The sequence below is a fragment of the Lentzea sp. NPDC055074 genome (assembly GCF_053608005.1).
Genome location: NZ_JBSGUQ010000004.1, coordinates 1 through 225648 on the forward strand (window position 1 = coordinate 1; position 225648 = coordinate 225648).

At 69.0% G+C, this 225648-nt stretch carries 226 protein-coding genes, 9 tRNA genes, 1 other RNA gene and 1 pseudogene (1 of these 237 only partly in view); 95 read left to right on the forward strand and 142 right to left on the reverse strand.

The genetic code is table 11. The annotated features are described in order from the left end of the window. Positions 1–332: 332 nt before the first annotated feature. From ACWF7A_RS10335 to ACWF7A_RS10355, 5 genes are all read right to left on the reverse strand, one after another. Positions 333–2408 carry a DNA polymerase III subunit gamma and tau gene (locus ACWF7A_RS10335; protein ID WP_452250164.1) on the reverse strand — a complete coding sequence of 692 codons (2076 nt, stop codon included), beginning with the start codon at positions 2406–2408 and terminating at the stop codon, positions 333–335. Between the two features lie 30 nt (positions 2409–2438). After that, an RNA gene (ffs, locus tag ACWF7A_RS10340) (signal recognition particle sRNA small type) lies at positions 2439–2535 on the reverse strand. 17 nt (positions 2536–2552) lie between these two features. Next, positions 2553–3125: a maleylpyruvate isomerase family mycothiol-dependent enzyme gene (locus ACWF7A_RS10345; protein WP_452250165.1), complete on the reverse strand. Its 573-nt coding sequence runs from the start codon at positions 3123–3125 to the stop codon at positions 2553–2555. Then, the gene (locus ACWF7A_RS10350; protein WP_452250166.1) at positions 3122–4300 is read right to left on the reverse strand and encodes an RNA polymerase sigma factor; all 1179 of its coding nucleotides are present in this window, start codon (positions 4298–4300) and stop codon (positions 3122–3124) included. Before ACWF7A_RS10350 ends, ACWF7A_RS10345 begins: the two co-directional genes overlap by 4 nt. 4 nt (positions 4301–4304) lie before the next feature. Next, entirely contained in the window at positions 4305–4643 is a 339-nt protein-coding gene (locus ACWF7A_RS10355; protein ID WP_319967365.1) for a YciI family protein, read from the reverse strand. A 130-nt stretch (positions 4644–4773) separates the two neighbouring features. Between ACWF7A_RS10355 and ACWF7A_RS10360 the strand changes: the two genes are divergently transcribed. The 3 genes from ACWF7A_RS10360 (at position 4774) to ACWF7A_RS10370 (ending at position 6301) form a co-directional block, all read left to right on the forward strand. Continuing rightward, positions 4774–4858 (forward strand) — tRNA-Ser (locus tag ACWF7A_RS10360). A gap of 130 nt (positions 4859–4988) precedes the next feature. Then, on the forward strand, positions 4989–5666 hold the full coding sequence (locus ACWF7A_RS10365) for a GOLPH3/VPS74 family protein (protein WP_452250167.1): 678 nt from the start codon (positions 4989–4991) through the stop codon (positions 5664–5666). Next, positions 5666–6301, forward strand: a complete 636-nt coding sequence (locus tag ACWF7A_RS10370) for a GOLPH3/VPS74 family protein (RefSeq protein ID WP_452250168.1) — start codon at positions 5666–5668, stop codon at positions 6299–6301. The genes ACWF7A_RS10365 and ACWF7A_RS10370 overlap by 1 nt, the downstream gene beginning before the upstream one ends. A 21-nt stretch (positions 6302–6322) precedes the next feature. Here the strand turns inward: ACWF7A_RS10370 and ACWF7A_RS10375 are convergent, their stop codons facing one another. Continuing rightward, the gene (locus tag ACWF7A_RS10375; RefSeq protein WP_452250169.1) at positions 6323–8758 is read right to left on the reverse strand and encodes an endonuclease/exonuclease/phosphatase family protein; all 2436 of its coding nucleotides are present in this window, start codon (positions 8756–8758) and stop codon (positions 6323–6325) included. A gap of 200 nt (positions 8759–8958) precedes the next feature. Between ACWF7A_RS10375 and ACWF7A_RS10380 the strand changes: the two genes are divergently transcribed. Then, positions 8959–9729: a maleylpyruvate isomerase family mycothiol-dependent enzyme gene (locus ACWF7A_RS10380; RefSeq protein ID WP_452250170.1), complete on the forward strand. Its 771-nt coding sequence runs from the start codon at positions 8959–8961 to the stop codon at positions 9727–9729. Positions 9730–9769: 40 nt separating this feature from the next. Here the strand turns inward: ACWF7A_RS10380 and ACWF7A_RS10385 are convergent, their stop codons facing one another. From ACWF7A_RS10385 to ACWF7A_RS10400, 4 genes are all read right to left on the reverse strand, one after another. Further along, entirely contained in the window at positions 9770–10093 is a 324-nt protein-coding gene (locus ACWF7A_RS10385; RefSeq protein ID WP_452250171.1) for a hypothetical protein, read from the reverse strand. Between the two features lie 170 nt (positions 10094–10263). Continuing rightward, positions 10264–10348: transfer RNA gene (locus ACWF7A_RS10390), tRNA-Ser, on the reverse strand. Between the two features lie 32 nt (positions 10349–10380). Next, positions 10381–10812: a nucleoside deaminase gene (locus tag ACWF7A_RS10395; protein WP_452250651.1), complete on the reverse strand. Its 432-nt coding sequence runs from the start codon at positions 10810–10812 to the stop codon at positions 10381–10383. A gap of 14 nt (positions 10813–10826) precedes the next feature. Beyond that, positions 10827–11315: a tRNA adenosine deaminase-associated protein gene (locus tag ACWF7A_RS10400; RefSeq protein ID WP_191302384.1), complete on the reverse strand. Its 489-nt coding sequence runs from the start codon at positions 11313–11315 to the stop codon at positions 10827–10829. 60 nt (positions 11316–11375) lie between these two features. On the opposite strand from ACWF7A_RS10400, the gene ACWF7A_RS10405 reads away from it, so the two are divergent. Genes ACWF7A_RS10405 through ACWF7A_RS10425 form a run of 5 tightly spaced genes read left to right on the forward strand, consistent with a single transcriptional unit; the run spans position 11376 to position 18053 of the window. Beyond that, positions 11376–12581, forward strand: a complete 1206-nt coding sequence (locus ACWF7A_RS10405; protein WP_452250172.1) for a M20 metallopeptidase family protein — start codon at positions 11376–11378, stop codon at positions 12579–12581. Between the two features lie 25 nt (positions 12582–12606). Next, entirely contained in the window at positions 12607–13554 is a 948-nt protein-coding gene (locus ACWF7A_RS10410) for a prephenate dehydrogenase (RefSeq protein WP_452250173.1), read from the forward strand. A gap of 9 nt (positions 13555–13563) precedes the next feature. Then, positions 13564–15111 (forward strand): hypothetical protein, encoded by a 1548-nt coding sequence (locus ACWF7A_RS10415; protein ID WP_452250174.1) that lies wholly within the window; start codon positions 13564–13566, stop codon positions 15109–15111. 19 nt (positions 15112–15130) lie between these two features. Next, on the forward strand, positions 15131–16849 hold the full coding sequence (locus ACWF7A_RS10420) for a hypothetical protein (protein ID WP_452250175.1): 1719 nt from the start codon (positions 15131–15133) through the stop codon (positions 16847–16849). A 19-nt stretch (positions 16850–16868) separates the two neighbouring features. After that, entirely contained in the window at positions 16869–18053 is a 1185-nt protein-coding gene (locus ACWF7A_RS10425; protein WP_452250176.1) for a thiolase family protein, read from the forward strand. A 156-nt stretch (positions 18054–18209) separates the two neighbouring features. Here ACWF7A_RS10425 and ACWF7A_RS10430 read toward each other — a convergent pair whose 3' ends face one another. Further along, on the reverse strand, positions 18210–18920 hold the full coding sequence (locus ACWF7A_RS10430) for a helix-turn-helix domain-containing protein (RefSeq protein ID WP_452250177.1): 711 nt from the start codon (positions 18918–18920) through the stop codon (positions 18210–18212). 187 nt (positions 18921–19107) lie between these two features. Here ACWF7A_RS10430 and ACWF7A_RS10435 point away from each other — a divergent pair, with 187 nt between their 5' ends. Beyond that, positions 19108–19707: a DUF4097 family beta strand repeat-containing protein gene (locus ACWF7A_RS10435; RefSeq protein WP_452250178.1), complete on the forward strand. Its 600-nt coding sequence runs from the start codon at positions 19108–19110 to the stop codon at positions 19705–19707. Positions 19708–19735: 28 nt separating this feature from the next. Then, complete coding sequence (locus tag ACWF7A_RS10440) at positions 19736–21844, forward strand: prolyl oligopeptidase family serine peptidase (protein WP_452250179.1); 2109 nt, start codon at positions 19736–19738, stop codon at positions 21842–21844. Here the strand turns inward: ACWF7A_RS10440 and ACWF7A_RS10445 are convergent. From ACWF7A_RS10445 to ACWF7A_RS10460, 4 genes are all read right to left on the reverse strand, one after another. Beyond that, positions 21841–21999 carry a DUF397 domain-containing protein gene (locus tag ACWF7A_RS10445; protein ID WP_452250180.1) on the reverse strand — a complete coding sequence of 53 codons (159 nt, stop codon included), beginning with the start codon at positions 21997–21999 and terminating at the stop codon, positions 21841–21843. The two genes, ACWF7A_RS10440 and ACWF7A_RS10445, sit on opposite strands and share 4 nt — an antisense overlap. A 12-nt stretch (positions 22000–22011) precedes the next feature. Next, on the reverse strand, positions 22012–22845 hold the full coding sequence (locus ACWF7A_RS10450) for a Scr1 family TA system antitoxin-like transcriptional regulator (protein ID WP_452250181.1): 834 nt from the start codon (positions 22843–22845) through the stop codon (positions 22012–22014). Between the two features lie 82 nt (positions 22846–22927). After that, positions 22928–23569, reverse strand: a complete 642-nt coding sequence (locus ACWF7A_RS10455; RefSeq protein ID WP_452250182.1) for a putative glycolipid-binding domain-containing protein — start codon at positions 23567–23569, stop codon at positions 22928–22930. After that, on the reverse strand, positions 23570–23740 hold the full coding sequence (locus ACWF7A_RS10460) for an antitoxin (RefSeq protein ID WP_090069691.1): 171 nt from the start codon (positions 23738–23740) through the stop codon (positions 23570–23572). 187 nt (positions 23741–23927) lie between these two features. Here ACWF7A_RS10460 and ACWF7A_RS10465 point away from each other — a divergent pair, with 187 nt between their 5' ends. After that, positions 23928–25241, forward strand: coding sequence for a BNR-4 repeat-containing protein (locus ACWF7A_RS10465; RefSeq protein ID WP_452250183.1), 1314 nt, complete (start codon positions 23928–23930; stop codon positions 25239–25241). A gap of 78 nt (positions 25242–25319) precedes the next feature. On the opposite strand, the gene ACWF7A_RS10470 is transcribed toward ACWF7A_RS10465, so the two are convergent. Both ACWF7A_RS10470 and ACWF7A_RS10475 read right to left on the reverse strand, forming a co-directional pair. Continuing rightward, positions 25320–26525: a thioester domain-containing protein gene (locus tag ACWF7A_RS10470; RefSeq protein WP_452250184.1), complete on the reverse strand. Its 1206-nt coding sequence runs from the start codon at positions 26523–26525 to the stop codon at positions 25320–25322. 312 nt (positions 26526–26837) lie between these two features. Further along, positions 26838–28043 (reverse strand): DNA cytosine methyltransferase, encoded by a 1206-nt coding sequence (locus tag ACWF7A_RS10475; protein WP_452250185.1) that lies wholly within the window; start codon positions 28041–28043, stop codon positions 26838–26840. Between the two features lie 62 nt (positions 28044–28105). Here ACWF7A_RS10475 and ACWF7A_RS10480 point away from each other — a divergent pair, with 62 nt between their 5' ends. Continuing rightward, positions 28106–28864: a hypothetical protein gene (locus ACWF7A_RS10480; RefSeq protein WP_452250186.1), complete on the forward strand. Its 759-nt coding sequence runs from the start codon at positions 28106–28108 to the stop codon at positions 28862–28864. A gap of 6 nt (positions 28865–28870) precedes the next feature. Here ACWF7A_RS10480 and ACWF7A_RS10485 read toward each other — a convergent pair whose 3' ends face one another. After that, on the reverse strand, positions 28871–30163 hold the full coding sequence (locus tag ACWF7A_RS10485; protein WP_452250187.1) for an ATP-grasp domain-containing protein: 1293 nt from the start codon (positions 30161–30163) through the stop codon (positions 28871–28873). On the opposite strand from ACWF7A_RS10485, the gene ACWF7A_RS10490 reads away from it, so the two are divergent. Next, positions 30143–30283 carry a hypothetical protein gene (locus ACWF7A_RS10490; protein WP_452250188.1) on the forward strand — a complete coding sequence of 47 codons (141 nt, stop codon included), beginning with the start codon at positions 30143–30145 and terminating at the stop codon, positions 30281–30283. The two genes, ACWF7A_RS10485 and ACWF7A_RS10490, sit on opposite strands and share 21 nt — an antisense overlap. Before the next feature lie 192 nt (positions 30284–30475). Here the strand turns inward: ACWF7A_RS10490 and ACWF7A_RS10495 are convergent, their stop codons facing one another. Beyond that, positions 30476–30685, reverse strand: a complete 210-nt coding sequence (locus ACWF7A_RS10495) for a hypothetical protein (protein WP_452250189.1) — start codon at positions 30683–30685, stop codon at positions 30476–30478. Between the two features lie 78 nt (positions 30686–30763). Between ACWF7A_RS10495 and ACWF7A_RS10500 the strand changes: the two genes are divergently transcribed. Further along, positions 30764–31609 carry an NAD-dependent epimerase/dehydratase family protein gene (locus tag ACWF7A_RS10500; RefSeq protein ID WP_452250652.1) on the forward strand — a complete coding sequence of 282 codons (846 nt, stop codon included), beginning with the start codon at positions 30764–30766 and terminating at the stop codon, positions 31607–31609. Here ACWF7A_RS10500 and ACWF7A_RS10505 read toward each other — a convergent pair. Continuing rightward, on the reverse strand, positions 31554–32465 hold the full coding sequence (locus tag ACWF7A_RS10505) for a ribonuclease Z (RefSeq protein WP_452250190.1): 912 nt from the start codon (positions 32463–32465) through the stop codon (positions 31554–31556). The genes ACWF7A_RS10500 and ACWF7A_RS10505 overlap by 56 nt on opposite strands. A gap of 23 nt (positions 32466–32488) precedes the next feature. Between ACWF7A_RS10505 and ACWF7A_RS10510 the strand changes: the two genes are divergently transcribed. Beyond that, complete coding sequence (locus tag ACWF7A_RS10510) at positions 32489–33310, forward strand: serine hydrolase domain-containing protein (RefSeq protein ID WP_452250191.1); 822 nt, start codon at positions 32489–32491, stop codon at positions 33308–33310. Here the strand turns inward: ACWF7A_RS10510 and ACWF7A_RS10515 are convergent. Next, the gene (locus tag ACWF7A_RS10515; protein ID WP_143027745.1) at positions 33294–33620 is read right to left on the reverse strand and encodes a hypothetical protein; all 327 of its coding nucleotides are present in this window, start codon (positions 33618–33620) and stop codon (positions 33294–33296) included. The genes ACWF7A_RS10510 and ACWF7A_RS10515 overlap by 17 nt on opposite strands. Positions 33621–33746: 126 nt before the next feature. Between ACWF7A_RS10515 and ACWF7A_RS10520 the strand changes: the two genes are divergently transcribed. Continuing rightward, positions 33747–34307, forward strand: a complete 561-nt coding sequence (locus tag ACWF7A_RS10520) for an RDD family protein (protein ID WP_452250192.1) — start codon at positions 33747–33749, stop codon at positions 34305–34307. A 39-nt stretch (positions 34308–34346) separates the two neighbouring features. Here ACWF7A_RS10520 and ACWF7A_RS10525 read toward each other — a convergent pair whose 3' ends face one another. The 8 genes from ACWF7A_RS10525 to ACWF7A_RS10560 all read right to left on the reverse strand — a co-directional run bounded on the left by ACWF7A_RS10525 (position 34347) and on the right by ACWF7A_RS10560 (position 40668). Then, positions 34347–34781 carry a hypothetical protein gene (locus ACWF7A_RS10525; protein WP_452250193.1) on the reverse strand — a complete coding sequence of 145 codons (435 nt, stop codon included), beginning with the start codon at positions 34779–34781 and terminating at the stop codon, positions 34347–34349. Positions 34782–34936: 155 nt separating this feature from the next. Beyond that, positions 34937–35012: transfer RNA gene (locus ACWF7A_RS10530), tRNA-Arg, on the reverse strand. 42 nt (positions 35013–35054) lie between these two features. Beyond that, positions 35055–35144: transfer RNA gene (locus ACWF7A_RS10535), tRNA-Ser, on the reverse strand. Positions 35145–35299: 155 nt separating this feature from the next. Next, positions 35300–37243 carry an acetoacetate--CoA ligase gene (locus ACWF7A_RS10540; RefSeq protein ID WP_452250194.1) on the reverse strand — a complete coding sequence of 648 codons (1944 nt, stop codon included), beginning with the start codon at positions 37241–37243 and terminating at the stop codon, positions 35300–35302. A gap of 75 nt (positions 37244–37318) precedes the next feature. Beyond that, positions 37319–38074 carry an ESX secretion-associated protein EspG gene (locus ACWF7A_RS10545; RefSeq protein WP_452250195.1) on the reverse strand — a complete coding sequence of 252 codons (756 nt, stop codon included), beginning with the start codon at positions 38072–38074 and terminating at the stop codon, positions 37319–37321. Then, positions 38071–39336 carry a PPE domain-containing protein gene (locus ACWF7A_RS10550; RefSeq protein ID WP_452250196.1) on the reverse strand — a complete coding sequence of 422 codons (1266 nt, stop codon included), beginning with the start codon at positions 39334–39336 and terminating at the stop codon, positions 38071–38073. Before ACWF7A_RS10550 ends, ACWF7A_RS10545 begins: the two co-directional genes overlap by 4 nt. Continuing rightward, positions 39333–39890: a hypothetical protein gene (locus tag ACWF7A_RS10555; protein ID WP_452250197.1), complete on the reverse strand. Its 558-nt coding sequence runs from the start codon at positions 39888–39890 to the stop codon at positions 39333–39335. Before ACWF7A_RS10555 ends, ACWF7A_RS10550 begins: the two co-directional genes overlap by 4 nt. Positions 39891–40026: 136 nt before the next feature. After that, positions 40027–40668 (reverse strand): dienelactone hydrolase family protein, encoded by a 642-nt coding sequence (locus tag ACWF7A_RS10560; RefSeq protein ID WP_452250198.1) that lies wholly within the window; start codon positions 40666–40668, stop codon positions 40027–40029. Between the two features lie 76 nt (positions 40669–40744). Between ACWF7A_RS10560 and hisC the strand changes: the two genes are divergently transcribed. Beyond that, positions 40745–41812: a histidinol-phosphate transaminase gene (gene hisC, locus ACWF7A_RS10565; protein ID WP_452250199.1), complete on the forward strand. Its 1068-nt coding sequence runs from the start codon at positions 40745–40747 to the stop codon at positions 41810–41812. Positions 41813–41815: 3 nt separating this feature from the next. Here hisC and ACWF7A_RS10570 read toward each other — a convergent pair whose 3' ends face one another. The 3 genes from ACWF7A_RS10570 to ACWF7A_RS10580 all read right to left on the reverse strand — a co-directional run bounded on the left by ACWF7A_RS10570 (position 41816) and on the right by ACWF7A_RS10580 (position 48626). Next, positions 41816–42568: a sulfite exporter TauE/SafE family protein gene (locus ACWF7A_RS10570; RefSeq protein WP_452250200.1), complete on the reverse strand. Its 753-nt coding sequence runs from the start codon at positions 42566–42568 to the stop codon at positions 41816–41818. A gap of 121 nt (positions 42569–42689) precedes the next feature. Further along, positions 42690–45857 carry an SdrD B-like domain-containing protein gene (locus ACWF7A_RS10575; RefSeq protein WP_452250201.1) on the reverse strand — a complete coding sequence of 1056 codons (3168 nt, stop codon included), beginning with the start codon at positions 45855–45857 and terminating at the stop codon, positions 42690–42692. Positions 45858–46016: 159 nt separating this feature from the next. Then, positions 46017–48626, reverse strand: coding sequence for an SdrD B-like domain-containing protein (locus ACWF7A_RS10580; protein ID WP_452250202.1), 2610 nt, complete (start codon positions 48624–48626; stop codon positions 46017–46019). Between the two features lie 225 nt (positions 48627–48851). On the opposite strand from ACWF7A_RS10580, the gene ACWF7A_RS10585 reads away from it, so the two are divergent. The 4 genes from ACWF7A_RS10585 (at position 48852) to ACWF7A_RS10600 (ending at position 52014) form a co-directional block, all read left to right on the forward strand. Next, positions 48852–49271: a helix-turn-helix transcriptional regulator gene (locus ACWF7A_RS10585; RefSeq protein ID WP_452250203.1), complete on the forward strand. Its 420-nt coding sequence runs from the start codon at positions 48852–48854 to the stop codon at positions 49269–49271. Between the two features lie 10 nt (positions 49272–49281). Next, the gene (locus ACWF7A_RS10590) at positions 49282–49692 is read left to right on the forward strand and encodes a VOC family protein (RefSeq protein ID WP_452250204.1); all 411 of its coding nucleotides are present in this window, start codon (positions 49282–49284) and stop codon (positions 49690–49692) included. Positions 49693–49850: 158 nt separating this feature from the next. After that, a complete protein-coding gene (locus ACWF7A_RS10595; RefSeq protein ID WP_452250205.1) occupies positions 49851–50558 on the forward strand; it encodes a methyltransferase domain-containing protein in 708 nt (235 codons plus the stop codon). A 61-nt stretch (positions 50559–50619) separates the two neighbouring features. After that, positions 50620–52014, forward strand: a complete 1395-nt coding sequence (locus tag ACWF7A_RS10600) for a M28 family peptidase (protein ID WP_452250206.1) — start codon at positions 50620–50622, stop codon at positions 52012–52014. On the opposite strand, the gene ypfJ is transcribed toward ACWF7A_RS10600, so the two are convergent. The 4 genes from ypfJ to ACWF7A_RS10620 form a co-directional block, all read right to left on the reverse strand. Then, entirely contained in the window at positions 52011–52907 is an 897-nt protein-coding gene (ypfJ, locus tag ACWF7A_RS10605) for a KPN_02809 family neutral zinc metallopeptidase (RefSeq protein ID WP_452250207.1), read from the reverse strand. The genes ACWF7A_RS10600 and ypfJ overlap by 4 nt on opposite strands. A 575-nt stretch (positions 52908–53482) precedes the next feature. Further along, entirely contained in the window at positions 53483–54289 is an 807-nt protein-coding gene (locus ACWF7A_RS10610; RefSeq protein WP_452250208.1) for a hypothetical protein, read from the reverse strand. 56 nt (positions 54290–54345) lie between these two features. Beyond that, complete coding sequence (locus ACWF7A_RS10615; protein WP_452250209.1) at positions 54346–54906, reverse strand: hypothetical protein; 561 nt, start codon at positions 54904–54906, stop codon at positions 54346–54348. Positions 54907–55003: 97 nt separating this feature from the next. After that, on the reverse strand, positions 55004–56719 hold the full coding sequence (locus tag ACWF7A_RS10620; protein WP_452250210.1) for a bifunctional metallophosphatase/5'-nucleotidase: 1716 nt from the start codon (positions 56717–56719) through the stop codon (positions 55004–55006). Between the two features lie 164 nt (positions 56720–56883). Between ACWF7A_RS10620 and ACWF7A_RS10625 the strand changes: the two genes are divergently transcribed. Together ACWF7A_RS10625 and ACWF7A_RS10630 are read left to right on the forward strand one after the other, a co-directional pair. After that, positions 56884–57315 carry a MarR family winged helix-turn-helix transcriptional regulator gene (locus ACWF7A_RS10625; RefSeq protein WP_452250653.1) on the forward strand — a complete coding sequence of 144 codons (432 nt, stop codon included), beginning with the start codon at positions 56884–56886 and terminating at the stop codon, positions 57313–57315. Between the two features lie 27 nt (positions 57316–57342). After that, positions 57343–57427: transfer RNA gene (locus ACWF7A_RS10630), tRNA-Ser, on the forward strand. 99 nt (positions 57428–57526) lie between these two features. Here ACWF7A_RS10630 and ACWF7A_RS10635 read toward each other — a convergent pair. The 3 genes from ACWF7A_RS10635 to ACWF7A_RS10645 all read right to left on the reverse strand — a co-directional run bounded on the left by ACWF7A_RS10635 (position 57527) and on the right by ACWF7A_RS10645 (position 60311). After that, positions 57527–57898, reverse strand: a complete 372-nt coding sequence (locus ACWF7A_RS10635; protein WP_452250211.1) for a hypothetical protein — start codon at positions 57896–57898, stop codon at positions 57527–57529. A 193-nt stretch (positions 57899–58091) separates the two neighbouring features. Further along, a complete protein-coding gene (locus ACWF7A_RS10640) occupies positions 58092–59600 on the reverse strand; it encodes a M28 family metallopeptidase (protein ID WP_452250212.1) in 1509 nt (502 codons plus the stop codon). Positions 59601–59678: 78 nt separating this feature from the next. After that, positions 59679–60311, reverse strand: coding sequence for a GNAT family N-acetyltransferase (locus tag ACWF7A_RS10645; RefSeq protein WP_452250213.1), 633 nt, complete (start codon positions 60309–60311; stop codon positions 59679–59681). A 45-nt stretch (positions 60312–60356) separates the two neighbouring features. On the opposite strand from ACWF7A_RS10645, the gene ACWF7A_RS10650 reads away from it, so the two are divergent. After that, the gene (locus tag ACWF7A_RS10650) at positions 60357–61322 is read left to right on the forward strand and encodes an NAD(P)H-quinone oxidoreductase (protein ID WP_452250214.1); all 966 of its coding nucleotides are present in this window, start codon (positions 60357–60359) and stop codon (positions 61320–61322) included. Here the strand turns inward: ACWF7A_RS10650 and ACWF7A_RS10655 are convergent. Continuing rightward, on the reverse strand, positions 61306–61950 hold the full coding sequence (locus ACWF7A_RS10655; RefSeq protein WP_452250215.1) for a class I SAM-dependent methyltransferase: 645 nt from the start codon (positions 61948–61950) through the stop codon (positions 61306–61308). The two genes, ACWF7A_RS10650 and ACWF7A_RS10655, sit on opposite strands and share 17 nt — an antisense overlap. Before the next feature lie 20 nt (positions 61951–61970). Next, positions 61971–63170 carry a cysteine desulfurase-like protein gene (locus tag ACWF7A_RS10660; protein WP_452250216.1) on the reverse strand — a complete coding sequence of 400 codons (1200 nt, stop codon included), beginning with the start codon at positions 63168–63170 and terminating at the stop codon, positions 61971–61973. A 91-nt stretch (positions 63171–63261) separates the two neighbouring features. Here ACWF7A_RS10660 and ACWF7A_RS10665 point away from each other — a divergent pair, with 91 nt between their 5' ends. The 9 genes from ACWF7A_RS10665 (at position 63262) to ACWF7A_RS10705 (ending at position 70543) form a co-directional block, all read left to right on the forward strand. Continuing rightward, complete coding sequence (locus ACWF7A_RS10665) at positions 63262–63738, forward strand: bacterial proteasome activator family protein (RefSeq protein ID WP_229693593.1); 477 nt, start codon at positions 63262–63264, stop codon at positions 63736–63738. A gap of 58 nt (positions 63739–63796) precedes the next feature. Beyond that, positions 63797–64627 (forward strand): class I SAM-dependent methyltransferase, encoded by an 831-nt coding sequence (locus ACWF7A_RS10670; protein ID WP_452250217.1) that lies wholly within the window; start codon positions 63797–63799, stop codon positions 64625–64627. 59 nt (positions 64628–64686) lie between these two features. Continuing rightward, positions 64687–65601 carry a galactan export ABC transporter permease subunit Wzm/RfbD gene (wzm, locus tag ACWF7A_RS10675; protein WP_452250218.1) on the forward strand — a complete coding sequence of 305 codons (915 nt, stop codon included), beginning with the start codon at positions 64687–64689 and terminating at the stop codon, positions 65599–65601. Between the two features lie 17 nt (positions 65602–65618). Next, entirely contained in the window at positions 65619–66419 is an 801-nt protein-coding gene (gene wzt, locus ACWF7A_RS10680; RefSeq protein ID WP_452250219.1) for a galactan export ABC transporter ATP-binding subunit Wzt/RfbE, read from the forward strand. A 3-nt stretch (positions 66420–66422) separates the two neighbouring features. After that, positions 66423–67325 carry a galactofuranosyltransferase GlfT1 gene (gene glfT1, locus ACWF7A_RS10685; RefSeq protein ID WP_452250220.1) on the forward strand — a complete coding sequence of 301 codons (903 nt, stop codon included), beginning with the start codon at positions 66423–66425 and terminating at the stop codon, positions 67323–67325. A 72-nt stretch (positions 67326–67397) separates the two neighbouring features. After that, positions 67398–67592 carry a hypothetical protein gene (locus ACWF7A_RS10690; protein ID WP_452250221.1) on the forward strand — a complete coding sequence of 65 codons (195 nt, stop codon included), beginning with the start codon at positions 67398–67400 and terminating at the stop codon, positions 67590–67592. 40 nt (positions 67593–67632) lie between these two features. Then, positions 67633–68862: an ABC transporter substrate-binding protein gene (locus ACWF7A_RS10695; RefSeq protein WP_452250222.1), complete on the forward strand. Its 1230-nt coding sequence runs from the start codon at positions 67633–67635 to the stop codon at positions 68860–68862. Further along, a complete protein-coding gene (locus ACWF7A_RS10700) occupies positions 68859–69734 on the forward strand; it encodes a carbohydrate ABC transporter permease (RefSeq protein WP_452250223.1) in 876 nt (291 codons plus the stop codon). Before ACWF7A_RS10695 ends, ACWF7A_RS10700 begins: the two co-directional genes overlap by 4 nt. Then, a complete protein-coding gene (locus ACWF7A_RS10705) occupies positions 69731–70543 on the forward strand; it encodes a carbohydrate ABC transporter permease (RefSeq protein ID WP_452250224.1) in 813 nt (270 codons plus the stop codon). The genes ACWF7A_RS10700 and ACWF7A_RS10705 overlap by 4 nt, the downstream gene beginning before the upstream one ends. On the opposite strand, the gene ACWF7A_RS10710 is transcribed toward ACWF7A_RS10705, so the two are convergent. From ACWF7A_RS10710 to ACWF7A_RS10770, 13 genes are all read right to left on the reverse strand, one after another. Continuing rightward, complete coding sequence (locus tag ACWF7A_RS10710) at positions 70533–70964, reverse strand: hypothetical protein (RefSeq protein ID WP_452250225.1); 432 nt, start codon at positions 70962–70964, stop codon at positions 70533–70535. The genes ACWF7A_RS10705 and ACWF7A_RS10710 overlap by 11 nt on opposite strands. 44 nt (positions 70965–71008) lie before the next feature. Further along, on the reverse strand, positions 71009–71824 hold the full coding sequence (locus ACWF7A_RS10715; RefSeq protein ID WP_452250226.1) for a PIG-L family deacetylase: 816 nt from the start codon (positions 71822–71824) through the stop codon (positions 71009–71011). 78 nt (positions 71825–71902) lie between these two features. After that, positions 71903–73765: a glycosyltransferase gene (locus ACWF7A_RS10720; RefSeq protein ID WP_452250227.1), complete on the reverse strand. Its 1863-nt coding sequence runs from the start codon at positions 73763–73765 to the stop codon at positions 71903–71905. Between the two features lie 76 nt (positions 73766–73841). Further along, positions 73842–75713 carry a glycosyltransferase gene (locus ACWF7A_RS10725; RefSeq protein ID WP_452250228.1) on the reverse strand — a complete coding sequence of 624 codons (1872 nt, stop codon included), beginning with the start codon at positions 75711–75713 and terminating at the stop codon, positions 73842–73844. Between the two features lie 6 nt (positions 75714–75719). Then, positions 75720–76907, reverse strand: a complete 1188-nt coding sequence (glf, locus tag ACWF7A_RS10730; protein ID WP_452250229.1) for a UDP-galactopyranose mutase — start codon at positions 76905–76907, stop codon at positions 75720–75722. 39 nt (positions 76908–76946) lie between these two features. Further along, entirely contained in the window at positions 76947–77345 is a 399-nt protein-coding gene (locus ACWF7A_RS10735; RefSeq protein WP_452250230.1) for a DUF2304 domain-containing protein, read from the reverse strand. Between the two features lie 9 nt (positions 77346–77354). Next, positions 77355–78095 carry a glycosyltransferase family 2 protein gene (locus tag ACWF7A_RS10740; RefSeq protein WP_452250231.1) on the reverse strand — a complete coding sequence of 247 codons (741 nt, stop codon included), beginning with the start codon at positions 78093–78095 and terminating at the stop codon, positions 77355–77357. Positions 78096–78105: 10 nt separating this feature from the next. Beyond that, on the reverse strand, positions 78106–79365 hold the full coding sequence (locus tag ACWF7A_RS10745; RefSeq protein ID WP_452250232.1) for a lipopolysaccharide biosynthesis protein: 1260 nt from the start codon (positions 79363–79365) through the stop codon (positions 78106–78108). Next, positions 79362–80390 (reverse strand): glycosyltransferase family 2 protein, encoded by a 1029-nt coding sequence (locus tag ACWF7A_RS10750; protein WP_452250233.1) that lies wholly within the window; start codon positions 80388–80390, stop codon positions 79362–79364. The genes ACWF7A_RS10745 and ACWF7A_RS10750 overlap by 4 nt, the downstream gene beginning before the upstream one ends. 133 nt (positions 80391–80523) lie before the next feature. After that, positions 80524–82440: a DUF6541 family protein gene (locus ACWF7A_RS10755; protein WP_452250234.1), complete on the reverse strand. Its 1917-nt coding sequence runs from the start codon at positions 82438–82440 to the stop codon at positions 80524–80526. A 19-nt stretch (positions 82441–82459) separates the two neighbouring features. Next, positions 82460–83434 carry a Gfo/Idh/MocA family protein gene (locus tag ACWF7A_RS10760; protein WP_452250235.1) on the reverse strand — a complete coding sequence of 325 codons (975 nt, stop codon included), beginning with the start codon at positions 83432–83434 and terminating at the stop codon, positions 82460–82462. After that, a complete protein-coding gene (locus ACWF7A_RS10765) occupies positions 83431–84528 on the reverse strand; it encodes a DegT/DnrJ/EryC1/StrS family aminotransferase (RefSeq protein ID WP_452250236.1) in 1098 nt (365 codons plus the stop codon). Before ACWF7A_RS10765 ends, ACWF7A_RS10760 begins: the two co-directional genes overlap by 4 nt. Before the next feature lie 186 nt (positions 84529–84714). After that, entirely contained in the window at positions 84715–85518 is an 804-nt protein-coding gene (locus ACWF7A_RS10770; protein WP_452250237.1) for an HAD family hydrolase, read from the reverse strand. A gap of 60 nt (positions 85519–85578) precedes the next feature. Here ACWF7A_RS10770 and ACWF7A_RS10775 point away from each other — a divergent pair, with 60 nt between their 5' ends. From ACWF7A_RS10775 to ACWF7A_RS10785, 3 genes are read left to right on the forward strand one after another with little or no spacing between them, the layout of a single operon-like run. After that, on the forward strand, positions 85579–86454 hold the full coding sequence (locus ACWF7A_RS10775; RefSeq protein WP_452250238.1) for an LLM class flavin-dependent oxidoreductase: 876 nt from the start codon (positions 85579–85581) through the stop codon (positions 86452–86454). A 29-nt stretch (positions 86455–86483) separates the two neighbouring features. Continuing rightward, a complete protein-coding gene (gene lhgO / locus ACWF7A_RS10780) occupies positions 86484–87659 on the forward strand; it encodes an L-2-hydroxyglutarate oxidase (RefSeq protein WP_452250239.1) in 1176 nt (391 codons plus the stop codon). A 22-nt stretch (positions 87660–87681) separates the two neighbouring features. Then, complete coding sequence (locus ACWF7A_RS10785) at positions 87682–88779, forward strand: UDP-N-acetylglucosamine 2-epimerase (protein ID WP_452250240.1); 1098 nt, start codon at positions 87682–87684, stop codon at positions 88777–88779. A 69-nt stretch (positions 88780–88848) separates the two neighbouring features. On the opposite strand, the gene ACWF7A_RS10790 is transcribed toward ACWF7A_RS10785, so the two are convergent. Genes ACWF7A_RS10790 through ACWF7A_RS10815 form a run of 6 tightly spaced genes read right to left on the reverse strand, consistent with a single transcriptional unit; the run spans position 88849 to position 94234 of the window. Then, positions 88849–90072, reverse strand: a complete 1224-nt coding sequence (locus tag ACWF7A_RS10790; RefSeq protein ID WP_452250241.1) for an acyl-CoA reductase — start codon at positions 90070–90072, stop codon at positions 88849–88851. Then, on the reverse strand, positions 90069–91127 hold the full coding sequence (locus tag ACWF7A_RS10795; protein ID WP_452250242.1) for a LuxE/PaaK family acyltransferase: 1059 nt from the start codon (positions 91125–91127) through the stop codon (positions 90069–90071). Before ACWF7A_RS10795 ends, ACWF7A_RS10790 begins: the two co-directional genes overlap by 4 nt. Next, positions 91124–92545 carry an AMP-binding protein gene (locus ACWF7A_RS10800; RefSeq protein WP_452250243.1) on the reverse strand — a complete coding sequence of 474 codons (1422 nt, stop codon included), beginning with the start codon at positions 92543–92545 and terminating at the stop codon, positions 91124–91126. Before ACWF7A_RS10800 ends, ACWF7A_RS10795 begins: the two co-directional genes overlap by 4 nt. Next, entirely contained in the window at positions 92542–93270 is a 729-nt protein-coding gene (locus tag ACWF7A_RS10805) for an SDR family NAD(P)-dependent oxidoreductase (protein ID WP_452250244.1), read from the reverse strand. The genes ACWF7A_RS10800 and ACWF7A_RS10805 overlap by 4 nt, the downstream gene beginning before the upstream one ends. Next, complete coding sequence (locus ACWF7A_RS10810) at positions 93263–93502, reverse strand: acyl carrier protein (RefSeq protein ID WP_452250245.1); 240 nt, start codon at positions 93500–93502, stop codon at positions 93263–93265. Before ACWF7A_RS10810 ends, ACWF7A_RS10805 begins: the two co-directional genes overlap by 8 nt. A gap of 33 nt (positions 93503–93535) precedes the next feature. Then, positions 93536–94234, reverse strand: a complete 699-nt coding sequence (locus ACWF7A_RS10815) for a UDP-N-acetylglucosamine acyltransferase (protein ID WP_452250246.1) — start codon at positions 94232–94234, stop codon at positions 93536–93538. Between the two features lie 237 nt (positions 94235–94471). On the opposite strand from ACWF7A_RS10815, the gene ACWF7A_RS10820 reads away from it, so the two are divergent. Next, positions 94472–95617: an acyltransferase family protein gene (locus ACWF7A_RS10820; protein WP_452250247.1), complete on the forward strand. Its 1146-nt coding sequence runs from the start codon at positions 94472–94474 to the stop codon at positions 95615–95617. Here ACWF7A_RS10820 and serS read toward each other — a convergent pair. After that, complete coding sequence (serS, locus tag ACWF7A_RS10825) at positions 95583–96836, reverse strand: serine--tRNA ligase (RefSeq protein WP_452250248.1); 1254 nt, start codon at positions 96834–96836, stop codon at positions 95583–95585. The genes ACWF7A_RS10820 and serS overlap by 35 nt on opposite strands. 104 nt (positions 96837–96940) lie before the next feature. Between serS and ACWF7A_RS10830 the strand changes: the two genes are divergently transcribed. Next, positions 96941–97105 (forward strand): hypothetical protein, encoded by a 165-nt coding sequence (locus ACWF7A_RS10830; protein WP_452250249.1) that lies wholly within the window; start codon positions 96941–96943, stop codon positions 97103–97105. Positions 97106–97159: 54 nt separating this feature from the next. Here the strand turns inward: ACWF7A_RS10830 and ACWF7A_RS10835 are convergent, their stop codons facing one another. The 3 genes from ACWF7A_RS10835 to ACWF7A_RS10845 are packed head-to-tail and all read right to left on the reverse strand — an operon-like array spanning position 97160 to position 99472. Continuing rightward, positions 97160–97615: a DUF350 domain-containing protein gene (locus tag ACWF7A_RS10835; RefSeq protein WP_382433131.1), complete on the reverse strand. Its 456-nt coding sequence runs from the start codon at positions 97613–97615 to the stop codon at positions 97160–97162. 21 nt (positions 97616–97636) lie between these two features. Next, positions 97637–98800, reverse strand: coding sequence for a glutathionylspermidine synthase family protein (locus ACWF7A_RS10840; protein WP_452250250.1), 1164 nt, complete (start codon positions 98798–98800; stop codon positions 97637–97639). Positions 98801–98806: 6 nt separating this feature from the next. After that, a complete protein-coding gene (locus tag ACWF7A_RS10845; RefSeq protein ID WP_452250251.1) occupies positions 98807–99472 on the reverse strand; it encodes a hypothetical protein in 666 nt (221 codons plus the stop codon). A gap of 193 nt (positions 99473–99665) precedes the next feature. Here ACWF7A_RS10845 and ACWF7A_RS10850 point away from each other — a divergent pair, with 193 nt between their 5' ends. Both ACWF7A_RS10850 and ACWF7A_RS10855 read left to right on the forward strand, forming a co-directional pair. Next, a complete protein-coding gene (locus tag ACWF7A_RS10850; protein WP_452250252.1) occupies positions 99666–100685 on the forward strand; it encodes a septum formation family protein in 1020 nt (339 codons plus the stop codon). After that, on the forward strand, positions 100682–101032 hold the full coding sequence (locus ACWF7A_RS10855) for a metallopeptidase family protein (protein WP_452250253.1): 351 nt from the start codon (positions 100682–100684) through the stop codon (positions 101030–101032). Before ACWF7A_RS10850 ends, ACWF7A_RS10855 begins: the two co-directional genes overlap by 4 nt. 78 nt (positions 101033–101110) lie before the next feature. Here the strand turns inward: ACWF7A_RS10855 and ACWF7A_RS10860 are convergent, their stop codons facing one another. Together ACWF7A_RS10860 and pheA are read right to left on the reverse strand one after the other, a co-directional pair. Continuing rightward, positions 101111–101704: a histidine phosphatase family protein gene (locus ACWF7A_RS10860; protein WP_452250254.1), complete on the reverse strand. Its 594-nt coding sequence runs from the start codon at positions 101702–101704 to the stop codon at positions 101111–101113. Beyond that, positions 101701–102591, reverse strand: coding sequence for a prephenate dehydratase (pheA, locus tag ACWF7A_RS10865; protein ID WP_452250255.1), 891 nt, complete (start codon positions 102589–102591; stop codon positions 101701–101703). Before pheA ends, ACWF7A_RS10860 begins: the two co-directional genes overlap by 4 nt. A 147-nt stretch (positions 102592–102738) precedes the next feature. Here pheA and ACWF7A_RS10870 point away from each other — a divergent pair, with 147 nt between their 5' ends. Next, positions 102739–103257, forward strand: a complete 519-nt coding sequence (locus ACWF7A_RS10870) for a macro domain-containing protein (protein ID WP_452250654.1) — start codon at positions 102739–102741, stop codon at positions 103255–103257. A 60-nt stretch (positions 103258–103317) separates the two neighbouring features. Here ACWF7A_RS10870 and ACWF7A_RS10875 read toward each other — a convergent pair whose 3' ends face one another. Beyond that, entirely contained in the window at positions 103318–103812 is a 495-nt protein-coding gene (locus ACWF7A_RS10875) for a GNAT family N-acetyltransferase (protein ID WP_452250256.1), read from the reverse strand. Between the two features lie 61 nt (positions 103813–103873). Between ACWF7A_RS10875 and ACWF7A_RS10880 the strand changes: the two genes are divergently transcribed. Beyond that, positions 103874–104491 carry a response regulator gene (locus ACWF7A_RS10880; RefSeq protein WP_452250257.1) on the forward strand — a complete coding sequence of 206 codons (618 nt, stop codon included), beginning with the start codon at positions 103874–103876 and terminating at the stop codon, positions 104489–104491. Here the strand turns inward: ACWF7A_RS10880 and ACWF7A_RS10885 are convergent. The 4 genes from ACWF7A_RS10885 to ACWF7A_RS10900 are packed head-to-tail and all read right to left on the reverse strand — an operon-like array spanning position 104469 to position 111042. Next, on the reverse strand, positions 104469–105575 hold the full coding sequence (locus ACWF7A_RS10885) for a GAF domain-containing sensor histidine kinase (protein WP_452250258.1): 1107 nt from the start codon (positions 105573–105575) through the stop codon (positions 104469–104471). The genes ACWF7A_RS10880 and ACWF7A_RS10885 overlap by 23 nt on opposite strands. 5 nt (positions 105576–105580) lie before the next feature. Next, positions 105581–108604 carry a thiol reductant ABC exporter subunit CydD gene (cydD, locus tag ACWF7A_RS10890; RefSeq protein ID WP_452250259.1) on the reverse strand — a complete coding sequence of 1008 codons (3024 nt, stop codon included), beginning with the start codon at positions 108602–108604 and terminating at the stop codon, positions 105581–105583. After that, positions 108604–109575 carry a cytochrome d ubiquinol oxidase subunit II gene (gene cydB / locus ACWF7A_RS10895; RefSeq protein WP_452250260.1) on the reverse strand — a complete coding sequence of 324 codons (972 nt, stop codon included), beginning with the start codon at positions 109573–109575 and terminating at the stop codon, positions 108604–108606. Before cydB ends, cydD begins: the two co-directional genes overlap by 1 nt. Before the next feature lie 12 nt (positions 109576–109587). Continuing rightward, positions 109588–111042: a cytochrome ubiquinol oxidase subunit I gene (locus ACWF7A_RS10900; RefSeq protein ID WP_452250261.1), complete on the reverse strand. Its 1455-nt coding sequence runs from the start codon at positions 111040–111042 to the stop codon at positions 109588–109590. A 316-nt stretch (positions 111043–111358) separates the two neighbouring features. On the opposite strand from ACWF7A_RS10900, the gene ACWF7A_RS10905 reads away from it, so the two are divergent. After that, entirely contained in the window at positions 111359–111949 is a 591-nt protein-coding gene (locus tag ACWF7A_RS10905) for a TMEM165/GDT1 family protein (RefSeq protein ID WP_452250262.1), read from the forward strand. Here the strand turns inward: ACWF7A_RS10905 and ACWF7A_RS10910 are convergent, their stop codons facing one another. Next, a complete protein-coding gene (locus ACWF7A_RS10910) occupies positions 111950–112399 on the reverse strand; it encodes a MarR family winged helix-turn-helix transcriptional regulator (RefSeq protein WP_452250263.1) in 450 nt (149 codons plus the stop codon). It lies immediately after the preceding gene. Positions 112400–112487: 88 nt separating this feature from the next. Between ACWF7A_RS10910 and ACWF7A_RS10915 the strand changes: the two genes are divergently transcribed. Then, on the forward strand, positions 112488–112832 hold the full coding sequence (locus ACWF7A_RS10915) for a cupin domain-containing protein (protein WP_452250264.1): 345 nt from the start codon (positions 112488–112490) through the stop codon (positions 112830–112832). Here ACWF7A_RS10915 and ACWF7A_RS10920 read toward each other — a convergent pair. The 6 genes from ACWF7A_RS10920 to ACWF7A_RS10945 form a co-directional block, all read right to left on the reverse strand. Beyond that, positions 112829–113086, reverse strand: a complete 258-nt coding sequence (locus tag ACWF7A_RS10920; RefSeq protein WP_452250265.1) for a hypothetical protein — start codon at positions 113084–113086, stop codon at positions 112829–112831. The genes ACWF7A_RS10915 and ACWF7A_RS10920 overlap by 4 nt on opposite strands. Beyond that, positions 113083–115248 (reverse strand): DUF5682 family protein, encoded by a 2166-nt coding sequence (locus tag ACWF7A_RS10925; RefSeq protein WP_452250266.1) that lies wholly within the window; start codon positions 115246–115248, stop codon positions 113083–113085. The genes ACWF7A_RS10920 and ACWF7A_RS10925 overlap by 4 nt, the downstream gene beginning before the upstream one ends. Next, positions 115241–116326: an ATP-binding protein gene (locus ACWF7A_RS10930; protein WP_452250267.1), complete on the reverse strand. Its 1086-nt coding sequence runs from the start codon at positions 116324–116326 to the stop codon at positions 115241–115243. The genes ACWF7A_RS10925 and ACWF7A_RS10930 overlap by 8 nt, the downstream gene beginning before the upstream one ends. After that, a complete protein-coding gene (locus tag ACWF7A_RS10935; protein WP_452250268.1) occupies positions 116323–118179 on the reverse strand; it encodes a DUF5691 domain-containing protein in 1857 nt (618 codons plus the stop codon). The genes ACWF7A_RS10930 and ACWF7A_RS10935 overlap by 4 nt, the downstream gene beginning before the upstream one ends. A gap of 154 nt (positions 118180–118333) precedes the next feature. After that, the gene (locus ACWF7A_RS10940) at positions 118334–119497 is read right to left on the reverse strand and encodes an SWIM zinc finger family protein (RefSeq protein ID WP_452250269.1); all 1164 of its coding nucleotides are present in this window, start codon (positions 119495–119497) and stop codon (positions 118334–118336) included. Between the two features lie 33 nt (positions 119498–119530). Next, the gene (locus tag ACWF7A_RS10945; protein ID WP_452250270.1) at positions 119531–120703 is read right to left on the reverse strand and encodes a homogentisate 1,2-dioxygenase; all 1173 of its coding nucleotides are present in this window, start codon (positions 120701–120703) and stop codon (positions 119531–119533) included. An 81-nt stretch (positions 120704–120784) separates the two neighbouring features. Here ACWF7A_RS10945 and ACWF7A_RS10950 point away from each other — a divergent pair, with 81 nt between their 5' ends. Genes ACWF7A_RS10950 through ACWF7A_RS10965 form a run of 4 tightly spaced genes read left to right on the forward strand, consistent with a single transcriptional unit; the run spans position 120785 to position 124582 of the window. Beyond that, positions 120785–121648 (forward strand): hypothetical protein, encoded by an 864-nt coding sequence (locus tag ACWF7A_RS10950; protein ID WP_189156545.1) that lies wholly within the window; start codon positions 120785–120787, stop codon positions 121646–121648. Further along, positions 121645–122808: a fumarylacetoacetate hydrolase family protein gene (locus tag ACWF7A_RS10955; protein WP_452250271.1), complete on the forward strand. Its 1164-nt coding sequence runs from the start codon at positions 121645–121647 to the stop codon at positions 122806–122808. Before ACWF7A_RS10950 ends, ACWF7A_RS10955 begins: the two co-directional genes overlap by 4 nt. Then, a complete protein-coding gene (locus ACWF7A_RS10960) occupies positions 122808–123440 on the forward strand; it encodes an IclR family transcriptional regulator (RefSeq protein ID WP_452250272.1) in 633 nt (210 codons plus the stop codon). Before ACWF7A_RS10955 ends, ACWF7A_RS10960 begins: the two co-directional genes overlap by 1 nt. Continuing rightward, positions 123437–124582 (forward strand): VWA domain-containing protein, encoded by a 1146-nt coding sequence (locus tag ACWF7A_RS10965; protein ID WP_452250273.1) that lies wholly within the window; start codon positions 123437–123439, stop codon positions 124580–124582. The genes ACWF7A_RS10960 and ACWF7A_RS10965 overlap by 4 nt, the downstream gene beginning before the upstream one ends. On the opposite strand, the gene ACWF7A_RS10970 is transcribed toward ACWF7A_RS10965, so the two are convergent. Then, positions 124579–125031, reverse strand: a complete 453-nt coding sequence (locus ACWF7A_RS10970) for a hypothetical protein (protein WP_452250274.1) — start codon at positions 125029–125031, stop codon at positions 124579–124581. The two genes, ACWF7A_RS10965 and ACWF7A_RS10970, sit on opposite strands and share 4 nt — an antisense overlap. Next, positions 125028–125492, reverse strand: a complete 465-nt coding sequence (locus tag ACWF7A_RS10975) for a hypothetical protein (RefSeq protein WP_452250275.1) — start codon at positions 125490–125492, stop codon at positions 125028–125030. The genes ACWF7A_RS10970 and ACWF7A_RS10975 overlap by 4 nt, the downstream gene beginning before the upstream one ends. A gap of 78 nt (positions 125493–125570) precedes the next feature. Between ACWF7A_RS10975 and ACWF7A_RS10980 the strand changes: the two genes are divergently transcribed. From ACWF7A_RS10980 to ACWF7A_RS10995, 4 genes are all read left to right on the forward strand, one after another. Next, positions 125571–126335: a DUF2470 domain-containing protein gene (locus tag ACWF7A_RS10980; RefSeq protein WP_452250276.1), complete on the forward strand. Its 765-nt coding sequence runs from the start codon at positions 125571–125573 to the stop codon at positions 126333–126335. Positions 126336–126417: 82 nt separating this feature from the next. After that, the gene (locus ACWF7A_RS10985; RefSeq protein WP_452250655.1) at positions 126418–127116 is read left to right on the forward strand and encodes a CPBP family intramembrane glutamic endopeptidase; all 699 of its coding nucleotides are present in this window, start codon (positions 126418–126420) and stop codon (positions 127114–127116) included. Positions 127117–127263: 147 nt separating this feature from the next. Next, positions 127264–128451 carry an arginine deiminase gene (locus ACWF7A_RS10990; protein WP_452250656.1) on the forward strand — a complete coding sequence of 396 codons (1188 nt, stop codon included), beginning with the start codon at positions 127264–127266 and terminating at the stop codon, positions 128449–128451. A gap of 100 nt (positions 128452–128551) precedes the next feature. Further along, a complete protein-coding gene (locus tag ACWF7A_RS10995; RefSeq protein ID WP_452250277.1) occupies positions 128552–129112 on the forward strand; it encodes a ferritin in 561 nt (186 codons plus the stop codon). Between the two features lie 67 nt (positions 129113–129179). On the opposite strand, the gene ACWF7A_RS11000 is transcribed toward ACWF7A_RS10995, so the two are convergent. The 8 genes from ACWF7A_RS11000 to ACWF7A_RS11035 form a co-directional block, all read right to left on the reverse strand. Continuing rightward, positions 129180–130310, reverse strand: coding sequence for an RNA polymerase sigma factor (locus tag ACWF7A_RS11000; RefSeq protein ID WP_452250278.1), 1131 nt, complete (start codon positions 130308–130310; stop codon positions 129180–129182). Between the two features lie 2 nt (positions 130311–130312). Continuing rightward, a complete protein-coding gene (locus ACWF7A_RS11005; RefSeq protein ID WP_452250279.1) occupies positions 130313–130720 on the reverse strand; it encodes a YciI family protein in 408 nt (135 codons plus the stop codon). Between the two features lie 156 nt (positions 130721–130876). Continuing rightward, positions 130877–131521: a hypothetical protein gene (locus ACWF7A_RS11010; RefSeq protein WP_452250280.1), complete on the reverse strand. Its 645-nt coding sequence runs from the start codon at positions 131519–131521 to the stop codon at positions 130877–130879. A 187-nt stretch (positions 131522–131708) separates the two neighbouring features. Next, positions 131709–132518 (reverse strand): hypothetical protein, encoded by an 810-nt coding sequence (locus tag ACWF7A_RS11015; RefSeq protein ID WP_452250281.1) that lies wholly within the window; start codon positions 132516–132518, stop codon positions 131709–131711. Positions 132519–132521: 3 nt separating this feature from the next. Beyond that, a complete protein-coding gene (locus tag ACWF7A_RS11020) occupies positions 132522–132995 on the reverse strand; it encodes a SigE family RNA polymerase sigma factor (protein WP_452250282.1) in 474 nt (157 codons plus the stop codon). A 200-nt stretch (positions 132996–133195) separates the two neighbouring features. Then, positions 133196–133534 (reverse strand): DUF952 domain-containing protein, encoded by a 339-nt coding sequence (locus tag ACWF7A_RS11025; protein WP_452250283.1) that lies wholly within the window; start codon positions 133532–133534, stop codon positions 133196–133198. A 44-nt stretch (positions 133535–133578) separates the two neighbouring features. Continuing rightward, positions 133579–134514, reverse strand: coding sequence for a DUF5926 family protein (locus ACWF7A_RS11030; protein ID WP_452250284.1), 936 nt, complete (start codon positions 134512–134514; stop codon positions 133579–133581). Between the two features lie 17 nt (positions 134515–134531). Then, positions 134532–135284 (reverse strand): glycerophosphodiester phosphodiesterase family protein, encoded by a 753-nt coding sequence (locus ACWF7A_RS11035; protein WP_452250285.1) that lies wholly within the window; start codon positions 135282–135284, stop codon positions 134532–134534. 255 nt (positions 135285–135539) lie between these two features. Here ACWF7A_RS11035 and ACWF7A_RS11040 point away from each other — a divergent pair, with 255 nt between their 5' ends. Continuing rightward, positions 135540–136724: a cytochrome P450 gene (locus ACWF7A_RS11040; protein WP_452250286.1), complete on the forward strand. Its 1185-nt coding sequence runs from the start codon at positions 135540–135542 to the stop codon at positions 136722–136724. Here ACWF7A_RS11040 and ACWF7A_RS11045 read toward each other — a convergent pair. From ACWF7A_RS11045 to ACWF7A_RS11095, 11 genes are all read right to left on the reverse strand, one after another. After that, the gene (locus ACWF7A_RS11045) at positions 136721–137728 is read right to left on the reverse strand and encodes a glycerophosphodiester phosphodiesterase (protein WP_452250287.1); all 1008 of its coding nucleotides are present in this window, start codon (positions 137726–137728) and stop codon (positions 136721–136723) included. The genes ACWF7A_RS11040 and ACWF7A_RS11045 overlap by 4 nt on opposite strands. Positions 137729–137795: 67 nt before the next feature. Continuing rightward, positions 137796–138701: a DUF4328 domain-containing protein gene (locus tag ACWF7A_RS11050; protein ID WP_452250288.1), complete on the reverse strand. Its 906-nt coding sequence runs from the start codon at positions 138699–138701 to the stop codon at positions 137796–137798. A 2-nt stretch (positions 138702–138703) separates the two neighbouring features. Continuing rightward, positions 138704–139042 carry a rhodanese-like domain-containing protein gene (locus ACWF7A_RS11055; RefSeq protein ID WP_382433042.1) on the reverse strand — a complete coding sequence of 113 codons (339 nt, stop codon included), beginning with the start codon at positions 139040–139042 and terminating at the stop codon, positions 138704–138706. Positions 139043–139101: 59 nt separating this feature from the next. Beyond that, entirely contained in the window at positions 139102–140004 is a 903-nt protein-coding gene (locus tag ACWF7A_RS11060) for a hypothetical protein (RefSeq protein ID WP_452250289.1), read from the reverse strand. Beyond that, positions 140001–140495, reverse strand: coding sequence for a SigE family RNA polymerase sigma factor (locus tag ACWF7A_RS11065; protein WP_452250290.1), 495 nt, complete (start codon positions 140493–140495; stop codon positions 140001–140003). The genes ACWF7A_RS11060 and ACWF7A_RS11065 overlap by 4 nt, the downstream gene beginning before the upstream one ends. Positions 140496–140611: 116 nt before the next feature. Beyond that, positions 140612–142228, reverse strand: a complete 1617-nt coding sequence (locus ACWF7A_RS11070) for a solute symporter family protein (RefSeq protein WP_452250291.1) — start codon at positions 142226–142228, stop codon at positions 140612–140614. Then, complete coding sequence (locus ACWF7A_RS11075; RefSeq protein WP_089907615.1) at positions 142225–142575, reverse strand: DUF485 domain-containing protein; 351 nt, start codon at positions 142573–142575, stop codon at positions 142225–142227. Before ACWF7A_RS11075 ends, ACWF7A_RS11070 begins: the two co-directional genes overlap by 4 nt. 258 nt (positions 142576–142833) lie before the next feature. Next, positions 142834–144633, reverse strand: a complete 1800-nt coding sequence (locus tag ACWF7A_RS11080; protein ID WP_452250292.1) for a sodium/solute symporter — start codon at positions 144631–144633, stop codon at positions 142834–142836. A gap of 1 nt (position 144634) precedes the next feature. Then, positions 144635–145063, reverse strand: coding sequence for a hypothetical protein (locus tag ACWF7A_RS11085; RefSeq protein ID WP_452250293.1), 429 nt, complete (start codon positions 145061–145063; stop codon positions 144635–144637). Further along, a complete protein-coding gene (locus tag ACWF7A_RS11090) occupies positions 145060–145917 on the reverse strand; it encodes a LytR/AlgR family response regulator transcription factor (protein WP_452250294.1) in 858 nt (285 codons plus the stop codon). Before ACWF7A_RS11090 ends, ACWF7A_RS11085 begins: the two co-directional genes overlap by 4 nt. A 72-nt stretch (positions 145918–145989) precedes the next feature. After that, on the reverse strand, positions 145990–146850 hold the full coding sequence (locus ACWF7A_RS11095; RefSeq protein ID WP_452250295.1) for a S49 family peptidase: 861 nt from the start codon (positions 146848–146850) through the stop codon (positions 145990–145992). A 264-nt stretch (positions 146851–147114) separates the two neighbouring features. Between ACWF7A_RS11095 and ACWF7A_RS11100 the strand changes: the two genes are divergently transcribed. Next, positions 147115–147282: a hypothetical protein gene (locus ACWF7A_RS11100; protein WP_166048541.1), complete on the forward strand. Its 168-nt coding sequence runs from the start codon at positions 147115–147117 to the stop codon at positions 147280–147282. A gap of 220 nt (positions 147283–147502) precedes the next feature. Here the strand turns inward: ACWF7A_RS11100 and ACWF7A_RS11105 are convergent, their stop codons facing one another. Beyond that, on the reverse strand, positions 147503–148765 hold the full coding sequence (locus ACWF7A_RS11105) for a sensor histidine kinase (protein WP_452250296.1): 1263 nt from the start codon (positions 148763–148765) through the stop codon (positions 147503–147505). 111 nt (positions 148766–148876) lie between these two features. Here ACWF7A_RS11105 and ACWF7A_RS11110 point away from each other — a divergent pair, with 111 nt between their 5' ends. The 3 genes from ACWF7A_RS11110 to ACWF7A_RS11120 are packed head-to-tail and all read left to right on the forward strand — an operon-like array spanning position 148877 to position 151555. Continuing rightward, positions 148877–149584 carry a (Fe-S)-binding protein gene (locus ACWF7A_RS11110; RefSeq protein ID WP_452250657.1) on the forward strand — a complete coding sequence of 236 codons (708 nt, stop codon included), beginning with the start codon at positions 148877–148879 and terminating at the stop codon, positions 149582–149584. Further along, entirely contained in the window at positions 149566–150984 is a 1419-nt protein-coding gene (locus ACWF7A_RS11115; RefSeq protein ID WP_452250297.1) for a LutB/LldF family L-lactate oxidation iron-sulfur protein, read from the forward strand. Before ACWF7A_RS11110 ends, ACWF7A_RS11115 begins: the two co-directional genes overlap by 19 nt. Continuing rightward, positions 150977–151555, forward strand: a complete 579-nt coding sequence (locus ACWF7A_RS11120; RefSeq protein WP_452250298.1) for a LutC/YkgG family protein — start codon at positions 150977–150979, stop codon at positions 151553–151555. Before ACWF7A_RS11115 ends, ACWF7A_RS11120 begins: the two co-directional genes overlap by 8 nt. Here the strand turns inward: ACWF7A_RS11120 and ACWF7A_RS11125 are convergent. The 3 genes from ACWF7A_RS11125 to ACWF7A_RS11135 all read right to left on the reverse strand — a co-directional run bounded on the left by ACWF7A_RS11125 (position 151548) and on the right by ACWF7A_RS11135 (position 154272). Further along, positions 151548–152414 carry an Fpg/Nei family DNA glycosylase gene (locus tag ACWF7A_RS11125; protein WP_452250299.1) on the reverse strand — a complete coding sequence of 289 codons (867 nt, stop codon included), beginning with the start codon at positions 152412–152414 and terminating at the stop codon, positions 151548–151550. The genes ACWF7A_RS11120 and ACWF7A_RS11125 overlap by 8 nt on opposite strands. Positions 152415–152429: 15 nt before the next feature. Then, the gene (locus tag ACWF7A_RS11130; protein WP_452250300.1) at positions 152430–152867 is read right to left on the reverse strand and encodes a DUF983 domain-containing protein; all 438 of its coding nucleotides are present in this window, start codon (positions 152865–152867) and stop codon (positions 152430–152432) included. Positions 152868–152961: 94 nt separating this feature from the next. Further along, positions 152962–154272 (reverse strand): sigma-70 family RNA polymerase sigma factor, encoded by a 1311-nt coding sequence (locus tag ACWF7A_RS11135; protein WP_452250301.1) that lies wholly within the window; start codon positions 154270–154272, stop codon positions 152962–152964. Between the two features lie 159 nt (positions 154273–154431). Between ACWF7A_RS11135 and ACWF7A_RS11140 the strand changes: the two genes are divergently transcribed. After that, complete coding sequence (locus ACWF7A_RS11140) at positions 154432–154830, forward strand: DUF7674 family protein (RefSeq protein ID WP_452250302.1); 399 nt, start codon at positions 154432–154434, stop codon at positions 154828–154830. A 33-nt stretch (positions 154831–154863) separates the two neighbouring features. Beyond that, positions 154864–154936 (forward strand) — tRNA-Gly (locus ACWF7A_RS11145). Between the two features lie 45 nt (positions 154937–154981). Here the strand turns inward: ACWF7A_RS11145 and ACWF7A_RS11150 are convergent. Next, complete coding sequence (locus ACWF7A_RS11150) at positions 154982–155887, reverse strand: S66 peptidase family protein (RefSeq protein ID WP_452250303.1); 906 nt, start codon at positions 155885–155887, stop codon at positions 154982–154984. Positions 155888–155995: 108 nt separating this feature from the next. Between ACWF7A_RS11150 and ACWF7A_RS11155 the strand changes: the two genes are divergently transcribed. Then, a complete protein-coding gene (locus ACWF7A_RS11155) occupies positions 155996–156424 on the forward strand; it encodes an OsmC family protein (RefSeq protein WP_452250658.1) in 429 nt (142 codons plus the stop codon). Here ACWF7A_RS11155 and ACWF7A_RS11160 read toward each other — a convergent pair. Beyond that, the gene (locus tag ACWF7A_RS11160) at positions 156399–157445 is read right to left on the reverse strand and encodes a cytochrome P450 (RefSeq protein WP_452250304.1); all 1047 of its coding nucleotides are present in this window, start codon (positions 157443–157445) and stop codon (positions 156399–156401) included. The genes ACWF7A_RS11155 and ACWF7A_RS11160 overlap by 26 nt on opposite strands. Positions 157446–157502: 57 nt before the next feature. Between ACWF7A_RS11160 and ACWF7A_RS11165 the strand changes: the two genes are divergently transcribed. Genes ACWF7A_RS11165 through ACWF7A_RS11180 form a run of 4 tightly spaced genes read left to right on the forward strand, consistent with a single transcriptional unit; the run spans position 157503 to position 161784 of the window. Further along, positions 157503–160292 carry a BTAD domain-containing putative transcriptional regulator gene (locus ACWF7A_RS11165; protein ID WP_452250305.1) on the forward strand — a complete coding sequence of 930 codons (2790 nt, stop codon included), beginning with the start codon at positions 157503–157505 and terminating at the stop codon, positions 160290–160292. Between the two features lie 39 nt (positions 160293–160331). Next, positions 160332–160961, forward strand: a complete 630-nt coding sequence (locus ACWF7A_RS11170) for a hypothetical protein (RefSeq protein ID WP_452250306.1) — start codon at positions 160332–160334, stop codon at positions 160959–160961. Between the two features lie 28 nt (positions 160962–160989). Continuing rightward, positions 160990–161382, forward strand: a complete 393-nt coding sequence (locus tag ACWF7A_RS11175) for a contact-dependent growth inhibition system immunity protein (RefSeq protein WP_452250307.1) — start codon at positions 160990–160992, stop codon at positions 161380–161382. A gap of 45 nt (positions 161383–161427) precedes the next feature. Beyond that, positions 161428–161784, forward strand: coding sequence for a septal ring lytic transglycosylase RlpA family protein (locus tag ACWF7A_RS11180; RefSeq protein ID WP_452250308.1), 357 nt, complete (start codon positions 161428–161430; stop codon positions 161782–161784). Here the strand turns inward: ACWF7A_RS11180 and ACWF7A_RS11185 are convergent. The 4 genes from ACWF7A_RS11185 to ACWF7A_RS11200 all read right to left on the reverse strand — a co-directional run bounded on the left by ACWF7A_RS11185 (position 161765) and on the right by ACWF7A_RS11200 (position 166003). Beyond that, positions 161765–162133, reverse strand: a complete 369-nt coding sequence (locus ACWF7A_RS11185) for a hypothetical protein (RefSeq protein WP_452250309.1) — start codon at positions 162131–162133, stop codon at positions 161765–161767. The genes ACWF7A_RS11180 and ACWF7A_RS11185 overlap by 20 nt on opposite strands. A gap of 118 nt (positions 162134–162251) precedes the next feature. Continuing rightward, on the reverse strand, positions 162252–164111 hold the full coding sequence (locus tag ACWF7A_RS11190) for an SdrD B-like domain-containing protein (protein ID WP_452250310.1): 1860 nt from the start codon (positions 164109–164111) through the stop codon (positions 162252–162254). A gap of 167 nt (positions 164112–164278) precedes the next feature. Continuing rightward, positions 164279–164938 carry a peptide-methionine (S)-S-oxide reductase MsrA gene (gene msrA, locus ACWF7A_RS11195; protein WP_452250311.1) on the reverse strand — a complete coding sequence of 220 codons (660 nt, stop codon included), beginning with the start codon at positions 164936–164938 and terminating at the stop codon, positions 164279–164281. Positions 164939–164947: 9 nt separating this feature from the next. Then, positions 164948–166003, reverse strand: a complete 1056-nt coding sequence (locus ACWF7A_RS11200) for an acyltransferase family protein (protein WP_452250312.1) — start codon at positions 166001–166003, stop codon at positions 164948–164950. 228 nt (positions 166004–166231) lie between these two features. On the opposite strand from ACWF7A_RS11200, the gene ACWF7A_RS11205 reads away from it, so the two are divergent. Together ACWF7A_RS11205 and ACWF7A_RS11210 are read left to right on the forward strand one after the other, a co-directional pair. Then, complete coding sequence (locus ACWF7A_RS11205) at positions 166232–167398, forward strand: hypothetical protein (protein ID WP_452250313.1); 1167 nt, start codon at positions 166232–166234, stop codon at positions 167396–167398. A gap of 4 nt (positions 167399–167402) precedes the next feature. Continuing rightward, the gene (locus ACWF7A_RS11210) at positions 167403–168248 is read left to right on the forward strand and encodes a class I SAM-dependent methyltransferase (RefSeq protein ID WP_452250314.1); all 846 of its coding nucleotides are present in this window, start codon (positions 167403–167405) and stop codon (positions 168246–168248) included. 70 nt (positions 168249–168318) lie between these two features. On the opposite strand, the gene ACWF7A_RS11215 is transcribed toward ACWF7A_RS11210, so the two are convergent. After that, positions 168319–171519, reverse strand: a complete 3201-nt coding sequence (locus ACWF7A_RS11215; RefSeq protein WP_452250315.1) for a glycosyltransferase — start codon at positions 171517–171519, stop codon at positions 168319–168321. 445 nt (positions 171520–171964) lie between these two features. Between ACWF7A_RS11215 and ACWF7A_RS11220 the strand changes: the two genes are divergently transcribed. Next, a complete protein-coding gene (locus tag ACWF7A_RS11220; protein WP_189156589.1) occupies positions 171965–172339 on the forward strand; it encodes a hypothetical protein in 375 nt (124 codons plus the stop codon). Here ACWF7A_RS11220 and ACWF7A_RS11225 read toward each other — a convergent pair whose 3' ends face one another. Continuing rightward, positions 172340–172528 carry a DUF397 domain-containing protein gene (locus tag ACWF7A_RS11225; RefSeq protein WP_452250316.1) on the reverse strand — a complete coding sequence of 63 codons (189 nt, stop codon included), beginning with the start codon at positions 172526–172528 and terminating at the stop codon, positions 172340–172342. 8 nt (positions 172529–172536) lie between these two features. Then, positions 172537–173349 carry a helix-turn-helix domain-containing protein gene (locus tag ACWF7A_RS11230; protein WP_452250317.1) on the reverse strand — a complete coding sequence of 271 codons (813 nt, stop codon included), beginning with the start codon at positions 173347–173349 and terminating at the stop codon, positions 172537–172539. A 73-nt stretch (positions 173350–173422) separates the two neighbouring features. On the opposite strand from ACWF7A_RS11230, the gene ACWF7A_RS11235 reads away from it, so the two are divergent. The 3 genes from ACWF7A_RS11235 to ACWF7A_RS11245 all read left to right on the forward strand — a co-directional run bounded on the left by ACWF7A_RS11235 (position 173423) and on the right by ACWF7A_RS11245 (position 174397). Next, entirely contained in the window at positions 173423–173680 is a 258-nt protein-coding gene (locus ACWF7A_RS11235) for a hypothetical protein (protein ID WP_452250318.1), read from the forward strand. 65 nt (positions 173681–173745) lie between these two features. Next, positions 173746–174090: a hypothetical protein gene (locus tag ACWF7A_RS11240; RefSeq protein WP_452250319.1), complete on the forward strand. Its 345-nt coding sequence runs from the start codon at positions 173746–173748 to the stop codon at positions 174088–174090. An 85-nt stretch (positions 174091–174175) separates the two neighbouring features. Continuing rightward, entirely contained in the window at positions 174176–174397 is a 222-nt protein-coding gene (locus tag ACWF7A_RS11245; RefSeq protein WP_452250320.1) for a hypothetical protein, read from the forward strand. Here ACWF7A_RS11245 and ACWF7A_RS11250 read toward each other — a convergent pair. Further along, positions 174379–176166, reverse strand: a complete 1788-nt coding sequence (locus tag ACWF7A_RS11250) for a gamma-glutamyltransferase family protein (RefSeq protein ID WP_452250321.1) — start codon at positions 176164–176166, stop codon at positions 174379–174381. The genes ACWF7A_RS11245 and ACWF7A_RS11250 overlap by 19 nt on opposite strands. Positions 176167–176496: 330 nt before the next feature. Here ACWF7A_RS11250 and ACWF7A_RS11255 point away from each other — a divergent pair, with 330 nt between their 5' ends. Then, positions 176497–177255, forward strand: coding sequence for an SDR family NAD(P)-dependent oxidoreductase (locus ACWF7A_RS11255; RefSeq protein ID WP_439662480.1), 759 nt, complete (start codon positions 176497–176499; stop codon positions 177253–177255). Here ACWF7A_RS11255 and ACWF7A_RS11260 read toward each other — a convergent pair. Further along, positions 177252–178895, reverse strand: a complete 1644-nt coding sequence (locus tag ACWF7A_RS11260; protein ID WP_452250322.1) for a TM0106 family RecB-like putative nuclease — start codon at positions 178893–178895, stop codon at positions 177252–177254. The genes ACWF7A_RS11255 and ACWF7A_RS11260 overlap by 4 nt on opposite strands. A gap of 83 nt (positions 178896–178978) precedes the next feature. Here ACWF7A_RS11260 and ACWF7A_RS11265 point away from each other — a divergent pair, with 83 nt between their 5' ends. Beyond that, positions 178979–179413: a DUF6474 family protein gene (locus ACWF7A_RS11265; protein ID WP_452250323.1), complete on the forward strand. Its 435-nt coding sequence runs from the start codon at positions 178979–178981 to the stop codon at positions 179411–179413. Here the strand turns inward: ACWF7A_RS11265 and ACWF7A_RS11270 are convergent. Continuing rightward, positions 179391–181040, reverse strand: coding sequence for a BCCT family transporter (locus tag ACWF7A_RS11270; protein ID WP_452250324.1), 1650 nt, complete (start codon positions 181038–181040; stop codon positions 179391–179393). The genes ACWF7A_RS11265 and ACWF7A_RS11270 overlap by 23 nt on opposite strands. 59 nt (positions 181041–181099) lie before the next feature. Here ACWF7A_RS11270 and ACWF7A_RS11275 point away from each other — a divergent pair, with 59 nt between their 5' ends. The 4 genes from ACWF7A_RS11275 to ACWF7A_RS11290 all read left to right on the forward strand — a co-directional run bounded on the left by ACWF7A_RS11275 (position 181100) and on the right by ACWF7A_RS11290 (position 183928). Beyond that, positions 181100–181615: a hypothetical protein gene (locus ACWF7A_RS11275; RefSeq protein ID WP_452250325.1), complete on the forward strand. Its 516-nt coding sequence runs from the start codon at positions 181100–181102 to the stop codon at positions 181613–181615. Between the two features lie 71 nt (positions 181616–181686). Continuing rightward, positions 181687–182391: a YcnI family copper-binding membrane protein gene (locus tag ACWF7A_RS11280; RefSeq protein ID WP_452250326.1), complete on the forward strand. Its 705-nt coding sequence runs from the start codon at positions 181687–181689 to the stop codon at positions 182389–182391. Further along, the gene (locus tag ACWF7A_RS11285) at positions 182388–182912 is read left to right on the forward strand and encodes a copper resistance CopC family protein (RefSeq protein ID WP_452250327.1); all 525 of its coding nucleotides are present in this window, start codon (positions 182388–182390) and stop codon (positions 182910–182912) included. Before ACWF7A_RS11280 ends, ACWF7A_RS11285 begins: the two co-directional genes overlap by 4 nt. After that, positions 182909–183928 (forward strand): copper resistance D family protein, encoded by a 1020-nt coding sequence (locus ACWF7A_RS11290; RefSeq protein ID WP_452250328.1) that lies wholly within the window; start codon positions 182909–182911, stop codon positions 183926–183928. The genes ACWF7A_RS11285 and ACWF7A_RS11290 overlap by 4 nt, the downstream gene beginning before the upstream one ends. Here the strand turns inward: ACWF7A_RS11290 and ACWF7A_RS11295 are convergent. Continuing rightward, positions 183921–184745 (reverse strand): LysR family transcriptional regulator, encoded by an 825-nt coding sequence (locus ACWF7A_RS11295; RefSeq protein WP_452250329.1) that lies wholly within the window; start codon positions 184743–184745, stop codon positions 183921–183923. The genes ACWF7A_RS11290 and ACWF7A_RS11295 overlap by 8 nt on opposite strands. Before the next feature lie 88 nt (positions 184746–184833). Between ACWF7A_RS11295 and ACWF7A_RS11300 the strand changes: the two genes are divergently transcribed. Further along, positions 184834–185544: an SDR family oxidoreductase gene (locus ACWF7A_RS11300; RefSeq protein ID WP_452250330.1), complete on the forward strand. Its 711-nt coding sequence runs from the start codon at positions 184834–184836 to the stop codon at positions 185542–185544. Between the two features lie 90 nt (positions 185545–185634). Here the strand turns inward: ACWF7A_RS11300 and ACWF7A_RS11305 are convergent, their stop codons facing one another. Together ACWF7A_RS11305 and ACWF7A_RS11310 are read right to left on the reverse strand one after the other, a co-directional pair. Next, on the reverse strand, positions 185635–185916 hold the full coding sequence (locus ACWF7A_RS11305) for a hypothetical protein (RefSeq protein WP_093596166.1): 282 nt from the start codon (positions 185914–185916) through the stop codon (positions 185635–185637). A 152-nt stretch (positions 185917–186068) separates the two neighbouring features. Next, positions 186069–187451, reverse strand: a complete 1383-nt coding sequence (locus ACWF7A_RS11310) for a helix-turn-helix domain-containing protein (protein ID WP_452250331.1) — start codon at positions 187449–187451, stop codon at positions 186069–186071. A gap of 191 nt (positions 187452–187642) precedes the next feature. Between ACWF7A_RS11310 and ACWF7A_RS11315 the strand changes: the two genes are divergently transcribed. Together ACWF7A_RS11315 and ACWF7A_RS11320 are read left to right on the forward strand one after the other, a co-directional pair. Next, positions 187643–187933 carry a hypothetical protein gene (locus tag ACWF7A_RS11315; RefSeq protein ID WP_307790106.1) on the forward strand — a complete coding sequence of 97 codons (291 nt, stop codon included), beginning with the start codon at positions 187643–187645 and terminating at the stop codon, positions 187931–187933. Between the two features lie 12 nt (positions 187934–187945). Next, the gene (locus tag ACWF7A_RS11320) at positions 187946–188305 is read left to right on the forward strand and encodes a hypothetical protein (RefSeq protein ID WP_229905105.1); all 360 of its coding nucleotides are present in this window, start codon (positions 187946–187948) and stop codon (positions 188303–188305) included. Positions 188306–188552: 247 nt separating this feature from the next. On the opposite strand, the gene ACWF7A_RS11325 is transcribed toward ACWF7A_RS11320, so the two are convergent. The 3 genes from ACWF7A_RS11325 to ACWF7A_RS11335 are packed head-to-tail and all read right to left on the reverse strand — an operon-like array spanning position 188553 to position 191783. After that, on the reverse strand, positions 188553–189335 hold the full coding sequence (locus ACWF7A_RS11325; RefSeq protein WP_452250332.1) for an SDR family NAD(P)-dependent oxidoreductase: 783 nt from the start codon (positions 189333–189335) through the stop codon (positions 188553–188555). After that, positions 189335–190495, reverse strand: a complete 1161-nt coding sequence (locus ACWF7A_RS11330) for an MFS transporter (protein WP_452250659.1) — start codon at positions 190493–190495, stop codon at positions 189335–189337. Before ACWF7A_RS11330 ends, ACWF7A_RS11325 begins: the two co-directional genes overlap by 1 nt. A 40-nt stretch (positions 190496–190535) precedes the next feature. Then, positions 190536–191783 (reverse strand): GH1 family beta-glucosidase, encoded by a 1248-nt coding sequence (locus ACWF7A_RS11335; protein ID WP_452250333.1) that lies wholly within the window; start codon positions 191781–191783, stop codon positions 190536–190538. Positions 191784–191865: 82 nt separating this feature from the next. On the opposite strand from ACWF7A_RS11335, the gene ACWF7A_RS11340 reads away from it, so the two are divergent. Next, the gene (locus tag ACWF7A_RS11340; protein ID WP_452250334.1) at positions 191866–192510 is read left to right on the forward strand and encodes a TetR family transcriptional regulator; all 645 of its coding nucleotides are present in this window, start codon (positions 191866–191868) and stop codon (positions 192508–192510) included. 4 nt (positions 192511–192514) lie between these two features. Here ACWF7A_RS11340 and ACWF7A_RS11345 read toward each other — a convergent pair whose 3' ends face one another. Continuing rightward, positions 192515–193696 (reverse strand): amino acid deaminase/aldolase, encoded by a 1182-nt coding sequence (locus ACWF7A_RS11345; RefSeq protein WP_452250335.1) that lies wholly within the window; start codon positions 193694–193696, stop codon positions 192515–192517. Between the two features lie 74 nt (positions 193697–193770). Here ACWF7A_RS11345 and ACWF7A_RS11350 point away from each other — a divergent pair, with 74 nt between their 5' ends. After that, positions 193771–195066 carry a D-arabinono-1,4-lactone oxidase gene (locus tag ACWF7A_RS11350; protein ID WP_452250336.1) on the forward strand — a complete coding sequence of 432 codons (1296 nt, stop codon included), beginning with the start codon at positions 193771–193773 and terminating at the stop codon, positions 195064–195066. A 413-nt stretch (positions 195067–195479) separates the two neighbouring features. Here the strand turns inward: ACWF7A_RS11350 and ACWF7A_RS11355 are convergent, their stop codons facing one another. From ACWF7A_RS11355 to ACWF7A_RS11370, 4 genes are all read right to left on the reverse strand, one after another. Next, positions 195480–196136: an NAD(P)H-binding protein gene (locus ACWF7A_RS11355; RefSeq protein ID WP_452250337.1), complete on the reverse strand. Its 657-nt coding sequence runs from the start codon at positions 196134–196136 to the stop codon at positions 195480–195482. A gap of 60 nt (positions 196137–196196) precedes the next feature. Beyond that, entirely contained in the window at positions 196197–196814 is a 618-nt protein-coding gene (locus ACWF7A_RS11360; protein WP_452250338.1) for a hypothetical protein, read from the reverse strand. 315 nt (positions 196815–197129) lie between these two features. Next, positions 197130–197906, reverse strand: a complete 777-nt coding sequence (locus tag ACWF7A_RS11365) for an NADP-dependent oxidoreductase (protein WP_452250339.1) — start codon at positions 197904–197906, stop codon at positions 197130–197132. 125 nt (positions 197907–198031) lie between these two features. Further along, positions 198032–198114, reverse strand: a tRNA-Leu gene (locus ACWF7A_RS11370). Positions 198115–198240: 126 nt separating this feature from the next. On the opposite strand from ACWF7A_RS11370, the gene ACWF7A_RS11375 reads away from it, so the two are divergent. From ACWF7A_RS11375 to pknB, 7 genes are read left to right on the forward strand one after another with little or no spacing between them, the layout of a single operon-like run. Continuing rightward, a complete protein-coding gene (locus ACWF7A_RS11375) occupies positions 198241–199497 on the forward strand; it encodes a DUF3662 and FHA domain-containing protein (protein WP_452250340.1) in 1257 nt (418 codons plus the stop codon). A gap of 49 nt (positions 199498–199546) precedes the next feature. Next, positions 199547–200008, forward strand: a complete 462-nt coding sequence (locus tag ACWF7A_RS11380) for an FHA domain-containing protein FhaB/FipA (RefSeq protein ID WP_030465595.1) — start codon at positions 199547–199549, stop codon at positions 200006–200008. After that, positions 200005–201429: a PP2C family protein-serine/threonine phosphatase gene (locus ACWF7A_RS11385; RefSeq protein WP_452250341.1), complete on the forward strand. Its 1425-nt coding sequence runs from the start codon at positions 200005–200007 to the stop codon at positions 201427–201429. The genes ACWF7A_RS11380 and ACWF7A_RS11385 overlap by 4 nt, the downstream gene beginning before the upstream one ends. A 3-nt stretch (positions 201430–201432) precedes the next feature. After that, positions 201433–202899: an FtsW/RodA/SpoVE family cell cycle protein gene (locus ACWF7A_RS11390; protein WP_452250342.1), complete on the forward strand. Its 1467-nt coding sequence runs from the start codon at positions 201433–201435 to the stop codon at positions 202897–202899. Continuing rightward, entirely contained in the window at positions 202896–204368 is a 1473-nt protein-coding gene (locus ACWF7A_RS11395) for a peptidoglycan D,D-transpeptidase FtsI family protein (protein WP_452250343.1), read from the forward strand. The genes ACWF7A_RS11390 and ACWF7A_RS11395 overlap by 4 nt, the downstream gene beginning before the upstream one ends. Beyond that, positions 204368–205840, forward strand: coding sequence for a protein kinase domain-containing protein (locus ACWF7A_RS11400; protein WP_452250344.1), 1473 nt, complete (start codon positions 204368–204370; stop codon positions 205838–205840). The genes ACWF7A_RS11395 and ACWF7A_RS11400 overlap by 1 nt, the downstream gene beginning before the upstream one ends. 55 nt (positions 205841–205895) lie before the next feature. After that, positions 205896–207896, forward strand: a complete 2001-nt coding sequence (pknB, locus tag ACWF7A_RS11405; protein WP_452250345.1) for a Stk1 family PASTA domain-containing Ser/Thr kinase — start codon at positions 205896–205898, stop codon at positions 207894–207896. Positions 207897–207965: 69 nt separating this feature from the next. On the opposite strand, the gene ACWF7A_RS11410 is transcribed toward pknB, so the two are convergent. Continuing rightward, entirely contained in the window at positions 207966–208607 is a 642-nt protein-coding gene (locus tag ACWF7A_RS11410) for an aminodeoxychorismate/anthranilate synthase component II (RefSeq protein ID WP_452250346.1), read from the reverse strand. Positions 208608–208684: 77 nt separating this feature from the next. On the opposite strand from ACWF7A_RS11410, the gene ACWF7A_RS11415 reads away from it, so the two are divergent. Both ACWF7A_RS11415 and ACWF7A_RS11420 read left to right on the forward strand, forming a co-directional pair. Continuing rightward, positions 208685–210028 (forward strand): FAD-dependent oxidoreductase, encoded by a 1344-nt coding sequence (locus ACWF7A_RS11415; protein ID WP_452250347.1) that lies wholly within the window; start codon positions 208685–208687, stop codon positions 210026–210028. A gap of 102 nt (positions 210029–210130) precedes the next feature. After that, entirely contained in the window at positions 210131–210586 is a 456-nt protein-coding gene (locus tag ACWF7A_RS11420; RefSeq protein ID WP_452250348.1) for a hypothetical protein, read from the forward strand. On the opposite strand, the gene ACWF7A_RS11425 is transcribed toward ACWF7A_RS11420, so the two are convergent. Further along, positions 210573–210728 carry a hypothetical protein gene (locus ACWF7A_RS11425; protein ID WP_452250349.1) on the reverse strand — a complete coding sequence of 52 codons (156 nt, stop codon included), beginning with the start codon at positions 210726–210728 and terminating at the stop codon, positions 210573–210575. The two genes, ACWF7A_RS11420 and ACWF7A_RS11425, sit on opposite strands and share 14 nt — an antisense overlap. After that, complete coding sequence (locus tag ACWF7A_RS11430; RefSeq protein WP_452250350.1) at positions 210728–211885, reverse strand: class E sortase; 1158 nt, start codon at positions 211883–211885, stop codon at positions 210728–210730. Before ACWF7A_RS11430 ends, ACWF7A_RS11425 begins: the two co-directional genes overlap by 1 nt. Before the next feature lie 238 nt (positions 211886–212123). Here ACWF7A_RS11430 and crgA point away from each other — a divergent pair, with 238 nt between their 5' ends. Together crgA and ACWF7A_RS11440 are read left to right on the forward strand one after the other, a co-directional pair. Then, on the forward strand, positions 212124–212390 hold the full coding sequence (crgA, locus tag ACWF7A_RS11435) for a cell division protein CrgA (RefSeq protein WP_030465604.1): 267 nt from the start codon (positions 212124–212126) through the stop codon (positions 212388–212390). A gap of 234 nt (positions 212391–212624) precedes the next feature. Continuing rightward, entirely contained in the window at positions 212625–213020 is a 396-nt protein-coding gene (locus tag ACWF7A_RS11440) for a PH domain-containing protein (RefSeq protein WP_452250351.1), read from the forward strand. 7 nt (positions 213021–213027) lie between these two features. On the opposite strand, the gene ACWF7A_RS11445 is transcribed toward ACWF7A_RS11440, so the two are convergent. Both ACWF7A_RS11445 and ACWF7A_RS11450 read right to left on the reverse strand, forming a co-directional pair. Then, entirely contained in the window at positions 213028–213945 is a 918-nt protein-coding gene (locus tag ACWF7A_RS11445; RefSeq protein WP_452250352.1) for a rhomboid family intramembrane serine protease, read from the reverse strand. Then, positions 213942–214490: a peptidylprolyl isomerase gene (locus tag ACWF7A_RS11450; RefSeq protein ID WP_452250353.1), complete on the reverse strand. Its 549-nt coding sequence runs from the start codon at positions 214488–214490 to the stop codon at positions 213942–213944. Before ACWF7A_RS11450 ends, ACWF7A_RS11445 begins: the two co-directional genes overlap by 4 nt. Before the next feature lie 94 nt (positions 214491–214584). Here ACWF7A_RS11450 and ACWF7A_RS11455 point away from each other — a divergent pair, with 94 nt between their 5' ends. Further along, complete coding sequence (locus ACWF7A_RS11455) at positions 214585–215151, forward strand: hypothetical protein (RefSeq protein WP_452250354.1); 567 nt, start codon at positions 214585–214587, stop codon at positions 215149–215151. A gap of 1 nt (position 215152) precedes the next feature. Here ACWF7A_RS11455 and ACWF7A_RS11460 read toward each other — a convergent pair whose 3' ends face one another. Then, positions 215153–215686, reverse strand: coding sequence for a DUF2020 domain-containing protein (locus ACWF7A_RS11460; RefSeq protein ID WP_452250355.1), 534 nt, complete (start codon positions 215684–215686; stop codon positions 215153–215155). Positions 215687–215794: 108 nt separating this feature from the next. Here ACWF7A_RS11460 and ACWF7A_RS11465 point away from each other — a divergent pair, with 108 nt between their 5' ends. Further along, a complete protein-coding gene (locus tag ACWF7A_RS11465) occupies positions 215795–216190 on the forward strand; it encodes a DoxX family protein (RefSeq protein ID WP_452250356.1) in 396 nt (131 codons plus the stop codon). 226 nt (positions 216191–216416) lie between these two features. Here ACWF7A_RS11465 and ACWF7A_RS11470 read toward each other — a convergent pair. The 10 genes and pseudogenes from ACWF7A_RS11470 to dnaN form a co-directional block, all read right to left on the reverse strand. Next, a tRNA-Ala gene (locus ACWF7A_RS11470) sits at positions 216417–216489 on the reverse strand. A gap of 41 nt (positions 216490–216530) precedes the next feature. After that, positions 216531–216650: pseudogene (locus tag ACWF7A_RS11475) on the reverse strand (DLW-39 family protein); the annotation flags it as partial. Positions 216651–216852: 202 nt separating this feature from the next. Continuing rightward, a tRNA-Ile gene (locus tag ACWF7A_RS11480) sits at positions 216853–216926 on the reverse strand. Between the two features lie 73 nt (positions 216927–216999). Further along, positions 217000–218052 (reverse strand): DUF3566 domain-containing protein, encoded by a 1053-nt coding sequence (locus ACWF7A_RS11485; protein WP_452250357.1) that lies wholly within the window; start codon positions 218050–218052, stop codon positions 217000–217002. A gap of 34 nt (positions 218053–218086) precedes the next feature. Beyond that, a complete protein-coding gene (gyrA, locus tag ACWF7A_RS11490; RefSeq protein WP_452250358.1) occupies positions 218087–220630 on the reverse strand; it encodes a DNA gyrase subunit A in 2544 nt (847 codons plus the stop codon). 55 nt (positions 220631–220685) lie between these two features. Then, positions 220686–222656, reverse strand: a complete 1971-nt coding sequence (gene gyrB / locus ACWF7A_RS11495) for a DNA topoisomerase (ATP-hydrolyzing) subunit B (protein WP_452250359.1) — start codon at positions 222654–222656, stop codon at positions 220686–220688. A gap of 248 nt (positions 222657–222904) precedes the next feature. After that, on the reverse strand, positions 222905–223438 hold the full coding sequence (locus ACWF7A_RS11500) for a DciA family protein (RefSeq protein ID WP_452250360.1): 534 nt from the start codon (positions 223436–223438) through the stop codon (positions 222905–222907). 118 nt (positions 223439–223556) lie between these two features. Beyond that, positions 223557–224663: a DNA replication/repair protein RecF gene (recF, locus tag ACWF7A_RS11505; protein WP_452250361.1), complete on the reverse strand. Its 1107-nt coding sequence runs from the start codon at positions 224661–224663 to the stop codon at positions 223557–223559. Positions 224664–224666: 3 nt separating this feature from the next. Further along, a complete protein-coding gene (gene gnd / locus ACWF7A_RS11510) occupies positions 224667–225581 on the reverse strand; it encodes a phosphogluconate dehydrogenase (NAD(+)-dependent, decarboxylating) (protein ID WP_452250362.1) in 915 nt (304 codons plus the stop codon). Positions 225582–225624: 43 nt separating this feature from the next. Further along, on the reverse strand, positions 225625–225648 hold the end of the coding sequence (gene dnaN / locus ACWF7A_RS11515) for a DNA polymerase III subunit beta (protein ID WP_452250363.1). Its footprint extends 1101 nt past the window's final position; 24 of the gene's 1125 nt are visible here — the last part of the coding sequence; its start codon lies off the right edge, out of view; the stop codon is at positions 225625–225627.

Sequence of the window (225648 nt, forward strand, 5' to 3'; positions counted from 1 at the left end):
GTGTCAAACCGCCGAAAAGCGTGGCGGTTTGACACCCCTTCTCTGATGCAGCAAGAGCTGTGGCGCGACTCGTGATGGGACCCCACCGCCCAGAGCGTCTGCTAAAGACGGCTCGCCTTCGGCATCGCTGGACTGTCAGACCCTCTGAGTACGTTGGGTCGCGGGGGGTCCTTGTGCCAAGGGGACCCTTGCGCCAGCTTGCTTTGAGCCTTCTCAGGGGCCGGTTGCGTTCGGTCTTCTCAGGGGCCGGTTGCCCTGGGGCTTTCTTCAGGGCGGGTTGCCCTGGGTCCTTCTCCAGGGCGGGTTGCGTTCGGCCTTCTTCGGGGACTGCCCTAGGCCTTCTTCAGGGGGCGGGCGCCCAGTTCGTCTGCCAGCAGTTGGAGCATCACCGACTCCGGGTCCTTTGCCTGTGCCTCGTTCACCCTGTCCGGGTCTGCCGGGCGGGCCGCCTCGGCCAGCATCGCCTCTTCGTCGTCCGGTTCCGGCGGGTGGGGGTCGTCGGGCTCGGGGGGCTCCGGCGGGGGTGGGACGTCGTCTGCCGGTGGGCGTGGTGCTTGGCTCTGTTGTGGTTCTGGTTGTGGGCGGGACTGTTGGTTCTGGGCCTGGCTCGGGCGGGTCGGGGCTGGGCGGGCCGCCTTGGCCGGGGTTGCTGCCTGTGTTGCGGCGCCTGGGGTGCCGTGGGTGCAGCGGACCTGCCACGTGCCGCCCAGCACTGAGGACAGCGCGGCGGCGATGGCCTCGGTGTTGCGCGGTTCTGCCAGGCGGCGGGCCAGTGGGGCCGAGGTGTGGGTGATCGTCACCACGTTGCCGTCCACCTCGCCGACTGTGGCGTTGGTCAGCATCGCCTCGGTGCTTCGGCTGGTCGCCCTGACCGCTGCCAGCAGTTCCGACCAGATCCTGCGGACCGCGGTCGCGTCCATACCGCCTGCGGGCGTGACGCCGGTGGTGGCCGGGGTGGGCGCGGGCGTTGCGGCGGCGGGCGCGGGCTGGGGCGTTGCTGCGGGTGCCACCGGGGCGGCGGCCTGGGCCACCGGCTCGGGCTGGACCGGGACCGTTGCGGGGGCCGGGGTCGGTGCCGGAGCCGGAGTGGCTGCGGGCTGAGGCGCTGCCGCCACCGGGGCCGCTCGGGGCGGCTCCGGGGTGGCTGGTGCGGGTTCTGCTGGTTGCTGCGACCTTCTGGTGAAGACCGGGCCTCCGGCCGGCGCGGCTGCTGCTGCCGGCTGGTCGCCTGACGGGGCCGCGATTGCCGCTGGGGGGCGGCGTTCCAGCTGTTCCAGGCGTTGGAGCAGGGCGGCTTCCGACTGGCTTGCCGACGGGAGCAGCATCCGGGAGACGAGCAGTTCGAGGAGCAGGCGGGGGGCTGTGGCCCCGCGCATGTCCACCAGGCCCTGGTGGACGATCTCGGCGTAGCGGGTCAGGGCTGCTGGGCCGATTCGTTCTGCCTGGGCCGCCATGGTGGCCAGTTCGTCTTCTGGGGCGCTGACCAGGTTGCGGTCCGCGGCGTCCGGGACCGCGCAGAGCAGGACCAGGTCGCGGAGGCGGTCGAGCAGGTCCGAGGCGAAGCGGCGGGGGTCGTGGCCCGCGTCCACCAGGCGGTCGATCGTGCTGTAGACGGCGGCGCCGTCGCCCGTGGAGAGGCCGTCGACCACGTCGTTGATCAGGGCCGAGTCGGTGACGCCGAGGAGCGTGATGGCCCGCTCGTACTTCACGCCGTCCGGGCCCGCGCCGGAGAGGAGCTGGTCCATGACGGACTGGGTGTCACGGGCCGAGCCGCCGCCCGCGCGGATCACCAGCGGGAAGACCGCCGGTTCCACCGAGACGCCTTCCGCGGCGCAGTTGCGTTCCAGCAGGGAGCGCATCACGCCGGGCGGGATGAGGCGGAACGGGTAGTGGTGCGTGCGCGAGCGGATGGTCGGGAGGACCTTGTCCGGCTCGGTCGTGGCGAAGATGAAGATCAGGTGGTCCGGCGGCTCTTCGACGATCTTCAGCAGGGCGTTGAAGCCCTGCGTGGTGACCATGTGCGCCTCGTCGATGATGAAGACGCGGTACTTGGCTTCAGCCGGGGCGTAGAAGGCCTTGTCGCGGAGTTCGCGGGCGTCTTCCACGCCGCCGTGCGAGGCCGCGTCCAGTTCCACGACGTCGACGCTGCCGGTGCCGTTCGGGGCCAGGCCGATGCAGCTGTTGCACTCGCCGCACGGGTCGGGGGTCGGGCCCTTCGCGCAGTTGAGCGAACGGGCGAGGATGCGGGCCGACGACGTCTTGCCGCAGCCTCGCGGGCCGCTGAACAGATAGGCGTGGTTCACCCGGCCTGCCGACAAAGCGACGCGCAGCGGGTCGGTCACGTGCTCCTGGCCAACGACCTCGGAGAACGTGGCCGGACGGTACTTGCGATACAGAGCGAGCGCCACGCCGCAGACAGTACCGGTGGACCCCGACACAAAAAGGGGACCCCGTGCACCCACCAGAGCCCGCTTATCCTTGCTGCCTTCCGGCCCTGGGGAGGTTCGCGAGATGTGTGCCGCACGAGGTCCGACGCAAGTGTAGCGAACGATCTAGATCGAACGTGTGTTCGAGTTGCCCACAGAGTTGTCCCCACCTGGGGACAACTTGCGGCCGGTAGCGATCATCAGCAGGTCAGGGGCCGGAAGGTCGGGGATTCCGGTGTCCCGGAAACGCTTGCGAGCGCCCCAGAACGGGCTCTTCATCACATGTGCGAGGGCCGCCTCGGCCGGTTCGGGCGGCATCTCGCGGACGCGGCCCAGCGGGCGGGCGACGTCCTGGCCGTGGACGAGGAAGTCGACCAGCGGGTCGATCGGGGCGGCCATCGGCGCGCGCTTCGGCGAGGCGGCGGTCTCGCGGATCTGCGCGATCAACTCCGACCGGGTGAACCTCGCCGCGATCGCGCGGGCCTTCTCGTCCTCCATGCGCTCCCAGTCGAAGCGCGCCTTCACGACGCCGGTGAGCACGTCGCACCATCCCGTGCGGGTGGACGTGGTCAGGTGGGCGGCCATCGTCTGCATCGTCCACCCGGCGCAGAGGGTGTCGCGCTTCCACTCGTCGTCGGTGAGGTCTTCGAGGAGGTCGGCGACGCCCAGGCGTTCGGCCTCCAGCCATTGCATGATCATGATCGCCCCTCGACGGCGGTCAGCCTGCGGCGCAGGAAGTCCTGTTCGGATTCGGTGCCCGCGAGCGCGATGGCCTCGCGGTAGGCCTGGGCTGCCTCGGCGTCGCGGCCCAGGCGGTGCAGCAGGTCGGCGCGGGCCGCCCGGTACGGGTGGTAGTCGCGCAGCCTCGGCTCGCCGGCCAGCGCGTCGAGCAGTTCCAGGCCCGTCTGCGCGCCGTCGCGCATGGCGATCGCGGCGGCCCTGTTCAGGGCGACGACGGGCGACGGCGTGAGCTGGTTCAGCACGTCGTAGAGCGCCACGATCTGCGGCCAGTCGGTGCTGTCGAAGTCCGGTGCCTCGTCGTGCAACGCGTTGATCGCCGCCTGCACGCCGTACGGACCGTGCCCGCCCGTGAGCGCGCGCTCGGCCAGTGCGCTGCCCTCGTCGATCATGTCGCGGTCCCAGAGCGTGCGGTCCTGGTCCTCCAGCAGCTCACCGCGGGCGTCACGACGCGCGTGGATCAGCAGCATCAACGCCAGCAACCCGGTGACCTCGCGATCCGGCAACAGCTTCTGCAGGATCCTCGCGAGCCGGACGGCCTCGTCGACCAGTTCGGCGCGTTGGGCCGCGTAGCCCTCGGTGAAGATCGAGTAGACGGCCTGCAGCACGCCGGGCAGGCGTTCCGGGAGCTCGTGCTCGTCGGGGACGCGGAACGGGATGCGCGCTCCCTTGATCTTCTTCTTCGCGCGCACGATCCGCTGCTGCATCGTCGTGACGGGCACCAGGTAGGCCCGCGCGACCTCGGGCGTCGTGAAGCCCGCCAGGCACCGCAGGACCAGCGCTCCCCTGTCCTCCTCGGCCAGCGCGGGATGCGCGCACGTGAAGAACAGCTCCAGCCGCTCGTCCGGCAGCCCGTCCGCGGCCGGCGGGTCCGCGCGATCGACCTCCACCTGCAGCAACGCCAGCCGGGCCGCGTGCACCTGGTCGCGGCGCAACCGGTCGACGGCCTTGCGGCGCGCGGTCGTGAGCAACCACGCGCCGGGCCGGTCCGGCACCCCGTCCACCGGCCAGTGCTTCAGCGCCGCCTCGATGGCGTCGGAGGTGACCTCCTCGGCCAGGTCGAGGTCGCCGAAGCGCTTGACCAGCGTCGCGAGCAGCCTGCCGCGCTCCTCCCGGAACACCTGCTCGACGTTCATGCGCTCAGAAGTCGAACTCGGCGATCGGCCTCACCACGACGGCACCGCCGTCGCGCGAGCCGGGACACTTCGCGGCCCATTCCAGGGCGGCGTCGAGGTCGGGCACGTCGATGACGTCGTAGCCGCCCAGCACCTCCCTGGTCTCGGCGAACGGCCCGTCGGTGACGGTGCGCCTCCCGTCCTGTCCGACCTGGACGGTGGTGGCGGTGACGAGGTCCGCCAGCGAGTGCCCGGAGACCAGGACGCCCGCGTCCTTCATCTCCTTCTCGTACGCGATCCAGTCCTCGACCGTGCAGCTGGCCTGCTGGTCAGAGGCCGCGTAGATCAACAGCATGTACTTCACGACTGCCCTCCTCGGTCCGGTCCTACGGGATCACGACGAGCGGGCCTCCGCCAGATCGACACGGCCTCCGAACTTTTTCCGGCGACCCCCGTTTTGGGCCCCGGAACACCCGTCCGGTAAGGTACTCCACGGAGGATTCGCATAGCGGCCTAGTGCGCACGACTGGAAATCGTGTTGGGTTCACCCCCTCACGGGTTCAAATCCCGTATCCTCCGCTCGCGGAAAAGGGCGCCGAACGTTCAACGTTCGGCGCCTTTCGCGCGTTCTGGGTACGTGCTGCCCGAAGACCTGGTGCGGCTGCCGGGGCGGCGGCCGCTTCTGGCGGATCCTCCCGAGGAGACGGCGATGAGCTACTACCGTGGTTCCATGCTCCCCGAAGACCTGATGCTGCTGCTCATCGACGAGGAGACCGGCCGCGTGCTGCTGGACTCGACGTCGGCCCAGAACGCCCTGGCCGGGGCCGTGCTGCTGGAACTGGTCAACTCCGGGCGGGTCGCGTTCGAGCCGGACGGCAAGAAGCTCGCGGTCGTCGACCCGACGCCGTTGCGCAGCGAGTTCCTGCAGGAGTCGTTGTCGCGCATCAACAAGCCCATGAAGCCGCAACGCGCGGTGGAGCAGCTTCGCAACCACGTGCGGGACAACGTGATGGCGCAGCTTGAGGGCCGTGGCGTGCTGACGGTCGAGAAGTCGAAGGTGCTCGGCCTCTTCCCCACGAAGCGCTACGCGATCCAGGACCACAAGGCGTTCAGCGAGATCCGCGACCGCGTCGGCAACGTCGCGCTGGGGTATGCGGGGCCGGACGACCGCACGGGCGCGCTGATCTCCTTGCTGTACGCGGTGAAGGGGCTCCACAGGGTCTTCAAGGGCGACAAGCGCGAGATGAACGCGCGCGCCAAGCAGATCTCCGCCGGCAGCTGGGCGGGTGACGCCGTGAAGAAGGCGCTGGAGGCCGTTCAGGTCGCGGTCATGGCGGCTGTCGTGGCGTCGACGGCGGCGACCTCCTCGGGAGGAGGTTCCAGCTGATGCTGCACAGGGACCTGATGCTGCTGTTCGTCGACCCGCGGACCGGACGGCTGCACGTCAGCTCGTCGGCGGCCGAGAACGCGCTCTGCGGTGCCGTGCTGCTCGAACTGGTGAACTCGGGGCACATCGCGTTCGAACCCAACGGCAAGAAGCTGCAGGTCGTCGACCCGTCGCCGCCGAACGACCCGGTGCTGCACGAGGCGCTCGGCAGGCTCACCAAGCCGCTGAGGCCGCAGTCGGCTGTCGTGCAGATCCGCAAGCGGTTGTGGGACAACGTGATCAGGCAGCTGCAGGACCACGCGCTGATCCGGGTCGAGCCGCGGAAGGTGCTCGGGATCTTCCCGGCGAAGAGCTATCCGATCGTCGACGAGGCCGCGGACACCCAGCTGCGGAAGGCGGTCGGCGAGGTCGTGCACGGCTATCGGGGCGCGGACGCCCGCACCGGGTCGTTGATCACGCTGCTCTACGCGGTGAAGGCGGTGCACAAGGTGTTCGAGGGCGACGACCGCGAGATGAAGAAGCGGGCCAAGGAGATCGCCAGGGGCAACTGGGCGGGCGATGCCGTTCGCCGTGCGGTGGAGGCGATCCAGGCGGGTGTGAGTGCCGCGGCCTCTGCCGCCGCGTCCGGAGAATGACGCGGCGGCAGAGGTCGGCGATCACTTCTTGAGGCAGTCGATCAGGTCTTCCAGAGCGAACACGATCCGGTCGACGTTCGCGTCACCCGTGGACGGGCGGGCGCGGACGATCTGCGGGTCGTGGTCGCTCGCCTGGTCGGCGAACTCGGCGTTGATGTGGACGACGTCGTAGCTGAAGCGCGTGATGTTCTTGCTCATCACGAGGTGGTCGAGCGTCTGCGAGTTGCCCTCGAAGACGTAGCTGTACCGCTCGGTGGCGGGCAGCGACTCGATCAGCGCCTTGAGGTTGCCGTCACCGGTCAGCGTCTTGAGCGCGGGCGAGAACTGGTAGTCGTTCAGGTCGCCCGCGAGCACCACGTTGGCGCCCTTGTCGACCGCGCGGATCTGCTCCGTGAACGCCTTCAGCGACGCGGCCTGCTTGCCCCGCTGCACCTCGGACGTCCGGTTCGGCGGCTGGTTGCGGCCGTGGATGGCCTCGTCGCCGCCCTTGGAGTTGAAGTGGTTCGCGACGACGAAGACCGTGCGGCCGCGGAACTTGAACTCACCGGCGAGCGGCTTGCGGCTGCTGGCCCACGCGTCGTTCAGCGGGTCGATCCGGCCCGGTGACACGGACAGCGCGGCGCGGCCGTTCTTCTTCACGACCTGGACGGGCGTCTTGAAGTCGCCGCCCGGACGGTCCACGAAGGACACCCGCTGCGGGTTGAAGAAGAAGCCGACGCGGATGTTGCCGCCGGGCTCGCCGCCGTCCTTGAGGTTCTCCGGGTCGATCTGACGCCACTGGTAGCGCGGGCCGCCCTTGGCGACGATCGCGTCGGAGAACTTCTGCAGCGTCTGGTCCGCCGCGACGACACCGTCGTTGGTCGCACCGTTGTTGTCCTGGATCTCCTCCAGCACAACGACGTCGGGGCTGCGGAGGTTGGTCGTGACGCCGTCCGCGAGACGGTCGAACTTGTCCTGCGGGTCGGACGGGTCGAGGTTCTCGACGTTGTAGGTCGCGACCGAGAGCTCGGACTCCTTCTGCTGCGCCGTGATCTCGCGCTGCAGGTTGGACGACGCGTGCGTGCCCAGGTTCAGCGCCGCCAGCGTGTAGCCGCCGAAGTTCGTGTACTCCATCGCACCCACGGTCGCACCGGAGAAGACGTCACCGACATTCGCGGCGGGCAGCGTGCCGGCGGTCTTGATCTTCAGGCGACCGCTGTTCTGCTGGTCGTAGCTCGGGTACGTGGTGCCGCCGCGCAGGTTCTTGTTCTGGTCGGGGTTGACCGTCACCCAGACCTCGCCGAACGTGTTGCTCGGGCCCACGACGCGGGCGTCGTCGACCTGCACGAGCGTGCCCTCGAGCGACTCGAAGTAGTCGAGGCCGTACTTCGCGGGCTCCAGCGGGAGCTGCTCGATGCTGCCGCCCGGAGCGGGCAGGTAGGCGGCCGGGACGTTCTTCACGACGACCGGCGCCGGGACGGGGTTGCCCTTGGAGACCGTGATCGTGGCGGGCGCGGTGATCTCGGTGAGGGTCTGGTTGGAGCCCGTCTCACCGCCCGGCCGGTACTCCGCGATCGTGCCGCTGACCAGCACGCTGTCGCCGACCGCGACGGTCGGCGCGGTGCCCGCGGTGTAGACGAAGACGCCCTCGCTGGTGCGCGGGTCGGCGTCCGGAGCCGTGTCCTGGATCCAGAAGCCGCGGTCACCCGAGGCGCGCGTGCCGGTGACGACACCGGGGACGTTGGTGACCTTCTGGCCGTTGAGCGGCGAGATGCGCGTGACGCCCTGGATGTCGCGGATGCGCTTGTCGCCGGGGGTGGGGTCCTCCGGGTCGGGATCCGGGTCGCCGCCGCCCGGGGTCTCGCCCTTGGAGTTGGTCGGGCTGGGGTTGCCGGACGTGAAGTCGGCGGAGTTGTCGTCGGTGTCCGCGAGGCCGGTGGCGCGCGAGACCGAGGTGGTGTTGCTCAGGGCGCCCGTCGCGGAGCCCTCGCGGACGACGGCCGAGCCGTACCCGACGAGGTCCTTGATCCGCGGCTCGGCGGCGCAGTCCGCGGCCGTCTTGCACGTGAGCGGCGCGGTACCGCTGACCAGCGCGATGGTGCCGTTCGTGGCGCTCATGGCGATGGTGCCCGTGGCGTCCGGGGCCGGGAGCTCGACGGTGCCGCCGGTGCCCTTGGCCTCGGCGACGAGGTACGTCTTGCCGGGCGCGATCGAGCCGGCGAGCGGGGTGACGCCCCACTGCGTGCTCGCGCCGGGGCTCGCGGAGATGTACTGGACGCTGAAGCCGTCGAGGGAGACGGGCGCGGCGCTCTTGTTCGCGAGCTCGACGAAGTCCTGGGTCAGCGTGGCGCCGGAGTTGCCGCCGCCTCCGTAGACCTCGGAGATCAGCGCGTCTGTGCTGGGTGCGGCGACGGCGGGGACGGCGGCGAGCACGAGTGCCGCCACCGCTGTCCCGACGACGGGCAGGGTGGGTCTCAAAACTTCCTCCAGGGGATGCGGCGGACCGACGCATCTTTCCCCGATCGAGTGAGCTTTGGTAGCCGTTGTTACTAACGGTTAACCGGTTGGCCCATCAATGATCACTCGAACAAGTGTTCGATCATGGTGTATGCTCCATTTCGGAACGCCGGCCAGTGGGCCCCTCCCAGGCACCGGCCGGCGTCCCTACATTCAGGGGCATGGGGATCCCGAGCTACGAGCGCCGCTGCGCCGAGATCATCAACCAGACCGACCTGCTCGTTTCGTCCCTGGACGACGCTGACCTGGGCATTCAGGTCCCGTCGACACCGGACTGGACGCTCAACCAGCTGCTGCGCCACGTCGGCCACGCGCACCGCTGGGCCGACTCGATGCTCCGCGACAGACTCCCGGAGATCGACTACTCCCGCAACGGCGCGCAACTCCTGTCGTCGTATGTGGGTGAGTCATCGTCGGTGCTCATCCCGTGGCTGCGCGAGGGCGCGGCCTCTCTCGCGGAGGTGCTCCGTGAGGTCGACCCGGACGAGATGATCGCGCCGTTGGGCGGCTACCCGGGCCCGCGCGTGTGGTCGCGCCGGATGACGCACGAGACGGTGATCCACAGGTGGGACGTGTGCGACGCCCTGGGCGTGCCGTTCTCGCTGGACCCCGAGATCGGCCAGGACACGCTCCGCGAGTGGACCGGACTCGCGCTGCCGTACGCGTTCTCGCGGTGGCCCGAGGAGACCGCCGTCCTCGCCGGGACCGGGACGGTGCACCTGCACGCGACGGACGTCGAGGCGGAGTTCGTGATCGATCTCACGGGTCCGGCGCCCGTGGTCACGGAGGGACACGCGAAGGCTTCGGTCGCGTTGCGCGGGCCCGTGGTCGACCTCGTGCTGGCCGTGTACCGGCGCCGGTCGCTGGAGGGGCTGGAGGTGTTCGGGGACCGCGCGCTGCTGGAGCTCGTCCTGGACCGCGTGAAGTTCTGACGGGCGGCGGGCCCGCGCGGGCCCGCCGCCCGAAGAACCGCTACTCGGTGCGGAAGGACACGTCGCCGGAGTCGACGCTCCGCAGAGTGCCCAGCGACGACGCCTGGCCGCTGCAGTCCGGCGTGGAGTAGGCGAGGACGTTCGTCAGGCCGCTCCAGCCGACCAGGAGGTCAGCGCCGGCCGGCACCCGGTGGCACCCGTCGTCCGGCTGGGGGAAGTTCGCGATGAACTTGAACTCCTTGTGGGCGTAGAACGACAGCCCGGTCTGCGGGTCCGCGGCGGCGGACGCCGGGGCAGCCGCCACCCCGGCCAGCGCCACGGCCGATGCGAGGCCGATCACGGTGCGGGTCAACGCGTTGCGCATCCTTCGCTCCTTCGAGGTAGATCGATCTGCGCCCACTGCAAGCAGTACTCGAAGGATGTTGAAGGATCAACATGTGGAGGCGTCCCGACAGGGAGTTCTCAGGCGGGACTCCGGCGCGACGACCTGGAGACGCAAGAAGGGCCCCGGATCGCTCCGGGGCCCTTCAACAGCGGTGGCGGTGGGATTTGAACCCACGGAGGCTTTCACCTCACACGCTTTCGAGGCGTGCTCCTTCGGCCGCTCGGACACGCCACCGATAAGAACAATACACAGCCGCCGAACCAGGTTTAACGCTGGGTCCGGAAGAAGCGTTCGAGCAGGTCAGCGCACTCGGCCTCCAGCACCCCGCCCTGGACCTCGGGCCGATGGTTGAGCCGCCGGTCGCGCACGACGTCCCACAGAGACGCCACAGCACCGGTCTTGGGCTCCCACGCGCCGAAGACGAGGCGCGAGACACGGGCGAGGACGAGAGCGCCGGCGCACATCGTGCACGGTTCCAGCGTCACGGCGAGGGTGCAGCCGTCGAGCCGCCAGCCGTCGCCGTACCGCGCGGCAGCCGCCCGCAACGCCAGGATCTCGGCGTGCGCCGTCGGGTCGCCCAGCGCCTCACGGGCGTTGCAGGCTTCGGCGAGCACGGTGCCGTCCGGGGCGAAGACGACGGCGCCGATCGGGACGTCCGCGCCCGCTCCCGAAGCCGCCTTCAGGGCGGCACGCACCATGTCCTCTGAGGAGATCACGCCTGGATCGTGTCGAGCAGCTTCGTGAACTCGTCGATGAAGCCGATGCGCTGGGCGATCATCTGGAGCTGCTCGTCCGGGTAGAGGTCGACCTCGTCGACGATGATCTGGAGCTCGTGCGAGGGCATGCCCAGGTCGGTCAGGACACCGAGGTCGCCCTCCGGCCAGAGCTCGTTGTCCTCCTCGTCCGGGGGGTCGACGCGGAGCAGGTCCAGCACGTCGGCCGCGATGTCGTAGTCGAGGGCGGCTGCCGCGTCGGACAGCAGCAGCGCCACGCCACCTGGCACGGGTCGGAGGATGATGAAGAACTCGTCGTCGACGGCGAGGAGTCCGAAGACCGCTCCGGTCGACCTCAGTTGGCGCAGCTCCGTGATCGCCGCGTCCAGCTCCGACAGCGCGGAGCTGTCCATCCGGTTGCACCGCCAGCGGCCGTCCTCCCGGACCACCGCGACCGCGAAGCCGTTGACCGGCTCCTGCTGTGTCATGTGCACACCGTAGGGCCCAGACGACCTTCCCGGTAGCCGAGGTGGTGGCACCATCGGTAGATGAGCACAACTACGCCGGACCCCCGTCTCGCCGGATTGCTCGAAGGCGCCCGCGCACTGCAGCCCCGCACGGTGGCGCTGCGCCGTCAGATCCACAAACACCCTGAGCAGGGCCTTCAGAACCCGAGGACGCAGGCGTCGATCCTGCACGCGCTGGAGGGGCTGCCGGTCGAGGTCACCAAGGGCGAGTCGACGACGTCGGTCGTGGCGGTGCTCGAGGGCGACCGGCCGGGGCCGACGGTGCTGTTGCGCGGCGACATGGACGGCCTGCCGCTCCAGGAGGAGACGGGGCTGCCGTTCGCGTCCGAAGTGGACGGGAACATGCACGCCTGCGGGCACGACACGCACGTGGCGATGCTGGCCTCGTCCGCCCGCCTGCTGGCCGACCGGCGCGACGCCCTCAAGGGCCGCGTGCTGTTCATGTTCCAGCCGGGCGAGGAGGGCTACCACGGCGCCCGGTACATGATCGAGGAAGGCCTGCTCGACGACGGCGTGGAGAAGGCGTTCGCGCTGCACATCACCTCGACCATGAAGTCCGGCGTGGTGACGTGCCGGCCCGGTCCGATGATGGCGTCCGCGGACACGTTCCACGTGCACGTGAAGGGCCGTGGCGGGCACGGGGCGATGCCGCACAACGCGCTGGACCCGGTGCCGGCGGCCGCGGCGATGGTGGGGGCCATCCAGACGATGCTCGGACGGCGGGTGAGCGTGCACCAGCCCGCCGTGGTGACGGTGGCGCAGATCAACGCCGGCACGACGACGAACATCATCCCCGAGGTGGCGACGCTCGACGGGACGATCCGCACGCTCTCCGAGGAGACGCGCACGCTCGTGCACAAGGAGCTCAAGCAGGCCGTGAAGCACACGGCCGCCGCCTACGGGTGTCACGCCGAGGTCAGCATCGTGCCCGGCTACCCGGTGACGGTGAACGACGACGTCGTCGGCCAGCACGTGGTGGACCTGGCGGCGACGGCGATGGGTTCCTCGTGGAGCGAGCCCATGCAGGACCCGCTGATGGGCGCGGAGGACTTCTCGTACGTGCTGCAGCGGGTTCCCGGGGCGCTGGCGTTCCTCGGGGCCTGTCCTCGCGGGGTCGAGCTGGAGGAGGCCGCGCCGAACCACTCGAACCGGGTGCTGTTCGACGAGGCCGCCATGGAGCACGGGGTCGCGATGTACGCGGCGTTCGCGCTGGACGCCCTCCGGTAGTTGCAGGTACGCGTCGCACGGAATGATGGGCGCCGTGCGAGACGTGTGCGTGATCGGACTGGGACTGATCGGCGGCTCCGTGCTGCGAGCCGCCAAGGCTGCCGGTCGCACGGTGTGGGGTGCGACGGCGAGCAAAGAGGATGCGGACAAGGCACGCGCTGAGGGCTTCGACGTCGTGAGCGTGGACGAGGCCCTCAGCCGGAGCCGCGAGGCGCTCGTCGTCCTCGCCGTGCCGCTGCCCGGCCTGCCTGACCTGCTGCGCAAGATCCCCGCGGGCACGAGGCTCACGGACGTCACGAGCGTCAAGGGGCCCGTGCACGACGCGGTGCACCGGTACGCGCCGCACGCGCGGTTCGTCGGCGGGCACCCGATGGCGGGCACGAGCCGGAGCGGCTGGGACGCGGGCACGGCGAGCCTCTTCGAGAACGCCGCCTGGGTCGTCACGCCCGAGGAGGCCGACGACCACCTCAACGACGTCATCCAGCTCGCGCTCGACCTCGGGGCGCACGTGGTGCCGACGACGCCCGAGGAGCACGACGAGGCCGTGGCGCGGATCAGCCACCTGCCGCACATCATGGCGGCGATCCTCGCGGCGGTCGGAGCCGACGGCGGACCGATGGCCATGGCACTAGCCGCAGGCAGCTTCGGCGACGGCACGAGGGTCGCGGGCAGCCGGCCCGAGCTCGTGCGGGCGATGTGCGAGGGGAACCGGGACGCGCTGCTGACGGCCGTCGACGACGCGCTCGGCAGGCTCGGCGCGGCACGCGGCTCGCTGGCGTCCACCGGGGGTCTCGCCAAGACCATCGAGGCCGGTCACGAGGGCAGGAACGCGCTGGTCAACCAGCCGAGCCGCACCCCGATCACGATCGACCTGACCAAGCCGGGAGCACTCGCGGCGCTGCGCAACCTCGGGTCCCGCGGCGGACGTGTGGTTGGGCTGAACGGCAGCACCGCCCGCGCGGAAACGTCGTAGGGTCTCCGAGTGGATCGACGGACCCTCGCCGGTGGGCTCGGTGGTCTGGCGCTCGTCGTGACCGCCGTCGTGGCGCTCCGCAGCGGGGACGCGCCGGACACCCTCAAGAAGGAGATCGCGGACGGCGTCGAGGTCGTCGCGTTGCAGGAGCCGATGAGGCCCGCGAACCCGAGAGCACAGGCGCTCGACGTGGACGCGCTGCAGATCGCGTGGAACGGCTCGGCGTCCGCCTACGAGGTGCGCTGGAACGGCAACGAGCAGCTCGTACCCACTCCCGAGGTCGAACTGCCGGGCCTGAACCCGGACGAGGAGACGCAGGTCGAGATCCGGGCGGTCAGCGCCACCGGCAAGCGCAGCGAGCCGCTCAAGCTCGCCGCCAAGCCCAAGGACCTCTACAACGGCAAGTGGGACGACCAGCTCGTCGGCCAGCCGGACAAGTTCGACGGCCCGGAGGCGCTCGACCCGCGCAAGTGGCGGGTGGAGGCGGAGGCGGACTGCCTCGGACTCAGGCCGTTCGGGCCGGGCAGGCGCGTCGACGTCGACTGCCCGATGGCCGCGTTCCAGTCGAACACGCCCATCCGCTTCGGCGTTCCGGCGAACGACGGCGCGACCGGCCGGGCGATCATCAGCGTCGCGGGCGCGGTCGAGTCGAGCCACGTGCGGCTCACGCTGCTGCCCGACCCGTGGCAGTACCTCAAGGAGACCGACGCGCAGCCCAAGGGCTCGGTCAGCCTCGACATCACGACGCAGGGCACGCGGATCGTCGCGGACCCGGAGCTCCCCCGGACCGGCAAGCAGATCGCCCTCGGCGACGCCCCCATGACCGGGCTCGTCGCGGGCGTGCGGCACCGGTGGGAGATGCGGGTGCTGCCGGATGCCGTGGTCGCGCTGCGGGACGGCGTCGTGGTCGCCTACGAGCCCGTCGTGATCAGGGAACGCGTGGTGCACCCGCGGGTCCGCATCGACGGCGGCGGGTTCCTCGACGCGTTCGGTGTCGGGGGCGTGCCGGAACGCGTCGTGCCCACCGAGGTGATCCCGCTCGACCAGGACGTCGACCTGCCGCAGGACGTGGTCGCGGTGAAGCTCGTCAGCGCGGGACAGGGCAACGAGGTCACCATCACCGACGTGCCGCTCAACGCCGGGCGGATCGCGGCCCAGGAGGCGCGGCTCGTGGTGATCCGCAAGCCCGAGAGCCGCCCCGGCGCGCTCCCCCGGCTCGTGGACCGGCCCGGCGGCATCAAGACCGGCGGCCCCCGGCTGCACGTCATGCACGAGGACGGCGCGAAGCCACCGCAGCTGTTGTCCCGCAAGGGACGCGTCCTCGTCACGGCCGAGCTCAACGACATCGGCCACCGCGGCATCGAGCTCGAGCTGGACGGCCGGCGGATCGTCTCGCTGCCCACGAACGAGCAGGGCCCCGGCGTTCCCGGCAGGCACGAGTTCTGGCTCGACACCAGGAACCTGAACCCGGGCTCACTCACTCAGCTCAAGCTCAGCGTCCTTCCGGCGGACGGTGGCGAACCCGTTATCGCGGAAACCGTGTTCGAGCTGGGGTGAACGCCCTAGCGTGACCGCTATGAAGCGGGTCGTCCTCGTAGTCGCGGGGCTCGCGCTGGTGGCGGGCGTGATCGTGCTGCGCGACACCGGCGGGAGCGACCTGCCCACGGCACCCCCGCCGCCGACGAAGCTCAAGGCGTTCGCGGCGGAGCAGCTCCTGGTGCCGGGCCCGACGAGCCGTCCGGCGACGCCCACCGACGTCGTCGCGCGCGCCGGTCACCACAAGATCCGGCTGAACTGGACCGGGGACGCGCCCGCGTACGAGGTGCGGTGGGGCGACGAGGTCAGGCTCGTCACGCGTCCCGGCACCCAGCTCAACGGCCTGGAGAACGAGCGCGAGCAGAAGATCGAGGTCCGCGCGGTCGACTCGTTCGGCCAGCGCTCGCAGCCCGCGAGCACCAAGGCGACCCCGCGCGCCGACAACGCCCCGTACACGTTCGTCGACCGCTTCGACGCCCCCGCCGAGCCCGACCAGCAGCGGTGGAGGCTCTCCAAGCGCTCCGACTGCGCCCGCGCCACCTCGGGCGACGAGGACGACCACGACCGCCTGGTCATCAGCAGCAGCTGCGGCACCCGCGCGGTGACGCTGAGGTCGCGCACGCCGTTCGTCCGCGGCGACGACGAGAGCCGGCTCGTGGTCGAGACCGACGCCCCGGGCACCGGCGGCAAGCTGCTGCTCGACCTCGTGCCCGGCCCGGTCAGCGTGCAGGGCGAACCGGCGCCTCCGAACACCGTCCGCGCCACGATCTCCACCGACAACTCCGGCAACTCGATCGTCGAGCTCACCCCGAACGGCACGGCGGTCAAGCCCCTGCCCGCCGCGCTGCCGGGCGTGACCGTGCGCTGGGAGGTCGTGCTGACCCCGGCGGGCGTCCAGGTCGTCCGCGACGGAGACGTCGTCGCCACCTCGCCGTTCCTGCCGCAGTGGCGCGAGGCGACGGCGCTGATCGGCGTCGCGGCGCTGGCGGGCGACCGGATCCGCGCCGGCGTCGACCTGATCGGCTACCGCACCGCCAAGGCCGACGCCCCGAGCACCGGCCCGACGCCGCAGGTGCGCGTGGACGGCACGGCCAGCGCCAGCAGTCACCCCCTCGCGGACGTCACCGCAGGTCAGCTGCGCATCGCCATGATCCCGTCGCGCGAGAGCGAACCCATCACCGCCGTGAAGGTCAACGGCATCCAGGTGCCGCTCAGGCCGGCCGTCGAGGGTGAGCCGTGGAAGCCGGGCGCGGAGTACCCCGCCGTCGCCGACCTGCCCAGGGAGGCGTTCACGGACAACCTGAACGTCCAGCTGGTCACGCAGGAGCGCGTCCAGATCACCCACACCGACGTCGAGCTGACCGGGCCGCAGGCCGTCACCCAGCGCGAGACCGCGACACCGCTGGTCGACGCGAAGCCGACGCTGGCCGACCCGATCCCCGAGGTCCTCGACGCCAGTGGTCAGCCCATCGAGAACGGCGCCGCCTTCAACCGCGGCCGCGTGGTCCTGGAGGTGCGGGTCAACGCCCTCGACGCGGCCGTGGCGGGCCTGGCCGGGTTCGAGATCAGGCTCGACGGCACCCACGTCGCGACCGTCCCGACCACGGCCGACGGACCCGCGGCGGCCGGCCGGTGGCGGATCTCCCTGAACACGGCCGCGCTGACCGCCGGGCCTCACGCCATCGAGGTGAAGGCGTTCAGCACCAATTCGGAGGTCCATCCCGAAACGGGTTACGTTCCCTTTTTGCTGAAGGCCTGATTGCTCCAAGATGGGTCTCATGGCCCGCGCACTGATCATCGACGCCGCCCGCACGCCGTTCGGGAAGTACCGGGGAGGTCTCTCCGGCATCCGCGTGGACGACCTCGCGGCGCTGCCCATCGTCGACCTGCTGCGCCGCTACCCGTCGCTCGACCTGGCGCGCATCGACGACGTGCTGCTGGGTGACGCGAACGGCGCCGGCGAGGACAACCGCAACGTCGCGCGCATGGCCGCGTTGCTGGCAGGGCTGCCGGTCTCCGTGCCGGGCGTGACGCTGAACCGGCTCTGCGCCTCGGGCGGTGAGTCGATCATCCAGGGCGCCCGTGCGCTGATCACCGGGGACGCCGACCTGATCGTCGCCGGCGGTGTCGAGGGGATGTCGCGCGCGCCGTTCGTGACGGCCCGCCCGGACAAGGCGTTCCCGGACCGCCTGGAGACCGTGTCGACGGCGCTGGGCTGGCGGCTCGTGAACCCCCGCATGCCCAAGCACTACACCGTGCCGCTGGGGCTGGCGGCCGAGAACGTGGCCCACGAGCTCGGGATCACCCGCGAGCAGATGGACAACTTCGCCCTCCGCTCGCACCGGCGCGCCGCCGCGGCCTGGGACGCGGGCGTGCACGAGGGTTTCGCGTTCCCGGTGCAGCTTCCGGACGGGACGGCGATCCGGCGCGACGAGAACGTCCGCGCGGACACCAGCGCCGAGAAGCTCGCGAAGCTGAAGCCCGCGTTCTCGGAGACCGGCTCGGTGACGGCCGGCAACGCGTCGCCCCTGAACGACGGCGCGCTCGCCGCGTTGCTCGGCACCGAAGCGATCGCGTCGGAGCTGGGTGTCGAGCCGCTCGGCGAGGTGCTGGGGTCCGCGACCACCGGCGAGGAACCGCACCGGTTCACGGTCGCGCCCGTCTCGGCGATCCGGAAGCTGTTGAAGCGCCTGCACGTCGACGCCGAGCAGATCGACCTGTGGGAGATCAACGAGGCGTTCGCCGCGATGGCGTTGTCCGTCGTGCACCACCTTCCCGAGATCGACAAGGAGAAGGTCAACGTCCACGGCGGCGCGATCGCCTACGGCCACCCGCTCGGCGCCTCGATGCCGCGCGTGATCATCGACCTGTGCCGCCACCTGCGGGCTCGGGGTGGCGGCATCGGCGTCGCGGCGGCGTGCGTCGGTGTGGGCCAGGGCGTGGCCGTGGCGGTGCGCGTCTAGTGGTGTGGCTCAGAACGTTGCCGGTGCATTCGTGGTCAGACGGGTGTCTCGTGGTGTCGCCCGCAAGTCCTCGTACTGGTCGTACGGGGGCGTGGGGCGGCGCCGCGAGGCACCCTGCTGAGCGCGGATGCGCCGCCAACGTTCTGTGTCACGCCACTAGCGCTTCGAGTGCAGGATGTCGCGCGCCTGTTCGGCCGCGCGCACGATGCTCTCGCTCACGAAGTCGAGGAACCGCGCGATGTTCTCCAGCCGCACGGCGGCCGGGGTGCCGGGGCCGAGGCTGCTGACGCCCTGGCGCGCGGCCTCGGCGAGCGTCGTCGTGCCGGCGGCGCTCGCGATCATCGACTGGTACCAGATGTCGCCGTCGTCGACGACGTAGCGCTCGCGGCGGCGTTCGTCGCGCACGCGGCCGATGAGGCCCTGACTTTCCAGGTACGCCATGGCTTTCGAGACCGACGCCGGGCTGACCTGCAGGTGCCCCACCAGTTCTGACGCGGTCAGGCTGCCGGAGTCGGTGGCGTAGAGGCTCGCGAGCGCCCTCGCCGTCATCTTCGGCAGGCCCTGGCCGATGAAGATCCCCGAGAACACCTCCTCGAACTCCCGCACCGCCTCCGGGTCGCGTCCGTCGGCCCGCTCCGGCGCCTGCCTGCGCGGCGTGGCCTGCTTGCGGCGCTGGGCACGCCGTTCGGTGGTGAGCTGGGCGATGTCGGCCTTGTAGCCCGCCGGACCTCCGTTGCGCAGCACCTCACGCGTGATCGTCGAGGTGGGCCGGTCGAGGCTTCTCGCGATCTCCGCGTACGCGAGGCCGTCGGCGAGGCCGAGGGCGATCTGGCGGCGTTCCTGCTGGGTGAGTCGACCTCCTGGCATGTGCGAACCATAGCGTTCATCGACATCTCATTGCAACACGCGTTGCGTTAGCTCTACAACCAGTTGCAACGATCTTGAGGCCTTGAACTGCTGCGATGCATTCTCGTCGCAACGAAGTTGTTGTCGATATCTGGAAACGCAACGTAGCTTTTCGCTCATCAGAAACACCGAGTCACAGGAGCCAGAGATGCAGACCTTCGCCACCCCCGCCCCCATCGCCGCCGTCCTCGACATCCCCGCCGGCCGCGTCCAGTTCATCGCCGCCGACCGCGCCGACACCGCCGTCGAGGTCCTGCCGGCCAACGCCTCGCAGAGCCGCGACGTGAAGGCCGCCGAGAAGATCGAGGTCGGCTTCGCCGACGGCGTCCTGCGCGTCACGGCCGCGGACGGCACCAAGATCCTCGGCTCCTCCGGGTCGGTCGAGATCACCGTCCAGCTGCCCGCGGGCTCCCGCGTCGACGCGAAGGCCGCCAGCGCCGAGTTCCGCGGCGTCGGCCGCCTCGGCGACATCGCCCTCGAGGCCGCGCAGAGCGACATCAAGATCGACGAGGCCTCGAACGTCCGCGTCTCGACGCAGGCGGGCGACGTCACCATCGGGCGCCTCAACGGTTCCGCCGAAATCACCACGCAGAAGGGCGACATCACCGTCGCCTCCGGCCTCTCGGCCTCGCTCGACGCCGGCACCGCGTACGGCCGCGTCACCAACTCGCTGCGCAACGACGGCACGACCGAGATCACCATCCGCGCCACCACGTCGTACGGCGACATCACCGCCCGCAGCCTCTGACCGCACACTTCACCACTGGGGAGCTCTCGTGATCACCGACGCCCACTACCAAGCCGCAGAACAACTCCTCCGCCGCCCGGCGACCCCCGGCGAGCTCGTCGCTGGCGACAAGGTCCGTCCACAGTGGATCGAGGACGGCCGCCGCTTCTGGTACCAGGTCCGCGACGGCGACTCGCGCCGGTTCGTCGTGGTCGACCCGGCCGCGGGCACCCGCACCCCGGACTTCGACCCGATGCCGTTCGTCCCGGCGCCGGGCAACCCGCTGGAGGTGACCTCCCCGGACGGCAAGGTCGCCGTGTCCCGCCGGGGCCACGACCTGTGGGCGCGCTCGGGTGAGGAGGAGTGGGCGCTCACGTCCGACGGTGTCGAGGGCCACGGGTACGGCTACGGCCCGGACGCCATGAGCTACGGCACGCTGATGAGGAAGTTCGGCCTTCCGCACATGCCACCGGCGCTGGCCTGGTCTCCGGACTCGTCCAAGGTCCTCGCCCACCGCACCGACCAGCGGGGCGTCCGCAGGACGCACCTGATCGAGTCACGCCCGGCCAGCGGCGGCGCCCCGGTCACGCACACCCAGCACTACGCCTACCCCGGCGACGTGGACATGCCGCTGGCCGAACTGGTCGTGTTCGACGTGGAGGCGGGCACGACGGTGTTCGCTCAGTGCTCGCCGCTGCTCATGCCGGAGTTCTCGCCGATCATGGCCGGCTGGGCGTGGTGGTCCGACGACAGCACGGCGGTCTACTTCCTCTCCCGCCCTCGTGACCAGCACACCCTCGTGCTGAACCGCATGGACGCCTCGTCCGGCGAGGTCCGGGTCGTGGTGAGCGAGACGGGCTCCACCCGCATGGGCCCCAACCAGTTCATGTACGGCACGCCCCTCGTCCGGGTGCTCGCCGACGAGGTCCTGTGGTTCTCCCAGCGCGACGGCTGGGGCCACCTCTACCGCTACGACCTGCACACCGGCGCATTGCTCGGCCAAGTCACGACCGGCCAGTGGCTGGTCCGCGAGATCCTGCACGTGGCGGAGGGAGTCGTGCACTTCACCGCCTCCGGCCTGGTCGCGGAGGACCCGTATCGGCGCACCGTGTGCCGGGTCGGGCTGGACGGCAGCGGGTTCGCGATCGTCACGGACGACTCGCTGGACCACGTCGTGACGGTGTCGCCCAACGGCGGGTACTTCGTCGACTCGGCATCCACTGTGGACACACCGCCGGTGACGACCGTGCGATCCTGGGACGGAGAAGTGCTGGTCTCGCTGGAGACCGCCGACATCAGCCGTTTGGTCGCGACGGGTTGGACCGCGCCGGAACGCTTCTGCGTCAAAGCAGCCGACGGCGTGACGGACATCTACGGCGTGCTCTACAAGCCGCGCGACTTCGACCCGTCCGGCAGCTATGCCGTGGTGGACAACGTCTATCCCGGCCCGCAGGTCACGAGGGTCGATCCGTGCTTCGACCCCGGCGGTATGGGCCTCGACGCGGAACCGTTGGCAGCTCTCGGTTTCGTGGTGGTGGCTCTGGACGGACGCGGCACCCCGGGCCGCTCGAAGGCTTTCCTCGACGCGTCGTACGGCCGGTTGGCGGACGCGGGCAACCTGGAGGACCACGTCGCCGCACTGCACCAGCTGGCCGAGTCACGCCCGTGGATGGACCTGGAGCGGGTCGGCGTGATGGGCCACTCCGGCGGTGGTTTCGCGGCTGGACGGGCGATGCTCGCCTTCCCGGAGACCTACCGGGCCGGTGTCGCGCTGTCCGGCTCGCACGACGCCCGGTGCATCGGACTGGGCTGGGCCGAGAACGTCGACGGCGCCGACAACCCGTCGGCCTGGGAGCGCGCGTCGAACGTCGAGCTCGCGGACCGGTTGCAGGGCAAGCTCTTGCTGGTGCACGGCGAACTGGACGACACCGTGCACCCTGACCACTCGCTGCGCCTGGCGGACGCGTTGATCGCGGCCGGCAAGGAGTTCGAGATGGTGATCGTGCCGGGAGCCGAGCACCTGTACCTCGACCGGATGGCGTTCGTGCGCACGAAGGCGTGGGACTTCCTGGTGCGCGCACTGATGGGCGTCGAGCCGCCCGCGTACCGGCCGGCGCCGATCCTCATCGACCCCGAGGTGCTGGGCGAGATGGTCTAGCGAGCCTTCACGTCGGCCAGGAACGCCGACCACGCCTTGTCCGACACGGGCAGGTGCGTGGTCGGCGCCTTGCTGTCGCGGATGCCGACGCCACGGCCGATCTCGACGCAGTCGCTCGAAGCCTGGCTGTAGCTGCTCTTCCGCCACGAGAACATCCCGGCGCCTCCTCAGGACACGATGCTGGTGATCAGCTCCTTCGATTGTTCCGCATCCAAGGCGAACTGATCGAGTGCCTTCAACACCTCGTCGTAGTAGGTGACGCTGTCCTTGTCCTCCAGGAAGAGGCCGGTCCTCTCGCCCTCGACGTAGATCACCGGCTCGAGCTTCTCGTAGCCCAGGCGCACGAACGAGCCCGCGCCTCCGGCGTGCGCGCCGACGGAGGTCGGAACCACGCGGATCGTGATGTAGGGACGAACAGCCATCGACAGGATGTGGAGGAGCTGGCCCTTCATCACTTCGCGGCCACCGACCGGTAGCCGGAGGGCGTGTTCGTGGATGTAGAACACGAACGTCCGGCTTCGGTGGAAGACCGTCTGCCGCTCGAGCTTCATCATGATGGCCGCCGCGATGTCGTGCGGCTCTTTCAGCAGGACGGAGCGCTCGGACACAGCGTGGACGTACGCGGGGATCTGCAGGAGGCCGGGGATGAGCGTCAACGACCAAATGGCCAGCTCGCTGGCCAGTCGCTCCTGGTCGATCAAGGTGCGCAGCGGGCTCAGCACGCCGCCCTCGACGAACTGGAGGAACCCCTTCTCGCGGGTCTCCCTGAAGAGCGCGAGCAGGCGGCGGGCTTCGTCCGGCTTCACCGTGCAGAGGCCGAGCAACATGGCCAGCTCGACCTCGGTGACCCCGCCCTTGCCGTTGACCAGGTCGGAGATCTTGGCCTGCTCCCAGTCGAGGAGCTCGGCGATCCGCCGCTGCGTCATCCCGGTGGTCTGGATGACGTCGCGGACGCCATCATCGAACGAGCGGCCGACCACGCTCGAAAATCGTTTCGGCATGGTCGGAAGCTAGAACCGCACGACCCGCTCTTCCATCGTCTGGGCACGACTCGCCACGAAGGAAGTACTTCTTGGAGCTGCTCTATATCCGCTTCGAGATCAACGGGTACTCGAGCACCAGGCCGTTCGGGTCGACCTTGATGTTCTGCTCGAAGCCGCCGCTCTTGAACCGCACCACGGAGACCTCGTCCCCGACGGAGACGGTCTTGTAGGTCTGGGTGACGGCCTTGACCGACAGGTCCGGCAGGGACACGCGGACGACGGGCAGCGCGTGCTCGCCCGGCTCCCGGTGCAGCCCCAGCCTGCGGATCGGGATGGCGTTGAACAGCACCGCGAACTGGACGTCGACGTCGAGGGCGTCGTTGAACGTCTCGCGCTTGCTGCCCTGGCCGTGGTCCACCAGCCAGGCGCCGTCCTCGGTCCGCGACAGGGAGCACTGGCGCTCCTCGAGGACCGTGGCCGTGCGCAGGAGTAGCCGGTTGACCTGGCCGCTCTCGCCCACGGACACCTCGAAGGAGGCGTTGAACTGCTCGTCGGGGCCGGCGGCGACGAGACGGCCCGACGCGCGGAGGCGTTGGTCGCTCGACAGGAGCAGACGGACCTGCTCGAGCCGCGGCTCGTGGATGCCCTGCCAGGTGATCATGTCCGGCCGGCGGGCAGAAGGAGAGCGGGTCTCTCCGGTGGAGGTGACCCGCCCCGCGTCAGTGGCGTTGAAGGAGTTCACTCATCCACCTGGAAGGATGTCCTTGATCTTCTCGGCGACCGAGTCGACCTGCTGTTCGTGACCGAACTTGCCCGCGACGAAGTCGGCGGCGGCATCGATGCCCTGGTCGACCTTCTCGTGGTTCTGCTCAGCGAGGTCCAGGGCCTTGTTCTTGATCTCGTCGAAGTTCATCTGGTGCTCCTTCGTCCCTGACGCAGGGTACCCGAGTGGGCCCCGCGTGTTGATAGCCAGCGATCACGCTAACTGCGCCTGGACAAGTCGGCTCTGTGAAACGAGGATGTCGCTACCGCCGCCTGGTCGGCCGCCTCTGCGGTCAGAACCAGGAGGATGCTCGATGACACGGCTCCTGCGTGGAGTTATGTCCGCAGTACTGCTGTTGCCGCTCGTCGCTGTCTCCTCGGCCAACGCCACGGCCGACGTTCAGGGGAAAGCGAAGTTCACGGTGACGACCACGGCCACGAGCGTCGCGGCCCGCAGTGACCGGCGCCCGGTCGCTGGTGGGGTCTACGACAAGAAGGTGAACAAGACGTTCATCTCGTGGGCCGGCCAGTACGAGGACAGCTACGTCCAGTCGTACGACCACCGCAAGTCCACGTGGTCCGCACCCAACCGGATCGCGGACGGTGCGTCGGACGCGCACAACTACCCGACCATGGTCCAGGCCAGGGACGGGCACCTGCTCATCTTCCGCGGCATGCACAACATCGAACTGCGCATGTCCCGGTCGCCGCAGCCCAACTCGGCCGACGGCGTCTGGGAAGAGACGCTGATCTCGAAGAACGCGGCCACGTACCCGATGCCGTTCGTCACGCGTGACGGCACGATCTACGTGTTCTACCGCGAGACGACGCGTGACCTCGACGGCACGACGCCGACGGACACGCGCCCGATGCTCTACGTGGTGTCCAAGGACAACGGCAAGACGTGGAAGACCTCCACGGACCTGACCGGGGACCGCTTCGCGATCGGCTCGACCGCCCGCGCGGACAACATGAACGAGATCTACATCGGTCAGCTCCGCCAGGAGGACAACGGCCGCGTGCGGATCGTCTACACGCTCGCCGGCGGCGGTCCCGAGGGCAACAAGCACGACCGCTACCACCGCAACATCTACTACGCGTGGTTCGACCCGCAGAACCGGCACTTCTACTCGGCGTCCGGCAAGGACCTGGGCACCCAGATCGACGACGCCGACCAGGAGAAGCACCTGAAGGTCGCGGAGACCCCGTTGACCCTGCCGAACAACGTGAAGTCACCTGACTACATCCAGCAGGTGGGCACGACCCTGGGGCAGCCGTTCCTGCTGTGGTTCTCCGGTGACGAGGCCGGCGGCCCGCTGCGCAACTACCTGTCCACTTGGAACGGTCGCGGCTGGGAGACCAAGGAGGTCGCACGGGGCCTGCGCACCCGTGAGGTCGAGAAGGTCGACCTGTTCACGTGGCGCGTCTACGCCACCGAGGACGGCAAGCCGAACGTGAACACGTACCTGGTGCGGCTGGGCCGTTTCTGGTCGCCGGAGACCGTCATCCCGACGGCCAAGCCGGTGCAGCGCGTCGAGATCGTGGAGAACTTCCGCGACCCGGCCCGCGCGATCTTCTCCGGGGCGTCCAGCAACAGGGACGTCGCGATCGCCGACGGGGACATCTACGTGGCGGGCTTCACCCGCCGGTAGTCCCCTCCAGACAAGGCAAACGCCCCCTGCTCCGGCGCGGAACCAGGGGGCGTTCGTCTGGGGGGCTAGCTACCTAGATCAGGCGCCGGCCTTCTTGCGACGGACCACGAACAGCGCACCGACACCGGCGCCGACGAGGACCAGACCGCCGAGCAGCGGCCACAGGATCGACGCACCGGTCGACGCGAGGTCGTCCTCGCCGCCACCCGGAGCCGGGTTGGCCGGGGTGGAGGAGGTGGTGGACGGAGTGGTCTCCGGCACCGTGGTGGTCGTGGTGGTGGTCGCCGTGGTCGTCGTGGTGGTGGTCGGCACGACGCCGGCCTTCCAGTCGGCCTTGCCGAGCTTCTCGACCTTGGCCTTCTGCGGCTGCGCGACGACGAGCGACTGCGCGACGTTCTTCGAGTCCTTGTTGCTCGCGACGAACAGGCGGCCCAGCGCGATCTCGGCCTCGGCGGAGAGCTTGAAGTCGGCCTGGCCGTCCTTCGCGCCGGCCGGGACGTTCACGAAGAACTCGGAGATGTTCTCGGTGCCCTTGACCGTGACGCCGTCAGCCTTCTGCTGGACGACGAGCGGGTTGCCCTGCGCGTCGACGACGGTGACGCCCTCGGGCAGGTTCGCGGTCAGCTTGACCTCGGTGGCCGTGGTCGTGACCTTGAACGGGCCGATCTTCTCGCCCGGCTTGCCCGACTTCGACTCCGGGTCGATGGTCAGGGTCGGCTTCGGCGCGTCCTCGACCTTGGCGTCGGCGACGAACTTCTTGTACAGCGCGACAACCTCGGCGTCGTTCTTCTTGTTGTCGACGTCGAGCTCGGCGTTGTCCGAGAAGTGCCAGAGCGCGGCCTGCGTGGCGGCGATGACGTCCTGCTTGTCGAGCTTGTCGATGCCGAACGTCTTCTTGATGTCGTTGACCGACTTGTTCGGGTAGGACCGGTTCAGGATCCAGAGGACCTTGCCGGGGTTGTCACCCTTGAACTTGGTGTTGGGGTTGGGGTGCTTGTCCCACGGCACCTCCTTGAGGACGTCGCCGTCCTCGAGCGGGGTCGGCAGCTCGACGCAGTACGCGAGGACGTTGGAGCGGTTCTCGTCGTCCTCGATGCGGAGCTTGATGACCCAGGTGTCCTGCTTCTGGGACTTGTCGCCGTCCTTGAGCCAGACGTTGTGGCCCTGCTCCTGGCCACCGCGGTCCGGAGTGATCTTGACGTCGGCGTGGGCCGGAAGGGCCGACAACGCGAGGATGGCGGAGGCGCCGAGCAGCGCCGTACCGATCCTGAACCGGGAAGCCATGGGTCTCCTCTTGCTCACTGAAGTTGGCCCGAACGCGGCGGGAAGTCAGTCATCCGTCGGACGGTCGGCACGTCGTCATCGACACTGAACCGACAGGAAGCGAGCGGGACGTTAGCCGATGGGGTGACACACGTATGAGTGAGGTAAGGACCCCATCACCCACTATGCGTGACCAGCGCAAACACACTCAGGGTGTCCACAGTGGATAGGCCTGCGATGCATTCATTCCGTCAGGTGACGTTAAATCTGTTGCCGAACAGTTATCAATCGCCGCGTTTCGCTACGGATGATCGACACCTTCGGTTCAGCGACCTAGGCCACCATTTCGGTAACTTCTGCGGGACGAATGTCGCCCGGACGCAGCGAGGTGCCCCGCAGGCACATCTCCCTGGCCTCCGGGCGGTCGCCGGTGAGAATCCACCTGGTCAACCCGGCCAGCTGGTAGGCGATCAACGGCGGAACGGCGTCGCCCACGTGCCGGTACGCGTTCCCGAGAATCGAGACGTCGAAGCGGAACTGGCGCGGAAACCCTTGCAGCAGCGCCATCTCGCGGACCGTGCACAGGCGGTGCTGGACGGGATGGGCGTAACGCCCGTTGCCGACGTGGCCGCATTCCCGCTTGATCGTTCGCGCCGGTTCGTCCCACCACATGCGGCCGTAGACATCGGGGTGTGAACCCCAGTTCTGCTCTTCGACGATCTTGCGTTGTGCCGGATTCAACAACTCCGCGGTCTCCGGCGTCCTGAGCAGGTCGGCCCACGATCCGCCATTCGCAGGAATCGCACGCATTCTTTCGAGACTGCGGCCCTGGGAAAAGGTCGGCGAGACGTGAATCGGGTCTTCGGCGTCCGCGACGCCGGCGCCCACGACCGGGAGCTTGCCGATCGCGCGCCGGACCGTGATCGCGGACGGGCGGATCACCCGGCCCGCCCACAGGTCGTCCAGCGTGAGCAGCGGCAACCCGCCGTCGACCGCCACCATCAACGTCCGCTCGCGCAGCTGCGGGAGGCCGAACCGGGACAGCATGTGCGTGCCACCCCAGACGGAGTACCCGATTCGGGTGAGCTCCTCGGCGAGGCTGTCGAAGTGGTGGCGCTGCTTGCCCTTGACGAGCTCGCGGGCGTTCTCCATCAGCACGACCTTCGGCCGCAGCTCCTCCGCGTACACCGCGATCCGGCCGACCAGCGAGTTCCGCGGGTCGTCGCGCAGGTGGTTCTGGGAGGTGATCCGGCTGAAGCCCGAACACGGCGGGCACGCGAGCAGCACGTCCAGTTCGCCGCGCTTGAGGCCCCAGACCTCGCGCAACGCCGACGGCGAGACCCGGCCGAGGTCGACCTCCAGCGGGTCGACGCCGATGTTCACGCGATAGGTGTCGTTGCAGCGCAACGAACCGAGCTTCGAGCTCGGCTTGCCGATCTGGGCGTCGGCGGCACCGACGACCCGGAAGTCGCGGTGGGCGTGGAAGCCGTAGCTCATGCCGCCCGCACCCGAGAAGATGTCGGCTACCGAGAAGGACACGGCGAGATCGTACGGGCGAGGCGCCGAGGACCTTTCCCTGACATCCCGTACCTTTCCCGCCTATGGAGCTGCCGCGTGCCTGGCAACGGCCTGACCCGTTGCGCGGACTCGACAGGATTTCCTGGACCGAGGTCTACGACGGCCGGGGTGGCGCCGGTCGCGTGCCCCGTCTGCTGCGCTCCCTGATGGACCCCAGCGAGGACGTGCGGCAGACCGCGCTCTCACAGCTCGCTGAGCGTGTTCTGACCGACGACACGGTGTCCGAGGCCTCTTTCTGCGTCGTGCCGTTCCTGGTGGAGCTGGGGGCGTCCTACAAGGTCGCCGGCGACGTGCGGGACCGGGTGATCTTCCTGCTGGCCGCCATGGCGTTGGCGGGCAAGGGGTTCACCGAGGACGGACGGCGCACGCACCGCAGGTGGAACGCGCTGGGCCGGGAACTGCCGAGAACCGCGCCGGACTGGCTGACGCAGACCCGGCACGCCGTCGCCCAGGGCGCGCCGAAGATCTTCGAGGCGCTCGCGTCCGAACGGGTCGCGTGCCTGGTCGCGCTGGCCTGCGCGGTGCCCGAGAAGCTGCCGTCGTTCGTCGGCGGGCTGATGAACGACATGGTCGACCTGCCGGGCGAGGAGATGCTCGCGGACGCCGCCGAGATCGCGGTGGCGCTGCTGAGGGACTCGCCCGAGTCACTGGGCGTGGACCTGCCGAAGGTGCTGGGCGAGGGGCTCGTGCGGCCGGTGCACCAGCCGCGCGAGGTCGCCGCCGCCCTGATGGGCTACCGGTCCGCCCTCATCTCCGCGTACGGCGATGAGGGCGCCTGGTAAGCGTTCCTACGCGGTCACGGCCTCTTCGATGCCCTGCTCGACCTGGACCTCGTCCTCGACCGCGATGGCGGGTTCGAGGGCGCCGAGGCCCGTCCCCCACTCCTGGTCCGCCAGCGCGAACGCGGCGACCGTCAGCGCGGCCACCGGAGCGCCCACGGGCATGTTCTCGCGGTGCAGGTCGAGGTCGAGCCTGCCGCCGATCGGCGACGGGCTCAGCCGCAGCGTGGCGTGCGCGGCCTCGTCGGCGTGCGCGAGACGGCAGGCCCAGCCCGTGAAGATCACGCGGCGCTCGTCGACCTCGGTCGGCTGCACGGCCCGCACGTTGGCGCCCACGGCACCGGCGCGGTGGTTGTCCGCGGCCTGCAGGACGAGCTCCTCGAACTCCATCGAGGAGATGCCCAGGTCCCAGCCCGCGACGAGCGCGACCTGGACCAGCGCGAGCGGCAGCGTCGGGACGGCGTCCTCGAAGCACACCATCGCGCCGCCGTAGCGGGTGTTGATCTCGGTCGGCAGGAAGCCGTCCTCGGTCGCGATGCCGTCCAGCGTGAAGGTGCCGCGGTAGCCGACGGTGCCGCGCAGGTGCTCGCCGACGCGGCGGGCCAGGTTGCGCATCTCGTCGCGGATCCACACGGGCGGGTCGTAGTACGACGCGCAGCCCGCGTAGAGGAACTTGGCCTGGCCCTGGCGGCGCGGCACGACCATCTCGATCGGACGGAGCACCGCGGTGCCGTCCGGGAAGACGATGCCGTGCACGCTGACCGGGATGCCTTCGAGGAACGGCATGACGCGGACCTGGTCGCACTTGGGCGCCAGCACGTCGAACGCCTCCTTGGCCTCCTCGTACGACCGCACGCGGCGCACGAAGTTGGCACCGCCGTTGATCGCCGGGCCGTCACCGGACCAGACGACGCCCGCGCCGCGGTCCAGGATCTCCGAGGCGCCCCAGAGACGTTCGAAGTCGAGGTCGAACACCATCGCGGGCGCACGGCGGGCGCTGAGCTCGTCCCAGAGCGCGTCGATGGTGGTCTTGTTCTCCAGGGTGACCCAGTCGTGCTCGCGCGCGTTGATCACGGGACGGCCCTGGAACTCGCTGATCTCGTTGTAGGGCGTGCTGATCACGACGGCCTCGCGCTGCGCGTCGAACTCGCCCAGGATCGCCTTGACCTCGGCGCCCGGCTTGGTCAGCAGCTTGCCGAGACGGCGCTGCTCGACGGCGACGAGGCTGCCCTTGATGCCCAGCGAGACCCAGCGGGCGATCTGCGAATCATGCAGCGGCGCGTGATCGTCGGTATCGAGCACGAGCGTATGGCGAGCACCGAGCGCATGGAGCTCATGCGCGCGCTTCGCCAGACGGGTACCACCGGCCAGAACGACGAGCCGGTCACCGAACAACTTGCCGAGGCGCTCGTTGAGCGCTGAGAGGACATGATTCATCGCCGAAAACTCGCTTAAGAGAAGCGGAGGACGTGACCGGCGAGTGCCGGGTAGCGCGTAGCGTAGAGCCACCCGGTATGTGTGTCGAAGCACGGTCCGGCAACGGCCGGATGAATCTTGCGGCGGGCCTGTCGGCTCAAGCCCGCTCGCGAGTGGATCTGACGATGATCTCGCTGCTCAGAGCGAGCGTGCCGCGTCCCGGAGGACCTGGTCGACGCGGTTGAGGAAGCTGCGCTTCGGGTTGATCGAGGGCAACGGCGCCGTGATCTCGGCGGGCTGGGCTGCGGGTGCGGCTCCCACGATCTCAGCCACGTTGCGCAGGAACTCCTGCCGCTTGAACTCGTGCACGGCGTGATCGTGCAGGAGTCCGGCGATGCTCGTGTGCACAGCGCGATGGGGGTAACTCACTCGTGTGTTATCGGCGCAGTCCGCGTCGACCTTTAGGGTTATCTCGTGCGAGTTCTGGTGACCGGCGCCACTGGGTACGTAGGTCGTGCCGTAGTGCGTGAGCTGCAGGTTCATGGTCATGAACCTGTTCCGTTCCGTCAACGCCTCTCGGAGCCGTTCGAGTCGGCCGATGTGGACGCCGTCATCCACCTGGCCGCCGCGGCGCGTGTCCGGGAGTCGTTCCTCGATCCGCTCCCGTACTACGAGACCAACGTGGGCGGGACGCTGAATCTGCTCAATGCCCTTGAAGGCCAACGATTCCTGCTGGCCTCGACTGGGACCGTGTACCGCCCTTCGGACGCCCTCCTGACCGAGGACTCGGCCCGGGAGCCCTCCTCCCCCTACGCCGCCTCGAAGGCCGCCGCGGAGGACCTCGTGGCGTGGACCGCGAGGTCCGGGCGGATCGGCGCGACCACTCTCCGTTTGTTCAATGTCGCTGGAGGTGGTGACACCGACACCAGTCGGGTGATCACGCGGGCCGTGGCGTGCGCCGCCGGGACCGTGCCGGGGATGGAGGTCTACGGCGACGGGTCGGCCGTGCGCGACTTCGTGCACGTGCGGGACGTCGCCGCCGCTTTCGTCGTGGCTCTGGAGGCCTGCTCCGTGGGCACGTCGTCGGTCTACAACGTCGGCGCCACCGCCGCTTCGGTCCGGGACGTGCTGGACGCCGTCGCCGAGGTGACCGGCCGGGCCGTGGACGTGTCCTGGAAGCCCGCCCACGCCGGGGAGATCCGTTCCCTGCGGGCCGACGCCTCCCGGCTGCGAGCGCTGGGCTGGGAGCCCCGTTCGTCGGCGCTGGAGGAGATCGTCAGGGACCAGTGGCTCGCTTCGGCACCGGCACTCGGTCGAGGTCCTTCGCGATGACGATCTCGCCGTCGAACTCGGCGGCGGCCTCGGCGAGGAACTCGGCCGGGTCGTCGTAGCGCTGGGAGAAGTGGGTCAGCACGAGCTTGCGGACCCGGCAGTCCTGCGCCACGCGGGCGGCCTGCTGGGCGGTGAGGTGGCCGTGGTCGCCGGCGAGCTTGGTGTCGCGGGCGAGGTAGGTCGACTCGATGACGAGCATGTCGGCGTTGTCGGCGAGCTCGAAGACGTTGTCGCAGAGCCTCGTGTCCATGACGAACGCGAACCGCTGGCCCTTGCGCGGCTCGCTGACGTCCTCCAGCCTCACGCCGTTGAGCTCGCCCTCGGCCTGCAGGACGCGGACCTGCGGGCCCTGGATGCCGTGTTCCCTGAGCTTCTCCGGGAGCATGCGGTGGCCGTCCGGCTCGACCAGGCGGTAGCCGACGCTGTCGATGCCGTGGTCGAGCTCGAAGGCCTCCAGCCGGCCGAACTTCCCGTTGGCGACCTCGCCGTCGCCGGTGACCGGCACCTCCTTGATGTCCGCGGCGTCGTAGAAGGCGCTGGCGTACCGGAGGCGTTCGAAGAAGTGGGCGCCCGACTTCGGGTAGTGCGCGTGGACGGTGTGCGGGACGCGGTCCAGGCTGAGTCTCTGAACGATGCCGGGGACGCCCAGGCAGTGGTCGCCGTGGAAGTGGGTGATGCAGATCCGGGTGATGTCGCTCGCAGCGGCACCCGATCGCAGGAGCTGCCGCTGGCTGCCGTCGCCCGGGTCGAACAGGAAGCCCTCGCCGTCCCACCTGAGCAGATAGCCGTTGTGGTTGCGCTGGCGGGTCGGGACCTGGCTGGCCGTTCCCAGGACGATCAGTTCCCGGACTGTCACCCCCTGACGTTAACGTGCGTCCTATGCAGAGCGTGGAAGTAGCGGCGTCCTGGCCTGTCGAGAACGTGGCGGTGGCCGTCGTCGCCGACGGTGCCGTCGCAGGTTCGCTGGGCGATCAACAGCGCGTGTTCCCACTCGCGTCCGTCACGAAGCTGCTGACCTCGTACGCCGTGCTGGTGGCCGTCGAGGAGGGCGCGGTGGAGTGGGACCAGCCGGCCGGTCCTCCCGGCTCGACCGTGCGCCACCTGATCTCGCACACCGCCGGCTACGCGTTCGACAAGCCCGAGGTGCAGGCCGCCCCCGGCACCCGGCGGATCTATTCGAACGCCGGTTTCGACGTGCTGGCTTCCTTCGTGGGCGAGGCCTGCGAGATGCCGTTCGCGACCTATCTGCACGAGGCCGTTTTCGCGCCGTTGGGGATGAGTTCTTCTTCTTTGACCGGCTCGGCCGGCGCCGGAGCCGAGTCGTGTGCCGCTGACCTGGCACTTTTCGCTTCGGAGCTGCTGTCCCCGCGGCTGGTTTCGGCCGCGTTGGTGAGCGAGGCGACGTCGGTCGTCTTCGAGGGCCTGAACGGCGTGCTGCCCGGTTACGGAATGCAGAAGCCGAACGACTGGGGCCTCGGTTTCGAGATCCGCGACTCGAAGTCACCGCACTGGACGGGCCTGTCGTTCTCGCCCCGGACCTTCGGTCACTTCGGGCAGTCCGGCACGTTCCTGTGGGTCGACCCGGAGATCTCGTCCGCGTGCGTGGCCCTGACGGACCTGCGCTTCGGCCCGTGGGCGGTCGAGGCGTGGACGCCGTTCTCCGACGGCGTCCGCGCCGAGCTGGTCAGTCGGCGAGCCTGATCGCGAGCTGCCGCAGGACCTCCTGCACGTCGGCTTCCTCGTAGTCGTTCTCGTAGGCCTGCGCGACGCCGTGGAAGGCGTAGAGCAGCCCCGCCGTGAACCAGCCGAACTGCGACAACACCTGGTCCATGGCCTGCTTGAGGGCCTGCTGACCGGCCTCGTTCAGCTCGCCGTCGACCTTGACCTCGTAGCTGAACACGCCCTCCTGCAACGACTTGAGCGCCATCCGCAGGTAGTCGTTGGACCCGGCGCCGTCGTAGGTGAGCGTGAGGACGCCGAGCGCCCGCTGCATGATCTCCCGCTGCTCCACGCCGCCACTCTGCCCGTTGCTGCCGCGTGCGTCACCTTCCGACACCACCGAGCACAGGATTTCCGGTGCCGTCAACGGGTTGATCGACCCACATCGCCGACGGCACGGGTCGGCTACCTTTGGATCATGACTGGCACCGACTTCAGCCGGCCGACCCGGTTGGAGGTCGCCAAGGAGCACGTCGGACACGCCTTCGGCACGAGGTTCGCGAGCCGGCTCGACACGTTCGACGACGGCACCCTGTACGTCACCGCCGGCGTGCTGGCGCGGCTGCTGGCGTGGGTCGTGGACTTCGTCGCCTACCTCCTCATCGCGTTCACCGGCTTCGTCGTGTTCGTGCTCGCGTTCCGCGACAGCGGGACCTCGGACAACGTGACCACCCTGACGATGCTCGGAATGCTGGCCTGCGCGCCGCTCGTCTACGGCCTGTTCTTCGGCAACGGCCGCGCGCTGGGCGCGGTGCTCACCGGAACCCGGCTCGTGCGCGTCCACGACGGCGGCCGGATCGGCTTCGCGGCCTGCTGGGCCATGCTCGTGCGCACCCTGCTGTTCCCCTTGCTGATCGCCGCCTTCGTCGCCGCCGGGGCGGCCGTCGGCTCGCTCAGCAGGATCAGCATCGACGACGCCGCCACCCGCCGGCTGCACGAAGCCGGGTTCCTGCGCCTCGACGGGGTCGCCCAGCGCTGAGCGCCCGCTGCTCCACGCCGCCACTCGGCCTGGAGCGCGTCACCCTCCGACACCCCGGCGGAACGCCCGTCCCATCGCGTCCTGCCACTCGGCCTCGGACAACGGCGGCGGCTCCTCCGCCTGGACGAACCCCTGCGGTGCCCCGGTCTCCTCCAGCAGAAGCCCCAGCCATCGCTCGGCCTCCGAGATGGCGTCGTCCTGCTCGTGGTCGACGGACACTCCCAGCACAACCCCACCGTCGCGCGGGAAGGCGAGCATCACGCGTTCGAGGTCTGCGCGGTGAAGTCCTCTGTACGTGCAGAGCACCTCGCCGGGCTGCGAACCCGAGAGACCGGACTCCAGGATCTCGGCGGCGTCCTCGGACAGCCACGTGGCCGGCTCGTGCCAGGCGGAGACGTGGTTTTCGAGGAACCGCTCCACGTCAGGGCGGTGCAGCACCGGCAGCCGGACGTAAATGTCGAAGCAAGGTGCCATGAGGACATCTTCGCCCGGAGGATCAAGGCCTTTTCGAACCACCGGTACCCGTGGTGTGGGGCGAGGTTGAAGCGTCCATGGGATGGCCACAACTGGATGAGCCGCGCCAACGCAAAACAAAGCCCCAGCGGACCGAAGTCCAGCTGGGGCTTGCTTGGTGCGCTCGGCAGGATTCGAACCTGCAACCTTCTGATCCGTAGTCAGATGCTCTATCCGTTGAGCTACGAGCGCGAGCTATTCAATTATAACCGATCCCCTAGAGGCTCGGCCTTGCGGAGGCTCCGGGATTTGAACCCGGGATGGGGGGTTACCCCAAACCGCATTAGCAGTGCGGCGCCATAGACCAGACTAGGCGAAGCCTCCCGGGACCATCCTCGGCCACGGGACATAGGTTACACACGTCGTCATCCGAGTTGCAAAACGCCCCCCTCGAAACCCCGAACGCGCTGGTCAGAGCACGTTCAAAGGGCCCGAGAGGGGCGCGAAACGCCTGGTCGGCTCGTGCGGAGTGACCTAGATCATTCCGAGGCGAGTTCCAGGAACGGTTGCAGGGACTCGGGATTGCGGAGCGCGCCTCGGCTGACGGCTCGGTCCGGGTCCATGCCGGCGAGGATCTTCTTGACCGGCACCTCGCACTTCTTGCCGTTCAGGGTGCGCGGGATCTCGGTCACGGCCACGAAGCGGTTCGGGACGTGGCGCGGGGACAGGGAGGCCCTCAGTTCGCGGCGCAGCAACGGTTCCACGTCCGCGAGGGTGACGCCGTCGAGGACCACGAAGCAGAGCAGTTCGCCCTCCGTGGCGCCCGAGGTGTCGATCACCAGGGAGTCGACGACGCCCTCGACGGACTCGACGACGCGGTAGAACTCCGAGGTGCCCATGCGGACGCCGCCCCGGTTCAGGGTCGAGTCGGAGCGGCCGTAGATCACCGCCGAGCCTCGCGGGGTGATGCGGATCCAGTCGCCGTGGCGCCAGATTCCGGGATATGTGTCGAAGTACGCGTCGCGGAGCTTCGCGCCGTCCTCGTCGCCCCAGAAGAAGACCGGCATGGACGGCATCGGCTTGGTGATGACCAGTTCGCCTACCGCGTCTTCCAGGACCCCGCCGGCTTCGTCGTAGGCGAAGACCGCGGCGCCGAGGGCCCGGCAGGAGAGCTCGCCCAGCCAGACCGGGCGGTCCGGGGACGCTGCCACGAAGGCGGTGCAGAGGTCGGTGCCGCCGGAGACCGAGGCGATCTGGACGTCCTTGCCGACGGCCGAGGCGATCCAGCGGAAGCCTTCCGGGCTCAGGGGTGCGCCGGTCGAGCCGACCACGCGCAGGCCCGTCAGGTCGTGACGGGACGACGGGTCGAGGCCCTCCTTCAGGCACGACTGGACGTACGGGGCCGAGGTGCCGAAGTAGGTCACGCGGTGCTGTTCGGCCAAGTGCCACAACGTGTTCAGCGACGGGTACGCCGGGCTGCCGTCGTACAGGACGATGGTGGTGCCGACCATGAGGGCGCCCACCAGGTAGTTCCACATCATCCAGCCGGTGGTGGTGAACCAGAAGAAGCGGTCGCCCGGGCCGAGGTCGCTGTGCAGGCCGAGCATCTTGAGGTGTTCCAGCACGATGCCGCCGTGGCCCTGGACGATGCCCTTGGGCAGGCCCGTGGTGCCGGACGAGTAGAGCACCCACAGCGGGTGGTCGAACGGCACCGGCGTGAACTCCAGCGCGGCGCCCTCGAAGGAGCTCACGAGTTCCGTGAACGAGTGCGTGTCCGGCAGCGAGGAGCCGTTGTCCAGGTAGTCGATCAGGACCGTGGCGCGCAGGCCGGGCAGTTGCGCGCGGATCTCCTCGACGACCGGGCGGCAGTCGAACGACCGTCCGTTGTAGACGTAGCCGGAGACGGCGACGAACACCGCCGGCTCGATCTGGGTGAAGCGGTCGGCCACGGCGCGGGCGCCGAAGTCCGGGGAGCACGACGACCACGTGGCGCCCAGCGAGGCGGCCGCCAGGAACGCGATGAGGGCCTCGGGGGCGTTGGGGACCAGTGCCACCACCCGGTCGCCCCGAGAGACGCCCAGAGAGGCCAATGCGGCCCGGAAAGCGGCCACGCGCGTGCGCAGCGCGCCGAAGGTCAAAGAAGAAGCGACGCCGTCTTCGCGATGGAAGATCACGGCGAGGTCGTCGTCGCCGCCGCGGCGGAGGGCGTGCTCGGCGTAGTTCAGGGAAGAACCCGGGAACCACTCGGCGCCGGGCATCTCCGTGGAGCCCAAGACGCGCTCATAAGGCGTGTGGAACCGAACGTCGAAGTACGAAGCAATGGCGCCCCAGAACCCCTCGAGGTCCGAGACTGACCACTCCCACAGCGACTCGTAGTCGGGGAGGTCGTGCCCGCGGCCTGCCAGCCACGAGCGGAAAGCGGTCATCCCGTTGTCCCTCGTGGGGTCCGGGCGCCACAGCAGTTCGACGTCGGTGTCGGTCATGCCCCATGTCTAACCGAGGCACAACCCCACGTCCATGTGTGATTGGCGGACTTGCGGTAGGCCGCCGATGTGGAACTATCCCGCCGCGATCAGCTCGTCGACGGCGCTGGTCAGGCGGGAGGCGTCGGCCGGGGCGAGCACCAGCCAGCCGTCCTGCCGGCGCAGGAGGTAGCGGCCCTCGCGGGTGTCGAGCCACGAGACCGAACGTCCGGTCGGACGCGGCACGCCGTCGCGGTTGCGGGCGGTCAGGCCCAGCTCGCCGCCGCCGATGCGGGACGTGACGATCCGCATCAGGTTGTGCGCCTCCGGCTCGCGGATGCCCGCGTCGCGCAGCACCTCCAGGAACGCCTGCTTGCCGTCCTGCTCACCGGCCTGACCTGCGCGGACGTAGTCGTCCCAGCGCACGTTCACGGCGCGGCCCGTGCCCGGCGCGAGGCCTGGCAACGCTGACACCGTGGCCGAGGCCAGCGACGTCGGGTGGAACGGGTAGAGGTGCACCTCGCCGTTGACGCGGGCACCGAAGGCACCGCCCCAGCCCGCGCAGGCGATGCCGCGGGCCAGTTCGGTTCCCTTGAAGTACGCGATCTCCAACGCGCGGTCGAACTCGCCGAGGCCGCTGACCAGCGCCCTCAGGTCCGGGTCCGGACGCTGGACGGTGCCCAGCCGGCGAGCCTGCAGCGTGCGCGAGCTCTCCTCCACGAGGGCCTGCCGCGCCGCTCGGGTGGCCCCGACGTGGGGCGTTCCGAGCGGCACGACGCGGTCCTCGCCGTGCACGGCCTGCCACAGCAGGAAGAACTCCTGCGAGCTCACCGTGAACTGGCGTTCTCTCACTGACCGATCACCGGCGGGGCCGCCTTGCGGTCCAGGCCGAAGACGTTGTCGTCCTCTTCCAGGTAGCTCGCCGCCTTGTGTTCCTTGGAGTCGTTCTGGCCGCCGGCCGCGGGGGCACCGGCCATCGGCGCGCCGCCCATCGCGAGCGGGTTCTGGAACGCCTTGGTCGTGTTGCCGGGTGCGGCCGAGGCGGCGGCCGCGGCGCCACCAGCGCCACCACCGCGTGCGCCCTCGCTGACACCGGCCGAGCCACCACCGGACAGGGCACCACCGGCGCCGGAGCCTCCGGCAGCCCCCTGGTTTCCGGAGTTGGAGCCGAACGGACGGGCCATGCCGCCGCCGAAGCCACCGCCCCCGCCTGCGCCGCCACGGCCACCGCCTCCGCCGAAGCGCGAGGACGTGTTCGTGGTGCCGCGGTTCTGGTTCTGCGGGGTGGTCGTGACGGGAGCGGCCGCGCCACCACCGGCACCGCCGTCGATGGGCGCGCCCGGCGTGCGACCGCCGGTGAGGTCGGGAACGGTCGGTGTCGGGTTGATCGGGTTGACCGGAGGCGTGAACTGCGAGGGCACGGTCTGGTCGACCGCGGCCGAGTTGCGCTGGAACGCCGCCATCACGTCCGCCGCGCGGCGGTGCGAGGCGTCGTTGGCCGCGAGGGTGTCGACGGGGCTGGTGCCGATGGCCTCGAAGCCCGCGAACTCACCGGGGTTCTGCGCGACCACGCGGTCGCGCAGGCTCGCCGAGGCGAACCCGTCGACCTGGTCGACCTGGACCAGCCGGTCCTGCAGCACCGGCCTGGGCGGCAGCGCCGCGTCCGTGGGCACCGGCGGTTCGGGGGCCTTGGGAGGCGGCGGCATCGCGGCACGCGCGGCCTCGACGTTGTTCGTCTCGGTCGTGATCGCGGCCGAGACCTTCGTCGCGTAGTTCGCGGTGTCGTCGACCCAGTTGGTCACGTCGGTGATGCCACCGCGGGCGAGCCTGGCCGAGTCGCTGTCCCAGCCGACCGAGGAGTCCTCGACGGCCTTGAGCAGGCTCGTGCGCACGCTGGCGATGTCCTCGCCGATCTTCTGCCAGTTCGTGGCCGCGGCCTGGGCACCGGCGAGGTTCACGCCCGTGTGCACCATGTTGTAGAGCTGCTCGTGGCTGTACGTCATCCAGTCGACCGGCTCGTGCAGGTCGTTCCGGTCGTACTTGTCATCGTTGTGGTGCGACGACTTGTTGTCCTTGTCGCCGTTGCCCTTGTTGTCGTGCGATCCGTGACTCACCAGGACCCCCCGGTGTTCTTCATCGACTTCTCGGCTTCTTCGTCGGCGTCGCGAATGGTGTCGCGGTTGCGGCGCAGGGCGTTGCTGATGTCGTCGAGGACCTTGAAGAGGTCGAGCAACGCCTTCGCGGCGCCCGAGTCCTCGCCGACCGCCAGGTCGGAGAACCGCGCGCTGATCGCCTTCGCGACCGGGTTCTCACCCAGCTGCAGCGGTGTGGCCAGCTGGTCGGTCGCGCGCTTCCACAGGTCCATGACCTGGTCGCGCGCAGCCTCGACCGCCTTGATCAACGCGTCGGCCGACTCGACGTCGAGGGTCAGACTCCCCCGGTCCGCCGCCTCGTCGAGCTTCGCCGCGGCGTGGCTCGCCTCCGCCTTGTCCACCAGCATCTGCTGCTGGAGGGCGGGTTTCGCCGCTGCCAGCTGCTCAGCCGTGATCGGCACGGTCGCCGACGTCGTCGTCACCGCCGGTGTCACCGCTGGTGGTTCCGCCGGCGGGACGGTGCCCGTCGTCGCCGCACCCGTCGTCGGGGTACCTGTCCCAGTGCCTTCAGCCATCCCTCTATAACCCCCTGCACTGCTAACTCGTCACCGCAGCACTGAGTGTTACGCGCAGCTACACCCAGTCAGCCGTCCGAAGCACTCCTTAGATGTACCTGGAGGACGGTTCGGTTCCAATCCGCCGTAAAGACCCTTACCTCATGTGTGCGTCGAACCAGTTCAACGCACGAACCCATGCTTCGTCACTCGAAACGTTGAAACGGACCAGATCTGACGCGGTTTCGGAGCTGATCACAGCATCACGAAGCTTGCTCACTTCTTCCGAGTCCTCGTCACCGAAGATGCCGAGCCACGGGCAGCTCAGGTCGCCGGCCACGTCGACCAGCGCGGGGAGGCCCTCCGAGAGCGGCTCGAGGATGCCCGGCGCCTGCACGGTGACGGCCGCGCCGATCGTGCGGCTGGCGGCGACCACCATCGCGACGGTGCCGCCGATGTCGAAGCCGACGACGCCCATCTGGTCGGCGCTCACGCCCTGCTGGCCGAGCCAGACGAACGCCACGTCCGTGTCCGCGAGCAACCGGTCGCCGTTGAGCTTGCTGACCTGGTCCTTGATGTCGGCCCCGTGCACCCGGTCCTCGTCGTAGAGGTGCGGTGCGATCGCGAGCCAGCCCTCGTCGGCAAGGCTGCTCACGAGCGTGCGAACCCCCGTGGTGATACCGCGCGCTTCGTGCAGCACCACGAGCCCGCCCCGCACGGCGGAGTCGGGTTCGGCGATCGTCACCCGCAGCTCACGGCCGTCGGTGAGGGTAAGCGTCTCGGTGCGGGTTGTGGTCATGTTTCCCACCCTTCCACGCGGGGGTGAACTCCAGTCAACGTGACCAATCGGACGGAGCAATGCGAGGATCGGGCCCATGACCGTGCGAACCCGTGCTGACCTGGCGTCCCTGCCGTCCTACGTGCCCGGCAGGACCATCCCCGGCGCCATCAAGCTCGCGAGCAACGAGGTGTCCGCCGGACCGCTGCCGAGCGTCGTCACAGCGATCGCCGAAGCGGCCACCGGCATCAACAGGTACCCCGACTCGGGCTCTGCCGAACTCACGGGACGGCTGGCCGACAAGCTCGGCGTCCCGGCCGACCACCTGGCGATCGGCTGCGGCTCGGTGACCCTGTGCCAGCAGCTCGTCCAGGCCACCTGCGGCGAGAACGACGAGGTGCTCTTCGCGTGGAGGTCCTTCGAGGCCTACCCGATCGTCACGCACGTGGCGGGCGCGAAGCAGATCCGCGTGCCGTTGAACTCAGAGCACACCCACGACCTGGACGCGATGCTCGCGGCGATCACGCCGAACACGCGGATGGTCTTCGTCTGCAACCCGAACAACCCGACCGGCACCGCGCTGCGCACCGAGGAGATCGAGGCGTTCATCGCGAAGGTGCCGCGGGACGTGCTCGTGGTGCTCGACGAGGCCTACAAGGAGTTCGTGGACGACGCCCACGTGCCGGACGGCGTCGAGCTCGCGAAGCTGCAGTGGGCCGCGGGCCACAACAACGTCGCCGTGCTGCGGACGTTCTCGAAGGCGTACGGCCTCGCGGGCCTGCGCATCGGCTACGCCGTCGCACCGCCGGTCGTCGCCGACGTGCTGCGCAAGGTCTACGTGCCGTTCTCGGTGAACGCGCTGGCACAGGTGGCCGCGATGGCGTCGCTCGACGCCGAGGACGAGCTGATGGTCCGCTGCCGCGCGATCGTGGCGGAACGCACCCGCGTGCGTGGCGAGCTCCTCGCGATGGGCTACGACGTGCCCGAGACGCAGGCGAACTTCGTGTGGCTGCCGCTGGGCGAGCGCACGGCCGAGTTCAACGAGCACTGCCTGGCCCACAAGGTCGTGGTGCGCGCGTTCGTGGGCGAGGGCGCCCGCGTGACGATCGGCGAGCCGGACGAGAACGACGCGTTCCTGGCGGCGGCTCGCGCCTTCGCGGTCTAGGACCTACTTCATGAGCAGCTGAACGATCGCCGCGACTCCCACCACCACGATGACGCCGCGCAACACGGCGGGTGGGAGTTTGCGGCCGATCTTCGCGCCGATCTGGCCACCGACCACGGACCCGACGGCCAGCAGCAGCACGACCAGCCACGCCACGTCGGCGATGAAGATGAACAGCACGCCGGCGACGAGGTTCACGAACGCGGTGAGCACGTTCTTCAGCGCGTTCATCCGCTGCAGGTGCTCGCTGACGAGCACGCCCATGATGCCCATGACCAGCACACCCTGCGCCGCGCCGAAGTAGCCGCCGTAGATTCCCGCGGCGAAGACGCCGAACCACAGCAGCAGGCCGCCGTCGTTCTCCTCGTTGCGCCGGTGCGAGAGCTTGCGGTTGAGCCACGGCTGGATCACCACGAGCACCAGGGCGATGACGATCAGCACCGGCACGATCGCGGTGAACGCCTTGTCCGGCAGCGTGACCAGCAGGATCGCGCCGATGATGCCGCCGAGGATCGACGCGGGCAGCAGCCGCTTGACCCGGTCGGCCTGCCCCTTGAGCTCCTCGCGGTAGCCCCACGCGCCGGACAGCGAGCCGGGCACGAGGCCGAGGCTGTTGGACACGTTCGCGACGACCGGCGGGTAACCGACAGCGAGCAGCACGGGGAACGTCACGAGGGTGCCGCTGCCGACGACGGTGTTGATGCCGCCTGCGAACACACCCGCGATGACCACCGCGATCATTTCCCAGACCGACATGTCACCCCCGTACCCGATGGTTCGCGACGCTAACACTCCGTTCGGACCAGCGAGCTGTGGCGCTCATGACAACGGGCCCGGCACTCGCAGCGAGTGCCGGGCCCGTTCGTCGATCTTCGCGTCAGGCGGTCCTGCGGCGCCCGATCAGGCTGGCACCGAGACCGAACGCCACGAGCAGCGCGCCGAGCAGGCCGAGGTCCAGCACGGACGCACCGGTCTTGGCGAGCGCGTCACCAGTGGAACCACCGGAGGCGGCACCACCCGCCACGGCCTCCTGGCCCGGCTTCGCGCTGTCCGGGGTCGCGGGCTTCGGGTCCGCGACGACGCGGAAGTCGTTCTTGGACTCGCTGCCCGCGAAGACCTGCACGTGGCCGCCGTACTGGCCCTCGAACTTCCACGGGCCGTCGACCCACGCCCAGAAGTCACCGGCCGGCACCTTGTCGAAGCGCACGTGGCCCTTGGCGTCGGAGAACGCCTCGGCGACGTCCACACCGAGCTCGCGGTCGCGCAGCACGACGCGGGTGTTGCCGATCGCCTCGGCCGGGTCGAACACGTAGTCACCGTCGCGGTCGGTGTAGAGCTCGCCGCTCAGCGAGCCGAAGCCGCCGGGCACGCGTGCCGTGTCGTAGGCGAAGGGCGCGTCGAAGTTGTTCGCCGCGTTCGGCGAGAACCTGCACCCCACGATCACCGTGCCCCGGTCCTGGGCGGCCTGCGGGACGGCCTCGATGGCCACGAACGTCTTCGTCTCGCCCGCGCCGACCGTCACGCCGGGGCCGAACAGGTCGCCCCAGCCGTGGCCGGGCTTGGTCGACGTGCCGAGCTCGTTGCCGTTGCCTGCGGCGTTGCAGGCGGCGACGATGCCACTGATCGCGTGTCCGGCCCTGTTGGTCAGGGTCACCGAGATCTTGGCGGCCTCACCGGGCTGGTAGACGTCCTGGTCCAGCTCCACCTTCGCGACGATCGACTCGGCGTACGGCCGCTCACCCCGTGCCACGACCTGGGCGGTGGCGCCAGGACCCACGCGGACGGCCTGGTTGTCGCCGTCGAGGTGCACGACCCAGCCACCCGAGAAGGCGTAGACCAGGTACCAGTTGCCCGACGGGATGTCTGAGAAGCCGAAGACGCCGTCGGCGTTCGTGGTGGCCTCGAAGAAGCCGGACGGCGTGCCGCCGCGGGCCTCGACCGTGACGCCCTCGGCCGCCTCACCGGCGTCCTGCTGCTTGTTGCCGTTCTTGTCGAGGTACGCGGAACCGACGATCGAGCCCAGGGTCTGCTTGACCTCGGCCTCGGCACTGAACGTGACGCCGGACGGCGTCGGCGCTCCGAGGTAGCTCACCATTCCCCAGACCGACAGCTTGCCGTCGCTGGTGTCGCGGATCGTGCCCGAGGCCTCGAACGTGCGGGACTCGCCGGCGGGGATCTGGACACCGGGACCGAACGGCTCGAAGTCGCCCCATTCCGCAGACGGGATGTCCATCGAGTTGGGCGAGTGGGTCAGGCGAACGTGCTCGGCGACACGACCTCCGACGTTCGACACGGTCAGCGCGAGCTTCACGGTCTCATGTGACTCGTACCGCGCCTTGTCGAGCTTCAGCGTGGCGCGCAGGTGCGGCGAGTCGGGCCCCGGCTTCAGCGGCGTGAAGACGCTGGTGCCCCAGCCGACGACCTGCACCTGGTCGACGTCGGTACCGCCGCCGACGAACGCCCACGGACCCTGGATCACGGCCCGGTAGGTGCCGACCGGCACGTCGACGAAGTCCAGCTGGCCGTAGAGGTTGCTCGTGGCCTCGGCGATCTTGTCGCCCGTCGCCGGGTCGACCAGGATGATCTTGAGGTTCGCGATCTCCTCGCCTGGATCGGTCATCCAGTTCTGGTTCTTGTCGTCGGCGAGGTGCATCGTGTAGCGACCCTTGCCGCCGGTCACGCCCGCCTTGACGCCGACGTGGGGACCGTCGGTGTTGTAGCCGGGGTTCGGCTGGAAGTCGCACGACAGCCAGACCTCGCCCGCCTGCGCCGCTCCCTCGGGAAGGGCCTCGTTGATCACGAAGGTCTTCGACTCACCGGCCGCCAGGTCGACGCCGGGGCCGAACACCGCGTTCCACTCGGGACCGAAGCCGAAGTGGTTGCTGTTGCCGACGCGGTTGCAGCCGGACTGGATCCCGCTGACCGCGTACTGGCTCGTGTTGGTGAGCGTGACCGTGATCTTCGCGGTGGCCGGGTAGGCGTAGGTCGTCTTGTCGAACGACGCGGTCGCGGTCAGCATCTCCGAGTACGGCCGCTCGGCGGCGTCGGCCACCTCGGCCGTCTGGTTCGGCGCCACCAGGAACGACTCCTGGCCGGACGGGGTGTGGACCACCCAGCCGTCGGGAAGCTCGTAATAGGGCCTGTAGTACGTGCCGGACGGAACTCCGGTGAAGGTGAACCGGCCGTTCGCGTCCGTCGTCGTGCGGTGCTCCGCGACGGGGCTGCCGCCGTAGATGCTGACGTTCGAGGTGCCGAGCGACTCACCGGCGTCGAACTGGCCGTTGCGGTTGACGTCCGCGAAGACGAGGCCGCTCACGTTGCCGACGGTCCGGGTGACGGTCGGCCGGAACGAGACGAAGTTGTCGTTGCTGGAGGAGTCGCCCGCTTCCGCGCTCGCGTAGACCGTGAGGTCGAGCTTGTCGCCGTTGAGCTGGGTGATGCTGCCGGAGACCTCGACGGTGCGTGACTCCCCCGCGGCGAAGGTCGTGCCGGGGTACTCGAGGCTGCCCCAGTCGCCGTACTCGACCTGGAGGCCCCACGCGCTCGCGCGGACGCGCTCGGCCGGGAACGCGCTCTTGTTCGTGACGGTGACCGTGAGCTTCACCGGCTCGTGCGACTGGTAGTGCGTCTTGTCGATCGACGCCGTGACCTTCACGTCCGGCACCTCGGCCGCGGCCTTCTGGTCGCCCGCGGTCTTCTGCTCGGCGTTGTTCGGCTGCGCCGGAGCGTCAGGGGTCACCGCCGGCGTGCTGGACGCGGGCTGCTCGGTGCTCGGCGACGTGGTCGTCTCACCGGGCTGCGTCGTCGACGGCGGCACCGGGTCGGTGGTCGACGGCGGCGCGGGCTCGGTGGTGGACGGCGGCGCAGAGTCCGTTGTGGACGGTGGAGTGGACGGCTCGCTCGTCGGCGTCGCCTCGACACTCGACGTGGGCGTCTCCGGCTCCTGCGCGAGCGCACCGGTGGTGGCTCCGCCGAACGCCAGGACGACAGCGGTGGTCAGTGCCCCGAACTTGAGCAGGGCACGGCTGACCGATCTCTCGGACAAAGGATCCCCCATAGACCCGACAAATGGTGGTCCACAGGCGTCAGAGCCCCCGCACGCGCCTGGCAGACCTTGGCAAGCTACCTGATGAACCGGCGCCCGGAAAGGGATTTCCAACATCAACAATCCACACTGGACAGTGTCGTGCGCGACACCGCGCCCTCACGTGGTCCGGCGGCGGCCGATCACCCTCGCACCGAGACCGAAAGCCACGAGCAACATCGCGAGCGCACCGAGACCGAGCACGCTGGCTCCGGTCTTCGCCAGCGCGCCGCCGGTTCCGCCGTCGTCACCGCCGCTCTCGCCGCCGTCGCCTGCAGGCGGCGTGGGAGGCGGACCGGGAACGACGAACAGCAGGAGGAAGCCGTCCGCTCCCGCGGTGACTTCGACCATCGCAGTGACCGGGACCGCGAACTGCCACGGCCCGTCGACCTGCAGCCAGTAGGTGCCGGGCGGAACCCGTTCGAAGAGCAGGTTCCCGTCGGCGTCCGTGACGGTCTCGGCGACGATGCCGCCGTACTCGCGTTCGGTCATCAGCAGGAGCCGGGTGTTCTGGAGGGGCTCTCCGGGGTCGACCCAGTAGTTCTGGTTCCTGTCGTACAGGATCGTGCCCCGCACGGTGCCGGGTTCGCCGGGGATGCTCGCCCAGTCGTACCCGACCACGACGTCCTCGGTGTTCGCCACGACCCACGGCGCGAACGCGCAGTGCACGGCCACCCGGTTCGACCCGGCCACCTCCGCCGGCACCTTCTCGCTGAAGGTGATCGTCCTCGTCTCCCCCGGAGCGAGCGTCAGGCCCGGCTCACGAAGGTCGCCCCAGGCCTCGGTCACCGGCCAGGTGTTCTCGGCCCTCTCGCACCCCGCCTGGACGTTGCGGACCTCGTAGCCGGCTCTGTTGGACAGGGTGATCGTGATCTTGGCCTGGTCGCCGATCGCGTAGACGGACCTGTCGAGCACCACCGACGCCTTGAGTGCCTCGGTGTACGGGCGCTCGGCCCGCGCCGTGACCTGGAGCGGTGGCCCCGGTCGCACGTGGACCTGCGGCGCGTTGCTCTCGGCGTGCACGATCCACCCGTCGGCCAGCGCGTAGCCGATAACGTAGTCACCCGAAGGAACCTTCTTGAAGGAGAAGCGGCCTTCGGCGTCCGTCGTGGTCCGGAAGTAGTCGTAGGGCGCGCCGCCGTTGGCCTCCACAACGGCGTCCGCGGCGGCCTCACCGGGATCCTGCTGCCGGTTGTGGTTCCGGTCGACGTAGACGACACCGCTGACGTCACCGGTGGTCTGCAAGACCTCGGCCTCGGCGTTGACGCTCGGCACGCGGTCCGGCATGCCGAGGTACTCGACGGAGGCCCACGCGGTCAGCTTGCCGTCCTGGAAGTTGCGGATCGGGCCGGTGACGCCGAAGGTGCGGGACTCCCCCGCCGGGATCAGCGCGCCGGGGCCTTCCTCCCTTGCGTCACCCCACTGCTCGGGGGTGGTGACCACGTCGTAGATCGCGTCGATCACCCTGACCCGCTCGGCGGTCTTGCCACCGGTGTTCGTGATGGTCAGGTCCACGCGCGCCCGTTCGTGCGACTCGTAGCGCGGCTTGTCGAACCTCATCGTGGCGGTCAGGGACGCGGGCGCCGCGTGCTTCAGGAACTTGGTGCTGGCGCTGCCCTCGGCGGTGACGCGCACGAGATGTTGACTGTCGTCGGTGAAGGCCCACGACTCGAGGAGCACCGCGCGGTAGTCGCCTGCGTTCAGGCCCGTGAACTCGACCTTGCCGTCCGCACCGCTCCTGCGGTCGGCGACCGGGGCACCGGTGCGCGTGTTCAGCAGAACGACCTTCGCACCGCTGACCACCTCGTCCGCGTCGATGCGCTGGTCGGCGTTCCTGTCCTCGCCGAGGACCATCGTGTGGCCGAGGCGGCCGGACACCTTCGCCTCCGCGTGTACCCGCGGACCGTCGGTGATCCACGCGGCGTCCGGGGCGAAGTCGCAGTCGAGAGTGACGACGCCCGCCGTGAGAGCGGCCTCTGGAACCTTCTCGCCGATCGTGACCGTGCGTTGCTCACCGGCGGCCAACGTCACGCCGTGCGTGTTGAACACGTGCCACTCGGGGCCGCCGTTGCCGAGCGTGTTGCCGAGGTTCGGGCGGTTGCACGCCGCCTTGATGCCCTCGATCTCACGGTCGCTCGTGTTCGTGAGAGTGATCTTGATTTTCGCGTGGGCCGGGTGCTCGTAGCTGCCGCGATCGAGCGACGCGGTCGCCTGGAGTTGTTCCGAGTAGGGCCTGTCCGCGCGCACCGGCACCTCGGTGGTCCTGCCGGCGGTGACCACGACCTCGTCCCCCGCTGCCTGGAGGTGGTGCACGACCCAGCCGTCCTTCAGCACATAGGTCGCCCAGTAGGTGCCCGGTTCGAGGCTCTGGAAGGCGAACGTGCCGTCCGCGGCGCTCGTCGTCGTGTGCCTGGTGGTGCCGCCGAAGACGCTGACCTCGCCCTGGACGGCCTCGCCGGGGTCCTGCCGGCCGTTGCGGTTCTTGTCGCCGTAGAGAACGCCGGAAATGCTGTTCTCCTGCTCTGCCTCGGGCTTCTGGTCCGCGGCAGGAGGGGGTGGGGCCGGTTGCGCGGACGACGGCGGCGTGCTCGTCGTCATCGTTGTCGTAGCAGGAGCCGGAGGTGCGTTCGTCGAGTCCTCCTGCGCGAAGGCGGCGGCGTAGGACGTGCTGAACACCAGCGCCGCGGCTGTGGTCAGAGCACCGATTCTGAGCGTGGATCTGCCGGACAACGGATCCCCCCGAGTCCCAGTGATGATGACGTCCGCCGCTGCAGAGCCCCCGCACGCACCGCCGGACGTTCGGAAAGTACCGCAGGTCAAAGGCACTGCGGAAGGGTCGGGAGGAGGACGAAAAAGGGACAAGAACTTCTTCCGGAAAAGGGCAACCGATGGTGCTCGGAAAGCGTGAGCATCGCGGGGACTCCTCTGCGTTGGGGTCGGTGGCATGCTGGTCGCGTGACCCCGGAGGACCTGGCGCACCTGCGCCGGGCGCGTGACCTGATGGACCGCGAGTACGCCCGGCCGCTGGACGTGCCCGCGATGGCCCGTGCCGCGCTGATGTCCCCGTCGCACTTCGCCCGTCAGTTCCGCGCGGCGTACGGCGAGACGCCCTACGGCTACCTGATGACCCGGCGGATCGAGCGCGCCAAGGCGTTGCTGCGGCGGGGAACGCTGTCGGTGACGGAGGTGTGCGTCGAGGTCGGTTGCACGTCGCTCGGCTCGTTCTCCGCGCGGTTCACCGAGCTCGTCGGGGAGACGCCGTCGGCCTACCGGGGCCGTGCTCACGACGAGCTCGCGGTGGTGCCGGGATGTCATCTGATGGGTCTGACTCGACCGAGCAGGTTTCGAGAAGCGACGCGCTCGCGGCGTGCCTAGGGTTCGCCGCATGAAGCTTTCGCACACGTTCCTCTTCGTCCACGACCAGGACATCGCGCTCAAGTTCTACCGCGACGTCGTCGGACTCGAAGTGCGCACGGACGTCACCATCGAGGACGGCTACCGCTGGCTCACCGTCGGCCCGGCCGAGCAGCCCGACGTCGAGATCGGCCTGTCGCTCATCGGGCCGCCCGTGCCGCCGACCGACCACGAGGCGCTGCACGCGTTGCTGGCCAAGGGATCCCTGATGGGCATGATCTTCGAGCTCGGCGACGTCGACGCCAAGTTCGAGCAGGTCCGCGCGGCCGGGGCCGAGGTGATGCAGGAACCGATCGACCAGTTCTACGGCGTGCGCGACTGCGCGTTCCGCGACCCGTCCGGCAACATGATCCGCTTCTCCACGCGGCGGTCCCAGCCGTAAAACCGTTTCGCGCCTTCACTTCGGCGTGGTTCAGTGGTGCCTCCAAGCGTTTCTCAGAGACAAGGCAGATGCCATGGGCAGCCCCGGACACACCGGGTGCCTTCGCAGTACCCGGTGACTCTCGCGTTCTGTTTCCCGCGATCACCAGGAGCACCACCTTGACTTGGTACACCTCTTTCTTCACCGATCTCGCCAACGGTTTCTGGCGTGGAGCGGTCCAGCCCTCGCAGACCTCGGCCGAGGTCGACTTCCTCGTCGGCCTCGGTGCCGGTCCACGCGTCCTGGACGCGCCGTGCGGCAGCGGCAGGCACAGCATCGAACTGGCCCGCCGCGGTTACGAGGTCACCGGCATCGACATCTCGGACGAGGCCATCGCGCACGCCCGTTCGCTGGCGCCGGACCTCGACTGGCGGCAGGGCGACGTCGCGTCGCTGGGCTCGTTCGGCGTGAAGGCCGATCTGGCCCTGTGCCTGGGCAACAGCTTCGGCTACCTCGACCACGCGGGCTCGCAACGGTTCCTGCGCGACCTGGCCGAGGTGGCACCGGTGCTGGTCATCGACTACGGCTGCGCGGCCGAGGCGTTGCTGCCCTCGCTGCCGGGTGAGATCCGCATGTCGGCGGGCGGCGTCGAGATGGTCGCCGTCAACACCTACGACGTCACCACGGGGCGGCTGCTGATCGACTTCACGTTCTCGGACGGGGAGCGGACGCAGCGGTCGGAATGCGTGCAGCACGTGTACACGGCGGCTGAGCTGACCCGGATGCTGAACGACGCCGGGTTCTCGTCGGTCTCGTTGCACGGCGACGTCGACGGAAGCGCGTTCCGCGTGGGCAGCCATCGGTTGCTGGCGGTCGCGCGCCGCTGACAATTGTCGGGACCGGCTCGGGTGGTAGCGCTCTCACGGCCACCCGGGCCAGTCTCGACCCATGCGTGCCATCACCGCGGTAACAGCCCTGGCCTCGTCCCTGGTGCTGCTCGGCTCCACAGCGAGCGCAGCCACCGACCCCGCCCGCGATCTCGCCGCCCGGGTGAGCGCGGACGGTGCCCACCGGCACCTGATCGCGTTCCAGCGCATCGCCGACACCCACGGCGGCAACCGCGCCGCGACGACCAGCGGGTACTCGGCCAGCGTCGACTACGTGGCCGGACGGCTGCGCGACGCCGGGTTCGACGTGACCACACCGGAGTTCGAGGTCAAGCGGAAGATCGACGACGCGGGCACCGCCGTGGTGGGAGGGGCGTCGCACGCGCTCGTGCCGTTCGGCGACACCCCGAACACCCCGTCCGGCGGCCTCGTCGCGCCGTTGCGGGCGGTGCCGGAGGACGGCACGCCCGGTTGCGAGGCGAGTGACTTCGCCGGGCAGGACTTCAGGGGTGCCGTCGCGCTGATCCGGCGCGGGACCTGCACGTTCGTCTCCAAGTACGCCAACGCGGTGAACGCGGGCGCGGCGGCCGTGATCATCTCCAACAACGTCGACGGCCACCTCGACCTGCGCATCCCCGGCACGGTCCCCGGCGGCACCACCTCGAAGGCCGACGGCACCGCGCTCGCCGCGCTGGCGGGCCAGACCGTCACGCTCGACCTGCGCCACCACGACGAGGTCCACCTCGACCGCAACGTCGTCGCACAGACGCGGACCGGCCGCACCGACAACGTCGTCGTGGCCGGCGCACACCTCGACAGCGTCGAGACCGGCCCCGGCCTGAACGACAACGGCTCGGGGTCCGCGGCGCTGCTGGAGGTGGCGCTGAAGATGGGCTCCCGGCCGAAGCTGCCCAACGCCGTGCGCTTCACGTGGTGGGGCGCGGAGGAGATCGGGCTGGTCGGGTCGCGCGCCTACGCGTCGGGGCTGTCGTTCGAGCAGCAGCTGGACATCGCGCTGTACCTGAACTTCGACATGGTCGGCTCGCCCAACCCCGGTTACTTCGTCTACAACGACCCCGGTCTGCCGTACGGATCGACGCACATCGAGAAGGCGTTCAGCGACTTCTACACGTCCCGCGACCTCGGCCCCGAGGGCCTGAACGTGCGCGGTGCCAGCGACTACGGCTCGTTCACCGCGCTCGGCATCCCGGCGGGCGGCATCATCTCCGGCGGCGGCGAGGTCAAGACCGCGGCGCAGGCCGTGAAGTGGGGCGGCACGGCGGGGATGGAGATGGATCCCTGCTACCACCGCGCGTGCGACAACCTCGGCAACATCAACCGCGAAGCAATGGGCCGCAACGTCTCCGCTGCGGCCCATGTCATCGCTTCGTACGCCGTCACCACCGAGGGGGTGAACGGCGTCCCGTCCCGCGTGGAACGGGCATCGCTTCGTTAGCCCAGGTTGTTCGTGTCGAACGTGTTGCAGCGGGCGGGATCGCCCGTCTGCAACCCGGTCGAGAACCACTTCTTGCGCTGCTCCGAGCTGCCGTGGCTGAACTTGGTCGTGTCGACCCGGCCGCCGCCCAGCTCGCGCTGGATGAAGTCGTCACCGATGCGGCTCGCGGCGTCCAGGGCGGCGTCGATGTCCTCCTGGGTGATGTTCGAGATGAGGGGCTGACCGTTGGACGACGGAACGGTCGTCGCGGCCTTGCTCCAGGCGCCCGCGTAGCAGTCGGCCTGCAGCTCGAGGCGCACCGAACCCGAGGTGGGCCCGGTCTCCTGGCCCACCCGGTCGGAGGTGCCGAGCAGGTTCTGCACGTGGTGGCCGTACTCGTGGGCGAGCACGTAGGCCTCGACGAACGGGCCGCCGGTCGCGCCGAACTTGGTGCGCAGCTCGTTGAAGAAGTCCAGGTCGATGTACACCTGGGAGTCCGCGGGGCAGTAGAACGGGCCGACCGCGGAGGAGGCGTTGCCGCAGCGGGTGCTCACGCTGTTGCGGAAGAAGTTGGTCTTGGTGACCTGGTAGGTGTTGCCCGAGCGGGCGAACTGGTCGGTCCAGAAGCCCTGGATCGAGTTGATCGTGGCCAGGACCCTGCAGTCGCTGTCGCGGTTCGCGTCGGCGCCCGTCTTGCACTTGTCGAGCAGCTGGCCGGACTCGACCTGGGTGTTGTTGCCCAGGCCCTCCAGTCCGCCCGCGGGCAGCTGGATGCCGGTGAACTGCTGGAACAGGAAGTAGATGATCAGGCCGACCACGCCGAGGCCACCGCCGACGCCCGCGACCCTGCCACCCGAGCCGCGTTGGTCCGAAACCTGAGAACTGTCTAGTTCCGCGCCTTCGTTGAACTGCACCGCATCCTCCTGCCAAGGACCCCATGGGTGCCGCAAACGATAAAGCACGAAACATGCCTTGGTGCGGAGCCCGACGTCGGGGCACCGCACCAAGGCTTTTCCCATTTGGAAGTGACGACTACGGCCCACGAAGGTTGGCGTGGCGCTCAGCCGGTGACGCCATGAGACGACACCGAAGCCGAGCTCAACAGCGTCGAAGTGCACCGAGCGACGCCTGACGGCGCCTGGGCACCCGAAACCTCGTGTCCGTCGCTACACAGTCGCGCCCGGACCGGTCACGTCCGATCCGCTCGCGGGGATGCGACAGACCGCGTTTCGCCACAGCGAGGAGATACCTGCACAGCACCACCTACCCCTTCTGGGCGTGGCCTCCGGGTGGTCTAGTTCATTCACCTGCCGGTTGCCAGCTCGTTATCGACTATGCGCTTGATCAGCCCATTTCTCAACACCTCACGCCAAACCTGAATTGGTGAAGTCGGACGGGTGACCTGCGGAGATCGACAGTGCAGACAGCAATCGCCCGGCGAGAGAATCCCTCGCCGGGCGATTTGTGAAAAATGATCAGGATTTGTCGATCAGGCCTTCGTGACGCGACGCGCACCGCGGCGGGCCATCACACCGGCGGCCATCAGGCCGAGGCCCAGCAGCAGGAACTCGAGGGGCTCGGCGCCGGTGCGCGAGAGGTTCGGGATGACCGCGGAGGCGCGCTGCGAGGCCTTGTCACCGGTCTGCGGGGTGCCGGCGCCGGAGTCGTCGCCGGTGGTGCCGCCGCCGTTGTCGGCGTCCCCGTTGTCGCCACCGCCGGTGTTGCCGTTGCCCGTGTCGCCGTTGCCGGGGTTCTGGCTGCCCGGGGTCTCGTTGCCGGGGGTCTCGTTGCCGGGGTTCTCGCCGGGGTTCTCGTTGCCCGGGGTCTCGCCGGGGTTCTCGCCCGGCTGCTCCGGGTTCTCGCCGGGCTGCTCGGGGGTCTCGGTCTTGCCGCAGTCTCCGCTCGCGGTGCCGAGCACGCCCGCAGCGGTGCCGCAGACGGTCACGGGGGCCTCGACGGTGCCGTTGGCCTGCTCCGGCTTCGTCTCACCGCAGCTGCCGGCACCGCCGCCGGCGACGCCGACCGAGTTGCCACAGACCGTGACGGGCGCGGAGACGAGGGCCTTGTCGGCCTGGACGCGCTCGGCGGGCTTCTCGTCGCACGTGGCGTCGCTGTGGCCCAGCACGTTGATCGCGTTGCCGCAGACCTTGACCGGGACGCTGACGAGGTTGCCGACGCGGACCTCGTCGTCGATGTTCAGCGGCACCGGGACGGCCTGTGCCCAGCCGGCGGTCGCGACCATCAGGCCACCGGTGAGCAGAGCGGCGGACATGGTGCGGTTGAGGTTCTTGCGCATGACTGTTCTCCCTGGAAAGTGACGGATCCCCTGTGCTGCTCGTTCGCGGCACCGGATCAGTCGGGAGAGAACGTCGGCTCCTCCGCGCGCACGGCGCGCGGCACGTCCTGCTGTTCGGTGTTCGTTTCCGACGCTGTGGTGGTGGGCGGCCGCATCACGTGCGGCAGCGTGCCCACCGGCATCTGGGTGCTCGTGCTCGATCCCGCGCCGCTCTGCGGGAGCGTGCCGGGGACCGGCTGCTCGGCCTGCGGTTGCGGCTCGTGCGGTGCGGGCACTGGGTTCGTGGGCTGCGTCGGCGGCGGTGGCGGTGGCGGTGACGCCTGCTGCAGTTGGGGCGCCTCGGGCTTCGCTGCTGCCTTCGTCGCTGCCGGGGTTCGTGGCGCCTCGGGCACGGCTTCGCCGGGATCGACGCGCGGGTCCGGCTTCGGCGGGACGGGCTGCCGCGGTGGCGGCGGCGCGGTCTCGACCTGGAGGCCGACGTCGACGACGGGGAGCTCGATCTCGATCTTCAACTGGTCGATCCCGACCCGGACGTCGGCGTTCGCCTGGCCCGCGCCCAGCAGCCAGGCACCGGTCACCAGACCGGCGAGCAGGAGGAACCGACGCAACCACGACATCGGCCCTCACCCTAGATCAAATGGAGCAACGGGGCACACGAAAAGGCCGCCCCGACGACTTTTCGTCGCCGGGGCGGCCTTCAGCTGCGTCGTGCGGCTACGGCAGCTGCGTGATGCGATTCAGCGCCGGAGCGCCCAGACCGGGATTCGCCACCAGGTACGCGGAGAACGCGTCCAGGTCGATGCCACCACCGGTGATCTCGGTGCCCTTGGTGAACTCGGGGAAGGCGTCACCGCCGCCCTGCAGGAAGCTGTTGATCGTCACGCGGTAGTTCGCGTTCGGGTCGACGGGAACACCGTTGATCTTCATGTCGGAGATCTTCGAACCGAACGGCGCGGAGGCCGACCAGCTGTACGTGAAGCCGGCCGAGGGCTGCAGCACGATCGTCCTGGCCGCGGTGAACTGCTGCTCCAGCGCGTTCTTGATCTGCGTGCCGCTCAACGTGACGGTCTGCAGGATGTTGCCGAACGGCTGCACGGTGAACATCTCGCCGTAGGTGACCACGCCGCTGCCCTCACCCACAGGCGAACTGGCGAACGTGAGGTCCGCGCGCACGCCACCGGGGTTCATCAGCGCGAGGACCGCGCCGTTGCCCTTGGTGAGCTCCAGCTGCGAGTCCGCGATCAGGTTGCCGAGCGGCGACTCACCGGCGGGGTTCTGCGCCCGCAGGATGTCCGAACCGATCTCGCCGACCTTCCGGTTCGCGATCGGGGCGGACTTCGTCTTGGCCAGGTCGATGATCGCCTGGATCGTCGGGTCCGGCGTGACGGTGCGGGTGACGATCTTGTTGTCGGCCTTGGTCTCGCTGCGGATGACGTCGCGCGTCCGGCGGTCGATCTTGAGGTCGACGACGCTGAGCTCACGACCGAAGGCCAGGCCCTCGATGAACGGGCGCGGGTTGCCGGCCGGGTCCTTGACCACGCAGTTGTAGTGCTGGTGGCTGTGGCCGGAGAAGACCGCGTCGATCTTCGGGCTCACCGACGTGGCGATGACGCTGCCGGGGTTGTTGGGCGCGACGTTGCACGCGTTGGGCCCGCCACCGGTGGAGGTGACCTGGTCGCCCTGGTGCACGAGCAGCACGATCGACTTGATGCCGATGGCGTCGAGGAGGTTGGCGTACTTGTTGGCCGCCTTCACCTCGTCACCGAACTTGAGCTCCTTGATGCCGTTCGGGTCGACCAGGATCGGCACGTCCTTGAGCGGCATGCCGATGAAGCCGATCGGGATCCCGTCCCGGATCTCGACCCAGAACGGCGGCAGCGCAGGCAGCCCGTGCTTCGCGTCCGTGACGTTCGCGCCGAGGATCGGGAAGTTCGCGCCCTTGTACTTCTCGCTGAACTGGCACCCGTCCACGGGGTGGCAGCCACCGCGCTGCATGCGCAGCAGCTCCTTGTAGCCCTCGTCGAACTCGTGGTTGCCCGCCGCGGTCGCGTCCATGCCGACCTTGTTGAGCACCTCGATCGTCGGCTCGTCGTGGAAGAGCGCCGACACGATGGGGCTGGCCCCGATCAGGTCGCCCTGCCCGACGATGACGGAGTTCTTGACCTCCTTCTGGAGGTTCTTGATGTGCGTGGCGTTGAACGCGGCGCCACCAGCGTCGACGGTCGTGCCGTCCGGCTGGATGACGCGTCCGGAAGACCCGGTGGGCGGCTCGATGTTGCCGTGCAGGTCGTTGATGCCGATCAGGCGCACGTCAACCGTGCCCCGACCGCGCAGTGACTGGGCATCGGCCTGGGCAGGCCCGGTAGCGCTGATGACAGTGGCCGCGGCGGCGGTGATCGCCAGAACGGAAAGCCGTCTGAACGAACTCATGGGTAGAGCCTTTCCAAGGCGTGGTTAACGCGCGTGTACGGCCCGGGAGTCTGCCTTTTCAGGGCCGCGTTTTCCAGAGGTGCGACAGGATCGTCATGGTCAGGCTTAGTCTTGTTCTCGTGACACCAAGTGAGCAGGAGCCGCGCTGGCTCGACGAGGGCGAGATGCGCGCATGGCGCACCTACGTGAACGGTTCCTCCATGCTCATGGACCGCCTGCACCGAGAGCTTCAAGACACCCACGGAGTGTCACTGGCGGACTACGAGATCCTCGTTCGCCTGTCCGAACAACCGAACCAGCGCATGCGCATGACGCAGCTGGCAGAGGACGTCGCGTCGTCGAAGTCGCGCGTCTCACACCAGGTCGCCCGCATGGAGAAGGCCGGGCTCGTGTCGCGCCGGGAGTGCACAGAGGACGGACGCGGCGTGCTGGCCGAGCTCACGCCCGCCGGCATGACCCAGCTGGTCGCCGCCGCTCCCACACACCTCCGCGGGGTGCGTGCGCACATCGTCGACCTGCTGACTCCCGAGGAGGGTGAGGTGCTGGCCAAGGTGTTCGACCGGGTCATGACACACCTGCGGGAGTCGAACGGCTAGGCTTGCGCGGACGCCCTTCGGGGCTCGGGAAGCGTGGCAGAGCGGCCGAATGCACCCGCCTTGAAAGCGGGAGACGGGCAACCGTCCGGGGGTTCAAATCCCTCCGCTTCCGCAGTTCAGAGGGGGTGTGACTGGCCGTTCAGGCTGGTCACACCCCCTCTTGTGTAGCAACGGGCACAGCAGCGTCTCAGGCCAGCTCGTGACGAGACGTCTACTGAGCCTCCTTGAACTCCGGGGTCTTCATGAATTCGACCAGGCGCACCAAGACCCGCTCGAACTCCGCCGCCCCCATTTTGAAGTCCTCGAACTGGTCATAGAAGTCTTGAACTTCCACCCGCTCCTCGTCGAGCCGTTCCACTCGGGCGCTCGGCGTGCTGATCGAGTATTTTGGCCCTTGCTCGACGCGCATCTCACGCCACTTGAGAAGGAAGTATTCCGCGAGGGCCAGGTTGCCGATCGGGTCGAAGAGGATCTCCATCCCCTGAACCGCGTTCTCCGGCGTCCCCGAGGGCCCTGACGGGACAGCCCTCCCGGCCTCATCGACCGTGAACGACCAGTCCTCGTCACGCGCGACTTCATTCATCATGCCCTCCTGAGCAGCGACGATGACGCACCCAGTCTTTCGAGTCCGATCCGGCCGTCTCGCTGGAGGCTTCAAATCAAGCTTAAACTCTGTCGTCGCGAAGTGGCGATGAATTGACCCGGCTCGGTACAACGCCCGCAATGACAAAGCGGCGGCACCCCGAAGGGCACCGCCGCCGTCAATCAAGAACGAACTACGAAACGGCCGCGTGCGAGTGGTCGTCGTGCGAAGCCGACTTCATCAGAGCCGCAGAACGGGCCTCAGCCCGCTTCGAACGAGGCGGCACCCCGTTCACGTCCTCAGTGGACACACCGTAGGCGGCGGTCACGAACGCGATCGCGCCAGCGTTGCGTCCCAGAGCCACCCGGTCCACGTTCCCGAGGTTGTCGCACTTCGAGTGGTAGCAGGGGTCGTAGGCGACGCCCGCGGTCCCGCCCCACTTGGCGGCCTGGGCCGCGGTCTTCACGCCCTCCGCACCGGTGAACAGGCCACCGGCCGGAATGCCCTGCGCGATGAACTCGCCGTAGTCCGAACGGCCCGAGAAGTCCGTGCCCTCGGTCGGCACGCCCTTGGCGGCGAAGTAGTCGGCGAAGGCCTTCTCGATCTGCGCGGAGCCGTACGGGCCCGCGCCCGCGCCCACCGCGTCGGAGTCGTCGCCGTCGTAGATGAAGTACGCGGCGTTCGGGGAGCCGACCATGTCGAAGTTCAGGTACAGGGCGATGTCCAGCTGCTGTTCGAACGTCAGCGAGCGGACCCATTCCTCGGAGCCGATGAGGCCCCGCTCCTCTGCTCCCCACCAGGCGAAGCGGATCGCGTTGTCGATCTTCGGGCGGGAGCCCAGCTGGAGTGCGGTTTCCAGCAGGGAGGCGGAGCCGGTGCCGTTGTCGTTGATGCCCGCGCCCAGTTCGACGCTGTCGAGGTGGGCGCCTGCCATGACGACGTTGTTCTTGCGGCCGGTGCGGGTCTCGGCGATGACGTTGCGCTGGGTGCGGGTCTCGTTGTGGTAGCGCATGTCCACGGTGACGGTGGCGCCCGCCTTGCCGGCGAGGGTGGTGCCGTCGGCCTGGGAGATGCCGCCGGTCGGGATGACGCCCGGGTTGGTCAGCGTCACGTTGGACAGGGGGCCCGCGGTGTTGTTCGAGACGAGCACGGCGATGGCGCCTGCCGCTGCCGCGTTGAGGTGCTTCTGCTCGAACGTGCAGCCGCCTCGGCGGATCAGGGCGACGCTGCCGGTGTAGCTCTGGCCGGCGAAGTCCGTTGCCTCGCAGCCCGTGGTGGCGTCTTCGGGGACTACGCGCAGCGGGCCGGTCACACCGCCCACCGGGGTCTGGGGCGAGGCGGTCATGACGATCGCCTGGTAGTTCACGCCGTCGACGCGGGCGGTCTCCGCGTCGGTGATCGGGACTTCGAAGCTGAAGTTCGGCGTCGTGACGATGAAGCCCTCGTCGCGGAGCTTGCCCGCGACGTACTCGACGCTCGCGTCGTAGCCGGGGGTGAGGGCCGCGCGGTTGCCGCCGTTGCGGTCGGCGATGCGCTGGAACGCGATCAGGTGCCGGTTGACACCCTCTACGGTCACCTTCTTCGCGAGCTTCTTGGCGAGTGCGGGGCCCGCCGGTTCTGCGGCGGCGGACGCCGTTGCGGTAGGGGCAGCGACTAGTGCCGAGATGGCAAGCACAGCCGCCAGCTTGGATCTGCCGGACATGAACGTTCCCCTTCGTTCGAGATGGCTGCACCCTCACAAAAAGGAGACGCGGGACACAATCCGTCGGTCGGCGGGAGTTCAGCTGGTGATCAGGTGAACACACTCCGCTAGCCCCTCGACCGCGACTTTCCACTCCGGGCGGACGAAATTCGCCTCGTCCAAACGCAATCGCACGTGCTCAAGGCGTTCTCCGCGCGGTGCGAGGCCCACTGTGCCGTCGTGCACGTAGCCGAGCTTGGCGCTGACGCGGTTCGACGCGTGGTTGCCCTGCCAAGCCGCCGAACGAGCGATGCGCGCGCCCAGGTGGTCGAACGCGAACTGCAGAACGGCCACACGCATCTCCGTGCCGAATCCCACGCCCTGGAAACCCTTGCCGAGCCACGAGCCGGTGCCCACCTCGCGCAGCGCCGCGAAGTCGCGCGCGCCGACGTCCTGCACGCCGATCGCCCTGCCCTCGTGCCGGACGATGAACGTGATCACCCAGTCCTTCGCCGTGAGCCGGGCGCGCATCCCCCAGAAGTGCTGGAGCATCCCCAGCCCGCCGTCGTCGGCGACGGTGTCGGTCCACGGCACGTTGAACGGCATCTCGGCCGGGTCGTGCACACCGGCGAGCGCGACGTCGACGAGCTCGAACAGCCCTGCGTCGTCGTCCGGGCGCAGCTCCAGGCGCGGGGTGCGGAGAACGAGGTGTCGCAGCGGCCAGGCGTCCATGATCCGATGGTGCCGGACCTGTCGAACGGTATTACGGTCGACTGTATGCGTGCCATCACAGTTCGCGAACCCGGCGGCCCCGAAGTGCTCGAGTGGACCGAGGTCGCCGACCCGGTCCCCGGCCACGGCGAGGTGCTGATCGACGTCGCCGCGAGTGCGGTCAACCGCGCGGACCTGTTGCAGCGTCAGGGTCTCTACCCACCGCCCAAGGGCGCGTCGGACGTCATCGGGCTGGAGTGCTCCGGCGTCATCGCGGCGGTCGGCGACGGCGTCACCGGCTGGAACGTCGGCGACGAGGTGTGCGCGCTGCTGGCCGGCGGCGGCTACGCGGAGAAGGTCGTCGTGCCCGCGGCCCAGGTCCTGCCGGTCCCCCAGGGCGTCGACGTCGTCACGGCCGCCGCACTGCCCGAGGTCGCCTGCACGGTCTGGTCGAACGTCGTGATGGACGGCCGCCTCAAGCTCGGCGAGACGTTCCTCGTGCACGGCGGCGCGGGCGGCATCGGCACGCACGCCATCCAGGTCGCCAAGGCTCTCGGCGCGACCGTCGCGGTCACCGCGGGCTCCGACGAACGCCTGCGGAAGTGCGCGGAGCTCGGCGCCGACATCACCGTCAACTACAAGACCCAGGACTTCGTGGCCGAGGTCGGGCAGGCCGACGTCGTCCTCGACAACATGGGCGCCTCCTACCTCCCCCGCAACATCGACGTCCTCGCCCCGGACGGCCGGTTGATGATCATCGGCATGCAGGGCGGCGTGAAGGGCGAGCTGCCGATCGGCAAGCTGCTCGCCAAGCGGGCGTCGGTGATGGCGACCGGGTTGCGCGGCCGGACCGTCGAGGGCAAGGGCGCGATCGTCGCCCAGGTCCGCGAACACCTGTGGCCGTTGATCGAGAGCGGTGCGGTCAAGCCGATCGTCGGGAAGGTCGTGCCGATGTCGGACGCCGCCGAGGCGCACCGGCTGCTGGAGGCGAGCGACGTCTTCGGCAAGGTCCTGCTCAAGCGAGAGCTTTAGCCACGGCCAGCGAGGTCCGGGGAGTCACGGCGAACTCCAGCCCGAACTCCCCGGACCACCGCGTCAGCACCGACTGCTCGTCCGGCCGGTCCGCGTCGTCGGCCAGCACCGTCGCCCCCGGCGCCAGCACGGCGCTGAGCACGGGCAACGCCGGATAACGCGAGTCACCGGACCCCGGCCCGTCCACGAGCAGCAGGTCCACCAGACCGAACCTCTCGACGTACCCGAGCACTTCGTCGTGCACCTGCTGCGGCGCGTACCACTGGCCGTGCCGCGACAACGCCGCCGGATGCCGGGACAAAGACGCGTGCACCACACGGGCGGCCGAGCCCAGACCCTCACGTCTTATTTGTGACGCAACGAAAGCAGCCGTGCGTTCGTCGTGCTCGATCGACAACAGGTGCCCGAAGCCGCGCTGCTGCAACAAACGCGCCAGCAGGACCGAGGACGAACCGCAGCCCAGCGCCACCAGGACGGTGCGGGCGCCCAGCACGATCTCGTCCATCACCGCGACGAGAGTGGCCGGCCGGAGGTCTCCCAAGAGCTGCGGGAGGTACTCGGTGTTCAGGGAGCCGAGGCGCTGCAGGGCCGAGAGATCCGCGAGCTCGCGAGCCAGCGAGTCGTCCAAAGATGCTCTCCCGAATTCCCTCAGCCCAGTTCGGCCACCGCCCGGACCAGGTCGTCCATCTCCACCGCGTTCGTGTAGTGCGCCAGCCCGATGCGGATGGCGCCGCCGATCTCACCGACGCCCAGCACCGAGAACACCCCGTACCGGCCGGGGTCGGCGAACGCGCAGACGCCCCGGGACGCGAGGTGCTCGACGCCGTCCTCCGCCTTGACCCCGGCGATCGAGAACGCCAGCGCGGGCACCCGGCGCATGGCGTCGCCGATCACCATCACGTGCCGCAGCGAGCGCAGTTCGTTGATGAGGTTAGCGAGCAGCCCGGCCTGGTACGCCTTCACGGATCCCAGCGACGTCAGCAACCGCTCCCGGCGCGTGCCGGTCGCCGCGTCGTCGAGGTCCGCGAGGTACTCGACCGACGCAACGAGCCCGGCGAGCATCGGATACGCGTGCGGGCCGAGCTCGAGCCTTTCCGGGCCGCGCGCTGTCGGGTCGACCGAGACCGACGGCAGCCGCTCCAGCACCGACGGGTCGCGGAACACCAGCGCACCGACCGGCGGACCGCCCCACTGACCAGCGGAGAGAGCCACGACGTCGGCACCCATGCCAACGATGTCCAACGGCACGAACGGCGCCGCGGACGAGGCGTCGACCACCATCAGCGAACCGTGCTCGCGGGCCACCGCGGAGATCTTGCCCAGGTCCGGCCGGGTGCCGACGACACCGGACGCGGCCGTGATGGCGATCAGCTTCGTGCGGTCGGTGACGAGCTCGTCGAACTGCCAGCTCGGCAGCTCGCACGTCTCGATGTCTATCTCTGCCCATTTGACCGCGCTGCCGGTGCGCTGGGTCGCCCTCAGCCACGGCGCGATGTTCGCCGGGTGGTCCAACCGGGAAACCAGGACCTCGTCACCCATGAACCAGTCGTCGGTCATCGCGTCGGCGAGGCGTTGCAGCAACACCGCGGAGGACGGTCCGAGGACGACGCCGGCGGGATCGGCACCGACGAGGTCCGCGACGGACCGGCGGGCGGCGTCGACGATGCCCTGCGCCCGCTGGGAGGCGGGGAAGATGCCACCGGGTCCGGAGACCGGGGCGCGCAACGCGGTGGAGACGGCGGTGGCGACCTGCTCGGGCACCTGCATGCCGGCGGGTGCGTCGAGGTGTACCCAGCCGTCGCCGAGCGCGGGGAAGAGCCCTCGTACTCGCGCGACGTCGAACGCCATGTCTAACACCGTACGTATGCGAGCAAACACGGTGACGACCAGCCCCACCCCGATTGGTTTCGAAAACGTGAATCACGCGAGGATGGAGACCATGAACCAGGAGCAGCCCGTCGTAATCGTCGGCGGACAGGACGGCGACATCGCCGACCTCGTCGAACAGCCGGCCAAGGTGATGCGGATCGGCACGATGATCAAGCAGCTGCTGGAGGAGGTCCGCGCGGCACCTCTGGACGAGGCGAGCCGCAACCGCCTCAAGGAGATCCACAAGCGGTCGATCGAGGAGCTCGAGGACGGCCTCGCGCCGGAGCTGCGCGACGAGCTGGAGCGCCTCTCGCTGCCGTTCACGGAGGAGGGCACCCCGTCCGACGCCGAGCTGCGGATCGCGCAGGCCCAGCTCGTCGGCTGGCTGGAGGGCCTCTTCCACGGCATCCAGACCGCGTTGTTCGCACAGCAGATGGCCGCTCGCGCCCAGCTGGAGCAGATGCGCGGCCGTGCCCTGCCCGCCGGCAGCGGCGGTGAAGGTAACGAAGGCGGAACAACAGGCAAAGGGACGGGTCAGTACCTCTAGCTAACAGGCGAGGGGTTGGCTCTACGATGCGCGCTGACCGTTCTGGAGAGGAGCCACCGTGCTCGACCGAGTCCGCAATGGCCTGCAGGCCAAGCAGCTTCGTCACAAGCTTCGTGTCAAAGCCATCGAACTCATCCAGGACGCCCTGAAGCCGCAACAGGAGCAGATCGCCCGCATCCAGGCACAGCTGGACGGGTTGCGCGACGAGGTCGCCCAGCAGGCGAACCGGATCGTCGACCACACCGTCGGCCACGAGGTGCGGGCCCGTCGCGACATCGTGTTCGCCGCGGACCGGGAAGCCTCGCTGCAGAGCGCCCAGTTCGTGCACAAGAACATGCCGCGGGTCCCGCACTTCGGCTCGCCGCACGAGACCCTCGAGTTCGCGCTGGCGCAGGCGCCCGAGGGCGGTATGGCGCTGGAGTTCGGCGTCTACACCGGCGGCACGCTCAAGATCATCGCGAACGCCCGCGAGGGTTCCGGCGTCTACGGCTTCGACTCGTTCGAGGGCCTGCCGGAGAACTGGCGCAACGGGTTCCCCGCCGGCACGTTCACGATGGACGGCCTGCCGGACGTGCCGGGTGCCGAGCTCGTCGCCGGGTGGTTCGACGAGACGCTGCCGAAGTTCCTCGCCGACCACGAGGGCCCGGTGACGTTCCTGCACGTCGACTGCGACCTGTACTCGTCCACCAAGACCGTTCTCGACCTGGTCGGACCGCGTCTGGTCGAGGGCAGCATCATCGTCTTCGACGAGTACTTCAACTACCCGCAGTGGCAGGAGCACGAGCACAAGGCCTGGCTGGAGCACGTCGCGGCCCACGGCCTCGAGTTCGACTACCTCGGGTACACCTACGACCACGAACAGGTCATCGTCAAGGTGATCAAGGTCTGATCGCACCGTGACCGACCGGTGAGCATGTCTCTCATCGGTCGCCGGTACGCTCAGTCCTCGTGCAAGCCACCAGTACGCTCGACCAAGCAGAGGCGCCCCCTGCCGTCAAGTCGCGCAGCTTCAAACGTGCGTTCGCTGATGTGCGGGAAGCGTGGGACCACCGCGAACTGTGGGGCCACCTCGGCTGGCAGGACATCAAGCAGCGCTACCGCCGATCGGTCATCGGCCCGTTGTGGATCACCATCTCGATGGCGACCACGGCCCTGGCGCTGGGCCTGCTGTACTCGCAGCTGCTGGGCACGCCGATCGACACGTTCCTGCCGTACGTCACGGTCGGGTTCATCATCTGGAACTTCATCCTCGGCTGCGTCGTCGAGGGCACCGACGTCTTCATCGTCAACGAGGGCCTGATCAAGCACCTGCCCGCCCCCATCACCATCCACGTGATGCGGATGGTGTGGCGTCAGGTGCTGTTCCTCATGCACAACCTCGTGGTCTACGTGGTCGTGCTGCTGATCTTCTTCAGCTCGCTCGACCACCCGTACCAGATGACCCCGAACGGCCCGATGAACCCCGGTCTGAGCTGGACGATGCTGCTCGCGATCCCCGGTCTCGCGCTGCTCACGGTGAACGCCGTGTGGGTCGCCCTGCTCTTCGGCGTGATCAGCACGCGCTTCCGCGACATCCCGCCGGTGGTGAACAGCTTCATCAACCTGGTGTTCTTCATGACCCCGATCGTCTGGGACGCCAGCATCCTCACCAAGGTCACCGGTGGCGGCGACGCCGGCTGGCGCGTCCTGGTCGCCGAGCTCAACCCGGTGTACCACTTCGTCGAGGTCGTCAGGGCTCCGCTGCTCGGCCACGTGGTCGACTGGCACCACTGGGTGATCGTCGGCGGTTTCACCGTCCTCGGCTGGTTCGCCGCGCTGGTGATCCTGCGCAACTACCGCGCCCGCGTTTCCTACTGGGTCTAGAAGGAGGTCGACACCCCATGGTCAGCATCGACGTCTGGAACGCATCGGTCGACTTCCCGATCTTCGACGCGAAGTCGAGGTCGTTGAAGAAGCTCGCGCTCGGCAAGGTCGGCGGCAAGATCGAGTCCGAAGGCCGCGTCCCGATAATCGAAGCGCTGCACGACATCACGCTGTCGCTCAAGGACGGCGACCGCGTCGGCCTGGTCGGCCACAACGGCGCCGGCAAGTCGACGCTGCTGCGCCTGCTGGCGGGCATCTACGAGCCCACCCGCGGCCACTCGCGCATCGTCGGCAAGGTGGCGCCGGTCTTCGACCTCGGCGTCGGCATGGACCCGGAGATCTCCGGGTACGAGAACATCATGATCCGGGGCCTGTTCCTCGGCATGACCCGCAAGCAGATGGAAACCCGCGTCGACGACATCGCGCAGTTCACCGAGCTCGGTGACTACCTGCAGATGCCGCTGCGCACGTACTCGACGGGCATGCGCGTCCGGTTGGCGCTCGGCGTGGTCACGTCGATCAACCCGGAGATCCTGCTGCTCGACGAGGGCATCGGCGCGGTCGACGCGGCGTTCATGGCGAAGGCCCGCGACCGCCTCAAGGACCTGGTGGCACGCTCCGGTCTGCTGGTGTTCGCGAACCACTCCGACGAGTTCCTCGCGGAGTTCTGCGACAAGGCGATCTGGATGGACGAGGGCCACGTCAAGATGTTCGGTGGCCTGCGCGAGGTGCTGACCGCGTACAAGGGCTTCGACCCCTTCGAGCGGACGCACCAGCACGAGGAGACCCCCGTTCTCAGCGGAAATGGTGGCGAGTAGACCGTGAACCTCGAGGCGCTGCCCAAGGGCTCCGTCGTGGCGGTGGTGGTCACCCGCCACCGCAGGGAGCTGCTGGCCGAGTCGCTGAAGGCCCTGGCGACCCAGACACGCGTGCCCGACCACCTGGTGGTCGTCGACAACGGACCCGACCAGCCGGTCGGCGACCTCGTCGAGCAGTGCCCGTTGCCCACCACGTACCTGCCGTCTCACCGCAACCTCGGCGGCGCCGGCGGCTTCGCGCTGGGCATCCTGCACGCGCTGTCCCTCGGCGCGGACTGGGTGTGGCTGGCCGACGACGACGGCCGCCCGGCCGACGAGAACGTGCTGTCCGTCCTCCTGGAGGAGGCGGAGCGCCGGGGTCTCGCGGAGATCTCCCCGGTCGTCACGAACATCGACAGCCCGGACAAGCTCGCGTTCCCGCTGCGGCGCGGCCTGACGTGGAAGCGCTCGGCGGCCGAACTCGGCACCGACTTCCTGCCGGGCATCGCCTCGCTGTTCAACGGGGCGCTGTTCCGCGCCTCCACGCTGGACGTCGTCGGCGTGCCGGACTATCGGCTGTTCTTCCGCGGCGACGAGGTGGAGGTCCACCGGCGGATGGTGCGCTCGGGGCTGCCGTTCGGCACGTCCCTGCGGGTCGCGTACGTGCACCCGGACGGCTCGGACGAGTTCAAGCCGATGCTGGGCGGCAAGTTCCACGCCCAGGACCCGGAGAACCCGATCAAGCGCTACTACACCTACCGCAACCGCGGGTACCTGCTGTCGCAGCCGGGCATGCGCAAGCTCGGTGCGCTCGAGGTGTTCCGGTTCGGGCTGTACTTCCTCGCCGTGAAGAAGGACCCGAAGGCGTTCGTCGAGTGGGTCAAGCTCGTGCGCCTCGGTCAGCGGGAGCGGTTCTTCCGCAAGTGATCTGCTGAGGGCGGAATCGCTGGCAGCGGAACCGCCCTCAGCCCGTCGCCGGAACGCGGTTTGCTGAACGGCATGAGCAAACTCGTGCTGTTCCTCGCCGCCAACCCGAACCCGATCTCCCTCACCGTCACCGCCGAGACGCGGGACGACCTCGCGCCGCGGTTGACCCAGATCGTCCGGAACGGCCACACGCAGCCGATTCCCGGGCCCGACGGCCGCGAGTACGTTGTCAACTTCGCGAACGTCGTCGTTGCGCACTTCGAGTAACCACTCGCGCACTTCGGGTGATCGGAGTAAGACGGGGTGAGTGATCTCCCGACGCAGACTCCTCTCCCTCGCCGGTGCGAGCGCACTGCTCGCGGCGTGCGGGTCGAACACCGGCCGGGGCGGCAGCGGCCAGGCCCTCAAGCAGTGGTACCACGCGTACGGCGAACCCGGCGTGCAGCAGGCCGTCGAGCGCTACGCCAAGGCGTACGCGAAGACTCCGGTCGACGTGCAGTGGAACCCCGGCGACTACGACTCGAAGCTCTCGACGAGCCTGCTGTCCGACGGCGGGCCGGACGTCTTCGAGTCCACGCCCCAGCTCAGCTCGGTCAGGGCGGGCCAGCTGGTGCCGCTCGACGACGTCTTCGGTGACGCCAGGTCCGACTTCTCCGAGTCCATCCTCGCGACGCACACCGTCGACGGGAGGATCTACGGCGTACCGCAGGCCGTGGACATGCAGATGCTGTTCTACCGCAAGAGCTTCTTCACGTCCGCCGGCGTCCAGCCACCGTCCACGGTGGACGAGCTGATCGACGCGGCGCGACGTCTCACCACGGGTTCGGTCAAGGGCCTCTTCGCCGGCAACGACGGCGGTGGCGGCGTGCTGGGCGGGCCCGCGCTGTGGTCCGCGGGCCTCGACTACGTGCGGGAGCGCCAGGTCGGGTTCGACGATCCCCTGGCGGCCACGGCGATCGGCAAGCTCCGCGTGCTCTACACGAGCGGCAGCCTGCTGCTGGGGGCGGTGAAGGACTGGGCGGAGCCGGACGCGTTCACGCAGGGCCTCGTCGCGATGCAGTGGAGCGGGCTGTGGGCGGTGCCGGCGGTCGTCAAGGCGCTGGGTGACGACTTCGGCGTGCTGCCGTTCCCCTCCCTGGGTGGCGGCGGCAAGCCCAGCGTGCCGGTCGGGGCGTTCGGCGCGATGGTCAACGCGAAGTCGAAGCGGATCGACGAGGCCAAGGACTTCGTGAAGTGGTTGTGGATCGAGAAGACCGACTACCAGGAGGACTTCAACCTCAGCTACGGCTTCCACATCCCGCCGCGCAGGAGCATCTCGGAGAAGGCCTCGAAGCTGACCACGGGTGCGGCGGCCGACGCGGTGAAGTTCGTGCGGGACAACGCGAAGGCGTCCAACCCGCCGGACTGGACCTCGGTGATGCGCACGGCGTTCAACGACGCCGTGTCGCGGGTGGTCCGCGACGGCGCTCCCGCCGATCAGGAGCTGAAGACCGCGGCGGGCGTCGCCCGTGACGAGTTGAAGCGCCTGTACGGATGAGGAACGGACGCGCGTTCTGGCTGTTCGTCGGCCCGTTCGCCGCGGGGCTGCTCGTGTTCGTGTACGTGCCGATCGGCTGGAGCCTGTTGCTGTCGTTCTTCGACGCGCGCAACACGGTGACGCCGACGGAGTTCGTCGGGCTGCGCAACTACGCGGACATGCTGACCGACGGGCCGTTCCTGAGCAGCCTCGGCACGTTCAGCGTGTTCGCGGCGTTCATCGTGCCGCTGACGTTCGTGCTGGCCCTCGCCCTGGCGTTGCTGGTCAGCCAGATCGGCTTCATGCAGGCGTTCTTCCGGTCGGTGTTCTTCCTGCCGACGGCGTGCTCGTACGTTGTGGCGTCGCTGGTGTGGAAGCTCTCGCTCTTCAACGGGCTCCGCTCGGGTCTCGCGAACACGGCGCTGGGCTGGTTCGGCGCGGATCCGGTGGCGTGGACCGTCTCCACGTCGCCGCCCTGGTACTGGCTCGTGCTCGTGACGCTGCGGCTCTGGTTGCAGCTCGGGTTCTACATGATCCTGTTCATCGCCGGCCTGCAACGGATTCCCGCCGTCCTGTACGAGGCGGCGGCGTTGGACGGCGCACGAGCGTGGCAGGCGTTCCGGTTCGTGACGCTGCCGCAGCTGCGCACCACTTCGGTCGCGGTGTTGCTGTTGCTCCTGATCGGGGCTTATCAGGCGTTCGACGAGTTCTACAACGTGCTCGGCACCGACCGCGGTTACCCGCCGTTCGCCCGGCCACCGTTGATCTACCTGTACTACACGGCTCTGGGCAGCGGCGGGCAGGACTTCGGGCACGGCAGCGCGGGCGCGGTGATCCTGACGTTGCTGATCGTCGCCGTGACGCTGCTGCAGGGAAGGGCGGTACGACGGTGAAAGCCCTGCGGTACCTGGCTTTGTCGGTGGCGGCCGTGTTGTTCCTCGTGCCGTTCTACCTCGTGGTGCGCAACGGGCTCGTGTCCGAGGCGGAGATCAGCGCGGCCTCGTGGACCTTCCTGCCGTCGTCGGTGCGGTGGGAGAACTTCGGCGAGCTGTTCAGCAATCCGGCCGTGCCGTTGGTGCGGAGCATGGTGAACTCCTTGGTGGTGGCCGTTCTGCAGACGGCCGGGCAGCTGCTCTTGTGCTCACTGGCCGGTTATGGGCTCGCGCGGATTCCGTACCGGTACTCGAATGTCGTGTTCTACCTCGTCGTCGCCACTCTGATGATTCCGGCGGCGGTGACGTTCGTGCCCACGTTCGTCGTCGTGTCGACGCTGGGATGGGTCTCCGACCTGCGCGGACTGGTGATTCCCGGGCTGTTCAGCGGGTTCACGGCGTTCCTGTTCCGGCAGTACTTCCTGAACTTCCCGCGAGAGCTGGAAGAGGCCGCGCGAATCGACGGCCTCGGGCACTGGGGCACGTTCTGGCGCGTCGTCGTGCCGAACTCGCGCGGGTTCTTCGCGGCTTTGGGCGTGATCGCGTTCGTGACGTCGTGGAACCAGTTCCTGTGGCCGTTGGTGATCGCCCAGGACCAGGACTCGTGGACCGTTCAGGTGGCGTTGTCGACGTTCCTCACGGCTCAGTCGATCAACGTGCACGAGCTGTTCCTGGCGGCGGCGGTCTCCATCACCCCGCTGGTCATCGTGTTCGTGGCGATGCAACGGTGGCTGGTGCGCGGGGTGACGGAGACCGGGATCAAGGGGTGATCGAGATCGGTTCGCCGGTGTCGCAGTAGAGGACGAAACCGGCCTCCGGGTCGTCGGCGAACTCGGTCGCGCACAGCTCCAGCAGCAGAGTGGGACGGGGCAGCCAGCCCATGTCACGTGGCCGCTCCAGGACCTCGACGGACAGGACCACGACCTCGACGCCGGGAATCGACAGCTCCACCGAGTCGCCGGCCTCGAGGTCTTCCGGATCGCTCTCCAACCGCCACGGCGTGTTCAGCCAGTCCGGGCTGTCGGGGTCCCTGGGGAACGCGACGGTGCCGTCCCAGTCGAACTCCGACTTCGGGTCCTTCGTCTTCCACGGCCACTCGAGGAAGACGTGGAAGCGGGAGACCTTCGCGACGGTCACCGTGACGACTGGGCTGGACACCACGACCACGTCACCCTCGTGGAGCTCGGGCACTTCGTGCGCTTGCAGAACTACAGCCCTCCAGCGAAACGGGGTGATCAGGCCACCGAGCTCGCGAAGTCCCCCGGCGGGATCCACGGTACGCCGGGGTGGAAGAGCCTTCCCTCCGGCGCGTACCGCCTGCTCATCGCGCCCCGCCAGCTCCACCGGTTGAGCTCCGGGTCGTGCGGCCAGTACTCGTCCCAGATCTCGGTCTTCTTGCCGCACAACGGCTCTTCGACGTTCTCCGGGAAGTTGAGCAGCCGGTAGCCGGTGTACTCCTGCCGCAGGACGGCGGTGCGGCCGTGGTCGTCGGTGTTCGCGTCGGCGACCAGGATCGCGGCCGCCGTGTGGTCGATGTGGTCGCCTTCGCGGTGACCGATCGAGCTGCCCGTGCGGATGAGGTCCGGGCCGACGTGGTCGATCACGCCGCGGATCATGCCGACGAACCCGTGGTAGGTGTACTCCGGGCGCCCGTCGATCGGCCGGGCCCGGAAGCCCGGCACGTTCAGCAGGCGCCACAGGTCACCGAAGTTGTCCTCCGGGCCGGCGGCGGCGTGGACGTAGGTGTAGACGATGCGCACGTTGGTGCCCGCGAGCCTGTTCGTGGGCAGCGGGTGGCCGCCGAACGTCATCTGCTCGTAGTGCCAGTCGTTCGTCACCCCGGCGGTCTTCGCGTAGGCCGCGCGGACCCCGTCGATGCGCATCTCCGCGTACTGCATGCCCCCGTACGAGGTGCCGGGGCGGTGCGGGATGTCCCCCGCGGTCAGGTACACGATCCAGACGTCCTGACCGTCCCACACGTCCGACGCGATGTCCGGGTTCATGAAGAGCAGATCGTCGTCCTGATGAGCGATGAAGCTGAGCGTCGTCACGGATCCCTCCCAAGGCCGTGTCCAGATCCATCGGCCGTTCGGCGGACGACGGATCCTGCCTTGAGAAGGAGGAGTGACTCAGCCCTCGAATACCTTCCGCCACGATTCCGTCGACGTCAGCTCCGGCAGGGCGGCGCGGTACACGCGCTTGAGCTGGTCCCACTCCTGGCCGAGGCGGCGGTAGTTGCGGGCCGCCCGCTTGGCCAGCGCGCGGAACTCCTGCGGGTCGCGCTTGTAGAACGCCACCGCGGTGCCGTCGGCGGTGGAGACGGTCGCGCTGTCGAGGTTGCCGAGCAGGAACCACCGGGCGCTGAGCGCCGGCACGTTCATCTGCGGGCGGCCCGCGGCGTCGGGGGCCGGGCTGCGGAAGTTGTGCAGCAACGACTTCGCGGCGCGCTTGGCCGTGGTGATCTTCGACTGCGACGGCTGCAGCAGGGCCTCGGCGCGCACCTGGTCGAAGGTGGGCGGCGGGAACTCACGGGCCGACGGCAGGGTCTGCGCGTCGGAGTACTCCGCGCGCAGCCTGCGGACCTCGGGCAGCGCGGTGCGCAGCGAGTCGAAGAGCAGCGACGGGCCGGCGAGGAAGTCCTCGATCGCCTTCTGCTGCAACATGACCGTCGAGTACTCCATCGACAGCAGGTGCCGCAGCGTGAGCTTCAGGCCGTGCTTCACGATGCCGTTCTTCACGTCGTACGGGCTGTGCAGCGCCGCGAGGATCAGGCGGTTGCGCGTGTGGAAGTACGCCTGCCAGTCCGTCGAGTCGTTCTTGTCGGTCCACGGCATGTGCCAGACCGCCGAACCCGGCAGCGACACCGTCGGGAAGCCGTGCTCCAGCGCGCGCAGCGAGTACTCGGCGTCGTCCCACTTGATGAAGAGCGGCAACGGGTAACCGCTGCGGCGCACGACCTCGCGCGGGAACAGGCACATCCACCAGCCGTTGTAGGTGGCGTCGATGCGCGGGTGCAGTTCCTTGGTCTCCCGCAACGAGTCCGTGGCGAAGTTGTGGTCGGTGACCGCGCCCGGTGCCGCGCGCCAGAAGCACGTGTTGAGGTCGACGATCTCCGCGGAGCTGTGCAGGCGGGCCCGCGAGTACAGGTTCAGCATGTGGCTGCCGACGATCACCGGCTGGGCGGCGGCGCGGGCGAACGCGTTGGAGCGCAGCACCGCGTCCGGCTCCAGGCGGATGTCGTCGTCCATCAACATGATCTGGTCGACGTCGGTGTTCTCGATCGCCTCGAACATGCCGCGGGTGAAGCCGCCGGACCCACCGAGGTTGTCCTGCTCGATGACCTCCAGCTTGTCCCCGAGCAGTGCCGCCGCCTCCGCGAACCCCTGGGTGTCACGGACCTTCACGGCCCCCTGGTCGGCGACGAACACCTTGCCGAGCACGTCGAGAACGGCCTTGTCCTCGCCGAGCGCGCGCAACGCGATGACGGCGTCGACCGGGCGCATGGTCGTCATGCCGATGGCGACCTTCTGCACCGGCAACGGCTCGCGCACGGTCCAGGCCGCCTCGCGGATCTCCAGCGGCGCGTCGTCGGTGAAGACGTCGAACCAGATCCAGCCGCCGTCCTCGAACGGCTTGAGCGACACGGTGAACTCGACGTCGGTCCACTCGTCCGCCTCGCGGACGTACTGGCCCTCGATGTGGATGATGTCGCCGGACGGACGCGAGCGGTACACGTCGACACGACCGGTGCCGCGCACCGCCATGCGCAGCACGACCTCCTCGACCGTCGTCCAGCGCTTCCAGTAGGAGGCGGGGAAAGCGTTGAAGTACGTGGAGAAGGAGACCTTCGCCGACGGGGGAACCGTGGTGCTGCGGCGGGACGCGACGTGGCAGTGCACCGAGTCCGGCTCGTCGAGGTAGAGCGGACGGACGTCCAGCGGGTCCTCGTCACGGGGCAGGATCACCCGTTGCAGCACGCAGTTCTGGTCCACGGACCCATCCCCTGTCAGTAGGACGGGCGGCCCGGAAGGATCCCGGACCGCCCGCGTACAGCGTTCGTTGTGTGAATCAGAGGTCGTACAGACGCGACCAGGTGTCGCGGCTGGTCAGCTGACCCATCGCGTCCCGGTAGGAGCGCTGCATCTCCGGAGCCCTGCGGTACAGCTCGCGGAAGAGCTTGGCGCCCTGCTTGGACAGGCGCACGGCGAGCTCCTTGTCGCGCTTGCGCACCCGCACGCCCTCCTGCGACGCGTCGGTCACGACCGCCGTGTTGAACAGCGAGACGTGCCACCACGCCGAGTCACCGGCGGGAACGGCGCCGGCCTCGTGCACCGACTTGCCGAGCAGCTGGTTCACGAGACGCTTGGCGAACACCGGCGCGATCAGCTTCGGCGTGGGCGCCGAGGTGATCATCGGCAGGCTGCCCGGCTTGAAACCGGGGATCTCCGACGCCGGGTGCCGCACCGTCTCGGGGAACTCGGCGCGCAGCTTGCGGATGTCCGCCGCCGCCTGCACACCGCCGTCCCTGAGGAAGTCCGGCCCCTTCAGGAAGTCCTCGATCGCCTTGAGCTGGGTGGCGGCGAGGCCGTACTGCATGCCCAGGATGTACGTGGCGAACGACTTGGCCATGCCGCGCACGATCATCTTCGGGTCGAAGCGGCTGTGCAGCGCGGAGGTGATCAGGGCGTTGCGCAGGTTGAAGTACCTGTGCCAGTCGTCCCAGTCCTTCCAGTGGAAGTCCGCGTGCCAGACACCGGCACCGGGCAGCGACACGGTCGCGAAACCGTGGGCACGCGCGCGGTAGCCGTACTCGATGTCGTCCCACTGGAAGAACAGCGGCAGCGGGTAGCCGACCGCCTTCACGATCTCCGACGGGATGAGGCACGACCACCAGCCGTTGTAGCCGGCGTCGACGCGCTTGTCCTGGACGTTGCGCTTGCCCGTCTCCTCGTCGTACCCGGTGAGGTCGGCGTTGAACAGCGCGCCTTCCACGACCTGGCCCGGCGCGAGGGTGTCGAGGTTCGCGAACTCGGCGCCGACGTGCAGGAAGTTCGGGTGCAGCAGGTAGAGCATCTGACCGCCGACGATCGTCGGCTGCGTCGTGCGGTTCGCGAACGCGGTGAGCCTGATGACGATCTCGGGCTCGCACAGCACGTCGTCGTCCATGAACAGGACGTTGGCGTGCTCCGCGTGGTCGATCTCGGTGACCTCGTACAGGCCGCGCGTGAAGCCGCCGGCACCACCGAGGTTCGGCTGGCGGATGTAGCGCAGCTTCGGCCCGAGGGCGGCCGAGACCTCGGCGAACCGCTCGCGCGACTCGACGGCGTCCGTGCCCTGGTCGACGACGTAGATCGTGTCGACGAGCTTGAGCGGCTCCGGGTCGGACGCGAGGGCGGCCATCGTGTTCAGGCAGTCGTCCACACGGTTGAACGTGCAGATGACGACCGCGGTCGGACGCACCGTCTTCGGCGGCGAGACCGTCCAGCGGACCTGCTCGACCGCGAGTGAGTCGTCCGCGGTGATGACGTCGAACCAGAGGCCGCCGCCGTCCGTGAACTTGTCGATCTTCGCGGAGAGGCGCACCTTCTGCGCTTTCGCGCCGGCGACCTTCTCCGCGGCGACCGTGCGGGTCTCACCCTCGGAGTCCGAGGCGACGAGAGCGACCTGGCCGGAGCCGGTCACCTCGAGCTCGAGCTCCACCTCGGGACTCACGCACCACCGCTGCCAGTAAGACGCGGGGAAACGGCCGAAGTAGGTGTTCATCGTGACCGTGGCGTTCGGGTGCACCACCATGCGGTGGCGCTCCCGGTCCGCGATCCCGCGCTTCACCTCGGCGTAGAGGTCCTCCGAGACGATCTGCGAGGGACCTGCGAACAGGCCGCGCTGCGTCAACAGCTTCTCCGGAGCCGCGTGCTCCACGAGGTTGGACTTGCCCGGCATTGCGATTCAGTCCTCCAGCGACCCGTCCAGCGCCTGACCGGACGCCAGGTGCGGAGCGATCTTGTTGTCGAACACGCTCAGCGCAGAACCGATCGCCATGTGCATGTCCAGGTACTTGTACGTTCCGAGGCGCCCACCGAAGAGCACGTTGCGCTCCGCGGCTTCCTTCTTCGCCAGCTCGCGGTAGCGCTCGAGCTTGACGCGGTCCTCGGCCGTGTTGATCGGGTAGTACGGCTCGTCGTCCTTCTCCGCGGCGCGGGAGAACTCCCGAACAATAACCGTCTTGTCGTTCGGGTACTCGCGCTCCGGGTGGAAGTGGCGGAACTCGTGGATGCGCGTGTACGGCACGTCCGCATCGTTGTAGTTCATGACCGGCGTGCCCTGGAAGTCGCCGATGGGCAGCACTTCCTGCTCGAAGTCGAGCGTACGCCAGCCGAGCCAGCCCTCGGAGTAGTCGAAGTAGCGGTCGACCGGGCCCGTGTAGACGACCGGCGTGCCGGCGGGGATCTCGTCCCGCACGTCGAAGAAGTCCGTGGACAGCTTGACGTCGATGTTCGGGTGGTCCGCCATCTTCTCGAGCCACGCGGTGTAGCCGTCGACGGGCAGACCCTCGTAGGTGTCGTTGAAGTAGCGGTTGTCGAAGGTGTAGCGCACCGGCAGGCGGCTGATGACCGCGGCGGGCAGCTCCTTCGGGTCCGTCTGCCACTGCTTGGCCGTGTAGGCCTTGATGAACGCCTCGTAGAGGGGACGGCCGACCAGCGAGATCGCCTTCTCCTCGAGGTTCTTCGCGTCCTTGGTGTCGATCTCCGAGGCCTGCTCGGCGACCCACGCCTTCGCGTCCTCGGGCGACATGTAGCGGCCCACGAACTGCGACAGGAGCCCGAGGCCCATCGGGAACTGGTACGACTGACCGTTGTGCATCGCGAACACGCGGTGCTGGTAGCCGGTGAACGAGGTGAACTCGTTCACGTACTCCCACACGCGCTTGTTCGACGTGTGGAACAGGTGCGCGCCGTAGCGGTGCACCTCGATGCCTGTCTCGGGCTCTGCCTCCGAGTAGGCGTTGCCTCCGATGTGGTCACGCCGCTCCAGCACCAGCACCCGCTTGTTCAGCTGGGAGGCGGTGCGCTCGGCGACCGTGAGGCCGAAGAATCCGGAACCGACGACGATCAGGTCATAACCTGCGAAGCTCACGGCAAGCGAGGTTACCTGTATGCCCCGAGTGCCCCGAATTCAGGGCTGGGCTCGGAGAAGTTGTTCTTCAGTGCTCGCGACGCGCTTGTCCAGCTCAGCGCGCACGCCTTCCAGCTCGCAGCGCAGCAAGGCGATCTCCTCCACCGTGGTGCGCACCTCTTCTTCGAGGTGACCCACCTCACTGGACAGTTGCAGCACGACGAAGAGCAGCGTGAACGCGGCGGCGGCGAACAGGAAGTTGGCCGCGAGCTGGATGCCGGTGAGGTTCGACAACCACGTCGGAAGGCCGGGGATGGCGCCCAAAAGGACTACACCGATACCGACGAACAGCCACATTCCCGCGTACTTCTCGCGAAGCTTGCGGCGCCGCATCATTTCGACCACGACGATCAGCACGAGCGCCGCGACCACAATCGCCAGCAAACGGAACGCAGACACGGGAGCCTCCTAAGCGGCTTCGAAGGAGCCGGTCTTGGGCTTGCGGCGAACGAGGGCGAGCGTCAGCGCCAGGGTGGCCCGCAGCAGGTAGACGGCGGACTTCACGGGCGACGTGCTCGGCGTGCCGCCGGCGCGCACGCGCATCTCCACCGGCACCTGCACGATCTTCAGGTCGGCCCGCGCGGCCATGACGAGCGCCTCCAGCGTGTCGCCGAGGTACTCCGCCGGGTAGTGGGCGGCGAAGAGCCGCACCGCGCGCGGACCGGACGCCTTGAACCCCGACGTGACGTCGGTGAGCTTCTGGCCGGAGATCGCCGAGATCACCACGGCGAAGAGCTTCATGGCCCAGCGGCGCGGGCCGCGGGCCTTGTAGTCGCCCTTGCCGGCGAACCGGGCGCCGATGGCGATGTCCGCCTGGTCGAGCTGACGCAGCAGCTCGGGCACGTGCGCGGGGTTGTGCTGGCCGTCGGAGTCCACCTGGACCACGACCTCGAAGCCGTTGCGCACGGCGTAGCGGAACCCGGTGCGCATCGCACCGCCGACACCGAGGTTGACCGCGAGGCGCGCCACACGGGCACCGCTCTCCCGCGCACGCAGCGAGGTCTGGTCCGTGGAACCGTCGTCCACGACCAGCACGCCGACGTCCGGGAGGGCGGCCTTCACCTCGGCGATGACCTTCTCGATGTTGTGCTCCTCGTTCAACGCGGGAAGCACGATGAGCACTCGTCGCAAGTCGACAGAGTCAGACACGTCGAGGAGCCTAACCAGTAGAAGTTTCAGCACGGACACCAGGCCGCAGCACGAAAGCCATGGCCACGAACGCACCGATGGTCGGTGCGACCACCAGGCCGAGCACAGCGCGCAACACCAGGTCACCGGGCGCGAACGCCAGCACGAGCACGCTGAGCGCCGCGACGATCGCCCACAGCACCAGGACCTTGGCGCCCTCGGTCCGTGCGACCAGCACGGCCGCGAGCAGCATCACGGCGCCGAGCAGCACAGACGACCACACCAGGCCCGCGACGGCCCAGCCGGGAACGTCGTACTTGGCGCTGAAGAGCAGCTTGACCACCCACGGCCCGATGAGCCAGCCGAACGCGGCACCGATCCCCGCGAGCACGAACGCGCCGGCTGAACCTTTGACCAACAGCGCGCGAAGCTTTCCGTGCCCCTCCTCGTCCTGCGAGAGGCGCACGACCGTCGGCACCGCCATCGCCTGCACCGGCGACAACAGCAGAAGCGGCAGCCTCGCCACGGTCAGGGCGAGGAAGAGGCCGGCGAGCGACTCCAGCTCCTCCGCGGTGCCCGCGAAGAGCTTCACGATCGCCGGGTAGCCGGTCAGGACCGAAGCGGTGAGCCCGGCGCTGAGCATCAGCACGAGGATGCGCCTGGCCACGACGCCCCACGGCTCTGCGTCACCGCTCAGGTCGTGGCGCTTGAGCGCCCGCGGACCGAACGGCAGGAACGCGAACGACCCGGCCGCCACGGCGATCGCCAGCGGCACGATGCCGTTCAGGCCGAGCACGAGGAACAGGCCGAGCAACCCGATCCGCACGGCCGCCTCGGTGACGACGAGGCCACCGAACGACTTGGCCTCGTGGAAGCCGATGAGCGTGCCGCGGGTGCCGAACTGCACGGCGAACGCGAGTCCGGACGCCAGCGACACGAACGCGAGCGCGGTGTACTCACCGAACAGCTGCTCGCTCACCGGCGGGAGCGCGACGAGCAGTCCGAAAAGCCCCACGGCCGCTGCGGCGACCGCGATCGTGCGCAACCCCGTCGGACCGACGCGCTTGCCCGCCACGTCGGCCACGGCGGACAGCCGCGACAGCTCCTGCTCGACCGGCGAGAGCGCGCTGCCGACGCCGAAGACGATGCCCCAGAAGGTGAGGAAGACCGCGTTGTCCGCCGGCGTCAGGGTGCGGGCGGTGAGGATCAGGATCGGATAACCCAGACCCGCCGCGAGCAGCACCGCGATGCCGACGGTGCCGAGCGAACGACCTGCGGTCTTCTCACTCACTTGGTCAGTGCCTTCTTCAGCGCCAGGAACAGGCCGCGCACCACACCGGAGCCGAAGCTCGCGGCGAAGACGGGCAGCAGCTTCGACACGGCCAGCGTCTGGTCCTTGGTGGCACCGCACTTGCGGGCCACCGCGCCCGCCGCGCCCATGCCCACGAGGATCAGCAGCAGCGCCGTCTTCGGGAACTTCGCCGCGACCACGAGCCCGACCACACCGACGGCCATGGCGGCGAACAACGCGTTGCGCGCCGGGCCGGGCGAGTCGAGGTAGCTGTCGACGAACGTGGTGCCGCGGAAGTACGCGTGCTTCACGAACTTCTTGAAGGAGTCGCGGCTGTTGTAGGTGGCCGCGAAGCCGGGGCTCAGGTGGATGCGCTCCTGCTCGGAGATCCACCGCAGCATGCGCGTGTCGTCGCTCGCGAGCTTCACGTCGTCGAACAGCGACTCGAACGACCTCGCCGCACCCAGCAGCAGCTCGCGCGGCGCGCAGAAGAAGCCGGTGCCCTTGGGGTAGAGGTCGAACTCGTCCGCGCCGAACGACACCAGGCGCGGGTTCGCGACGTACTTGCGCCAGCCGATCGCGACCAGGCCGGCCCAGAAGCCGCCGTAGGGGTTGCCGACGGTGTCGACGTTGATGTGCCCGTTCCACACCTTGCGCTCGGGGTGCTGCACGAACTGGTCGCGCAGGTACGTGAACGCCTCGGGCGCGATGATCACGCGGCTGTCCAGCAGCAGGACGCGCTCGCCGGTGGCGGCGGCCAGACCTGCCTGGCGCGCGGCGAACCGGCCTGCGTTCTCCTGGCTCACCACGGTGATGCCGAACCGCTGCACGAGCTCCACGAGCCGCTTCGGCGTCTCGTCGGTGCTGCCGTCGTCGACCACCACGATCTCGGCCGGCCACTCGGCGCGGTCGAGCGATGTCATCAGGGCCTCGACCGAGCGAGCGATCCAGTCCTGCTCGTTGTAGGTGGGGATGACAACGCTGAGGGTGGGGACGCCGGGGAGGGAGTTGCTCCTGCTCGTCACGCGGACCAGTATCCAGGCGCTCCACCGCCCGCGAGTCTCAGGGGTGCGTGCCAACCCGGGCGGGACGGACGGGGCCCCGCACACGGCGAAGGGCCCGGCCGAGTCCCCGGCCGGGCCCTCCACACCACATCCGTCAGGACGTCTTGCCGGTGCCCGGCTCGACGAACTCGTAGATGGTGGCCTGCGGGTTCTCGTAGACCTTCCGCACCTCGGGCAGCCGTTCCAGGGCCATCAGCCCCGGCGCGGGCCGCGAGTTCGGCCGCACGTAGCCCGCTCCGACGAGGGCGTACTTCACGCCCAGCGCGTTGATGGCCTTGCGGACGTTCGGGTCCTTGTCGATGTCCTGCAGGTGCCAGGTGATCTGCCCGGCGTTGGTCTTCTCGTCGGCGCCGTAGAACGTCCACTCCACCGGCTTCACGCCGGCCAGCGCGTACATCCACACGGAGCCGTCCAGCCGGTCGTTGACGACCGGGCGGTCCTTCGAGTGCTCGGCGAGCCACTTGTAGGCCTCGCGTTCGCCCTTCGTGACGGTCGCGCCCTCATTGTTCGTCTCCGACAGGCGTTGCGCGTTGCGGCCGATGTAGGCGCCCTTGCCCAGCAGGCCGAGCACGAGCACCCCGGCGAGTCCGAACGCGACGGGCACGACGAACGCCGCCCGCTGCGCGCTGACTCGGGTGCCGAGCTTGGCGGTCAGCGCCGTGGCGACCGTGTAGCCGAGGTACCCCACCGCGACGGCACCGGCGAGCGGCAGCAGCGCCGCGAAGCGCCACGCGTCGTTGTAGAACGGACCGCTCAGCGTGTTGATCAGGTTGTTGTTCAACGACGCCGTACCGGCGTACAGCGCGCCCAGCAGGATCCACGCGCCGACGACCCACAGCATGACGCGGTTCTTGATCATCAGGACGATGCCGGTGATCGCCGCGATGCCGAGGAACCACTGCGGGAACGCGACGACCGGGGAGAACAGCAGCGTCTGGCCGATGCCCTCCGCGGGAGACGCGAACTCGTCCCACTGCGCGCCGGTCACACCGGCGGACTGCACCAGGGCCGGCAGCATCACCGGGATGACGGCGACCAGGCCGAGCCCCGCGGTCAGGGCGAGCTGTTTCCAGCTCGCCTTCCAGTCGATCGGCTCCAGCTTGAAGACCAGGGCCAGCGCCAGTATCAGGATGTAGGCGAACGCGATGAACACGAGGCTCGTGTGCAGGCCGGTGAGACCGGCGACCGCGAGCGCGAGGCCGAGCGGACCGGTCAGGCCGCGCGTCGTCATGATCTTGCGCGCGATGGCCATCGTGGCGGGCACGAGGGCGACGCCGGCGACGTAGGGCCACAGCGGACCGCGCCACAGCGAGTCGTACGGGAACGCGGTGAACCACGTCGACACGCCTGCGGCGATCGCGGCGCCGAGCGGCGGCATGCGCCACGCGAGCGCCAGTGCGGCGATGCCGAGCGGCCACGCGAGGATCACCGAGAGCGCGGCCAGGTTCAGCAGCTCCGGCATGCCCGCCGCCTTGTCGAGCAGCGGCGAGAGCAGCGCGTGGTACGTGTTCGGGTAGAAGTACTGCGTGCCGGCCGGCAGGTTCGCGATCGGCGCCAGCGCGGACGGCAGCGCGGTCGCGTGCTCGGACATCCAGCGGATCGCGTTGCCGTGGTACGGCGCGTCCCAGTCCTGGTTGACCGTGCTGAGCGTGCCGCCGATGCCGCGCAGGAACGTCGCCGCGCCCACGGCCATGCCGAGCACGACGCCGCCGAGGACCACGAGGTTCTCGCCGAGCGAGCGCTTCGGCTCCTCGATCAGCGGCTCACCGCCGGTGCGACGCGCGACGAGCCACGTCGCCACGCCGACGACGGCGGTCAGGACGACCGTCCACACCGCCACCGTGAGCAGGTTCCACGAGATGCCCAGCTTGCCGACCACCAGCGTGCCGAGCGCGATGGTGCCGAACGTGAGCACCGGCGCCGCGGCCGCGAGGGTCCAGCCTCTCAGCCGCAGCGCGAGCCCGACCGCGAGGCCGGGCAGGATGAACGCCAGAACGACGAATGCACCCATCAGAAGTCAGTTCTCCGGTTCAGCCGGCCAGCGCGGCGGACTTCGCCTTGACCTGGGCCACGGCGCGGTGCGACGGCAGGATCGAGTCGCGCTCGCGGTCGGCGTCGACCTTGCCGTCGATCAGGTCGAGGAACCTGTCGAGCTGGGTCGCGAGCGGCTCACGCGCCGTCACGAGCTCGGGGATCTCGATGATCGCCTGCTGCCGGTAACCGCGGCCGTCCGGCGTGGCGGCGTCCTGCGAGACGTGGTGGTAGATCGTCACGTTCCTGGTGAGCAGGTCCACCTCGATGAGGCGGTCGAGCTCGGTGATGGAGAGCGTGCGGATCTTGCGCTGGCCGATGCGCGACGCCGACACCGACGCCATGGCGCCCGTCGGGAAGTGCAGCAGCGTGTTGACCACGTCCTCCGCGCCGGTGACCGACGACGGGTGGAACTGGCCGACACCGGCGGACACGTTCGTCGGCTCGACACCCGCCATGCAGCGGATCGCCAGGTCGACGTCGTGGACGAGCAGGTCCCACGCCACGCCGGTGCGGATGCGCGGCGCGTACGGCGAGTGCCGGACCGCGGAGACGTAGACGGGCTCGGAGACGAGCTCCAGCGCCGTCATCACGGCCGGGTTGTAGCGCTCCAGCAGGCCGCACATGATCGGGATGCCGCGCTCCTTCGAGAGCGCCAGCACCTCCTCGGTCTCGGCGAGGTCGGCGCACACCGGCTTCTCGACGAGCAACGGCTTGCCCTGGTTCAGCACGTCCAGCGCGAGCCCGTAGTGCGACTCGGTCGCCGACGCGAGCACGACGGCGTCCACGTCGGACAGGTCGCCGATCTCGGGCGACCACGTGGTCTCGAACCCGGCGGCGACCTTGCGGCCGACCTCCTCGCGCGGGTCGACGATGCGGGCGAGCTCGACGCGTTCGGACTGGTTGATCACACGGGCGTGCAGCGAGCCCATGTTGCCCACGCCGATGAGCGCGATCTTCGGCACGGTGCTCATGCGCCCAGCACCTCGCGAACGGTCGCGATGATCGTGTCGAGCTGCGCCTCGGTCAGCTTCGGGTGCACCGGCAGCGACAGCGCCTGGCGGGCGACCCGCTCGGCGACCGGCACGTCGGAGATGACGACCTTGTCGTTGTCCCGGTAGCAGTCGTAGTCGAAGACCGTCTTCGGGTAGTAGATCCCGTTGCCGATGCCCTTCTCGGTGAGCTTCGCGGCGAACTCGTCGCGGCTCACGGGGGCGTCGTCGGTGATCAGCACCGTGTACTGGTGCCACACGTGGGTGCGGCCGGGCAGCACGGCCGGCAGCTGCAGGCCCTTGATGCCCGCGAGGCCCTTGCTCAACGCCTCGGCGTTGGCCTGGCGGGCCTTGGTGATCTCTTCCAGGCTCTCCAGCTGCGGGATGCCGATCGCCGCGTGGATGTCGGTCATCCGGTAGTTGTGACCGGCGACCTCGTACTGGTACCGCTGACGCATGCCCTGGTTGCGCAGCACGCGCAGGCGGTCGGCGATCGTGTCGTCCGAGGTCGTGATCACGCCGCCCTCGGCGGTGGTGATGTTCTTGGTCGCGTAGAGCGAGAAGCAGCCGATGCCGAAGCTGCCTGCCGGGCGGCCCTCGAACGTGGCACCGACGGCCTGCGCCGAGTCCTCGACCAGCGCGAGGCCGTGCTCCTGCGCGAGCGGGACGAGCTTGCCCATGTCCGCGGTCTGCCCGTAGAGGTGCACGGGCATGAGCACCTTGGTGTTCGGGGTGACCGCGGCGGCGACCTTGTCCGCGTCGATGTTGAAGTCGTCGTCGCGGATGTCCGCGAACCGGGCGGTGGCGCCGGCCTCGAGGATCGCGTTGAGCGTCGCGACGAACGTGAACGGCGAGGTGATGACCTCGTCTCCCGGCTGCAGGTCGAGCACCTGCAGCGACGCCACCAGCGCGGTGGTGCCGTTGTTCACGGCGATCGCGTGCGGCACTCCGGCGACGCCCGCGAAGGCGTCCTCGAAGCGCTTGACCATCGGGCCCTGCGCGATCGCGCCGGAGCGGAGCACCTGCAGCACGAGTTCCTCGGCCGCGGCCACGTCAACGACAGTAATCGGGATCATTCAGCGTCTCTCGCCTTCGGGGAACCACACCGGCGGGCCCGGCGCAGTGCGTGTGAGCCTGCGTCGCGGTTCATCACGCTACCCGTACGGGTGTTGACAGCTGATCCGGGCTCTACCTGGGCGGTTGGACGCGAGGCACGCGCTTGTAGAAGACGGCCGGGACCGCCGCGGGGTTGCCCGGAGCGGTTAGAACCACCTTTCCAGGACGAGGGCGACACCGTCCTCGCTGTTCGGTGCGGTGACCTCGTCGGCGACGTCGAGCGCGGACCGGTGGGCGTTGGCCATGGCGACGCCGTGACCTGCCCAGGTGAGCATGTCGACGTCGTTGCGCATGTCGCCGAACGCGATCACGTCGGCCGCGTCCACCCCGAACCGCTCCGCGACGTCGGCCAGGCCGCTCGCCTTCGTCACCCCCGGCACGGCGAGCTCGACCAGGCCGCTGTTCGTCGAGTAGGTGAGGTCGACCTGGTCGCCGAGCAGCGAGCCGATCGACTCGGCCATCTCCTCGCTGGTCATGTCCGGGTTGCGGACCAGCAGTTTCATCGCGGGCTTGCCCAGGGTCTCGGCGCGGCTCAGTCCGACGTTCGGGCCCTCGGGCCACGGGTGGACGTAGCTCAGCTCGGCGACGAACGTGGTGTCGTCCGTGCCGCCGCCGACCCGTTCCACGGCGTAGGTGCAGCCGGGCACCGCGCCGTCGATCGCACCGGCCACGTCGTGCAGCAGCATCGGGTCGAGTGTGTGCGCCCAGACGATCTCGTCGCGGCCGACGTCGTAGAGCACCGCGCCGTTCGCGCAGACCGCGAGGCCGTCGACGCCCGCCTCCCGCGCGATCCTCGGCACCCAGCGGGGCGGGCGGCCGGTCGCGAGCACGAACGGCACCCCGGCGGCGAGCACGCGCCCGATCACCGCGCGGGTGCGCTCGCTCACCTGCTCGGTCGGGTGCAGGAGGGTTCCGTCGATGTCAGATGCCACCAGGCGCGGTTGTTCCACAGCTGACATGTTGCCTGGTCCAGGTTCGTCGGAAGCTGAACAGCTCGTTACCGTACGAGCGTGCGCGTAGGAATCGTCATTCTCCCGGAACACCGCTGGTGGATCGCCGAACCGAAGTGGCGTGCCGCCGACGAGTACGGGTTCCACCACGCCTGGACCTACGACCACCTGGGCTGGCGGACACTCGTGGACGGCCCCTGGTTCGGTGCGGTCCCGACGCTCACAGCGGCCGCGATGGTGACCTCGCGCATCAGGCTCGGGACGTTCGTGGCGAACCCGAACTACCGCCACCCGGTGCCGTTCGCGCGGGAGCTGCTGACGCTCGACGACGTGTCCGACGGACGGTTCACGCTCGGCGTCGGCGCAGGTGGGGCGGGGTACGACACCACGGTGATGGGCGACAAGGCGCCGTTGCCGCGCGACCGGACGGCCCGGTTCGGCGAGTTCGTCGAGCTGCTCGACCAGCTGCTGGTCAAGGACCGCACGTCGTGGCAGGGCGAGTTCTACGCAGCGGAGGAGGCCCGCAGCGCGCCGGGCTGCGTGCAGCGGCCGCGGGTGCCGTTCGTGGTGGCGGCGAACGGGCCGAAGGCGATGCGGATCGCCGCCCGGTTCGGCCAGGGATGGGTCACCACCGGGCCGCCGACCGAGGACCTCGACGCGTGGTGGCGCGGGGTCGCCGAGATGTCCGAGCAGTTCACCGAGACGTTGGTCACGCAGGACCGTCCCGGCCGGGTCGCGAGGCACCTGAACCTCGACTCGGCGCCGAGGTACTCGCTGTCGAGCTCCGCGTACTTCACCGACGCCGTGGGCAGGGCCACCGAGCTGGGCTTCACCGACGTGGTCGTGCACTGGCCCCGGCACGACGGCATCTACGCGGGCAGCGAGTCGGTGGTCGAGGAGATCGCTGCGGACGTGCTGCCCACGCTGGGCCACTGAGGCGGTTCCAGCAGGTAGATTCCGCAGCCGTGGCGCAGGTCGTGGTGGTGGGTGGCGGAATCGTCGGACTCGCGGTGGCGCGGGAGCTCGCGGCGCGCGGCGACGGGGTGACGGTCCTCGAGAAGGAACGGCGCTGGGGCGCGCACCAGACCGGGCACAACAGCAACGTCGTGCACGCCGGCCTCTACTACAAGCCCGGTTCGCTCAAGGCCAGGATGTCGGTCGCCGGCAACGCGTCGATGATCGCGTTCGCACGCGAGCACGGCGTGCCCCACGAGGTGTGCGGCAAGCTCGTCGTGGCGACCTCCCCCGACGAACTGCCCCGCCTGAACGACCTCGCGGCGCGGGCAGAGGCGAACGGAGTGCCCGCGAAGCTGATCTCGGCGAGCGAGGCGCGGGAGTACGAGCCCCACGTGTCGTGCGTGGCGGCGTTGCGCGTCGAGTCGACCGGGATCATCGACTTCCCCGCGGTGTGCGAGGCGCTGGTGCGCGAGCTCGACGGCCACGACCTGCGGCTGCAGTCCCCCGCGGTCGCGATCCGGTCCGCGGCGAACGGCGTCGAGGTGCTCACGCCGCAGGGTGTGGTGCGGGCGGACGCGCTGGTGAACTGCGCGGGCCTGCAGAGCGACCGGGTGGCGCGGCTGGCCGGCCTCTCCCCCAAAGCGACCATCGTGCCGTTCCGCGGTGAGTACTACGAGCTGACGCGCACCGACCTGGTGCGCGGCCTCATCTACCCCGTGCCCGACCCGACGCTGCCGTTCCTCGGCGTGCACCTGACCCGGATGCTCGACGGCAGTGTCCACGCGGGACCGAACGCCGTGCTGGCGTTGCGGCGCGAGGGGTACCGGTGGCGGGACTTCTCGTTCGGCGACGTGGCGGACGTCGTGAAGTTCCCCGGCACCTGGAAGCTCGCGCGCAAGTACGCGAAGACCGGTGTGGACGAGGTGCTGAGGTCGTTGTCGCGCGCCCGGTTCGCGGCGTCGCTGGCGCGGCTCGTGCCCGAGGTGACCGAGGCGGACATCGTGCGCGCGGAGGCCGGCGTGCGCGCGCAGGCGATGCTCCCGGACGGCTCTCTCGTCGACGACTTCCTCATCGAGAGCGCACCTCGGCAGGTCCACGTGCTCAATGCGCCATCACCTGCCGCGACGGGATCGCTGGAGATCGGGAAGCACGTCGCGGACCTGACGCGGTCAATGATCGAGTAACGCCCCCGGTATCCTCGGCCGGGTGATTTCCTTCATCCTCGGCACCACCGCGGAGCTGATCAAGATCGCGCCCGTGTTCCACGCGATCTCCGAGCGCGGGACCAAGCCGCAGATCTGGTTCACCGCGCAGCACGTCGACCACGTCGAGGAGACGCTGGCCGACCTGCAGCTGCCAGAGCCCAGCGTCTGGCTGGTGCCGAAGGACCAGGCCAAGCACATCGAACGGCCGGCCCAGGTGCCCGGCTGGGCGGCGACGGTCATGCGCAACGCGTGGAGCCGCCGCCACGAGCTCAAGGCGATCCTGAAGGACGACGGCCGCCCGCCGCTCGTGCTGGTGCACGGTGACACGTTCACCACCCCCTACGGCGCGTTCATCGGCAAGCGGATCCTGCGTTCGCGCGTCGGCCACATCGAGGCCGGTGCCCGCTCGGGCAGCCTGCTCTCGCCGTTGCCGGAGGAGCTGAACCGCAAGCTGGCGGCCAAGATCGTCGACCTGCACTTCGCCCCCACGGCCAAGGAGGTCAACAACCTCCGCAACGCTCGTGGCGCGGTCATCGACACCGGCGCGAACACGGCGATCGACGCGATGCGTCTCGCCATCGACGCCGAGCCGACGTTCGACCTGCCGGAGGAGTTCGGCCTCGCGACGCTGCACCGCTTCGAACTGGTGTCCCGCAAGGACAAGTACACCGAGGCGCTGGAGCTGCTGAAGAAGGCGTCGGAGAAGATGCCGATCCTGTACCTGGCGGGCCCGCCGGAGCAGGAGCGCATCCGCCAGTACGGCCTCGGCCACCTCTTCGACGGCGAACGCCTCATCATCAAGCCGAAGCTGCGCTACCTCGCGTTCCTGCCGATCATGGCGCGTGCGAAGTTCGTGGTCACCGACTCCGGTGGTCTGCAGGCCGAGTGCAACTACCTCGGTGTGCCGTGCGCGATCCACCGCGAGCGGACCGAGGACAACCACGGCGGCAACACGACGCTGCTGCTGACCGGCATGGACGGCGGCAAGCTGCGGGGCTTCCTGGAGAACTACGAGTCGTACCGTCGTCCGTCCAAGATGGACGACTTCCACCCGAGCAAGATCGTGGTGGACACCCTGTCGAACATGGGTTTCTGCTGATCCCGCACTGACGCGAAAGGGGGCCCCGCCTGTCGGCGAGGCCCCCTTTCCGTTGTCCTGGAAGGCTTTCTAGGCCTTGACCGTGACGAGCCTGCTGAACTCGGCCAGCAGGTCGAACCCGTCCCAGTGCTCGGAGAACGCGAGCGCCGAGCCGAACGGCACGATCCTGTCGATGCCGCGACCCGCGAGGTCGTGCGCGAGCTGCTCCAGCTCCTCCTGGGAGAAACCGAACGCCGACAACGTCTGGTCCTTGCGCTGCACCATGTCCACGAGCTCGGAGAGCGACGACAGGGTGGCGAGCGGGAACGTGCCGACGCCCAGCCACTCGCGCGGAACGTCCTGCGGCGCGGTCAGTTCCAGCGTGGCGACCGCGTTGCCGTCGAAGCGGATCGACGTCGCGTGACCGTCCGCGGCCACGCCGTACGCCGACACCCTCTTCTGCACGGCCATCGCCGGCTCCACCACGAGCTCCTTCGCCGCGATCACGTCCGCGAGCAGGCCGCGGAACTCCTCACGACCGGCCTGCGCTCCGGCGGTGTCGCCGACCCAGAAGATCGCGCGCGGGGACGAGCACGCGGCCTGGTCGAACCAGTACGAGTCGTTGTAGAAGCCGACGGCGACGTCCCTGCGCTGCTCCGGCGTCGCCTTCTCCCAGCCCGCCACGGAGATCGCCGCGAACGAGGCCCGGTCGGGGAACGTGACGTCGCGGGCGTGCGGTGCCAGCGGCATCCTGCGCACCTCGGTCACCGCGCGGTCGCCGCCCCAGATGACCCGCAGGTCGCAGGCGGCGGAGAGGGCCGCGGTGATCTTGTCGTCGCGGTCGTAGGTGACCATGACCTGCGTCTGGGCGACCACCGGGTGGGCTTCTTCGAGGGCCGCGTTCAGCGCCTCCACCACGGCCTCGGCCGCGCCGGCCGAGCGCGGGGAGATGCGGACCACGTTGCGGTTCCCGGCGAGAGCCGACAGCGCCCAGGAGTAGACGAAGATCGTGTCGACGTTCGCCGGCGGCACGTGGAACACCAGACCGCGCGGGAACCTCATGACACCCGGCGGGGTCTCCACCGCGCGCAGGACCTTGGCGATCTCGCCCTTGCGCAGGAAGAACCCCAGCGAGGCCAGTTCCGGGTAGCGGCGCGCCATCTTCGGCGCCAGCAGCTTGCGGGCCAGGATGCGGAGGAAGTCGATGATCCGTTCGTCGCCCACCTTCAGGCGACCGCCTTCCGGTTCCTGGGCCAGGTCGGCGAGCAGCGAGTCGACGTCGGTGTCCGGGCCTGCCGGGAAACGGCGCTTCATGACGCAACAGCTCCAGAGAAGGTGTCCGAGCAACCGCGGGCCTCGGCGCGCGGCAGCCTGCCCAGTACGGAGAACCGCTTGCCCGGCCAGTCGCCGTCGTCGATGCCGTGCACGACACCCAGGTCCTCGGTCAGCAGGACGTGGCCGGGGTAGCTGCGCGGCAGCGTGCTGATGACCTCGATGACACCGGGCTCGCCGACGGGCTGCTCCTCCCAGGTGTCCGGGTTGCGGATGATGACGTCCGCGAACTCCGGGCAGTACAACGAGTTCCCGGACGGGCCCTCCAGGTAGACCGTGCCGATCTGCTCGATCATCCCGTAGTAGTTGTGGATCTTCGTGAGACCGGTGTCCTCGGCGAAGCGGCGGCGGAACTCGGCGTTGTCGACCGCGATGTCGATCAGCTTCTTCCAGCCACCGGAGTGGATCAGGATGCCGTTGGACAGGTCGAGCTCGTGCTCACGCGCGACCTCGTAGAGGTACTGCCACACCATGAAGGTGAAGCCGAAGATCAGGAACGGCTCGCTGCCGTGCTTCTCCAGGAAGCCCTTCACGGCCTCGACGTCCGGCTGGTCGTTCTCGTCGAGCGCGTAGACGTGCGCACGGCCGAAGTTCGCCATACCGAGCACACCCGCGCCTCGGGCCGAGAACGAGCGGCGGTTCTTGATGATGCTGATCGTGTCGACCATCAGCATCGGCAGCCGCTTGCCGCCGAGCACCTCGCGCAGGGTCGCGCCGAGCATGCGCGGCTGGACCGCGGCGGCGTCCTTGTCGAGGTAGATGCGGGACGGGTCGCCGGTCGTCCCGGACGAGGTGAGGACCTTGAAGACCTCGTCGTCCGGGACGCTCTTCAGCTCGTGGGTCTTGAACATCCGCACGGGCAACCACGGCAGCTCGGCCAGGGAGTCGAACTGCCGGCCGGACTCGATGCCGAGCGACGACAGGATCCGGTCGTACTGAACGGAGTGCGCGCGGTGGTGCTCGGTCAGCTCGGTGAGCTCGGTCAGCAGCGCGGCCTCGCGTTCGACCTGGCTGCGACCGAAGACGCTCTCGCTCATGCCTGTGCCTCCAGGGACCGGTAGTCGATCTTGCCGCTGGGCAGCAGCGGGAACCCGTCGCTCGGGCGCACGTCGAAGCCCGTCACGTGCAGGTGCAGGGTCTCCGACAGCAGCTTCGCGGCGGTCTTGCAGGTGGCCTTGTCCGCGCCGTCGAGCCAGACGACGACCTTGTCGCCGGCGGGCACCGCGGCGGCGGGTCCGTGCGCCTTCACGATCTGTTCCAGGTCGTCGAGGCTGACCCGGTTGCCGAAGACCTTGCCGATGCGCTTGATCCGGCCGGTGACGAAGAGGTAGCCGTCGGCGTCGAGGTGGCCCAGGTCGCCGGTGACGAGCTCGCCACCCGTGACGTCGCCCAGCGCCAGCTCGGCCTCGGACTCGGCGTAACCCATCATCACGTTCGGGCCGCGGTAGACGACCTCGCCGGTGACGCCGGGCTCGGTGATCTCGGTGCCGTCCTCGGCGCGGATCGCGAACGTCCCGCCCGGCAGCGCGGGCCCGACCGAGCCGAGCTTCTCGGTGAGCCGCTCGCTCGGCAGCGTCGACATGCGCGGGCCCGCCTCGGTCTGCCCGTACATGACGAACATCCGGCCGCCGGCCTCGGTCATCTTCGTGTGGAACTCGCTGATCAGCTCCGGGCGCAGCTTGCCGCCGGCCTGGGTCAGCGTGCGCAGCGCCGGGTACTTGGCCGGGTCGAACCGCAGCCGCCGCAGCATCTCGTAGTGGTACGGCACGCCCGCGAGCGACGTGATGCCGTAGCGCTCGACGGCGTCCCAGAAGCCGCGGCCGACCACGCCGGAGTTCTCCAGCACGACCGTCGCGCCGCGGACCAGGTGGCTGTTCAGCACGGACATGCCGTAGCTGTAGTGCAGGGGCAGGCTCGTCGGCGCGACCTCGTCCTCGTCGATGCCGAGCACCTCGGCGATCGCCTCGGCGTTGGCCGAGATGGCCTGCCGGGAGAGCCGGACGAACTTGGGGTTGCCGGTGGAGCCGCTGGTGGGCAGCAGAACGGCCAGGTCGGGGTGGGGAACCACGCCCTCGCTGTCCTCGCGCACCCAGTCGGCACCGTGGCCCGGCTGCGGGTCGCCTTCGCTCAGCACGGCGGCCGAGCGGTAGCCGGTCAGCGGCTCGCCCTCACCCGCACCGAGCACGGCGGCCGGGCGGAGCCGGGCGACCAGGCCCTCCAGCACCTCGCGGTCCTGGGCGGGGTCGAGCAGCGCGACCGCGCGTCCCGCCTCCAGCGCGCCGAGATAGCCGATGACGCCGGCGACGTCGGGCGAGATGCGCGCGAACAGCACACCGGGCGGCAGCTCGGCGAACGCCTTGGCCTGCTTCGCGACCCGTTCCCGCAGGTCGTTGCCTGCGATGAGCTCGCCGGTGACGGCGTCGCGCAACCGGGCTCCCGCGTGCACCAGCATCACAGCACCAGTCCTCCGTCGATCCCGAGCACCTGCCCGGTCACGAACGACGCGTCGTCACCCGCCAGGAACGTGATCACCTTCGCGACCTCGTCGGCGGTGCCGATCCGGCGCAGCGCGGTGTTCTCCTTGACGCGCTCCAGCACCTCGTCGGACTGCTCGGCGATGAGGTCGGTCGCGATCACGCCGGGCGCCACCGCGTTGACCCGGATGCCGCTGCGCCCGAGCTCCTTGGCCGCGGACTTCGCGAACGCGCTGAGCGCGGCCTTCGAGGCGGCGTAGACGGCCTGGCCGGCGTTGCCCTCCTCGCCCACGATCGAGCCGAGCAGCACGATCGAACCGCTGCGCTTGCGCATCATGGCGCGCGCTGCGGCTTGGACGGTGACGATGGTGCCGGCGACGTTCGTGCTGAACGTCGTGGCGATGTGGTCGTCGGTGAGCATGCCGATGAGGCCGCCCTCCAGCACCCCGGCGCTGGCGACGAGCACGTCGATGCGCCCGTGCTCCTTGGCGACCGTCTTGAAGACGTCTTTCACCGCGGCAGAGTCGGTGACGTCGAGCGCCACCCCCTGCGCACCGATCTCCTCGGCGCGCACAGCGGCGGTCTCGGCGTCGCGGCCGGTCAGCACCACCGTGGCACCGGCCTCGCTCAGGGCGCGAGCCGTGGCGAAGCCGATACCGCGGGTGCCGCCGGTGACGACAGCGACCTTGCCGGTGAAGTCACTCACTGATGCCGAAGCCCTTGAGCATGTCGAGGGACACCTTGAAGCTGCTCATGTCGATGACCTGCTCGGTCTCGAACTGCACGTCGAACTCGTCCTCGATGGCCGCGACCAGCGCCATGTGGCCGACCGAGTCCCACTCCTCGATGTCGCGGTACTTGAGGTTCTCGACATCCACGTCGTCGTCCAGCTGCAGAGCTTCCACGAAGACACCGCGAAGACGGTCGTTCAGCGACATGTTCTCTCTCTCGGATCGGTGCTGGGCCGGGAATCAGTGCTGGTCTGAGCGCTCGTTCCACGCCTTGAGCAGCGTGGCGAGCTCCTCGGGCAGGCCGGCCGGAACGTCGGCGTCCTTCCCCGTGAGGAAACCCGTGAGCGCCGCGATCAATTCCTCGGTGCAGCCGCGGCGCTGCAGGCCGATGACGTTGACGCCGGTCGTGCGGGCCGGGTTGCCCAGCGTGATGGTGAACGCACCGACCTCCTTGCGGATGGCGGAGCCGAGCCCGACCATCGCGCCGGGGCCGATCTGGACGCCCTGGTGCACCACGGTGCCGAGCCCGATGTTCGCGCCGGACCACACGTGGCAGTGACCCGCGATCTGCACGGCGCTGGTGATGACCGCGCCGTTGTCGACCACGCAGTCGTGCGCGATGTGCGCACGGCCCATCACGTAGTTGTCGTTGCCGATCCGGGTGGCGTCCGAGACGCCCTGGTTGATCGTGACGAACTCGCGGATGCGGTTCCGGTCCCCGATCACGACCCCGGGCCCCTCGACCTCGCCGTCCCAGCCGGCGACGTGCGGCGCGCTGAGGTACTCCGCGGGCCCGCCGATGCTGACGTGCGGCCCGATGAAGTTGCCGTCGCCGATGCGGCACGGCCCGGCGATCACCGTGTACGGCCCGACGACGTTGTCGTCGCCGAACTCGACTTCCGCGCCGATGATCGCGGTCTCGTGAATGCGGTTCGCCACCTGGTCCGTTCCTGCCCGTCGGGTGCTGGTGTAACCCACGCCACCTGCGGATTCGCCGGACGGGGCCGGGTAGCAACCTTACCGGACCTCGCGGTTGGCCCGTCTGGGACGTCAGCGGCCTCACTCGGGGGCGCGAGGTGGTCGCAGCCGCGCCCGGCCGATCGAGAGATCAACATCCGATTGATGCACAATCACCCGATCCAGCGATAGACCCCTGTATCAATGGGAGTACACGGCATGCGGACGGTCACGCACGGCGAGTACCTGGCGATGAAGCGGTTCCCCGCTCTCGACGGGATGCGCGCTCTCGCCGCGGTGATGGTCGTGTTCTTCCACTTCGCCGGACCGAACTGGTCGCGGATCAACGGCTGGATCGGCGTGCACCTGTTCTTCGTGCTGTCCGGCTACCTGATCACCACACTGGCGTTGCGGGAGGAAGCCCGCGACGGCCGCATCTCGCTGCGCGACTTCTACGTGCGCCGGGCGTTCCGGATCCTGCCGGTCTACTACGTCTGCCTCGCGATCGTCGTGGCGTTCATGTGGCTGCGCGGCGAGTACGTGGCGAGCGGACTGCCCGCACAGCTGCCGCACTACCTGACGTTCACCAACGAGTACGCGGAGCCGGGCAAGATCTTCGGGCAGTCGTGGACGCTCGGCGTCGAGCAGAAGTTCTACCTGGTCTGGCCGGTGCTGATGTTCGCGTTCGGCGCCTTCACGCTCAAGCGGCGCCTACCGATGACGATCGGCCTGCTGGTGCTGGGCGCCTACCTGCACTTCACCGGGCCCGCGGCGCTCTCGGCCGGTGCCTACTACATGATCGTCGCGGGCTGCCTGCTCGCGTTCCTGCTGCACAACCCCAGGACGTTCGCGCTGCTGCGCCCGCTCACGCACCCGCTCGTCGCGATCCCCGCGCTGGTGGCCGCGGTCCTCGTCCAGACGAACATCGGCGAGATCGACGACGCGGTCGGCGGGACCGGCGGCCTGGTGCCGGTGAGCCTCTACGGCGTGACCATCGGCCTGCTCGTGCTCTCCACGCTCAGCGGCGGGCCCGTGCGGTGGGTGCTGTCGGTGCGGCCGATGGCGTTCGTGGGCGAGCGGTCGTACTCGCTCTACCTGATCCAGGAGATCGCGTGCTTCGCGGTGATCTACACGCTCCCGCCGTTCAGCACGGCCAGGTTCGGGACGGCTGTCCTGGTCACGCTGGTGGGGCTGGTCATGGCGGACCTGCTCTACCGGTGGGTGGAGCTGCCGATGATCGACCAGGGCCGCAAGCTCATCAAGAAGCTGAACGAGCGGAAGGCCGCTCGGGCCGCCGCCGACGTTCCGGAGCGGCAGCCCGAGCTCGCGACTACCTCGGCTCGAGGACTTCCAGGCCGCCCATGAACGGCCGCATCGCCACCGGGACGGTGACCGAGCCGTCGGCGTTCTGGTGGTTCTCCAGGATCGCGACGATCCAGCGCGTCGTCGCCAGCGTGCCGTTGAGCGTGGCGGCGATCTGCGACTTGCCGTTCTCGTCGCGGTAGCGGACGTTCAGGCGGCGGGCCTGGAACGTCGTGCAGTTCGACGTCGACGTCAGCTCGCGGTACTTCTGCTGCGTCGGCACCCAGGCCTCGCAGTCGAACTTGCGGTGCGCCGACGTGCCGAGGTCGCCCGTCGCCGTGTCGATGACGCGGTAGGGCACCTCGATCTTGGCGAGCATCTCCTCTTCCCAGCCGAGCAGCCGGGCGTGCTCCGCCTCGGCGTCCTCGGGCTTGACGTAGGAGAACATCTCGACCTTGTTGAACTGGTGCACGCGGATGATGCCGCGGGTGTCCTTGCCGTACGACCCGGCCTCGCGGCGGTAGCAGGACGACCAGCCCGCGTAGCGGCGTTCGCCGTCGATGATCTCGTCGGCGTGGTAGCCGGCGAGCGGCACCTCCGACGTGCCCACGAGGTACAGGTCGTCGGCCGGGAGGTGGTAGATCTCGCTCGAGTGCGCGCCGAGGAAGCCGGTGCCCGCCATGATCTCCGGCCGCACCAGGGTGGGCGTGATCATGAGCTCGAAGCCGTTGGCCGTGGCCTGCGCCGCCGCCATGTTGAGCAGCGCGAGCTCCAGCTGCGCGCCGACGCCCTTGAGGAAGTAGAACCGCGAGCCGCCGACCTTGGCGCCGCGCTCCATGTCGATCGCGCCGAGCCTCGTGCCCAGGTCGAGGTGGTCGACGGGCTCGAAGTCGAACTCGCGCGGCTCACCGACCGTCTTGACGACCACGAAGTCGTCCTCGCCGCCGACCGGCGCGTCCGGGTGCACCAGGTTCGGGATCTTGGCCAGGAGCTCGTTGACCTCCTCGACCGTGGCGTTCTGCTCGGCCTCGGCGGCCTTGACCTCTCCGGCCAGGTCCTTCGCCTTGGTGAGCAGGGCGGCGCGCTCGTCGCCCTTGGCCTTGCCGACCTCCTTGCCGAGCACCTTCTGCTCGGCGCGCAGGGTGTCGGCGCGGGAGATGGCGGAACGCCTGCGCTCGTCGGCGGACAGCAGGCTGTCGACGACGCCCTCGTCCTCGCCACGGGCACGCTGCGACGCGCGCACGATCTCCGGGTTCTCGCGCAACACCTTGAGGTCAATCACCTGGAAAAGGGTAGTCCCCGCCTCGCGGCCACTTCATCCGGATATCTGCCGGGGCCGTTCAACGGGTGGCGGGCGGGTGGCGTTGAAAGCGCAGGGGGTGCCAGATGACGAACAAGATCCCGCCCGGCTTCGACGAAGAGAGGTTCCACCGGGAGGCCACGCGGAGGCCGCACGCGGGTGTGGCCTTCGTCGGCAGCCTCCTGGCCGCCCTGCTGGGGCTCCCCCAGGAGACGGCCAGGCTGCACGACCGGACACGTCGCGAGGGGTGACAAAGCGAAGGGACCCGGCGCCTCGAGCACCGGGTCCCTTCGAAGACGTACGACCTAGTAGATCGCGAACGCCACCACGAGGCCGAGGGCGACGTGCGCCGCCGCGACGACGACGGAGGCCGGCGCGAACTTGTCCGACTCGATGATCGAGCCGATGTCCAGGCGGGTCACCCACTCCAGCAGCCGCACGGCCGCGACCTGCACGATGATGCCGACGATGCCGTAGATCAGCGACGTGAGCAGGCCCTCGTCGAGCTTGCCGACCGCGCTCAGGATCGCGACGACGACGATGAACGCCATCGACACGAGGCCGGAGGCGGTGACGATCACGGCGTTCGGGGCACCGTTGCGGACGAGGATCGACAGCTTGCCCGGCGTCGTCCAGTCGATCGCGTAGAAGCCGAACACCATGAGGACCAGACCGACGACGGCGTACAGCGCGATCGCGCCGATGCCCCGGCCGATGGCCGAGCCGAAGCCGGGGTCCAACGCGAGCGTCGTGTAGTCCATTTCCCGTTCCCTTTCGGAGTCTTACTCAACAATTCGATGCGGCACGAACGCCGCGCCATCGTCGGTCACCAGACCGACCGTTTCCCGGATGCCGAGGCCCGCCGACGTGTCGCCGACGACCCAGGCACCCAACGCGGGGCGGTAGCCGTCGAACTCCGGAAGCGGATCGAACAGCTGGTACACGAAGCCTTCTTTGCCGTACACGCCACCGGTCTGCGTCTCGTAACCGGGAGCGACGATCTGGATGTTCGACCCCTCGCGGCCGAGCAGCGGCTTGCGCACGTACTCGGTGAGCATGCCGGGGTCGTTCAGGTAAGCCGGGAGCAGGTTGGGGTGGCCCGGGTACATCTCCCACAGGATCGCGAGCAGCGCCTTGTTGGAGAGCAGCATCTTCCACAGCGGCTCGACCCAGAGCGTGCCGGGCAGCGACTCGACGGCGTGGCGGCCGAACTGCTCCTCGACCACCCACTCCCACGGGTACAGCTTGAAGACCGTGCCCATCGGCGACTCTTCGAGGTCGACGAACCGGTTGAGCAGCGTGTCCCAGCCGACCTCCTCGATCGCGAGGCCCACGGTGTTCAGGCCCGCCTCGGCGGCCGTCTCCTGCAGGCAGGCGATCGTGAGGTGGTCCTCGCCGGACGGGTCGGCGCCCGACCAGGTGAAGTGCAGCTCGCCGGAGGGCAGCTTGGCGCCGATCTCCGTCCACCGCTCGACCAGGCGCTCGTGCAGCGAGTTCCACTGGTCGCCGTCCGGGAAGACGTCTTCCTTCCAGTACCACTGGATGTACGCGGCCTCGAGCAGCGACGTCGGGGTGTCGGCGTTGTACTCGAGCATCTTCGCCGGGCCCGAACCGTCGTAGCGCAGGTCGAAGCGCCCGTAGACGTGCGGGTCGCGGCGGCGCCACGACTCGGCGATGTGCGGCCACACCCACTCGGGGATGCCGAAGTCGCGGTACCGCTCGGTCAGCACCACGTTGTCGACCGCGTCGAGGCACATGGAGTGGAGCAGTTCGACATCGGCTTCGAGCGAGAGGATGTCGCTCATCTCGAAGACGTAGTGCACCGACTCGTCCCAGTACGGACGGTCGGTGCCGTTCGCGTACTTCGCGGGCAGGCCGAACACCAACCCCTGGTCAGAGACCGTCCGCTGCCAGTTCGGCCGCGGCTGTGAGGTTTCACGACGCAAGTGTGCTCAGCCTCCGCTGCTGGAGGAGCCGCTGCTGACGCCGAAGCCGCCGCGCTGGACCGACGTGCCCGACTTCGTCGTGACGTTCGCGCCCTTCGGGACGGTGTAGCTGCCACCGACCGCCTTCTGGCCGACCGAGCCCGTGCCGCCGTAGTTGTAGCGGTACGAGGTGCCACCGATGTAGATGAAGCCACCGCTCGTGTACCCACCGTGACTGCGGTAGTACGACTCGTCGCAGTAGTCGTCGTCGACGATCACGTTGTTCGAGTCGGTGCACTGCGCGGTGACGTTCTTCGGGCTGGCGGCCGCGTACCAGATCGCGACCAGCGCGATCACGCCGACGGTGACGCCACCGCCGATGAGCAGGCGCTTGCGCGTCTTGCGCTTCTTCTCGAACGCGGCGGACTCGGCGGCGAACCGCTCCTGCTGCGCCTTCAGCGCGGCGGCACGAGCGCGTTGCTCGGCGACCGTGGCCTGGCGCGGTTTGGTCACGCCTGCCTGTTGCTGGCGCACCTTGCCCTTGGCAGGGGGCTGGTTCGGGCCGGACTGCTGCGGCGCAGGCTGGTACGCCGGCGGCTGCTGGCCGGGCTGTTGCGGCTGGCCGGGCTGTCCCGACGGCGGCCCAGGCTGGGGCGTCGGCTGGCCAGGTCCTGGCAGGTTGTTGTCAGTCATCACCACTCCCGCGGGCAAGGTACCTAGCGAGACAGCTGAAACATGGCCAATTCAGGGACGAGTGTCCTAATAGCAACACTCAACCCCAACCCGGCGCACAGCCGCCTCACACGGCACGGGCATCATGGATGAGATGTCTCCGAGCGCCGGTTGGTTGAGTCGATCCGGTCACATCCGCGACACGCGGCTTGTGATGGCCGGCGCTTTCGTGGGCGCTTTCGGCCTGTTGATGTTGTCCGCGTTCACGTCTGTGCTGGCAGGAGGCCCGCTCAGCACGAAGCGGGAGCTCGTCAACGCCGCGTACCAGGCTGTCGCGGGCGAATGCCTCAACTGGGAGAAACCCGACCTCTCCGACGCTCAGAAGGTCGACTGCACCGCCGCGCACAAGTTCGAGGTCACCGGAACGGCCGACATCACGGGCGCGTACCCGAAGGAAGCGCCGTTCCCGAACGCCGAGGCCTGGGAGAAGATCGCCCAGGAGAACTGCGCGCAGGCCTCGACCACCTACATGGCGGGCAAGCTCGACCCCAAGGGCAAGTACGGCGTCGGCACCCTGAACCCGGACCAGAACCGCTGGTCGAGCGGCTACCGGCAGCTCAGGTGCGGTCTGCAGGTCACGGCTCCGTCCGGCGCGCCGCTGCCGTCGTTCGGCAGCGCGAAGACCCAGGACCAGTCCGCCGTCTACGACCCGGGCGTCTGCGTCGCGCTGGCCGAGAACAACACGGTGGGTGACCCGATCGAGTGCGCGAAGCCGCACGCGTTCGAGATCGTCGGCGTCGTGCAACACGCCGAGGGCCCGTTCGTGGCGCTGGAGGCGCAGGACAAGGTGATGTCGGAGAAGTGCGCGGCCATCGCCGCCGAGTACACCGGCGGCGCCGACCTGAAGGCCAAGAACCTGCTGGTCACGTGGGACACGCGCGCCGAGGAGAGCTGGGCCGTCGGCTCCCGCAAGGCCAACTGCAAGATCGGCGCCGTCCCCCAGGGCAACAACCTGGTGGCGTGGGAGGGCTCGGTCCGCAACCCGAACGGCGCGCCGCTGACCACCGCGAACCCGCCTCAGACCACCTCGGTCAGGGCCCAGGACGAACCGACGGGCGCCCCGCTGCACTCCGAGTCGGGCAAGCCGCCGTCGGAGTCCGGCAAGCCCTCGGAGTCCGACAAGCCCGACAAGCCGTCGTCCAGCGCACCCACCACGACCACCGAGAACCGATGACCGTCGAGATGACCAGGGCTCGTTTCGACGAGCTGGTCGAAGAGGCGCTCGACCTGGTCCCGCCGGACTTCATGCACGCGATGAACAACGTCGTGGTGCTGGTCGAGGACCGCAACCCCGACGAGCCGTCCCTGCTCGGGCTCTACCAGGGCATCGCGCTGACCGAGCGCAGCTCCGACTACGGGGGCTCGCTGCCCGACCACATCTTCATCTACCGCGAGGCGATCCTCGACATCTGCCACACCGAGGAGGACGTGGTGGAGGAGGTCATCATCACCGTGGTGCACGAGATCGCGCACCACTTCGGGGTGGACGACGCACGGCTGCACGAGCTGGGCTGGGGCTAGCCTGCCTCCCCCGTGCGGGGGAGGATCTTCAGGTTTCCCGAGCGGATCCGACGAGGTCGCGATCGAGTCGGGTGCCGGTCAGATCTCCACGCCCGCCCAGGACCGGCACACCCAGCCGTCGCCCTCGGACTCCAGCACCACGACCCCGGTGTTCGGCAGCAGGTTCTCCGCCAGCTCCACCGGCACGTTCGACGCGAGCGCCAGCGCGCCCATCCGCCCCGCGCCACCGTGCGTCACGACCATGACGGTGCCTTCGCGCCGGATGGTCGAGATCGCGCCGAGGAACCGGTCCAGCACCTGCTGCCCGGTCTCACCGCCGCCGGGGAACGGGACGTCCAGCTCCCCCTCGGCCCAGCGGATCACGGTCTCGAGGTAGGTCTTGTACGCCTCGGTGTCGTTGCGGCCCTCGAGCGAGCCGACCTGGATCTCCTCGATGCCCTGCAGGATCTGGACGGGCAGGCCGAAGCGTTCGGCGGTCGGGGCCGCGGTCTGCTGCGCGCGCAGGCCGATGCTCGCGTGGACGGCGACGATGTCCTCGCCCGCGAGGACGTCGGCCAGTTCGCGGGCCTGCTTGTGGCCCAGCTCGGTGAGCGGAGGGCCCGGCATGGCCGTGTCCAGCTTGCGTTCGATGTTCGACGCCGTCTCGCCGTGCCTGACCAGCAGGAGCCTCACCCGCGCTCGCCCTTTCTGACAGCATCGACCCAGGAGGCGGCTGCGGCGAACTCGGCGTTGTGAGCCTCGACGGGCTCGTGGTCGGCCTTCGGGAAGGACCCGAGGAACCGGATCTCGCGCGAGTGTCGGTGCAGCGCGGCCAGCGCGTCACCGATCCTCGGCTCTGCGATGTGCCCCTCGACGTCGATGTAGAAGCGGTACGTCCCCAGTTTGCCCTTCTGGGGTCGCGATTCGAGGCCGGTGAGATTGATGCCACGCAACGCCAGCTCCGTGAGCAGCTCGGACAGCACGCCGACGCGGTTCGGGGTGGTCACGACGACGCTCGTGCGGTCTGCGCCGGTCGGCTCAGGCAGCTGACCCGGACGGCGCAGCAGCAGGAACCTCGTGCGCGCGTCGGGAACGTCCAGGACGTCCGTGGCGTACTCGTCGAGCTTGTAGTGGTGCACGGCCACAGGAGCGGTCACGGCGGCGTCGAACTCGCCGCGTTCCACCTCGGCGGCGGCCGCGGCGGTGGACGAGGTGGCGATCGACGTGACGCCCGGCAGTTCCGCGGCGATCCACTCGCGGACCTGGGCCAGCGCGTGCGGGTGCGAGGCGATGGTCCTGATCTCGGTCGTGCCGGGCCGGACCAGGACGCTGAACCGGACGTCGAGCACGGTCTCGGCCACGGCGACGACCGGCTCGTCGCGCACGAGGGCGTCGAGGGTCGCGGGCACGGCTCCCTCGACGGAGTTCTCGATCGGCACGCATGCGAACTCGGCCGTCCCCTGGCGCACGGCGGCGAACGCGAGCGGGATCGTCTCGACCGGGACCAGTTCACCCTCGAACCGCATGGCTGCCTGCTCGGTGAAGGTGCCCTGTGGTCCGAAGTACGCAATGCGCGGCATCAGGTCAGCGTAGTGCGGCGATCAGAGGCGGAAATCACGCCTGTGTCCGGCGCCAAACCTGGGTTCCGTCAGGACCGTTCGAACTGGAATGCTTGGGGCGTGCCCGTTCTAGCGCCTGAACTCGTGTTGTGCGCGGTCGACGAACCGATGGCGAACGCCTGGCTGGCCGTCGCGGACGGACGCACCGGGGTGCGGATGCATCGCGGGTCCGTTCTGGACATCCACGCGCAGGCCGTCGTCAGCCCGGCGAACTCGCAGGGCTGGATGCGCGGCGGCATCGACGCCGTCTACGCCACGGCGTTCCCGTTGGTCGAGAACAACGTCCGCAGCGCGGTCCTCGCGCTGCACGGCGGTGAGCTCCCGGTGGGCGAGGCGCAGATCGTGGCGACCGGCGAGACCGAACCGGCGTGGCTCATCAGCGCCCCGACGATGCGCCGGCCCGGCGAACGGCTGCCGGTCGACACCGTCCACCCCTACCTCGCCGCACGGGCCGTGCTGATGCTCTGGCTCACCGGGCGCCTGGAGGACGGCACGCCGGTGCGCGACGCCGTCCGCACCATCGCGATGCCAGGACTCGGCACCGGGGTGGGAGGCGTCGCACCGTCCACGTGCGCCCATCAGGTCGCCGCGGCGTGGGACGAGGCGTTCAACCCGCTGCACGTGTGACGGGAGTTGTCCACATGACTTGTGCACAACCCTGTGGACAGAGCTGTGGACACTTGTGGACTACTGCCGTGGCGCGACCCATCGTTCGAGGTCGACCTCATCTGTGATGGGGATGCCGAACTCCCCGACCGCGGGGATCTCGGGCTTGAGCTTGCGGGCCTCGCGCACCGCGTCCGGCCTCAGGGCCGTGAGCTTGAAGCCGCGCCGCTGGTAGAAGCGGATCGCGTCGAGGTTGTCGTTCGTGGTCGTCAGGCGCACCCGGTTGCACCCGAGCGTGCGCGCCTGGCGCACCGCGGCGTCGACCAGCGCGGTGCCGACGCCGCGGCCCCTTCGCAGCGCGTCGATCGTCACGATCTCCAACTGGTGGTTCGCCACCGCGTAGGTCAGCAGACCCAGCACGTGACCCTGCTTCTCCACGAGGAAGCCCGGCAGACTCGCCGGGAAGAACACCTCGCCGTGCGCGACGGCGGTGTGCGCTCCCCATAGCTCGAGAACCAGTCGGGCGACAACTATGCGATCTGCTTCCTCGACCGGTCGTACCGAGCCTTCTGCCATGACAAGAACTGTGCCAATTTGAGTCACGCTCAGGAACAGCCATTCGACGTACGGTGGATTCGTGCCAGTGCGCGTTTTGTTGGTTGACGATCACGAAGTAGTGCGCAGAGGACTGCGCGAGATGCTCGACGACGAGGCGGACATCTCGGTCATAGCCGAGGCCGGGTCCGTCGACGAGGCGGTGACACGGGCTCAGAAGACCCCACCTGACGTGGCGGTCGTCGACGTCCAGCTCCCGGACGGCAGCGGGGTCGACCTGTGCCGGTCCTTGAGGGACCTTGGCATTCGTTGCCTCGTGCTGACCGCGTTCGACGACGAGGAGGCACTCGTCGGCGCGATCATGGCTGGAGCGTCGGGCTATCTGCTCAAGCAGGTGCGCGGCCAGGACGTCGTCACGGCCGTGCGCGAGGTCGCGGCTGGACGGTCCCTTCTGGACCCCGCGACCACAAGCCGGGTACTCGAACGGATGCGCAATCCTGCCCCGGTCGGCCTCACCGACCAGGAACAGCGAGTGCTCGAACTCATCGGTGAGGGCCTCACGAACCGCCAAATCGGTGAACGGCTCTTCCTCGCGGAGAAGACGGTCAAGAACTACGTGACGTCCGTTCTGTCCAAACTCGGCATGGAACGGCGAACGCAAGCCGCCGCCTGGGTGGCTAAACGGGGACGGACCAGGTGAGCGTCGTCCCGTTCGGAGAACTCACCACGCGGAAATCACCGCTCGCGGACGTCGCCCGTTCGGCGAGGTGCCGCAGCCCGCGCTGAGTCACGCCGGACGGGATGCCGCACCCGTTGTCCGCGACACGCAGCAGCAGATGCTTCTCATCGCGCCGTACGTCGATCTGGACGTGCGTCGCGCCCGAGTGCCGCACGACGTTCGACAGGGCCTCGCGCAACGCCGCCCGCGCGTCGTCGGCGTGCCGTCGCGGCACGTTCGTCAGGTCGCCGGCCACGTGCAGGCGCGGTGAGAAGCCGAGCAGCTCACCGGCCGTGCGGACCTCGGCCTTGATCGAGTCGTGCAGGTCGGCGCCCTCGGCCGGGTCGGTGTTGCGCAGCTTGCGGACGGTCCCGCGCACCTCGGCGATCGTCTCGTCGACCAGGTCGACGGCCTCGTTGATCCGCGCGCGGTCCGTGCTGTCGAGCTTCTTGCCCAGACGGCGTTCGAGCAGGCTGAGCTGCACCCCTGCGCCGTAGAGCCGTTGGATGATCACGTCGTGCAGGTCGCGGGCGATCCGTTCGCGCTCCTCGTAGACCGCGACGCGCTGCCGGGCCGTGAAGCCCTCGGCCAGCACGACCGCGAGACCCGCCTGCGCCGCGAACGCCGTCAGCACGTCCACCGTCTCCTGCGTGAACGCCGCCTTGTCCCTGCGCCGGTACACCGCCAGGGCGCCGATCTTGCGGTCCGAGGTGCCGAACGGCGCCACCGCGAACGGTCCGTAGACGCGCAACGAGTGCGGCACGTACGGGGCGGTGCGCGGGTCGTTCGTGACGTCGTCGGCCATCACCGGGACGCCCGTGCGCGCGGCCTTGGCGGCGGCACTGCGCGGGCTCAGCGTCGCGACGATCGGCTCACCGCTCGAAGCCTCGACGGTCAGCGTGCCGTCGTCGTCCTCGGTGGCGAGCATGGCGAGGCCCAGGTCGGCGTCCGCGATCTCCGCGGCCGCCTCCACGACGAGCCGCAGCACGTTCTCCGGGTCTTCCAGCGCCGCCGACGTGATCTCGGTGGACGCGACGAGCACGCGCCGCGCCAGAGAGGGGTCCATGGTCCTCAACGGTATGCGGGGGTGCCGAGGTCCAGCACCAGGTCCGCCCTCGCCGCCTCGTCCGGGCGGTGCGTGATGTGCAGGACGGTCCTGCCGTCCTGCCTGAGCTGCTCCAGGAGCCGACGCGCGGTCGGTTCGTCGAGGTGCGCGGTGGGCTCGTCGAGCAGCACCACGTCGGCGTCGTGCAGCAACGCCCGTGCCAGCGCCAGCCGTTGCGCCTCGCCGCCCGACACCTGGTCGGGCCTGATGACCGTGTCGAGCCGGTCGGTCCAGTCCTCCAGGCAGGCCTTGCGCAGGGCCTCGCGGAGCGCCTCGTCGTCGTGCTGACCCGACATCCGCAGGTTCTCCCTCACGGTCGTGCTGACGAGCATCGGTTCCTGCGGGCACCAGGTGGCGCGCGGCAGTTCGACGATGCCGCGTTCCGGCTGCAGGAAGCCCAGGAGCAGCGCGAACAGCGTCGACTTGCCGCTGCCCGACGGTCCCACGATCGCGACGTGCGTGCCGGGCTCGACGTTGAGGTGCAGGTCCTGGAGCGTGGGCTCGGTCGCGCCGGGCCAGCGGACGTCGACGTTCTCCAGCCGGATCCGCTTGCCCCGCGGACGTTCGGGTCGTTCCGGCGCGTCGAACTGGAGCCGTGCGCTCGCCTCGCGCAACGCCCTGCGCTGCTGGGCGGCGAGCGGCAGCGCGGACAGCGGCTCGGCGAGCGCGAGCGGCACCAGGCCCAGCACCGGGTTGCCGGTCGTGGCGCAGACCAGTGCCGCCGCACCCGTCGCGAGCAGCACGATCGCCGTGGCCGCGCCCGTGCCGAACGCTTGCCGGCGGGTCTGGGCGGCGAGTTCCACGTCCTCGGCGTGCAGGCGGTCCAGCAGACGGTGGTGGGCGTCGTGCGCGATGAGGTCCGGTGCGGCCGAGAGCGCGTTGATCGTGTCGCGAGCGACCTTGCGACGCCCCCTGGCGAGCTTCGTGCTGGCCCGCCGCTCGGTCCAGACGGCGATCGCGGGTGCCGCGAGTCCGGCGGCGAGCAGCAGACCGCCCAACGTGAGCGCGGCGGCCGGGTCGATGAGCGCGAACAGGATCGTGGTCGCGATACCGGCGCCAATGGCCACGACCGGCGGCAAGAGCACTCGCGGCACGAGGTCGCGAACGGTGTCGGTGTCCTCCACGAGCCGTTGCAGCCCATCACGCCGTTGAGTCCGCACGAGCCTGAGCCACAGCTCGGCACGAAGCTTGTTCGCGAGACGGAACGTCTCGTCGTGCGTGACCAGCCGCTCGACGTACCGCAGCACGCCCTTGCTCAACGCGAACGTCCGCACGCCCACGGTCAGCACCGACAGCGTCAGGATCGGCGGCATCTCGGCGGCGCGCGCGATCAGGTGGGCGGCGAGCGCGGTCAGCGCGATACCCGCGACCACCGCGAGAACGCCCAGCCCGGCGCCCTTCCACGGGACCGGCAGGCGCTTCGGCCGTTCCTGGGCCGTCTCCTCGGTGACGACCTTGACGAACGTCTCGTCGTCGGTCGCCTCCTTCTCGCGGTGCGAGGCGAGGACGACGGCTGCCGTGGCGCTGGCTCGCTTGATCGCTTTGTCGACTTTGCGACTTGTCACCGGGTCGAGGTGAGCGGTCGGTTCGTCGAGCAGGAGCACCGTCGCGCCGTGACGCACCCTCAGCAGGGCGCGCGCGACTGCGACGCGTTGGCGTTCACCGGTCGAGAGGTCCGTGATGCGACGGTCGAGCAGATGAGTGGCCACGACCTCGTCCGCGACCTGCTCGATGTCGTCTGCCCCCGGAACCGTCAGCTCCAGCTCGGCACGGGGCGTGGCGGCCGCGAACGCGGGCCTCTGCGGCACGTACGCGATGTCGCCGGCCACGAACGCGGTGCCGTCCGTCGGTTCCACGAAGCCCAGCAGAACCCCGAACGTCGTCGACTTCCCGGCACCGCTCGCGCCTTCGAGTCGATAGATCTCCCCCGGCCTCACGGTGAAGCTCAGGCCGTCGGGCGCGAACCCGCCGCGCCGCAGGACCCGCAGGTTGTCGACCTGCACGTTGTTGACATGTCGATTGTCAACATCCTTACAACCGGCGGGCAGGCGCGGGCGCGAGCTGTCCTCGTGGTCGACGACCTCGGCCACCCGCCGGACCGCTTCGAGGCCGTCCTCGCTGGCGTGGTGGGCGGCACCGGCCGCGCGCAGCGGCAGGTAGCACTCGGGCGCCAGGATCAGCACGACCAGCGCGGTCATCAGCGTCATGTCGCCGTGCACGAGCCGGATGCCGATGCCGACGGCGATCAGCGCCACGCTCAGCGACGCCGCGATCTCCAGCACCAGCGCCGACAGGAACGCGATCCGGAGCGTGCCCATCGTGGCCTTGCGGTGCTGCTCGCCGATCTGCTCGACCGCACCGGCCTGCTGCTCGGCGCGACCGAAGACCGTGAGCACCGGCAGGGCGCGCAGGAGTTCCATGAGCTGGGCCGAGAGCAGCTCCGTGACGTCTGCGGCGTTGCGGACGCGCTTCTCGGTGTACCAGCCGATCAGCGCGGCGAAGACCGGGATCAGCGGCACGGTGACCGCGATCAGCACGGCCGACGGCCAGTCGGTGAAGAGGATCCACGCCCCGGCGAGCGGCGGCACGATCACGGCCGTGACCAGCGCGGGGAGGTAGCGGGTGAAGTAGGCGTCGAGCGCGTCGAGGCCCTTGGTAGCGAGCACCGACAGCTCCGCCGTGCCGCGTTCCGCGATCCAGCCGGGACCGCGTTCGAACGACTTGGCCAGCAGCTGGGTCCGCAGCTCCTCCTTCGCGCCGGCGGCGGCACGGGCGGCGGCGCTCTCCGTCGCCCACGACAGGGCCGCGCGGGCCAGGATCGCCACGGCCAGCAGCGGCAGACCCTCGCGAGTCGTGATCACCGATGCCAGCGCGACGGCCTGAGCGACGAGCGCCAAGGCGTTGAGGAACGCCAGCGCGCCCACCCCGACGAGGGCGCGCCGGGCGTTCCTGGAGAGCTGGGGCAGAGCTCCCAGCGGGCCTCGTTTCATCAGTGCGCAGCCGGGATGTGCTGGACGCCGATGCGCTTGCGGAACACCCAGTACGTCCAGCCCTGGTAGACGAGCACGGCGGGCGTGCCGAAGGCGGCGACCCACGTCATGACCTTCAGCGTGTACGGGCTCGACGCCGTGTTGGCGACCGTGAGCGACCACGCGTCGTTCAGCGTCGACGGCAGGACGTTCGGGTACAGCGTGCCGAACAGCACCACGACGGTCGCCGCGATCGCCAGTCCCATCAACGCGAACGACTGTCCGTCGCGGTCCACGGCCAGCCTCCACATCGCGAGGCCGAGGATCGCCACGACCACGACGGCCCAGAAGCCCGCGGTGATCACGAGCAGTGCAACGAGCGGCAGAAGTGCGACGGGCGCGAGGAGCAACGCGACCCGGCGAGCTCGTTCGCGGATCTCACCCTCGGTCTTCAGTGCCGTGAACACCGCGCCGTGCACCAACGCGTATCCCGCGAAAGCGAGCGCCCCCACCACTGTGTCGAGCCTGATCGCCGCGAACGGACCGCCGACGCGGTCACCGTTCGCGTCGATCGGCAGGCCCAGCACCGTCGTCGAGATCAGCAGGCCGACGCTGAGCGTGGCGACCCACGAGCCCACCACGATCGTTGCGTCCCAGGCCTTTCGCCAGCGCGGGTTGTCGACCTTGCCGCGGTAGTCGAACGCGACACCGCGGCCGATCAACGCGATGAGGAACAACGTGAGCGGCAGGTACGCGGCGCTCAGAAGCGCCGCATACCAGCCGGGGAAGGCCGCGAACGTGGCACCGATCGCGGTGATGAGCCACACCTCGTTGCCGTCCCAGACCGGCCCGATGGTGTTGATCATGACTCGGCGTTCGCGGTTGTCGCGTCCCAGCACGGGAAGCAGCATGCCGACGCCGAAGTCGAATCCTTCGAGGAACAGGTAGCCGAGCCACAGCACGGCGATCAGCACGAACCAGAGCGTTTCCACGTCGCCTCTCCCCTAGTACGCGAACGCCAGGGCGCCGTCGTCGGTCTTCTGCGGCAGCACACCGGGAATCCCGCTTCGGACGTACTTGCGGATCAGGTAGATCTCCACGACCGCGAGCACGGTGTAGACCGCGGTGAGCGCGATGAGCGAGGTCAGGATCTCGCCGGCCGTGGACTGGCTGACCGCCTGCGCGGTGAACATCCACACCCCGTCGACCCCGCTCGGGTTCGGCACCACGACGAACGGCTGCCGCCCCATCTCGGTGAAGATCCAGCCCGCGCTGTTGGCCAGGAAGGGAGTCGCGATGCCGGCGAGACCGAGTGCCGGGAACCACCAGCCGGTGGGCGTCCGGTTCTTGCGGGTCAACCAGAGCATGAGGACGCCCAGTCCGGCCGAGATGCCGCCGAACCCGATCATCAACCGGAAACCCCAGTACGTCACGGGAAGCGCGGGCACGTAGTCGATCGGCTTGCCGCTGAGCTCACCGAGCCGTTCGTCGACGGGGTAGAACTCGCCGTACTTCTCCTGGTACATCGGGACGAGGTCCTGGATTCCCTTGACCTCGCTGCTGAAGTCGTTGTGCGCCAAGAAGCTCAGCAGTGCGGGCACCGTGATGCTCTTGACGTTCTCGCAGTCGGGCCTGGTGACGTCGCCGATCGCGAAGATGCTGAAGCTCGCGGGCTGTTCGGTGTGGCACAACGCTTCCGCGGCGGCCATCTTCATCGGCTGCTGTTCGAACATCAGCTTGCCCTGCAGGTCACCGGTGATCGCCAGGACGCTGAACGCGACCACGCCGACCCACGTGCCGAGCTTGAGCGAGCTGCGCCAGACCTTCTCCTCCTCCGACTTGCGGTGGAGGTGCCAGGCGGCGATGCCCACGAGGAAGGCGGCCGACACCGCGAACGCGCCCGCGATGGTGTGCGGGAAGGCGGCGAGCGTCGTGTTGTTCGTCAGCACTGCCCAGATCGAGGTGAGGCGCGGACGGCCCTCGTGCATCTCGATGCCGACCGGGTGCTGCATCCACGAGTTGGCGGCGAGGATGAAGTACGCGCTGGCCATGGTCGCGAGGCTGAACGCCCAGGCGCACGCCAGGTGGACCTTCTTCGGCAGCTTGTCCCAGCCGAAGATCCACAGCCCGAGGAACGTCGACTCGACGAAGAAGGCGACGAGCGCCTCCATCGCGAGCGGCGCGCCGAACACGTCACCGACGAACCGCGAGTAGGCGCTCCAGGCCATGCCGAACTGGAACTCCTGCACGATGCCCGTCACGACACCCATGGCGAAGTTGATCAGGAGGAGCTTCCCCCAGAACTTCGTCATCTTGTAGTAGCGCTCGTTGCCCGTGCGCACCCACGCGGTCTGCATCCCTGCCACCAGCAGGGAAAGGCCGATCGTCAGCGGCACCATCAGAAAGTGGTAGACGGTGGTGATGCCGAACTGCCACCGCGCGAGTTCGAGTACTTCCACGGCTCCGAGCGTAGGTGTGGATCATGGGATTCATCAGGTACGACGGTCCCGTCCACACTCGGGACCAAGGTCCCGTGCGCGAAGTCACGCCTTGTGGGTGACATGCGTCGGTTACGATGTGTGCGCCAGAGGGGAGTAGTTCCCACCGGAGCAGTCGACCGGTGGCGTGGAGATCGACATACTGATCCGCCTTCGAGTGGATCCGGTCCCACACCCGATCTGATCGGGCGAACGAGACCTCCGGCCGGGTTGCAGCATGCCCGGTCGGGGTCTGTTGCGCCTCCGTCCGGGATCGTAGTCGGACGTGGAGGACCTCGTGGCCACATCATTGCTCGCGTTCATCACCGCCTTCGCGGTGGTGTTCCTCGTCGAGCTCCCGGACAAGACCATGGTCGCCACCCTGGTCCTGACCACGCGTTATCGCGCGTGGCCGGTGTTCGTCGGCGTCGTCGCGGCCTTCGCCGTGCAGAGCGTCGTCGCCGCCGCGTTCGGCTCGGCGATCACCCTGCTCCCCGACCGCGTGGTGGCCGGTGTCGTGGCCGGGCTGTTCGGCGTGGGCGCGTTCATGCTGCTGCGCGAGGGCTTCTCGCGGGACGAGGACTCGGCCGACGAGTCCGCGACGAGCGCCGCCGTGCCGTTCTGGCGCGCGGCCCTGACCTCGTTCGGCGTGCTGTTCGCGGCCGAGTGGGGCGACGCCTCGCAGCTCGCGACCGCCGGCATCACCGCCCGCTACGGCGCGCCGCTGGCCGTCGGTCTCGGCGCCTGGCTGGCGCTCGTGGCCGTGGCCGGGCTGGCCGTCCTCGTGGGACGCAAGCTCGCCGGGCGGTTGCCGACGCACTGGATCCAGCGGGTGGCCGGGGTGGTCTTCGCGGTGTTCGGCGTGATCGCCCTGACGCAGGTCTTCTAGCTACCAGACCGGACGGAGCCCTGGCTGGTCCTCGCCGTGGACGTGCCGCAGGTACGCGGCGAGGCCGGTCTTGATCGTGGCCAGGGTGTCCTCGCCGATCGCCTGGGCCATCTCGCCCTCGAGGTCCGCCCACAGGTTGTCCGCGAACTTCAGGTAGTCGCGGCCCTTCGTGGTCAGCGTGACGTACTGCGCGCGCTTGTCCGTCGGGTGCGGCTCCCTGAGCACGTACCCCCACTCGTCCAGCTCGGCGACGATCTTCGCGGCCGCCTGCTTCGTGACGCCGAGGTGCTGTCCGATGTCGACGGTCGTCGCGCGCCTCTCCTTGAGGAAGCGGAAGACGTAGCCGTGGGCCGGGCGTAGCGGTTCGAGGCCGATCTGGCCGAGCCGGTCGTGGAACTGGTCGCCCAGGGCGCGGTACGTCATCGCCAGCAGCATCGGCACCGGTTCCATCTGCGCGTTCCCATTCAGGTAGACAACCTGGTTGACCTTATTCTAAGGTTAGACAACTTGGTTGACTACTTTGGAGGTTGTCTTGCTGGTGACCGGGGATTCCGCGGAGCTGCACGAGTTCGGCGGCTTCGAGTTCCGCTCGCTGGCCGTGCCGTCGCGCGGCAGCTCGGAGATCGCGCTGTGGACCGTCGACGTGCCGGAAGGCGGCGACGGGACGCCGCACCGCGCGTCCAAGGAGGAGGTGTTCTACGTGCTGTCCGGATCGGTGACGATCCAGGGGCAGACGGCCGGGGTCGGCGACGCCGTCGTGGTGCCGCCGAACACCGAGCTGTCGTTGACCGGTGGGCCGGCGCGGGTGCTGGTCGCCACCTCGGTGGGGATCCAGGGCACGCTGGCCGACGGGCGGACGATCACGCCGCCCTGGTCGGTCTAGTTCGCCGGGGAGCCGTCTTCCCTCGGCGGTTCCGGAGTGGTGTCGGGGACCTCTTCGCGGAGTTCGCGGGCGATCTGCTTGGCCTCGTCGATGCGGTGCTGGGACTCGTCGAGGAGGCTCTCGTCGGGCGGCGTGAGGTCGCCGGGCGGAGCAGCGAGGCGGTCCTCGTCCGGCGCGGTGGCGCTGTCGGCTTCCGGTGCGACGTCACGCTCTTCGTCCGGCACGGTGGCGCGGTCTTCCTCTGGTGCGGTCACGCGTGTGGGATCGGCGAATCCTCGGATCGTGAAACCCCGGCCAGCAGGCCGCGGACGTGGGCGGCGAGGCGTTCGGCGATCTCCAGGTCCCATTCGTCGTCGGCCGCCGGTTGCGGTGTCTCGCCCGCGACGACGCGCTCGCCGAGCAGGCGGCGTTCGGCCGGGGTGAAGTCGGTGATGGCCCTGCGGAGCAGGGGCAGGGCGTCGTCGAACGCCTCACCGCGCAGGCCGCTCAGCCACTCGTCGATGAGGCCGAAGAGGCGCGGGTCCGCTGCCAGGAGGGTGGCGGAGCCGCGCAGGAAGCCCGCGACGAACGCGGTGGCGACGCTGCGGTGCAGGCGGGCGGCCACGTCGTCGCTCGTCAGTTCGCCCGCTTCCCAGAGCAGGCGGGTGGCCCTGCCCGTCGGGAGGCCGTGGGCCTCGGCCTTGACCAGCGCGTGCAGGGCTCGCCACCAGGTCTTCTGGTGCTCGTCGTCGGCTGCCAGCCGGGCGGCCTCGTGGGCACCGTCGACGACCTGCAGGGCGTGCTCCGCCGTCTCGTCGTCGACGCCCCGGCAGGCGATCGGGAGGCCGACCGCGCCTCGGGTGAGCAGGCCGTGCAGGGCCACGCGCAGCAGTTCCGGGTCGGTGCCGCGGACCGAGCCGTAGCGGACCGTCCTCGCCAGGTCCGGGAGGGCGGCCAGGAGCTCGAGGGCGTCGGTGGCGAGAGCCGCGCAGCGGTCGAGGGCCTTGCGCGCCTCGGCGACGGCCTTCGGCAGCTCGCAGCCGACGGACTTGGTGAGGGTCGCGGCGGCGTCGGCCACGCGCTTGGCGTCCTTGGCCGCCTGGGTCAGGACGTTCTCGGCTGCCGTGTGGACGGTGGTGCCGTGGCGGGCGGCGACGGCCACGGACACCGCGAAGACCGGGTCCCAGCGGAGCTGCCAGACCTCGGCGAAGGTGCCGAGCGAGTTCGAACGGTCCGGTTTGCCCCACGGCACACCCAGGACTTCCAGGCGCTGCAGGAGTTTCGACCGCTCCCGGTCGGTGTCCTTGCGGAGGTCCAGCTTGAGCTGCTTGGGCTGGACCTCCGCGGGGAGGCGGAGTTTGCGTTGCAGGCGCTGGAGGTCCGCGGCCAGCGGGGAGCGCGGGACGGCCTCGCCCACCTCACCGAGGCGTTCGCCCACCACCAGTTTGCGGTGGACCAGGCGGAGGTGGATCTCCTCGCCTCCGCAGAGGACGGCGAGCGCGGCCTCGTTGACCTCGCTCAGCCCCGCACTCGGGCGTTCCCTCAGCGCCGCAAGGGTTTCCGCGAGGCGGACGGCTTCCACGGCGCTCGCGGTCGAGGCCGGGAGGTCCTCTTCCCTGAGCACCGCGGCGGCCTTGGCGAACCAGCGCGGGACCACGTCGGCCTGGTGCTGCCAGAGGTGCGCGTACCAGCCCGGGGAGTCGATGCCCGCGCCGTAGCCCGACTCGGCGGCCAGCTGGCCGTGGCTCCACGGCACCCAGGTGCCGGAGATCCTGCGGCGGCGCAGGCCTTTGAGCAACGCGGTGTCGGAGGCGACCGTCGGTTTCGTGAGCAACGCCGGGACGTGCCAGGCACCGCAGACCACGACTATCGGGCCGTCGGTCTCCCTGCGCGCCTTGCGGATCGTCTGACGCATGAACGCTTCACGCCTGAGCGTGCGTTCGCCCACCTCTGTCTCGAACTCCGCGCGCACGGCGACCATGGCCTCGGCGATGGCGTTCGCGAGCTCGATCGGATCGGACGCGCTGTGCTCGACCACGTCCTCCCACCAGCGCTCCGGGTCGTCGAAGCCCGCGGCCTCGGCCAGCAGGCCGATCGGGTCGACGCTGCCGCTCGGGCCGTCGTCACCGATCGACGCCGAGGCAGGCAGGTCGAAGAAGCGCGCGGGGACACCGTTCTCGCTGGCGTACCTGAGCGCCTGCCACTCCGGGGAGAACTCGGCGAACGGCCAGAACGCCGCGTTCTCGGGCTCGGTCTCGTCGTGCAGCAGGATCGCGACCGGCGGCGTGAGCGCGTGGACGTGCTCCAGCAGCGCGTCCGCCTCCGGTGGCCCCTCGATCAGGATGAGCGCCGGGCTCGTCTGCGCCAGCGCCCGTTCGACCATCCGGGCCGAGCCGGGGCCGTGGTGCCTGATGCCGAGGAGGACGGGCTCAGTCACCGCTGGCGTCCAGGCAGGCCCGGTAGAGGTCACGCCATTCGGAGCGCTCCTTCAGCACCGTCTCCAGGTACTCCTGCCAGACCGTCGCGTCCGAGACCCTGTCCTTGATCACGGAGCCGATGAGGCCGCTCGCGAGCTCGTCCGCCCCCAGCGTGCCGTCGCCGAAGTGGCCGGCGAGCGCCATGCCGTTCGCGATGACCGAGATGGCCTCGGCCGTGGACAGGCTGCCGCTGGGCTTCTTCAGCTGCGTGCGACCGTCCACGGTGGAACCGTTGCGCAGCTCGCGGAAGATCCGCACGACGCGGCGCACCTCGTCGAGCGCGGGCGGTTCGGCGGGAAGCTGGAGCGCCTTGCCGAGCTGCTGGGCGCGGGTGATGACGATCTCGACCTCGGCGTCCTCCGTGGCCGGAGGCGGCAGCACGACGGTGTTGAAGCGCCGCGCGAGCGCCGAGGACATCTGGTTGACGCCGCGGTCGCGGTCGTTGGCCGTCGCGATGACCGTGAAGCCGGGCACCGCCTGGACCTGCGAGTTCAGCTCCGGCACCGGCAGGGACTTCTCGCTGAGCACCGTGATGAACGAGTCCTGCACCTCGGACGGCATGCGCGTCAGCTCTTCGATCCGCACGACCGACCCCTGCTGCATGCCCCTCATGACGGGGCTCGCCACGATGGCGTTCTCGCTCGGGCCCTCGGCGATCAGGCGGGCGTAGTTCCAGCCGTAGCGGACCTGGTCCTCGCTCGTGCCGGCCGTGCCCTGGACCACCAGCGTCGAGTCGCCGCTGATCGCCGCCGCGAGGTGCTCCGACAGCCACGACTTCGCCGTACCCGGCACACCGACGAGCAGCAGCGCCCTGTCCGTGACCAGCGTGCCCACCGCGACCTCGACCAGCCGGCGCGCGCCCACGTACTTCGGCGAGATCACGGTGCCGTCGGGCAGCGTGCCGCCCAGCACGTAGGTGACCACGGCCTGCGGCGAGAGGCGCCAGTTGGGCGGCCGCTGCCGGTCGTCCTGGGCCGCGACGGCCTCGAGCTCGGCGGCGTACTGCTGTTCGGCCGTCGGCCTGAGCACGGCGGTCACGGGGCCTCCTGGGGCTCGGGTGGCGCGAAGGACTCGCGAAGGCGGATGCGGAGGCGGAGGACCTCCAGTTCCAGGGAGTTCTCCGGCCAGCGACGGGTCAGAGCCTCCCAGCTCGTGCCGAGCAGGTCCGCGTCACCCCGCGCCAGCAACACCGCCGGCGGACGCCCCGCCCGCCAGCGGGGGTCGGGCAGGGCGGCGTAGCGGTGCATCAGCGCGCGGGTGGTCTCGGGCGACCACGGCGCCGGCAACTGCGCGCAGGCGTGGTCGAGGAGGTCGTAGTGCCAGTTCTTCGACACCGCCACCACCGCCTGCTCGGCCACGGACGCGGGCAGCGCGGCCAGCATCTCCAGCTGCTCCATGCCGGTCAGCGTCTCGGCGGCCGCCACGGCCCACGGCCGCGGGTCCTTGGCCGCGGCGAGCTGGTCCGCGACACCCCGGAGCAGCGCACCGGCCCACGGGCCCCTTCTCAGCATGTCGGCGGCCTTGGCGTCGTCGGCCTTGAGGGTCGAGGTCCAGTACGACGGCGGCACGCTCGCGGCCGCGGCCCGGATGCGCCCGGCCACGCCCCGCTCGGAGCCGTCCCGCATCAGGTCGCGCTCCTCCGCCGCGTCGGGCTGCCCGGTCCAGAGCTCGTCCGGCCGGACGTCGAGGCCGTCCGAGGTGAGGCGCAGGCCGTGCCGCAGGCGGTGTGCCGCGCGGGCACCGAGCCGGGTGGGCCGCAGCTTGCGCAGGAGCCGGAGGGCCTCGTCGTGGACGGCCGCCGCCTTGTCGTCGAGGGCCGCCTCGAGGAGCCGCTCGTCCTGCGGGCCGAGGCCGGTCTCCAGTGCGCTGATCAGCACCTGGCGGTCGGCCGAGCGACGCGACTGCTGGAACTCCCGCACGATGAACGCGCCGACCTCGTGCGGGTCGGCCTTGCGCTTGCGGCGCAGCGCGCGGACCCGTTGGGCGCTGGGCAGGTCGAGGATCTCTTCGAGCGGGACCTCGTCCACCAGCGGCGTGGCGCCGCTGGCCCAGGACCAGCCGGGGCGGGTGTTCGCGAGCCAGCGGCCCCGCGTGCCGAGGACCTCCACGACCGCCGCCCGCAGACCCGGCCGGGCCGTGCCGAGGGAGAGCAGGGCGGGGAGCATGCGGTGCTCGGCGACGACGTTGCCGGCCTTGGCGAGGGCGCACCACTCGGTGAGCAGGACCTCGTCGTCGAGGCTCATGATCGCCTCGAGGACGGCCTTGGCGGCGGGCCTGGGGAGGTTCGCGGGCTCGGGCGGGGCCAGCGGCAGGGGTTCGGCTGAGGCTTCCTGCGGGAGGGTGGCGCCGAACGCGGCCACGCCGAGGGTGGCGCAGTCGGACAGCAGGGCGGTGGGGTCGCCGCCGCCTCTGGTGGTGCCGATGAGGAGGTCTTGGACTGTCTTGGACCACTCGGTCTTCACGCCGCCACCTCCGGGGTGCGGAGGGGGTGGGCGGACGGTCGGGTGTGGTGAGCGGTTGAGGGGCGACGGCGGGCGGGGGGCGCGGCCGAGGTGTCGCGGCGGGCGGTGAACGGCGCGGGCGGGGCTTGACGGTGGGCTGCCGGGGCGCGGAAGCGGGCAGCGGGTGACGCGGCCGGGATGCGGAGGGCAGCCGGGGTGCGAAGGGCAGCCCGGGTGCGAAGGGCAGCCCGGGTGCGAAGGGCAGCCCGGGTGCGAAGGGCAGCCCGGGTGCGAAGGGCAGCCCGGGTGCGAAGGGCAGCCGGGGTGCGGAAGCAGGCGGCGGGGGACGCGACCGGGGTGCGTAGGGCGGCCGGAGTGCGGAGGCAGGCAGCGAGACCGGCTGAGGGCTGCTGGCCGGCCGTGGGCGGCGCGGACACGGTGACGCGGCAAGCGGCGACTGGCGCGGCTGAGGTCTGGCGACAGGCGGCGGGTGGCGTCACCGACGGCTGCTGGCCGCCGACAGGTCCCGCCACCACGACGACGCGGCAGGGCGCGGCCGTGGTCCGGTCGAGCCGGGCCGGCGCGGAAGGCGCTGGGCGCACGGTCACGCCACCACCTCCAGCGCGCCGTCCACCGCGATGGCCCCCAGCCGCAGCGCGTGGCCGTCCCACAGGCCCCAGGCGTCGAACGGCACGCCGCCGGTGAGCGCGAGCGCCATGTCGAGGCCCGTGTCGTCGCGGACCGGCAGGCCGTGGCCCGTGGCGTCGACCAGGGAGGCGCCGTGCAGGCGGACCGCGGCGCAGCCGAGCGGGAACAGGCGCTGCCACGGGTCGGCCGTCAGCATCGGTTCCAGGGACGCGAGCGCGGTGCGCCACGACGGCGGTGCGGGAACCGGGTCCGGGGCCTTCGAGCCCTCCAGGTCACCCAGGGCCACCCGGTCGGAGGCTGGGTAGGGGTGGAACAGGGCCGAGGACTCCAGGCCGTGTGGGAGGAGCGGGACCGGGGCTCCCACCGCGGAGTGGCGGATCGCCACGACCCAGCGGGACGTCTGGCGGCCCCAGCACCACTGGCGGACCGTGCGGACCCGGCCGTCGTCCGTTTCCAGGCGGAGCAGGGCCACCCAGCGGTCGGTGATGCCGGGTGTGGCGCGCACCGTCTCCTCGGGGATCGTCACGCCCAGGCGCGACCTGGGCTGCACGAAGCACAGCAGGTGGAGGCCTCCCAGGCGGTCGGCCACGTCCGAGGTCCAGCGCGGGCCCGAGCGGGCCACGATCTCCTGGATCTCGGCCACCGCGGCGGCCACGCCGGGGACCTGGGCGTCGATCATGCGGGCGATGAACGCCTGCCACCACGAGGCCGGGCGGCCCGGCAGGGAGGCGATGCCGGCGGACGCCACGTCGAGCAGCCAGTCGCGCAGGCCCTCTATGCCCGACGACATCGCGTTCGCCCGGTTCGCCGCCGTCTTCTCGCGGGAACGCAGGCGGCGGGCCACGGCCTCGGGTGACGAGTCGAGCTCACGGGTGGCGCGGCGGGTGGTCCACTCCTCGACCCAGTCGGGCGGCAGGGCGTCCGGGAGGTCCAGTTCCTGCAGGCTGATCGCGTGCTTGCAGGGGAACTTGCGGGACGGGCACGTGCACTTCGCCGAGCCCGCGGCCAGGTCGACGCACACGCGGTACGGCAGCGAGCCGGAGCCCGTGTAGAGGCCCCACAGCACCGGCAGGGCCTTGCCCAGGCCCTGCCAGCGCGTCGGAACGGCTCGTGTCCTCACGAGACCAAAGTAGCGAGGACCTCCGACAGAAAATCAGGCCGGACCGCGACGAGCCCACGTCCACGCGTACGCCGGGTCCTCGGAGGCCTCCGCCGCCTCGCCCAGCTCCAGCGGGCGGAAGGTGTCGACCATGACCGCGGTCTCGTCGAAGTAGTCCACGCCCAGCGAGGCCTCGACGGCTCCGGGCTGCGGTCCGTGCGTGCAGCCGGACGGGTGCAGCGACAGCGAGCCGATGCCGATGCCCGAGCCCTTGCGCGCCTCGTAGTTGCCGCCCACGTAGAACATCAGCTCGTCCGAGTCGACGTTCGCGTGGTTGTACGGCACCGGCACGGACAACGGGTGGTAGTCGACCTTGCGCGGCACGAACGAGCACACGACGAAGTTCGGGCCCTCGAAAGTCTGGTGCACGGGCGGCGGCTGGTGCACGCGCCCGGTGATCGGCTCGAAGTCGCGGATGTTGAACGCCCACGGGTACAGGTGCCCGTCCCAGCCGACGACGTCGAACGGGTGGTTGGCGTAGGTGAAGCGCGTGAGGCCCGCACGGTGCCGCACGAGCACGTCGACGTCCTCACCTTCCACCACCAACGGTTCCTCGGGGCCCCGGATGTCGCGCTCGCAGTAAGGCGAGTGCTCCAGGAACTGCCCGGCCTTCGACAGGTACCGCTTGGGAGGCCCGACGTGCCCGGTCGCCTCCAGCACCAGCAACGACATCGGCGAGGACGGCACGACCCGGTAGGTGCACGAGGTCGGGATGACGACGTAGTCGCCGTCGCCGACCGTCAACGCGCCGTAGATCGTCTCGATGACGCCCGAGCCGCTCTGCACGTACAGGAGCTCGTCACCGAACGCGTTGCGGTACAGCGGAGAAGGCGCGTTGGCGACCACGAAACCGATGGTCACGTCCGGGTTGCCGAACAGCTTCCGCCGCCCGGTGACCGCGTCGACCTCGTCGGATGCCCAGGTCAGGTCCTGGGTCTTGAAGTGCCGCGGCTTCAACGGCAGGTTCGGCGCGATCGAACCGCGCTCGTCCTTCACCGTCTCCGCGTTGACGATCGCGGTCGGCAGGTACCGGTGGTAGAGCAGGGCCGAATCGGCCGAGAACCCCTCGACCCCCATGAGCTCTTCCGCGTAGAGGCCACCGTCCGGTTTGCGGAACTGGGTGTGGCGCTTTCGGGGGATCTCTCCCACCTGGCGGTAGTAGGCCATGAGTGCTCTCCGGGTCCCTTCAGGGCGTCCGACTATCGGACATCTTTGTTCACTTACCGATACCCAGCTAGCGTGTCAGCCGTGTCAAGCGCTGTCGAACTCCGTGCGCCCGGTCCGCGCGGTACTCCGCCCCTGCTCGCGAGGCTTGTGGACGATGCCGCGCTGTTCCCTCCGGGGAACGCGTCGATGCCCGACGCGGTGCGCGGTCACCTCGACGGACGCGTCGGTGACTTCTCCGGCGTCATGGGCCTCTTCCTCTGTCCCGCCTCCCGTCTCGCCGAGCTGATCACCGAGCTGATCAAGGTGAAGCCGGCCAAACCGATCGCTCTCAGCCTCGTGATCGACACCGGCCTCGGCGGCGTGCCGAAGGCCGTGTCCATCGTCGAGAGCAGGAGCGAGCTCCTGGCACTGCGCATGGTCGAGATGCCCGCACCGTCCGATGTGGACGAGGTGTGGCTCGAGCGCGTGTCGGAGTTCGTCCCCGAGGACGTCATCCGCGTCGTCGAACCCCGCCGCGGCGGTGCCGAGTGGCTCGACGGCGTCCGCCGGGTCATCGAGCACGGCAGCTGGCCCAAGCTGCGCTGCGGTGGTCTCTCCCAGGAGAACTTCCCGAGCGTCGAGGAGGTCGGTGACTTCCTGTCCGTCGTCAGCGGTGGCGGCGTCGCGTTCAAGGCGACGGCGGGCCTGCACAAGGCCGTCCGCTACACCGACGAGCAGGGCTTCACCCACCACGGTTTCCTGAACCTCCTCGTGGCCACCGCCCGCAGCCTGAGCGGCCGCGACGTCCGCGAGGCGCTCGCGAGCACCGACGCCGAGGCTCTCACCGCCGAGGCCAAGGCGCTCAGCGACCAGGCCGCCCACGCCGTGCGCGGTGTGTTCGCGAGCTACGGCTCGTGCTCGCTCGCCGAACCCGTTGCCGACCTTGAGGGGCTTGGACTCCTGTGAGCTGGATCAGCGACCCGAACTTCACCGGAGACCAGCCGTTCGGACCGCAGACCCTGCCCTACGGCGTCGTCGACGGGGGCGTGGCCGTCCGCGTCGGCGACCAGGCGTTGCTCCTCAAGAGCCTCGCGCTGGGCAAGTGCAGCGAGTACGTCCAGGGGGACTCCCTGGACCCTCTGCTGGCGGCCGGACGCCCGGTCTGGAGCGTGTTGCGCGCCAAGCTGCGCGAGATCGTCACGTCGAGCTCGGCCCCCAAGGGCGCGGAGCTCGTCGGCATCGAGACGGCGAAGCTGCCGTTCACGGTCGGCGACTACGTCGACTTCTACAGCAGCAGGCACCACGCGGAGAACGTCGGCAGGATGTTCCGCCCCGACGGCGACGCGCTCACGCCGAACTGGACGCACCTCCCGATCGGCTACCACGGCCGCGCGGGCACGGTGTACGTCTCAGGCACGGAGATCGTCCGCCCGAACGGCCAGAAGCGCGGCAGCGAGGGCCCGAAGTTCGGGCCGTCCGAGCGCCTCGACATCGAGGCCGAGGTCGGCTTCGTCTGCGGTGGCCCGAAGGCGGCCAACGTGAGCACCAGCCGGGCCGCCGAGCACGTCTTCGGCGTCGCGCTGGTCAACGACTGGTCGGCGCGCGACATCCAGGCGTGGGAGTACCAGCCGCTCGGCCCGTTCCTCGCCAAGTCGTTCGCGACGTCGATCGGCGCGTGGATCACGCCGCTGGAGGCGTTCTCAGTTGCACGCGTCCCGACGCCGCCGCTGCCGAACAAGCTGCACGACTACCTGACGTGCGACCAGCCCTGGGGCCTCGACATCACCATCACCGTCGAGCTCAACGACACGATCGTCGCGCGGCCTCCTTTCCGGGAAATGTCGTGGTCTTTTGTGCAACAGCTGGCGCACATGACGGTGAACGGGGCTACCGTGCGCCCAGGTGATCTGTTCGCCTCCGGCACGGTCTCGGGACCGGAGAAGGACGAGCGCGGCTCGTTCCTCGAACTCAGCTGGGGTGGCAAGGAACCGTTCAAGCTCGACGACGGCTCCACGAGGTCTTTCCTGGAGGACGGCGACACGGTCAAGCTGACCGCGACGGCTCCCGGTGAGAAGGGCTCCGTGGTCGGTCTCGCCGAGGTGGTGGGAACAGTTCGGAGTGCGTGATGGTCGGAGCGACGAAGGAGAGCTCGCTGACCCTGGAAAGGGGTCTGGCGCTGCTCCAGGCGGTCGCTGAGGCGGAGTCCGAGGCACCGTCGATCTCGGAGCTCGCCACGGCCATCGGCGCGTCCAGAGCGGCCGTGTACCGGCTTCTCGTGCCCCTGCAGGCGCGCGGTCTCGTGCGCCGCGAGGGTTCGAAGGTCAGGCTCGGCCTGGGCGTGCTGCGCCTCGCCTCCAACGTCCTCCCCCAGCTGCGGATGGCGGCGAACCCGGCGCTGCGGGAGCTCGCCGAGAAGGTCGGCGCCACCGCGCACCTCACGGTCGCCGACGGCACCGAGGCCCAGGCCGTCGCCGTCGTCGAACCGTCGTGGACCGCTTTCCACGTGGCGTACCGGGTGGGTTCCCGCCACCCGGTGCACCGCGGGGCGGCCGGCAAGGCCATCTCGCAGCCCTCCGAACCGTGGGTCGTCTCGGCCGGTGAGCTGCAGCCGAACGCGTACGGCGTCGCGGCACCGGTGCGCGGTGTGCCCGGTCTCAGGGCGTCCGTCGGCGTGGTGGCGCTGGAGAAGCTCGACGCGGACGTTGTCGGCCCTCACGTCGTGCGTGCGGCCGAAGAAGTGGCGGCAGCGCTCAAATGACCGAAGAGCGGCTACGGCGCTGGCGGTTGCTCCTGGGTCCGAGCGCGGAAGACGTGTCCGAACTCGGCGAGGACGACCAACGGCGTGATGGCGCACTCACGGGTCTCTACGGTGGTGGCGGCGATAGAGGTGCCGGTCTCGGCGCCAGCTCTCCGCAGCTGCACCGCTGGCTCGGCGACGTCCGCAAGTACTTCCCCACGTCCGTCGTGCAGGTCATGCAAAGGGACGCGGTCGAGAAGCTCGGCCTGAAGCAGCTGCTGCTCGAACCCGAACTGCTGCAGTCGGTCGAGCCGGACGTGAACCTCGTCAGCACCCTGCTGCAGCTCTCCCGGGCGATCCCGGCCCGCACCCGCGACACCGCGAAAGCCGTGGTGCGCAAGGTGGTCGAGGACATCGAGAAGCGCCTGCAGGACCGGCTGGTCGAGGCCGTGCGCGGCGCCGTCGACAGGTCCAGGCGCACCAGGAGGCCGCAGCTGCAGGACGTCGACTGGGCGACGACGATCCGCGCGAACCTCAAGAACTACCAGCCGCGGCACAAGACCGTCATCGTCGAGGACCTGATCGGGCACCGCAGGCGCAGCCGGACCGCGGCGATGCGGGACGTGATCCTGCTCGTCGACCAGTCCGGTTCGATGGCGGAGTCCCTGGTGCACGCGGCCGTTCTGGGCTCGGCGCTCGCGAGCATCCGGTCGATCTCGACGAAGCTCGTCGTGTTCGACACCGAGGTCGCCGACCTGACCGACCAGCTCAGCGACCCGGTCGACCTGCTGTTCAGCGCCCAGCTCGGCGGCGGCACGGACATCAACCGCGCGGTCGCCTACGCGCAGACCCAGGTCCGCAGGCCCACCGACACGGTCGTCGTGATCATCAGCGACCTCTACGAGGGCGGGTCGGAGACCGAGCTGCAGCGCCGGGTCCGCGAACTGGTCGCGAGCGGCGTCACGGTCGTGAACCTGTTGGCGCTCAGCGACTCCGGCACGCCCTCGTACGACCACGAGCTGGCCGCGAAGCTGCACGCGCTGGGCGCACCCGCGTTCGCCTGCACGCCGGACAAGTTCCCCGAACTGCTGGCGGCCGCGCTGCGCAAGGACGACCTCACGCAGTGGGCCGAAGGCGAAGGCATTCCCACGGGCGGCCGTTAGCGGTCGATCACGCGACCGCGGGTGAGGAACGCGAGGCCGCGCGTCATCGCGACGACGCGCCCGCGCTCGTCCGGACCGGCGATCCAGATCCGTCCTGTGTGCCGCACGAGAATCCGCGCCCGTTCAGGGAGTTCGGGCAGCCGCAGGTTCTTCTCCGAGTCCTCGACCCGCAGGTAGGCCTGCCGCCCGATGCGCCGGCCCGCCACGAAGCCCACCGACACCGGACGCCACGGGAACCGCTCCATCAGCTCGAGGGTGCCGCGGCGTGTGAGGAAGTGCCGCAACCCCGGCGCCGCGAGCTCCAGCACCACGGGCACGGACAGCACGATCAGCCAGAGCCAGCCGATGAAGAGCACGACGCCGAGCACCGCCAGTGCGAAGAAGATGTGCCCGACCGCGCGCCGGTCCGCCCGTGCCAGGCAGGTGTCGCTCCAGTTCTCGATGATCATCTCTGCACACGCGCCGGGATCAGCCGCGGTACTCCCCGGAACGTGACGAAGGTGCGCCCGGACGGATCCGGTGGCACGAACCACACACGGCGGTGACGCGCGATGCGTCCGCGCAGAAGAGGGCCGACACTCAGGGTCAGCAACAGAGGCGGTGACGACAACACGACGAGACGCCCTCCTTCCCACTGCACATGGGCGAAATGCCACGGTTCACCTTCCGGTAAACGCACCGGTCGCTTCCGTGTCACCACCCAGAGCACGGCCGCGGCGAAGAAGAGGAGCACGAGCGCCACCGGTGAGGACCAGGACCACACCAGCACCAGCACGAACTGGAGCGCGAAGGCCGCGCCGGCGAGCACCGTCCACACGAGGGCACGGCGGCTCGCCCGGTCGACACAGTGCCGGGTCCACCGATCGTCGAGCGCCTCCACCTCGGTGGACGGCTTGTTGGGCACGACCACCCGTCCAAGGTACAGGTGGCGCTTCCCTTGACGAGCAAAGCTAAGTTAGGCTTGCCTAACCTTTGAGGAGGTGGAGTGGTGACCGACACCCAGATCAAGCGCCCACCGGCGCCGCACGCCGCGGAGCGCGCCCGCACCATCGCGGCTCGCCACGGGTCCGCCGCGCTGCTTCCTCAGTCCGGATCCCGCACCAGCCCGTTGTTCCACCACGTGCACCCGTGCGGCACCACGATCCTGCTGCTCGCCGACGAACATCCGCTGGTGGCGCAGTTGTGGCAGGCCCCGCGGGCCGAGGTGACGGCGATGCTGGAGATCGCCGACCAGGCTCCCGTGCCGCTGCGCGAACCCGTCCGCGGCCTGCTCTGGCTGACCGGATGGGTCTCCGCGCTGGACGGCGAGGAGGCGCGCGAGGAGATCCTCTCGGTCGCCGACGTGCGCCCGGACCACCGCCTGCTCGACGCGGGCCACGGCGCCTCGGTGCTGCGGCTCACACCCGCGTCGATGGTGATCGCGGACGCCGAGGGCACCTCGTCGATCAGGCCGGAGCAGTTCGCGAGCGCGGCGCCGGACCCGTTCTGCCGCAACGAGGACCACTGGCTGCGGCACCTGGAGGCCGCGCACAGCGACGTCGTCGGCCAGCTCGCCCGCCACCTGCCGGACGAGCTGCGGCACGGCACCGTGCGGCCGCTCGGGCTCGACCGGTTCGGGCTGCGGCTGCGGGTCGAGGCGGAGTGCGAGGACCACGACGTGCGGATCGCGTTCTCCCAGCCGGTCGGCACTCCCCAGGAACTCGCCGCGGAACTGCGGCGGTTGATGGGCTGCCCGTTCCTCTCCCAGAGGTAGCGTCACGCAGGTGATCGAACCTGCGGTGATCCCGGACGCCGAGAAGCGCGGTTACCAGCTCGAGCTGCTGATCGTCTTCAGCATGACGCTCGGCCTGTCCGGGCTGCGCAGTCTCGTGCGGCTGGTCGACAGCCTGCTGCAGCCGACGCCGCTCAACCAGCAGTCCGTCGCGATCAACGTCCCGCAGGCGCGCGCCGACCTGCTGGACCTGGTGGCACAGCTGCTGGGTGTGCTGCAGCTCGCCGCGTGGGGCGGCATCGGGCTGTACCTGTTGTGGCGCACGGGGATCAAGCTGCGCGTCATCGGACTCGACGGCACCCGCAAGCTCGCCGACTCGCTGGGCGCCCTGGGACTGGCCGCGGTCATCGGCATCCCGGGGCTCGGCCTGTACTTCGCCGCCTGGGCGCTCGGGCTGAACCTCGCCGTCCAGCCGTCCACTTTGGACAACCAGTGGTGGATGAGCGTGGCGCTGATCCTCGCCGCCGCCGGCAACGCGTGGGCGGAGGAGGTGCTCGTCGTCGGGTACCTGATCACGCGGTTGCGGCAACTGGGCTGGCGGCAGTACACGGCGCTGGTCGCGGCGGCCGTGCTGCGCGGGTCGTACCACCTCTACCAAGGCTTCGGCGGGTTCGTCGGCAACGTGGTCATGGGCCTGGTGTTCGGGTTCTACTGGCAGCGGACCAAGCGGTTGTGGCCGCTGGTGATCGCCCACACCATCCTCGACGTGGTCGCGTTCGTGGGCTACACAATGTTGCGCGGCAAAGTCAGCTGGTTGCCCTAACGATTCGAGGGTGGCGCTCGATTTCAGCCGTGATTCGTTGCGATTCTCGGCTCTGGAGCGGCGATTTGTGCTGTTCGGGGTTACGCTCGATCGGTGACTGCGCACACGATCGCTGAGACCGAAGCACTTCCGGACGCCGCGCCTCGCGTGGACAGCGAGGTCGGCCCCTTGCGCACGGTGCTGCTGCACCGGCCGGGCAACGAGCTCAAGAGGCTCACTCCGCGCAACAACGACCAGCTGCTGTTCGACGGCGTGCCGTGGGTCGGCCGCGCCCAGGAGGAGCACGACGCGTTCGCCGCGACGCTGACCTCCCGCGGTGTCGAGGTGCTGCTGCTGGCCGACGTGCTGGTGCAGGCGCTGGAGGACAACCGCGCGCGCATCGCGGGCATCCACAGCGCCGTCAACGAGCGTCGCCTGGGCATCGACCTGGCCGACGCGTTGCGCAGCCACCTCACGTCGCTCGACGCGTCCACGCTCGCGCAGGTGCTGATGACCGGCATGACGTTCGAGGAGCTGCCGGCCGCCGAGGGCGCGTCGCTGGTGCGCAAGATGCACCTGCCGATCGACTTCGCCGTCGACCCGCTGCCGAACCTGCTCTTCACCCGCGACTCGTCGGTGTGGGTCGGCGACCGCGTGGCCATCACGTCCCTGGCGCTGCCCGCCCGCGACCGCGAGACGACGCTGACCGACCTGATCTACGCGTACCACCCGCGGTTCCGCCGCACGGGCCGTGCGTACGGCGCGCACTCGGCCCCACTGGAGGGCGGTGACGTGCTGCTGCTCGCGCCCGGCGTGATCGCCATCGGCGTCGGCGAGCGCACCACCCCGGCGGGCGCCGAGTCGTTCGCACGCTCGGCACTGGCCGACGGTCTCGCGCACACGGTGCTGGCGGTGCCGATCGAGCAGGAACGCGCCACCATGCACCTCGACACCGTCTGCACGATGGTCGACCGCGACGCCGTGGTGATGTACCCGGCGATCCGCCACACGCTGACGGCCTACCCGCTGCGCGCCGACGGCAACGGCGGCGTCCGCGTCGACGGCCCCGTGCCGTTCCTGGAGGCGGCGGCCGAGGCGATGGGCATCGAACGGCTGCGGGTGATCGACACGGGCCTCGACATCGTCACCGCCGAGCGCGAGCAGTGGGACGACGGCAACAACACCCTCGCCGTGGCCCCCGGTCTCGTCGTGGCGTACGAGCGCAACGTGGAGACGAACGCGCGCCTGGAGGACCAGGGCGTCGAGGTGCTGCGGATCGCCGGCTCGGAGCTCGGCTCCGGCCGCGGCGGACCCCGCTGCATGTCGTGCCCGATCGACCGCGCGCCATTGGTGTAGATCGTTAGGAATGCCTTACCTTTGTTTGGTTCACCTTTCCAAACAAAGGTTAGCTTTTCCTGGAATGCGAAGGTCTTCATTCTCGGCTAACGTACTCCTCATGGCCTCGAACGTGAAGAAGATCCTGTCCGGAAAGTCGAACTTCCGCGAGCTGCTGCGGACTCAGGTCGGCAACGAGTTCTCCGCTTCGCAGCAGTACATCGCGCTCGCCGTGTGGTTCGACAACGAGGACCTGCCGCGCCTCGCGTCGCACTTCTACAAGCAGGCTCTCGAAGAGCGCAACCACGCGATGATGATCGTGCAGTTCCTGATGGACAACGACATCCCGGTCGCCATTCCCGGTGTCGCCGCGCCGCTGACGGAGTTCAAGTCGCCGCGTGACCTCGTCGCGCTGGCGCTGACCCAGGAGCAGCAGGTCACCGACCAGATCATCGCGCTCGCGAAGGCCGCCCGCGAGGAGGGCGACTACATCGGCGAGCAGTTCATGCAGTGGTTCCTGAAGGAGCAGGTCGAGGAGGTCTCCTCGATGAAGACGCTGCTCACGATCATGGACCGCGCGGACGGCAACATGTTCTACGTGGAGACGTTCCTCACCCGCGAAAGCGTGGGCGACGAGGGTGCCGACTCCGGCGCCCCGACCGCCGCGGGCGGCAAGCTCTGAGTTTTTCTTCGCACGGTTGAGTGCCTGATCACAAAGGACCGTCCGACCTTCGGGTCGGGCGGTCCTTTCAGTTGTTGAGACGTGCGGCCTGCCAGGTGAGGTATTCCCGCTCGGCGAGGTTCGACGCTTTTCCGGCGGCCTCGACGTAAAGGCGCGCGGCCGTTCGCCGGTCGCCGTCGCGCTCGTGGAGGTATGCCGCCACGGCCGAGTAGCGGGGCAGGGAGTCGTCCAGTTCCGCCAGTGCTTTCAGTCCGGCACGCGGTCCGTCGGCCTCGCCCACGGCCACCGCACGGTTCAGCCGGACGACGGGGCTGTCCGTGAGTTTCGCGAGCTCGTCGTACCACTCCACGATCTGCACCCAGTCGGTCTCCTCGGCCACGGGCGCGTCCGCGTGCAGTGCCGCGATGGCCGCCTGCGCCTGGAACTCCCCCAGCCGGTCCCGGGCGAGCGCAGCCTGCAGGATCTCGACGCCCTCGGCGATCAGCGTCGTGTCCCACCTCCCCCGGTCCTGCTCGGCCAGCGGCACGAGCCTGCCGTCGTCCGTGCGGGACGCGCGCCGGGCGTGGTGCAGGAGCATGAGCGCGAGCAGCCCGGCGACCTCGGGGTGGTCGATCGCGACCGCGAGCCGCCGGGTGAGCCGGATGGCCTCGGCGGCCAGGTCGACGTCACCCGAGTAGCCCTCGTTGAAGACCAGGTACAGCACGCGCAACACGGTGGCGACGTCGCCGGGCTGGTCGAACCGCACGGCGCCGACGGTCTTCTTGGCCCGGCTGATGCGCTGGGCCATCGTCGCCTCGGGCACCAGGTAGGCCTGCGCGATCTGCCGCGTGGTCAGGCCGCCGACGGCCCTGAGCGTGAGCGCGACGGCCGACGACGGCGTGAGCGACGGGTGCGCGCACAGGAAGTAGAGCTGCAACGTGTCGTCGGAGTCCGGCGCGGGCCCCTGCTCGGGCTCGGCGTCGACGAGGTTCTCCCGCCGGCGCCGAGCCGTCTCCGCTCTCGTCGCGTCGAGGAACTTGCGCCAGGCCGCCGTGACCAGCCAGCCCTTGGGATCCCGAGGCGGATCCTCCGGCCACACTCGGACGGCCTCGACCAGTGCGTCCTGCACGGCGTCCTCGGCCGCCGCGAAGTCTGCTCCGCGACGGACGAGGATGCCGAGCACGGCCGGCGTGAGGCTCCTGACCAGCGCCTCGTCCACCGCTACTCCGTGATCGTCGGCGCGTTGCCGTAGAGCGGCCGGATCTCCAGCCACTCGTGGATCGGCTTGCCGTCCTTGCCCGGCGCCGCCGACAGCTCCCCCGCCAGCTCGAGCGCCCGCTCGTAGGTGTCGGTGTCGATGATCATCCACCCGGCGATGAGGTCCTTCGTCTCCGCGAACGGCCCGTCGGTGACCGGCGGGCGCCCCTCGCCGTCGTAGCGGACCCAGGTGCCCTCCTGCTCCAGCGCCTGGCCGTCGACGTACTCACCGCTGGTCTTGAGCCTGTCCGCGAAGTCGTTCATGTACTGGATGTGCGCGGTGATCTCGTCGGGCGTCCACTGGTCCATCGGCACGTCGTTGGCCGGGGCAGGGGCGCCGCGGTAGTGCTTGAGCAGCAGGTACTTCGCCATCGCTGGTGTCTCCCTCGGTGCGGTCGCGACCCATCCTGGTCGCTTTCACCACGGGGACGGAGCCGAAACGCGGATCTCTACGTGGCGGCCAGAGATCTTTTGAGCGACCGTGCCCGCCCCACCCCCAGCGGGGCGGGCACGACGATCCGGCAGGCCTCAGAGGTAGGCCATGGCGCAGTAGACGGTGGACGCGGTGATCTTGATGCGGACCACCTCGTCGGTGTCCGTGAAGTGGACGAGCTCGGAGCCGCCGATGAACGCGTACACCGCCTTGTCGGCCACCTTCGCCGACCAGCCGGCGCGGTACTCGGAGGCGCCGGGGTAGGCCTTCTTGACCTCGGCGAAGGTCGAGCCGACGCCGATCCCCTTCGAGGTCCTGGCCTCCGCGGGCAGCGTGATCCGCTCGACGCCGTACTGCTTGGAGATCGCGACCTTCCCGTCGGAGACGCACCCCTGCTCGCCCGGGCTGTCCCAGGTCAGGTCGGTCAGGCCGGCGGCACGCGCCTCCTCCAGCGACATGCCGAGCTTCAGACCGCCGTAGCCGAGCCGGTTGTCCACCTTCACGACGGCCTGCGGCGGGTTCGTCACCGTCGCGGTCACGACCTCCGTGACCACCTGGACGGGCAGCGTCGTCGTGCTGGACGAAACGGTGCTGGACGGAGCGGTGTTCGACGGGACGATGCTCGACGAAACAGTGTTCGACGGGGCAGGAGCAGAATTCTGCGTCGGCTCCGCAGTGCACGCGGTAATTCCCGCGACGGCGAGCGCGGCGACGAATGCGATCTTGACCGAGTTCTTCATTTCGATTCCCCCAAGCGTGTTTTCGGGCATCCCCATGCCCTTTCAGACACCAGTAAGACGTCACCTCGTCGGCAAGGTTGCGCAGTTCAGAGTCACGAAAAAATCACGGCGACCGGCACGGAAAAACGCACGCCGAATTCCCGCCGCACCATCAGGAGCAGCGGGATCTCAGCGATTCAGCAATAGGTCAAACAGTCGCGCAGTCGTTCGCGTTCAGTCGCATGAACACGGCGGAGACCACCATTCCGTCGGTTTCAAAAATGTACGACCACGGAGGCGTGGCCGACATTTGTGCCGTTATCACCGAGCCGCTTTGGGTGGAGTTCGCGTAGGCGGTCTTCACGTCGGCCACCTGCGAGCCCGCGCCGACGTTCTTCGGCGTCTTGGCGTAGGTCGGCATGGTGATCCGCACGATCCCCTTGGCCGGCGAGATGATCACGGCGTTGGCGTCGGGCACGGACTTCGTCGCGTAGGCCTTGCACCTGTTGTCCGGGTCGGCCGCGCTGCTGGGTTCGATCAGCGAGCCCGTCGCCAGCGCGGCGGCCTCGGACATGCCCAGCGAGAGCGTTCCGTACCGGCCCGGCTGCGACTCCGGGGTGGCCGGCCCTGACGACTTCGGGGCCGACTTGCTCGTGCCGCCGGGGTCGGGCTTGCCGGTGTTGCCGCCGGTGGAGTTCGGTGGCTGGCCCACCGTGACGGTCGCGGTCGAGACGACCGTGCTGATCGACGGCGGTGGTGGCGAGAGCGTCGTGGTGGTCGAGACGGCCGTCGTCAGGAGGGCACCCGCCGTGCTGTCCGACGAGGACGGCTGGAACCGGCTCACGCCGATCCCGGCGCCGACCACGGCCACCAGGGCGAAGGTCCCGGCGACGGCGGTTCGCCTGCGTTGGCGGCGAGTCGCTCCGAGGAGCACCTGCTCGGTGGAGACCGACGTGGAGTGGACGTCCAGCCGATCGTCGCTGAAGAGCTTGCGCAGATCATCATCCAGATCGCTCACCGGTCAGTCCTTTCCCAGGCGTGTTCGGAGACTCGCCATCGCCTTGCTGCTCTGGCTCTTCACCGTGCCGCACGAGATCCCGAGCGCGTGGGCGATCTCGGCCTCGGAGAGGTTCTCGTAGTACCGCAGCACGATCACCGCTCGCTGCCGCGGTGGCAACGAGCGCAGTGCCTGCCAGAGCGGTTCGTTCTCCAGCCTGCTCAGCTCCGGAGCGACGGCTCCGGTGTCCGGGAAGTCCGCCACGAGGCTCTCACGGCGACGGCGGCGCCAGATGCTGATGTGCGTGTTGGCCATCGCACGGCGGACGTACGCGAGCGGGTCGTCACCTTTGCGCTGCACGGCGACCCAGCGTGAGCCGACCTTCTCCAGCACCGACTGCACCAGGTCGGCGGAGTCGTGCGGGTTGCCGGTCAGCGCGTGGCCGTACCTCAGGAGTCCGGGCATGGAGACGCGCACGAACTCAGCGAAGTCCCCCACGGCTTCCGCTCTTCCCCCGCCGTGTTCGACGGCTGATCCCAGCTGCAACACCGCCGTCACGGCACGCCCCCTCCCCCGAAGCAACCTGGCTCGGGGTGTTCACGCGTGGGGCCGCGAAGCGGTTGCCGTCACTTTAATCACGGAACGGCAACGGGCGCAGGCAGTTCCGCCGTTCCGGGACGAGAACCGAGACCCGGCCGTCACGGAACGGCGACGGCCTCCGGGAGGACGAACGAGCCGTCGGGCTCGCAGGGGAAGTCGTGCACCTCGGCCACCGCGGCGACCGGGATCGGGCCGTAGACGTGCGGGAACCACAGCGGCGAGTCCGGCACCGCCTCCCAGCGCACCGGCACGCCGAGCAGCTTCGGGTCGACGACCAGCAGCAACAGTCCGCTCTGGCCGGGGAAGAACTTGCCCGCCGTCACGTGCACGACACCCCGGTCGGAGCAGTGCACGAACTCCTCACCCTCAGCGGGGGCGATGGAGCCGGCCGGCTGGGCAGCGGCCCAGCCGGCCTTCGTGATGATGTGCAGCAGCACTTATCCACAGCTCCTTGTGCACAACTATGTGGACAACCTGTGGACTACCGCAGGGTGATCTGGCGGCCCCGCAGGCCTTCCCGGGCGCGACGCTCGGCGTCGGACAGCTGCTCGTCGGAGGCCAGGGCCTCCTGCAGGCGCTTGCCCAGCGCCTCGGCCGGCTCGGCCCACTCGCGGGCGTGCATCTCGCGGTCGAGGTCCCAGACCGGCACGAGCAGGCCGTGGGCGCGGAACGAACCGGCGTAGCGCGAGCCCTCGCCGAGGTCGAGCTCACCGCGGGCGGACAGCCGGGCCATCGCGTCCAGCAGCTTCTCCTCGGGCTCCGGGCGGACCCAGCGCAGGTGCGCCTTGTCGCCCGCGTCGACCCAGTAGGCCGCCTTCACGCCGGGGGCGTCGAGGCGCTCGGTCGGCAGGATCGCGGCGTTCGCGCGCTCCAGGGACAGCGCCACGTCTCCGGTCGGCTCGGTGCCCTCGGGCATCCACCAGATGAAGTCGGTGTGCAGCACGGGCGTGATGTCCGCGTCGACGTCGAGCAGGTCCTGCAGACGGCCGGGGTTCTCGCCGTTGTCCGGGCCCACGACGGGCAGCACGTCACCGGTCTTGGCCTTCTGCGCCCACTGCAGCGCCCGCGCCAGGTCGCGGCTGATGTCGCCGGAGCGCGTCTGCACCTGCAGGCCCACGAACGGCACGTCGTCGCCGCGGATCAGACCGGCGGCGGCCATCGGCAGCACGGTGGCGAGCGTGACCTCGCGACCGTCCTTGGTCGGCAGCTTCACGATCGCCGACGGCACGAACTCGCGCAGGGCGATCAGCTCGCACTCGGCGGCGAGGCCCTCGAACGGCCGGGACACGATCACGTCCGTCGCGCCGCCGGGCGCGCCGTGGCAGGCCTTGTAGCGCTTGCCGGAGCCGCACGGGCAGGGCTGCTTGGGGTTGATCCCGTCCTTCGGTGCGTCCTTGACCGCGGTCCGCTTGGCCACCTTGGCCCTCCTCGTGCTCAGGCTTTTTCTAGGTCGCCAAAGTTAGCCGTCAGCAGGCGGCGGGTGTTCGCCGGGGCGTTCGTCGCGAGGTAGCGGACACCCAGGTCACGGCACAGCGCGACGTCCTCGGCGCTGTCCACCGTCCACACGTAGGTCTCGTGGCCCGCTCGCCTCGCCCGATCGACGTACCCGGGGTCGTTGCGCAGCACGTGCACACCCGGCCCGGTGTAGTCGGCGAACGACGGCAGCGCACCGCCGCGGTACCGGCCGAGGCGGTCGAGCAGCAGCACCGTGCGGATGTCCGGCGCCTGCTCGCGGAACACCTTCACCGCGGTCGGCGAGAACGACATCATGACGATCTGCGACGTCAGACCGTGCTTCTTCAACGCCGCGGCGAGCTTGCGCTCGACCTCGTTGCGGTACCGGACCGGGTGCTTGGTCTCGACGAAGAGCTCCACGTTCGTGCCCTTGACCAGCTCCAGCAGCTCGTCGAGCACCAACAGCCCGGCTCCCTGGCCGTGGCGGTGCCAGCTGCCGTAGTCGAACTTCCTCAGCTCTTCGAGCGTGAGCGCGCTGACCGTGCCACGGCCGTTCGAGGTACGAGCGAGAGTGCGATCGTGCACACACACGAGCTCGCCATCACGGGAGAGGCGGATGTCGCATTCGAGGCCGTCCGCTCCCTCTTTCAGGGCGAGTTCGTAGGCCCCGATGGTGTGCTCGGGACGGTCTGTGGACGCGCCTCGGTGCGCGACGACGGAGGGTTGCTGCACAACCCCGAACGATAGTGCTGTGGCCGCCGACCTTCACCGCGCGCTCCGGCGCCCAGCAGGGCGCCTCGCGGTGCCGGCCCCGCGCCCCCATGTGCCCGATATGAGGACGCGGGGCCGACACCGCGATTCACCCGTCTGAACGGCGGATCGCGGGGCGAAGGCCGACGGCCACAGCACCGGTGTCTGCGCAACAATTTGAGTCATCAATCAAATGGACGTGGACGAAACGCCGATCGCGACTTACCGTCCCGCCTTGTGACGTTCGACCAGCGTGATCCCGCGTTCATCGCCGACCCGTACCCGGCCTTCGCAGCCCTGCGCGAAGCCGGTGAGGTGCATCACCACGAGCAGATGGGCGTGGCCGTCGCCGTCTCGCACGCCGCCTGCTCCACCGTCCTGCGGCACCGCTCGGTGGGCAGGATCTGGTCGGACGTGAAGCCCGTCGAGCAGTTCATGTCGTTCAACCTCCTGCACCGCAACTCGCTGCTGGAGAACGAGCCGCCCACGCACACCCGCCTGCGCCGCCTGGTCGCCGCCGCGTTCGGCCGGGGTCACGTCGAGCGCCTGCGCCCGTGGGTCGCCGACCTGGCCGACAGGCTCGTCGACGAGCTGACCGCCAAGATCTCCGACGTCGGCCAGGCGGACCTGCTCGCCCACGTCGCCGCACCGCTGCCGGTCGAGGTGATCGCGGAGCTGCTCGGCGTGCCCGGCGAGGACCGCTACCTGCTACAGCCGTGGTCGAACGCCATCGTGAAGATGTACGAGTACGGCCTGCCCGCCGACCAGCAGGACGCCGCCGAACGCGCCGCCACCGAGTTCGTCGCCTACCTGCGCGAGCTGATCGCGTTGCGCCGCAAGAACCCCGGCGCCGACCTCGTCTCCGACCTGGTCGCCGTCACCGACACCGACGGCGCCAGGCTCACCGAGGACGAGCTCGTCGCCACCGCCGTGCTGCTGCTGATGGCAGGCCACGAGGCCACGGTCAACGTCATCGGCAACGGCGTCTACGCGCTGATGCAGCACCGCTCGCAGTGGGAGCGCCTCTCGCCCGAGATCATGCCCACCGCCGTGGAGGAGCTCATCCGCTACGACTCGCCGTTGCAGCTCTTCGAACGCACCGCCACCGAACGCGTGGAGATCGCCGGCCACGTCATCGAGCCCGGCGAGAAGATCGCGGCCCTCCTCGGTGCCGCCGCACGGGACCCGCTGGTCTTCGAGAACCCGGACGTGCTCGACGTCGGCCGCGAGAAGAACCAGCACCTCGGGTTCGGCATGGGAATTCACTACTGCCTGGGCGCGCCGCTCGCGCGCATCGAGGTGGAGGCGGCGCTGTCCTCGTTGCACCGCAAGCTCCCCAAGGCCGTGCTGGCCGAGGAACCCAACAGGCGCGCGGAGTTCGTGATCCGCGGCCTGCACTCGCTGTCCCTCGCCAACGGCTAGCGCGGGTAGCGCTTCGGGAGCGTGAACCCGCGCTCCTTCAAGACTTTCCGCAACCGGTCCGGGTAGTCGGTGATGATGCCGTCCACGCCGTCGTCGATCAGCTTGTGCATGGTGGCCGGGTCGTTCACCGTCCACGGGACCACCTTCAGCCCGTGCCGGTGGGCGTCCTGCACGAGCGCGCGAGTCGTGAACGGCACGTAGTCCGGATCGCCGACCTTGCCGCCCTGCGGGTTGCCGTGCACCGGCGACAACGCCTTGGCACCGAAGGACTTCGCCATCTTCGCGACGCTGCCGCCGAAGTCGGCGAGCTCGAGGCCGCCCGTCCACGGCGAGCCCGGCCGCAGCATCTCCGGCTGGGTCAGCGCCACCAGCGGGATCCGCGGCTCGACCTCGCGCAGGCGCATCAGCGTGCCCCAGTCGAAGGACTGGATCGTCACGTTCGGCAGGAAGCCCGAACGCCGGATCTCGCGGACCGCGCGCTGCACGAACTGCTCGCGCGGCGCGGTCTCGTGCGGTGCGGCGGCCTCGACCTTGGTCTCGATGTTGAAGCGGATGCCCCACGCGCGGTGCCTGCGCACCAGGTCGAAGAGCTCGGCCAGGGTGGGCATGCGGGCGCCCGGCGAGAGTTCCTGGTCCGGGTACTGCGACCAGCGGGTGCTGCCGCAGTCCAGGGTTCGGACCTGGGCGAACGTCAGGTCCTTCACGTACTTGCCGGCGTAGGGGAACTCGGGGTCGCCGGGGAACGCGGGCGCGGTGTCGAGGCACTTCGCCGGGTTCGTCCTGCGGTCGTGGGTGATGACCTCACGGCCGTCGCGCGTGATCTGGAGATCCAGCTCCAGGGTCGTCACGCCGAGTTCGAGCGCCTTGCCGAACGCCTTGAGCGTGCTCTCGACGGTCAGGCCGATGCCGCCGCGATGGGCCTGGAGGTCGAAGTCGCGGTGGTGCGCGTGGGCGACGCCCGGGGTGACCAGCGCGATCACCAGAGCCGCGATGAGTGTCCGCATGGGTCCAACCTGGCACTCACCGGACGACACCGGCAGGTCCGGCCGAGCGAACGTCAGCTGAACAGGATCAGCGGGGCGAGCCGGAGGCGCGGACCGCACGCAGCGGGGGTTCGGGGGCGTCCTTGACCTCGACCACGCGCATCAGCCGGACGGACGCGGCGTCCACCGGCAGCAGCAGCGTGGTGATGCGGCGGACGACCAGCGCCGACGTCACCGCGACCGCGGCGAGCAGCAGGTCGGCGAACGCGTGCAGCAGCACGCCGTCCGCGAGGGCCTGGGTGCTGGACCGGAACGACCAGGCGACCACGAGCACCACCGTCAGGCCCGACGCCGCCCAGAGACCCCACCACCACCGCAGGAGCCTCGACGGGTGCGGGCGTTCACCGGCGGGCCTGCGGGCCACGGCGTGTTCGAGCTCGGCGAGCACCGAGCCGGGCACCACGAGGTTCACGCCGGGCACGATCAGGCCGATCAGCACGTCCCGGTCCGACCGGGAGGGGCCGTAGCCCACGAGTGTCGCGGCCACGTTCCGCGCACGGCGCAGCCACAGCAGCCCGAGGATCAGCGACAGGAAGCAGCCGGTGATCGTGATCGCGGAGGACGACACCACCATGGCGTCCGACGTGCTCACGACGCCGGCCGACAACGCGCCGAACCTGCTCAGCGCGACCAGCACGTACCGCCAGATCTCGGAGAACGCGCCCCACAGGGCGACGAAGCCGAGCAGCCACAGCGAGTTCTGCACGGTGCGGCCGAGCCGGCGCACGCCGTCGACCGAGTCGGCCTGCTCGACCGTGCCGGGCACCGCCGTGGGCCAGCGCCACGCGAGCAGCGGGAAGCCCCAGCGCGGCGGGACCGGGTAGTTCGGCGGGCCGCCGTAGCTCAGCCGCTGCGAACGGGACTGCGGCTGCGGGTACGCACCGGGTGGCGGGGTCGCCACCCAGTCCACGCGCATCGGCTGCAGCGGCTGCACGGTCAGATGACCTGGGGTTCCGCGCCGTCGGTGCCGCCCTCGAGCGGACGACCGGCGGCCTCCCAGTGCTGCATGCCGCCCTCGACGTTGACGGCCTCCCAGCCGTTCTCGTTGAGGTACTGGGTCACGCGGGCGGAGCGGCCACCGGCGCGGCACACCACGTAGAGCTGCACGTCGTTCGGCACCTCACCGAGCCGGGCACCGATCTCGCTCATGGGGACGTGCACGGCGCCGGGCGCGTGGCCGGCGTCCCACTCGTCCTGCTCGCGCACGTCCAGCAGAACGGCGCCCTCGGGCAGCTGCGCCGGCACGTCGGCGATCTCCACGCTTGGAACAGTCACGCCGTAGATGTTCCCATGCCGGAGGTTGCACGGACGTGAACCTCCGGCACGGGACATCCTCAGGCCACCCCCGCGATGGCGGGCCCGAGCCTCGCGAACTGCGCCTCGGTCAGCGGCAGGTTCGCCCGTCCGGGACCGACCCGCTCCCAGTAGCCGGGCTGCTGCGCGGGAAGCAGGTCCTTGCTGCCGTAGTTGGCCAGCTCCATCTGCAGCATCAGGCCGTCCGGCTGGAACACCTCCATGGTCTGCAGGAGCGTCTGGAACGGCTCGGCCGCGCGCACGCTGTGCAGCTGGACGATCGTGCCGTCGGGCAGCGTCGTCCGGTACGGCGGCTCGCAGTCGCCGCTCGTCCAGATGTTGTCGTCGGCGTACTGCAGCGGCGTGCCCGCGAACCTGCCCAGGGTGAGCCGGACGCTGCCGGTGCCGCCGGAGTCGGTCAGGTCGACCGCGTACTCGATGTACGTCGACTCGTCGAGCCGCGGCGACAGCTCGCTCACCCGCACCTCGGGCAGCTGCTCGCGCACCGTGCCGATCCACTTCTGGACGAACCCGTCGTTCGGCTTCACGGAGCCGACGGGCACCTTCATCGCCCACTTCCGCGACCCGATGTCGCACCTGGGCATGGAGAGCACCGCGCGTCCGTCAGGAGGCGGCGCGGTGGACGCCGGGGACCACGTCCCGTACGGGACCTGCGGTGGCGTGCTGACCCGCGGCCAGCCCACCGAGTGCTCCACGACGGCAGGACCCTGGTTCGGCTGGTCCGCCTGCCTAGGTGGCCCGGCCTGGTTCAGCGTGGTGGCGCCGATGCCGATGCCGGCCACCACCGCGACCACACCGAGCACCGCTCCGGCGCGCTGGGCGAACACCCGGCGCCGACCACGCTTCATCACCACGTCCAAGGTCGTCGTGGGTGGCGGCGCGGAGACGTTGAGAGCTCCGCGCAGCTCGTCTTCCAGGTTCATCGATCACGCTCCGAGTTGACCGGTTCGCCGTACGCCTCGCGGAGCGCCGCCAAACCCCTGGCTGTCTGACTTTTGACGTTGCCCACCGAACAACCCAGCTCAGCGGCCGTCTGTTCGATGGACAGGTCGTGCACGAACCGCAGCACCAACGCGGCCCGCTGCTTCGGCGCCACCTTTTGCAGCGCCTCGTTCAACCGGGCGTCGGGATCGGAGAAACCACCGCCGACGCCGCGTTCGGGCAGGTCGGCGACAGGGCGTTCGCGGTCGCGGCCACGACGCCTGCTGTCGAGGAACAGGCGCGTCACGATGGTGCGGACATATCCCTCCGCCGTTTCCCGCCTGATGCTCGGCCATTTCGCATACGCCTTCACGAAGGCGTTCTGCGCGAGTTCTTCCGCCTCCGACCAGTCGCCGCACAACGCGTACGCCGTGCGCCTCGCCCAGTCGAACCTGCTCGTGAAGAACTCCGAGAACTCCTCGTCTCGTCGCACTCCGGTCCCCCAAGTTTTCTGCCGCGTTCGCAGTCAATACGCGAGCAGCCCCGGCAGGGTTGCACACGAAAAACGGGCCGCCCCCGTGAGGGACGGCCCGTTCTCCAGTGCTGCTTCTAGTGCGCGATGGCCTTCTCGGCGCCCGCACCCGTGAGGGAGCGGACCTCCATCTCGGCCTGCTTGGCGGGGTCGGCCTTGTCCTTCGAGAGGATCGTGCCGATGTAGCCGAGCAGGAACGCGACGGGGATCGAGACGATGCCGGGGTTCGACAGCGGGAACAGGTCGAAGTCGGCGTTCTTGAACATCGAGGTCGGCTTGCCGGAGACGGCGGGCGACAGGACGATCAGGGTGATCGTCACGATCAGACCGCCGTAGATGCTCCACAGCGCGCCCGAGGTGTTGAACCTCTTCCAGAACAGCGAGTAGAGGATCGTCGGCAGGTTCGCCGAGGCGGCGACCGCGAAGGCCAGCGCCACGAGGAACGCGATGTTCTGGCCGTTGGCCACGATGCCGCCGCCGATGGACACGAGACCGATGACGATCGCCGTGATCCGGGCGACCTTCACCTCGTCGGTCTTGTCCTCGTCGACCTCCGCGTTGCCGTTCTCCTCACGGCCCTTCTTGATGATGTTGGCGTAGATGTCGTGTGCGAACGACGCCGACGCCGTGATCGTCAAGCCGGCCACGACCGCGAGGATCGTCGCGAAGGCGACGGCCGCGATCAGGCCGAGCAGGATCGGGCCGCCCAGTTCCAGTGCGAGCAGCGGGGCGGCCGAGTTGGCCTTGCCGGGAGCCGCGTTGATCTTGTCCGGACCGACGAGCGCACCGGCGCCGTAGCCCAGGACCAGGGTGAACAGGTAGAAGATGCCGATCAGCCAGATCGCCCACACGACCGAACGACGGGCTTCCTTGGCCGTGGGCACGGTGTAGAAGCGCATCAGGATGTGCGGCAGACCCGCGGTGCCGAGGACCAGTGCGAGGGCCAGCGACAGGAAGTCCAGCTTGCTGGTGCCGGTCGCGCCGTACTGCAGGCCGGGGCCGAGCAGCTTCTCGCCCGCCTTCGGGGCGGCGTCGACCGCGGCACCGAGCAGGGACGAGAGGTTGAAGCCGTACTTGGCGAGCACCCAGACGGTCATGATGCCCGCACCGGCGATCAGCAGGACGGCCTTGATGATCTGCACCCAGGTGGTGCCCTTCATGCCGCCGATGAGGACGTAGGCGATCATCAGGGCGCCGACGACGGCGATGACCAGGGCCTGGCCACCGGTGCCGGTGATGCCGAGCAGCAGGGCGACGAGACCGCCCGCACCGGCCATCTGGGCCAGCAGGTAGAAGAACGAGACCGCCATGGTCGACGTGGCGGCGGCCGCGCGGACCGGACGCTGGCGCATCCGGAAGCTGAGCACGTCGCCCATCGTGTACTTGCCGGTGTTGCGCAGCAGCTCGGCGACCAGCAGCAGCGCGACGAGCCACGCCACCAGGAAGCCGATCGAGTACAGGAAGCCGTCGTAGCCGTTGAGGGCGATGGCGCCCGCGATGCCGAGGAACGACGCGGCCGACAGGTAGTCACCGGCGATCGCGATGCCGTTCTGCGGGCCCGTGAAGGCACGTCCGGCGGCGAGGTAGTCGGCAGCGGTCTTGGTGTTGCGGCTCGCCCGGATGACCACGACGAGCGTGATCAGGACGAAGACACCGAAGATGCTGATGTTGAGGATCGGGCTGGACTCGTTCACTTGCCGTCTCCCTCGATCTCGTTGCGGAGCTTCTCCGCCAGCGGGTCGAGGTTCTTGTTCGCGTGCCGCACGTACAGCGTCGTGATGACGAACGTCGACACGAACTGCAGCAGGCCGAAGATGAGCCCGACGTTGATGTTGCCGAACACCTTGGTGGACATGAAGCCGTGCGCGTAGTCCGCGAGCAGCACGTACAGCAGGTACCACGCGAGGAACAGGCCGGAGACGGGGAATACGAACTTTCGCAGTCGATGCTTCAGCTCCGCGAAGTCATCGCTCGCTTGGACGTCGGCCCACTTCTGCGCGTCTGGGGCCGACTCAGACGGGGTGTGATCGACGGTGCTCACAGGCCCCTCCTCGCGGTACTCGTCGTAGGTGTCAGCAACGTGACGTGCACGTAATGCCTCCAGGTGCGGTCCGTTCTTGGTCAGGAACCGTATGGAGACTTGAGTCACTCAGGTAAGACCCCGTTCGTGCCGTTGCGCCCAGCAGTCGGGTGATGCGACGAACGGTCAGTATGCGTAGACGAACAGCACTCAGCGTGACCTAGTTCACCGTTCACCGATTCGAGTGACCAATTTTCACCCATTTGAAACGGTGGCTACTTACCGTGTCCGCCCAGCTCCCCTGCGCTTCTCGTCCGCCAGTCTGGCCTTCTCCTCGGCGGTCCCGAAGCGGGCGATGGAGCGGTCCTGGATGAAGCCCAGCGGGTCCGGCGCGTGCAGTCTCAGCAGGATCTGGCTGACGTCCGCGGGCACCCGTCTGCGGGTCGCCTTGCTGACCACGATCATGATGATGAACGCGACCGGGACCGTGATCAGCGCAGGTTGGGTGATGAACGCGGGCGCCCAGCGGCCGGTGTAGGAGCTGACGACGCTGACGACCTGCGCGGTGATGACCATGCCGCCACCGACCACGAGACCGCAGACGGCACCCACCCAGGTGAGTCCCCTCCACCAGATGCCGAGGACGAGAAGCGGGCAGAACGTCGACGCGGCCAACGCGAACGACATCGCCACGGTCAGTGACGCGTCGGAGCGCGGCAGCACCATCGCGAGGCAGATCGCCACGATTCCCGTGAACACGGTCGCCCACCGGAAGTCACGAACCTTGCCCGGCATGATGTCCGTCGAGACCACCCCGGCGACCGACACGACGAGCCCGGACGAGGTCGACAGGAACGCCGCGAAGGCACCGGCCGCGACGATCGCGCCGACGATCTGGCCACCCAGGTTCGGCAGCATCGTCTCCGGCAGCATCAGCACCGCCGCGTCGGTCTTCCCGTTCACCAGCAGCTGCGGCAGGTAGAGCCGCGACAGCACGCCCAGCACCGTCGGGAAGATGTAGAACAGGCCCAGCAGGTAGAGCACGTGCAACGCCGTGCGGCGGGCCGCCTTGCCGTCCGGGTTGGTGTAGAAGCGGACCAGGACGTGCGGCAGGCCCATCGTGCCGAGGAACGTCGCGAAGATCAGCGAGTACGTCCTGATCAGCTCGGAGATGCCGCCGGTCTGCGGCCGCGTCCAGTCGTAGTTGGTGGTCGGCGAGCCCTCGACGACCGGCACCGGGCTGCCCGCGGTGAACTCCATCTTCGTACCTGGGCTCAGCTCGTAGACGCCACGGCCCCAGAACACCGCGCCGTCCGCGTTCCTGCCGTCGATCTGGCCGTACACCTTCAACGTCAGCGGCTGGTCGACGCGGACCTTCACGTCCTGCTCGGCCACGGTGATCGACTCGGCCGTCGGGAACCGGACCACGCCGTCGTCGCTGATCGGCTGCGTGCCCCGGTCCGGGGACGCGAGGAACACCACGAACAGCACGAACGTGGGCGCGGCGATCGCGAAGAGCTTGCCCCAGTACTGGAACGCCTGCACGAGCGTGATCGCGCGCATGCCACCGCCGAGCACGTTGACCACCACGATGGCCGTGACGATCAGGCCGCCGAACCACGCGGGCAGGCCGGTGATCGTGGTCAGCGTCAGGCCCGCGGACTGCAGCTGCGGCACCAGGTACAGCACGCCGATGCACACCACGAAGAACGTGCTGAAGTGCCGCACGTTCGCCGATCCGAGCCGTGCCTCGGCGAAGTCCGGCAGCGTGTAGGCACCGGAACGGCGCAGCGGCGCGGCGACGAACAGCAGCAGCGCGAGGTAGCCGGCGGTGAAGCCGATCGGGTACCAGAGGGCGTCGACGCCGTCCTTGAGCACGAGCCCGGCGACACCGAGGAACGACGCGGCGGACAGGTACTCGCCGGAGATCGCGGCGGCGTTGCGGGTGGCCGGGATCGCGCGGCGCGCCACCAGGAAGTCCGGGGTGGTGTTCGCCTTGCGCGACCCGACGTAGCCGAGCAGGAACGTCACGCCCGCAACGAGGACTATCGCGCCGAGGCTCCAGTAGGTGGTGTCCATGTCAGCGGTCGACCATGTTCACGAAGTCGCGCTCGTGCCGTTCGGCCTGCCTGCGGAAGACCCACCCGACGCCGTAGAGGATCGGGAAGGGGGCGAGGCCGAGCACGAGCCACGGGACGGGGATGCCGAGGATCTTCAGGTCCCCGATGGACGGGACCAGGTAGAAGGTGATCGGCAACAGGCACATGCCGATCAGCACCGCGAACGCGATCCCGAACGCGGACTTGAGCTGCTGCCGGATGAGGTCGCGGACCAGCTTCTCACCGACGCTGGTCTGCTCCTCCAGCTCGATGATCGTGCGTAAAGCCTTGCCGCTCTTCTTCGTGGAGTCCGCGAGCACGACCCTGCGGCGGCGTGGCCTGCTGCCCTGCTCACCGAGCCAGGCCTCCCGGGCGGGCGGTTCGGGCTTCCCCGCGTCGTGCCTGCTCACCAGCCGCTCTTCGGCGGTCGCACGATCCGCTCCTTGAGCTCCTTGGTGTGCCGGCGGCTGACCGGGAGCTCCTTGGCGCCCTCACCGGTGCCGATGACCACCGCGTAGCCGTTCGCCGTCATGCGCAACTCGCTGACCAGTGGCAACGCCACAAGGTACGAGCGGTGGATGCGCACGAAACCCGCGTTCGCCCAGCGTTCCTCGAGCTGCGCGAGCGGGATGCGGACGAGGTGGCTGCCGTCCTGCGTGTGGAGGCGGGCGTAGTCGCCCTGCGCCTCGACGTACCGCACGGACGCGCGCGGCACGAGCTTGATGGTGCCGCCGAGCTCGACGGGGATGACCTCGTCGTCGGTCGGTTCGGCGGGGTTCTGCGCGGACGGGTTCGACTGGGCCGCCGGAGCCGTCGTGCGCCCCACCCGGTCCGCGACCCGCGCGATCGCCTTGAGGACCCGTTCCTCGTTGATCGGCTTGTTGATGAAGTCCAGCGCGCCGACGTCGAACGCCGTGACGAGCGCGTCCCGTTCCTCGACACCCGTCACGAACACGAGCGCGGGCGGGTACCGGAACGCGCTGAGCACCCGTGCGAGATCCATGCCGGACAACCCGGGCATGTTGATGTCGGCGAAGACGGCGTCGACCGGCGGCAGGCCGTTCTTCGACCGGTCGATGACCTCCTGCTCGTAGTCACCCCTCAGGATGCGCAGTGCCTCGGCGGCGTCGAAGGCCGTGAGGACGCGCCGGATGTGAGGACTGCTCTCGAGCAGGAACTTGATCTCGCTCAGCCCAGGGGCCTCGTCATCGACTGCGAGGACGAGGAGACCGGTGTTGTCTTGGGTACTCACTGTGCTGGGCATCTTGCCCACCAATGTGCAGCCGTGTCTACGCCGGGGTAGGCGGCGACACGCCCGGTGAAACCGAACTGATGCTCAGAGCCCGAATCGGGACCAGCGCGCACGTTCCTCCACGCTCGCCAGCACCTGCGTCACGAGATCGCCCGATCGGGTGGACGCGCCGGTCAGCCCGAGCTTGGCCAGCAAGGGCTTGCGCGGTTCCGCGATCGTGAGCTCGGCGTCCGGGAAACGCTTGGCGATGACGGTCCGGATGGTGCCGATGCCGTCGATCAGGCCGAGCTGCTGGGCCTTGATGCCGGTCCAGATCTCCCCGCTGAAGAGGTCTTCCTCGCTCTTGAGCTTGGCGCCGCGGCGTTCGGTCACCCACGCCTTGAACTGCTCGTGCAGGTCGGCGTGCAGACCCTTGAGCCACTCGACGTCCTCGGGCTTCTCCGCCTGGAACGGGTCGAGCCGGACCTTGTTCTCGCCCGCCGTGTAGACGCGGCGCTCCACGCCGGCCTTGTCCAGCAGGCCGTTGAGCCCGAACCCGGCGCTCACGACACCGATGGACCCGACGAGGCTCGTGCCGTGCGCGTAGATCTCGTCGCCCGCGCACGCCAGCCAGTAGCCGCCGGACGCCGCCACGTCCTCGCAGAACGCGAGCACCGGCACGTGCTTCTTGGTGGCGAGCTCGCGGATGCGCTCGGCGATGAGGGCGGACTGCGTCGGAGCGCCGCCCGGAGAGTTGATGAGCAGGGCCACGGCGATCAGGCGCTCGTTGTCGAACGCGCGGTTGATCGCCGACTCGACGTTCTGGAGGTTGATCGTGTTGCGCGCGACGGGCGAGGACTGCGGGGTGATGACCCCGTGCAGCCGCACCGCCGCGACCACCGGAGGCCGCTCACCCCGGTCCATGACCCTCGGGAGGCGGGCCGCGATCTTGTCCGTGACGCTCATGTACTCGACAGTACGTGCGTTTCGAGGACACGCGGGAGCCTCGATGGTGGCCGGTTGCTCCCGCGTGACCTGGAACACAAGGGTGCCAGCGCCACGACTGTCTGGCCTTGCCCCGTCTTCCGACGGGCAGGCGGGTGCACCGCGTCGCCGGCCCCCGCCCCCCATATCGGGCATATGGGGGGGCGGGGGCCGGTGGCGCGAGGTGCCCTGCTGAGCGCTGGAAGACGAGGTGAGGCCAGGCAGTCGTGGTGCTAGGTTCGGGCTGTGACGTTCAACCCGATCCGCTGGCTCGAACGGTATGTCGAGTGGTGGGACGACCGGGGCAGGCAGAACGCCGCCGGGCCGACGCCGATGCACATCTACTGGATGTGGGTGAGCTGGAGCGTGTGCGCCGTCGTGCTGATCACGACCTTGGCGGTTGCAGCGCGCTGACCTGCGTGCCTGTCAGCACTTGCAGCTGCTGAACCCCTTGGCGGTGCACTTGATGCAGACGCGGACGCGCTCGGGTGACGGTGATTCGTGCACGGGATGTGGCCTTTGCTCGCGGCCGGCCTCTGGTTGCTCAAACGACCGGCTGTTCATTGGTCAACACCACAATCGGCAGCTTTCGCACCGAGGTTGAGCATGATTGATGCTGCAACTTTCGGAAAGTTCAGGCGCGGATCGCCGGCTGCTCGTTCGTCATCGGTTCGTCGGTCATCTGCGACCCGATGTTCAGGTTCGGCAGCACGTTGCGGGCGAACTTCGGCACGTTGAGGATCACCTTCGTGCCCGCGTTCGGGGCTGTCTCCACGACGAGCGCGTACTCCACGCCGAACACGGTCCTCATGCGGTCGTTGATGTTGCCGATGCCGACGTGCGCGCCCGTCTGGTGGGCGTCCTTGATGTCGTCGAGCCGCTCGGGGTCCATGCCGACGCCGTCGTCCTCGACGCTGATCAGGGCCTCGTTGCCGTTGTCCTCGGCGGTGATGGTGAGCATGCCGCCACCGGGCTTCTTGGCCAGGCCGTGCCGCACCGCGTTCTCGACCAGGGGCTGCAGGACGAGGAACGGCAGGACGACCTGCAGGACCTCGGGGGCGATGCGCAGCCGCACGTTCAGACGCGAGCCGTACCGCGCCTGTTCGATGGTCAGATACCTGTGGATGTTGGTCAACTCATCGGCGAGGGTCGTGAACAAGCCGTCGGTGCGGAACGAGTAGCGCGTGAACTCCGCGAACTCCTGCAGCAGCTCACGGGCGTGCGACGGGTCCGTGCGGATGAGCGACGAGATCGTGTTCAGCGCGTTGTAGACGAAGTGCGGCGAGATCTGCGCCCTCAGCGCCTTCACCTCGGCCTGGGCGAGGGCCTGGCGCTGCTTCTGGACGACCTCCAGCTCCAGCTGGGTCGAGACGAAGCGGGCGGTCTCCTCGGCCATGCGGATCTGGCGCTTCGACGCCACGCCGCTGACCACGATCAACGTGCCGGCGACGTCTCCCTCGACGACCAGGGGCACCACGACGACGCTGTGCAGTGAGCACGGGCCCTGCAGCTCGCAGCCGAGCTTGCGGTGGTCGACGTGTTCCTTGTGGCAGTTGTTGATGGCACGGGCGACCGTGTCGCGGAGGTACTCGTAGTGGTCGTTCGCGCCGCCGTCCCACGACAGGACAGTGCCTTCTTCGTCGGTGATGGCGACCGCGACGCACCGCAGCATCTCGCGCAGGTGAGGCGTCGCCTTGTTCGCGGCCTCCTCGGTCAGGCCCGCGCGGAGGTCGCTCGACGCCCTGGACATCCGGTCGAGCATGTCCATCACAGCATCCTCGACGGAGGTGCTGACTCGTCGAGCGCGGCACAGCATCACGAAGAGGCCAAGAACGGCCAGGGTCGCGATGACACCGAGCACGGCGCGCTCGGTCAACAGGTCGCCCACGGTGCACATGCTGTGCTGTGGGGCACCCCTATAGCAAGAGGCGCGCCCGGCGTACCCCCGTACGGTCCACCGATCCGGGTAGACATCCGATGAATTTGGGGAGAGGGTGTGCGGGTGAAAGTGGCTCTGTTCGCGACCTGCCTGACTGACACGTTCTTCCCGGAGACGGCCCGTGCCGTGGTGCGACTGCTGGAGCGGCTCGACTGTTCGGTCGAGTTCCCGCTCGATCAGACGTGCTGCGGCCAGATGCACTTCAACACCGGCTACCGGGAGCAGTCGAAGCCGTTGGCGCGCAAGTACACCGACGTCTTCGGGAGCTACGACTACGTGGTTGCGCCATCCGGGTCGTGCGCCGGCATGGTCCGGGAGATCCATCCCACCCTGGGTGAGTCCCCGCCGCGCACGTTCGAGCTCGCGGAGTTCCTCGTCGACGTGCTCGGGCTGACGGACGTCGGCGCCTGGTTCCCCCACCGGGTCACCTACCACCCCACGTGCCACTCGCTGCGCATGCTGGGGGTCGGCGACAAGCCGTTGGCGCTGCTCAGGGCCGTGAAGGCACTCGATCTGGTGGAGCTGCCGGACGCGACGCAGTGCTGCGGCTTCGGCGGCACGTTCGCGATCAAGAACGCCGAGACGTCCACGGCGATGCTCGCGGACAAGATGCGGTGCGTGCTGGACACCGGCGCCGAGGTGCTGTCCGCTGGTGACAACTCCTGCCTCATGCACATCGGAGGTGGGCTCTCGCGGCTGCGCGCGGGCGTGCGGCCGGTGCACCTGGCGGAGATCCTGGCTTCGACGGAGGAGGAACCGTGGCTCGCAACCCGGTGACGTGGCTGGGCAGCCCGACGTTCCCCAAGGCCGCCAAGGAGGCTCTGCAGGACACCCAGCTGCGGCAGAACCTGCGCAGGGCCACCGGCACCATCCGGGGACGCCGCGAGGCCGCGGTCGCCGAGATGACCGACTGGGAGATGCTCAGGGTCGCCGGCGAGCAGATCAAGGACGACGTCCTGGCGCGCCTCGACACGCTCCTGGTCCAGCTCGAGGAGTCGGTCACCGCACGCGGCGGAGTCGTCCACTGGGCGCGCGACGCCGAGGAGGCGAACCGGATCGTGCTCGGCCTCTGCCGGGACGCGGGCACGGACGAGGTCGTCAAGGTCAAGTCCATGGCCACGGCCGAGATCGGGCTCAACGAGGCGCTCGAGGCCGGTGGCGTGCACGCGATCGAGACCGACCTCGCCGAGCTGATCGTGCAGCTCGGCGACGACCGGCCGTCGCACATCCTGGTGCCCGCGATCCACCGCAACCGCTCGGAGATCCGCGAGATCTTCCAGCGCCGCATGGGTGTCGAGGTCTCCGACGAACCGGCGGACCTCGCCGAGGCCGCGCGCGTCTACCTGCGCGAGAAGTTCCTGACCACCAAGGTCGCCATCTCGGGAGCGAACTTCGCCGTCGCCGACACCGGGTCGATCGTGGTGCTGGAGTCAGAGGGCAACGGCCGGATGTGCCTGACGCTGCCGGACACCCTGATCACCGTGATGGGCATCGAGAAGCTCGTGCCCACGTGGCAGGACCTCGAGGTCTTCCTGCAGCTGTTGCCCCGCTCGTCCACGGCGGAGCGGATGAACCCGTACACGAGCGTTTGGACCGGCGTGACGCCCGGCGACGGCCCGCAGAGCTTCCACCTCGTGCTGATCGACAACGGCCGCACCTCGACGCTGGAGGACTCCGTCGGGCGCCAGGCGCTCCGGTGCATCCGGTGCTCCGCGTGCCTCAACGTCTGCCCGGTCTACGAACGCACCGGCGGCAAGTCGTACGGCTCGGTCTACCCCGGCCCGATCGGCGCGATCCTGACGCCGCAGCTGGTCGGAGACATGCACGACCCGCAGGCCGCGTCACTTCCTTACGCCTCTTCGCTGTGCGGCGCGTGCTTCGAGGTCTGCCCGGTGCGGATCGACATCCCGTCCGTCCTCACGCACCTGCGCGCCGAGGCCGTGGAGGCCAAGGGACGCACGGCGGAGTCCGTCGCGATGGCGGCCGCCGCGTGGATCTTCCGGGAGGCCTCGCGCTACGAGAAGTCCCAGAAAGCCGGTTCCCTGGCCCGGTTCCTGGCCCGCGACGGCAAGATCACGTCGCTGCCGTGGCCGGGGTCGAAGTGGACGTCCTCCCGTGACGTGCCCGCACCGCCGACCGAGTCGTTCCGCGCCTGGTGGAGGAAGAACCGTGGCTAGCGCACGAGAAGAGATCCTCCAGCGCATCCGCGACGCGCGGGTGCCCGCGGCCGCACCGGTCGTCCGCGGCTACGACCAGGAGGGCCCGGGCGGCGTCGAGCTGTTCGCCGAAAGGGTCGCCGACTACCGCGCGATCGTGCACACCGTCACCGACGTGCCGGAGGCTCTGCAAGTCTTGAAGGGCAAGCGGATCGTCGCGCCGGAAGGCCTCCCGGACGAGTGGCTCGTCGACGGTGTCACGTGGCTGCGCGAGCCCCTGGGCATCGAGGAGCTCGACCAGGCCGACGGCGTGCTGACCGGGTGCGCGGTCGCGATCGCCGACACCGGCACGATCGTGCTGGACGCCGGCGAGGGCCAGGGCCGCCGCGCGCTCACCCTGCTGCCCGACTACCACCTGTGCGTGGTGCGGGTGGACCAGATCGCGGCGTCGGTGCCGGAAGCGTTGAGGCGCTTGGAACCCACGCGCCCGCTGACGTTCATCAGCGGACCGTCGGCGACGAGCGACATCGAGCTCAACCGGGTGGAGGGCGTCCACGGCCCCCGCACCCTGGAGGTCCTGATCGTCATTTGAGCAGCCGGGACAACCGGCGGTCGGCCAGCGGCTTGCCCCCGGTCTGGCACGTCGGGCAGTACTGGAAGGCCTTGTCCGCGAACGACACCTCACGAACCGTGTCACCGCAGACCGGGCACGGCAGCCCCGTGCGCGCGTGCACCCGCAGCCCCGACCGCTTCTCGCCCTTCAACCGTGCGGCGTCCTGCCCCACGGACCGTGCGACAGCATCGGTCAGCGTCGTCAGCATCGCCTCGTGCAGGTGGTCGAGCTGTTCGGAGTTCAGCTTGCCCGTCGTCGCGTACGGCGAGAGCCGCGCCATGTGCATGATCTCGTCGGAGTAGGCGTTGCCGATGCCCGCGATCAGGGTCTGGTCCGTGAGCGACGTCTTCAGCCGCTCGGTCCGCTTGTCGAACAGGTCTTCCAGCTGCGTGCGGGTGATCCCCAGCGCGTCGGGACCGAGCCGAGCCACGCTCGCGATCGACTGAGGATCGCGCACGATCCACGCCGCGAGACCCTTCTTCGTACCCGCTTCCGTCAGGTCGAAGCCGGGACCCTGACCGGGCGGCCCGAGGTGGACGCGCAACGCGAGCGGCCCGCGGCCCTGTTTGGGCGGTGGCGCGGACATCGTGTCCGCCCAGCGCAGCCAGCCTGCTCGGGCGAGGTGGACGACCAGGTGCAGGCCGTCGGCGACCTCCAGGTCGAGGTGTTTGCCGTGCCGGTGCGCGGCGACGACCTCCTGGCCGTGGAGCGCCGTCCACGGCGGGTCGAACGTCTTGAGCACCTGCAGCGAGGCGACGTCGACGCGGTGCACCACACGGCCCACCGCGTTCTCACGCAGGTGGTGGACCAGTGCTTCTACCTCGGGTAGTTCGGGCACCGGTCCAGTGTCGCATCAGTCGACGGGTTGCAACGGACCTTCGACGTCCGGCAGCGAGTGCATCTCGATCGTGCGGGCGACCCGGGAGGCCTCCTGGCGCACGGCCATCGGACCGCGGACGGACCCGATCCAGCGCTCGGGCGGCAGCTCGTCGGCCGTGGCCTTGCTCTCCGCGACCAGCGTGTGCGGGCGACGCAGCGCCCAGCGGACCGGGAAGAACGCGAACAGGAAGATCAGCGCGAGGATCAGCCAGGCGGGCACGACGACCTGCGCCGGCGTCCAGGCGATCAGCACGACCACCATCACCACGAGCATCCCGGCCATCATGATGCCGGGCAGGATGCCGCCGCTGACGTCGTGTTCGAAGTCGTCGGACTCCGCGGGATTGCGCCACTCGATGCGGCTGTGGACAGTCCACATCCGGCCGTCAGCACCGCGCACCAGCCGCGTCATGTACCCGTCTCCCACGTTCGGTCGGTCTTGGACAAACCGTACCTGGCGCGGGCAGAGCCTTGTGGGTGAACTCGGCCGGGCTTGATCGTCACCGTCAGTCTTCGATTGCCGGTTTCGGGTAGAGCGTGATCGTCGTGACCGTGGTCTGCGGCGTCGAGCAGGGCTCGGAGGTCGGCGGATCGGTCGGCGACGACGGCGTGTTGAGCGAGTTGATCTCACGCGACGTCGTCTGCGCCGTGCTGACCAGGTCGGACTGCTCCGACGTCGTCACGACCTTCTCGGCCCGTTCGCCCGGCGGTTCCTGGCTCTGCTCGCTGGTCGGCGCCGGCACGGACGAGGAGGTCTTGCGCACGGTCTCCTGGCGCTGTCCGGCGGGGTTGACCACGTTCTCCTGCGGCTCGACCCGCTGCTGCCCGGGAGGGGGCGGCTGGGCCACCACGAGCTCCTGGCTGTGCTCGGAGCTGGACGACCCGGAAGTGCTCATGGCGATCACCGGGTTCTGGTCCGGCTGCAGCACGGCCACGCCCGGCGCGCCGTTGAACACGGCGGCCATCGTCCCGAAGAGCCCGACCGTCGCCACGCTCGCCGCCGCGACCGCCAGCTTCGCCTTGGTGAACAGCACCTTCCCGGCGAACGCGAGCCCCAGCGCGGGCACGACCAGGTACGCCGCGCTGGCCCGCAGCGTCGCGCAGACCTCGTTCAGCTCGGTGTGGAGCTGCGTGCAGGCGGAACAGGTGTCGAGGTGGGCGCGGATCCGGCGTTCCTCGACGCCCTGGACGCCGCCCGCGGTGTAGGTGCCGAGCTTGGAGCGGATCGCCGCGCACGACGAACGCCCGTCGTCGGCCGCGAGGTGGGCCTGCAGGTACGCCGCACGCAGCCCCTCACGCGCACGACGGGCCAACGCCGACATGGCGTTGGGCGAGAGCCCGAAGTGCGGTGCCACGGTGGCGGGGCGCTCGCCCTCGACCTCGACGCGCCACAGCACGACCCGCCAGCGTTCGGGCAGGCTGGAGAAGGCCCTGGTGATGAGGTTGTGCTCGGCTCTGCTGTTCGCGTTGTCGCTCACCGGCTCGACACGACGCCCCAGCTCCTCGTCCTCCACCGGCACGTCGCGACGCCGGCCGCTCCACTCCCACGCCACCCGGCGGGCGACGGTGAGCAGGTAGGTGCGGACGTGGTCGGTGGGCCCGCTGCCGCGGCGGATCGCCTGCAGCATGCGGAAGAACGATTCAGCGGTGAGGTCGTCGGCCTCGGCCGCCTCCCGGACGTGCCTGAGAGAAAAACGGCGGATCGCGTCCGCATGCCGGGAGAACAGTTCGCCGTAGGCCGAGTCGTCTCCCTCGCGCACCCTGGCGAGCAGGTCCCGGTCGACCTCGTTCTCGTCGACCATCACAGGCTTCAACATGCCACAAGGGGCCAGAACTGCTCCTTGATGAGAACAGGTCGATACACAAGACCATCCGTTAGTAGTGGGCTGATCAGCGCAACGCGATCGGTGACAGGACGGTCACAGGTGGGCGTCGGACGGTCGGCGCGACAAGATCCAGCGACTATCGTCAGGCGCGTGGTGGACTGGCGAGAACGCGCTTCGGCCCTGCTGCCGGAACTCAGGGCTGTCGCCGAGACCGAGGAGTGGTCCTGCCACGTCTTCTTCTCCGAGCTGTACCAGCTGGCCCAGGAAGCGCACCGGGAGCAGGACGACGACGTGCTGCGGCGCGCGTACGGCTTCGCGCACTGGTGCTTCCACCAGCCCGAGCAGTTCCTGGAGAACGCGGCACTGATCAGTTTCTACGAGCACGTGTTCGACGACTGGGACCTCCGCGAGGAGGTGGCCGCGTGGCTGCCGGTCGACGTGCTGCCGAAGGTGCGGGCGCTGTGGGAGTGGCGGTGGCCGAAGGAGCAGTTGGACGAGGTAGATCAACTGCTGGCCGGTTTGGCACCCCCCTCGCAAGATGCCGTTTAAGGCCTGTTGTATAGTTCTCTCCCGTAAGGCAGTGCGGATGTAGCGCAGTTGGTAGCGCATCACCTTGCCAAGGTGAGGGTCGCGAGTTCGAGTCTCGTCATCCGCTCTCGAAAGAAGTCCGGCACCCCCTGGGTGCCGGACTTCTTTCGTTTCAGCGGACTGCCGGCCCGACCACGAGCGTCCCCGTGTCGGCGTCCAACTCGGCGATTGGTCCAAGGGCCAGTGACAGCGGTTCGTCGCCGTGGCCGACGTCCAGGCCTCCGAGCACCGGCACGTCCAGGGTCTCCAGGCGGTCGCGCAGGACGTCGAGGACGGTCCAGTCGCGGTCGGTGTAGTCCTCGAACCCCGGGAAGCGGCCGAGCGCGACCCCTCGCAGTCCGTTCAGCGAGCCCGAGCGGATGAGTTGCGTCAGCTGCCGGTCGACGTGACCGAGTCCGACGGCGCGTGGGGCCTCCAGGAAGAGGATCGCGCCGTCCAGGTCGAGCAGTCCGGTGCCCACGGACCAGCCGAGGGTGCCGAGGTGACCGCCGACGACGTTGCCGGTGGCCGAGCCACCCACGCGAACGGCCGCGGTGAGCACCGCTGGGTCCCGGTGCAGTACCGCGGGTCCGGTCTCCATCAGCAACGACCGCGTCGAGGCCGCGGACCGCGCTCCGGCGAGGAACCCGTGGATCCCGGTGACGCGGCAGTGCCGCCACAGCGCGAGGTGCAGGTTCGTGATGTCGCTGAACCCGACCAACGGCTTGGGGTCGGCCCGCACGGCAGCGAAGTCGACGTCGTGCGCGATGCGGTAGGAGCCCGCACCGCCACGCGTGGCGAAGATCGCCCGCACGCCGGGATCGCGATAGGCGTCGTTGAGATCGGCCAGCCTGTCTTGGTCGTAGCCCGCCATGTAGCCGTGGCGGTCCAAGGCGTGCTTGCCGATCTCGACGACCAAACCCCAGCTCTCCAGCACCTCCACCGACTCGGCGAGCCCCTCCTCGTCCGGGTAGCTGGCGGGCGAGACGAGGCGGACCCGGTCTCCGGCGGCGACACGGGGTGGCAGCACGACGTTCACACGACCGACTCTCCCAGCCGGAGTCGAGCGGTTCTCGGGGTGATCTCCCGGCCCACCCGTGAAAAGGTGGTCTCAGACAGCTTGCTCCGACCTAAGGACATCGTGATCATGGCCATCAAGCAGACGGCAAACGCTCACTGGGAAGGCTCCCTCGTCGAGGGCAAGGGGAACGTCAGCCTCGCCACCTCCAACAGCGGCAGCTTCGACATCGACTGGAAGGCGCGCGCCGAGGAGGCGGGCGGCAAGACCAGCCCCGAGGAGCTCATCGCCGCTGCGCACTCGGCCTGCTACTCGATGGCGCTCTCCCACGGCCTCACCGGCGCGGGCACCCCGCCCACCTCGATCGACACCAAGGCCGAGGTGAGCTTCCAGGCGGGCGTCGGCATCACCGGCATCCACCTGACGGTCCGCGCCAACGTGCCGGGTCTGTCCCAGGAGGACTTCGTCGCGGCCGCCGAGGGCGCCAAGGCGAACTGCCCGGTCTCCAAGGCGCTCGCGGCCGTCGAGAACATCACCCTCGACGCTGCCCTGGTCTGAACCGCAGCTCCGCGGGCCCGTGACTGATCAGGTGCCTGCGGTAGCGCACGTCGCCGGGCTGCTCGGCCACCTCTGACGAGCGGTCGAGCAGCTCTTCGGCGACGATCCGGCCCTCCAGCCGCGCGAGCTGGGCGCCGAGGCAGTAGTGCGGGCCGTGCCCGAAGCCGAGGTGGGCCGGCACGGACGGCCTGCCGGGGTCGAAGTCCTCGGTGAACACCTTCGGGTCGCGGTTGCCCGCCGCGTAGTCGAGGAACAGGTGCTCGCCCTGCGCGATCTCCACCCCGCCCATCGTCACCGGGCACGTCGCCGTCCGGAAGAACCCGACGAACGGCGAGTCGAGCCGCACCACCTCCTCGACCACGCCGCCCAGCCGGAGTTCCTTCGCCTTCAGGCGCAGCAGCGTGCTCGCCAGCAGGTTGGTGGTCGACTCGGTGCCCGCGACGACGACCGCGAGGCACAGCGAGAGCCGTTCCTGTTCGGAGAGCTGGCCGCCGCGGAACGCGCCCGAGCGCCCGAAGTAGGCGCAGAACTCGTTCATCCCGGCGAAGTACGAGCCGAGCACGCGTTCGCTGACCTCCTCGCCGCTGGTCAGTTCCAGCACCGGTGCCACGAACTCGCGGAACAGCGGGAAGTCCGCTTCCGGCACGCCGAGCACGTCCCCGACGACCCCCAGGGCGAACGGGGCGGCGAACTCGCTGACGAAGTCGGCCTCTTCCGGAAGTTCGTCGAGCAGGGTCCTCGCGCGTTCCCGAATTGAGTCAGCCATGTGGCGCACGGCCATTTGAGTGAATTTCTGATTCGCCGCAGCACGAATTCGAGCATGCCTGGTGCCGTCCGCCGCGTTGAGCGAGGACATCAATTCCAGCAATCGCCGCTGCTCCGGTGGCATCAGCGCCGCCACGGCCGCGACCTGCGGACCTGCCATGTTCCGGGAGGAGAACGTCACCGGATCAGCCAGCACGGCACGCAGGTCGGCGTATGCGGTCACCCGCTGGGCGTTGATTCTCGGGTCGAATTCCATTGCGATATCTTGGCGCGGTTCCGGCCTTTGTCGGGGGCTGACGACAGGACGAATAACGTGATCATCCGGCTGCTCGGACCGCTCGAACTCACCGGTCCGAACGGAGCAGTTCAGCTCAGCAGCGCAGGACAGAGGACTCTCGTCGCACGGCTGGCGTTGAATCCGGGAGAGACGGTGCCGAGGAGTGCGCTCGTGGACGCGCTCTGGTCGGACGAGGCACCGGCGAGCGCCACGAAGACCCTGCACAGCCTGCTCGCGCGGCTGCGGGGGCAGATCCGCGACGCCGGACTGGGTGAGCTGATCACCACCCGCGAGCCGGGTTACGTGCTCAACGCGCCCGCGGACACCGTCGACGCGGCACGGTTCGAGGCGCTCGTCGCAGCAGCACGGCACAGCGACGAGCCGTTGGCATCCGCGAAGATGCTGCGCGAGGCCCTCTCGTTGTGGACGGGCGACCCGCTCGCGGACTGCCGGCCGGGTGAGTGGACCAGGCAGGAGTCCGCGCGGCTCACCGACCTGCGGATGGACGCGACCGAGGAGTTGATGGAGTGCTCGCTCGCGCTCGGTGAGCACGCCGCGGTGGCGCCGCTGGTCAACGCGCTGGTCGAGCAGCACCCGTTCCGCGAACGGCTGTGGGTGCAGCTGATGATCGCGCTGTACCGCTGCGGGCGGCAGGCCGAGTCGCTGGCCGCGTTCCAGCGGGCGCGCGGCGTGCTGGTCGACGAGCTCGGCATCGAGCCCGGCCCCCGGCTGCGCGACCTCGAACAGGCGGTGCTGACCGCCGATCCCCGCCTCGACCTGCCGGAACGCACTCCTGTCCTGGTGCGCGGCAACCTGCCGGCCGACCGGTCGAGCTTCGTGGACCGCCCGGAGACCGAGCACGTCGCGGACCTCATCAGGCGGCACCGGCTGGTCACGCTGATCGGTGTCGGCGGTGTGGGCAAGACGCGGCTCGCGATGCACGTGGCGCGCAGCGAGCAGCCGCCGGACGGCGTGTGGCTGGTGGAGCTGGCGGCGTTGCGCGACAGGGCCCTCGTGCCACACGCCGTCGCCGAGGCGCTGGGCGTGGTCGACCAGACCGGGCGCGGGCAGCTCAGCGTGCTCACGGAGTTCCTGGCCGAGAAGGACGCGTTGCTGGTGCTGGACAACTGCGAGCACGTCGTGGACCACTGCGCGGTCTTGGTGGACACGCTGCTGCGGATGGCGCCGAATCTCCGTGTCATCGCCACGTCCCGTCGCGCGCTACGGGTCTATGGCGAGCAGGTGATGTCCGTGGCGCCGTTGTCCGTGCCGTACCCGGCGGCGACGTTGTTCGCCCAACGCGCCGATGCGGCGATTCCCGGCTCGTTCGTCATCACGGCCGCGAACGAACAGGCCGTCACGGACCTGTGCCGGCGGCTGGACGGCATCCCGCTGGCGATCGAGATGGCGGCGTTGCGGGTGCGCGCGCTGACGCCGGCGCAGCTGCTGGAGCGGCTGGACGACAGGTTCCGGGTGCTCACCGACGGCGGGCGGACCGCGTTGCCGCAGCACCAGACCCTCCTCGCGACGATCGAGTGGAGCTTCGACCTCTGCTCGCCGCGTGAACAGCTGCTGTGGGGCCGGGCGTCCGTCTTCGCCGGCAGCTTCGACCTGGCCGCGGCCGAGGCGGTGTGCTCCGACGACGCGCTGACCGCGGACTTCATGTTCGACGCGGTGGACGGGCTGGTCGACAAGTCCGTGTTGCAGCGCGAAGAACACGCGGGCGTGGCGCGCTATCGGTTGCTGGAGACCATGCGCCAGTTCGGGCAGACACGGCTGCGTGCGAGCGATGAAGAGCCACTGCTGAGGATGCGCCATCGTGACTGGTACGCAGGCATTGCCGTGCAAGGAGAACGGGCCTGGTTCACGCCGCGGCAGATCGCGACGGTCGGGGCGATGACGGCCGAACGCGGCAACCTGCGGGCGGCGCTGGAGCACTCGCTGACGACGCCGGGCGAGGCCGACGCGGGACTGCGGCTGGCGGCGACGCTGTGGTTCTACTGGGTCGGCTGCGGGCGGTTCGCCGAGGGACGGCACTGGCTGAACTGGGCGCTGTCGCTGGAGACCGAGCCGTCGCGGGCGCGCTGCAAGGCGTTGTGGGTCAACGGATACCTGGCGACGTTGCAGGGCAACACCTCCGCGGTGCCGGCGCTGCTGGAGGCCTGCCGCGCCGAGGCCGCCGTGCTGGACGACGAGGACGCCGACGTCTTCGCGACCTACGTGCAGGGCGCGGCGGCGGTGTTCGACGACGACCTGCCGCTGGGCGCCACGCTGCTGGCCGAGGCCGACCGGCGGCACGCCCAGCTCGGGCACATGGACAGCAACGTGGTGATGGCGCGCGTGGCGTTGGCGATCACCGTGGCGTTCGGCGGCGAACTCGACCGTGCGGCGGAGATCTGCACCAGGGCGCGCGCTGTGTGCGAGGAGAACGGTGAGTTGTGGGCGCGCGCGTTCGCGTTGTACGTCCTGGCTTTCGTGGCGATGGGACGCGGTGACGTCGTCGAGGCGCGCGAGCTGGCCACGACGTCGTTGCGCATCAAGGAGAAGTTCCACGACCTGCTGGGCATCGCGGTGTCGGTCGAGCTGCTGGCGTTGATCTCGGTGGTCACCGGGTCCGCGTCGCACGCCGCGATGCTGCTCGGCGGTGCGGACCGGGTGTGGCAGTCGGTCGGGCTGCCGCTCTTCGGTTCGGCGAACTTCGCGGCCTCGCACGACCAGTGCGTGGCGTTGTGCCGGCAGGCGTTGGGCGTCGAGGCCTACGACGAACACTTCGCGCGTGGTGCGGCGATGACCGTGACCTCGGTGGTCGCGGCCGCGCAGTCCTGACGCAGGGGCCGTGCAGCCGGACGCGGACAAGCTGGCGGGATGAGGACCAGCGTGCGCACACCCGACGCGGGAATCGTCGAGGAAGTGCTGAAACTCGCCGGCAGGGCACCGTCGTTCGACATCGTTCCGCCGTGGCGATGGCGCAACGGCAACGAGTGCCTCGAGCTCGTGACGGCACGTGCGGACCAGGCGGCGTTGCTCGCGTGTGGTGCGGTGCTGCACCACGTGCGGGTCGCGCTGTCGGCGATGGGCTGGGACTGCCACGTGCTGCGGACGCCGCGGCCGGACGGCCAGGTCGCGTCGGTGCACCCGCGCTGGGAGCTCGACCCGTTCTCGTGCGAGGTGGCCTCCGCGGCGGCGATCTCGTTGCGCAGGTCCGATCCCCGCCCCTACCTGCCCGACGAGGTGCCGGACTCGGCGCTGACGTGGCTGCTGCACGCGGCCCGCGCCGAGAACTGCGAACTGGAGCTCGTGGCGCGCCGCAACGGCGTGCTGCTCCGCATGCTCGGCCAAGACTGGTTGAGCACGGGTGAGGCCGTGAGCGCCGTGCTGCTGGCATCGACCGTGTGGGGCCTGGCGTCCCAGCCGTTGCTGCACGAGGGGGAGGTGCTCGTCCGTGTGGGCTGGCAGTCGCCCAATGCCGAACCGTTGCCTCAGTCGGCCCGCTAGCGACTCCCTTTGCGGGGACTATGGGTGCGTGGACCGGGACAGAACGCTGGCGCACCTCAGCGAGACCGACTGGGGCGGGCCCGACTCGTCGTCGACCCAGCTCTACCGGGACCTCTGTGCGCTGCGCGACCTGCCGGTCGGCCAGCTCACGCCCACGTCGTTGCACCTGCTCGTGACGCACCAGGTGGGGCTGGACGTGACCGCGCTGCTGGCGTTGGAACACGTGGAATGCGACCCGCTGCGGTCGGTCGCGCTGTACCCCGGCGACCTGCTCGCCGCTCTACTGAGAGTAGATCACTCGTTCTGGTCCGATCACCCAGCGTTGCTGTCGAGAATGTCCGCTTTGCTGGACCGTCTGCGCACGTTGCCGGACGGCGACTGGCAGATGTTGGTGTCCGCGGCCGAGCAGTTTCCCGGTTAGGCGCGCGTTAGGCGTCCCTTTGCCGGCGGGTGAGTTGCTTGCACCATGACGAAGATCCTCGCGGCAACCGGCCTCACACTGGCCTCTCTCGCCGCCACCGCCGTGTTCTTCTCCCCCGTGGCCTCCGCCGAGACCTGCAAGGCTTCCTACTACTCGGGCGGCGGCACCACGGCCAGCGGCGAACGCTTCGACCCCGACAAGCTGACGGCCGCGCACAAGACGCTGCCGTTCGGCACTCGGGTGAAGGTGAAGAACCGGTCCAACGGCAAGACCGTGACCGTGCGGATCAACGACCGGGGCCCGTTCATCACCGGCCGCTGCGTCGACCTGACCCCGAGGGCCTTCAAGACGATCGCGCCCCTGTCACAGGGCGTAGTGGGCGTCACCGTGACAAAGGTGTGAACGAGTAGAAAAAGACCGGTTTGCTTGACCCAATCGAGTGAACGAGATAGTCAATCCGGGTGTTCACGTCGATGAGTGGGCCCGCACGGCTTGCGACTGGGGCAGTCGCCGGTGTGGTCGTCGCGGTGTTGTGCGTGCTCGGGGCGTATCTCGGGTCGCTCATGGCGAACGATCCGCCTGAGCCGGCCAGAGACTCGCCGGCCCGCGTCTCGCTCATCAACACGCCTTCGCTGCTGCCGACGGAGTCCGAGACTCCGTCACAGACCGTGTCGGTCAGCTCATCGTCCGCAGCGTCGTCGTCTTCGTCGACGAGCAAGACGACGACGTCGACGAAGACCACGACCGTCACGACGACGACAACGACTCAAGCGCCGCCCCCGGTGACCACAACGACCCCGAAGCCGCGGCCGACGACAACTACGACGACCACGACCACGAGGCCGTGCGGACTCATCTTCTGTTAGTTGCTACGCGGTCCTGCGTCGCGCGAGGAAGACCGACGCGCCGCCGAGGAGCAGCGTCAACGCGCCGACCAGGCCCAGACCCTCGACGCTGGCACCGGTCTCCGCCAGCGGACCCGCCGCTGCCGTGTACTTGGCGACCGGCAGGATCGTCTGCACCGGGTTCTGCGGCTGCGGCTGGCCACCACCCGGCGTGCCACCGGGCTCGTCGGCCGGCACGACCTCGATCGTCCAGCCGGTGTTGCACCACTGGCTGCAGTCCTCGGCGGTGATCAGGGTCTCCGGGCGCTTCAGCTTCCACGGCCCGTTGACTACGACCTTGTAGAGGCCGACGGGGATGTCGGTGAAGTAGGCCTGACCGTGCTCGCCGGTGCCGCTGGCGGTCGCGGCCACGACGCCGGTCTTCGGGTCGACCAGGCTGAACGAGACGCCCGACAGGTGCTCGCCGATGCTCATCCAGCCGTTGCCGTCGCGGTCCTCGTAGAGCGAACCGTCGGTGTTGGTGCGCCTGTCGCCGACCTTGACGTACTCGAAGACGCCGGGGAAGCCGTCGATCAGGCCGTCCTGGGTGCCGAAGTCACAGCCCAGGAAGGAGTAGCCGTAGCGCTCGGCCTGCGTCGAGATCGTCGCGGCCACCGTGAACACCCGGCTCTGCCCGGCGAGGATGGTCGCGCCCTTGTTCCAGTCGAGGTCACCGAGGCCGTTCGGGAAACCGACGTGCGGGCCCATGCCGGCGCGGTCGCACGAGGCGACGATCCCGGAGATGTCCGAGCCGCCCTTGTTGGTCAGCGTGATCTCGATGGTCGCGGGCCCACCGGCGACGTGGTCGGTGGAGGTGAAGCGCGCCGAGGCGGACAGCTGGTCGCTCAGCGGCCGGACCGCCTTGTAGCGCAGCTCCGAGGTGGAGTCGCTGCCGTCGACCGGGATCTGCTCGGAGCTGTACGCCAGCACCCAGCCACCGGGCAGCTCGGAGAAGCCCAGGCCCCACGTCCGCAGCTCGAGCCCGGTGAAGGTGAAGCGACCGGTGGCGTCGGTGCGCGTCCGCGGGGTCACGTTCGGGTCGCCGCCGCCGTACAGGTACGCCTGCGCGCCGGCCAGCCCCTCGCCCGCGTCCTGCACGCCGTTGCCGTTCGTGTCACCCCAGATGACACCGCTGATGGTGCCCGTCTTGATCGGCTCCTGGATCGGGACCTCGACGGTCGCGTGACCCTCGAACGGGTTCACGTCGTTGGCGGCGTAGACGCGGATCAGGAACTTCGAGTTGCCCGCGTAGTTGTAGGTCTTGCCCGTGAGGGTGAAGGTCCGCGACGACTGCGCGGGGATCGTCAACGTGGCCGGCTGGCCGAACGGCGGCCGCAGCTCGCCCCAGCTCTCGGAGTCGATGTTGAAGTACGACCCGGAGATGTGGTCGATGTACGCGTAGACGCCGGTGGCCTCGACGGAGCCGGCGTTCGTGACGGTCAGCTTGACCGTCGCCGTCTGGCCGACGAGGAACGGCCCGGTGCCGACGACGGCGGCCGTGGCCGACACGTCCGCGCGTTCGGCGGCCTTCTCCTGCTCCTTGTCTGCGGGCTTCGCCTCCTCGGCCTTCTCCTCCGGCTTGTCGGCGGGCTTGTCGGCCGGCGTGTCAGCAACCGGAGGAGCGGTCGACTCGTCCGGGGTAAACGGCGTCGTCGGCGGCGTCGTCGTCTCGGGCTCGGTCGGCGTGGTGGTCTCGGCCGGCGTGCTCGGCGCCGTGACCTCCGTCGTCGGTGCGGCAGACTCTTCCTGCGCGTAAGCGGTGAAACTGGTGGTGGCGCTCAACGCCAGAACGGCCGCGAACACGGCCGATCTGCGCGCGACGCCACGCGCGCGTGATGTGGACAAGGTGGGACTCCCCAGAACTAAGCCACCGCGCCGACGCGACACGACCCCCGACGTACCGCGCGAAACCCCCGTCGTGCGGTGAGCGTGGTTTCTGCCCCGGACGCTAGGGGCAGGGACCAGGGAAGACAAGTCTCATTCAGCTCACAGTCGTTCGCGTGCGCGGAATCTCACTGCTCCGCGAGCTTCAGTCCCGTCGGGCAGCTGACACCGGTCCCGCCCAGACCGCAGTAGCCGTAAGGGTTCTTGGCATCGGACAGGTACTGCTGGTGGTAGTCCTCCGCGTAGTAGAACTCCCCCAGCGGCACCAGTTCCGTGGTGATCTCCCCACGCCCCGCCTCGGTCAACGCCCGCTGGTACACGGCCGCGGAGGCCTCGGCCGTGATCCGCTGCCCCTCGTCGGCGTGCAGGACCATCGACCGGTACTGCGTGCCGATGTCCGCGCCCTGCCGCATGCCCTGCGTCGGGTCGTGGCCCTCCCAGAACACCCGCAGCAGGTCCTGGAACGGGAGTGCGGCCGGGTCGAAGACGACGAGCACGACCTCGGCGTGGCCCGTGCGGCCCGAGCAGACCTCTTCGTAGGTGGGGTTCGGAGTGGTGCCGCCCGCGTAGCCCACGGCCGTCGACCAGACGCCCGGTGTCTGCCAGAAGAGACGTTCGGCGCCCCAGAAGCAGCCCATGCCGAAGACCGCGGAGCGGTGGCCGGACGGGATGTCCGTCAGGGAGCGGTCGGTGAACACGGCGTGGGTCCGGGGAACCTCGATGGGCTCGGCGCGGCCCGGCAGCGCGTCGGCTGCCGCGACCGGCTTGGCCTTCCGTCGACCGAACATGGGGCGAATCTACGGGGCCCGTACCACGTTGTGCATCACGACGGACGGTGTCGAGGCCGGCGTTGTGGCCGGCTTCGGCAGCAGGGAGCGCAGCTTCATCGTCGGCTTCTCCACCAGGTGCCACGACGCCAGGCCGGCCGCGTAGGCCAGCGGCACCGCGAGGAGCGCCAGCAGCCACTTGTCCCACACGCCCAGGTAGACGAGCACCTGCTGGATGAGGAACCCGTAGAGGTAGGTGCCGTACGAGCAGCTGAACCAGTCCTTGTCGCGCACGGCCAGTCGCTGTGGCCAGCGTGCGGCGAGGGTGAGGGCGGCGTACGCGATGGTGAGCGTCGTCAGGAAGTCGCCCACCGGGGTCGCGTTGATCACGAGCTGGACCACGACGAGCGCGATCGCCACCTTCGGTGACAACGGGATCCGGTCCCGGTAGGCGTAAAGGGTCACACCGAGCAGGAATGGCATCAGGAACTTGACCGTGGTCCCGAGCGACAGCTGCAGCCAGTACGGGGTGGCGTCGTCCGGGTTCACCGTCAGCCAGACGTTCAGCGCGACGAGGGCGACCAGCAGCACGATCGTCACGGAACGCCAGCGTTGGATCACTCCGACGACACCGAGAATCAGGACGACCGCGTATCCGACCAGCTCGATCGGCAACGTCCAGATCGAACCGTTCACCGAGTACGGGTACGGGTTGTAATCGAAGACACCGGGAAGCGTGTGCTGAAGGTTCAACACCGTCGCGTTGTTGAGCACATAGCCCCACGTCTTCGACGCGTCGAAGTAGTACGCCAGTGGCCAAGTCGTGACCAACGGACCAATGACGAGCGCGGCGATCATCGACATGACGATCAAGGGCGGCAGGATTCGCAGCAGCCGTTTGAACACGAAACGACCGATGGACGGGTCACTAGTCCACGAGCCCGCGATCTGATATCCGCTGAGCACGAAGAACGCGGTCAGACCCATGTGCGAGGGAACGAAGCTCCACCCCGGATACATGATCGACCGGCCGGTGAGCGGTGCGCTGTGGCAGAAAACGACCCACAACGCCGCGATGAGGCGCACCCAGGTGAACCCCTGCGTGAAGGTGCGACCGGGACGCGTGCGCTGCGTCCTTCCTCCAGTCGGCACATCAGAAACAGCCATACGTCCCCCCATCACTACGAGACGATAACTGCATCGGCGAACGATCAGGATCGATTCGCCAGAACAACTACCCTCAGCCCGAAGTCTCTGATGAGCAAGTGCGACAATGGCGCGGTTTCATGTTGGACGCGTCAGCAGGGGGCTACTGTGAGTTGGCAGGACGAGCTGCAGAAGCTCGACGCTGAGTTGGCGAGCGGCCGGGTGTCCGCTGACGAGTACCGGCAGCGCCGCGACGCGCTGTTGTCGGGCGACACCCGCGCACCGCAGGGCGGCAGTTTCTCGCCCCCTCCGCCACTGCAGTGGCAGGCGGTGCCACCGACGCCTCCGGCGCCGGCCACGTCGGAGAAGACCCAGTACATCCAGCCCGTCCAACCCGCCCCGGCGGCGCCGCAGCAGAACTCGGACAAGACCCAGGTCGTGTCCGTCAACGGTGGCGGCCAGGCGAACCCGAACCCGGACGCCACGCAGGTGGTCCCGAACAGCGGCGGCTTCCCCCAGCCGAACTACGGACAGCCGCAGCAGTTCTCCCAGGGCGGCTGGCAACAGCAGCAGGGTGGGTCGAGCGCACCACCTCCCCCGTGGGTGACTGGTGACGACTCCTTCTCGACGCCGTCGTGGAACCAAGGCCCCGAGGTCTTCGACTCCGCGGGCGGATCGTCCGGCAAGGGCAAGAAGATCGTCGGCATCGTGATCGTGGTCCTGCTCCTCGCAGGTATCGGTGTGGCCGGCTTCTTCTACTTCACCGGCAAGAAGGACAACGAGGCGCAGCCGCCGCCCGAACAGATCTCGACGCCGGCCACGCCGACGACGAAGCCGGTCCCGGACCCGCCCGCGCAGAAGCCCGACTCAGGCGCGACGGTCGACTCCATCTTCGGCCCGCTGCCCGGTACCGAGCGCGCCGGCGGCGGTCAGTTCGACCTGCCGAAGATGGCGGCGCAGAAGCTGATGGTGGGCAAGACGACCGAGGCGCTCGTCGCCGGCGGGATGACCGAGGCGACGCTCTCCACGTCGGTCAACGACAAGAACACCCTCAGCATCATGGCGATGGCGGTCACGGACCAGGCCGCCGCGAGCAAGTCGGTCGCCGCGTACCTCCAGGACCAGGCTGCGCTGAAGGAGAACAAGGACCTCTCGTACAAGGGCGTCAAGGTCGTCACCGACCCCGCCAAGAAGGTTCTGCGCGCCACTTACGTCTACTACAACAAGATGATCGTGGTCGAGGTCTTCACGTCCGACGCGGGTTCCGCTGCGGAGACCGAGTTCAAGGAGCTGCTGAAGAACCAGCTCGAGTTCGCTCCTCCGACGGTGAGGTGACCGGATGATCAACGCGTCGCACCCCAACGGCCACTTCTACTCGCCTGTGACAGACCCGGCCGAACTGGCCGTGCAGTCACATCGCCTGTGGCCGGCGAGGCCGCAGACGCTCGGCATCGACTTCAACGACGAGATGCACGAGCACGTCCTCACCGAGCTCTTCCCCAAGTACTTCGGGGCGTACGACTACCCCGAGGAACTGGAGGAGACGCCAGACCTCACCGACTTCTTCACGAAGAACTCGCAGTTCAGCTGGCTCGACAGCCGCAGTCTCTTCGTACTGCTGCGGCACTGGCGGCCCAAGCGGATGATCGAGGTCGGTTCAGGGTTCTCGTCGCTGCTCGTAGCTGACGTGAACCGGCGTTTCCTGGACAACTCGCTGAAGTTCACCTGCGTCGAGCCCTACCCGCGGGCGTTCCTCAACGACGGACTCGACGGCATCTCGCGCCTGATCCAGGCGAAGGTGCAGGACGTGCCGATGAGCGTCTTCGAGGAGCTCGAGGCGGGTGACATCCTGTTCATCGACTCGTCGCACGTGGCGAAGACCGGCAGCGACGTGAACCACCTCTACTTCGAGGTCATCCCGCGGCTGCGCCCCGGTGTGCGGATCCACATCCACGACATCTTCCTGCCGGCGGAGTACCCGCACGACTGGGTGATCACCGAGAACCGCAGCTGGAACGAGCAGTACCTGGTGCGCGCATTCCTCATGTACAACAAGGACTTCCGCGTCCTGTACGGCTCGGCGTACGCGCACCACCGCCACGAGAACCTGGTGGCGGACGCGCTGCAACTGCCGGGCCGCCGGTCCTTCGGCGGCGGCAGCCTCTGGCTCGAACGCGTTTCCTGATCCAGCACGGAGATCCAGCGCTACGAAGAAGGGCCCCGGGAAATCCCGGGGCCCTTCTTCGCTTCCTGTACTACTTGAGCAGACCTTCCAGCACCGTGCGGGCGACCTGCGGCCCGAACTGAGCGGCGATCTGTTCCTTGGCGGAACGGGAAAGCCGGTACCAGAGGTCGTCGTCGCGCATCAGCCGCACGATCGCCGCGGCGATCTCCTCCTCGCTGTCACCGACGAGCACGTCCTGCTCCGGCGTGAGGTGCATGCCTTCCAGCGCAAGGGTTGTACCCACGACGGGCACGCCCTCGCTGATGCTCTGGCCGATCTTCCCCTTCACGCCGGCGCCGTACCGCAGGGGCGCCACCGTCATCCTCGCCCGCGCGTAGATCGGGGCCAGGTCCTCGACGAACCCGATCACGTCGACACCCGCGTCCTCGTCGTGCAGGGCTTCGACTTCCGTCGTCGGGTTGGAACCGACGATGCGCAGCGTCGCGTCCGGGATCTCCTTGCGCACCAACGGCATGATGGACTTGGCGATCCACTGCGCCGCATCCCGGTTCGGCACGTGGTCGTACCCGCCGATGAACACGACGTCGGTGCGGCCGCCGATGGAGGTCGGCGCCCAGTCGACGGAGTGCACGTTGGACAGCACCCGCACGTCGGAGTCCGGCACCAGCTCGCGCAGCAACGCCTGCTCCGCCTCCGACACCACGAACGTCACGTCGGTCGCGCGCACCAGCCCGAGCTCGAGCTCACGCGTCGCGTTCGCCTTGCGGCGCAGACCGAACGCCGTCTCGGACTCGCCTTCGCGCTCGGCGAGCGCGGCCTGGCGTTCGAGCCGCAGGAAGTGCAGGTCGACCGTGTCGTAGGCGATGACGCACTGCGGTGCCCTCGTGCGCAGCTCCTCGAGCATGATCCACGCGACGTTCGGCCGGGACAGCAACGCGAACGACAGCTCGGAGGCCGCCTCGCGCATGAACTGCCACTGCCGCTCGTGCTGGGTCAGCACGGTGACACCGAGCTGGCGCAGCTCGTCGGTGTCGGGCTGGTGCTCGGCGAAGTTGGCGGGGAAGAACACGACCCGGCACCCGAGGCCGACCAGCTCCTCCAGCACCGCGCGCATCCGCACGGACCCGGAGTCCATCCTGGTGACCGGCACCTGGTGGTCCATCACCAGCACCAGCGGCCCACCGCGGTCGAACGGGTCGCGCTGGCGGGCGAGCCACAGGTTCGCCTCGCTCGGGCCCGGCAGCTGGCGGCTGAGCGCGTCAGCCCACTTCTCCGCGAACACCGTGCGGTTGAGCTCCTGGTGGCGCTTCACGCCACCGCTGACGTCCTTGCCGTGCGAGATGCCCTCGTGGTGCACGACGACCGCGTCCGGCTGCACGACCACACGGTGCCCGGACGCCCTGATCGCGAACGCGAGGTCGGTGTCCTCGTAGTAGGCGGGCGCGAACCGGGTGTCGAACCCGCCGATCCGCTCGAAGAGGTCGCGCCGGACCAGGATCGCCGCGCCCGAGCAGTAGTCGACGTCGCGCAGGACGTTGACGGCCTGGTCGTTCGGGTCGCCGTTGCGGCCGTAGTTCCACCCGGTCGCGTCGGACCAGATGATGCCGCCGGCCTCCTGCAACGTGCCGTCCGGGTAGACGAGCTTGGCGCCGACGAGACCGATCCGGTCGTCCGAGTTGATGGTGCCGACCAGCGCCTCCAGCCAGCCGTGCGTCACCTCGGTGTCGTTGTTCAGGAAGAGGATCAGCTCGGAACGCGCCTTCTCGGCGCCGAGGTTGCAGGCGCCGATGAACCCGAGGTTGCGCGGCGTGCGGACCAGCTGGACACCAGTGCACGCGGCGAGCTTCGCGGCGCTGTCGTCCGGTGAGGCGTCATCGACCACGATGACCTCGAACGGCACGTTGGAGCGCACGCTCTCGATGCTCAGCAGGCACTGACGCGTGTACGACCACTTGCCGTGCACCGGGATGATGATGCTGACCAGCGGCTTCTCGCTGGTGTGGACGGCGACGGGCGTCGTCGGGGCGACCGCCTTCGGCGCCACGGCGCCAGGCTGACGGCCCAGAGCCTTCTCGTAGCCGTCGCGCAACGTGCTGCCGCGCGGCGCCACCTTCTCGACGACGCTGCGGTACTTGCCGAGCGCACGTTGCACCAGTGCGTTCTGCTCGTCGACCTGCTCACGCAGCCGCTGTGCCTCGGCCTCGGCCCGCACTGCGCGCTGCTCGAGCGCGTTGGCCGAGTCCTGCATCCACTCGATGACGGCCGCCGAGCGGTCGGCGTTGCGCTGCGCCTGGTGCAGCTCGCTGGAGAGCCGCTCGCGTTCGACGTGCGAGCCCTGCACCGTCTCGAGCGCGTCCTGCACCGACTCGAGCGCTGCCAGTTTCTCCCGCTCCTCGGCCTGCCTGTGCCGCTCCAGGTTCTGGATCGCCGCCTTGAGCTGCTCGACCTCCGCGCGGCTGTCGTCGTACAGCTCGCGCAGCTGGCTCGTGGTGCGGCTGACCAGCGTCAGCGAGGGGTCGAGCATGACCGCGGCGGCGGGCAGCGCGGGCAGCTTGGCCTGCGAGGCCACCGCGAGCAGGTAGGTGTGCGGCAGACCCTTCTCGACGGACCACGTGTCCCCGTCGAGCCGTGCCGTGTGCCCGCTGACCGAACCCTTGGCCGGGCTGACCGCCGTGACGACCGAGCCGACGGCGACGTTCTGCCGGAACATCGCGACGTGGGCGAACTCCGCCTCGAGCAGCTCACCGAACTCGCGCTCGGTGAGCTCCTTGAGGTGGAACTCGTTGCAGTTGTGGTGCTGGTGGCTGTAGATCTCGGTGTCCGGCGTGCTGATCAGCAGCAGACCGCCGGGTGCGAGCCGCGCGCGGACCAGCTCCATCAGCCCCGCGTGGTCCGTGACGTGCTCGATCGCCTCGAAGCAGGTGATCACGTCGAACTGACCGGCGTCGGCCAGCACCGACGGGTCGGTGATGGACCCGACGACGAACCGCAGCGTGGCGCCGCCGTAGTTGACCTGCGCGTGCTCCACCGACGACTCGTCGATGTCGACACCGACGACCTCAGCGGCGACACCGGCGAGCATGGCCGAGCCGTAGCCCTCACCGCTGGCGAGGTCGAGCACCCGCTTGCCGGCGACGAGGTCTCGCGCGAGCGCGTAGCGGTGGTAGTGCTCGTACACCACCTGAGTGTCGTCGGTCCAGGGCACGCAACGCTCCCCGGTCCACTCGATCCGGCGGTCCAACTCCATGTACTTGTCTCCAGCGCTGGTCATCGGCAGGTGCTGCGCGACAGGGCGAACGCGCGTTCGTCGTGAGTGGGGGGTGACCGGGCACCCGAGCCGCTGCTCCGAGGAGAAGGCGGAGTCCACGCCTGGAGATTCTGCCCGACCGCGCGTTCACGGCGTGGCGGGTACGTACAACCTTCCGGCGGTGCTACACGTCTATGTGTGTAGGTCACCGACCCGGAGGCGACACATGTTGATCACCGTGACATTAGTCACATTAGGCGGTTTGGCGTTCTTGGTGCGAACCGTGACGGTCCTCCTGGCCGTTTCCTCATCCAAGAAGGCCAACGATTACCCTGCGCCACAAGCGTCCGCCAATTGAGATACTCGTTCGGAGTACGTCTTACGGCGGAACGTTGACTTAACGTACGATCCTTTCGGGTCGTATGACTGATCAGTCACCCGAAGGGGACCTCACAGGGGTAGGTGCGCCATGGACCACGCACTGAACAAGGTCATCGAGCTGCGCGAGAGTGGCTTTCAGTTCCTCCATCTGAGGGACGACGCCGGGCAGCTCGACCGAATCATGGCGTTCAAGCAGCGCAGAGGCTTCATCGACTCGATCCTGTTCTGGTCGGAGACAGAGGCGCGCGCGGGACGACTTCCCGCGGTACGCGACTCGGCTCGTCCGGCCCAGGCCGTGTGGATCTACGAAGGCCCGTTGGTCGAGGCCGTGGACAGGCTGCTGGACCTGCCTGAACCCGGCTCGCGCAACGCTCCCACGCTGATGAAGGCGACGGCCTCGGATCTGGCTGTCGTGACGACGCTGCCGTTCAAGCTGAAGTTGCCTCCGGGCGCGATCGCCTAGCTACTTCTCTTCGAAGTCGCCGCGCTTGATGGCGCCCACGAACGCTGCCCAGCCGGGCGCGGCGACCTCGGAGTTCGTGCTGCTCTTGGAGTCGCGCACACGCGCGACTGAGCCGTTCAGCGCAATCTCGACACAGTTGCCGTTTCCGCCGTTGTTGCTGCGGCTGCTCTTGCGCCACACAGCAGACACTTGGATCCCTACCTCTCGGCAGCCAGCCTCTCGATCCACACGGCGGACTCTTCGGGGGTCAACGCCAGCTTCGAGAGGTGCTTGAAGGCAAGGGTAGTGGCCTTCACCCGGTTCTGGTCCTCGATGTGCATCGAGCCGCCGGCGTGCTCGACGTAGAGGACCTTGGGATCTCCTGCGTACGGAAACTCCAGCAAAGTGAACGGGCCGTTGTGTCCGTCGTGCAGTCCGGCTGTGTCCAATACGACCTGAATCGTGACGTTCGGTAGCAGGCCGACCTGGTTGATGTGGAGAAGTTGATCTCGGTCGGCATGCCGGAGGGCGGACTCGGCGATGATCGCGTGGTAGAGCACGGGGTTGTCACCGACCAGCCGCTCCTGCCTGCGCACACGAACGGCGATTTGGTTGTCGACCCACTTCCTGGACCGTTGAGTGCGAGCACCGGCGAACACCGCACGCATGTATCCCCTGGACTGCACCATGCCCGGCAGATAGCTCGACTGGAACTCCCTGATCGCCGATGCGTCGTGTTCCAGGCTGATGTAGCCCTGGTCTTCGAGGCGGTACTGCTTCCACCACCCCTTCTCCTTGGCCAACTCCCACATCTCGAGGAATGGCTCTTCCTCGTCACCGATGACGCCGTACAGATCGAGCATCGCGCGCAACGCGTGGACGTCCGGCACCTGGCCGTTCTCGATGCGACTGAGCTTCGGAACGTTGTAGTCGATCCGGTCGGCCGCTTCACGCTGACTCAACCCGGATCGTTCGCGCAGCAGTTTCAACGCCTCGCCGAGGCGCCTTTGCCGGAACGTGGGTTCAGCCACGGCCCAAACGTTACGGGCGAGATCCGGAAAATGAGATTCTCACTCGCCGGGTGCGGTGAGGAACGTCCTGGTCATGGACCACCTCCACCGCATCGAGTACCACCGCCGGCGGCCCGACGGCGCGCTGGTGCTGGAGCACACCGAAGAGGTCGTCGACCACGGTTGGTACATAAGTAAAGGCGATGACTGGCGCCGCCGGTACACGGTGGAATGCGCCCACGACTTCATGTCCCGGGCCGGAACGAGACCGGGCACGTACGCGATATCCGTGTGGCGGCAGGGCTTCCGCGTGTGCACCGTCGGAATCGAGTGGCGTCCCTCCAAAGGATGAAGAATGTCCCTCGCCTGAGTTACGCAGCTTGATGTAGAGGCCCTGAACACGACACGTTCGCGCCTATGAACCTCAGGAAGACCGTCACGGGGGCCGCTGTTGCCCTCGGCAGCGCCACCGTCATGCTCGGCCTGGGTGGGATCGCACACGCGGACACCGGGTCCGCCGCCGTTCACACCACGCCCGACCTCGGTGGTCAGCTGGGCGAGATCGCCAAGGCCGGTGACCTCGCTTCCGTGAACACCGCCGACGCCGCGGGCAAGATCCAGGCCATCAACGCGCAGGACGTGGACGTCAACGCGCTCGTCGAGAACGTCGACGCGGGCGCGACCGGCCTTCCGGCCTCGACGCTGCTCGGCCTGAACGAGCCGAACGGCGTGCCGACCGGCGCCGCGTCCGTCGACATCTGATCTGACTGACCTTCCTGGCCGGGGCGGCGCCCGATTCCCTCCCCCTCGAATCGGGCGCCGTTCCACTTTTGAGGAGCGGAACGCGTTGGGCTTCAAGAAGATCGTCGCTTCCGCCGGCATCGCCGCGGGTGCCCTCGCCGCCATGGCCGGTACCGCGAGCGCCGCGCCTCAGGTGCCCGACGCCGTAGGCAAGATCAGCGAGCTCGGTGACAGCGCCGGGGTCAGCACGCTGCACGACTTCGGCGGGAACGTCGAGATGATCCACGACGGCCGCCACGTCATCGGCGGTCAGCGGCCCGCCGCGTAGCCCTGCGCGCCTCGTGGGTTCGCGCCGGCGCGCAGGAGTCCGTCGGCGGCATCCCTCGCCACGGCCGACATCCGGCCCAGCGTCCACTCGCCGGCGTCCACGACCTGGTGGCCCCGCGAGCGCAGCTCTTCCAGGACGTCCGCGCCGACTCGCGACTCGATGACGAGCTCTCCCGGCGTCCAGGCCCTCGGGTAGAACGAGCTCGGGAACGCGTTCGAGTGCCACATCGGCGAGTCGATCGCCTCCTGCAGGTTCAGGCCCGCCTGGTGCGCCAGCCAGAAGCCGAGCTGCCACTGGTCCTGCTGGTCGCCGCCGGGCGTGCCGAACGCGAGTGCGGGCCGGCCGTCGCGCAACGCCATCGACGGCGACAGGGTGATCCGCGGGCGCTTGCCGGGGGCCAGTGAGTTCGGCAGTCCCTTGTCCAGCCAGAACATCTGGGCGCGGCTGCCCAGGCAGAAGCCGAGCGACGGGATCGTCGGCGACGACTGCAGCCAGCCGCCGGACGGGGTCGCGGAGACCATGTTGCCCCAGCGGTCCACGACGTCCACGTGCACGGTGTCGCCGCGCGTCACGCCGGAGCGTTCCACGGTCGGTTCGCCGATCGCGCCCGTCGGGTCGGTCACCAGAGCCGAAGGGCCGCTGATGACGTGCTGGGGCAGCAACGGTTCGCGGCCGTCCGGTGAGCCCGGGCGAAGTTCCAACGAGGCCTCGGACGAGATCAGCGCACGGCGTTCGGTGGCGTAGGCGCGCGACAGCAGGGTCTCCAGCGGCACGTCCGGGACGTCGCCGTACCAGGCCTCGCGGTCGGCGAACGCGAGCTTCGCGGCCTCGACGGCGAGGTGCACGGTCTCCGCGGTGGGCTTGCCATCCACATAGGACAGGTCGTAGCCCTCCAGCAACCGGAGCTGTTGCGCCAGCACGGGTCCCTGCGTCCAGCCACCGGTCTTCACCAGCGACCACTCGCCGAAGTCCGCGACGAGCGCGTCCTCGTAGGAGGCCTCCCACGACGCCATGTCGGCACCGGTCAGCACGCCCGCGTGGTCACGGCCCGAGTCGTCGCGGAACGACGAACGGCAGAACTCGTCGATCTGCGCGGCCACGAACCCCTGCGACCAGGCACGGCGTGCGGCCTCGATCTGCGCCTCGCGGTCGGCACCGGCGGCCTCGGCGGCGGCCAGCAGCCACTCCCAGGTGTCGGCGAGCTTGGGGTTGCGGAAGCGGGCTCCGGGGGCCGGCAGAAGGCCGTCGGGCATCCACTGCGCGGCGGAGGACGGCCAGTGGTCGCGGAAGAGGTCCGAGACGAGGCCGATCGTGTGCGCGGCACGTTCGACGAGCGGGAAGCCGTCGCGGGCGTACCCGATCGCCCGGTCCAGCACCTCACGCAGCGTCTTGGTGCCGTGGTCGCGCAGCAGCGTGAGCCAGCCGTCCCACGCGCCCGGCACCGTCGCGGCCAGCAGACCGCTGCCGGGGATCAGCGAGAGTCCCAGGTCCGCGTAGTGCTCGATCGACGCTCCGGCGGGCGCCACGCCCTGCCCGCAGAGCACCTGGGGGGCCGCTCCGGCGGCCGAGAAGATGATCGGCACCTCGCCGCCGGGGCCGTTGAGGTGCGGTTCCACGACCTGCAGCACGAAGCCGGCGGTCACGGCGGCGTCGAAGGCGTTGCCGCCGTCCTCCAGCACCGCCATGGCCGACGCGGAGGCCAGCCAGTGGGTCGAAGCGACCATGCCGAAGGTGCCGACGAGTTCGGGGCGCGTGGTGAACACACCCATAAAGGTACGCGAGGCTAACTATATTGCGTGACTCCAAGTGACGTATGCCCCAGGCCCGAACGGAGCAGACCCTGAGACCCGTACGACTTTGGTCGTAGCGGACGGTGACAGATGTCCTACCAGAGGTCTACCGACGCGGCCGATGTTTCGAAACTTCGCAGACGGCACAGTTCTACACATGGGAATTCTGGGTGTCGCGACGATCTTCATCGGCCTCGCGCTCGTGGCAGCGGTGCCGTTGGTGGCCCTGCTCCACTGGACCGACCGTTGAGTTCGAGGTAACGAGCGTTAACCTCCTCGCGAGCAGTTCGCTTCGAGGAGGATGAAGGCATGGAGATCTCGGGTACCGCGGCCATCGTCACCGGTGGCGCGTCCGGCCTCGGCGGCGCCACGGCACGTGCGCTCGCGGCGCGTGGAGCGCAGGTGTTCGCACTCGACCTGCCCAGCGCCATCGCGAACGCCGACGCGATCGAGAACGTCACCTACCTGGCCGCCGACGTGACCTCGGGCGAAGAGGTCCAGGCCGCCGTCGACACCGCGGCCGGCTCCGGCGCCCCGCTGCGCATCACGGTGAACTGCGCGGGCATCGGCCCGTCGTCCCGCACCGTCGGCAAGTCCGGCCCGCACGACCTCGACCTCTACCGCAAGATCATCGAGGTCAACCTCATCGGCACGTTCAACGTGCTGCGCCTGGCCGCCGCGGCCATGGGCAAGACCGAGGAGCTCGAGCACGGCGCGCGCGGCGTCATCATCAACACCGCGTCGATCGCCGCGTTCGACGGCCAGATCGGCCAGGTCGCCTACGCCTCGTCCAAGGGCGGCGTCGTCGGCATGACCCTCCCGGCCGCCCGCGACCTGAGCAACGTGGGCATCCGCGTGCTCACGATCGCGCCCGGCATCGTCGACACCCCGATGCTCGCCACGGTCTCGGACGAGTTCCGCGCGGGCCTCGCCGCCGGCATCCCGTTCCCGAAGCGCCTGGCCCAGCCGTCGGAGTACGCGCAGCTCGCGCTCTCGATCATCGAGCACGACTACCTGAACGCGGAGGTCATCCGCATGGACGGCGCCCTCCGCATGGCTCCGCGCTAGAGGTCTCCCGCGAAGGGCAGACGGGTCATGGCGTCCGAGGTCATCCACTCGCGCAGGCGATGGGTGGCCCGGACGTCGTCCTCGTTGTACTCCAGCAGCCGCTGCCGCTGAGCCACGTCGAGCTCGTCGCCGTTCATCCCGACCGCGGACCGGTACCAGCGCATGGAGTTCTCGCCGCCCGCCTCCGGGTCGCGCCACGAGAACCCGGCGGCCGGCGCGATGACCTTCAGGCCCTTGCCGTGCGCGCACAGGAACTGCTCGCGGACGATGCCGAACAGGTCGACCCACGAGTCCGAGTTGATGAACTCCTTGATCTGGGCGATCGTCGGGATCCCCGGCTTGCCCGCGAACCGTTCCGCCGACGCCAGCAGCCAGCGGTTCTCCGCGAGCTCGTTGTAGCAGTAGGCGCGGAACGACAGGCCGCGTGCCTTGGCGCGCAACCGGATGCCCGTCAGCCAGGTCCAGAACTCGGCGAACGACCGGGCCTCGTCGTCGCACGGCAGCGCGTCCCACGTGACGAAGGCGCGGTAGCCGTGCTCCTCGTCGATGTCCTTTCCGGACAGCAGGCAGCCCCACATGTACGCGCCCAGGTCGCCGAAGCTCTCCATGTCGACGTCGACCTCGACGTCCGCGCGCGGCACGTTCATCTCGGGCACGCGGCGCACGAGCGTCAGGTCGCGCAGCCACGCCCGCGCCAGCACCACGGCGTCGCCGAACGGCATGCCGACGAGCTGGATCGGGCCGGTCTCCCTCGGGTCCAGCTCGGCCAGCTTGTCCACAGTGGACAGGCCGATCTTGCGCAACGCGACCGCGTCCTCGCCGCGCACGACGAGGCTGACGTCCCTGCCCTGCTTGAGGTCGCTGTCGCACTTCGGCCACCACGGGCACGTCTTGCAGTCGACGATCCGGGACGGCCGCGCGAGCGGTTCCTTCTCGTTCGCCGCCGCCAGCGCCACGGACAGGCGGTCGCTGAACCTCGCGTCGTACTCCGCCAGCGCGTTGCGGCCGCCCGGCCACGTCGGCGCCTCCAGGTCGTGCCACAGCACCACGTCGGCGTCCATGCCGATCACGCCGCCGGTGGCCCGTCCGTTGCGCGCGTAGCCGGCGGCCTGCAGCTGCCGCTGCGCGTGGGCGAGCCGCAGCTGGTCGCGGGGCTGGGGCCGGACCTTGCGGTGCGGGTCCGTGCGGCTGCCGTCGGGCAGCGGGATGCTCAGCGGGCTCGTCTTCGCGCCCTGGCCGGGGTCGGTGATCTTGTGCCGGACCACCAGCACCGGCACGTAGCCGGTGGAGTCCTTGACCAGCAGGTCGATTCCGCCACGACGGCCGCCGCGCGGGTCGCGCGGCAGTGCGGCGCCCCAGATGTACGGCGTGCCCATCTCCATCGCGGCGAGCGTCACGCGTTCGCGGTCCGCGCTGCGCACGTCCGGTCCGCTCGGCACTTCGAAGAGGTTCGAGCCGACGATTCTGCCGAGCGCGTCCGCCACCGCGCGACGATGGTTCGCCGCGTCCGCTTTCCGTTGCTCCGAAGCCGGATCCGGCGCCGCCTTGGGAGCGTCGCGCATCTCCGGATCGTTTTCGAGGTGCACCCGCCGCCGACAACGAGTGACCACGCCGGCGTCTAGCTGCACCTGGGAAGTCACAGGGTGCAGGGTATGTCGCGCGTCGGGGAGATGTGTCGGCAACCTGGGCAGTAAGTTTCACGTGACGGAGGAGGTGTACCCGAATGGCGCGCAAAGCGAAGGGCGGCTTCACGGCCGGCAGGGCGAAGAACCTGGTCGGAGTCGCGAAGGTGGTGGCCCCCGCGCTCATTCCGGTGCTGGCCCCGGTGATCGCCCGCGGAGCTGGGGTTTTGAGCGAGCAGTACGACCGGTACCGCGCGCGCAGGCTCGGCATCGACGTCGCGGACATCGGCAGGTACTCCGGATACGGCGCCCGGTTGCACGCTCGAATTGTCGGCTTTTCGGACTCGCTCGAGACATTGCGGGCGACAGATTCCGATTGGGTTTCGAAGACCGAGGCACGGCTCTCACAGTTGCTCGCCGCCGTTCGTGCTTCCGAACGCATGCCGACGGCCCGGCGCAAAGCAGCGCACCGGGCCGTCGGAACTGATCTGGACGTGCTGGAGCAGGAGTTGCTCAGGCGTTTGAACGTTCGCTGACGTTCGGCACCTTGCCGGTCACCTCGGCAACGGCCTTGACCGCCGCCTCCTCGACCACCTGACCGGGGTCGAGGTGCGCGGTGACCTCCTCCATCACCTCGGCGACGCGTTCCTCGCGCCTGATCATCGGGTCGGAGCGCAGGTCCTTGGCCAGCGAGACGCACAGCCCGATCATCACGACCATGAACGGCAGCGCCGCGATGATCGTCAGGTTCTGCAGGCCCGTCAGCGCGTTCGACCCGCCGACGAGCAGCATGACCGCGGCGACGGCACCGGTCAGCACGCCCCAGAAGACCACCACCGGTTTCTTGGGCTGGATCGAGCCCTCCTGGGAGAGCGTTCCCATGACGATCGACGCCGCGTCCGCGCCGGACACGAAGAAGATCGCCACCAGGATCATCACGACGACGCTGGCCACCGCGGCGAGCGGGAACTGGTCGAGCAACGTGAAGAGCTGCGACTCCGGCGTCGACTGACCCGCGATGTCCGCGCCGCCCCGCTGCTCGAAGATCGCCGTGCCACCGAGGATCGCGAACCACACCAGCGACACCGCGGACGGCACCAGGATCACGCCGGTCACGAACTGCTTGATCGTGCGGCCGCGCGAGATGCGGGCGATGAACATGCCGACGAACGGCGTCCACGAGATCCACCAGGCCCAGTAGAAGATCGTCCAGCCGGACAGCCAGGTCTCGGTCACGTCGCCACCGGACGCGGCGGTGCGGCCCGCCATCGTCGCGAGCTCGCGGAAGTAGTCACCGAGTGCCGTGGGCAGCAGGTTCAGGATGAAGATCGTCGGGCCGACCACGAACAGGAACAGCGCCAGCACCACGGCCAGCACCATGTTGATGTTCGACAGCCACTGGATGCCCTTGGCGACTCCCGACACGGCGGACGCGACGAAGGCCACGGTCAGGATCGCGATGATCGCGACCAGCACACCCTTGCCGACGTCACCGGCCCAGCCGGCCGCCTCCAGCCCGCTCCCGATCTGCAGGGCGCCGAGACCGAGGGAGGCGGCCGAGCCGAACAGGGTCGCGAAGATCGCCATCACGTCGATCACACGACCCCAGCCGCTGGCAGCCCGCTTGCCCAGCAGGGGGGCGAAGGCGGAGCTGATCAGCGAAGAACGTCCACGGCGGAAGCTGCTGTACGCGATGGCGATGCCGACGATGGCGTAGATCGCCCACGGGTGCAGCGTCCAGTGGAAGAGCGTGGTGGCCATCGCCGTCTCCAACGGGTCCCCGTCGGTGCCGGGCGGCGGCTTCACGAAGTGGGTCAGCGGCTCGTTGACGCCGTAGAACATGAGCCCGATGCCCATGCCGGCGCTGAACATCATGGCGACCCACGAGACCGTCTTGAACTCGGGTTTCTCGTCGTCCTGACCGAGCGGGATCTTGCCGTAGCGGCTGAACGCGAGCCACAGCGCGAAGACCACGAAGCCAGTGGCGGAGAGCACGAAGGCCCATCCCAGATGCTGGATGATCCATCCCAGCGCCGCCTTCGAGGCGGAGGCCAAACTCTCTGTGCCGACGATTCCCCAGGTCACGAACGCAAGCGTGAGACCTGCGGCAACGCCGAACACGACCCGGTCGGTACGGCCCGGCTTGTCGCATTGAACGGTCATGCGTCCCCGCATACCCACTGGTAGACCGGCGCAAACTCCTCCGATTACCCTCAAGCCTCGTGAGCACACGGACGAGTGAGTTGCGCACCCTTCGCGGTGCCGCACTCGCGCTGACGTCCGCCGCGCTCACGATCACCGCCCACGGGCTGGGCGGCGGCGAGATCAGCGAGTTCCTCCACGCGGCGCCACTGGTGGTGCTGATCGCGTTCGCGGCAGCGTCTCTCGCGGACAAGCGCACGGGGAAGCTCTCGGTCATCGCCGGGCTCGGCACGGCACAGCTCGCCCAGCACCTGTTGCTGACGTGGGTCAACCACGAGCACAACAACACGCTGAACTGGCAGATGTTCCTGGCGCACCTCGTCGCCGCGACGCTGACCGGCATCCTGCTGTTCCACGCCGAGAACGCCCTGTTCAGGCTGATCGCCGCCGTCACCCGCCTGATCCCCCGCAGGCTCACGCCGCTGCCGGTCACGACCCCGGTGCGGACGTTCACCAGCACGCCGTACGTCCGGAACGCGCACCAGCTGGACCTGACGCGTGCGAATCGGCGGCGCGGCCCGCCCTGTGACTCCTGATCATCCGTATCCCCTTGCAAGCCCCCTTTGGCATCAGGAGCCACAACTTCATGTCGACAAATCGATTTGGCGTGCGCACGCTCGCCGTTCTCGCCGTTGCCGGTATCGCCGTGCTCGGCACCCCGACCATCGCGTCGGCCCACGTCAGCGCCCAGCCCGCGGAGTTCACCCAGGGCGGCCGCGCCACCTTCGCGTTCCGCGTCCCGAACGAGCGCGACAACGCCGGCACCACCAAGATCGAGGTGACGCTGCCGCAGGACACGCCGCTCACCTCGGTGCGCACCAAGCCCCTCGCCGGCTGGAAGGCCGAGGCCGTCAAGGGCAAGCTCGACAAGCCCGTGACGATCGCCGGCAAGGAGGTCACGGAGGCGTTCAAGACGATCACCTGGACCGCCGAGCCCGGTGTGAAGATCAACGTCAACGAGTACCAGGAGTTCTTCGTCGCCATCGGCACCCTGCCCGAGGGCAAGGACAAGCTGGAGCTCCCGACCAAGCAGACCTACGACAACGGCGAGGTCGTCGACTGGGCACAGGCCACCGGCTCGGACGGCAAGGAGCCGGAGCACCCGGCCCCCGCGCTGAAGCTCGCCCCGAAGGCCGCCGGTGCGGACGACCACGGCCACGGCGCGACCAACGCCGGCACGGACACGCACGAGGCGTCCGCCGGCGGTTCCGACCAGACTGCCCGCTACCTCGGTGGCGCGGGTCTGGTCATCGGCGCGCTCGGCCTCGGCTTCGGTGTCGGCGCGATCCTCCGTTCGAGGCGCAAGGCATGAAGCGTGCGCTAATCGCGTTCCTGTTCGCCGGTGCGGCCGTGCTCGCCACGGCCGCCCCCGCGGCGGCGCACAACGCGCTGATCGGCAGCGACCCGAAGGACAAGGCCTCGCTGGAGGTCGGCCCGTCGAGCATCACGCTGACGTTCGACCAGGACGTCCAGGGTGGTCAGGGCATCAACGCCATCTCGGTCACCGACTCGAGCGGCGGCCACTACGAGGTCGCGGGCGACCCGACGATCAAGGACACGGCGGTCTCGCAGAAGGTCGACGCCCTCGGCAAGGCCGGCGAGTACAAGATCGGCTACCGCATCCTGTCCGCGGACGGGCACCCCGTGTCCGGTGAGCTGACGTTCACCCTCACCAAGGACGGCACCGGCACGCCCCGCCAGGGCGAGGTCAGCAACCTCAAGGATCAGCCGTCGGACGGCCTGCCCATCTGGGTCTGGATCGTCGGCGCCGTCGTGCTGCTCGGCGGAGGCGTGTTCTTCGCCCTGCGCGGCGGCGGAGGCTCGAAGGCATGAGCGACGTCCGGACCGCCGCCCCCACCCACTACCGCGTGCTCGCCGGACTGGTGTTCGGCGCACTCGGTGGCATCGCGCTCGGCCTCGTGCTGGCACCACCCGTCGTGGTCGCCGGGGTCGTCGACGCGGGGGCGGCGGTCCGGTACGGCCTTCCGGTCACCAGGGTCCTGCTCGACGTCTCGGCGACGATCGTCGTCGGGCTGTCGATCCTGCCGAAGCTGCTCGGCTTCGACCGGCCCACGCACACCGAACCCGTCATGCGCATCGCCCGGCCGGCCGCGGTCATCGCCGCCGCCGTCTGGGTGGTCACCGCACTGACGGCCATCGTCCTGCAGGCCGCCGAGCTGCGGCCGGGCAGCAACGTCAGCGTCGCCAACGCCCTCGACTACATCGGGTCCGTCGGCGCCGGCAAGGGCCTGCTGTTCAGCGCGGCCTGCGCGTTCGTCTACCTGATCGTCGGCGTGATGGCCGTGCGCAGCGGTGAGTCCGTGCCCGCTGAGCTGCGCATTCTCATCTCGATGTTCGGGCTGCTGCCGATCCCGGTGACCGGGCACGCCTCCAACTGGAAGTACCACGACTACTCGATGGTCTCCATGGAGCTGCACGTGCTGGGCGCCGCGGCCTGGACCGGTGGGCTCGGCGCGTTGATGGCGCTGGTCGCCTACCGCAAGGGACTGCTGGCGATCGCGCTGCCGAAGTTCTCCCGGATCGCGACCGTCTGCCTGGTCGTCGTCGCGGTGACGGGCCTATTCAACGGGTTGCTGGAGCTGGTCCTCAACCCCGTCGTGCCGTTCCCGCAGTCGCTGTTCACGACCGGCTACGGCCTGCTGTTCCTGGGCAAGACCGTCTGCACGGGGCTGATCGCGGTGCTCGGCGCGCACATCCGGTGGCGGCTGCTGCCGAAGATCTCCCAGCACAAGGTCACCGCGATCGTCCAGTGGGCGATCCTCGAGGTGACCGTCATGGGCGTCGCGTTCGGGCTCGCCGTCGTGCTGAGCCGCGCTCCGGTCAGCTGAACCCCGTCGCCACCCCGACCAGGTCGGCAACGGCACGTGACCTGCTGTGCGGCGGCCATGCGATCACCGTCGTCACCTTCGGCGCATCGACCACCGGCACTGCGACCAGGCCTTCGAGCAGGCCGGTGCGGACAACCTCCGGCATGACCGCGACGGCCCGGCCGAGCGAGATCATCTGGAACAGCTGCGTCAGGTCGTGCACCTCCACGCCGGGGCCGGGGAGGTAGGTGCCGTCGGGCTCCGGCCAACGCGCGAGCTCCGGCAGGTCGACGTCGGCCATCCTCAGCTGGGCCGCACCGGCCAGTGGGTGCGAGGTCGGCAGGATCGCGAACTGGTTCTCGACGCGCAGAGCCTCGACGTCGAGACCCGCGGTCGAGTCGAACGGCTCGTGCAGGAGCGCCACGTCGGCCCGGCCGTCGAGCAGCGGTTGCGCGGTGTGGGCCTTGCACAGCAGCAGGTCGACGGCGACCGCACCGGGTTCGGCGGCGTAGGCGTCGAGCAGCTTCGCCAGCAGCTCGCTGGAACCACCCGCCTTGGCGGCCAGCACCAGCGACGGCCGGTCGACGGTCCTGGTGCGCCTCTCCGCCGCGGCCACCGCGCCGAGGATCACCCTGGCCTCGGCCAGCAGCACGGCGCCCGCGGCGGTGAGCGAGACCTTGCGGCTGGTGCGGGTCAGCAACGCGACGCCGAGCCGGTGTTCGAGCTGGGCGATCGTCCGGGACAGCGGCGGCTGCGCGATGCCGAGGCGGTCTGCAGCGCGGCCGAAGTGCAGTTCTTCGGCGACCGCGACGAAGTACCGAAGCTCTCGGGTCTCCACACCGCCCACGCTATCGATACCGGCCGGGTATCGCTGCCACACCGAAGCGGTGTTGGTCTCGAGCGGGCACCGGACCACGATCAAATGCATGAGCGAACAGACGATTGCGCTGGTCACCGGCGCGAACAAGGGCATCGGCTACGAGATCGCGGCGGGTCTCGGAATGACCGTCGGGGTCGGCGCGAGGGATGCCCGGCGCGGCGAGGAGGCCGTGGCGAAACTGCGCGCGAACGGCGTCGACGCGTTTGTGGTGCCGCTGGACGTGACCGACGACGAGAGCGTCCGGGCGGCGGTGACGCTGTTCGAGGAACGGTTCGGCCGCCTCGACGTGCTGGTCAACAACGCGGCCATCGCCGGGGCGTGGCCCGCGGCGCCGTCCTCCGCCACACCGGAGAGCCTGCGGGAGGTGCTGGAGACGAACGTGATCGGCGTCGTCCGCGTCACCAACGCGATGCTGCCGCTGCTGGCCCGGTCCGCATGGCCGCGGATCGTCAACCAGTCGAGCCACCTCGCGTCACTGACGCTGCAGACGACTCCAGAGGTGGACTTCGGCGAGGTCAACGGCACCTACACGCCGGCGAAGACGTTCCTGAACGCGCTGACCGTCCAGTACGCGAAGGAGCTGACGAACATCAAGGTCAACGCCGTCTGCCCCGGTTACGTGGCGACCGACCTCAACGGGTTCCAGGGAACGAGCACTCCCGCGGACGGTGCGAAGGCCGCGATCAGGCTGGCGAAGCTGCCCGACGACGGTCCTACCGGCGGTCTGTTCGACGACACCGGGACCGTGCCCTGGTGAGGGCCGGACACATGTTCAACGTGAAACATCCATGACTTCGCCGGACTCGGCGAGTGGTCCGATCGGCGCGACGAGCTGCCCACGAAAGGACTAGTCGGTGATCAGTCGCGCCGAAGATTCTTCGCGCATCCGCGCCAGCCGGTTCATCGTCCGCTGACCGCGACGGTCCAGCTCACGGCTGTCGATCCAGCCGTTGGCGTAGTAGCGGTAGTCCTGAGCCAACGCCACGAGCTCGGCCAGGTAGTCGGCGGACCGGCGCCGGCGCTCCTCGTCGAAACCCGCGAGCAGCGGTAGCTGGGTGTCCACCACCTCGTCGAGCAACTGCGCGGACCGCAGCGCTCTCCTGGAACGCCACCTCCGAGTAAGGCTCACGCGCCGCACCTCGTCCTTCGCCCCGACCTGCCGCACCTTAGGCGTGGATTTCTCGCCCGTCGATGCTGCATTCGTGTGCGAAGGTCCTGGCGTTACCGGTTCGTGTCCCACACCATCCAAAAGTGGTGCTATAGGACCCAAACGAGATTGGCTCAGGCGGCCGACTCGGCGCCGGTGAACCGCGCGACGCGGTCGGCGAGCTCGCGGGCCTCGGGGTTGTTGCGGCGCTTGTCGGCCTCCTGGCGAAGGGGCTCCATGCGCTGCTTCGTACGCACCGACTTGAGGCTTTCCGACAGGTCAACGGCCTGGCGACCGATCTTGGCGCCGTGGTCGATGTCGCCCTCGAGCAGGTGGTTGATCGCCATCGAGGTCAGGTTGAACGAGCGGCTGCGGGCGTACTCGTCACCGAAGTTGTTGATCGCCTTGGACAGCGCGGGGATCGCGGTCCTCGTGTACTTGGCGTCGACCGTCTGGGCCAGCTCCGTGTGCACCGTGCCGATCATCGACGAGAGGTCGATCTCGTTGAAGAACTTGGCCCAGGCGGGGGCCTCGGCGACGTTCGCACGGGAGAACTCGTCACGCGCGCGGCCGAGCAGCTTGAGCGCCTGCTCGTCGGAGCCCATCTTCGCGTAGGCCCAGGCCTCGTTCGCGCACAGGATGCCCACAGCCAGCTCGGAACCGGAGTTCTGCGCGGCCAGCTGACCCAGCTGGAACACCTTCAGCGCGTCGTCCGGGGCGTTCTGGTGCAAGTAGACGCGGCCCATGCGGTACAGGATGTTCGCCATCAGGGCCTCGTTCTCGCCCTGCTTGGCGAGGTCGAGCGCCTGGCCGAAGTGGTTGCGGGCGGAGTCCATCAGGCCCGTGTCGAACGACGTCCAGCCGGCGAGGTTGTGCAGGTCCGCCAGGGCGACGAAGAGTCGCTGGCGCACGATGTCCGTCGAGCTCGCACCCAGCATCTGCTGTCCCCAGGACAGCTGGGCGACCACCGCGTCGCGGCAGGAACCGCCGCCGTACTGGTAGTCCAGGGCACGCAACGCGCGAGTGGCCGCTTCGACCTGGCGCACATCGGTCATGCCGATGCGTCCCGGAGCCGGAGTCTGTGTGGGGTGTGAAACCCACGACCCGGAGTCCGCTCCGAACACGGCCGCGCCCACTGTCACGGCGGCGGCGTGCGCGAGGAACTTCCGACGCTTCACCGACTCGTCCTCCTCAGGATGGGGTGAGTCCGCGGTCGCGGCCACCCGTACTGCCGTTGTCTCGTCGTAGGCGAGACCCATGTATCCACGTGGGACACCCAAGCCGATGGCGATCCTGGTCAGAACGTCGTAGGCCATGACCTGACGTCCCTTGAGGATCTCCGAGACTTCGGACTGCGACTGCCCAGTGAGCGCCGCGATCTGGCGCTGGGACACGCCGTGCCTTCGGAGCAGCCGGTAGACCGAGCTGATCTCTCGTCGGGCAAGTGCGTCCCGCATCTCCTGGTGGTCCCACACGTCGGTGGGGATAGGAGAGCCCTGGGAACTCATGGTGTTCATCGCGCACCCTCACAGTCCGTTGGGCGTCATCGGCAGACTAGGGGCAGGTCCCCGAGCCCGAGAAGTCCTCTTCGGCGGAGCTGATCGGCTCTACCGAACACCGCTTACCGCTCACCGTAAGACTTCCACCGGTGGGCGCTGTGACGTCCCGTTCCGGCATGAATCATCGCAATCTAGATTCCGGTAAGCGAGTGAGCACGGAGAGGAACGACCTAATAGTGGACAGCTCCTCCTCAGGCTCCACCTCCATTGTGGAGACGGGTGACACCGAATCCACATGGCGCGGCATGACCGGGCAACGTCGGACGTGGCAGATCAGCTGCGGCGACGTGGTCGACCGGGACCGCCAGCTCACCGTGAAGGTCGTTCAGGGCCAAGTGGTCCTGGTAGGCCCTCCCGGGGAGACGGCAGTCTTGTCCCACGACCAGCTCGTACAGCTCAGGGCTGCGCTACGCGAAGCCGCCGACCAGGCGGAAAGGTGACGGTGACGTTCAATGGACGCGATCCTCGGACAGGTTCTTCGCAACGCTGTGTGGGAACGCCTCGACCTGCTCACTGAGCTGGCGAGCCGCGCGGACGCCCCGTCCCTCCTGTCGGTGGCTCGATCCGAGCTCCCTCGGCTGACCGAGGGATGGCGTGCACTTCTGGCAGCGCACGAGCCGGACGAGAAGGGCAACTGCCCCGAATGTTCCGGCCGCTGGCGCCAGACGAAGTCACCTTGCTCGGTGTGGCGCGCCGCGTACGAACACCTGGTCGCGGGCGGACTCGCCCCGCGCCCGGCTCGCCATCTGCGCGAGGCCCCGGTGACTCCTCCTGTCACCCGGTCCCGCCGCGCGGTGGCTCGAGCCCACTAACGGGCGTTTGCGACTGACCTGGCGTCCCCCCGACACGACCAGGTCTGCAAACCGCCTACTGACCGGTGGCTCGCGATGTGCGAACCCCCGACCGCGACATCGCGAGCCCCGGTCAGCTTTACAACTCCACAGATTCCCGCGGGCCGGTGACGTGCACCTACCCTCCCCGACCGTTGTCGGCCCGCGGTCACCAACCACGGCCCTTGTCTGCACCTCCCGCGCAGGCAGGGGCCGTTTTCATGCGCTTTCAGCGGTGGGTGCCGGTCTTCCAGGCGAGGTAGCTCGTCAGTCCGGGGAAGAGCCGGCCGGAGATCTCGAACGCCTTGAGCTGCCACGGGAACAGGTGCTCTGCACGTTCCTTCTCGACGGCGTCGACGATCGCCTTCGCGCACTGCGCCGGCGTGACCGTGGGGATCATCAGCCGGGCGATGCCCGGGATCCGCTCCTCGGCACCGGGGTTGTTGGTGAAGTACTCGCTGCTCACCTTGCCGGGGATGACCTCGGAGACACCGATGCCGGTCCCCCGCAGGTCCGTGCGCAGTGACGCGGTCAGTCCCCTGAGCGCCCACCGCGACGACTGGTAGCCCACGCAGCCGGGGATCGGCAGCCGGGACACCGGCGAGTTCACGGTGACGATCCAGCCGGAACCGCGCGTGCGCATGGCGCCCAGGTACTCCCTGGTCAGCAACAACGCCGCCAGGTACGGCACCGCGGTCATCGTGACCAGCTCTTCCGGCTCGGTCTCGTCGAGGAACAGCCAGCGGCCGACCCCCGCGTTGTTGACCAGCACGTCCGGTGCCGGAACCTCCTCGGCGAGCGCGCGGATCTGCGCGGCATCCGCGAGATCGGCCTGGTGAGCGGTCGCCGAGCCGCCGAACTCGGTGATCCGCTTGACCTGCAGATCGAGCAGTTCGGCGCTGCGGGCCACAAGGTGGACGTGCGCACCATGTGCCGCGAACCTGAACGCGGCCTCCGCGCCGATGCCCTGGGACGCTCCCGTGACCAGAACCTTCTTGCCCTCGACCTGCATCAGACCACCGATCGCACTCGACTCATCAACGCCGCCGCCAGCGTCGTCGCCAACGCCGACACCGCGAACAGCCCGCGGTACCCGCCCAGGTTCGCGAGGATCAACGCCGTCAGCAAGGGGGCGATGACCTGCGGTAACGCGTTGGCCACGTTCAGCACGCCCAGGTCCTTGGCACGGTCGGACGCGGCCGGCAGCACCTGCGTGAGCAGTGCGATCGCGACGGCCCAGTACGTGCCGAAGCCGACGCCGAGCAGCGGGGCGGCGACCAGCGCGGCCTCCCACGTGGGCCAGGCGACGAGCAGCAGCGCCGCGATCGCCATGACCGCGGCCGCGAGGTACACGTACGGCTTTCGACGGCCAGAACGATCACTCCGTGCGCCGAACAGCACCGCTCCTGCGGCGAGCGCCACCCCGTAGAGCGCCATCAACACCAGCAGACCGTCCTCCGGGGACGGGTGGTGGACGACGTCGCCGAGGAAGTAGAGGAGGTAGAGGGTGCCGAAGGCGTTGCCGAGGTTGATCATCAGGTGGCCGAGCCAAGCCCAGGCGAAGTCGGGGTGCTCGCGCGGCGAGATCCAGAACGTCGGCTTCACGGGCTTCGCGACGAGCTGCGTGTCGGGCGTGCGCCACACGAAGAAGAGGGCACCCACGATGACGATCGCCGCGCACGCCAGGTAACCGGCGGTCAGACCGCTGACCAGCAACGTCACCACGACCGCGCCCAGCACCGTGCCGAGCATCTGGCTGATGCCGATGAGCCCGCCGACCTGCGCCCGTTGCTCGACGGGGACCCGGTCCGGCACCGCGGAGGTCAGCGCGGCGAGCATGCCGCCGATCCCCGCCTGCACCAGGCACCAGCCGATGGTCATGACGACGACGGACGGCGCGGTGGCGAGCACGGCGAGTCCGGCGGCACCGATCACGGCGCCGCCCAGCGTCCACGGGTGGCGGCGGCCGAACCGCGAGGTCGTGCGGTCGGACAGGAACCCGATCAACGGCACGACCAGCAACGACACCAGGCCGCCGAAGCCGGTGACGATGCCGAACACCAGCTCCTTGTTGGCCTTGCTCAGCAGCTCGGCCTGCTGCGGGAGCAGCACCTGGATCGGCGCGTAGATCGCGAGCCACAGCCCGAGGTTCGCGAGGAACAGCCAGGTCATCCAGCCGCGGCGAACCCGCACCACCGGCTCGGCGAGGGCTTCACTCACCGCTGATCACCTTTCTGTACCAGTGGAACGAGTCGCGCGGCGTGCGGACCTGCGTCTCGTAGTCGACCTGGACGAGGCCGAACCGCTGCGAATATCCGGCCTCCCACTCGAAGTTGTCGAGCAGCGACCACACGAAGTACCCGGAGACGTCGGCCGCCTGGGCGGCCTTGAGGTGTCCGTCGAGGTAGGCGATCCGTTCGGCGTCCTGCAGCCCGTCGGGGAAGCTGCACCCGCTCTCGGTGACGTGGACCGGCGGCAGGTCAGGATGCCGCTCGCGCAACGTCGTGATCATCTCGGTGAGCCCGGCCGGCACGATCGGCCAGCCGAAGCCGGTGCGCTCGTACTCGTCGATCTCCGCCAGTTCGAACGGCAGCGGGTTGCCCTCGGACGGCGCCCTGAGCCGCGTCGGGTTGTAGTAGTTCACGCCGTAGAAGTCGAGCGGCTGGTGGATCGTGGCCAGGTCACCATCGGCAATAGGCAGGAGATCGGCGACTGCGTCGGGATATCGGCCCGACAGCATGGGGTCCGCGTAGATCCAGTTGTGGATTTCGCTGTACGCCTCGGCGGCTGCTACGTCGTTCGGCCCAACCGGCCACGCGGGGGTGTGGTTGTTCGCCGTGCCAACCGCTTGCGCGCCAGCCGAACGGAGCACCTCGACCGCACGGCCGTGGGCGAGGTTCAGGTGGTGGGCGGTCGGCAACGCGTCGAAGAGCAGCGTCTTGCCGGGAGCGTGCTCACCGATCGCATAGCCCTGCAACGTCACCATCGCCGGTTCGTTGACTGGGATCCACATCTTCACGCGGTCGGCTAGCCGGTCCGCGACCAGCGCCGTGTAGTCGGCGAACCGGTCGGCGATGTCCCGGTTCAGCCAGCCGCCCTCCGCTTCCAGCGCCACGGGGGTGTCCCAGTGGTACAACGTCACCACCGGGTGGATACCGATATCGACGAGCGCGTCGACCAGGCGGTCGTAGAAGTCGAGTCCCTCGGCGTTGACAGGTCCTTTGCCGGACGGCTGGATGCGCGGCCACGCGATCGAGAACCGATACGCGTTCACGCCGAGCTGCGTCATGAGCGCAACGTCCTCACGCCACCGGTGGTAGTGGTCGCACGCAACGGAAGCGTTCTGGTTCTCGTGTACTGGAGAGAACTCATCCCACACGGAGGGCCCACGGCCGCCAGCGTCGAACGCGCCCTCGATCTGGAACGCGGACGTCGACACTCCCCACAGGAAGTCGCTCATCGATCCTCCAAATGTGAAACTTGTTCGGATCGTAGGCGTGTTGACAGGTTCAGGGAAGTGAAAGAGCCGTGCAACGGGCAAGATGGAAGTACCCGAACTACTGGGAGTCGCCGTGACGAGCACCACCCCGCTTCGCCGCCAGCCCGTCCAGCAGCGCAGCGCCAAAAGAGTCGAGCGGATGCTCGAGGCCTGCGCCACCCTGATCGACGAGGTGGGCTACGACGGCGTCACCACGACGTTGATCGCGGAGAGAGCGGGCGTAGCAGTCGGTTCGCTCTACCAGTTCTTCCCCGACAAGAGAGCCGTCGTGCAGGCGCTGACCCTGCGCAACGTCGACAAGTTCTCCCAGGGCATCACCGAACGGCTCGAGCAGGCGACGCTCGAGCACTGGTGGGACGCCGTGGACACGGTGTTCGACGTCTACGTGACGATGCACCGCGAGATCCCCGCGTTCGGGAAGCTCCACTTCGGTGACGTCGTGGACATGCGACTGCTCGACGACCGCCGCGACAACAACGCCGTCATCTCCGACAAGATCTCGGAGCTGATCTCCGGCAAGTTCAGCATCCCGTTCGGCGAGGTCGGCCTGCCGATCGCGATCGCCGTCGAGGCCGCGGACGCCGTGCTGAAGATGGCGTTCCGGAACAACCCGACGGGCGACCAGGCGATCTTGATCGAAGCGAAGGCGCTGGTCAGGGGCTACCTGTCGTCACGCCTGCCGGCCTAGGCACCTAGCCGAAGTTGTGGCGCTCGCCGCGGTACGTGGGCACGGTGCGCTCGATCCGATCACCGTGCACCAGGTGCACCTCGTCGAACCGCTCGAACAGCTCCCCCGCCTTGGCGTGCCGCATCCAGACGCGGTCGCCGATCTGCAGGTGCTCCGCCGCCCTGCCGGTGACCGGCGTCTGCACCTCGCCCGCGCCCTCGAGCCCGAGCGTCTTCAGCCCGGCCGGCAGGTACGGCGACGGCTGGCGGTCGGGCGTGGGCGTGCCGGACGCGATGTACCCGCCGGCGAACAGCGTGGCCACCCGCTTGGTCGGCTTGCGCACCACCGACAACGCGAACAGCGCGGCCGGCTCCGGCGTGAACGCCTGGTAGGCGTCGAACAGCGTCGGCCCGAAGAGCCCGGACCCAGCCGCCAACTCCGTCACCGAGGGGTCAGACCCGGTCAACTCCAAGCTCCCGGTGCCACCACCGTTGACGAACTCCAGATCGGCGACCTGCCGAACGGCGCTGACGACGGCCGTTCGCCGCTGCACGAGCTCGGGCCCGGACTTGGACTGGATGAACCGGATCCCGATGGCCCGGAACGGCTGCCCGGGCGGGTTGTCCCCGAGCCCCGCGATCTGCCCCTCGTAGGCCATGACCCCGACGAGCTTGAACCCGGTGCGCCGCACGATCTTCGCGGCCAGAGCCTTCGCCTGCGCCGGCGTGTGGATCGACGACCGCCGCGGACCGATGTGGACACCGGGCAGCGGCCGCCAGGACACGTCGAGCTCCAGGCACACCCGGATGTCGGCGTGCGGCCCGATGGCGGCGTCGACGAAGTCGAGGTGCTCAACGGAGTCGACCATGATCGTGACCCGCTGCCGGGCGGTCTCGTTCGCAGCGAGCTTCTGCAACGACGCCCTGTCAGCAGTCGGATAAGCGACAAGCAGGTCTTCGCTGACGTTCTGCTCCGACAACCACAAGGCCTCAGCCAGCGAGTAGCACATGACCCCGGCGTAACCGGGCCGTTCGAGGGCCCGGCTCACCAGTTCCCGAACCCGGATCGACTTGCTCGCGACCCGGATCGGATGACCGGCAGCGCGACGGGCGAGGTCCGCCGCGTTGTGGTCGAAGGCATCCAGGTCGACGATCGCGAACGGAGGATCCAGATCCTTCGTCGCGGCATCGAGTCGAGTTCTGCGCATGCCCTGACGGTACGTCCTGAACCCTTGAAACGTGAAGAGCTTTCACTTACGTTACTCGCAGGTCACACTCTCTCGTGGAGGTTCGCGTGTGGACGAACTGGGCTAAAACGGCTTCGTGCACGCCAACGCGCGTAGTCCACCCGTCCAGCACGGACGAGATCGCGGCAGCAGTCCTGGCCGGCGGCCGAGTCCGCGCAAGGGGCAGCGGCCACTCGTTCAACGACATCGCAGTGGCCCCGGAAACCGCCCTGGACCTGGACCGCTGGACCGGAATAGTACGCGCGGACGCGGAAACCGGCCTGGTCACAGTCCGCTCCGGCACCCCGCTGAGCACCTTCAACGCGGACCTGCACCGCCTGGGCCTGGCCATGCCGAACCTGGGAGACATCGACGCCCAGACAGTGGCGGGCGCGGTCTCCACCTCGACCCACGGCACAGGCGGCAAGCTGGGCGTGCTGGCCACAGCGATCCACGAGCTGGAACTGGTCCTGGCCGACGGCTCAGTGGTGACCTGCTCCCGCACAGAACGCCCGGACCTCTTCAACGCGGCACGCGTAGGCCTGGGCGCCCTGGGCATCATCAGCACCCTGACTCTCCAGTGCGTCCCGGCCTTCGTCCTGCAGGCCCAAGAGTCCCCAGGCCGCCTGGACGCGGTGATGGAACAGTTCGACGACCTCTGCGCAGTGGAGGACCACGTCGAGTTCCACTGGTTCACCCACTCGGACCGCGTGATCCTCAAGCGCAACAACAGGATCACCGAAGAGGCCCGCCCACTCTCCAAACTCCGCCAGACCTGGGAGTACGAGGTGATGGAGAACGCCGCCTTCGGCGCCGTCACCAAGGTGGCGAAGACCTTCCCCCGCTACACCAAGCGCCTCAACGAACTCTGCGGCTCCCTGATCTCGGAACGCTCCTACTCGGACTACTCGCACAACGTCTTCGTGACCCCACGCCGAGTCCGCTTCGTGGAGACCGAGTTCTCCATCCCCCGCGAGACCCTGATGGACGTCCTCAAAGAACTCCGCACGGTGGCCGACAAGCTGGGAGAGCGCGACCACCTGATCGTCCCGTGCGAGGTGCGAGTGGCCCAGGCAGACGACATCTGGCTGTCCACGGCAAACGGCAGAGACACCGCCTACATCTCGATGCACCAAGCACTGGGCATGCAGTACAAGGCGTTCTTCGACGCGTACGCGAGCATCGCGGCGTCAGTAGGAGGCCGCCCGCACTGGGGCAAGATGCACGACCTGACGGCAACAGAACTACGCCCGCTGTACCCACACTTCGACGACTTCCTACGGGTACGCAACGAGGTAGACCCCAACAGAACCTTCACCAACCAGTACCTGGACCGAGTGCTGGGCGCCTGACCAACGCGAAGCCGAAGGCGAGCCGTCCTTAGCAAGAGCTATGGGCGGTGGGGTCCCATCACGAGTCGCGCCACAGCTCTTGCTGCATGCAGGTAGGGGTGTCAACTCGACACGCTTTTCGTCGAGTTGACACCCCTACCTGCATGTGGCCCGCTCTTGGCTCGGCTTGTGATGGGACCCCACCGCCAACGCCACCCAGCTACGAAACAGGCAGCCGCTCAAAGCAACAGGCGTGCCATCTACCCGCCGGCAGCGCTGGCCCCCTGATCAGATTGCCGGGGGTCTGGGGGCAGAGCCCCCAGGGGAAGCACGCAACAGCAACCCGCCGCACGCAACAGCAACGAACGCTGACGCAGGCGTCCCCCCGAATCGGGAACCCCTACATCACAACGTACTCAGCAGATCCGACAAGATCAGAGAACAGCCCGAACAGCCTCAGCAACAGGCGTGGACCCGTTCACCAACTCCAACGTCTTCCCAAAAGTCCCAGGCGCCTCGAGCATCTCCGCCAACACAGCAGCAACATCAGCCCGAGTGACCGAAGCCCGAGGCAACCGAGGCGGAGCCAAGGTGACCAGCCCGGTCGGTGCGTCATCGACCAACGGCCCTGGCCGAAGAATCGTCCAGTCGAGATCCCGCGACCGAAGATCCTCCTCGGCAAGCTTCTTCGCCTTCAGGTACACCGCGAACGAAGCATCCACCTCAGGCGAGTCAGCAGCCTCGATCCCCACCGTGGACACCTGGAGAAACCGCCGCACCCCCGCCTCCACAGCAGCGGAAGCGAACAAAGCGGCGGCCCCGTAGTCCACGGTGTCCTTGCGGGCAGCACCAGATCCAGCGCCTGCACCGGCGGCGAACACGGCCGCATCAGCACCGTTCAAATACGCGGCGACCGAGTCCAACTCCTCGGACTCCAGGTCGCACAACACCGGAACGGCTCCGGCTTCCTGCACATCACCAAAATGATCGGGGTTCCGGACCAGTGCGGTGGCGGCGTGTCCACGGGTGGCCAGCTGCTGCTCGAGGAGCAACGCGATCTGCCCGTGTCCGCCGGCTATGACTACTCGCATGACCCGACCGTAGATCAGTGAACCGTGCCCGGCACGACTCGCGATCGGCGAACCGGAGGATCAGGAAGCGGTGGCGAGGATCTGCTCGTAGACCATTTCGTTGACCCAGCGCGTGATGGCGGTGTCCTCGGAGGGCACGTTCTCCTGGCGACCGGACACGTCGACCGAGAGGTCCTTCTCATCGTCGGCCAGCAGAACGGAGACGCCGTAGCGACGGACGCGCGGCAGGCAGTTCGCGAGGTAGTCGTGCGAGAAGGCGACCGACTCGGGGAGGACGACCGCGGCGTTGCCGTAGCGGGCGAAGGGCACCGCGGAGGCCAGTGCGGTCCTCCAGTGGCGGGCGACGGCCAGGACTCCGACGATGCGCACGGCGGCCGGCGGCACGCGGCCTTCCATCTCCGGCCACACCCACGTGGAGACGGTGGTCTTGTCGGCCTCGGGGCTCGCGCCCACGCACACGCGCTCGGCGTGGGCGTCGGCCAGGAGCTCCGCCACGACGACGACCTTGCGGCCCATGAGGACCATTTCGGGGAGAACCACGCCGTGCCAGCCGAGGCGGATCGCCGCAGCGGCTGCCAACTCCTCGACGGACGCGGGCAGTTCCGGAACCGGGACCGGGGTGGTCGACAGACCGTTCGAGCTGTCGAGTGCCGCGATCCTTGCTGGGGTGCTGCTCACGCCAGTGCCTCCTCGTCACCCGCGGCGGGAGATCCGCCGCGTTTCGACTCGTGCTCTGGATAAGAATTAGCAGGAAGCGCGCGGCCCGCCCCCAGGTCACAGGACCCCCTGCGATCGACGGCGCCGACCGGTCGGTGACCGGTCGGACAGTGGCGAGGGGAGTTCGGTCCTACGGTGCTGCCGTCTGGGTGACGTTAATCCGGATGGACGCACCAAAAAGGCTGCTCAAAGTGGGTGCGCCAGGCGTGGCGGCAAAAAGCCGGTCAGCGGTACCGGTCACCGCCTGCCGACCGTTCACCGCGCCAGAACGACCACCTACATGATGATCACTGTTTTACCGGGCCCGTGACCTGCGAAAACGTCGGTCGCATCACGCAACGGCACGCGCCGGGCGATCGGTACTTCCAGGTCACCCGCCTGCACCAGGGACGCCAGTCGCCCCAGTGCTTCCCGTGACCCCTTCATGCCGAAGTTCTGGGCGGGATCAGCGGAGACGTAGTTGGTGTTGAAGGCCAACGGCGCGTAGCGCGCGTTCTCCTCGAACGACGAACGGTCGGCGCTCACGAGGTCGATGAGCGCGTCGGCCTCGACGAGCGAGTCGCCGCGGCCGATGGGGATGACCCGCTTGCCGGCCGCACGGGCGATCTGGACCGCGAACGACCCGACGCCGCCCGTGGCGCCGACGACGAGCACGGATTGCGCGGTGCCGAGCGACTCGACCAACTGCAATGCGGTCATTCCCGCGGTCGGCAATGCGGCGGCAACGGCGGGATCGAGGCCTTCCGGGATCGGAGCCAACGCGTTCTCCGCCGGAACTGTGACGTACTCGGCGTATGTTCCGCCGCCGACGGGACGGTGGAAGAAGGTGCCGAAAATCCTCTCTCCAGAACCTTCGACCTCACCCGCACCATCAGTTCCGGGAACAAGGGGGAACCGGTGGGGCGCGGAACCGCGGAGCATCCCGTTCACGACTTTGCGGTCGAACGGGTTCACGCTCGCCGCGAGGAGCCGAACGAGGAGCTGACCAGGCTCGGGCGCAGGCCGGGGAATCTCGACGAGCGCGAGCTCGGCACCGAAGTCAGCCGCGGCCATCGCCCACATGGCGCCCCCCGAACGAGTGACAGACATCACCTGTTGGATCAAGGAATCCGATCCTGCCGATCAACGAAAGAACCCCCCTCGCGATTTCCGCGAGAGGGGTTCTCTCTGTCTTTCGATGGGCAAGGGGGGAGTTGAACCCCCACGTCCTTTCGGACACACGGACCTGAACCGTGCGCGTCTGCCATTCCGCCACTTGCCCCTGGAGACGTTGGGAACACTAGCACGCGTCCAAACCAGGTTCCTAATCGCCCCCTGTAGGCCTGGTCGTACCCGGATACGATCGGTACAGGAGCCCGGCCGTGCGGGACGAGTGGAGGGAGTCGACATGGGCCTGCAACGCTTCGAACGCAAGCTGGAAGGTCTGGTCGGCAACAGCTTCGCGCGCGTGTTCGGCGGCAGCGTGGTGCCCCAAGAGGTGGCACAGGCACTGCAACGGGAGGGTGACAGCAACATCCGCGAACTCGCGGGTGGCAGACTGCTAGCCCCCAACCACTACAAGGTGCTGCTCGGGCCTCAGGACCACCAACGTCTTGCGGGCGACGAGCAGGATGAACTACGCATCACACAGCTTCTCGCAGAGGGCCTGCGAGAGCACCTGGCCGAGTCCGGATGGGATACCTATGGTGACGTCGTAGTCTCCCTGGAGCGCTCCGAGGCGCTGCACACCGGACAGTTCCGAACCAGCTCGTCCGTCGACCCCGACGTGAAAGCGGCCAGCCGACGGTCAGCACCACCTCGCACCGCAGGAGACCGATCCATGAGCCAGCCACCCGGCTACGGACAAGGACAGGGCCAGCCCGGCCAGGACCCTTATGGTCAGGGCGGCTACGGCCAGCAGGGCTACGACCAGCAGCAGCAGGGCTATGACCAGCAGGGTTATGGCCAGCCGCAGGGTTACGGCCAGCAAGGACAGGACCAGGCCTACGGCCAGCAGGGCTATGGCCAGCAGGGCTACGACCAGGGCTACGGCGGCGGCCAGCAGGGCGGCGGCTACGACCAGGGTTACGGCCAGCAGCAGGGCTACGACCAGGGTTACGGCGGCGGCCAGCAGCAGGGCTACGGCCAGGACCAGGGTTACGGCCAGCAGCAGGGCTACGGCCAGCAGGGCTACGACCAGGGCTACGGCGGCGGCCAGCAGGGCGGCGGCTACGACCAGGGTTACGGCCAGCAGCAGGCCGGCGGCTACGACCAGGGCTACGGCCAGCAGCAGGGTTACGGCCAGCAAGGCGGCTACGACCAGGGCTACAACCAGGGCGGATACGCCCCGCCGGCCACTCAGGGCGCGAACCGTCAGCTCAACGCGACGCTGCACCTCGACGACGGATCCAACCGGACGTACAACCTGAAGCAGGGTGGAAACGTCGTAGGACGTGGGCAGGAAGCCGACTTCCGCCTCCCGGACACCGGAGTCTCCAGGCGCCACCTGGAAATCTCCTGGGACGGGCAGAATGCGATGCTCGCTGATCTCGGTTCGACCAACGGCACCACGGTGAACGGAACGCCAGTGCAGACTTGGCAGCTCGCGGAGGGCGACGTCGTCCGCATCGGCCACTCGTCACTGGTCTACCGCACCGCGGGCTAGGTCGGTACGGGCGTCGGTAAGCAACTCAAGGCAGGAGCGGTTACAACCGGTGCCAGAGCTGGTGATGCAGCTGACCAGAGCGGGCTTTCTCGTGCTCCTCTGGCTCTTTGTGCTGGCCGCCCTACGTGTGGTCCGCTCTGATCTCTACGCAGCCTCAGGGCTCCGGGCATCAGGTCTGCCCGGATTCCGGAGGTCCGAGAAGTCGGCGAGGGGAAGCAAGGCGCCTCGGCAACTCGTGGTCACCCACGGGGCGCTCACAGGCACCCGCATCTCACTCGACGGCAGGCCGATCCTGATCGGCCGCGCTGACGACTCCACTCTCGTGCTGGACGACGACTTCGCGTCGACCAGGCACGCGAGGCTGTCCATGCGCGGTACCGACTGGTACGTGGAGGACCTCGGCTCCACGAACGGCACCTACCTAGACCGAGCCAAGGTCACCGCACCCCTGCGTGTACCCCTCGGCACCCCGATCCGCATTGGCAAAACGGTGATCGAGCTGCGCTCATGACCTTGGTTCTTCGATACGCGGCCCGCAGCGACAGGGGCCTGGTTCGCGCCAACAACCAGGACTCCGTGTACGCGGGCCCTCGCCTGCTCGCAGTAGCCGACGGCATGGGTGGCCACGCCGCCGGTGAAGTCGCGAGCAAGGTGGTCATCGCCTCGCTGGCCCACGTCGACGACGACGAGCCCGGCGACGACCTCCTCGGCAAGCTGCGCGACGCGGTCGCGAGTGGCAACGGCGCCATCTCCGAGCTCGTGACGAGCGACCCGGACCTGGAGGGCATGGGCACCACGCTCACGGCCATCCTGTTCGCGGGCAACCGCCTCGGTCTCGTGCACATCGGCGACTCGCGCGCGTACCTCCTCAGAGACGGCTCCTTCGCGCAGATCACGCACGACGACACGTTCGTCCAGTCGTTGATCGACGAAGGCAGGATCACCCCGGACGAGGCCGCCACGCACCCGCAACGCTCGTTGCTGCTGCGTGCACTCACGGGGCACGACTTCGAGCCCAGTCTCACGGTGCGCGAGGCGCGTGCCGGCGACCGGTTCCTGCTCTGCTCGGACGGTCTGTCCGGTGTCGTGAGCCTGGAGACGCTCGACGAGGCGATCCGGATCCCCGATCCGCAGGCCTGCTCCGACCGCATGATCGAGCTCGCGCTCAAGGGCGGCGGTCCCGACAACGTCACGGTGATCGTGGCGGACGTCGAGGACGTCGACTTCGGCGACGACTACCCGATCGTCGGCGGCGCGGCGGGTGACGGCAGCGAGGAGCACAACACTCCGCCGGACTCCGCGGCCTCCCGGGCAGCGACGTTGACCCAGCAGCGCCCGCCCATGCCCCAGCGCATGGACGCGCCGCCCCCTCCCCCGCAGGATCCGAAGCGCAAGAAGCGCAACGCCATCAAGGCGTTCGCGATCATCTTCGTGCTTCTCCTGCTCACGGGTGTCGTGGCGGTCGGCGGCAAGCTGTGGCTCAACACCCAGTACTACGTCGGAGCCACCGAGGACGGTCAGGTCGCGATCTTCCGCGGCCTCAACGGCACCGTGCTCGGCTTCAAGCTGTCGTCCAAGGTCGAGGACTCGTGCCCGCCCGGTTCCACGGGCTGCACCCCGATCACGCTCAAGGACCTGCAGGAAGCCGGCCGGAAGACCATCACCGCGGGCATCCGCAGCGACAACGGTCTCGACGGCGCCCGCGCCGCGGTCCGGTTGCTGCGCACCGAGCACATGCTGCCGCTGTGCAAGGACACCTCGTCGACGTCGAGCACCAGCACGACGCCCACGACGCCGTCCAGCACGCCCGGCACCAGCTCGTCGAGCACGCCGCCCGCGAACGGTTCCCCGAACCCGGAGACCGGTTCCACCGAGCCTTCGCTCACCCCCTCCCAGCAGAAGCCGGGTGTGGAATGCCGGGAGGGTCCGTAGTTGATGGGCTCGCCCGCCCCCACCGGGGAAGGCTCAGCGTCAGTGGCGACGAACACGTCGCCAGGGCTGAAGGCGCCGACGCGACGCGGCACCGAACTGGTGATGCTGTCGTTCGCCGCCGGTCTCGTGACGCTGGCACTGATCCTGGTCGAACTGAACCAGGAGCGCTCGCTGAGCCTGAGGATCCTCTACCTCGGTCTCGCGTACCTCGGTCTCTTCGCGTGTGCCCACCTCGCCGTGCGCAGGTGGGCGCCGTACGCCGACCCGGCGATCCTGCCGTGCGTCGCGCTGCTCAACGGGCTCGGCCTGGTGACCATCCACAGGATCGACCTCGCCATGGAGGGCACCGTCTTCCCGGACGGCTCGACGTGGGACCCGGTGGCGTTCAAGCAGGTCGTCTGGACCGCCATCGGGTTGCTGATGTTCGCCGCCACGCTGAAGTTCCTGCCGGACCACCGCATGCTCGCGAGGTTCGGCTACACCTTCGGCCTCGTCGGTCTCATCGCGCTGATGCTCCCCGGTGTGCTGCCGGGCTTCATCGCGCCCGAGATCAACGGCGCGAAGATCTGGCTGCGCGTCGGCCCGTTGTCGTTGCAGCCAGGTGAGTTCGCCAAGATCCTCCTGATGGTCTTCTTCGCCGCGTTCCTGGTGTCGAAGCGGGACCTCTTCACCGTGGCGGGCCGCCGGTTCCTCGGCATGGACCTGCCCCGCGCCCGTGACCTGGGCCCGCTGTTCGCGGCCTGGGGCGTCACGGTCGCGGTCATGGTGCTGCAGAAGGACCTCGGCTCCTCGCTGCTGTTCTTCGGCATCGTGCTCGTGCTGCTCTACATCGCCACCGAACGCGCGGCCTGGGTCGTGCTCGGTCTCGGCATGTTCGCCGGCGGCGCCATCGTGGCGTGGAAGCTCTTCAACCACGTGCAGCAGCGCGTCGCGAACTGGCAGGACCCGATCGCGCGCTACGAGGTGCTCGGCGGCGGTTACCAGATCTCGCAGTCGCTGTTCGGTCTCGCGACCGGCGGCATCGGCGGTGCGGGCCTCGGCGCCGGCCGTCCGGAGATGATCCCCGAGGCGAACACCGACTTCATCACCGCCGTGATCGGCGAGGAGCTCGGGTTCGTCGGCTTCGCGGCACTCCTGCTGATCTACATGGTCTTCGCGCTGCGCGGCCTGCGCAGTGCCATCTCGGTGCGCGACAGCTTCGGCAAGCTCCTGGGCGGCGGTCTCGCGTTCGCGGTCTGCTTCCAGGTGTTCATCGTCGTCGGCGGTGTCACGAAGCTGATCCCGATGACGGGTATCACCGCGCCGTTCCTGTCCTACGGCGGTTCGTCGCTTCTCGCGAACTACATCCTGGTCGCGTTGCTACTGCGAATTTCTGCGGCGGCACGGGCCCCGCAGCGGATCGCGAAGCCGAAACCGCAGCAGCCGGCCATCGCCGACCAGCACACTGTGATGGTGGAGCGTCCCAAATGAACACACCGCTCCGCCGCGTCGGCATGGCCATGATGGTGATGATCCTTCTCCTCATGGGCAACGCCACCTGGGTGCAGGTCATCAACGCCGACGAGTGGCGCAAGAACCCGTACAACCGCCGGGTGCTGCTCGACGAGTACGCCCGCAAGCGCGGTCTGATCACGGTCGCCGACGGCACGGTGATCGCGGACGTCAAGGAGACGAGCGACCGTCTCCGGTTCCTGCGCACCTACGGCGCCGGCCCGGCCTACGCGCCCGTCACCGGCTACCTGTCGGTCACCTACGGCACCTCCGGCATGGAGCGCGCCGAGAACGACCTGCTCAACGGCTCGGACGACAGGCTGCTCGCGCGCCGCATCTCCGCGCTGATCACCGGCCGTGACCCGGTCGGCGGCAACGTGCAGCTCACCCTGAACGCCAAGGTGCAGCAGACCGCGTACGACCAGCTGACGGCGAAGGGCTTCACCGGCTCGGTCGTCGCGATCAAGCCGGACACCGGCGAGATCCTCGCGATGGCGAGCACGCCGTCCTACGACCCGAACCTCCTCGCGAGCCACGACGCGAACGAGCAGGCGACGGCGTGGAAGAAGCTCAACGCCGAAGGCTCGGGCGACCCGCTGGTCAACCGCGCGACACAGGCCCTCTACCCGGCCGGCTCGACGCTGAAGGTCGTCGTGGCCGCGGCCGCGCTCGCCGACGGCAAGAACAAGGACACGCAGTACACGGCCAAGGGCTCGATCACGCTGCCCGGCAGCCAGACGCCGCTGCCGAACTTCAACGGCACCCCGTGCGGGCCCGGCGAGACGGTGTCGATGGAGACCGCGCTCGCCAAGTCGTGCAACACGGCGTTCGGTGAGATGGCCGGTCAGCTCGGTGCGAACAAGCTGCGCCGCCAGGCCGAGAAGTTCGGGTTCAACGACCCGGACCTCACGGTGCCGCTGGCCGTCGAGACCTCGACGCTCGGCCCGATCCCGGACGACGCGTCGCTCTACCAGACCGGCATCGGCCAGCGCGACGTGCAGATCACGCCGCTCGAGAACGCGGTGATCGCGGCGACGATCGCGAACAACGGCAAGCGCATGCAGCCGTACCTGGTGTCGAAGGTCCTCGGGCCGGACCTCAAGTCGATCGACGACACCGAGCCCGACGAGATCGAGTCCGCGATGAGCACGGCGAACGCCAACGCCCTGCGCGACATGATGATCCAGTCGGAGATCAACACCGGTGGCGAGGGCCGCCTGCAGAACGTGCAGGTCGCGTCCAAGACCGGTACCGCCGAGCACGGCGCCGACGTCACGAAGAACAAGCCGCACGCCTGGTACATCGCCTTCGCCCCGGCGCAGAAGCCGGAGATCGCCATCGCGGTCATCGTGGAGGACGGCGGCGACCGCGGTCTGGGCGCCACCGGTGGCAAGGTCGCCGCTCCGATCGGGCGCGCCGTGATGAACGCGTACCTGGCAGGCCGCTGATGCTGACCACGGGCCAGCTCCTCGCCGACCGCTACCGCCTCACCAGGCGGATAGCGGTCGGTGGCATGGGAGAGGTCTGGGAGGCGGCGGACGACAGGCTCGACCGCCGCGTCGCGGTGAAGGTGCTCAAGGCGGAGCTCTCCGGAGATCCCGAGTTCCTGCACCGCTTCCGCGTCGAGGCGCGGATGACGGCGTCGCTCAACCACCCCGGCATCGCGTCGGTGCACGACTACGGCGAGACCGCGTCGATCGCGGACGGGCCGGAGGACACGGCGTACCTGGTGATGGAGCTCGTCGAGGGCGAACCGCTCGCGACGATCATCTCCCGCGGCCGGCTGACCGCCGAGGTCACGCTCGACCTGCTGGAGCAGACCGGGAACGCGTTGCAGGCGGCCCACGAACGCGGGCTCGTGCACCGCGACGTGAAGCCCGGCAACATCATGGTCACGCCGTCGGGGAAGGTGAAGATCACCGACTTCGGCATCGCGAAGGCCGTGGACGCGGCACCCGTGACGCGGTCCGGCATGGTGATGGGCACCGCGCACTACATCGCCCCCGAGCAAGCTCTTGGCGGCGAGGCCGAACCGGCGAGCGATGTCTACTCGTTGGCTGTGTGTGGCTACGAGTGCCTGGCCGGTCACCGGCCGTTCCTGTCGGACAACGCCGTGACGGTCGCGATGATGCACATCCGCGACATCGCGCCGCCGTTGCCGCCGGACGTCCCGCCGGGTGCGCGGGCGTTGATCGAGGCGACCCTGGTGAAGGACCCGAGGCAGCGCTACCGGACCGGTGGCGAGTTCGCGGCGGCCGTCAGCGCGGTGCGGGTGAACCAGCCGCTGCCGACGCCGTCCGGGTTCTCGATGCCGCCGTCGATTCCGCAGCAGGTCGTGCAGGCGCCTCAACCGCCGCAGGTGTCGCAGCCGCTGCCGATCCCGCAGCAGTCGCCGCACCACCCCACGGGTCCGGTGCGGACGATCACCCCCCATCCGCCGCATCAGACGGGCATGCAACCGGCGCACCAGGCCGGAACGTTCACTCCCATGCCGACACCACCGGGGAGAAACCGGACCGTCGTCTGGGTTATGGTCGCTGTCCTGGTGGCAGTTCTGCTGGTGGTCGGCGTGGTCGTGCTGTGGAAGCTGACCGGCGAGCGGAACGACAGCACCGGGCAAGGCGGCCGGCCGACGACGTCCAGCACGGCGAACCCGAACGCCCCGGCGAACGGTCAGTCGAAGCCCGACTCCGCGGACCGGGTACCGGGCAGCCAGCCGATGCGGATCAACGAGGACGACTACATCGGCCGTTCCGGGGACGCGGTCAGCATCGATCTGATCGACCACGGTCTGGTGCCCAAAGTGCAGAGCGCGCAGGGCACAGCGCCGGGCGACTTGAAGAATTGCCGGGTCACCGCCATCGCGCCGACAGGCGAGGTGCCGGTCGGCTCGCAGGTGAAGGTGACGTGCGCGCCATGAGCAAGACCAGAACCGAGTTCGGAACACCGTCGACGAGGAGCGGGACGAAGCACCGATGAGCACTCCGCGACTGCTCTCAAACCGCTACGAACTGGGTGAGACTCTCGGGTACGGCGGCATGTCCGAGGTCCACAAGGGGCGGGACGTCCGCCTCGGCAGAGACGTGGCGATCAAGGTGCTGCGGGCCGACCTCGCCCGTGACTCCCAGTTCCAGGAACGTTTCCGGCGTGAGGCGCAGAACTCCGCCGCCCTGAACCACCCGGCGATCGTCGCCGTCTACGACACAGGTGAGACGCAGACCGAGTACGGCCCGTTGCCGTACATCGTGATGGAGTTCGTCGACGGGCGAACGCTGCGCGACATAGTGAAGACGCAGGGCCCGCTGTCCGGCAAGCGCGCCATGGAGGTCATGGCCGACGTCTCGGCCGCACTCGACTTCAGCCACCGGCACGGCATCGTCCACCGCGACGTGAAGCCGGCGAACGTGATGATCACGAAGTCGGGCGCCGTCAAGGTGATGGACTTCGGCATCGCCCGCGCGCTGCACGACGGCCAGGCCGCGGTCACCCAGACCGCCGCCGTCATCGGCACGGCCCAGTACCTGTCGCCGGAGCAGGCGCGCGGCGAGTCCGTCGACGCCCGTTCCGACGTCTACGCCGCCGGCTGCGTGCTGTTCGAGCTGCTGACCGGGGAGCCGCCGTTCACCGGTGACTCGCCCGTCGCGGTCGCGTACCAGCACGTGCGGGAGGACCCGAAGGCTCCGTCGCAGCTGAACCCGAAGGTGTCGCCGCAGCTCGACGCGATCGTGCTGAAGGCGATGTCGAAGGGTCCGGCGAACCGCTACCAGTCGGCCGCGGAGATGCGCGCCGACCTGGTGCGCGTGCTGTCGGGTCAGCGTCCGTCCGCGCCCGCCGTGATGACGGCCGAGGACCGCACCGCCGTGATGAACGAGCAGGCGGCGGCCCGTCCGGCCAGGACGCAGGTCGTGTCCGGCGGCAGGCACCGCCCGGCGGCGTTGAAGTCGGAGCCGGACGACGACTACGACCCGATCGCCGACGAGGAAGAAGAACGTCGCGCGCGGCGCAAGAAGGCCATCATGATCACGCTCGTGGTGATCCTGTGCGTTGCCGTCCTCGGCCTCGCCGCGTGGATCACCAAGAACGTGATGGACACCGGCAACCAGGCGGTGGAGAAGGCCTCGGTCCCGTCGATCGTGGGCCTGAGCCCGTTGGAAGCCAAGGAGAAGGTCCAGAAGGCCGGTCTCGTGGCGGTCCAGGAGGACGTGGCCTGCGAGCCCGGTGCGAACGGCGCCGCCGCCAGGTGCAACGCCGACCAGATCAACAAGGTGATCGCCAGCAACCCGCAGGAGGGCACCCAGCTCACCAGGGGCGGGCAGGTCACCATCTCCGTCGGCGCGCCTCCCGGTGAGGGCACCGTCCCCGACCTGAAGGGCAAGACCGCCGCGGAGGCCCAGGGGATCCTGGACAAGGACCCCAACGGCTTCAAGCTGCAGCAGGGCGAGTCCGTCGAGGTCGATGACGCGTCGAAGGCCGGCAAGGTCGCGCAGCAGAACCCCGAGGTCGGGCTGAAGCTGAAGAAGGGCGGCACGATCAGCATTCAGCTCGGCAAGGCGCCGGACAAGGTGAACGTGCCGGGCGTGCTGAACGACGACCAGGACGACGCTCGCCAGACCCTGGAGGGTTCCGGCTTCAAGGTCGTCATCACCCCGGTCGACAGCGCGAAGCCCGAGGGCACCGTCCTCACGCAGAACCCGCAGGCCAACTCCAAGGTCGAGAAGGGTGCGACGGTCACGCTGACGGTCTCGAAGGGCAACCAGCTCGAGATGCCGGACCTCGTTGGCCTGGAGCAGAAGGAAGCCGAGCAGAAGCTCAGGGCGTTGGGCTGGAACGGTTCCTTCAACGTCGAGAAGGTCCAGAACAGCGACCCGACGAAGCGCGACAAGGTGCTCACGCAGCAGATCGCCCGGGGCACGGCGATCACCCGGGGCACCGCGGTGAACGTCACCGTGGCCCAGCTCGGGATCGGCGGAAGCTGACCCGCGGAACGTGAAAGGGCGGCTTCCCAACGGAAGCCGCCCTTTTCTTTTGCCAGAAGCCTTCGTGCGTCAGAGGCGCGCGGCCGCGGCGAGCGTGCGCATGCCGTTCTCGAGCGTCGCGACCGTCGACTCGGGAACCTCGAAGCCGCAGACCTTCAGCCAGTTCGCGAGCATCCGGTGGCCGCCGTCGGTCAGCACCGACTCGGGGTGGAACTGCACACCCTCGACCGGGAGCTCCTTGTGGCGCATGCCCATCACGATGCCGGTCTCGGTCTTGCCGGTGACCTCGAACTCCGCCGGGATCGTCTCCGGCAGCACCGTCAGCGAGTGGTAGCGCGTCGCGATGAACGGCTGCGGCACGCCGGCGAGAACGCCCTTGCCCTCGTGGAAGACGATGCTCGTCTTGCCGTGCAACAACTCGGGCGCGCGGTCCACCGTGCCGCCCCAGACGACGCCGATGGCCTGGTGGCCGAGGCACACGCCGAAGACGGGTTTGCCGATGTCGGCGCACTTCTTGATGACGTCGATGCTCGCGCCCGCGCGCTCCGGTGTACCGGGGCCGGGGCTGACGAGGACACCGTCGACCTTGTCGATCTCGTCGAGGTCCACCTCGTCGTTGCGCCTCACGACGCACTCCGCACCCAGCTGAGCCAGGTACTGGACCAGGTTGTAGACGAAGCTGTCGTAGTTGTCGACCACGAGCACGCGCATGGAGAGAGCCTAGTCGGTCGAGTCGAGTGAGTTAGCTCTCGTCTCCATGCAGGTAAGGCTACCCTAAAATAGGTGTCATGAGTCGCCCCTTGCGCGTCGCCATCGTCGGCGCTGGACCGGCAGGCGTGTACGCCGCCGACATCCTCACCAAGTCCGACGTCGACGCGCAGATCGACCTCTTCGAGAAGCTCCCGGCGCCCTACGGCCTGGTCCGCTACGGCGTCGCGCCCGACCACCCGCGCATCAAGGGCATCGTCACCGCCCTGCAAAAGGTGCTCGACCGGCCGTCCATCCGCTTCTTCGGCAACGTCGAGTACGGCGTCGACATCAAGCTCGACGACCTGCGCCAGTTCTACGACGCCGTCATCTTCTCCACGGGCGCCATGGCCGACCGCGCCCTCGACATCCCCGGCATCGACCTGCCCGGCAGCTTCGGCGCCGCGGACTTCGTGTCCTGGTACGACGGCCACCCCGACGTGCCGCGCACCTGGCCGCTGACCGCGAGCTCCGTCGCGGTGCTCGGCGTCGGCAACGTCGCCCTGGACGTGGCCCGCATCCTGGCCAAGACCGCGGACGAGCTGCTGGTCACCGAGATCCCGGCGAACGTCCACGAGGGCCTCGCGTCCTCCCCCGTCACCGACGTGCACGTCTTCGGCCGCCGCGGCCCGGCCCAGGCCAAGTTCACGCCGCTGGAGCTGCGCGAGCTCGACCACTCGCCGAACGTCGAGGTCATCGTCCACGCCGAGGGCATCGAGTTCGACGAGGCCTCGATGCACGCGATCAGGACCAACAAGCAGGTCGAGATGATCGTGAAGACCCTGCAGGAGTGGGCGATCCGCGACGTCGGCAACCGGCCCCGCCGCCTGCACCTGCACTTCCTGGAGGCGCCGGTCGAGGTCCTCGGCACGTCGAGCGTCACGGGCCTGCGCACCGAGACCCAGGAGCTGACCGGCGACGGCAACGTCCGCGGCACCGGCGTCTTCACCGACTGGGACGTCCAGGCCGTGTACCGCGCGGTCGGCTACCTCTCGACGCACCTGGCCGACATCCCGTTCGACCACGTCTCGGGCACGATCCCCCACCTCGCCGGCCGCGTGCTCGACCTCGACGAGGTGCCCATCCCCGGCGTCTACACGACCGGCTGGATCAAGCGCGGCCCGATCGGCCTCATCGGCCACACCAAGGGCGACGCCCTGGAGACCATCACCAGCCTGCTGGAGGACGCCGCGGCGCTGCCTGCCGCCACGTCGCCCTCGCCCGCGTCGGTGGTCGAGTTCCTGGAGCAGCGCGGAGTGCCGTTCGTGACGAACGAGGGCTGGAGCCGACTCGACGCGCACGAGATCGCGTTGGGCGCGGCGCACGGCCGTGAGCGCGTGAAGGTCGTGTCGCGCGAGGAGATGACCGCCGTCTCGAACGGCTGAGAACCTGAACGGCTCGAAGGCCGTTCCTCGATGGAGCCGCCATCGCGTGATCGCGATGGCGGTTTCACTCTTTTCGGTCGCGCAGGCACGGACACTGGTCCTGTGAACGCAGAGCTCCGCAAGCGCTTGGTCCGCCTCAACGCGGACCTCGCGGACAACTCGACCGACCCGGAACGGGCCGTGTGGCTCGCGTGCGACCTGCTGGTCGCGGGCCTCGCCTCCCCCGCCCTTGCGGAGCTCGCCGGTGAGTCACCCTCACAGCTCGTGGAGCGGGACGCCGACGTGCTGGTCGCGCAGGTGCTCGCCGAGCTCGGCATCACGCCGATGTCCGAGGAGGAAGCCGACTGGTACCTCGGCCGTGAGACCGCCCTCCAGGTCGTCGCCGGGACACCGCGTGCCGAGTGGAACGACGGGGTCTGGCGCATCACCCAGAGGATGAACGACGAGGAGGACGGCGTGTACCGGGCGCTGGCCAGGTACAACACCGACACCGAGCCGTTCCTCGGCTACGTCCGCGAGTACCTGCGCCTCGCCGAGGAGCGGCTCACTGGGTCGTGACGTTGTTGAACGGCAGCAGCGGCTCCGCCCACGGGAACACCACGAACATCAGCAGCGCGACGATGCCCACGACCAGCACGACCGCCTCGGCCACCCGCAGGTACAGCGGGCCCGGCAGGTGCCGCCAGATCCAGCCGTACATCAGCCCTCCGTCATCTCTGGCGGCACGAAGCCGTCGGCCACCGGGTAGCTCTTGGTCTCGATGGCGTGCACGATCAGCCGCTGCTTGTCGGAGAAGCGCGGGTGGCAGGTCGTCAGGGTGAGCAGGCGGGCCTGCTTGTCGACGGGCACGGTGGTGCCCACCTGGTGCGGGATCGGCGCGATGACCTCGCCCTGGGTCGGCACGACGATCTCCTGGCCGACGGTCTTGGCGTAGGCGTCGCCGAAGGTCGTCGACAGCGGGGCGACGCCGGCGCAGGCGGCTTCCTTCGACTTCGGGTTGCTGGCCCACCCGGCGACCTCGTTGCTCATCGGCAGCACCCGGTAGACGAACCACTGGGTCTGGGTCTGCACGACGATCGAGTTGCACGACTGCAGCAGGTCGAGGTCGTTGAACGGCGCGCCCTTGCCGACGCGGTGGCCGGCGATGGAGAAGTTGCCCCCCTCGCCCGGCTGGGCGGTGTCCTTGTAGTGGCCGGGGCCGATCTCGAGGTGCTTGTCCGTGGTGCCCTCGACGACGGAGAACTTCCAGTCGTTGCCGAAGACCGGGATGTACATCTTCGCGAAGGCCTTGCCCTCGATGAGGTTGAGCTGCGACTTGCGGTTCGGGTCGGCCGGGGGCGGCGTCACGACGTTCGAGCTCCACTCGGAGTCGAGCGCGGCGGTCGCGTCCTGCTGCTTCTCCGCGGAGAGCAGGTCGGTCACGTAGACCTCGTAGACGACGAACAGCAGCACGACCAGGCCCATCGTGATGAGGGCTTCGCCGAAGCCGCGCACGGTCTTGCGCGCGAGGCTGTCCGGCGGCGGGGCGTCCTCGGCCGCAGGCTCGTCGTCGTAGTACTCGTCATCGTCGTAGTACTCGTCGTCGTAGTCGTCCTCGACGCGCGGGATCACCTCGGTGGGCGGGTCGACCGGGCGGGGACGCGGGGGCATCGGCCTGCGGGGCATTCCGCCCGGCGGCGTTCCGGGAGGCGGACCGGGACGGCCCGGCTGCGGCACTCCGCGCGCGGGCGTGCCCGGCGGCGGGCTCTGGAACGGCGGCGGCGAGAACGGCGGGGGCTGACGACGCTGCGCCTGGCCGTTCGGCGGCAGGCTGCCGGAGAACGCGCTGGTGAACTGGGTCGCCTCCGGCGGCGGCACAGGGTGGGGAGAAGGAGTGGCCCGCACGTGCTGCAGGTCATCACGACGAGGTACAGGACGCCGTGGAGGCGGCTGCTGGGGTCCCGAGTTCACCTGAGAACCTCCGCACGGACTGTGAACTGAAAACAACTGCGTCTGCAAGGTGGTTCGCTGACCACCGTCGCTACGTTAACGTGTCTACCGAGTAGTGCACGTAAACTCGCGTCACTCACGGATATCCACGTCAGGCGAGGACAGCATGCCCAAGTCGAAGGTCCGGAAGAAGGCGGTCTACACCGCACCCACTGACCGCCGCACGCCGGTCAAGGTCAAGGCAGCGGGGCCGTCTCACCCGGTCTACGTCGTTGTCATGCTCGGCTTCATGCTGCTGGGCCTCGCGTGGCTGGTCGTCAACTACATCGCGGCCGAGAAGATCCCGTTCATGCTCGAGCTGGGCGCGTGGAACTTCGCGATCGGGTTCGCGCTGATGATCATCGGCCTGCTGATGACGATGCGCTGGCGCTAGGCGCTCGGCAAGTCACTGTTCGTAGAGGTCGGCCTGGACGTCACACGTCCGGGCCGACCTTTGTTTGTGCCTGGTTCATCTGGTTCATCCGAGCGTCACCGAAGCACACAGCTGTAAGTCATCCCCATTGGGGACAAGTCCTGTGGACAACTTTGCACCAAAATGCACAAGCGACGGTTTTCCCTCATGCGGACCCGTTCGGTTGTCCACAATTCATGCGGGACACTCGACAGTGTGACTCGAACCTGGTCCACGCCCGTCCCCCTGGTCGCCGTCGCGTGGGTGGTCGCCCTCGCTCTCGCCGTCGCGGCGTTCGTCGCCGACGACAACGCGGGCCGTCTCCTCATCGGACTGGCAACGCTGCTGGTCATCGGCCTCGCGGCGTTCGCCACGATCGCCCGGCCGAGGCTCACCGCGGACGCCGAGGGCCTGTCCGTGCGCGGGTTCACGGGCACGACGCTGCTGCCGTGGCACGAGGTGAAGGTGAAGCTGCAGACCACCCGCCGGCTCGGCAGGGAACAGCAGACGTTGGAACTCGACGCCGACGACCGTCTCGTGGTGCTCACGAGACTGGACCTCGGCGCCGACCCAGAAGAAGTCGCCGGAGTACTGCACGCGCTGCGGCCGTGAAACAGTTCTAGCGACAGGTCCTGGCGTACTCGAGGACGAGTTCCGCCGCTGTGTCGAGTTCGGAGGCACGCAACACGAACATGACTCCGAGCAACAACGCGGCCGCCGCCACAGCACCGATCTGGTAGGCGTTGCGGTTCTTCTGCGGCGCCCTGACCAGCGCGAGCGTCAGCAGGCCACCGATCACGAACCCGCCGAGGTGCCCGAGCAGCGAGGCGTTGGTGAAGAGGTTCGACACCAGGTTGATGCCGACGACCACGAGGATCGTCGAGATGTCCCGCTTCTGCCGCTTGAACACGATCAGCAGCGCGCCCATCAGGCCGAACACCGCACCGGACGCGCCGGCGAGCTGCTGGCAGACGGTGCCGAAGTAGAACGCCGCCGCACTGCCGCCGAGCAGCGACAGGAAGTACACGGCGCTGTACCGCAGCCTGCCCAGCTCCTGCTCGACCACCGGACCCACCACGAAGAGCGCCGCCATGTTGAGCGCGAGGTGGATCAGGCCGAAGTGCATGAAGCCCGACGTGAGGATGCGCCACCACTCACCGTTGGCGGTGAGCTCCGGGATCATCGACGTCGCCGTGAACAGGCCGGCCCGCTGGTTGTTCATCGGGCTGCCGGACTGGAAGACCGTGACCACGTACGCGACCACGTTGAGCGCGATCATCACCTGCGTGATGATCGGCCGGCCGGTCGAGACCACCGCGCCCGCGGACGTGCGAGCTTGGCGGACCGAGCGGGCGCCCTCGTTCACGCAGTCGACGCACTGCATGCCGACCGAGGCGTCGCGCAGACAGTCCGGGCACGCCGGACGGTCGCACCGGGAGCAGCGCAGCCGGGTGGGCCGATCGGAATGACGCACGCAGACCGGGAGGTCCGGCTGTGCTCCGATCGGCCCGTCCGGTGGCACGGGGGCGTTGCTCACGCGCGTTCGATCGTGATCCGCTCGATCTTGATGTCGTTGACCGGACGGTCGCCCGCGCCGGTCGTGGTGTTGCCGATCGCGTCGACGACGTCGCGCGACTCCTGGTCCGCGACCTCACCGAAGATCGTGTGCTTGAAGTTCAGCCACGTCGTCGGTGCCACGGTGACGAAGAACTGGGAGCCGTTGGTGTTGGGCCCGGCGTTCGCCATCGCGAGGATGTACGGCTTGTTGAACTGCAGTTCGGAGTTGAACTCGTCCGCGAAGCGGTAGCCGGGGCCACCGCGGCCGGTGCCGGTCGGGTCACCGGTCTGGAGCATGAAGCCCGCGATGACGCGGTGGAACAGGGTGCCGTCGTAGAACGGACCCGACTTGGTACCGCTCGCGTTCGCCTCGGTGTAGTCCTTGGTGCCCTCGGCGAGCCCGACGAAGTTCGCCACCGTCTTGGGGGCGTGGTCGGGGAACAGGTTGATGCGGATGTCGCCCTGCGTGGTGTGCAGGGTCGCCGTCACCTTGGTCCCGACGAAGGATTCGTTGCTGTCAGCCACCACCCCATCGTGCCATCACAGGCGCCGATGTTCAGAAAGGGGCACGATGGGTACACCTGTTGACATCACCGGACGACAACGTGTGGAGCTGAGGATGGACGAGGTGGACGTCATGACCCGAGCCGGCGAGAACGTTGGCAAGGCTGTCGGCACCGGTCTGAAGGCCGCGCGTCAGGGAGTCGTTCGCGCTGGTCACGTCGCCGAGGCCAAGCTGGCCGACCGCGGCATCACAACGGACCAGGTTCGCGGCGCACTCGTTGAGCGGGCGGACACGCTCATGGGCAAGGCCGAGGACTGGGAGAAGCAGACGCGCCGCTCGCGCAAGCGCCTCGCCAAGAAGAGCGCGAAGACGCGAGCCGACCTCATGAGCAAGGCCGAGGTCGTGCGCAAGGAAGTGAAGAAGGCGGCCAAGGGCGCCCGCAAGGACGCGAAGGTGCGCGCCAAGGAGATCCGCAAGGCCGCGGCCCAGCTCGGTGCGGACGCACCGAAGCGCCGCCGCTGGCCGTGGGTGCTCGGTCTGCTGATCGCAGCCGCGGCTGCCGGCTATGTCGCCATGACGCGCAGGCCGCAGGAAGTGCACCTGCAGGAAGAGGAGCAGGTTCCGCACGCGGAGCCCGTCCTCAACGGGCAGGTGCCCTCCCAGAAGGAGCCGATCAAGTAGGTCAGAGCTTCAGGCCCTTGATCGCCTCCTCGGCGATCCGCCGGGCTTTGATCGACTGCTTTTGATTGCTAGTGACGACCACAGCGGCGTCGTTCTTCGCCACGGCGTAGACGACGCCGCTGTCGTTGTTCACATACCCTCCGGTCCAGCCGGTGGGCGAGTTCGCGGGCTGTGAACCGTCCGGCGCCGCCTCGTTCACGATGAGCTTCGCCACGCTCTCGGCACCCACGTACACCCGCACGGTCAACTGGATCTCCGTTGCCGTGGCGTAGAAAAAGCACGCTGGGTGAGGTTCGTCCGTTGACAGTTTCACTTTGGGTACACGCTGGCCGTTGGCCTCGGCGACGAAACCGGTCGCGAGGTACGGGCAGGTGCCGTCTTTCACGGGCTGGGGCGCGGGCGGCACTGTCGGAGCCGCGCTGGTCGTGGTGGTGACCTGCTTGGTCTGGGTCGTCGGCACCGGCGCGTTCTGGGCCTCAGGGGTGCCACACGCGGCGAGGACGCCGAGCAGGGGCAGCAACAGTGCTCGTTTCATAGGGGCAACAGTCAACCAGATACCAAAAGCACCTTGAGCGGCACACTCTAAATTGGTCCATACCTTTTGTGTCCTGCCCCCTCCCCCGCGCCTCGGAAGGACCCGATCATGGAGTTCCTGGAGCAACGACGAGAGCACGCCCTCGCGCTCTTCCGCATCATCATCGGCCTGCTCTTCGTGTTCCACGGGGTGCAGAAGCTGTCCAAGGGCGTCGAGCTGCTCTCGTGGCCGTCCGGCCCGATGGCACTGATCGAGCTCATCGGTGGCGGCCTCATCATCATCGGTCTGTGGACCCGCTGGGCGGCGCTGCTCAGCTCCGGCGCCATGGCCTACGCCTACTTCGTGGTGCACCAGCCCAAGGCCCTGCTCCCGATCGAGAACGGCGGCGAACTGGCGGCCATCTACTCCTGGGCCTTCCTGCTGCTCGCCTTCACCGGAGCCGGCGCCTGGAGCATCGACGCCCTCCGCAAGACGCCGAAGAAGTCCCTCGCCGCCGCAGCCTGATCGGCGCGACGGCGTGACGCCCAGCAGAACGCACTGAAGCCCTCGCTCGCAGCGCCGCGAACGAGGGCTTCAGCCATTGAGCACTGATGGGGCCTGCCAACGCCGAAGGCGAGGCGGCCGGGGGTCCGGGGGCAAGTCCCCGGCGTGGGGCTTGGGGGCTCGGCCCCCAAAAAACACTCGGAACGTAAAAGGCTCGCGCTCTTTGCGAGCACGAGCCGTCGATACGTGGAGACGAGGGGAATCGAACCCCTAACCCCCGCCTTGCAAAGGCGGTGCTCTGCCAATTGAGCTACGTCCCCGAGCCTGAGGGCGGCGGAACCACCCGTCAGAGCGAAGATCAGTCGGTGGGAGCGGTGGCCTCGCGCCACAGGTCCGCGTCGGCCTTGGCCGAACGGCTGCGCTTCACGAAGAACAGGACCGCACCGGCGACCACGACGAGTGCGATGATCTTCTTAGCCACTTCGAATCCCTCCCAAGGACCAGAAAAGTAAGCGACCCCACCACGTTACAGCAAGGCGACGGCCGCCGAGCGATCAACTGTGATGGGGGGTTCCGGAGGCTTGCCCCCGGTAGGGGATCTGAAGGCCTGGCCTTCAGACAAAGAACTGTGATTCAAGAATCTATCGACGATTTCCGCCGACGTGGATTGCCCTCGAATCGAGTGGGCCTAGGAGGACTTGAACCTCCGACCTCTTCATTATCAGTGAAGCGCTCTAACCGCCTGAGCTATAGGCCCTCGATCAACTGTCACCCCTTGGGGCGACGAGGAGAACCTTACAGGATCGTCCTCGCCGCCCCCAAATCGGGGGTCACTCACGCTCGGAGAGCGTCAACTCCAAACCACCGGCCAGATCCGCGGACACGTTGTAGACGAACGCGCCCACGGTCGCGAGAGCCGTGAACAGCACGATGTTGACGGCACCGATGATCGCCGAGACGCCGAACACGCGGCCGGCGCTGATCAGCGGTTCGCCCGGCTCGTTGGCCTGGAGCAGGTCGTTCGCGGTGCTGTTGATCTTGTCCCAGACGCCCATGCCGTGCAGGACGCCGTAGAGCACACCGACCGCCACGAGCCAGACGAAGAACAGTGCGACGCCCAGCACCAGGGCGAGCTTCAGGACCGACCACGGGTCGACGCGCTTCACCTGCAGCGAGGCGCGGCGCGGGCCGCGGCCGGGGCGCCGGGCCGACGGCGAGGACGCGGCGGGGCGGGCCCCGCTGCTGCCCATGTTCACCGACGTGCGGCTGCTGCCCAGGCCGACCGGCACGGCCGAGCCCGTGACCACGGGCTTCTGCACCTTGACGGTGTCCGGGTCGGTCTGCGGGAAGGCGGGAGCCGGTTCGGCGGCGGACGGCACGGGCGGCGCGGCCGGAGCCGTGTACGTCTCGGTCGTGTCGCTCTGAGCGGCTTCCGTGTCGTTCGTCACCCGCTGCCAGGGCGGCGGGGTGGAGACGACGACCGGCTCGTCCGCGACGGGCGCGGGTGCCGGAGTCGGAGCGGCCGCGCCGAGCGAGACCGTCTTCTCCTCAGCCGGAGCAGCCGGGGTCGCCGGAGCGGCCTTGGTGGCTGCCGGTGCGGGAGCCGGGGCCGGCGTCGCGGCCGGAGCGGGAGTCGCCGGAGCCGGAGTCGCCGGAGCGGCCGGCTTCTCCTTCGCGGGTGCGGCGGGGGCGACGGCCTCGGCCGCCTTCTCCGCCGACACCGGCTTGGTCTTGTCCTGCGCGGTTCCACCCGAGGAACCGGAGGCCGCTGCCGAATCCGCCTTCTTCTCCGCGGGCTTGGCAGCGGAGTTCTGCGGAGTCGGTTTGGTGATCACCGCGGTCTTGTCCGCGTCCCGACCTTCGCGGTTCTCGGGTGGAGTCACGAGCTTGTCCTTGACCTCTCGCTAGCGATGCCGGCTACTCAGCCGAGTCGGTGGGGGTGGCTGACTGGTCAGCGGCAGAGTCCTCCGCGGCAGACGCCTCACTGATAGTGACGTCGCTGGGCTCGTCCGCGTTGCGTGCGACGGCGATCAAAGTGGTGCTCTCGCCGAGGTTCATCAGCCGCACGCCCTTCGTCTGCCGTCCAGCCTTGCGCACCTGCTCGGCCCGAGTCCTGATGACTCCGCCGCTCGAGGTGATGGCGTAGAGCTCGTCGTCGACGTCGACGATGAGCGCGCCCACCAGCCTGCCACGTCGCCGGTCGTGCTGAATGGTCAGCACACCCTTGCCGCCACGGCCCTGGACCGGGTAGTCCTCGATCGGCGTTCGCTTCGAGTACCCACCGTCCGTCGCGACCAAAACGAAGAGGCCCTCTTGGACGACGCCGACGGAAAGCAGCTCGTCATCGGCGTTGAACCGCATGCCCTGCACACCTGACGTGGCACGACCCATCGGGCGCAGCACGTCGTCGGTCGCGTGGAAGCGGATCGACTGGCCGTCGGCGGAGACCATGAGCAGGTCGTCGTCGGCCGAGCACAGCACCGCGCCGACGAGCTCGTCGTCCTCGCGGAGGTTGATGCCGATAAGACCACCCGATCGGTTGGAATCGAAGTCGGTGAGCTTCGACTTCTTCACCAGGCCCTTGCGGGTGGCGAGCACGAGGTACGGCGACACCTCGTAGTTCTTGATCTGGATGACCTGCGCGATCTCCTCGTCCGGCTGGAACGCGAGGAGGTTCGCGACGTGCTGGCCGCGGGCGTTGCGGTTCGCCTCGGGCAGCTCGTACGCCTTCGTGCGGTACACGCGGCCCTTGTTCGTGAAGAACAGGATCCAGTCGTGCGTCGAGCACACGAAGAAGTGCGCCACGATGTCGTCCTGCTTGAGCTGCGCGCCCTGGACTCCCTTGCCGCCGCGCTTCTGCGCCCGGTAGAGGTCGGTCTTGGTGCGCTTCGCGTAGCCGGTACGCGTGATCGTGACGACCACGTCCTCGACCGCGATCAGGTCCTCCATGGACACGTCGCCGTCGAACGGGATGATCTTCGTGCGGCGGTCGTCGCCGAACTTGTCCACGATCGCCGTGAGCTCGTCGCGCACGATCTTGCGCTGCCGCTCCGGCTTTTCGAGGATGTCCTTGAGGTCCGCGATCTCCAGCTCGATCTCGGCCAACTGGTCGATGATCTTCTGGCGCTCGAGGGCGGCCAGGCGGCGGAGCTGCATCTCCAGGATCGCGTTGGCCTGGATCTCGTCGACGTCGAGGAGCTCCATCAGGCCCGAGCGGGCGATGTCCGGCGTCTCGGACCGGCGGATCAACGCGATCACCGCGTCGAGCTGGTCGAGCGCCTTCACCAGACCGCGCAGGATGTGGGCGCGCTCTTCGGCCTTGCGCAGGCGGAACCTGGTCCGCCGCTGGATGACCTCGATCTGGTGCTTCACGTAGTGGCGGATCATCTGGTCGATCCGCAGCGTGCGCGGCACGCCGTCGACCAGCGCCAGCATGTTGACGCCGAACGAGTACTGCAGCTGGGTGTGCTTGTAGAGGTTGTTCAGCACGACCTTCGCCACCGCGTCGCGCTTGAGCGTGACGACGATGCGCATGCCGATGCGGCGGTTCGACTCGTCCGCGATGTTCGCGATGCCGGTGAGCTTGGCGTCGCGCACGAGCGCGGCGATGTTCTCGACCAGGTTGTCCGGGTTCACCTGGTACGGCAGCTCGGTGACGACGAGGATCGTGCGGCCCTTGGCGTCCTCGTCCATCTCGACGACCGCGCGCATGCGGACCGAGCCGCGGCCGGTGCGGTACGCGTCCTCGATGCCGGAGGTGCCGAGGATCTGGCCGTACGTCGGGAAGTCCGGGCCCTTGATCCGCGCGATCGTCGCCTCGAGGGTCTCCTCGTCGGAGGCCTCGTGGTTGTCGAGCGCCCACACGACCGCGTCCGCCACCTCGCGGAGGTTGTGCGGCGGGATGTTGGTCGCCATGCCGACCGCGATGCCCGAGCTGCCGTTGATCAGCAGGTTCGGGATGCGCGACGGGAGGACGACCGGCTCCTGGATGCGGCCGTCGTAGTTGTCGCGGAAGTCGACGGTCTCTTCCTCGATGTCGGCCAGCATGTGCATGGCCAACGGGGAGAGCCGGCACTCCGTGTACCGCATGGCGGCGGCGGGGTCGTTGCCCGGCGAGCCGAAGTTGCCCTGGCCCTGGATCAACGGGTAGCGCAGCGCCCACGGCTGGGCGAGACGCACCAGCGCGTCGTAGATCGCCGAGTCACCGTGCGGGTGGTAGTTGCCCATCACGTCGCCGACGACGCGCGCGCACTTGTTGAAGCCGCGGTCGGGGCGGAAGCCGGAGTCGAACATCGAGTACAGAACGCGGACGTGCACGGGCTTCAACCCGTCGCGCACGTCCGGCAACGCACGACCCACGATGACGGACATCGCGTAGTTGATGTACGAGTTCTGCATCTCCTGCTGGATCTCGACCGGCTCGATGCGGTCGTGCTCCGGAGGGAGGGTCGTCTCGCTCACTGTTCTCTTTCCTTCTCGCCAGAAACGCCAGGATGCCTAGGGACCAAGACCGGACTCAGATGTCCAGGAACTTGATGCTCTTGGCGTTGCGGGTGATGAACGAACGGCGTGCCTCGACGTCCTCGCCCATGAGCACGCTGAACAGCTCGTCGGCGGTGGCCGCGTCGTCCATGGTGACCTGCCGCAGGATCCGGTTCGCCGGGTCCATCGTGGTCTCCCACAGCTCCTCGGCGTTCATCTCGCCAAGACCCTTGTACCGCTGGATGTTGTCGTCCTTGCCGAGCCTCTTGCCGCCTTCGAGACCTGCCTTGATCACGGCGTCGCGCTCGCGGTCGGAGTAGACGTACTCCGGCTCCGCCCGCTGCCACTTGATCTTGTAGAGCGGCGGCTGCGCGAGGTACACGTGGTTGTGCTCGATGAGCGGCTGCATGAAGCGGAACAGCAGCGTGAGCAACAGCGTGCGGATGTGCTGGCCGTCGACGTCGGCGTCGGCCATCAGCACGATCTTGTGATAGCGCAGCTTCGTGAGGTCGAACTCGTCGTGGATGCCGGTGCCCAGCGCGGTGATCAGCGACTGGACCTCGGTGTTCTTGAGAACGCGGTCGATGCGCGCCTTCTCGACGTTGATGATCTTGCCGCGGATCGGGAGGATGGCCTGGTACATGGAGTCCCGGCCTTCCTTGGCCGAGCCGCCTGCCGAGTCGCCCTCGACGATGTAGAGCTCGCAGCGCTCCGGCTCGGTCGAGCGGCAGTCCTTCAGCTTGCCGGGCAGGCCGCCGATGTCGAGCGCGCCCTTGCGGCGCACCAGCTCGCGGGCCTTGCGGGCGGCGATGCGGGCCTGCGCCGACGACACCGACTTGGTGACGATGGTCTTGGCCTCGTTGGGGTGGCGCTCGAACCAGTCGGCCAGGTGCTCGTTCGTCGACTTCTGCACGAACGACTTCGCCTCGCTGTTGCCCAGCTTGGTCTTCGTCTGGCCCTCGAACTGGGGCTCCTTGAGCTTCACCGAGATGATCGCCGCGAGACCCTCGCGGATGTCGTCACCGGTGAGGTTCGTGTCCTTCTCCTTGAGGAGCTTCTTCTCGCGCGCGTACTCGTTGACCACTCGGGTCAGCGCGGCGCGGAAGCCTTCCTCGTGCGTGCCGCCCTCGTGCGTGTTGATCGTGTTCGCGAAGGTGTAGACCGAGGCCGTGTAGCCCGTGTTCCACTGCATCGCGATCTCGACCTGGAGGTCGTCGCCCTGCACCTCGAAGCCGATCACCTTCTGGTGCACGGCCTCGCGCGTGTGGTTGATGTGGCGGACGAAGTCCTCCAGACCACCGGGGTAGTGGAAGACGCGCTCCTTCACCGCGGCCTTGTGGCCCTCGGCGTCGGCCTCCTCGTCCGCCTCCGAGACCCGCTCGTCGCGCAGGATGATCGTGATCCCCTTGTTGAGGAACGCCATCTCCTGCAGGCGGCGTGCGATCGTCTCGACGTTGTACTCGGTGGTCTCGAAGATCTCCGGGTCCGCCCAGAACGTGACGGTGGTGCCGGTCTCCGTCGTCGGCTCGCCCTTGCGCAGCTCGTGCGCGGGCTTGGAGGCCTCGTAGCGCTGGGTCCAGACGTGACCCGCGTTCTTGATCTCCAGGTCGACGGCGGTGGACAGCGCGTTCACCACCGAGATGCCGACGCCGTGCAGACCGCCGGACACCGCGTAGGAGTCGCTGTCGAACTTGCCGCCCGCGTGCAGCTTGGTCATGACGACCTCGACGGTCGGCACGCCCTCCACCGGGTGGATGCCGGTCGGGATGCCACGACCGTCGTCGATGACCCGGATGCCGCCGTTGGCCAGCAGCGTGACGTCGACCGTCGTCGCGTAGCCGGCCATCGCCTCGTCGACCGAGTTGTCCACGACCTCCTGGACCAGGTGGTGCAGACCGCGTTCACCGGTGGAACCGATGTACATGCCCGGCCGCTTGCGCACTGCCTCGAGGCCTTCGAGGACGGTGATCGAGGACGCGTCGTACTCGTTCTTCTTTTCTGACACGGGCCTGGAGTCTCCTCGCTGATGCGGGCAGAACCCGCACGGTGTTCCCCGGACTTCTGGGATGGGGGTGACGCTCTCCTGTGATTCTACCGGTGCACCCCGACAGAACGGGGTCAAGGACACCTTTGATTCGGTCACAGAGCGCCTCAAGAAGCGCAGGACGGGTCAGGACGGCTGAAATGGGGGTTCAAATCCGCAGGTGAACGCTCATTGAGCCGTAGAACGGCCGCTGAGCCCTTGACAGGACCTCACCCGTAGGTGTCACGCGGACCGCGCCCAGGCGCGTGCCTGGGGCCGTGTCGCCAGCTGGGAGCGTCCGGTCCCTTGATCTTGAGCTTCTTGACGACGCCGTTGCCCACACCCGCGGCGATCCGTTTGATCAGCTCGCGCTGCAGAAGGCGCAGCTGAGTGGCCCACGCCGTCGACGACGCCTGGACCGTCAGTTCCCCGTCACTGAGAGCGATTGGCTTCGCGTGCTCGGCGACGTCCTCTCCCACCAATTTTGCCCAACGACCGAAGACCTGGCCACCCTGCAGCTGCTCGACCCAGCCGCGGTCCGCCGCGAGCCTGGACGCGATCCGCCCGAGCGGCTGGGGGTCGCGGTCGTCCGGGCCCGGACCCGACCAGCGACGCCGTCGGCGTTGGACCGGACGGCCCTTCGCCTTGCTCCCCGGCACCCGTCCGCGGGCCTTCGCGGCCGCTTTCGCCGCCTCCAGAGCCGCACGCGCGAGGTCCGAACCCTTGAGCTGCTCACCCTCAGGTGTGAATGAACCTGTGGACAAGTCCGGATTTGTGACGGAGTTATCCACACCATCCACAGACTTGTCCCCAGATGTGTGGGCGGACACACCCGATCGAGCTACATGTGGGGGCTTTGAACCCCCAGAGTCAGCCTCGGAGTCAGACACGTCGCACCTCCCCGCCGTGGACCTCGAACCGGGCACCGCTCAGCTCGTCCGGAACGTCCTCGGCCACCGCCGCGGTGATCAGCACCTGCTCGGCGGCGGCCGCCACCTTGGCCAGTTGCTGACGCCGGCCGCGGTCGAGCTCCGCGAACACATCGTCCAGCACGAGCACCGGTTCGATGCCGTCGACACGCATCAGCTCGTACCCGCCGAGCCTCAGGGCGAGCGCGAAGGACCATGACTCTCCGTGACTGGCGTAGCCCTTCGCGGGGAGCTCGCCGAGCGTCAGGTCCAGGTCGTCCCGGTGGGGACCGACGAGGCACACGCCGCGTTCGATCTCCTGCCGCCGCACCCGGTCGAGCTCGCCGAGCAGCAGGTCCTCGATGCTCTCCTTGTCCTCCGGCAGGTCGCCGACGCTCGACCGGTACGAGATGAGCGCCGGCCGTGACTCCGGAGCAACCTCCGCGTAGGCCGAGGTCACGTGGTCCGCCATGTCGCGGACCAGCTTCAACCGCGCGGCCAGGAGCTCCGCGCCGTGCTGGGCGAGGTGCCCGTCCCAGACGTCGAGCGTCGAGAGGTCCGCCGACCGCGAGTGCTTCACCGTCTTCAACAACGCACTGCGCTGCTTCAGGACACGGTCGTAGTCACTGCGAACACCGGCATAGCGCGGTGCGCGCAACACGAGCATCTCGTCGAGGAACCGCCGCCGGTCGCTCGGATCGCCTCTCACGAGAGAGAGGTCCTCCGGTGCGAACAGCACGGTCCGCAGAATCCCGAGCACGTCGCGCGGCCGCGGCACCGGGCCCCGGTTGATGCGGGCCCGGTTCGACTTGCCGGCCGTGATCTCGAGTTCGACGAGCAGCTCGCGGTCGTCGTTGACCACGGCCGCCCGCACCACGGCGCGATGAGCACCGTGCCGGATCAGCGGCGCGTCGCTGGAGACGCGGTGCGAACCCAGCGTCGCCACGTACCCGATCGCCTCGACCAGGTTCGTCTTGCCCTGGCCGTTGCGTCCGACGAGCACCGACGCGCCGGGCTCGAGCTCCAGGTCGGCGAGCTCCCACGACCGGAAGTCGCTGACCTGGAGGTGTCTGACGTGCACTCGCTAGCCCTGGGTGCTGCCGCCGCCGGACGACGGTCCGGCGAGGTGAACCGAGTGGCCACCGAACTGGTTGCGCAGCGCGGCGACCGCACGCATCGCCGGCGAGTCCTCCTGGCGCGACTGGAACCGCGCGAAGAGCGCGGCGGAGATCACCGGGAGCGGCACCGCGTTGTTGATGCCCTCCTCGACGGTCCACCGGCCCTCGCCCGAGTCCTCGACGTACCCGCGCAGGTCGTCGAGCTCCGGGTCGGACTCCAGCGCGCGGACCAGCAGGTCGAGCAGCCACGAGCGCACGACGGTGCCGCGCTGCCAGGCCGAGATGACCGCGGGCACGTTGTCCACGACGTCGGTCTTGTCGAGCAGTTCGAAGCCCTCGGCGTACGCCTGCATCAGGCCGTACTCGATGCCGTTGTGGACCATCTTCGAGTAGTGGCCGGCGCCGACCTTGCCCGCGTGCGCGAAGCCTTCCTCGCGCGGGCCCTCCGGACGGAGCGCGTCGAAGATCGGCATCGCCTGCTCGACGTGGGCGGCGTCGCCACCGACCATCAGCGCGTAGCCGTTGTCGAGGCCCCACACGCCACCGGACACGCCGGCGTCGACGTAGCCGATCCCCTTCTCCGCCAACAGGTCTGCGTGCACGCGGTCGTCGGTGAACTTGGAGTTGCCGCCGTCGACGACCAGGTCGCCGGGCGCCAGCAGCTCGGACAGCTCCTTCACCGTGTTACGGGTGATGTCGCCCGCGGGCACCATGACCCACACGACGCGCGGCGCTTCGAGCTTGGCCACCATGTCCGCCAACGACTCCGAGTCGGTGACCTCGGGGTTGCGGTCGTAGCCGATCACCTCGTGACCGGCCCGGCGCACCCGCTCGCGCATGTTGAAACCCATCTTGCCGAGGCCGACGAGTCCGAGCTGCACGGTGTTCTCCCCTACGTTCTTCTGTTGCCCGGTAAGGGTTTTCTCAGCCGGGAAGGCGAACGGGCAT

Bases quoted from the DNA above. Each gene is read 5' to 3' on its own strand.
- ACWF7A_RS10345 (WP_452250165.1), bottom strand. From the start codon at position 3,125: ATGATCATGCAATGGCTGGAGGCCGAACGCCTGGGCGTCGCCGACCTC.
- ACWF7A_RS10350 (WP_452250166.1), bottom strand. From the start codon at position 4,300: ATGAACGTCGAGCAGGTGTTCCGGGAGGAGCGCGGCAGGCTGCTCGCG.
- ACWF7A_RS10365 (WP_452250167.1), top strand. From the start codon at position 4,989: ATGAGCTACTACCGTGGTTCCATGCTCCCCGAAGACCTGATGCTGCTG.
- ACWF7A_RS10370 (WP_452250168.1), top strand. From the start codon at position 5,666: ATGCTGCACAGGGACCTGATGCTGCTGTTCGTCGACCCGCGGACCGGA.
- ACWF7A_RS10380 (WP_452250170.1), top strand. From the start codon at position 8,959: ATGGGGATCCCGAGCTACGAGCGCCGCTGCGCCGAGATCATCAACCAG.
- ACWF7A_RS10385 (WP_452250171.1), bottom strand. From the start codon at position 10,093: ATGCGCAACGCGTTGACCCGCACCGTGATCGGCCTCGCATCGGCCGTG.
- ACWF7A_RS10395 (WP_452250651.1), bottom strand. From the start codon at position 10,812: ATGGTGCGTGCCGCCCTGAAGGCGGCTTCGGGAGCGGGCGCGGACGTC.
- ACWF7A_RS10400 (WP_191302384.1), bottom strand. From the start codon at position 11,315: ATGACACAGCAGGAGCCGGTCAACGGCTTCGCGGTCGCGGTGGTCCGG.
- ACWF7A_RS10405 (WP_452250172.1), top strand. From the start codon at position 11,376: ATGAGCACAACTACGCCGGACCCCCGTCTCGCCGGATTGCTCGAAGGC.
- ACWF7A_RS10410 (WP_452250173.1), top strand. From the start codon at position 12,607: ATGGGCGCCGTGCGAGACGTGTGCGTGATCGGACTGGGACTGATCGGC.
- ACWF7A_RS10420 (WP_452250175.1), top strand. From the start codon at position 15,131: ATGAAGCGGGTCGTCCTCGTAGTCGCGGGGCTCGCGCTGGTGGCGGGC.
- ACWF7A_RS10425 (WP_452250176.1), top strand. From the start codon at position 16,869: ATGGCCCGCGCACTGATCATCGACGCCGCCCGCACGCCGTTCGGGAAG.
- ACWF7A_RS10430 (WP_452250177.1), bottom strand. From the start codon at position 18,920: ATGCCAGGAGGTCGACTCACCCAGCAGGAACGCCGCCAGATCGCCCTC.
- ACWF7A_RS10435 (WP_452250178.1), top strand. From the start codon at position 19,108: ATGCAGACCTTCGCCACCCCCGCCCCCATCGCCGCCGTCCTCGACATC.
- ACWF7A_RS10445 (WP_452250180.1), bottom strand. From the start codon at position 21,999: ATGTTCTCGTGGCGGAAGAGCAGCTACAGCCAGGCTTCGAGCGACTGC.
- ACWF7A_RS10450 (WP_452250181.1), bottom strand. From the start codon at position 22,845: ATGCCGAAACGATTTTCGAGCGTGGTCGGCCGCTCGTTCGATGATGGC.
- ACWF7A_RS10460 (WP_090069691.1), bottom strand. From the start codon at position 23,740: ATGAACTTCGACGAGATCAAGAACAAGGCCCTGGACCTCGCTGAGCAG.
- ACWF7A_RS10465 (WP_452250183.1), top strand. From the start codon at position 23,928: ATGTCCGCAGTACTGCTGTTGCCGCTCGTCGCTGTCTCCTCGGCCAAC.
- ACWF7A_RS10470 (WP_452250184.1), bottom strand. From the start codon at position 26,525: ATGGCTTCCCGGTTCAGGATCGGTACGGCGCTGCTCGGCGCCTCCGCC.
- ACWF7A_RS10480 (WP_452250186.1), top strand. From the start codon at position 28,106: ATGGAGCTGCCGCGTGCCTGGCAACGGCCTGACCCGTTGCGCGGACTC.
- ACWF7A_RS10510 (WP_452250191.1), top strand. From the start codon at position 32,489: ATGCAGAGCGTGGAAGTAGCGGCGTCCTGGCCTGTCGAGAACGTGGCG.
- ACWF7A_RS10520 (WP_452250192.1), top strand. From the start codon at position 33,747: ATGACTGGCACCGACTTCAGCCGGCCGACCCGGTTGGAGGTCGCCAAG.
- ACWF7A_RS10525 (WP_452250193.1), bottom strand. From the start codon at position 34,781: ATGGCACCTTGCTTCGACATTTACGTCCGGCTGCCGGTGCTGCACCGC.
- ACWF7A_RS10540 (WP_452250194.1), bottom strand. From the start codon at position 37,243: ATGACCGACACCGACGTCGAACTGCTGTGGCGCCCGGACCCCACGAGG.
- ACWF7A_RS10555 (WP_452250197.1), bottom strand. From the start codon at position 39,890: ATGGCTGAAGGCACTGGGACAGGTACCCCGACGACGGGTGCGGCGACG.
- ACWF7A_RS10560 (WP_452250198.1), bottom strand. From the start codon at position 40,668: ATGACCACAACCCGCACCGAGACGCTTACCCTCACCGACGGCCGTGAG.
- hisC (WP_452250199.1), top strand. From the start codon at position 40,745: ATGACCGTGCGAACCCGTGCTGACCTGGCGTCCCTGCCGTCCTACGTG.
- ACWF7A_RS10570 (WP_452250200.1), bottom strand. From the start codon at position 42,568: ATGTCGGTCTGGGAAATGATCGCGGTGGTCATCGCGGGTGTGTTCGCA.
- ACWF7A_RS10590 (WP_452250204.1), top strand. From the start codon at position 49,282: ATGAAGCTTTCGCACACGTTCCTCTTCGTCCACGACCAGGACATCGCG.
- ACWF7A_RS10600 (WP_452250206.1), top strand. From the start codon at position 50,620: ATGCGTGCCATCACCGCGGTAACAGCCCTGGCCTCGTCCCTGGTGCTG.
- ACWF7A_RS10610 (WP_452250208.1), bottom strand. From the start codon at position 54,289: ATGCGCAAGAACCTCAACCGCACCATGTCCGCCGCTCTGCTCACCGGT.
- ACWF7A_RS10615 (WP_452250209.1), bottom strand. From the start codon at position 54,906: ATGTCGTGGTTGCGTCGGTTCCTCCTGCTCGCCGGTCTGGTGACCGGT.
- ACWF7A_RS10620 (WP_452250210.1), bottom strand. From the start codon at position 56,719: ATGAGTTCGTTCAGACGGCTTTCCGTTCTGGCGATCACCGCCGCCGCG.
- ACWF7A_RS10625 (WP_452250653.1), top strand. From the start codon at position 56,884: ATGCGCGCATGGCGCACCTACGTGAACGGTTCCTCCATGCTCATGGAC.
- ACWF7A_RS10635 (WP_452250211.1), bottom strand. From the start codon at position 57,898: ATGAATGAAGTCGCGCGTGACGAGGACTGGTCGTTCACGGTCGATGAG.
- ACWF7A_RS10640 (WP_452250212.1), bottom strand. From the start codon at position 59,600: ATGTCCGGCAGATCCAAGCTGGCGGCTGTGCTTGCCATCTCGGCACTA.
- ACWF7A_RS10645 (WP_452250213.1), bottom strand. From the start codon at position 60,311: ATGGACGCCTGGCCGCTGCGACACCTCGTTCTCCGCACCCCGCGCCTG.
- ACWF7A_RS10650 (WP_452250214.1), top strand. From the start codon at position 60,357: ATGCGTGCCATCACAGTTCGCGAACCCGGCGGCCCCGAAGTGCTCGAG.
- ACWF7A_RS10660 (WP_452250216.1), bottom strand. From the start codon at position 63,170: ATGGCGTTCGACGTCGCGCGAGTACGAGGGCTCTTCCCCGCGCTCGGC.
- ACWF7A_RS10665 (WP_229693593.1), top strand. From the start codon at position 63,262: ATGAACCAGGAGCAGCCCGTCGTAATCGTCGGCGGACAGGACGGCGAC.
- wzt (WP_452250219.1), top strand. From the start codon at position 65,619: ATGGTCAGCATCGACGTCTGGAACGCATCGGTCGACTTCCCGATCTTC.
- ACWF7A_RS10690 (WP_452250221.1), top strand. From the start codon at position 67,398: ATGAGCAAACTCGTGCTGTTCCTCGCCGCCAACCCGAACCCGATCTCC.
- ACWF7A_RS10700 (WP_452250223.1), top strand. From the start codon at position 68,859: ATGAGGAACGGACGCGCGTTCTGGCTGTTCGTCGGCCCGTTCGCCGCG.
- ACWF7A_RS10725 (WP_452250228.1), bottom strand. From the start codon at position 75,713: ATGCCGGGCAAGTCCAACCTCGTGGAGCACGCGGCTCCGGAGAAGCTG.
- ACWF7A_RS10755 (WP_452250234.1), bottom strand. From the start codon at position 82,440: ATGGGTGCATTCGTCGTTCTGGCGTTCATCCTGCCCGGCCTCGCGGTC.
- ACWF7A_RS10760 (WP_452250235.1), bottom strand. From the start codon at position 83,434: ATGAGCACCGTGCCGAAGATCGCGCTCATCGGCGTGGGCAACATGGGC.
- ACWF7A_RS10765 (WP_452250236.1), bottom strand. From the start codon at position 84,528: ATGATCCCGATTACTGTCGTTGACGTGGCCGCGGCCGAGGAACTCGTG.
- ACWF7A_RS10790 (WP_452250241.1), bottom strand. From the start codon at position 90,072: ATGAAGCGCCGTTTCCCGGCAGGCCCGGACACCGACGTCGACTCGCTG.
- ACWF7A_RS10795 (WP_452250242.1), bottom strand. From the start codon at position 91,127: ATGAGCGAGAGCGTCTTCGGTCGCAGCCAGGTCGAACGCGAGGCCGCG.
- ACWF7A_RS10810 (WP_452250245.1), bottom strand. From the start codon at position 93,502: ATGTCGCTGAACGACCGTCTTCGCGGTGTCTTCGTGGAAGCTCTGCAG.
- ACWF7A_RS10820 (WP_452250247.1), top strand. From the start codon at position 94,472: ATGCGGACGGTCACGCACGGCGAGTACCTGGCGATGAAGCGGTTCCCC.
- ACWF7A_RS10830 (WP_452250249.1), top strand. From the start codon at position 96,941: ATGACGAACAAGATCCCGCCCGGCTTCGACGAAGAGAGGTTCCACCGG.
- ACWF7A_RS10835 (WP_382433131.1), bottom strand. From the start codon at position 97,615: ATGGACTACACGACGCTCGCGTTGGACCCCGGCTTCGGCTCGGCCATC.
- ACWF7A_RS10845 (WP_452250251.1), bottom strand. From the start codon at position 99,472: ATGACTGACAACAACCTGCCAGGACCTGGCCAGCCGACGCCCCAGCCT.
- ACWF7A_RS10850 (WP_452250252.1), top strand. From the start codon at position 99,666: ATGGCCGGCGCTTTCGTGGGCGCTTTCGGCCTGTTGATGTTGTCCGCG.
- ACWF7A_RS10855 (WP_452250253.1), top strand. From the start codon at position 100,682: ATGACCGTCGAGATGACCAGGGCTCGTTTCGACGAGCTGGTCGAAGAG.
- pheA (WP_452250255.1), bottom strand. From the start codon at position 102,591: ATGCCGCGCATTGCGTACTTCGGACCACAGGGCACCTTCACCGAGCAG.
- ACWF7A_RS10870 (WP_452250654.1), top strand. From the start codon at position 102,739: ATGGCGAACGCCTGGCTGGCCGTCGCGGACGGACGCACCGGGGTGCGG.
- ACWF7A_RS10875 (WP_452250256.1), bottom strand. From the start codon at position 103,812: ATGGCAGAAGGCTCGGTACGACCGGTCGAGGAAGCAGATCGCATAGTT.
- ACWF7A_RS10885 (WP_452250258.1), bottom strand. From the start codon at position 105,575: ATGGACCCCTCTCTGGCGCGGCGCGTGCTCGTCGCGTCCACCGAGATC.
- cydD (WP_452250259.1), bottom strand. From the start codon at position 108,604: ATGAAACGAGGCCCGCTGGGAGCTCTGCCCCAGCTCTCCAGGAACGCC.
- ACWF7A_RS10910 (WP_452250263.1), bottom strand. From the start codon at position 112,399: ATGGAACCGGTGCCGATGCTGCTGGCGATGACGTACCGCGCCCTGGGC.
- ACWF7A_RS10945 (WP_452250270.1), bottom strand. From the start codon at position 120,703: ATGGCCTACTACCGCCAGGTGGGAGAGATCCCCCGAAAGCGCCACACC.
- ACWF7A_RS10960 (WP_452250272.1), top strand. From the start codon at position 122,808: ATGGTCGGAGCGACGAAGGAGAGCTCGCTGACCCTGGAAAGGGGTCTG.
- ACWF7A_RS10965 (WP_452250273.1), top strand. From the start codon at position 123,437: ATGACCGAAGAGCGGCTACGGCGCTGGCGGTTGCTCCTGGGTCCGAGC.
- ACWF7A_RS10970 (WP_452250274.1), bottom strand. From the start codon at position 125,031: ATGATCATCGAGAACTGGAGCGACACCTGCCTGGCACGGGCGGACCGG.
- ACWF7A_RS10985 (WP_452250655.1), top strand. From the start codon at position 126,418: ATGACGCTCGGCCTGTCCGGGCTGCGCAGTCTCGTGCGGCTGGTCGAC.
- ACWF7A_RS10995 (WP_452250277.1), top strand. From the start codon at position 128,552: ATGGCCTCGAACGTGAAGAAGATCCTGTCCGGAAAGTCGAACTTCCGC.
- ACWF7A_RS11005 (WP_452250279.1), bottom strand. From the start codon at position 130,720: ATGGCGAAGTACCTGCTGCTCAAGCACTACCGCGGCGCCCCTGCCCCG.
- ACWF7A_RS11010 (WP_452250280.1), bottom strand. From the start codon at position 131,521: ATGAAGAACTCGGTCAAGATCGCATTCGTCGCCGCGCTCGCCGTCGCG.
- ACWF7A_RS11045 (WP_452250287.1), bottom strand. From the start codon at position 137,728: ATGCGGACACTCATCGCGGCTCTGGTGATCGCGCTGGTCACCCCGGGC.
- ACWF7A_RS11060 (WP_452250289.1), bottom strand. From the start codon at position 140,004: ATGAACCTGGAAGACGAGCTGCGCGGAGCTCTCAACGTCTCCGCGCCG.
- ACWF7A_RS11080 (WP_452250292.1), bottom strand. From the start codon at position 144,633: ATGGACACCACCTACTGGAGCCTCGGCGCGATAGTCCTCGTTGCGGGC.
- ACWF7A_RS11090 (WP_452250294.1), bottom strand. From the start codon at position 145,917: ATGCCCAGCACAGTGAGTACCCAAGACAACACCGGTCTCCTCGTCCTC.
- ACWF7A_RS11095 (WP_452250295.1), bottom strand. From the start codon at position 146,850: ATGAGCGTCACGGACAAGATCGCGGCCCGCCTCCCGAGGGTCATGGAC.
- ACWF7A_RS11105 (WP_452250296.1), bottom strand. From the start codon at position 148,765: ATGTGCACCGTGGGCGACCTGTTGACCGAGCGCGCCGTGCTCGGTGTC.
- ACWF7A_RS11130 (WP_452250300.1), bottom strand. From the start codon at position 152,867: ATGACGCGGCTGGTGCGCGGTGCTGACGGCCGGATGTGGACTGTCCAC.
- ACWF7A_RS11135 (WP_452250301.1), bottom strand. From the start codon at position 154,272: ATGTTGAAGCCTGTGATGGTCGACGAGAACGAGGTCGACCGGGACCTG.
- ACWF7A_RS11155 (WP_452250658.1), top strand. From the start codon at position 155,996: ATGGCCATCAAGCAGACGGCAAACGCTCACTGGGAAGGCTCCCTCGTC.
- ACWF7A_RS11160 (WP_452250304.1), bottom strand. From the start codon at position 157,445: ATGGAATTCGACCCGAGAATCAACGCCCAGCGGGTGACCGCATACGCC.
- ACWF7A_RS11170 (WP_452250306.1), top strand. From the start codon at position 160,332: ATGAGGACCAGCGTGCGCACACCCGACGCGGGAATCGTCGAGGAAGTG.
- ACWF7A_RS11180 (WP_452250308.1), top strand. From the start codon at position 161,428: ATGACGAAGATCCTCGCGGCAACCGGCCTCACACTGGCCTCTCTCGCC.
- msrA (WP_452250311.1), bottom strand. From the start codon at position 164,938: ATGTTCGGTCGACGGAAGGCCAAGCCGGTCGCGGCAGCCGACGCGCTG.
- ACWF7A_RS11210 (WP_452250314.1), top strand. From the start codon at position 167,403: ATGATCAACGCGTCGCACCCCAACGGCCACTTCTACTCGCCTGTGACA.
- ACWF7A_RS11215 (WP_452250315.1), bottom strand. From the start codon at position 171,519: ATGACCAGCGCTGGAGACAAGTACATGGAGTTGGACCGCCGGATCGAG.
- ACWF7A_RS11220 (WP_189156589.1), top strand. From the start codon at position 171,965: ATGGACCACGCACTGAACAAGGTCATCGAGCTGCGCGAGAGTGGCTTT.
- ACWF7A_RS11235 (WP_452250318.1), top strand. From the start codon at position 173,423: ATGGACCACCTCCACCGCATCGAGTACCACCGCCGGCGGCCCGACGGC.
- ACWF7A_RS11240 (WP_452250319.1), top strand. From the start codon at position 173,746: ATGAACCTCAGGAAGACCGTCACGGGGGCCGCTGTTGCCCTCGGCAGC.
- ACWF7A_RS11250 (WP_452250321.1), bottom strand. From the start codon at position 176,166: ATGGGTGTGTTCACCACGCGCCCCGAACTCGTCGGCACCTTCGGCATG.
- ACWF7A_RS11255 (WP_439662480.1), top strand. From the start codon at position 176,497: ATGGAGATCTCGGGTACCGCGGCCATCGTCACCGGTGGCGCGTCCGGC.
- ACWF7A_RS11265 (WP_452250323.1), top strand. From the start codon at position 178,979: ATGGCGCGCAAAGCGAAGGGCGGCTTCACGGCCGGCAGGGCGAAGAAC.
- ACWF7A_RS11270 (WP_452250324.1), bottom strand. From the start codon at position 181,040: ATGACCGTTCAATGCGACAAGCCGGGCCGTACCGACCGGGTCGTGTTC.
- ACWF7A_RS11285 (WP_452250327.1), top strand. From the start codon at position 182,388: ATGAAGCGTGCGCTAATCGCGTTCCTGTTCGCCGGTGCGGCCGTGCTC.
- ACWF7A_RS11290 (WP_452250328.1), top strand. From the start codon at position 182,909: ATGAGCGACGTCCGGACCGCCGCCCCCACCCACTACCGCGTGCTCGCC.
- ACWF7A_RS11300 (WP_452250330.1), top strand. From the start codon at position 184,834: ATGAGCGAACAGACGATTGCGCTGGTCACCGGCGCGAACAAGGGCATC.
- ACWF7A_RS11310 (WP_452250331.1), bottom strand. From the start codon at position 187,451: ATGAACACCATGAGTTCCCAGGGCTCTCCTATCCCCACCGACGTGTGG.
- ACWF7A_RS11320 (WP_229905105.1), top strand. From the start codon at position 187,946: ATGGACGCGATCCTCGGACAGGTTCTTCGCAACGCTGTGTGGGAACGC.
- ACWF7A_RS11325 (WP_452250332.1), bottom strand. From the start codon at position 189,335: ATGCAGGTCGAGGGCAAGAAGGTTCTGGTCACGGGAGCGTCCCAGGGC.
- ACWF7A_RS11330 (WP_452250659.1), bottom strand. From the start codon at position 190,495: ATGACCTGGCTGTTCCTCGCGAACCTCGGGCTGTGGCTCGCGATCTAC.
- ACWF7A_RS11335 (WP_452250333.1), bottom strand. From the start codon at position 191,783: ATGAGCGACTTCCTGTGGGGAGTGTCGACGTCCGCGTTCCAGATCGAG.
- ACWF7A_RS11340 (WP_452250334.1), top strand. From the start codon at position 191,866: ATGGAAGTACCCGAACTACTGGGAGTCGCCGTGACGAGCACCACCCCG.
- ACWF7A_RS11345 (WP_452250335.1), bottom strand. From the start codon at position 193,696: ATGCGCAGAACTCGACTCGATGCCGCGACGAAGGATCTGGATCCTCCG.
- ACWF7A_RS11355 (WP_452250337.1), bottom strand. From the start codon at position 196,136: ATGCGAGTAGTCATAGCCGGCGGACACGGGCAGATCGCGTTGCTCCTC.
- ACWF7A_RS11365 (WP_452250339.1), bottom strand. From the start codon at position 197,906: ATGGCCGCGGCTGACTTCGGTGCCGAGCTCGCGCTCGTCGAGATTCCC.
- ACWF7A_RS11375 (WP_452250340.1), top strand. From the start codon at position 198,241: ATGGGCCTGCAACGCTTCGAACGCAAGCTGGAAGGTCTGGTCGGCAAC.
- ACWF7A_RS11385 (WP_452250341.1), top strand. From the start codon at position 200,005: ATGACCTTGGTTCTTCGATACGCGGCCCGCAGCGACAGGGGCCTGGTT.
- ACWF7A_RS11390 (WP_452250342.1), top strand. From the start codon at position 201,433: ATGGGCTCGCCCGCCCCCACCGGGGAAGGCTCAGCGTCAGTGGCGACG.
- ACWF7A_RS11395 (WP_452250343.1), top strand. From the start codon at position 202,896: ATGAACACACCGCTCCGCCGCGTCGGCATGGCCATGATGGTGATGATC.
- ACWF7A_RS11400 (WP_452250344.1), top strand. From the start codon at position 204,368: ATGCTGACCACGGGCCAGCTCCTCGCCGACCGCTACCGCCTCACCAGG.
- pknB (WP_452250345.1), top strand. From the start codon at position 205,896: ATGAGCACTCCGCGACTGCTCTCAAACCGCTACGAACTGGGTGAGACT.
- ACWF7A_RS11410 (WP_452250346.1), bottom strand. From the start codon at position 208,607: ATGCGCGTGCTCGTGGTCGACAACTACGACAGCTTCGTCTACAACCTG.
- ACWF7A_RS11415 (WP_452250347.1), top strand. From the start codon at position 208,685: ATGAGTCGCCCCTTGCGCGTCGCCATCGTCGGCGCTGGACCGGCAGGC.
- ACWF7A_RS11425 (WP_452250349.1), bottom strand. From the start codon at position 210,728: ATGTACGGCTGGATCTGGCGGCACCTGCCGGGCCCGCTGTACCTGCGG.
- crgA (WP_030465604.1), top strand. From the start codon at position 212,124: ATGCCCAAGTCGAAGGTCCGGAAGAAGGCGGTCTACACCGCACCCACT.
- ACWF7A_RS11455 (WP_452250354.1), top strand. From the start codon at position 214,585: ATGGACGAGGTGGACGTCATGACCCGAGCCGGCGAGAACGTTGGCAAG.
- ACWF7A_RS11460 (WP_452250355.1), bottom strand. From the start codon at position 215,686: ATGAAACGAGCACTGTTGCTGCCCCTGCTCGGCGTCCTCGCCGCGTGT.
- ACWF7A_RS11465 (WP_452250356.1), top strand. From the start codon at position 215,795: ATGGAGTTCCTGGAGCAACGACGAGAGCACGCCCTCGCGCTCTTCCGC.